Annotated in this window: 191 protein-coding genes, 2 pseudogenes and 1 riboswitch (1 of these 194 cut by a window edge); of the genes and pseudogenes, 109 read left to right on the top strand and 84 right to left on the bottom strand. The window is 44.4% G+C overall.

The window, feature by feature from the left end; all coding sequences use genetic code 11:
* Positions 1 to 130: 130 nt before the first annotated feature.
* A pseudogene (locus AACV12_RS12850) lies at positions 131 to 880 on the bottom strand (prolyl oligopeptidase family serine peptidase); the annotation flags it as partial.
* Positions 881 to 1,118: 238 nt separating this feature from the next.
* Positions 1,119 to 2,465 (bottom strand): DEAD/DEAH box helicase, encoded by a 1,347-nt coding sequence (locus AACV12_RS12855; protein WP_026027154.1) that lies wholly within the window; start codon positions 2,463 to 2,465, stop codon positions 1,119 to 1,121.
* Positions 2,466 to 2,860: 395 nt separating this feature from the next.
* Between AACV12_RS12855 and AACV12_RS12860 the strand changes: the two genes are divergently transcribed.
* Complete coding sequence (locus AACV12_RS12860; RefSeq protein WP_026027153.1) at positions 2,861 to 3,130, top strand: Lpp/OprI family alanine-zipper lipoprotein; 270 nt, start codon at positions 2,861 to 2,863, stop codon at positions 3,128 to 3,130.
* A 107-nt stretch (positions 3,131 to 3,237) separates the two neighbouring features.
* Here AACV12_RS12860 and AACV12_RS12865 read toward each other — a convergent pair whose 3' ends face one another.
* From AACV12_RS12865 to AACV12_RS12880, 4 genes are read right to left on the bottom strand one after another with little or no spacing between them, the layout of a single operon-like run.
* Positions 3,238 to 4,161 carry a L,D-transpeptidase family protein gene (locus AACV12_RS12865; protein WP_013868372.1) on the bottom strand — a complete coding sequence of 308 codons (924 nt, stop codon included), beginning with the start codon at positions 4,159 to 4,161 and terminating at the stop codon, positions 3,238 to 3,240.
* A 5-nt stretch (positions 4,162 to 4,166) separates the two neighbouring features.
* A complete protein-coding gene (gene phrB / locus AACV12_RS12870; RefSeq protein WP_170900442.1) occupies positions 4,167 to 5,579 on the bottom strand; it encodes a deoxyribodipyrimidine photo-lyase in 1,413 nt (470 codons plus the stop codon).
* Positions 5,580 to 5,595: 16 nt separating this feature from the next.
* Positions 5,596 to 6,429, bottom strand: coding sequence for a MerR family transcriptional regulator (locus AACV12_RS12875; protein ID WP_170900444.1), 834 nt, complete (start codon positions 6,427 to 6,429; stop codon positions 5,596 to 5,598).
* A complete protein-coding gene (locus tag AACV12_RS12880) occupies positions 6,419 to 7,372 on the bottom strand; it encodes a YbgA family protein (protein ID WP_026027151.1) in 954 nt (317 codons plus the stop codon). Before AACV12_RS12880 ends, AACV12_RS12875 begins: the two co-directional genes overlap by 11 nt.
* Positions 7,373 to 7,683: 311 nt before the next feature.
* Here AACV12_RS12880 and deoD point away from each other — a divergent pair, with 311 nt between their 5' ends.
* The 4 genes from deoD to AACV12_RS12900 all read left to right on the top strand — a co-directional run bounded on the left by deoD (position 7,684) and on the right by AACV12_RS12900 (position 13,136).
* Positions 7,684 to 8,394: a purine-nucleoside phosphorylase gene (gene deoD, locus AACV12_RS12885; RefSeq protein WP_013868368.1), complete on the top strand. Its 711-nt coding sequence runs from the start codon at positions 7,684 to 7,686 to the stop codon at positions 8,392 to 8,394.
* Between the two features lie 60 nt (positions 8,395 to 8,454).
* A complete protein-coding gene (locus AACV12_RS12890; protein ID WP_170900447.1) occupies positions 8,455 to 9,924 on the top strand; it encodes an IS1 family transposase in 1,470 nt (489 codons plus the stop codon).
* Between the two features lie 163 nt (positions 9,925 to 10,087).
* Positions 10,088 to 11,575 (top strand): hypothetical protein, encoded by a 1,488-nt coding sequence (locus AACV12_RS12895; protein WP_013868366.1) that lies wholly within the window; start codon positions 10,088 to 10,090, stop codon positions 11,573 to 11,575.
* Entirely contained in the window at positions 11,556 to 13,136 is a 1,581-nt protein-coding gene (locus tag AACV12_RS12900) for a diguanylate cyclase domain-containing protein (protein WP_013868365.1), read from the top strand. The genes AACV12_RS12895 and AACV12_RS12900 overlap by 20 nt, the downstream gene beginning before the upstream one ends.
* 30 nt (positions 13,137 to 13,166) lie before the next feature.
* Here AACV12_RS12900 and AACV12_RS12905 read toward each other — a convergent pair whose 3' ends face one another.
* The gene (locus AACV12_RS12905) at positions 13,167 to 14,357 is read right to left on the bottom strand and encodes an MFS transporter (RefSeq protein WP_017049257.1); all 1,191 of its coding nucleotides are present in this window, start codon (positions 14,355 to 14,357) and stop codon (positions 13,167 to 13,169) included.
* Between AACV12_RS12905 and AACV12_RS12910 the strand changes: the two genes are divergently transcribed.
* Positions 14,356 to 15,483, top strand: a complete 1,128-nt coding sequence (locus tag AACV12_RS12910; protein WP_170900449.1) for an endonuclease/exonuclease/phosphatase family protein — start codon at positions 14,356 to 14,358, stop codon at positions 15,481 to 15,483. The genes AACV12_RS12905 and AACV12_RS12910 overlap by 2 nt on opposite strands.
* 12 nt (positions 15,484 to 15,495) lie before the next feature.
* Here the strand turns inward: AACV12_RS12910 and AACV12_RS12915 are convergent, their stop codons facing one another.
* The gene (locus AACV12_RS12915; protein WP_013868360.1) at positions 15,496 to 15,783 is read right to left on the bottom strand and encodes a GNAT family N-acetyltransferase; all 288 of its coding nucleotides are present in this window, start codon (positions 15,781 to 15,783) and stop codon (positions 15,496 to 15,498) included.
* 136 nt (positions 15,784 to 15,919) lie between these two features.
* Between AACV12_RS12915 and AACV12_RS12920 the strand changes: the two genes are divergently transcribed.
* Complete coding sequence (locus AACV12_RS12920) at positions 15,920 to 16,663, top strand: flagellar brake protein (protein ID WP_013868359.1); 744 nt, start codon at positions 15,920 to 15,922, stop codon at positions 16,661 to 16,663.
* An 86-nt stretch (positions 16,664 to 16,749) separates the two neighbouring features.
* Here AACV12_RS12920 and AACV12_RS12925 read toward each other — a convergent pair whose 3' ends face one another.
* Both AACV12_RS12925 and gltS read right to left on the bottom strand, forming a co-directional pair.
* The gene (locus AACV12_RS12925) at positions 16,750 to 17,778 is read right to left on the bottom strand and encodes an IS630 family transposase (protein ID WP_170900451.1); all 1,029 of its coding nucleotides are present in this window, start codon (positions 17,776 to 17,778) and stop codon (positions 16,750 to 16,752) included.
* A 49-nt stretch (positions 17,779 to 17,827) separates the two neighbouring features.
* Positions 17,828 to 19,057 (bottom strand): sodium/glutamate symporter, encoded by a 1,230-nt coding sequence (gltS, locus tag AACV12_RS12930; RefSeq protein WP_170900452.1) that lies wholly within the window; start codon positions 19,055 to 19,057, stop codon positions 17,828 to 17,830.
* Between the two features lie 652 nt (positions 19,058 to 19,709).
* Between gltS and AACV12_RS12935 the strand changes: the two genes are divergently transcribed.
* From AACV12_RS12935 to sstT, 5 genes are all read left to right on the top strand, one after another.
* Positions 19,710 to 20,630, top strand: coding sequence for a DUF368 domain-containing protein (locus AACV12_RS12935; protein WP_047688758.1), 921 nt, complete (start codon positions 19,710 to 19,712; stop codon positions 20,628 to 20,630).
* A 143-nt stretch (positions 20,631 to 20,773) separates the two neighbouring features.
* Positions 20,774 to 21,202, top strand: a complete 429-nt coding sequence (locus AACV12_RS12940) for a hypothetical protein (RefSeq protein ID WP_017048144.1) — start codon at positions 20,774 to 20,776, stop codon at positions 21,200 to 21,202.
* A complete protein-coding gene (locus AACV12_RS12945) occupies positions 21,199 to 21,807 on the top strand; it encodes an SCO family protein (protein ID WP_013868355.1) in 609 nt (202 codons plus the stop codon). The genes AACV12_RS12940 and AACV12_RS12945 overlap by 4 nt, the downstream gene beginning before the upstream one ends.
* A 1-nt stretch (position 21,808) precedes the next feature.
* The gene (locus AACV12_RS12950; protein WP_013868354.1) at positions 21,809 to 22,252 is read left to right on the top strand and encodes a copper chaperone PCu(A)C; all 444 of its coding nucleotides are present in this window, start codon (positions 21,809 to 21,811) and stop codon (positions 22,250 to 22,252) included.
* A 354-nt stretch (positions 22,253 to 22,606) separates the two neighbouring features.
* The gene (sstT, locus tag AACV12_RS12955; protein WP_026028166.1) at positions 22,607 to 23,824 is read left to right on the top strand and encodes a serine/threonine transporter SstT; all 1,218 of its coding nucleotides are present in this window, start codon (positions 22,607 to 22,609) and stop codon (positions 23,822 to 23,824) included.
* 111 nt (positions 23,825 to 23,935) lie between these two features.
* Here sstT and AACV12_RS12960 read toward each other — a convergent pair whose 3' ends face one another.
* Together AACV12_RS12960 and AACV12_RS12965 are read right to left on the bottom strand one after the other, a co-directional pair.
* On the bottom strand, positions 23,936 to 25,081 hold the full coding sequence (locus tag AACV12_RS12960; RefSeq protein ID WP_170900454.1) for a tetratricopeptide repeat protein: 1,146 nt from the start codon (positions 25,079 to 25,081) through the stop codon (positions 23,936 to 23,938).
* A 329-nt stretch (positions 25,082 to 25,410) separates the two neighbouring features.
* Entirely contained in the window at positions 25,411 to 27,048 is a 1,638-nt protein-coding gene (locus tag AACV12_RS12965; RefSeq protein ID WP_094126684.1) for a glycoside hydrolase family 13 protein, read from the bottom strand.
* 218 nt (positions 27,049 to 27,266) lie between these two features.
* Here AACV12_RS12965 and AACV12_RS12970 point away from each other — a divergent pair, with 218 nt between their 5' ends.
* The 3 genes from AACV12_RS12970 (at position 27,267) to AACV12_RS12980 (ending at position 32,228) form a co-directional block, all read left to right on the top strand.
* Positions 27,267 to 28,184, top strand: coding sequence for a LysR family transcriptional regulator (locus AACV12_RS12970; protein WP_094126682.1), 918 nt, complete (start codon positions 27,267 to 27,269; stop codon positions 28,182 to 28,184).
* A 323-nt stretch (positions 28,185 to 28,507) separates the two neighbouring features.
* Positions 28,508 to 29,686 (top strand): maltose/maltodextrin ABC transporter substrate-binding protein MalE, encoded by a 1,179-nt coding sequence (gene malE, locus AACV12_RS12975; protein WP_026028892.1) that lies wholly within the window; start codon positions 28,508 to 28,510, stop codon positions 29,684 to 29,686.
* Between the two features lie 76 nt (positions 29,687 to 29,762).
* Complete coding sequence (locus AACV12_RS12980) at positions 29,763 to 32,228, top strand: amylo-alpha-1,6-glucosidase (RefSeq protein WP_170900456.1); 2,466 nt, start codon at positions 29,763 to 29,765, stop codon at positions 32,226 to 32,228.
* A gap of 148 nt (positions 32,229 to 32,376) precedes the next feature.
* On the opposite strand, the gene AACV12_RS12985 is transcribed toward AACV12_RS12980, so the two are convergent.
* Both AACV12_RS12985 and AACV12_RS12990 read right to left on the bottom strand, forming a co-directional pair.
* The gene (locus AACV12_RS12985) at positions 32,377 to 33,222 is read right to left on the bottom strand and encodes a MalM family protein (protein ID WP_013868347.1); all 846 of its coding nucleotides are present in this window, start codon (positions 33,220 to 33,222) and stop codon (positions 32,377 to 32,379) included.
* Between the two features lie 65 nt (positions 33,223 to 33,287).
* Complete coding sequence (locus tag AACV12_RS12990) at positions 33,288 to 34,562, bottom strand: carbohydrate porin (RefSeq protein WP_026028891.1); 1,275 nt, start codon at positions 34,560 to 34,562, stop codon at positions 33,288 to 33,290.
* A gap of 438 nt (positions 34,563 to 35,000) precedes the next feature.
* Here AACV12_RS12990 and glgX point away from each other — a divergent pair, with 438 nt between their 5' ends.
* The gene (glgX, locus tag AACV12_RS12995; RefSeq protein ID WP_017048138.1) at positions 35,001 to 36,998 is read left to right on the top strand and encodes a glycogen debranching protein GlgX; all 1,998 of its coding nucleotides are present in this window, start codon (positions 35,001 to 35,003) and stop codon (positions 36,996 to 36,998) included.
* A 99-nt stretch (positions 36,999 to 37,097) separates the two neighbouring features.
* Here glgX and ulaG read toward each other — a convergent pair whose 3' ends face one another.
* Complete coding sequence (gene ulaG, locus AACV12_RS13000) at positions 37,098 to 38,165, bottom strand: L-ascorbate 6-phosphate lactonase (protein WP_013868344.1); 1,068 nt, start codon at positions 38,163 to 38,165, stop codon at positions 37,098 to 37,100.
* 123 nt (positions 38,166 to 38,288) lie between these two features.
* On the bottom strand, positions 38,289 to 39,044 hold the full coding sequence (gene ulaR / locus AACV12_RS13005) for an HTH-type transcriptional regulator UlaR (protein WP_026027147.1): 756 nt from the start codon (positions 39,042 to 39,044) through the stop codon (positions 38,289 to 38,291).
* 390 nt (positions 39,045 to 39,434) lie between these two features.
* On the opposite strand from ulaR, the gene AACV12_RS13010 reads away from it, so the two are divergent.
* From AACV12_RS13010 to AACV12_RS13045, 8 genes are all read left to right on the top strand, one after another.
* Positions 39,435 to 41,195: a PTS ascorbate-specific subunit IIBC gene (locus tag AACV12_RS13010; protein ID WP_026028425.1), complete on the top strand. Its 1,761-nt coding sequence runs from the start codon at positions 39,435 to 39,437 to the stop codon at positions 41,193 to 41,195.
* Positions 41,196 to 41,272: 77 nt separating this feature from the next.
* The gene (locus tag AACV12_RS13015) at positions 41,273 to 41,755 is read left to right on the top strand and encodes a PTS sugar transporter subunit IIA (RefSeq protein WP_013868340.1); all 483 of its coding nucleotides are present in this window, start codon (positions 41,273 to 41,275) and stop codon (positions 41,753 to 41,755) included.
* A 7-nt stretch (positions 41,756 to 41,762) separates the two neighbouring features.
* Positions 41,763 to 42,455, top strand: a complete 693-nt coding sequence (locus tag AACV12_RS13020) for an L-ribulose-5-phosphate 4-epimerase (protein WP_013868339.1) — start codon at positions 41,763 to 41,765, stop codon at positions 42,453 to 42,455.
* Between the two features lie 5 nt (positions 42,456 to 42,460).
* Complete coding sequence (locus AACV12_RS13025) at positions 42,461 to 43,282, top strand: Cof-type HAD-IIB family hydrolase (protein ID WP_170900458.1); 822 nt, start codon at positions 42,461 to 42,463, stop codon at positions 43,280 to 43,282.
* Between the two features lie 5 nt (positions 43,283 to 43,287).
* Positions 43,288 to 43,935: a 3-keto-L-gulonate-6-phosphate decarboxylase UlaD gene (locus AACV12_RS13030; protein ID WP_017049270.1), complete on the top strand. Its 648-nt coding sequence runs from the start codon at positions 43,288 to 43,290 to the stop codon at positions 43,933 to 43,935.
* 8 nt (positions 43,936 to 43,943) lie between these two features.
* Entirely contained in the window at positions 43,944 to 44,825 is an 882-nt protein-coding gene (locus tag AACV12_RS13035) for an L-ribulose-5-phosphate 3-epimerase (protein ID WP_029189691.1), read from the top strand.
* 188 nt (positions 44,826 to 45,013) lie between these two features.
* Positions 45,014 to 45,436 (top strand): hypothetical protein, encoded by a 423-nt coding sequence (locus AACV12_RS13040; protein WP_017042894.1) that lies wholly within the window; start codon positions 45,014 to 45,016, stop codon positions 45,434 to 45,436.
* Positions 45,437 to 45,555: 119 nt separating this feature from the next.
* A complete protein-coding gene (locus tag AACV12_RS13045) occupies positions 45,556 to 46,512 on the top strand; it encodes a diguanylate cyclase domain-containing protein (protein WP_026028163.1) in 957 nt (318 codons plus the stop codon).
* Here AACV12_RS13045 and AACV12_RS13050 read toward each other — a convergent pair.
* On the bottom strand, positions 46,502 to 47,473 hold the full coding sequence (locus tag AACV12_RS13050; RefSeq protein WP_170900460.1) for an arginine deiminase-related protein: 972 nt from the start codon (positions 47,471 to 47,473) through the stop codon (positions 46,502 to 46,504). The genes AACV12_RS13045 and AACV12_RS13050 overlap by 11 nt on opposite strands.
* A 511-nt stretch (positions 47,474 to 47,984) precedes the next feature.
* On the opposite strand from AACV12_RS13050, the gene AACV12_RS13055 reads away from it, so the two are divergent.
* The gene (locus AACV12_RS13055) at positions 47,985 to 49,829 is read left to right on the top strand and encodes an ABC transporter ATP-binding protein (RefSeq protein WP_013868330.1); all 1,845 of its coding nucleotides are present in this window, start codon (positions 47,985 to 47,987) and stop codon (positions 49,827 to 49,829) included.
* A gap of 97 nt (positions 49,830 to 49,926) precedes the next feature.
* Positions 49,927 to 50,631, top strand: coding sequence for a DUF445 domain-containing protein (locus AACV12_RS13060; protein WP_013868329.1), 705 nt, complete (start codon positions 49,927 to 49,929; stop codon positions 50,629 to 50,631).
* An 86-nt stretch (positions 50,632 to 50,717) separates the two neighbouring features.
* Here AACV12_RS13060 and AACV12_RS13065 read toward each other — a convergent pair whose 3' ends face one another.
* On the bottom strand, positions 50,718 to 51,473 hold the full coding sequence (locus AACV12_RS13065; protein WP_094126670.1) for a phosphatase PAP2 family protein: 756 nt from the start codon (positions 51,471 to 51,473) through the stop codon (positions 50,718 to 50,720).
* Positions 51,474 to 51,786: 313 nt separating this feature from the next.
* Positions 51,787 to 53,664 carry a PhoX family protein gene (locus AACV12_RS13070; RefSeq protein WP_170900461.1) on the bottom strand — a complete coding sequence of 626 codons (1,878 nt, stop codon included), beginning with the start codon at positions 53,662 to 53,664 and terminating at the stop codon, positions 51,787 to 51,789.
* Between the two features lie 441 nt (positions 53,665 to 54,105).
* Between AACV12_RS13070 and AACV12_RS13075 the strand changes: the two genes are divergently transcribed.
* Positions 54,106 to 54,666: a hypothetical protein gene (locus tag AACV12_RS13075; RefSeq protein WP_047688797.1), complete on the top strand. Its 561-nt coding sequence runs from the start codon at positions 54,106 to 54,108 to the stop codon at positions 54,664 to 54,666.
* Between the two features lie 23 nt (positions 54,667 to 54,689).
* Complete coding sequence (locus AACV12_RS13080; RefSeq protein WP_013868325.1) at positions 54,690 to 56,258, top strand: methyl-accepting chemotaxis protein; 1,569 nt, start codon at positions 54,690 to 54,692, stop codon at positions 56,256 to 56,258.
* Between the two features lie 117 nt (positions 56,259 to 56,375).
* On the opposite strand, the gene AACV12_RS13085 is transcribed toward AACV12_RS13080, so the two are convergent.
* The 7 genes from AACV12_RS13085 to AACV12_RS13115 all read right to left on the bottom strand — a co-directional run bounded on the left by AACV12_RS13085 (position 56,376) and on the right by AACV12_RS13115 (position 65,157).
* Positions 56,376 to 57,212, bottom strand: a complete 837-nt coding sequence (locus AACV12_RS13085; RefSeq protein ID WP_013868324.1) for an arginase family protein — start codon at positions 57,210 to 57,212, stop codon at positions 56,376 to 56,378.
* A gap of 6 nt (positions 57,213 to 57,218) precedes the next feature.
* Positions 57,219 to 57,953: an IclR family transcriptional regulator gene (locus AACV12_RS13090; protein WP_010316838.1), complete on the bottom strand. Its 735-nt coding sequence runs from the start codon at positions 57,951 to 57,953 to the stop codon at positions 57,219 to 57,221.
* Positions 57,954 to 58,114: 161 nt separating this feature from the next.
* Positions 58,115 to 60,001, bottom strand: coding sequence for a methyl-accepting chemotaxis protein (locus AACV12_RS13095; RefSeq protein WP_094124805.1), 1,887 nt, complete (start codon positions 59,999 to 60,001; stop codon positions 58,115 to 58,117).
* A 326-nt stretch (positions 60,002 to 60,327) separates the two neighbouring features.
* Positions 60,328 to 61,185, bottom strand: coding sequence for a hypothetical protein (locus AACV12_RS13100; protein ID WP_017045015.1), 858 nt, complete (start codon positions 61,183 to 61,185; stop codon positions 60,328 to 60,330).
* Positions 61,185 to 62,048, bottom strand: coding sequence for an ABC transporter ATP-binding protein (locus AACV12_RS13105; protein WP_017049278.1), 864 nt, complete (start codon positions 62,046 to 62,048; stop codon positions 61,185 to 61,187). Before AACV12_RS13105 ends, AACV12_RS13100 begins: the two co-directional genes overlap by 1 nt.
* On the bottom strand, positions 62,045 to 62,416 hold the full coding sequence (locus AACV12_RS13110) for a GntR family transcriptional regulator (RefSeq protein ID WP_026028428.1): 372 nt from the start codon (positions 62,414 to 62,416) through the stop codon (positions 62,045 to 62,047). Before AACV12_RS13110 ends, AACV12_RS13105 begins: the two co-directional genes overlap by 4 nt.
* Before the next feature lie 194 nt (positions 62,417 to 62,610).
* Positions 62,611 to 65,157, bottom strand: a complete 2,547-nt coding sequence (locus AACV12_RS13115; protein WP_170900462.1) for a glycosyl hydrolase family 18 protein — start codon at positions 65,155 to 65,157, stop codon at positions 62,611 to 62,613.
* 474 nt (positions 65,158 to 65,631) lie between these two features.
* Here AACV12_RS13115 and AACV12_RS13120 point away from each other — a divergent pair, with 474 nt between their 5' ends.
* On the top strand, positions 65,632 to 66,255 hold the full coding sequence (locus tag AACV12_RS13120; protein WP_170900579.1) for a DUF2057 family protein: 624 nt from the start codon (positions 65,632 to 65,634) through the stop codon (positions 66,253 to 66,255).
* Between the two features lie 64 nt (positions 66,256 to 66,319).
* Here the strand turns inward: AACV12_RS13120 and AACV12_RS13125 are convergent, their stop codons facing one another.
* The 3 genes from AACV12_RS13125 to AACV12_RS13135 all read right to left on the bottom strand — a co-directional run bounded on the left by AACV12_RS13125 (position 66,320) and on the right by AACV12_RS13135 (position 69,513).
* Positions 66,320 to 67,705: an SLC13 family permease gene (locus tag AACV12_RS13125; protein ID WP_017043564.1), complete on the bottom strand. Its 1,386-nt coding sequence runs from the start codon at positions 67,703 to 67,705 to the stop codon at positions 66,320 to 66,322.
* A 194-nt stretch (positions 67,706 to 67,899) separates the two neighbouring features.
* On the bottom strand, positions 67,900 to 68,757 hold the full coding sequence (locus tag AACV12_RS13130; RefSeq protein ID WP_019283476.1) for an alpha/beta fold hydrolase: 858 nt from the start codon (positions 68,755 to 68,757) through the stop codon (positions 67,900 to 67,902).
* Positions 68,758 to 68,904: 147 nt separating this feature from the next.
* On the bottom strand, positions 68,905 to 69,513 hold the full coding sequence (locus AACV12_RS13135) for a TetR/AcrR family transcriptional regulator (protein WP_170900463.1): 609 nt from the start codon (positions 69,511 to 69,513) through the stop codon (positions 68,905 to 68,907).
* Positions 69,514 to 69,639: 126 nt separating this feature from the next.
* Between AACV12_RS13135 and AACV12_RS13140 the strand changes: the two genes are divergently transcribed.
* The gene (locus AACV12_RS13140; RefSeq protein WP_170900464.1) at positions 69,640 to 70,596 is read left to right on the top strand and encodes an AEC family transporter; all 957 of its coding nucleotides are present in this window, start codon (positions 69,640 to 69,642) and stop codon (positions 70,594 to 70,596) included.
* A gap of 59 nt (positions 70,597 to 70,655) precedes the next feature.
* Here the strand turns inward: AACV12_RS13140 and AACV12_RS13145 are convergent, their stop codons facing one another.
* Positions 70,656 to 71,405, bottom strand: a complete 750-nt coding sequence (locus AACV12_RS13145) for a substrate-binding periplasmic protein (RefSeq protein WP_170900465.1) — start codon at positions 71,403 to 71,405, stop codon at positions 70,656 to 70,658.
* A gap of 175 nt (positions 71,406 to 71,580) precedes the next feature.
* On the opposite strand from AACV12_RS13145, the gene AACV12_RS13150 reads away from it, so the two are divergent.
* A complete protein-coding gene (locus tag AACV12_RS13150; RefSeq protein ID WP_170900581.1) occupies positions 71,581 to 72,210 on the top strand; it encodes an START domain-containing protein in 630 nt (209 codons plus the stop codon).
* A gap of 5 nt (positions 72,211 to 72,215) precedes the next feature.
* Here AACV12_RS13150 and AACV12_RS13155 read toward each other — a convergent pair whose 3' ends face one another.
* The 21 genes from AACV12_RS13155 to AACV12_RS13255 all read right to left on the bottom strand — a co-directional run bounded on the left by AACV12_RS13155 (position 72,216) and on the right by AACV12_RS13255 (position 100,551).
* Entirely contained in the window at positions 72,216 to 72,611 is a 396-nt protein-coding gene (locus AACV12_RS13155; protein ID WP_017049285.1) for an MAPEG family protein, read from the bottom strand.
* A 76-nt stretch (positions 72,612 to 72,687) separates the two neighbouring features.
* Positions 72,688 to 73,431: a DUF2931 family protein gene (locus AACV12_RS13160; protein WP_170900466.1), complete on the bottom strand. Its 744-nt coding sequence runs from the start codon at positions 73,429 to 73,431 to the stop codon at positions 72,688 to 72,690.
* Between the two features lies 1 nt (position 73,432).
* Positions 73,433 to 75,568 (bottom strand): phospholipase effector Tle1 domain-containing protein, encoded by a 2,136-nt coding sequence (locus AACV12_RS13165; protein ID WP_170900467.1) that lies wholly within the window; start codon positions 75,566 to 75,568, stop codon positions 73,433 to 73,435.
* On the bottom strand, positions 75,565 to 76,386 hold the full coding sequence (locus AACV12_RS13170) for a DUF4123 domain-containing protein (RefSeq protein ID WP_374956458.1): 822 nt from the start codon (positions 76,384 to 76,386) through the stop codon (positions 75,565 to 75,567). The genes AACV12_RS13165 and AACV12_RS13170 overlap by 4 nt, the downstream gene beginning before the upstream one ends.
* On the bottom strand, positions 76,362 to 78,410 hold the full coding sequence (locus AACV12_RS13175; RefSeq protein WP_094167592.1) for a type VI secretion system Vgr family protein: 2,049 nt from the start codon (positions 78,408 to 78,410) through the stop codon (positions 76,362 to 76,364). The genes AACV12_RS13170 and AACV12_RS13175 overlap by 25 nt, the downstream gene beginning before the upstream one ends.
* A 167-nt stretch (positions 78,411 to 78,577) precedes the next feature.
* Positions 78,578 to 79,873 (bottom strand): type VI secretion system ImpA family N-terminal domain-containing protein, encoded by a 1,296-nt coding sequence (locus tag AACV12_RS13180; protein ID WP_094147755.1) that lies wholly within the window; start codon positions 79,871 to 79,873, stop codon positions 78,578 to 78,580.
* A gap of 57 nt (positions 79,874 to 79,930) precedes the next feature.
* Positions 79,931 to 83,476 (bottom strand): type VI secretion system membrane subunit TssM, encoded by a 3,546-nt coding sequence (gene tssM / locus AACV12_RS13185; RefSeq protein WP_013868305.1) that lies wholly within the window; start codon positions 83,474 to 83,476, stop codon positions 79,931 to 79,933.
* A 17-nt stretch (positions 83,477 to 83,493) separates the two neighbouring features.
* Positions 83,494 to 84,891, bottom strand: a complete 1,398-nt coding sequence (gene tssA, locus AACV12_RS13190) for a type VI secretion system protein TssA (RefSeq protein WP_017046812.1) — start codon at positions 84,889 to 84,891, stop codon at positions 83,494 to 83,496.
* A 9-nt stretch (positions 84,892 to 84,900) separates the two neighbouring features.
* Complete coding sequence (gene vasI / locus AACV12_RS13195; RefSeq protein WP_017043575.1) at positions 84,901 to 85,560, bottom strand: type VI secretion system-associated protein VasI; 660 nt, start codon at positions 85,558 to 85,560, stop codon at positions 84,901 to 84,903.
* Entirely contained in the window at positions 85,557 to 87,119 is a 1,563-nt protein-coding gene (locus AACV12_RS13200) for a sigma-54 interaction domain-containing protein (RefSeq protein ID WP_170900469.1), read from the bottom strand. The genes vasI and AACV12_RS13200 overlap by 4 nt, the downstream gene beginning before the upstream one ends.
* Positions 87,120 to 87,121: 2 nt before the next feature.
* A complete protein-coding gene (tssH, locus tag AACV12_RS13205; RefSeq protein WP_170900471.1) occupies positions 87,122 to 89,740 on the bottom strand; it encodes a type VI secretion system ATPase TssH in 2,619 nt (872 codons plus the stop codon).
* A gap of 23 nt (positions 89,741 to 89,763) precedes the next feature.
* Positions 89,764 to 90,537: a type IVB secretion system protein IcmH/DotU gene (gene icmH / locus AACV12_RS13210; protein ID WP_026027751.1), complete on the bottom strand. Its 774-nt coding sequence runs from the start codon at positions 90,535 to 90,537 to the stop codon at positions 89,764 to 89,766.
* A gap of 2 nt (positions 90,538 to 90,539) precedes the next feature.
* Positions 90,540 to 91,874: a type VI secretion system baseplate subunit TssK gene (gene tssK, locus AACV12_RS13215; protein WP_017044997.1), complete on the bottom strand. Its 1,335-nt coding sequence runs from the start codon at positions 91,872 to 91,874 to the stop codon at positions 90,540 to 90,542.
* A gap of 4 nt (positions 91,875 to 91,878) precedes the next feature.
* Entirely contained in the window at positions 91,879 to 92,358 is a 480-nt protein-coding gene (gene tssJ / locus AACV12_RS13220) for a type VI secretion system lipoprotein TssJ (RefSeq protein ID WP_013868298.1), read from the bottom strand.
* 2 nt (positions 92,359 to 92,360) lie between these two features.
* Positions 92,361 to 93,833 carry a type VI secretion system-associated FHA domain protein TagH gene (tagH, locus tag AACV12_RS13225; RefSeq protein WP_170900474.1) on the bottom strand — a complete coding sequence of 491 codons (1,473 nt, stop codon included), beginning with the start codon at positions 93,831 to 93,833 and terminating at the stop codon, positions 92,361 to 92,363.
* Positions 93,834 to 93,837: 4 nt separating this feature from the next.
* Positions 93,838 to 94,860 carry a type VI secretion system baseplate subunit TssG gene (gene tssG, locus AACV12_RS13230; protein WP_026028436.1) on the bottom strand — a complete coding sequence of 341 codons (1,023 nt, stop codon included), beginning with the start codon at positions 94,858 to 94,860 and terminating at the stop codon, positions 93,838 to 93,840.
* On the bottom strand, positions 94,824 to 96,593 hold the full coding sequence (tssF, locus tag AACV12_RS13235; protein ID WP_170900476.1) for a type VI secretion system baseplate subunit TssF: 1,770 nt from the start codon (positions 96,591 to 96,593) through the stop codon (positions 94,824 to 94,826). Before tssF ends, tssG begins: the two co-directional genes overlap by 37 nt.
* A gap of 6 nt (positions 96,594 to 96,599) precedes the next feature.
* Complete coding sequence (gene tssE, locus AACV12_RS13240; protein WP_013868295.1) at positions 96,600 to 97,037, bottom strand: type VI secretion system baseplate subunit TssE; 438 nt, start codon at positions 97,035 to 97,037, stop codon at positions 96,600 to 96,602.
* Between the two features lie 2 nt (positions 97,038 to 97,039).
* Positions 97,040 to 98,515, bottom strand: coding sequence for a type VI secretion system contractile sheath large subunit (tssC, locus tag AACV12_RS13245; RefSeq protein WP_026027753.1), 1,476 nt, complete (start codon positions 98,513 to 98,515; stop codon positions 97,040 to 97,042).
* Between the two features lie 49 nt (positions 98,516 to 98,564).
* On the bottom strand, positions 98,565 to 99,074 hold the full coding sequence (gene tssB, locus AACV12_RS13250; RefSeq protein WP_017043584.1) for a type VI secretion system contractile sheath small subunit: 510 nt from the start codon (positions 99,072 to 99,074) through the stop codon (positions 98,565 to 98,567).
* Positions 99,075 to 99,462: 388 nt separating this feature from the next.
* Positions 99,463 to 100,551: a sel1 repeat family protein gene (locus AACV12_RS13255; RefSeq protein WP_170900478.1), complete on the bottom strand. Its 1,089-nt coding sequence runs from the start codon at positions 100,549 to 100,551 to the stop codon at positions 99,463 to 99,465.
* A gap of 574 nt (positions 100,552 to 101,125) precedes the next feature.
* Here AACV12_RS13255 and AACV12_RS13260 point away from each other — a divergent pair.
* From AACV12_RS13260 to AACV12_RS13305, 10 genes are all read left to right on the top strand, one after another.
* Positions 101,126 to 102,823 (top strand): RluA family pseudouridine synthase, encoded by a 1,698-nt coding sequence (locus tag AACV12_RS13260; protein WP_170900480.1) that lies wholly within the window; start codon positions 101,126 to 101,128, stop codon positions 102,821 to 102,823.
* A gap of 93 nt (positions 102,824 to 102,916) precedes the next feature.
* Positions 102,917 to 104,362, top strand: a complete 1,446-nt coding sequence (locus tag AACV12_RS13265; protein WP_170900482.1) for an ATP-binding protein — start codon at positions 102,917 to 102,919, stop codon at positions 104,360 to 104,362.
* Positions 104,359 to 105,012: a response regulator transcription factor gene (locus AACV12_RS13270; RefSeq protein ID WP_013868288.1), complete on the top strand. Its 654-nt coding sequence runs from the start codon at positions 104,359 to 104,361 to the stop codon at positions 105,010 to 105,012. Before AACV12_RS13265 ends, AACV12_RS13270 begins: the two co-directional genes overlap by 4 nt.
* Complete coding sequence (locus tag AACV12_RS13275) at positions 105,005 to 105,832, top strand: DUF2861 family protein (RefSeq protein WP_170900484.1); 828 nt, start codon at positions 105,005 to 105,007, stop codon at positions 105,830 to 105,832. The genes AACV12_RS13270 and AACV12_RS13275 overlap by 8 nt, the downstream gene beginning before the upstream one ends.
* A 75-nt stretch (positions 105,833 to 105,907) precedes the next feature.
* On the top strand, positions 105,908 to 108,205 hold the full coding sequence (locus tag AACV12_RS13280; RefSeq protein WP_096036828.1) for a glycoside hydrolase: 2,298 nt from the start codon (positions 105,908 to 105,910) through the stop codon (positions 108,203 to 108,205).
* Positions 108,206 to 108,378: 173 nt separating this feature from the next.
* The gene (locus AACV12_RS13285) at positions 108,379 to 108,975 is read left to right on the top strand and encodes a TetR/AcrR family transcriptional regulator (RefSeq protein WP_170900486.1); all 597 of its coding nucleotides are present in this window, start codon (positions 108,379 to 108,381) and stop codon (positions 108,973 to 108,975) included.
* A gap of 84 nt (positions 108,976 to 109,059) precedes the next feature.
* Positions 109,060 to 110,091 carry an NADP-dependent oxidoreductase gene (locus AACV12_RS13290; protein WP_017046824.1) on the top strand — a complete coding sequence of 344 codons (1,032 nt, stop codon included), beginning with the start codon at positions 109,060 to 109,062 and terminating at the stop codon, positions 110,089 to 110,091.
* Positions 110,092 to 110,104: 13 nt separating this feature from the next.
* Positions 110,105 to 110,719 (top strand): glutathione S-transferase family protein, encoded by a 615-nt coding sequence (locus tag AACV12_RS13295; protein WP_094131755.1) that lies wholly within the window; start codon positions 110,105 to 110,107, stop codon positions 110,717 to 110,719.
* A gap of 145 nt (positions 110,720 to 110,864) precedes the next feature.
* Positions 110,865 to 112,418, top strand: coding sequence for a YjjI family glycine radical enzyme (locus AACV12_RS13300; RefSeq protein ID WP_170900488.1), 1,554 nt, complete (start codon positions 110,865 to 110,867; stop codon positions 112,416 to 112,418).
* Positions 112,418 to 113,299 carry a YjjW family glycine radical enzyme activase gene (locus tag AACV12_RS13305; RefSeq protein WP_170900491.1) on the top strand — a complete coding sequence of 294 codons (882 nt, stop codon included), beginning with the start codon at positions 112,418 to 112,420 and terminating at the stop codon, positions 113,297 to 113,299. The genes AACV12_RS13300 and AACV12_RS13305 overlap by 1 nt, the downstream gene beginning before the upstream one ends.
* 253 nt (positions 113,300 to 113,552) lie before the next feature.
* Here the strand turns inward: AACV12_RS13305 and AACV12_RS13310 are convergent, their stop codons facing one another.
* Positions 113,553 to 115,289 carry a SulP family inorganic anion transporter gene (locus AACV12_RS13310; protein WP_050934249.1) on the bottom strand — a complete coding sequence of 579 codons (1,737 nt, stop codon included), beginning with the start codon at positions 115,287 to 115,289 and terminating at the stop codon, positions 113,553 to 113,555.
* Positions 115,290 to 115,505: 216 nt separating this feature from the next.
* Between AACV12_RS13310 and AACV12_RS13315 the strand changes: the two genes are divergently transcribed.
* Positions 115,506 to 116,162: an HAD family hydrolase gene (locus AACV12_RS13315; RefSeq protein WP_017043597.1), complete on the top strand. Its 657-nt coding sequence runs from the start codon at positions 115,506 to 115,508 to the stop codon at positions 116,160 to 116,162.
* Between the two features lie 139 nt (positions 116,163 to 116,301).
* Here the strand turns inward: AACV12_RS13315 and AACV12_RS13320 are convergent, their stop codons facing one another.
* From AACV12_RS13320 to AACV12_RS13330, 3 genes are all read right to left on the bottom strand, one after another.
* On the bottom strand, positions 116,302 to 117,537 hold the full coding sequence (locus tag AACV12_RS13320; RefSeq protein WP_170900494.1) for a RidA family protein: 1,236 nt from the start codon (positions 117,535 to 117,537) through the stop codon (positions 116,302 to 116,304).
* Positions 117,538 to 117,983: 446 nt separating this feature from the next.
* Positions 117,984 to 119,210 (bottom strand): DEAD/DEAH box helicase, encoded by a 1,227-nt coding sequence (locus AACV12_RS13325; RefSeq protein WP_064626554.1) that lies wholly within the window; start codon positions 119,208 to 119,210, stop codon positions 117,984 to 117,986.
* Between the two features lie 45 nt (positions 119,211 to 119,255).
* Complete coding sequence (locus AACV12_RS13330; RefSeq protein ID WP_170900496.1) at positions 119,256 to 120,008, bottom strand: UTRA domain-containing protein; 753 nt, start codon at positions 120,006 to 120,008, stop codon at positions 119,256 to 119,258.
* Between the two features lie 212 nt (positions 120,009 to 120,220).
* Here AACV12_RS13330 and AACV12_RS13335 point away from each other — a divergent pair, with 212 nt between their 5' ends.
* The 12 genes from AACV12_RS13335 to AACV12_RS13390 all read left to right on the top strand — a co-directional run bounded on the left by AACV12_RS13335 (position 120,221) and on the right by AACV12_RS13390 (position 131,558).
* Positions 120,221 to 121,282 carry an ABC transporter substrate-binding protein gene (locus AACV12_RS13335; RefSeq protein ID WP_094128569.1) on the top strand — a complete coding sequence of 354 codons (1,062 nt, stop codon included), beginning with the start codon at positions 120,221 to 120,223 and terminating at the stop codon, positions 121,280 to 121,282.
* 9 nt (positions 121,283 to 121,291) lie between these two features.
* Positions 121,292 to 122,095, top strand: coding sequence for an alkaline phosphatase family protein (locus AACV12_RS13340; RefSeq protein ID WP_010318641.1), 804 nt, complete (start codon positions 121,292 to 121,294; stop codon positions 122,093 to 122,095).
* Positions 122,092 to 122,994, top strand: coding sequence for an ABC transporter permease (locus AACV12_RS13345; protein ID WP_170900498.1), 903 nt, complete (start codon positions 122,092 to 122,094; stop codon positions 122,992 to 122,994). The genes AACV12_RS13340 and AACV12_RS13345 overlap by 4 nt, the downstream gene beginning before the upstream one ends.
* On the top strand, positions 122,981 to 123,784 hold the full coding sequence (locus AACV12_RS13350) for an ABC transporter permease (protein WP_010318639.1): 804 nt from the start codon (positions 122,981 to 122,983) through the stop codon (positions 123,782 to 123,784). Before AACV12_RS13345 ends, AACV12_RS13350 begins: the two co-directional genes overlap by 14 nt.
* Positions 123,781 to 124,830: an ABC transporter ATP-binding protein gene (locus AACV12_RS13355; RefSeq protein ID WP_170900500.1), complete on the top strand. Its 1,050-nt coding sequence runs from the start codon at positions 123,781 to 123,783 to the stop codon at positions 124,828 to 124,830. The genes AACV12_RS13350 and AACV12_RS13355 overlap by 4 nt, the downstream gene beginning before the upstream one ends.
* Positions 124,831 to 124,834: 4 nt before the next feature.
* The gene (locus AACV12_RS13360) at positions 124,835 to 125,494 is read left to right on the top strand and encodes an HAD family hydrolase (protein ID WP_170900502.1); all 660 of its coding nucleotides are present in this window, start codon (positions 124,835 to 124,837) and stop codon (positions 125,492 to 125,494) included.
* Between the two features lie 91 nt (positions 125,495 to 125,585).
* Positions 125,586 to 126,548 carry an HlyD family secretion protein gene (locus AACV12_RS13365; RefSeq protein WP_445286169.1) on the top strand — a complete coding sequence of 321 codons (963 nt, stop codon included), beginning with the start codon at positions 125,586 to 125,588 and terminating at the stop codon, positions 126,546 to 126,548.
* A complete protein-coding gene (locus AACV12_RS13370; protein WP_017044975.1) occupies positions 126,548 to 127,474 on the top strand; it encodes an ABC transporter ATP-binding protein in 927 nt (308 codons plus the stop codon). The genes AACV12_RS13365 and AACV12_RS13370 overlap by 1 nt, the downstream gene beginning before the upstream one ends.
* Positions 127,471 to 128,568, top strand: coding sequence for an ABC transporter permease (locus tag AACV12_RS13375; protein ID WP_170900504.1), 1,098 nt, complete (start codon positions 127,471 to 127,473; stop codon positions 128,566 to 128,568). The genes AACV12_RS13370 and AACV12_RS13375 overlap by 4 nt, the downstream gene beginning before the upstream one ends.
* 50 nt (positions 128,569 to 128,618) lie before the next feature.
* Positions 128,619 to 128,993 carry a rhodanese-like domain-containing protein gene (locus AACV12_RS13380; RefSeq protein WP_017049317.1) on the top strand — a complete coding sequence of 125 codons (375 nt, stop codon included), beginning with the start codon at positions 128,619 to 128,621 and terminating at the stop codon, positions 128,991 to 128,993.
* A 154-nt stretch (positions 128,994 to 129,147) separates the two neighbouring features.
* Positions 129,148 to 130,701 (top strand): cryptochrome/photolyase family protein, encoded by a 1,554-nt coding sequence (locus AACV12_RS13385; RefSeq protein WP_170900506.1) that lies wholly within the window; start codon positions 129,148 to 129,150, stop codon positions 130,699 to 130,701.
* Positions 130,702 to 130,799: 98 nt separating this feature from the next.
* Complete coding sequence (locus AACV12_RS13390) at positions 130,800 to 131,558, top strand: EAL domain-containing protein (protein WP_026027758.1); 759 nt, start codon at positions 130,800 to 130,802, stop codon at positions 131,556 to 131,558.
* 33 nt (positions 131,559 to 131,591) lie between these two features.
* Here the strand turns inward: AACV12_RS13390 and AACV12_RS13395 are convergent, their stop codons facing one another.
* Entirely contained in the window at positions 131,592 to 132,620 is a 1,029-nt protein-coding gene (locus AACV12_RS13395) for a VirK/YbjX family protein (RefSeq protein ID WP_017046842.1), read from the bottom strand.
* Between the two features lie 113 nt (positions 132,621 to 132,733).
* On the opposite strand from AACV12_RS13395, the gene slyA reads away from it, so the two are divergent.
* Genes slyA through AACV12_RS13410 form a run of 3 tightly spaced genes read left to right on the top strand, consistent with a single transcriptional unit; the run spans position 132,734 to position 135,325 of the window.
* A complete protein-coding gene (gene slyA / locus AACV12_RS13400; protein ID WP_170900508.1) occupies positions 132,734 to 133,216 on the top strand; it encodes a transcriptional regulator SlyA in 483 nt (160 codons plus the stop codon).
* A gap of 6 nt (positions 133,217 to 133,222) precedes the next feature.
* The gene (locus AACV12_RS13405) at positions 133,223 to 134,278 is read left to right on the top strand and encodes an HlyD family secretion protein (protein ID WP_017049320.1); all 1,056 of its coding nucleotides are present in this window, start codon (positions 133,223 to 133,225) and stop codon (positions 134,276 to 134,278) included.
* Between the two features lie 12 nt (positions 134,279 to 134,290).
* On the top strand, positions 134,291 to 135,325 hold the full coding sequence (locus AACV12_RS13410; protein WP_017049321.1) for a DUF2955 domain-containing protein: 1,035 nt from the start codon (positions 134,291 to 134,293) through the stop codon (positions 135,323 to 135,325).
* 46 nt (positions 135,326 to 135,371) lie between these two features.
* Here the strand turns inward: AACV12_RS13410 and AACV12_RS13415 are convergent, their stop codons facing one another.
* Entirely contained in the window at positions 135,372 to 136,607 is a 1,236-nt protein-coding gene (locus AACV12_RS13415; RefSeq protein WP_013868260.1) for a zinc-dependent metalloprotease family protein, read from the bottom strand.
* A gap of 55 nt (positions 136,608 to 136,662) precedes the next feature.
* On the bottom strand, positions 136,663 to 137,319 hold the full coding sequence (locus AACV12_RS13420; RefSeq protein WP_019280795.1) for a hypothetical protein: 657 nt from the start codon (positions 137,317 to 137,319) through the stop codon (positions 136,663 to 136,665).
* 1,177 nt (positions 137,320 to 138,496) lie between these two features.
* On the opposite strand from AACV12_RS13420, the gene AACV12_RS13425 reads away from it, so the two are divergent.
* The 3 genes from AACV12_RS13425 (at position 138,497) to nhaD (ending at position 142,345) form a co-directional block, all read left to right on the top strand.
* Positions 138,497 to 138,940, top strand: coding sequence for a DoxX family protein (locus tag AACV12_RS13425; RefSeq protein ID WP_013868258.1), 444 nt, complete (start codon positions 138,497 to 138,499; stop codon positions 138,938 to 138,940).
* 482 nt (positions 138,941 to 139,422) lie between these two features.
* Complete coding sequence (locus AACV12_RS13430; RefSeq protein WP_029189696.1) at positions 139,423 to 140,727, top strand: dicarboxylate/amino acid:cation symporter; 1,305 nt, start codon at positions 139,423 to 139,425, stop codon at positions 140,725 to 140,727.
* A gap of 169 nt (positions 140,728 to 140,896) precedes the next feature.
* Positions 140,897 to 142,345 carry a sodium:proton antiporter NhaD gene (gene nhaD, locus AACV12_RS13435; RefSeq protein ID WP_017044964.1) on the top strand — a complete coding sequence of 483 codons (1,449 nt, stop codon included), beginning with the start codon at positions 140,897 to 140,899 and terminating at the stop codon, positions 142,343 to 142,345.
* Here the strand turns inward: nhaD and AACV12_RS13440 are convergent.
* From AACV12_RS13440 to AACV12_RS13455, 4 genes are all read right to left on the bottom strand, one after another.
* Positions 142,342 to 143,271 (bottom strand): Gfo/Idh/MocA family protein, encoded by a 930-nt coding sequence (locus tag AACV12_RS13440; protein ID WP_164996848.1) that lies wholly within the window; start codon positions 143,269 to 143,271, stop codon positions 142,342 to 142,344. The genes nhaD and AACV12_RS13440 overlap by 4 nt on opposite strands.
* A gap of 105 nt (positions 143,272 to 143,376) precedes the next feature.
* Complete coding sequence (locus tag AACV12_RS13445) at positions 143,377 to 143,907, bottom strand: MltR family transcriptional regulator (RefSeq protein WP_010319258.1); 531 nt, start codon at positions 143,905 to 143,907, stop codon at positions 143,377 to 143,379.
* A 61-nt stretch (positions 143,908 to 143,968) separates the two neighbouring features.
* The gene (locus tag AACV12_RS13450; protein ID WP_170889207.1) at positions 143,969 to 145,117 is read right to left on the bottom strand and encodes a mannitol-1-phosphate 5-dehydrogenase; all 1,149 of its coding nucleotides are present in this window, start codon (positions 145,115 to 145,117) and stop codon (positions 143,969 to 143,971) included.
* Between the two features lie 116 nt (positions 145,118 to 145,233).
* The gene (locus AACV12_RS13455; RefSeq protein WP_094133869.1) at positions 145,234 to 147,183 is read right to left on the bottom strand and encodes a PTS mannitol transporter subunit IICBA; all 1,950 of its coding nucleotides are present in this window, start codon (positions 147,181 to 147,183) and stop codon (positions 145,234 to 145,236) included.
* 640 nt (positions 147,184 to 147,823) lie between these two features.
* On the opposite strand from AACV12_RS13455, the gene AACV12_RS13460 reads away from it, so the two are divergent.
* Positions 147,824 to 148,771, top strand: coding sequence for a M23 family metallopeptidase (locus AACV12_RS13460; RefSeq protein WP_017044959.1), 948 nt, complete (start codon positions 147,824 to 147,826; stop codon positions 148,769 to 148,771).
* Between the two features lie 8 nt (positions 148,772 to 148,779).
* Positions 148,780 to 149,076: a bactofilin family protein gene (locus AACV12_RS13465; RefSeq protein ID WP_305951630.1), complete on the top strand. Its 297-nt coding sequence runs from the start codon at positions 148,780 to 148,782 to the stop codon at positions 149,074 to 149,076.
* A gap of 125 nt (positions 149,077 to 149,201) precedes the next feature.
* On the opposite strand, the gene nagB is transcribed toward AACV12_RS13465, so the two are convergent.
* Positions 149,202 to 150,002 carry a glucosamine-6-phosphate deaminase gene (gene nagB / locus AACV12_RS13470; RefSeq protein WP_170900510.1) on the bottom strand — a complete coding sequence of 267 codons (801 nt, stop codon included), beginning with the start codon at positions 150,000 to 150,002 and terminating at the stop codon, positions 149,202 to 149,204.
* Positions 150,003 to 150,313: 311 nt separating this feature from the next.
* On the opposite strand from nagB, the gene AACV12_RS13475 reads away from it, so the two are divergent.
* Positions 150,314 to 150,565 (top strand): DUF3081 domain-containing protein, encoded by a 252-nt coding sequence (locus tag AACV12_RS13475; RefSeq protein WP_017044957.1) that lies wholly within the window; start codon positions 150,314 to 150,316, stop codon positions 150,563 to 150,565.
* A gap of 266 nt (positions 150,566 to 150,831) precedes the next feature.
* Here AACV12_RS13475 and AACV12_RS13480 read toward each other — a convergent pair whose 3' ends face one another.
* Entirely contained in the window at positions 150,832 to 151,191 is a 360-nt protein-coding gene (locus tag AACV12_RS13480; protein WP_013868249.1) for a DUF413 domain-containing protein, read from the bottom strand.
* A 148-nt stretch (positions 151,192 to 151,339) separates the two neighbouring features.
* On the opposite strand from AACV12_RS13480, the gene AACV12_RS13485 reads away from it, so the two are divergent.
* The 5 genes from AACV12_RS13485 to AACV12_RS13505 all read left to right on the top strand — a co-directional run bounded on the left by AACV12_RS13485 (position 151,340) and on the right by AACV12_RS13505 (position 155,709).
* Positions 151,340 to 152,230 (top strand): LysR family transcriptional regulator, encoded by an 891-nt coding sequence (locus AACV12_RS13485; RefSeq protein WP_013868248.1) that lies wholly within the window; start codon positions 151,340 to 151,342, stop codon positions 152,228 to 152,230.
* A gap of 166 nt (positions 152,231 to 152,396) precedes the next feature.
* Positions 152,397 to 153,761, top strand: a complete 1,365-nt coding sequence (locus AACV12_RS13490) for an AlkA N-terminal domain-containing protein (protein ID WP_445286170.1) — start codon at positions 152,397 to 152,399, stop codon at positions 153,759 to 153,761.
* Between the two features lies 1 nt (position 153,762).
* Positions 153,763 to 154,254, top strand: coding sequence for a methylated-DNA--[protein]-cysteine S-methyltransferase (locus AACV12_RS13495; protein ID WP_017044955.1), 492 nt, complete (start codon positions 153,763 to 153,765; stop codon positions 154,252 to 154,254).
* Entirely contained in the window at positions 154,251 to 154,658 is a 408-nt protein-coding gene (locus tag AACV12_RS13500) for a hypothetical protein (protein ID WP_094128607.1), read from the top strand. The genes AACV12_RS13495 and AACV12_RS13500 overlap by 4 nt, the downstream gene beginning before the upstream one ends.
* 184 nt (positions 154,659 to 154,842) lie before the next feature.
* Positions 154,843 to 155,709: a glycerol kinase gene (locus AACV12_RS13505; protein WP_170900586.1), complete on the top strand. Its 867-nt coding sequence runs from the start codon at positions 154,843 to 154,845 to the stop codon at positions 155,707 to 155,709.
* A gap of 79 nt (positions 155,710 to 155,788) precedes the next feature.
* Here the strand turns inward: AACV12_RS13505 and AACV12_RS13510 are convergent, their stop codons facing one another.
* The 3 genes from AACV12_RS13510 to AACV12_RS13520 form a co-directional block, all read right to left on the bottom strand.
* Positions 155,789 to 156,220, bottom strand: coding sequence for a YccF domain-containing protein (locus AACV12_RS13510; protein ID WP_026027764.1), 432 nt, complete (start codon positions 156,218 to 156,220; stop codon positions 155,789 to 155,791).
* A gap of 73 nt (positions 156,221 to 156,293) precedes the next feature.
* On the bottom strand, positions 156,294 to 157,016 hold the full coding sequence (locus AACV12_RS13515; RefSeq protein WP_013868241.1) for a sulfite exporter TauE/SafE family protein: 723 nt from the start codon (positions 157,014 to 157,016) through the stop codon (positions 156,294 to 156,296).
* Positions 157,017 to 157,131: 115 nt separating this feature from the next.
* Positions 157,132 to 157,770, bottom strand: a complete 639-nt coding sequence (locus AACV12_RS13520; RefSeq protein WP_017043238.1) for an NAD(P)-dependent oxidoreductase — start codon at positions 157,768 to 157,770, stop codon at positions 157,132 to 157,134.
* Between the two features lie 125 nt (positions 157,771 to 157,895).
* On the opposite strand from AACV12_RS13520, the gene AACV12_RS13525 reads away from it, so the two are divergent.
* From AACV12_RS13525 to makE, 6 genes are all read left to right on the top strand, one after another.
* The gene (locus AACV12_RS13525) at positions 157,896 to 158,783 is read left to right on the top strand and encodes a LysR family transcriptional regulator (protein WP_170900512.1); all 888 of its coding nucleotides are present in this window, start codon (positions 157,896 to 157,898) and stop codon (positions 158,781 to 158,783) included.
* 625 nt (positions 158,784 to 159,408) lie between these two features.
* Entirely contained in the window at positions 159,409 to 159,789 is a 381-nt protein-coding gene (gene makD / locus AACV12_RS13530; protein ID WP_013868237.1) for an alpha-pore-forming tripartite toxin MakABE regulator MakD, read from the top strand.
* 24 nt (positions 159,790 to 159,813) lie between these two features.
* Positions 159,814 to 160,209, top strand: a complete 396-nt coding sequence (gene makC / locus AACV12_RS13535; RefSeq protein ID WP_013868236.1) for an alpha-pore-forming tripartite toxin MakABE regulator MakC — start codon at positions 159,814 to 159,816, stop codon at positions 160,207 to 160,209.
* A gap of 11 nt (positions 160,210 to 160,220) precedes the next feature.
* The gene (gene makB, locus AACV12_RS13540; protein WP_013868235.1) at positions 160,221 to 161,285 is read left to right on the top strand and encodes an alpha-pore-forming cytotoxin subunit MakB; all 1,065 of its coding nucleotides are present in this window, start codon (positions 160,221 to 160,223) and stop codon (positions 161,283 to 161,285) included.
* 12 nt (positions 161,286 to 161,297) lie between these two features.
* Complete coding sequence (gene makA, locus AACV12_RS13545; protein ID WP_017049338.1) at positions 161,298 to 162,407, top strand: cytotoxin MakA; 1,110 nt, start codon at positions 161,298 to 161,300, stop codon at positions 162,405 to 162,407.
* Positions 162,408 to 162,457: 50 nt separating this feature from the next.
* Positions 162,458 to 163,519 (top strand): alpha-pore-forming cytotoxin subunit MakE, encoded by a 1,062-nt coding sequence (gene makE, locus AACV12_RS13550; protein ID WP_019280791.1) that lies wholly within the window; start codon positions 162,458 to 162,460, stop codon positions 163,517 to 163,519.
* Between the two features lie 35 nt (positions 163,520 to 163,554).
* Here makE and AACV12_RS13555 read toward each other — a convergent pair whose 3' ends face one another.
* The 5 genes from AACV12_RS13555 to AACV12_RS13575 all read right to left on the bottom strand — a co-directional run bounded on the left by AACV12_RS13555 (position 163,555) and on the right by AACV12_RS13575 (position 167,656).
* The gene (locus tag AACV12_RS13555; protein WP_212754901.1) at positions 163,555 to 164,790 is read right to left on the bottom strand and encodes an aromatic amino acid transport family protein; all 1,236 of its coding nucleotides are present in this window, start codon (positions 164,788 to 164,790) and stop codon (positions 163,555 to 163,557) included.
* A gap of 462 nt (positions 164,791 to 165,252) precedes the next feature.
* Complete coding sequence (locus tag AACV12_RS13560) at positions 165,253 to 166,116, bottom strand: NAD(P)-dependent oxidoreductase (protein WP_088729337.1); 864 nt, start codon at positions 166,114 to 166,116, stop codon at positions 165,253 to 165,255.
* A gap of 167 nt (positions 166,117 to 166,283) precedes the next feature.
* Positions 166,284 to 167,000, bottom strand: a complete 717-nt coding sequence (locus AACV12_RS13565) for a YebC/PmpR family DNA-binding transcriptional regulator (RefSeq protein WP_017044945.1) — start codon at positions 166,998 to 167,000, stop codon at positions 166,284 to 166,286.
* Between the two features lie 89 nt (positions 167,001 to 167,089).
* Positions 167,090 to 167,299: a DUF3283 family protein gene (locus AACV12_RS13570; RefSeq protein WP_017046863.1), complete on the bottom strand. Its 210-nt coding sequence runs from the start codon at positions 167,297 to 167,299 to the stop codon at positions 167,090 to 167,092.
* A gap of 159 nt (positions 167,300 to 167,458) precedes the next feature.
* Entirely contained in the window at positions 167,459 to 167,656 is a 198-nt protein-coding gene (locus AACV12_RS13575; RefSeq protein ID WP_017043498.1) for a PA3496 family putative envelope integrity protein, read from the bottom strand.
* A gap of 353 nt (positions 167,657 to 168,009) precedes the next feature.
* Between AACV12_RS13575 and AACV12_RS13580 the strand changes: the two genes are divergently transcribed.
* Positions 168,010 to 168,465 (top strand): transcriptional regulator, encoded by a 456-nt coding sequence (locus AACV12_RS13580; RefSeq protein ID WP_170900514.1) that lies wholly within the window; start codon positions 168,010 to 168,012, stop codon positions 168,463 to 168,465.
* A 189-nt stretch (positions 168,466 to 168,654) separates the two neighbouring features.
* Here the strand turns inward: AACV12_RS13580 and AACV12_RS13585 are convergent, their stop codons facing one another.
* Positions 168,655 to 170,631, bottom strand: coding sequence for a replication initiator protein RctB domain-containing protein (locus AACV12_RS13585; protein WP_017043500.1), 1,977 nt, complete (start codon positions 170,629 to 170,631; stop codon positions 168,655 to 168,657).
* 1,229 nt (positions 170,632 to 171,860) lie between these two features.
* Here AACV12_RS13585 and AACV12_RS13590 point away from each other — a divergent pair.
* Together AACV12_RS13590 and AACV12_RS13595 are read left to right on the top strand one after the other, a co-directional pair.
* Positions 171,861 to 173,078 carry a ParA family protein gene (locus tag AACV12_RS13590; protein ID WP_026027506.1) on the top strand — a complete coding sequence of 406 codons (1,218 nt, stop codon included), beginning with the start codon at positions 171,861 to 171,863 and terminating at the stop codon, positions 173,076 to 173,078.
* Positions 173,079 to 173,085: 7 nt separating this feature from the next.
* A complete protein-coding gene (locus AACV12_RS13595) occupies positions 173,086 to 174,057 on the top strand; it encodes a ParB/RepB/Spo0J family partition protein (RefSeq protein WP_017049342.1) in 972 nt (323 codons plus the stop codon).
* Between the two features lie 72 nt (positions 174,058 to 174,129).
* On the opposite strand, the gene AACV12_RS13600 is transcribed toward AACV12_RS13595, so the two are convergent.
* Positions 174,130 to 175,164, bottom strand: coding sequence for an ABC transporter substrate-binding protein (locus tag AACV12_RS13600; protein ID WP_017044942.1), 1,035 nt, complete (start codon positions 175,162 to 175,164; stop codon positions 174,130 to 174,132).
* 173 nt (positions 175,165 to 175,337) lie between these two features.
* On the opposite strand from AACV12_RS13600, the gene AACV12_RS13605 reads away from it, so the two are divergent.
* The 14 genes from AACV12_RS13605 to AACV12_RS13670 all read left to right on the top strand — a co-directional run bounded on the left by AACV12_RS13605 (position 175,338) and on the right by AACV12_RS13670 (position 191,266).
* The gene (locus AACV12_RS13605) at positions 175,338 to 177,401 is read left to right on the top strand and encodes a tRNA(Met) cytidine acetyltransferase TmcA (RefSeq protein WP_170900516.1); all 2,064 of its coding nucleotides are present in this window, start codon (positions 175,338 to 175,340) and stop codon (positions 177,399 to 177,401) included.
* A 308-nt stretch (positions 177,402 to 177,709) separates the two neighbouring features.
* A complete protein-coding gene (locus AACV12_RS13610; protein WP_017044940.1) occupies positions 177,710 to 177,973 on the top strand; it encodes an STAS domain-containing protein in 264 nt (87 codons plus the stop codon).
* A gap of 23 nt (positions 177,974 to 177,996) precedes the next feature.
* Positions 177,997 to 178,356, top strand: coding sequence for a response regulator (locus AACV12_RS13615; protein WP_026027193.1), 360 nt, complete (start codon positions 177,997 to 177,999; stop codon positions 178,354 to 178,356).
* 59 nt (positions 178,357 to 178,415) lie between these two features.
* The gene (locus AACV12_RS13620; protein ID WP_170900518.1) at positions 178,416 to 180,572 is read left to right on the top strand and encodes a chemotaxis protein CheA; all 2,157 of its coding nucleotides are present in this window, start codon (positions 178,416 to 178,418) and stop codon (positions 180,570 to 180,572) included.
* A 21-nt stretch (positions 180,573 to 180,593) separates the two neighbouring features.
* Entirely contained in the window at positions 180,594 to 181,124 is a 531-nt protein-coding gene (locus tag AACV12_RS13625) for a chemotaxis protein CheW (RefSeq protein ID WP_017044938.1), read from the top strand.
* Positions 181,124 to 181,588 (top strand): chemotaxis protein CheW, encoded by a 465-nt coding sequence (locus AACV12_RS13630; protein ID WP_013868216.1) that lies wholly within the window; start codon positions 181,124 to 181,126, stop codon positions 181,586 to 181,588. The genes AACV12_RS13625 and AACV12_RS13630 overlap by 1 nt, the downstream gene beginning before the upstream one ends.
* Before the next feature lie 10 nt (positions 181,589 to 181,598).
* Positions 181,599 to 183,617, top strand: coding sequence for a methyl-accepting chemotaxis protein (locus AACV12_RS13635; RefSeq protein WP_019280784.1), 2,019 nt, complete (start codon positions 181,599 to 181,601; stop codon positions 183,615 to 183,617).
* A complete protein-coding gene (locus tag AACV12_RS13640; RefSeq protein WP_017044936.1) occupies positions 183,602 to 184,462 on the top strand; it encodes a CheR family methyltransferase in 861 nt (286 codons plus the stop codon). Before AACV12_RS13635 ends, AACV12_RS13640 begins: the two co-directional genes overlap by 16 nt.
* Before the next feature lie 10 nt (positions 184,463 to 184,472).
* A complete protein-coding gene (locus AACV12_RS13645; RefSeq protein ID WP_013868213.1) occupies positions 184,473 to 185,114 on the top strand; it encodes a chemotaxis protein CheD in 642 nt (213 codons plus the stop codon).
* Positions 185,111 to 186,154 (top strand): protein-glutamate methylesterase/protein-glutamine glutaminase, encoded by a 1,044-nt coding sequence (locus tag AACV12_RS13650; RefSeq protein ID WP_017042334.1) that lies wholly within the window; start codon positions 185,111 to 185,113, stop codon positions 186,152 to 186,154. The genes AACV12_RS13645 and AACV12_RS13650 overlap by 4 nt, the downstream gene beginning before the upstream one ends.
* Positions 186,155 to 186,198: 44 nt before the next feature.
* Positions 186,199 to 187,377 carry a methyl-accepting chemotaxis protein gene (locus tag AACV12_RS13655; RefSeq protein WP_017046870.1) on the top strand — a complete coding sequence of 393 codons (1,179 nt, stop codon included), beginning with the start codon at positions 186,199 to 186,201 and terminating at the stop codon, positions 187,375 to 187,377.
* An 11-nt stretch (positions 187,378 to 187,388) separates the two neighbouring features.
* Entirely contained in the window at positions 187,389 to 187,688 is a 300-nt protein-coding gene (locus AACV12_RS13660; protein ID WP_013868210.1) for an STAS domain-containing protein, read from the top strand.
* 18 nt (positions 187,689 to 187,706) lie between these two features.
* Positions 187,707 to 189,401, top strand: a complete 1,695-nt coding sequence (locus tag AACV12_RS13665) for an ATP-binding SpoIIE family protein phosphatase (protein WP_017044934.1) — start codon at positions 187,707 to 187,709, stop codon at positions 189,399 to 189,401.
* A gap of 188 nt (positions 189,402 to 189,589) precedes the next feature.
* Positions 189,590 to 191,266 (top strand): DUF342 domain-containing protein, encoded by a 1,677-nt coding sequence (locus tag AACV12_RS13670; RefSeq protein WP_013868208.1) that lies wholly within the window; start codon positions 189,590 to 189,592, stop codon positions 191,264 to 191,266.
* Between the two features lie 81 nt (positions 191,267 to 191,347).
* On the opposite strand, the gene AACV12_RS13675 is transcribed toward AACV12_RS13670, so the two are convergent.
* The 4 genes from AACV12_RS13675 to AACV12_RS13690 are packed head-to-tail and all read right to left on the bottom strand — an operon-like array spanning position 191,348 to position 197,492.
* Entirely contained in the window at positions 191,348 to 193,462 is a 2,115-nt protein-coding gene (locus AACV12_RS13675; RefSeq protein ID WP_013868207.1) for a type I secretion system permease/ATPase, read from the bottom strand.
* Positions 193,463 to 193,477: 15 nt separating this feature from the next.
* Positions 193,478 to 195,388, bottom strand: a complete 1,911-nt coding sequence (locus AACV12_RS13680) for a bifunctional diguanylate cyclase/phosphodiesterase (protein ID WP_105977647.1) — start codon at positions 195,386 to 195,388, stop codon at positions 193,478 to 193,480.
* 5 nt (positions 195,389 to 195,393) lie between these two features.
* Positions 195,394 to 196,056 (bottom strand): transglutaminase-like cysteine peptidase, encoded by a 663-nt coding sequence (locus AACV12_RS13685; protein WP_026027195.1) that lies wholly within the window; start codon positions 196,054 to 196,056, stop codon positions 195,394 to 195,396.
* Between the two features lie 44 nt (positions 196,057 to 196,100).
* Positions 196,101 to 197,492: an HlyD family type I secretion periplasmic adaptor subunit gene (locus AACV12_RS13690; protein WP_064626518.1), complete on the bottom strand. Its 1,392-nt coding sequence runs from the start codon at positions 197,490 to 197,492 to the stop codon at positions 196,101 to 196,103.
* A 297-nt stretch (positions 197,493 to 197,789) separates the two neighbouring features.
* Between AACV12_RS13690 and pdxH the strand changes: the two genes are divergently transcribed.
* On the top strand, positions 197,790 to 198,425 hold the full coding sequence (pdxH, locus tag AACV12_RS13695) for a pyridoxamine 5'-phosphate oxidase (protein WP_017042341.1): 636 nt from the start codon (positions 197,790 to 197,792) through the stop codon (positions 198,423 to 198,425).
* 39 nt (positions 198,426 to 198,464) lie between these two features.
* Here pdxH and AACV12_RS13700 read toward each other — a convergent pair whose 3' ends face one another.
* From AACV12_RS13700 to AACV12_RS13710, 3 genes are all read right to left on the bottom strand, one after another.
* Positions 198,465 to 199,181 (bottom strand): helix-turn-helix transcriptional regulator, encoded by a 717-nt coding sequence (locus AACV12_RS13700; RefSeq protein ID WP_017042342.1) that lies wholly within the window; start codon positions 199,179 to 199,181, stop codon positions 198,465 to 198,467.
* A 309-nt stretch (positions 199,182 to 199,490) separates the two neighbouring features.
* Positions 199,491 to 201,311: an SUMF1/EgtB/PvdO family nonheme iron enzyme gene (locus AACV12_RS13705; protein ID WP_170900529.1), complete on the bottom strand. Its 1,821-nt coding sequence runs from the start codon at positions 201,309 to 201,311 to the stop codon at positions 199,491 to 199,493.
* Between the two features lie 156 nt (positions 201,312 to 201,467).
* Positions 201,468 to 202,571, bottom strand: coding sequence for a PEGA domain-containing protein (locus AACV12_RS13710; RefSeq protein ID WP_026028446.1), 1,104 nt, complete (start codon positions 202,569 to 202,571; stop codon positions 201,468 to 201,470).
* A gap of 426 nt (positions 202,572 to 202,997) precedes the next feature.
* On the opposite strand from AACV12_RS13710, the gene AACV12_RS13715 reads away from it, so the two are divergent.
* The 8 genes from AACV12_RS13715 to AACV12_RS13750 all read left to right on the top strand — a co-directional run bounded on the left by AACV12_RS13715 (position 202,998) and on the right by AACV12_RS13750 (position 214,207).
* Positions 202,998 to 203,822, top strand: a complete 825-nt coding sequence (locus AACV12_RS13715) for an AraC family transcriptional regulator (protein WP_017042345.1) — start codon at positions 202,998 to 203,000, stop codon at positions 203,820 to 203,822.
* A gap of 291 nt (positions 203,823 to 204,113) precedes the next feature.
* A complete protein-coding gene (gene putA, locus AACV12_RS13720; RefSeq protein WP_170900531.1) occupies positions 204,114 to 207,236 on the top strand; it encodes a bifunctional proline dehydrogenase/L-glutamate gamma-semialdehyde dehydrogenase PutA in 3,123 nt (1,040 codons plus the stop codon).
* A gap of 21 nt (positions 207,237 to 207,257) precedes the next feature.
* Entirely contained in the window at positions 207,258 to 207,956 is a 699-nt protein-coding gene (locus AACV12_RS13725; protein WP_017042347.1) for a 1-pyrroline-5-carboxylate dehydrogenase, read from the top strand.
* 68 nt (positions 207,957 to 208,024) lie between these two features.
* Positions 208,025 to 209,515 carry a sodium/proline symporter PutP gene (putP, locus tag AACV12_RS13730; protein ID WP_017044927.1) on the top strand — a complete coding sequence of 497 codons (1,491 nt, stop codon included), beginning with the start codon at positions 208,025 to 208,027 and terminating at the stop codon, positions 209,513 to 209,515.
* Positions 209,516 to 209,730: 215 nt separating this feature from the next.
* A complete protein-coding gene (locus AACV12_RS13735) occupies positions 209,731 to 209,958 on the top strand; it encodes a hypothetical protein (protein ID WP_013868195.1) in 228 nt (75 codons plus the stop codon).
* A gap of 218 nt (positions 209,959 to 210,176) precedes the next feature.
* Positions 210,177 to 212,066, top strand: coding sequence for a methyl-accepting chemotaxis protein (locus tag AACV12_RS13740; protein ID WP_013868194.1), 1,890 nt, complete (start codon positions 210,177 to 210,179; stop codon positions 212,064 to 212,066).
* A 221-nt stretch (positions 212,067 to 212,287) separates the two neighbouring features.
* Positions 212,288 to 212,770, top strand: a complete 483-nt coding sequence (locus tag AACV12_RS13745; protein WP_010317305.1) for an Lrp/AsnC family transcriptional regulator — start codon at positions 212,288 to 212,290, stop codon at positions 212,768 to 212,770.
* A 21-nt stretch (positions 212,771 to 212,791) separates the two neighbouring features.
* Positions 212,792 to 214,207, top strand: coding sequence for an aldehyde dehydrogenase family protein (locus tag AACV12_RS13750; protein ID WP_170900534.1), 1,416 nt, complete (start codon positions 212,792 to 212,794; stop codon positions 214,205 to 214,207).
* On the opposite strand, the gene AACV12_RS13755 is transcribed toward AACV12_RS13750, so the two are convergent.
* Positions 214,204 to 216,102, bottom strand: a complete 1,899-nt coding sequence (locus AACV12_RS13755; protein WP_170900536.1) for an SgrR family transcriptional regulator — start codon at positions 216,100 to 216,102, stop codon at positions 214,204 to 214,206. The genes AACV12_RS13750 and AACV12_RS13755 overlap by 4 nt on opposite strands.
* Positions 216,103 to 216,248: 146 nt before the next feature.
* On the opposite strand from AACV12_RS13755, the gene AACV12_RS13760 reads away from it, so the two are divergent.
* The 5 genes and pseudogenes from AACV12_RS13760 (at position 216,249) to AACV12_RS13775 (ending at position 219,308) form a co-directional block, all read left to right on the top strand.
* Positions 216,249 to 216,386 (top strand): hypothetical protein, encoded by a 138-nt coding sequence (locus AACV12_RS13760; RefSeq protein ID WP_013868191.1) that lies wholly within the window; start codon positions 216,249 to 216,251, stop codon positions 216,384 to 216,386.
* A gap of 181 nt (positions 216,387 to 216,567) precedes the next feature.
* A riboswitch (FMN riboswitch) is annotated at positions 216,568 to 216,724 on the top strand.
* Between the two features lie 92 nt (positions 216,725 to 216,816).
* On the top strand, positions 216,817 to 217,473 hold the full coding sequence (gene ribB, locus AACV12_RS13765; protein ID WP_013868190.1) for a 3,4-dihydroxy-2-butanone-4-phosphate synthase: 657 nt from the start codon (positions 216,817 to 216,819) through the stop codon (positions 217,471 to 217,473).
* A 336-nt stretch (positions 217,474 to 217,809) separates the two neighbouring features.
* A pseudogene (locus tag AACV12_RS18100) lies at positions 217,810 to 218,283 on the top strand (methyl-accepting chemotaxis protein); the annotation flags it as partial.
* A 42-nt stretch (positions 218,284 to 218,325) separates the two neighbouring features.
* Positions 218,326 to 218,706 (top strand): CZB domain-containing protein, encoded by a 381-nt coding sequence (locus AACV12_RS18105; RefSeq protein WP_405054803.1) that lies wholly within the window; start codon positions 218,326 to 218,328, stop codon positions 218,704 to 218,706.
* A gap of 119 nt (positions 218,707 to 218,825) precedes the next feature.
* A complete protein-coding gene (locus AACV12_RS13775; RefSeq protein WP_038148283.1) occupies positions 218,826 to 219,308 on the top strand; it encodes a YehS family protein in 483 nt (160 codons plus the stop codon).
* A gap of 130 nt (positions 219,309 to 219,438) precedes the next feature.
* Here the strand turns inward: AACV12_RS13775 and AACV12_RS13780 are convergent, their stop codons facing one another.
* On the bottom strand, positions 219,439 to 221,100 hold the full coding sequence (locus AACV12_RS13780; RefSeq protein ID WP_019281765.1) for a methyl-accepting chemotaxis protein: 1,662 nt from the start codon (positions 221,098 to 221,100) through the stop codon (positions 219,439 to 219,441).
* Between the two features lie 291 nt (positions 221,101 to 221,391).
* Here AACV12_RS13780 and AACV12_RS13785 point away from each other — a divergent pair, with 291 nt between their 5' ends.
* Positions 221,392 to 221,748, top strand: a complete 357-nt coding sequence (locus AACV12_RS13785) for a YibL family ribosome-associated protein (RefSeq protein WP_026027197.1) — start codon at positions 221,392 to 221,394, stop codon at positions 221,746 to 221,748.
* 62 nt (positions 221,749 to 221,810) lie between these two features.
* Here the strand turns inward: AACV12_RS13785 and malT are convergent, their stop codons facing one another.
* Positions 221,811 to 224,519 carry an HTH-type transcriptional regulator MalT gene (malT, locus tag AACV12_RS13790; RefSeq protein ID WP_170900537.1) on the bottom strand — a complete coding sequence of 903 codons (2,709 nt, stop codon included), beginning with the start codon at positions 224,517 to 224,519 and terminating at the stop codon, positions 221,811 to 221,813.
* 586 nt (positions 224,520 to 225,105) lie between these two features.
* Between malT and AACV12_RS13795 the strand changes: the two genes are divergently transcribed.
* From AACV12_RS13795 to glgB, 3 genes are all read left to right on the top strand, one after another.
* Complete coding sequence (locus tag AACV12_RS13795; protein WP_013868184.1) at positions 225,106 to 227,559, top strand: glycogen/starch/alpha-glucan phosphorylase; 2,454 nt, start codon at positions 225,106 to 225,108, stop codon at positions 227,557 to 227,559.
* Positions 227,560 to 227,660: 101 nt separating this feature from the next.
* The gene (gene malQ / locus AACV12_RS13800) at positions 227,661 to 229,838 is read left to right on the top strand and encodes a 4-alpha-glucanotransferase (protein WP_026027198.1); all 2,178 of its coding nucleotides are present in this window, start codon (positions 227,661 to 227,663) and stop codon (positions 229,836 to 229,838) included.
* 181 nt (positions 229,839 to 230,019) lie between these two features.
* Positions 230,020 to 230,686 carry the beginning of a 1,4-alpha-glucan branching protein GlgB gene (gene glgB / locus AACV12_RS13805; protein WP_170900540.1) on the top strand. 1,523 nt of this gene lie beyond the right edge of the window, so 667 of the gene's 2,190 nt are visible here — the first part of the coding sequence; the start codon lies at positions 230,020 to 230,022; its stop codon lies beyond the right edge, outside the window.

A 230,686-nucleotide genomic window follows, 5' to 3' on the forward strand; every position in this document is an offset into this window, starting at 1 on the left:
GAAGCTCTGCAATGAAATTGCACACAAATTAAATATGCGCCCACGCAAAAGACTTGGGTATAGAACACCACTGGAGTATATTCATGCGCATCTTTAAAAAGTGTCGCACTTCAAACTTGATACTAAGCTCTAAAATACGTTGTTCACTGCTGTTTTCGTTGTTGACTTGCACGAGGGCAAAATGCGGATCCGCCGCCAAATAGAGAGACACGATCCACTGCGGATCAGCCCATTCCCATAGGGTTTTTGTCTGCTTGCTCAGCACATCATAGCGCTGTAATAAGCGAGAAGAACGGCTTTCTTCTGCCGCCAAAAAATAGAGGTATTGGCCATTTTCAGACCAAATAGCTTGAGTCGTTGCAGATTGGCTAAGCACGATTTCCTGCTTCGATACACGATCCACCAGCGTCAGCGTGTAGTGCTCTTCCCCAGTCAAATCTTCGCTTAATGCAATAAAGCGGTCCCCTTTTGCCACCGCCCAATTGGCTAACTGGTAATAATCTGATTGCTGCTGTCTTACACTGATATTGACCAAGCGCTCAATTGGGCTGCCTTCTGCGGTCTTTTTAACAACAAAACGTTCACCTTTAATTACTTGATCATGATAGTAATTTTGGTACTGGATGAGCCAAGGTGTCGGTGCTTTTACGCTCTGATTCTCTGACCATGTTTTGACTAGTGCATTAGAAAGTGGTGTGGCTTGATTGAGCCACTGTTGTGTTTTTTTATTGTGATCTTCAAGGTGTGCTCGAACCTTAGGCTGGCTACGCGAGCCATCTTCCAGCCACTGCAGTGACTCACCATAAGATGAATGAAAACAAGACAAACCAACAACAAAAGCAATGATATTGAGTAATTTCATTATGATCAGTGAAAACATAGCCAATTATTATAATGAGGCGCAGCTTGCCACTAAACGATAATGAGATCAATTATCATTTTTATATAAAATAGAGAAATTATGAAATTTATAAGGGTGAACGTTTGCGTGTATATAAAAACACCGCCAATTTGGCGGTGTTTTTATAATTAGTGTGAGGTTGTCTCAGCAAATACTGGCATTGAGTCCGTCAGCAGATTCGATTGACCGAAAGGTCACGCTGACAAGACGCTCGCGGTTACTCATCGTCAACTTTAGGTGCAACTCTCTTTTTCGGCACAAATACCGCATCACCCACTGCCACATTCTGATAAAAGGTTTTATCGCGTTTAACGGGCTTCTTATTGGCGGTGTGCGCCTTGGGCTTAGTACTTTTAGTCTTAGCGGCTGCGTTTTTCTTAAAGGCCGGAACGCGTGGTTTTAGTCCGGTAAATTTACCTTTCAGATCATCAAATTGAGAGAACTCGATATCTTGCTGCAAAAAGGCTTCCACGCGCTTAAAGCTGTCCCAATCTTTTGGGCCAACCAGCGAGATTGCATCACCTTTATTACCCGCACGGCCTGTACGACCAACACGGTGCACATACTCTTCCGTATGTTTGGGCATATCAAAGTTAATCACGTGCGTCACGTTTGCAATATCAAGGCCGCGTGAAGCCACATCCGTCGTGACCAAAATTTTAAATACAGCGCGCTCAAACTGGCTCATGATGGTGTTGCGCTGGTTTTGATTTAAGTTACCACTCAACGCAACAGCTTTCAGTTTCTGCTCGTTGAGTTTAAGCGTTAAACGCTCAGTATCAGAACGGGTTGCGGTAAAAATGATCACTTGTCGATATTCGGCTTCTTGCAGCACGCGTTCGAGTAAGGCTTCTTTGTGATCGAGATGATCACAGAGGTAGAATTTTTGGGTGATGTCTTTATGCTCTTCGTTGACAACACCAATCGAAATGCGTTTTGGATCTTTAAGCAACTCGGTACCAAAGTCATTCACTTGGCCGTGATCAAGCGTTGCGGAAAACATCAGTGTTTGGCGACGACGGTGGTTCGCTGCATGATGAATACGGCGTAGTTCCGGAGCAAAACCTAGGTCCAGCATGCGGTCAGCTTCATCAAGGATCAGCGTATCTAAACCATCAAGACGCAACGAGCGGTGCTCTAAGTGATCCGCTAAACGACCGGGAGTCGCTACAATAAAACGGGGGAAACGGCGCAGTGCTTTTACTTGGTCGTTAAAGTTTTCACCGCCCACAATCAGCGTTGCTTCGTAGCTCAACCCACTGAGCATAGTACGCAGCTCACCGTACACTTGTTTGGCCAACTCACGTGTCGGAGCGAGAATCAGAGCTCTAGGGTCTTTTGCTGATAACGCTTTAGTTTTGAGAGACTTATGCAGCATTGGCAAAACAAACGCTAATGTTTTACCCGAACCAGTCTTAGAGGATGCCAACAAATCTTTACCTGCAATCGCCACGGGAACCGCTTGTTGTTGGATCTCTGTCGCTTGTTTGAAGTCATAGTGTTTGAGGGTCTTCAATAAGCGATTGTCTAAGCCTAAATCTTTAAACTGCAAAGGATTCTCCAAAAATTTGTAAAGTTGCCACAATAAATAGGGCAAGAGGTCAAAATGAAAACGCAATATGATAGCCCGAAAGGCGCTTAGATAGATAGAGATCACATAAAAATAATCAGCACGCACACTTTTTCAAGGCATAAGAAGATAGAAAATACGTCTCTTAACGATGAGACATAGCGGAGTAAATGAGCATAAATTGAAATTCTTGGATTATTTTGACGTTCGGCTACTGGGTGAACGCTAGAATAGTGTCTACAATTGAGTTCGTCACTATATGATGATTTCCAAACAAGTGTATACCCAAACAACTTGACGTTGCAGGTAAACAGCACCGCTGTAGCTTCAAGTAGGAAAAGTATAATAGGGCGTCATTGATAATAATCTTACAAACAAGGAGTTCAATAATGAATAAGATGTTAATTGCAGCTGCAGCCTCTTCTGTACTTCTACTTGCTGGTTGCGCATCAGGCCCTGATGACGCAGCAATGACGAAAATGGATCAGCTAAGCAACCAAGTTAGCCAACTCAGTGATCAAATTTCTGCACTTAAGAGCGAGCAATCGACACTTTCGTCTAAAGTAAGCCAAGCGGCTGATGCCGCTGCCGCTGCGCAAGAAGAAGCGGCTCGTGCAAACGAGCGTATCGATAATATTGCTCAGTCATACACGAAATAATTTCGTTATATTCCATAGCTGAAATTTCTTAAAGGCTTGTTAATTCAAGCCTTTTTTATTGCTGCTATTACATTGTTCACCATTAATGAACTCATCAACTTCTTTAATTACTCCAATGAGGTTGAAAAATCTGCAGCCACAACTTCGACAGGCACACCATTTTGCGCCAAGATCACCGCTCTCGCTTTCGCATCTGATTTGTTAAATTCATCCAACCACCAGCGAAGTTCTTGCGGTACCTGTAACTCTTTTTTACTGCCGTTACTGCGCGTCAAAGGTTCATGAGCTTCAAGAAATACGCTTCGATCTGGCTCTAAGGCTAGCTTTATCGGCTCATCAATCACTTTCACTTTCTCGCCACGCTGGACCTGCTTAAACAGCCATTCAATATCCTTGGGATCCATACGAATACAACCTGAGCTGACTCTCATACCAATACCAAAATCTTTGTTGGTACCGTGGATCAAATAATCACCCGCACCATAAGCGAGACGAAGCGCGTATTCACCAAGCGGGTTATCTGGCCCAGCGGGCACCACCGCAGGCAGTTCAATACCTTTCGCTTTATATTCAGTGCGGATCGATTGAGGAGGTGTCCAAGTTGGGTTCGGCCGTTTTTGGCTGATAGTGGTTTCCATTTCGGGCGTATCACGACCAATACGGCCAATACCGACGGGGAAAATATGCACTTTGCGTTTTTCAGGCTCAAAGTAATAGAGCCGCAGTTCCGCTAAGTTGATGACGATGCCTTCGTAAGCCACGCGCGGTAAAATAATTTGTGACGGAATGGTTAGCACAAACTCTTGCTGCGGCAAAAATGGGTCAATTCCTTTGTTAGCCGCCATCAAAGATAAAAACCCAACATCGTACTGTTTTGCAATTTGCGCTAAGGTTTCGCCCTGCTCAATCACGTGATATTGAGTTCGGCCAACCATGCTACTGCCTTCGGCAGGAAAATCATAAGTCGCGGCAAACGCGTTCACACTGAGCGCACCCCAGCAACAACACAAAGAGAGTAGCTTGCGTAGCATGGTGATCAGGTATCCTTGGCGTCTTTATAGAGCTGTAAGGTTATCTCTCTTTCTACTTTATGATCAACCATTGGCGCGGGATATGACAAGGAATTGACGGCAGGGAATTTCCAAGGCGTGTGGATGCACTTATCTGGCAACGAAGCCAATTCAGGTACCCACTGACGAATAAAATCCCCTTTCGGATCAAAACGTTCTCCTTGGCTGGTAGGATTAAAAATTCGAAAATAAGGTTGCCCATCACACCCTGTTGAGGCGCACCACTGCCAACCGCCATTGTTCGATGCATAATCGCCATCCACTAATGTTTGCATAAAATATTGTTCACCAAGTCGCCAATCGATATGCAGATCTTTGGTTAGAAAACTGGCCACAACCATCCTTAATCGGTTATGCATCCACCCAGTTTTATTGAGTTGGCGCATCGCCGCATCGACAATAGGGAACCCAGTTTGCCCCTGCTGCCAACGTTCAAAGGCCGCTGAGTTCTCCCACCAAGATACATGTTTCCCCCAAGGTGCAAAATCTTTTCCTTTACAGAGATCAGGACGGAACCCGATCAGATGCTGATAGAATTCACGCCAAATGATTTCGCTCAGCCAAGTTTGCGCCCCTTCAGACAACCCAATATGTTGCGATTCAGCGTATAGACGCGCCATACATTGACGCGCAGAAAGCGCCCCTATTGCGAGATAAGGTGACAGTGCGCTGGTCGAATCCAACGCGGGAAAATCACGCTGCTGGTGGTAATTCTGTACCTTATCACGGCAAAACTGGCGTAATTTAGCGCGAATTGCATCGAACTCGACCACCCAATGATCACTGCTGATGCGTGGATAGCTGAACGAGCGGTGTTCGCTCCACAGCAACGGCTCAAGATCCTTTATGGGTTTATAATGTGCAGAAATAGGCGTTGGTAAAATTTGAGGTAGAGCCGCTTGTGATAACCACGCTCGTTTAAAAGGCGTAAAGACTTTGAAATAATCACCTTGCTTGTTTTTGACCAAACCGGGGGCAATAATGCACTTATCGTCGTATGCTCGCCACTCGATCTGGCGCTCTAGGCAAAACTGACTCGCCATCTCATCACGCTGCAACTCATTGATTTCATACTCGCGATTAACCAACACTGCGCTGGCATTAAGCTGCTTAGCCATGGTGGCGATCTGCTGCGCAGCATCAGCGTAATCATCGACTTCCTCATACAATAGAGCAATATTGAGTGCTTGCAGTTCACGTTGCAGCTCAAATAAACGCCGATAGATAAGATCCGCCTGCATCGGAGCAAGATGGTGTTTTTGCCACTGTGCTGGCGTTGCAATGAATACGGCAACAACAGGTTCTTCACCATCAATGGCGGCATGCAATGCCGTATTATCAACGGATCGTAAATCTCGGCGCAGCCAGAGTAATTTCACTGTACATCCTTACTGATTAATCTAACGAATGGTGCAGACGAGCAACCACATCTGACAACGAAAGCGTATCTCCCAGTGAGATACGCAATTTCCGTAACGCTTGAACTTGCTGCTCGGTTAACGCTCGATTGGCAAACAGCGCAACCTGTTGGTAGTTTGCTAAAGCATCATGATCAACAAGAGCGGTAAGATCTTCGACACCATCTAAGATAGTGAGGTTATACCCAGCTTCCACCTTTCCCACGAACCATAGCCAAGCCAGTATGCTCGATGTTGGATCAAGATTAACGCAAAGACATTTCCCCTTGGTCGCCGCTTTGTTTTCCGCTTCAATGATCGAGCTCAACTTGCTTATCATCAGTGCCTGAAAAAGCCCTTTTTGCAAACTGCGCAACGGTCCTTTAACCCGCTCTAACGTGTCGATGACAGGAAAGACAAACTGCTGCTCAACAATCTCTAACGGATACTCTTTCAATACTGTAGCAATGGTTGATTCCGCTTTGCCTTTATTGAGATCCACTAAAGCTTGCAGCAATTGTTCTTGCTCTAAAAGCTCTGAGCCATGATTTGCCAAAGTATCAATGATACTTTCACTGCCACTGAGCAATGCACTCACTTTGCCAATCGAAACCCCTTTCGCCAGCCAGCCTTGAATAGTGCGAATCGTCGCAATATCCTCTTGTGAATAAAGGCGATGCCCTTTTTCCGTGCGCTGTGGCTGAACGAGGTGATAGCGGCGCTGCCATGCACGCAAGGTAACGGGCTTTACTCCAGTCATCTCGGCAACGTCTCGAATAGCATATAATTTTTCAGTCATCATGTTTTCAGTCAGTGGGTTCTCATAGTCCATAACGTAACCTTAGCGTTTGTGGATAAGGCGATAAATAGTGCTGTTGCTGCAGATAAGCATCGGGATACATTTTTATGTAATGTTTGAGCAACGTAATAGGCGCAAGTAAAGGAAGCTCGCCAGTTCGATAGTCATCAATCAATTGCGCTAACTCTACTTTCTGCTCTTTGTTTAAGGCTCGTTTGAAATAACCCTGAATGTGCATTAGAACATTGGTGTTATTTTTACGGCTCGCTCTGTGTTTGAGTGCATCCATTAGCCCTTGGCGATAGTGCTCAATAAAATACTGTGGCGGATGCTGCTTGACTTCAGCCACTAAACGGCCGAGTTCTCGATACGCTTGCGGGTGATGCGCCATTAACGTCAATTTGTAACGTGAATGAAAGGCCACCACTTTGCCCGGTGTCGGGTTGTCACCTATCGATTGATAAAAGTCATGTAAACAGTAGACACGCGTAATGAAGTTTTCGCGAAGCACAGGATCATGCAAACGGCCATCTTCCTCTACAGGCAACCACGGCATTTTACGCATCAAAGTGGCGGTATAAAGACCAACGCCCTCTTTATCCGCTCGCTGATGCTTATAGACTTTGACTCTTTCCATGCCACATGTCGGGGATTTCGCACAAACGATATAACCACACAATTTCATCAATTCGAGCTCATCAACTTTTCGTTCTGAGAAATCGAACATGGCTTGCGTGTAATCTTTGGTTTCATCTTTAGTTTCAACCAGTGCTAAACGCTCTTCGTGAGAGATCAGGCGAATGGTAGGCCTTGGCACGGTTAAGCCAATCGCAACCTCTGGGCAAACGGGTATGAAAGAGAAATAATTCGTTAACTCTTTGGTCACAAAGTCACTCGCTTTGTGGCCAGAATCAAAACGGACTTGCTCTCCCAGCACACATGCACTGATCCCGATACGAATTTCTGGATTACTCATCGCCGCCTCATATACAAAAATATTTGTTGTATAATGTATAGCACACTCCAACCACCTTATACAAAATATATTTATGTACACATAAAAGGTAAACGTTTACCCAAATCGATTGCCTTACCACTTTCAACACTTTTAGTTATCAATGAGCCACAAAAAGGGTATTAACCTCCATTCTGTGACAAATCTCTCAAGGAACAGTGTCAGGTCTAGCTAGTATTGCCTCAACAAAACACATCAGATTCAACAGAATTAGTAATTTAATCCACTTATTGCGGATAAATCGCTGACTCGAAAACTTTGGAGTAACAACGATGGCAACCCCACACATTAATGCGCAAGTTGGTGATTTCGCAGAAACCGTTCTAATGCCAGGCGATCCATTACGTGCAAAATACATTGCTGAAACTTTTTTAGATGATGCTAAACAGGTTTGTGATGTTCGCAGTATGTTCGGTTATACCGGTACTTATAAAGGTAAAAAAGTATCCGTTATGGGCCACGGTATGGGCATTCCATCATGCTCGATTTATGTTCACGAGTTGATTTCAGAATACGGTGTAAAAAATATCATCCGTATTGGTAGCTGTGGCGCAGTTCGTGACGATGTCAATCTAATGGATATCGTTATTGGTATGGGTGCTTCAACCGATTCCAAAGTTAACCGCATCCGTTTTAACAACCACGATTTTGCCGCGATTGCGGATTACGGATTGCTTGAAACGGCCGTCAATCAAGCACGCGCACAAAACGTGCCCGTGAAAGTAGGCAACGTGTTTTCCGCTGATCTGTTCTACACACCTGAAGGTGATTTATTCGAAAAAATGAATAAGCTTGGCATCTTAGGTGTGGATATGGAAGCGGCCGGTATTTATGGTGTTGCAGCGGATCTAGGCGCAAAAGCATTGACGATTCTTACGGTGTCAGACCACATCATTCGCGGTGAGAAATTAAGCTCTGAAGATCGCCAAACCTCTTTTAACGACATGATGAAAGTCGCGCTTGAAACAGCGATTAGTATCTAATTTTTAAACCTCAGCTGTTCACCCAAATTGGCAGCCTTAAATTACCCCGAGGGGGCGATTGTGTCCAACGACCAACTACCCAAGGACGCAGATGGTTTACAACTCAACTTTTGTAAAACATTGGCGTGTGACAACTTTGGACTGAGTGAAGCCGAACGGTACGTTCTGCAGCGCGTAAACCCGAAGCGTCCAACGATGGTTTGTCGTGAATGTGGAGCTTTCCCCCCCTTACTTAACAACCGAGAAGTGTTAAACGAATTACACCGTTTAAGGCAGCTTCACAGCGACGGGTTGCCCGCTTGTCGCAGTGATGATTGCCAAAATTTCGGTTTATCTGTTCATACGCACAAACACCTCTATCACGCTTTTGGCTACAGCGGCGATCGCCAGCGATACCGTTGCAAAGCTTGTCAGAGTACCTTTGTTGATAAGTGGTCAGGAGCCAACAAAAAACTCGTTTTTCAAGAAACCCTACTCGGCCTGCTCTTCATGAGTTATTCGGTGCGAGAGATTTGCCGTAAATTATCCATCAACCCAAAAACGTTTTATGATCATGTCGAGCACATTGCCAGTCGCTGTCGGCGAAAACTGGCCATGATTGATGCGCGTTGGGTGAATCATGCAAACCAATATGAACTGGCTTGCAATTACATCCCGCTCCAGCCCCATAGCGACAACGGCGTATTGTGGTTTGCAACAGGTGAAGCCAAAACAGGTTATATACTCTGTCAGCACGTAAACTATTCCGCCAATGAAGAGCCTGCAGGCGAGCTTGATCACAACCCCTATCACTCGCCCGCGCGTTTTGTTTCTCGTGAACATTCATCCGAAGCGAATCTACCTACTCCTGACGCATCTCCGCTGTTACGTGAGCGTATTGATCAGAAATACCAAACAATTTTAGCCCGCGGTAATGTTGAAGACCCCATGGGTAACCTCACCACTTTTCATTACCCTTCTAAAGGTGCCTTGATTCGCCCTCCTTACACCTCTTATGCTCACTTCCTCCACGTGCTGGATTTGTGCCTTGAAGATAAGCGAGTTTCTATCTATCTGCCTCAAGATCCGGTTTTACGTTCTGCCGCATTGAGCGTCTGTTTGCCGCGAATCAAGCGTAAGAATGTTGACTTGATGTACGTTGAGGAAGATCCGCAATGGCAAAATGGACATTCCGTGAATAAAACGGACATTGTTCACATGGGATGGTGGCGAGATCGCTGGGCTATTGCCAATCAGGCACAGGCTGCCAAAGGTGTTTGCTATTTGGCAGGAGACAATCCAACACCCGAAGCTTGGCTCGATAAAGCATCGATTAAGCAAACAGAGTTCTATCAAAAACGCTTCCAACTGTTGTTCGAAAGCTTTATCAACGAACCGAGGCGCAAACTTCGCCCTGGCGGCCTACAACCAATGCTGGATATTTTTCGTGCTTGGCACAATCTGTGCTACCAAGATAAACATGGATTCACCGCCGCCCAAAATTTGGACTTAACCAAACATCCACTGACATTGAAAGAACTACTCTCTTAGATTTTTAGGTTATATTTAGACTGTGGATTGTGAAGTAGCGCAGATTATTGTGGTAATGAATAACCAATGCACCCACTTTTGGGAAAGTAAATAGTGCGCTTTAACGTTGGCTTCATATAATGAATCGGTGACTTAGGCTTCTTACTTTTGAGGAACAGCCCGTTTGGATAAAAGCCAATACCTTCTTGAAATTGAAATAGAACAGCTTAGAGCCCGTATTGAAACTGAGCCGGAGAAGGTGTCGATCGTCGCGGAGCAGTGTTTATTGAGAGCACAGCAGATCTTTTTCCCAGAAGGGGCGATTCAATGTTTGATCATTTTATCTCGCTGCGCTTGGTGTCTAATGGACTACCGCGTGGGTTTAAAATACATTAAAGAAGCCTTATCCACTCAAAATACCCTCGATACTGATGACTGCCTTCCCGAAATTCTGCATATTCACGCGCTGCAACTTTGGGGTCAGGCAAAATATTATACCGCCCAACAATATTGGATAAATGCCTTAGAACAATCAGCTCTGGTTGATGAAGTTGATATCCAGATAGAGTGCCTCATTGGTCTGGGTAATGTTTGGCGTATTACTAACGAATATCAACTTTCATGTTCAACACACGAGCTAGCCGTTAAAGTCGCTAATAATGCCCGTATCCATTGGTTAGAAGGCAAAGCCCGTATTCTGTGGGCATGGGATCTCTATCTACTTAACCAATACATCGATATGCTCACGGTGCTCGATGGTGCAGAAGAAGCGCTACAGGATCATCCCGATAAAACTTGGCAAGCCGAGGTTTGGGATTTTCGCGGCTTGGCACTGCTCGGGCTTGAACGAATCGAAGATGCGGAAGCGGCAACCACCAAAGCACTCGAACTTGCCGTGGAGCATAACCTTGTGTGGATGAAGGCTCACTCATTCATTAGTCGAGCTCGTTTGGAACTGCTGAGAAAAGACTCCAAGAAAGCAACTGAGCTGTTGCTTCTTGCTGAAGCCTCTGCTGCTTCATTTGATAAAGGTGAGCTACTTTCACAAATTTGCTACCAACAATCCCTAGTCGCAGAGCAGCGTGGTGATTTTAAAGCTTCTTTAGCCTCATTTAAGAAATATCGCCAATTTACGGTTGAGATGCTTCGAGAACAAACGGCGCGCATTGGCCTTGATAAAGCAAGAGCCTCTAAGCGACAACTTGAGCAACGAGCACGTAAACTCATTAACCGTATTCGTGGTCAACACGAATACGACCCAGAGAAACATCTCTCCAATGTAGTTTCAGAGACTTATTGGTGGGAACAACTCATGCTATTCAAGACCGAGTTGAAGCATTCTAATCACGCCGTCATTGTCATCCAACATAACGACTCAAAGTACCTCGATGTATGTACCGAGATTGCCCACTCGCTCTGTAACCAAAAAGATCTCGTTTCTCGTTTAAGTAGCGAACGCTTAGCGCTGCTTCTTGCCGATAAAGGCGATGCAGCGCTGCACGTCTTCCATGTATTGGCTAAGATGATTGAAATATACCCTTGGGAAAGAAAAGGATTAACGGGGTCGCTACCTCAAGTGATGTTCCAAGACATTTTGAGTTTCCCATTCACATTAGAACAACTGGAAGACAGTCAACCTCAGGAATGGTCGCATGGAAGTACTGCTCAGTAAGATTAAAGATACGGGTTTGGATGCCACCTCCGTTTCCGGAGAAGAGGCCATCATTTTCTGGAATCACGTCCGACAACATATAGCCTCAACATCAAAAGAAAAAGCACTTAGCTACATCATCAGTGCAGAGTATCGTTCAGAACTGCATCAGTCGTCCGCCAGTATAGAGGAGCTTCGTCACGCCTTAGCATTACTTGAATTGCCTAAGGACGCCGAAATTATTTTGTCTGTGAAAAACAGTTTAAGCGATCGCCTAATGGAAAGCGGTGAATTTGCCGCGGCGCTCAACGAATATGTGTCCGCTTCTAATATTGCCGTCGACACAGGTTACATTGACGAATATGTACTAGCCGTCATTGGCATGGGTAACCTGTGTGATGCTTATGGCGAGCACAGCCGAGCCCTTCGTTACTATCAAAAAATTGATAGTATTGATCACGCAATCACCAGCCGCTCATTACGCCTGCGTTATAAACTTTACATGCTATCGTGTTACATTCAACTGCACCGAATCTCCGCCGCCACCGACCTAATTAAAGAGTGTGAAGAGCTGAGTATTTTGGTCAGCGATAAAATTCTTACCGGGCAAATTTCACTCTATCAAGCTCAACTTTATCTTCATCAGGATCAAGTCGATAAAGCGCTCATTACGCTCTCTAGTGTTCAGTACAGTGCTGGGAATATGAATTCCACCTGGCTATCGAATATGATTCGAATTGAAACGGCCAACTGCCTGGCTAAAATAGGCAAAAGTCATATTGCCAATATGATGCTGGCCAGTACAGACAAACGTCTGCAACGATACACGTCACCTACGATGGCCAAGCAGCTGTATCGAGCATTCAGTGCCGTGTGCGAGCGCCAAGGCCTTTATCAAGCCGCCCTGATTTATGAAAAAAAAGGCTTTCGAATTGAAACTGATCTGATGAAAAACATCCCGATTAGTGAGCTGGGGGCCAATCAACTGCGTCGCTTATCGCGCTTTGAATTGCAATTGAAATTGATCTTATCTGAGATTGAAAATCGCGAGCTCAAAGAAACCACCGAACATCAAAAGAATGCTGTAGCCCAACTTCAACAGGATGTCTTCACTGACCCACTCACCACCTTACACAACCGCCGCTGGTTAGATGTAAAGCTGAAAGACCTACTGCTTCATGAGAAGCTATTTGCATTTCTAGTCATTGATATTGACCATTTTAAATCGATTAATGATGAACTTAGTCACTTGGTTGGTGACAAAGCGATAGTCAATGTTTCACGTGAGTTGAAAAACTACTTTAAATTCCGAGGCTCCTCCTGTGTCCGTTTTGGTGGAGAAGAGTTTCTGGTGATTTTAGAAGATTGCTCGCTCGACCAAGCTGAAATGCATGCCGAAAACTATCGAGAACGCATATTCCAATTTGGTTGGCACGATATTCTAGGTGAGCGCGGCTTAACCGTCAGTATCGGTATAACCTTGCATCGAGATGGTGAAAATACACAACGCACATTCTACCGCGCCGACAAAGCCTTATATCGCGCGAAAGCGAATGGCCGCAACCAAGTGTGCACTGAGTAACTTTCCGAAGGGTCGTAAACGACCCTTTTGCTACCTGTCGCTCCAACGCAGAATTCTAACTTCATTACCCGCTTCGGGTTTAATTGGAATATTGAGTGATAAAAGCAGCGAAACAAGTGCCATTACCGCTCCAATATAAAAAACGCTCGCCGGAGAGATAAGCCAAATTAAACCAAACGTGGCGGGGATGAACACGGCCGCAATATGGTTAATGGTAAAAGAAACTCCCGCTGTAGACGCCATGTCCGCAGGATCTGCAATTTTCTGAAAATAAGTTTTAATCGCCAAGGCCAAGGCAAAAAAGAGGTGGTCAACCACATAAAGTGCCGCCGCCCAATGTGCGTTTTGTACAAGACCGTACCCAACAAAAACAACAATTAACCCCGTGTATTCAAACAGTAACGCTTTACGCTCGCCGACTACACCAATGAACTTACCAATACGTTTAGCAAACAAAAAGTTGAACAAATAGTTGATCAAAAACAGTAAGGTAATATCGGCCGCTGAATAACCAAATTTCTCCACCATAAGGAAACCAGCGAAAACAGTGAAAATTTGCCTACGCGCACCACTCATGAAGGTCAAGGCGTAATACAGCCAATAACGTTTGCGTAGCACGAGCTTTTTATTTTGTGGCACTTCCGCTTTAAATTCAGGAAAGGCAAAGGCAATGAGCAACACCAGCACAAAACCAGCACCGCCAGAAATGGCATAGACCCATTTAAAATCGAGCTGAAACACTTCTAACATTACCCACAAAGCACCGTAGGTGATCAGTGATGCAAGTGCTCCAACCGAAATGAGTTTGCCAAGCATTTCTGGCGCTTCATCTTTATTTAACCACTGCAAAGACAAGGATTGTTTAAGCGTTTCAAAGTAGTGGAACCCAGTCGACATCAATAATGTCGTGAGCAGTAACCCGGTTAAAGAAGGGAAAAAACCCGTCATCGCGGTTCCTAACGTCAACATACCCAATGAGATCAGGATAAATCGCTGCTCTCGAATGAACAGTAAAACGAATACGGCGGTGAAGGCTAAAAATCCGGGGATTTCTCGTACACTTTGTAATAAGCCAATGTCTGAACCATCGAAATTCGCTTTTTCAATCACGAAATTATTCAACAGTGCCATCCAACTAGAAAATGCAATCGGCACAATAATGGAGATAATCAATAGGAAATTTTGTGGCGTGCGCCAACCTTGAGAAGCTTTAGGGTACATGAAAGATCCTTATCTATGTTTCAGCGCATCATATACTCAAGTCGCCTTAAAAGGCGAGAGCTCATCACAACAGAAAACAAGGTTAGGGATTAGCACTGCTAAATTACACCGTTCGGGTATAAGATCGACCGAGACACAAATATTGGGATTTAACATGACGATTACGTTCGCAACGATTAATTTATTCAATTATTTAGCTCCGCCGAACGCATATTATCAGTTCGACAATATTTACACGCAAGCAGAGTGGCAGCAAAAAAAGCAATGGTTTAGCCAGAAGATCAAACAGCTGGATGCCGATATCATTGGCTTTCAAGAAGTTTTCAGTTTTGATGAACTGCGCAACCAGATGATGGATTTAGGCTACCCGTATGTGGCCTGTGTAGATGAACCTATCGTCAAAGATGGATACATCTACAGCCATCCGGTTGTGGTGATTGCCTCTCGCTATCCTCTGCGCCAAGTGAGCGCCGTACATGGCACGCTACCAAACCAAGCTGCCCCTTTTTGCTTTAATCGTACACCGTTACACGCTACGGTTTGCCTGCCAATGCTCGGGGATATCGATGTCTATATTGTGCATTTTAAATCTCAACGTCCGGCAGAATCGCCTGCGGCACCTCATCATCTGATCGATGAATGGCAACAAGAAACGCTAGGACGCTGGCTCTCTACTGTTCAGCGAGGCTTTGAAGCAAACCTGACTCACCAATATATCGTCAATACTCAAAAACAAACTGGGCGGCCTTGTGTGCTAATGGGCGATTTTAATAAACCGTTACATCACGAGGAGTTTCAAGGACTACTATCACAGGCCTTATACCGCAGACCAGAAACACAACAACCGCTGGCTGGCTATGCGCTTTACGATGCTTGGGATCTGCATACCGAGAGTGTTGAGCAGCCTCGCAAAGCCACTCATTACGCCGGAGCCACGGGATCTGTACTCGACTATATTCTCCTTTCCGCAGACTTCGCGCCTTTTACCCAGCCAATGAAAAGCTATATCAGCCACTATACTGTGCTTGATCAACATCTGGTCAACCCGAGCTATGAGCTCGATAACTTTAGTACTGACCATGCACTGGTCGCGGTCACATTAAAAGTAAACACAACACCGAGCTAATGGGTTTGTATGCTACGACTCTCGATGCAATAAATGCTGCCATTCACTGTGTCGATTTAAATAATGCACAACATAACTACAGACAGGTTTAATGGTGTAACCTTGCGCTTCAATTTGCGGTAATACACTCTCCATCATTATTTTTCCGTATCCTTTACCCTGAAGTTCATCCGGTACGCGAGTCGAAGTAATAAACAACACTTCATCCTGCTGTTGGTATGTCACAGTTGCGAATAGATTTCCCTCAAGATGTACTTTATATTGACAATTTTGTATATCATGTTGCACTTCATGAATCATAGTAACGTCCTAATTGATATATAAATCAAATAAATTGATATTCTCAGAATTGAATCTTCCAACATCTACCCCTAGAATTTAAACTATTACAAAAATTAGAATAAAATGCAGCTACTGCATCACGGAGAAAATTAAGATGGAATCGCAGTCGGCAGTGCTGAAAGATGAACAGAACCCAAACCGTTCAACCGAACGTAATAAAACCCTATCGACACTTAATAGTACTGATGCGTTATCTATGGTTGAACACAGTAGCGAACTAACCTTAAGTATAACCACTCCCGTTGGTACGAAATTCCAGTGTAAAACGTCATTTATCGGTACCTACTCTCATTCCCATCTCCTTGTAGAAATTCCTAAAATTTCCGCAGATGATCTCTCTTTTTTCTTCCAAGAAGGTTTTTGGATGAATATCAGAGCTATTTCACCACGTGGCGAAGGAGCTTTAATCCATTTTCGTAGCCAGTTGTTACATGTATTGCAAGAGCCTATACCGCTCGCCATGTTATCTATTCCCAACAGCATGCAAGTGACCCAACTGCGCAAAGAAGCTCGTTACGATGTGAATCTAGCAGGAAAAGCAACGGTAGGAACGCATAAGTCGGATTGTGAGGTAAGAGATCTCTCCAAAAGTGGCTGTCGTTTTGTCACACCTCCTCTTGGGCGTACTTTCCAAGTGGGTGATAAGATTAGTCTCGAATTATTTACTGATCCTCGCAGCAGCCAATTCTTTGCGCCTTTGATGGGTAAAGTTTGTAACTTGCAACGCTCACTGCACTATGCTCGTTACGGAGTGCAGTTTGATGAAGAAGGTGTCAAAAATGCGAAAAGTTTATTAGGTCAACTGAAGTTTGATGGCACCAAATTGACGTTGAAGTAATAAAAACGCCCTGTTAAACAAGTTAAGTCAGGGCGTTTTTACTTTTTACATTGCTTTTAACTGCATTGTTTTTAACCTATACCCGCTCAACTCGAAGATGCAGGTTTCAAAATCTGAAAATTATCCGTAATTCTGGATACCAGTGAGCCTGCAACTTTTGGCAGCGTTACATTGAAAAATTCATTAATAGCCGTTGTAAATTCTACCTTCGAGGAGAAGTAAATATTGTTCCTCACATACTCATTCATCACTTTCCATAACCGCTCTATTGGATTTAAGTTTGGACTGTATGGGGGTAAGTAATGAAGCTCGATATTGAGCACTTTTGCCGCATTTCTTACCATTTCTGACTGATGATAAGCGGCACCATCAAGTACTAGGTGTACTTTTTGCTCCAACGGGTAATGCTCCTTTTTGAGCTTCCAGAAGAAACGCACAATGCTCTCGCTGTTTATCGTGTCATACGTGTCTGTCACGGTTGCGCCAATATTTTGGAGCGGTAAAGCACCGATGATATTGAGACGAGTTCGACTGCCTGTTGCCTCAATCACTTTGTCTTGGCCTTTTCGTATCCAGCCATAACTTAGTTTTGTTGACTGCGTAGGATGAACGGCATCCATGAATAACACAGGGTTTTCGCTGTTTCTTAGCGTCTCGTTGTAATGCTCGATGAAGGCTTGCTGCATCTCTGGGTCAAACTTGTGCGGTACACCTTTCGGCTTTTTATATGAGAAACCGTGATGATGTAGCCACTTGTTCATTCCAGCAACGGTATAACGGACACCAAACTCAGCTTGTACATAAGCGACAATTTGGTGAGTATGAAAGTACGTTTTCTCAGCCAGATGTTCGATAAGTTGCATGGTTTGCCCAGCAGAAAGTCGGCTTTGGCTACCACCATTTTCAGGCTTAAGTTTTTCAGAGAGCACATAATCACTGAGATGACGAGCAACGGTCGATTCGTGAATACGAAGAGCTTGAGAAATCATCGCCTGACTCCAACCTTCAGACGCGAGTAAAACCGCTTTGATGCGGTCACGCACTCGACCATCACGAGTTGAATCGTGCATCTCTTCGAGTTGTTGTTTATGTTGAGGAGTCAGTATTATTTTCATGGTGCGTAGCATGATCCTGATTTTATGAGAAATCAAGCATCTTCAATGATCACGGGTATAGAAAAGAAATATATCCCTGCAAGATAACCAAATTCACAATATCCACAAAGAATGCACCTACGATAGGCACTACCATAAACGCTTGTGGTGATGGCCCATATCGTGTCACCAATGAGCCCATATTCATCACAGCGGTTGGGGTTGCTCCAAGACCAAAACCGCAGTGCCCACCAGCGATCACAGCAGCGTCATAATTTGATCCCATGACTTTAAATGTCACAAAATAAGCAAAAATACCCAACACGACCGATTGCACCGCTAAAATCACCAGAAATGGGACAGCCAAGTCAAAAATATTCCATAACTTTAAACTCATGAGTGCCATTGCAAGAAATAGCGATAGAGAAACGGTGCCTAAGATGTCAACGGTTTCAGCATCAATTTTATGAACTTTCGTCAATTCCAGTATATTGGTAATGAACACACCGATGAAAAGCGCATAGACAAAATCGGGGATCATCAACCATTTGATTTCAAATGCACTTACCCACTGTTCTAAATATTTAGCACCAGTGACACAAATAAGAAGGATGAACAAACCCTCGATCACTTTCTTAGCGGTGACTTTATCTTCTTCATATTCATTGTACGTAACCAGCTCTGGGAACTTATCGTGCGTTTTGGTTCCTCGTCCATACTCAGATTCAAACCCGTTTTTATTAATGAGTTTTTGGGCAACTGGGCTACCGATAATCCCACCAATGATCAAACCAAAGGTCGCTGAGGCCATGGCAATTTCTAGCGTATTGCTAAGCCCATAATTGTCGTTGAATGTTTGAGCCCACGCCGCTCCCGTACCGTGTCCACCCGAGAGGGTAATAGAACCGGCGATCAACCCCATCAGTGGGTCAAGACCAAGAGCCGTCGCTAACGATACACCGACGCCATTTTGGATGATGATATAAAACGAGGCAACAGCGAGGAAAAGAAAGACTTTTGCGCCACCCTTAACCAGTTGAGTGTAATTAGCCGCAAGGCCTACGGTGCTGAAAAACATCAGCATAAAAATATTCTGCAACGGCAATGAGAACTCTAAATCTAAGCCGTAAAAATGTAGAAGAGTGATCGCGAAAGCGACAATTAAGCCACCGACGATGGGCTCAGGAATGTTGAATTTTTCCAAGATAGGCAGTTTTGCGTTAATAAAGTGACCTAAAAAAAGCACGCTAATAGCGATTAAGAAAGACTCAAGGGGCCCAATTGAAATTAAATGGTGCATATAACCTCTTATTACTGCTTCACTCATCTTCCTTAATGAGTTTGGAGATCATCAAAGAAAAGCTTGATAAACTCGAAAAAAATACGATTGATCGATACGGATCATCCTTATGGATATTGTTTATTTTCAATGATATACGATGTTTATTTGATGGGTTTTACGAACGTATGGCCTAACTGGTTTTGCTCGAAAAACATCTTCGCTCACGGCTTTTGATTGTCATTTGCAAACTCTCATTAGACGAGCGAGGAGGCGTATCATACCTAACAGACAAAAAAAGAGCCAACCGCAATGATGCGATTGGCTTATATATAGTGTGAACAAATTCATTCACTAACAACGTCAGTTGGCTAGGTGACCCTCGGCTTTAAGAAGGGTCGAATAGTATTATGCATGAAGTATGCCAACTAAAAAAGGTCTGCTTTTTAGCTATGCATCGCATTAATTCATCAAAATGTAGTACTTTTTCGCATTACGCAAATTGCATTATGCGAAACGAATGCAAAACAATACTCACCCAGTTGCTATAAAACAAACTAACTTTCTGCGCTTTTTCACCTTAAGCCAGCACCACTCACTCATCTTTTGTACAAGCATTTCTTAGTTATTTCATTATATACTTCCGGCACATACACTTAATCATGCAGATTCAATGAACTATTTCAGTACGTTTTTAAAAGGGATGGCCATGGGCGCCGCCGATGTTGTGCCGGGTGTTTCGGGTGGAACCATTGCATTCATCACTGGTATCTATGACACTTTGCTTGAAAGCATTCGTAGGATTAACCCGAGTTTATTGCGCATAGTCAAACGAGATGGGTTAGCCGCCGCATTTCAACATATTAATGGCTTCTTCTTGCTCGCACTGTTTGGGGGAATATTCACCAGTATCCTCTCTTTGGCTAAACTCATTTCTTGGCTGTTAGCCACGCATCCTATTCCCATTTGGTCATTCTTCTTCGGTTTAATTCTAGTTTCGGTATTCCATATTGTGAAACAAATTGAGCAATTCAAACTTTCTCGGTTGCTCTTCGCTTTGCTGGGAGTTGCGTTTGCTTACAGTATTACGGTGCTTAACCCAATGCAGATGGAACCAACAGCGCTGAACACAGTTCTAGCCGGTGCTATTGCCATCTGCGCCATGATTCTACCGGGAATTTCTGGCAGTTTTATCCTGTTGCTGATTGGTATGTACGCACCGGTACTGGGCGCGGTGAAAGAGATGCAAGCCGATATTTTGGCACTCTTTTTACTCGGATGTATTGGTGGTTTACTGAGTTTTTCTCACGTATTGTCTTGGTTACTCAAACAATTTAGAGATTTGACCTTAATTTTTCTTACGGGATTAATGATCGGCACCTTACCCAAAATCTGGCCTTGGAAAGAAACGCTCACTTGGCGAACCAATTCTCACGGCGAGCTCGTTCCTTTACTACAGCGAAACCTTTCTCCATTGGAATTTGAGTCCATCACTTCACAGCCTTCGCAACTGCTGGTAGCCATTTTATTGATGCTTTGCGCTGTTGCCCTCGTGCTTGGCTTGGAGCAATATGCAAAACATCACGATGTGTAAATCACACCGCATAGCATGAATGAGAAAAGGTGGGGAAACTCACCTTTACTATATTGATTTGTTGCACATTTTATCCATTCGTCACCACTGAAAAAAGATAGCTGTGATAACATTCGCGTTTTATAACCGCTTGGATTGTCCCCATGCACAACGCAATCAAAATCGGCGTCTTTGTTCTAGCCCTGCTAGCGGGTTACTTTAGCAGCGATATTTTCAATTGGCTCTCTTCAGCACACTCTTCTCCAGATATTAATCGATATTGCCAGTTGTCGAGTGCCCCTTGTCGACAAGGAGATGTTGTCATGACATTGGCACACGATAAATCTCAACCTTTGGTGGCTAACACTCTGACCGTTGAATGGCCACAAGCCAATGCAAGTAAACTCACACTCACACTCAATGGGCTAGAGATGGAGATGGGCACCGCTAAATATGTACTGACGCCGCAGGAAGACGGGCTCTACACAGCACAGATTGTACTCCCAGTTTGCACGACTGAAAAAATGACATGGATTGGCGAACTCTCTGACGGTCGTACCCAAGTATTTCCGGCAATAAGGATGGAAAGATGAGTAAAAATTGGTCTCTGGCATTGGTGGTTGCGTTTGTATTAGGCTTTGGTATAAAAACCTATTTTGATACGCAGCAAAGTATGGATTTAGAGAGCGGTAATAGCTCATCTTCTGAAGTAATTTTATTTGGCAAAGCAAATCAACCCATCTCTATTTTCGATACTAAAGATGAACGCATACGTGTTGTTTACTTCGGCTTTACACGCTGCCCAGATGTCTGCCCAACATCTCTGGCTATGTTAGCAGGTGCACTCAATCAACTGGATGATGTAACCAAAGCAAAGCTGCGCCCTTTATTTATCTCTCTCGATCCAGAGCGTGACGCTGCTGATGCTTCTCATCAATACGCCCAATATTTCCACCCTATGATCGAGGGACTTTCTGCTCCTTTAGACATTACAACACCACTAGCGCATCAGTATGGCGTCATTTTCCGCAAAACCGAATTAAAGGGATCTGAACTGAAATACACATTAGATCACAGCTCCTACTTCTACTTTTTACAACCAGATGGAACATTAATCACTAAAGTCCCACACACGCTTTCACCGGCTCCCATTGTTGAAGCCATCAAAACAATAATGACGTCATCACAAGGAAAATAACATGAAGCTCAATGCTCTTTTTTTAGCAAGCCTTGCCCTTAGCCCACTAGCTTTTGCGAACACAGATATAATGGTACATCACCCTTACGCACGTGCTACCGCACCAACCGCCACCACCAGCGCAGTATTTTCTCAAATCATGAATAAAGGTGAAACGGACCGTTTCATTGTATCGGCCAACACCGATGTGGCAGGGAAAGTTGAATTGCATGATGTAATCACCGAAGGAGATGTGATGAAAATGCGTCAAGTCACTGAATTTAAAATTCCGGCCAAAGGGCACGTCGAACTCAAACCGGGCGGCTTGCACATCATGCTTTTTGATTTGAAGAAACCATTGGTTGAAGGTGAAAAGATTGACGTACAACTGACCTTTGCCAATGGTGAGCAGCAAACCATTACTGCACCAGTAAAAAAAGTGATGAGTGGTATGGCACACCATTAAAAAGAAGAGGGTGAGCGATGTTGGCTTACCCTCTTTTATCATCGCACTAAACGCTCATTGACCAGTCTAATGGCGAGAGCGAGACATCCCGACGAGAGGCTTATCATTCCACCACCACAAATGCTACATTTTATTTACATTTCACTCAAAATCGATTGCATTTCCACACATTGATTAATTATTTGTGCTGATTATCAATTAATTCTAGACACAATATCCCGCGTAGATATCATTACCCCCTTCAGTGGATCTCACTGATGTCACTATAACTCTATTTGTCTACCATAACCGATGCTATGGCTTCGTAGTATTTAGGTCATGCAGGATGTAATTCGATTTATTGCAGGGATAACTATGCAAAGCAACAATATTTTCGCCCGTTTTGCGCGTGGCAATTTGGTTCTGCAAATACTCGCCGGTATCGTTCTCGGTGGGATATTAGCAACCCTTTCACCCGATGATGCGAAAAGCGTCGGCCTACTTGGCGACCTTTTCGTTGGCGCACTTAAAGCCGTAGCGCCGATCCTCGTGTTTATTTTGGTCGCCGCGTCCATCGCAAACCAAAAGAAAAACCAACACACTTATATGCGCCCAATCGTGGTGCTTTACCTTTTTGGGACCTTCACCGCCGCTCTTACTGCCGTTGTATTGAGCTTTATCTTCCCTACAACCTTAACATTGGTTGCGGGGGCAGAAGGTGCAACGCCTCCTCAAGGCATCGCTGAAGTGCTTAATACCCTGCTGTTTAAGCTGGTTGATAACCCAGTCAATGCTCTAATGAGTGCAAACTATATTGGCATTCTGGCATGGGCTGTTGGGTTGGGCTTAGCTTTACACCATGCCTCAGCAACAACTAAAGCCGTATTTGAAGATTTAAGCCACGGCGTTTCACAAATTGTGCGTTTTATTATTCGCCTAGCACCGTTTGGTATTTTCGGCTTGGTTGCATCCACGTTTGCCACGACTGGCTTTGAATCTTTGGCTGGTTATGCCAACCTTTTATTCGTATTGCTCAGTGCTATGTTGATCATCGCATTAGTTGTCAACCCAATCATTGTGTACGCGAAAACTCGCCAAAACCCGTATCCATTGGTGTTCCAGTGCTTGCGTGAAAGTGGTGTCACCGCATTTTTTACACGTTCAAGCGCCGCCAACATCCCAGTAAACATGGCATTGTGTGAGAAACTAAAACTGGATGAAGATACTTATTCAGTCTCGATCCCACTCGGTGCGACCATTAATATGGCTGGTGCCGCCATTACTATCACGGTTCTCACCCTAGCGGCAGTAAACACAGTAGGTATTGAAATTGACCTGATGACAGCCTTGCTACTGAGCATCGTTGCTGCTGTTTCTGCATGTGGCGCATCCGGTGTGGCAGGTGGTTCACTGCTGCTGATCCCGCTCGCATGTGGGCTATTTGGCATTTCAAATGACGTAGCAATGCAGGTTGTTGCCGTTGGCTTTATCATAGGCGTGATTCAAGATTCAGCCGAAACCGCGCTCAACAGCTCCACAGATGTTGTCTTCACCGCTGCGGTTTGCCAAGCTGAGCACAATAAATCAGCATAATCATTCGATACACTAAAACCGATACCAACAAAAATCCCCAGCCGATTCGCTGGGGATTTTCATTTCAGAGATTTTTTATTTACAGTGCTTAGCCACTTTATCGATCCAGCATTACCTGTCCATTGAAGTATTGGAGAAATCTAATCGCGTTAGAACCTCATGATCATCAGATGGACTGGATGACAAACGCTCTTCGGAGGCATCCGCCACTACGCTCAATGAGAGATCGTCTTCATCAGGTAACTCCCCTTTCTCTGGGATAGGGATCCCACGTTTGTAGAGCTTGTTCAGCGCCTTAATAATTGAGTGTTTACTTACAGTACCCGCGCCGATTTTCTTCATGAGTGGTTTGGCCAACGATTGCAACCCCACAACAGAATCGACACCGATACGTGAGCCCACTTGATCTCTTAGCACCTTTGCCGATTCAAAACCAAAATGAGCCGATAAAAATAACCAAATATAAGCAATAGCATTGCCATTTGAACCTTTATCTATCCAAGCTTCTCCTGCGTGATACATCGCCTCTACATGACCTTTTTCAGAAGCTCGCTCTAACCAATAACAAGCTTTACTGTGGTCCATTGCGACACCAACACCCTTAAGGTAATTCAAGCCTAGTTTCATCTGTCCTATCGGGCTATTTAGCTTCGCGGCTTTGGAATACCAAAATGTTGAATCCGCTGGTGATGGCGCAATATTGTCATGTGAAACACACCAATCCCCCATAAAAATCACAGCGTCGAGCAAATTCGCTTCCGCAGCCTCTTGTACTAACGAGACTCCTTTCGCAGTATTCGCTTCCACGCCACGGCCATGAATATAGGCCATGCCAGTTTCATACTTTGCGGTTAAGTTACCTTCAATGCCTGCAATACAAGTCTGCCAAAACTTCTCTTTTTCCCGCAAAATCAGATCATCTCGAAACTTTTGGCAAATCCGAACAACACCATACATTCCCGTAACATTGTCATAATTTGCCGCTTTGTCATACCAGTACATCGCCTCTTTGAGGTTGGTTCGTTCGGCTTCTTTCGCTAAATACAAAATCGTCGGCACATGGCCTGTTTCGGCCTTAAACAAGCGATCTTGTCTTTCTTGTTCACGTGATTTTTCTATCGCTTTGCGATAAGCGATTTCTCTCTCTTTTCTCTCTTCCTCTAAGCGTTTTTTGCGCAAAGAGAGCGAAAACATCCACACGAAGATGAGGATAAGTGATAACCCGGTTGCGCCTATGGCAATCCCAATAGTACTCATTGATTCAAATCTTATTTAGCTGATTAACTTCATTATCGACCATTTTTCTCAATCTTTGAAAAAGTCTGACCACATTCATTCTGTCTCGAACCATTTAAAGCATACGAAACAGTCAAATCCGTTCATCCAAAACAGAGAGGCCACTCTATATCTAATGCTCGTGGATTAATTAAGCCACGTAGCCTTAGCACTAAGATAGTACCGTACTCTTTTCAAGAGTGTTACGCACAATCACACTAATTGAGGAATAGATTCCGATTTGGGTCAATGAATGAAAAAACGCAGCCAAATCGCTGCGTTCATTCCAGATCAAAAATGAGCCACTCACTTTACTCTCTCATCAAAACCGCGATGGATTGATAAGGCTCGAGTACTAGGTTTTCTTCTAATTTTTCAATCTCTTGATAATTAGAGCTCAAACACTCCACCGCTCTCAATTGAAACTTTTCGGGTATTGTTAAACAAACCGTGGCCGATGAAAAATTACTGACCACGACAATTTGCTCACCTTGGTACTCACGCACATAGCCAAACACTTGGTCATGTTCTTCAAATAAAGGCGTGAACGATCCATAGACGATGGACAGGTGTTTTTTACGCAGTGCAATTAACTTTTTATAGTGATGGTAAATCGATTGTTTATCAGCGAGCGCTTGTTCAACATTGACTTTTAGGTAGTTAGGATTCGCCTCTATCCACGGAGAACCTTGGGTAAATCCGCCGTGTTTATCCGCTGACCATTGCATTGGCGTTCGAGCGTTATCGCGGCTGTTTTGATGAATAGCATCCAGCATATGCTGATGAGAAACGCCCGATTCTGTCTTCACACGATAAAAATTTAACGTCTCGATGTCTCGGTATTGATCGAGCGAATCGAAGGCCACATTCGTCATACCAATCTCTTCGCCTTGATAAATATAAGGCGTACCTTTCAGAAAGTGTAAGCTCGTTGCCAACATTTTCGCAGATTCAACTCGGTAGCGTTTGTCATCACCATACTTAGATACAGCGCGTGGTAGGTCATGATTATTCCAAAATAATGAATTCCAACCCTGATCGGCAAGCTCAATCTGCCACTTGGTTAATACCTGTTTAAACTGCTTAAGATCTAACGGAATAGGGTTCCATTTGTCACCATGCTCCCACGTCAAAGTGATGTGTTCAAATTGGAAAACCATCGATAACTCACGACGACTCGGCGCACTGTACAGTTTTGCAATGTCTGGTGTGGCTCCCCAAGTTTCTCCCACGGTCAGCAGATCTTGATTACCAAAGGTGGCGGCATTCATTTGCTGTAATAACGGATGCAAGCGCGGGCCATTACCAGTAATGCCCTTATCAATTTCTTTGCCAATTAAATCAATAACATCTAATCGAAAACCACCAATACCCTGTTCAATCCACCAGTTCATCATGCTGTGCACTTCTTGCTGCACTTTAGGGTTTTCCCAATTCAGATCTGGCTGACGTTTAGAAAAAAGGTGGAAGTAATATTGCTGCGTTTGCTCATCCCAGTGCCAAGCACTGCCACCAAAAATTGACCCTGTATCATCCGGTACACTGCCATCCGGTTTTGCATCCCGCCAAATGTAGTAATCTCGATACGGATTGTCTCGCGATTGCTTCGCTTGTAAAAACCATTGGTGTTCATCCGATGTGTGATTAACGACAAGATCCATCACTATCTTAATATTGCGTTTTTGTGCTTCGCTCAGTAAACGCTGCATATCTTCCATGGAACCAAACTCTTGAGCTATTGCTTGGTAGTCAGAAATATCATAACCGTTATCATCCATTGGAGATTGATAAACAGGAGATAGCCAAATAACGTTAATGCCTAACTCTGCAAGGTAATCAAGCTTACTAATAATGCCATTTAAATCGCCGATACCATCGTGATTAGAATCGTAAAAACTGCGCGGGTATATTTGGTATACCACAGCGCTATGCCACCATTTGGGTTCCATGATATTGCCTTTTTGTAAATTAATTTATTGCTCATCATAATGAGAGCTGACGCAAAGTAACAATAGAACATTCCCCATATGATATAGCCAATACCTATATCATAAGAAAAATCACTATAGTTAGGCCTCTCTGCATGCAAAGAGATTAAAAAAACATCACCTAAAATGTGATTTATGCCAAACATGATAGCAATAAGCAGAAGACAAGATAAAACAGCATGGATAAATCCCTTCGATATTTTTTGATGGTTGCGATTGAAAATAATATTAAGCAAGCCGCAGAGAAACTGCATATCAGTCAACCATCTCTCACCACAGCAATTAAAAAGCTTGAACATGAACTTGGAGTTGAGCTATTTATTCGCCGCTCAAAAGGTGTAGAGCTCAGCGCTTATGGCAAACTATTTAGGGAGTATGTGCAGGAGCAACAAGAAAAGCAGCAACAACTGTTACATCAGTTCACCGATATGCAACAGAGACATCAAGGAAAATTAAAGCTTGGCACTGGGGAAGCGTGGTGGGAATTATTTGTTCGCGATACGGTATGCCTATATCAAAAAAACACCCCTAATTGTTCAATACATTTGGAATTTGGCAATAACCTTTCTTTAATCCATCATTTGGTGCAGGGAGATATTGACCTCTTTATTGGCCATGAAATTCAAGATCTACACGAAAGGTGTAAAGTCCATTTCCAACCTTTGTTCCGAGACCAAGAAGCATTTTTTGTATGTTCAAGCCATCCGATATTGAATACAAAAAAAAGTGATGATGAACTTCTGATTGAACAAGCCCAATACCCTCTCATCCGCGTCACGCCGGATCATTCTCGACATCGTACAATGTTGGCTGAACATGCATCACTGGCTAAACAATATACGGAACAAAGAGAGAGTAAAAGAGCCATCTATGATGTCGATTCTTTATTTGCTAGCATAGATATATTAGAGATGGCTAACGCTGTAATGCCATATAGCGATAAAATGTGCCATTGGATGGCCAGAAGAAATATTGCAACATTAACCATCAACAAAAAGAAAAAAGGTAATGTAGGAATTTATATTAAACAAGGCATAGCTGACCCAAAAATTACCAGTTTTATTGAAATACTAACGAAGTATACCTCTTCCTTATGAAGGCTAACACCCTACTAAACAAATTATTGAAGATCAGTGTGGACTAAAGCCTTGATAACATAGGCTTCCGACACACAAAGCGGGCATTACAACAATAGTTTTTGTTTTGGTTCACACTTTTGAAAGCAGAAAAACTCACCGTGTTATCTACCGTAGTTACATTCTATCAATATTAGAGCAATGATATTGATAGAATCTATATCAAACTCACTTTCATCTATTTCTTATTGCAAGCAAAAGCCGTTATATTTTCAACAGAACTTACACTCAAGGACTCATGCGTACCATATTCGCTTCGGGCCTAGGTAAAACAGGAAATAGTGATGAAAAATTCAATTAAGAATCTGTCTATCTGTACACTGGCCACTTTAATGGCGGCACCACTGATGGCGATGCAAGAAGGTGAAATCACCATTTGGATTAACGGTGATAAAAGTTATGATGGCTTAGCGCAAATAGGCCAACAATTTGAACAAGATACTGGAATTAAAATCATTGTTCAGCATCCAGAATCGCTTGAAGCGAAATTCCAACAGCACGCTGCAACTGGCAGTGGTCCTGATATTATTTTTTGGGCACACGATAGATTCGGTGGCTATGCAGAAGCAGGCTTGCTTCACGAAATCAAACCAAGTAAGCAATTTAAAGAAAAGTTGGTCGATTTCAGTTGGGATGCCGTTACCGTTAATGGAAAATTGGTTGGCTATCCTCTTGCTATTGAGGCCCCTTCTCTTATTTACAATAAAGATCTGTTACCAACACCGCCTAAAACTTGGGAAGAACTAGTCAGTATTCATAATACAATGGAGAAACAGGGTAAAAAAGCCATCATGTGGGATATTAAAAATGCTTACTTTACTTGGCCTGTTATTTCCTCTGGCGGTGCCTATGCTTTTGAAAAAATTGTAGGGGGTTACAATGCCAAAAGTACCGGAGTTAATAATGAAGCAGGAATCAACGGTCTGCAGTTTTTAGTTAATATGGTTAATCAAGGTGTATTGAACCCAAACATGGATTATGCCGTCTCTGATGCTGCATTCAGCAAAGGAGAGGTGGCCATGACGATAAACGGCCCATGGTCTTGGGGTAATTTAGATAAATTAGGCATAAATTATGGCGTTGCAGAGCTGCCAACGCTAAACGGTGGCAAAGGTAATCCTTTTGTTGGCATTCTAAGTGCTGGGATTAATTCGGCCAGCCCGAATACTGATCTTGCCGTTGAGTTTTTAGAAAATTATGTCTTTCAAGATGATGCACTAAAAATCATGAATGACGATAAGCCACTTGGCGCAGTAACGTTAAAATCGTTTCAAAAAATCTTAGAACAAGATCAGCGAATCAAAGCCACTATGATTAACGCCGAAAATGGTGAAATTATGCCTAATATCCCACAGATGACAGCATACTGGTTTGCCGAAGGGGCAGCGATTGATAATGCGATGCAAGGAAAACAAGGTGTCAAAGAAGCATTAGATATGGCAGCGAAACAAATCACGAAATAATTCATCCCCAACAAGCACAATTTTCATGTTCACCTTTGGGTACAGTCTACTGTACCCCTTTTTATAGGTATCGGTCATGACTTCAAAATATAGACATTCTCAAATTACCTCAATAAACCAAACACAAACACGCCTTCTCATTTGTAAGGAGTTCACGCCGATATGTGGTGTAGAACCGAGTACACCAAGAATTGATGGCACTTTAGAGCTAGAAAATTTATTTTCAAATCTAGCAATAGAAAGTACCTCAAAATTTTCTTATGTATTCAGTGATGGCGTGGATGGATATTATCAAGGACATACCTATGGCTTCAGCTCAAGCGGTAATTACCGTCATTCTCAAGGTTGGTATTTAGGTCAATTTGCGTCATTTGTAAACGGTAACATCAATGATAAAACACAAGCCAGTAAAGCCCGCTTGATGCCTTTTGGCATTGAACATCACTATGTTGGTACATCTTCTGTAGAATGTTTGAGCTTATTACAAGGTCAACGACTTGCTTGTCTCACCATCACCTCTGAGTCCAAACAATCTCTTGCCATACTCCCTGAGCTTAATATATTAGTAAATGCAAGCAAACCTGAATGCATCGATGACGTCCTTATCTATGAAGTAAATGACGCAAATTCTGTTAGCGAAGAACCACGTTTTATTGCGATTAGCGCAAATCAATCCGTTATTGCCAAAGAAATGGCAACCGATGAATGTGCAACCACCTCTAAATTAATGGGTTTAAGTGATTCTAATGTAAAGCTGATGATTAGTTCCACTGAATCAACCCAAAAACTAGTCATTTACCTCTACTTTGAAAGCACCAAAACAGAGGCAATAAAAGGAGCTCAACTCGCAGCGCAAAACCATGCAAATATTATTTTTCAAAACAATCTGTATCACTTTCTGACACGTAATTATCTATGGACCAACGATCTGGAGTATAACCGAGCCGTGATGTGGTCTAGATTGGCAAGTCGTACATTTGTGAACCAAGAGTTTGGTTCTGGTATATGGGCTGGTTTACCTTGGTTCAAAGACTGTTGGGGAAGGGATACGTTCATAGCCTTATCTGGGACAAGTCTCATTAATGGTCAATTTCCAGAGTCCAGAGCAATCATTGAAAATTTTGCTTCCATGCAAATGCAAGATCATACTTCAGTCAATTACGGTCGTATTCCCAATCGAGTAACGAGCAAAACGGACATAATATATAACACGACCGATGGTACGCCTTGGATGATTAGGGAGGTGATGGAATATATTAATTACAGTGGCGATATCGCTTTTGCAAAGGATATTTATCCGATTGTAAAACGATTTATTGATGGGATAGAAAGTAATTATCTTAGTGAAGATGGGTTACTAAAACATCGTCATCCCGATACCTGGATGGATGCAAAAATCAAAGGTCAAATTCCATGGTCTCCTCGCGGACCGAAAGCTAATGATATTCAAGCATTGCTATTTGAAAGCTTTCATGTTGCGGCACGTCTGGCAGAAATGAATAAAAATGATCTAGATCATCGATATTATTTAAAATTAGCTGAAAAATTAAAGATGAGTTTTATCAGAAAATTTTGGGATGAGGATAAAAAACAACTAGCTGATCATCTAAAAGAGTTCGATATACCAGATAATAGCGTACGTCCAAATCAATTAATGGTACTATCTATCCCACAGACAGAAGCCTTTCTCCCACTAGAAATTGGGCAATTTATTATTCGAAATAGCATTGATCATCTTTTATTTTCATGGGGTATTTGTTCCTTAGAGCAATATCACGAAGATTTTCACCCCTACCATGATAATCGCTCTGAGTACCATAAAGATGCGGCATACCATAACGGTACGATTTGGGGTTGGAACGCTGGTTTTACCGTCAGTGCATTAACAAGTTTTAGCAAGCAAGATTTGGCTTTTCAATTATCCAAAAACTTAGCCAAACAAATTTTGCAGCAAGGACATCGTGGCACAATGAGTGAAAACCTCGATGCTTATCAACATGATGAAGACAACTTGATAGAAACAGGTACCTATGCTCAAGCCTGGTCTGTTTCAGAATATGCACGAAATGCTCAACAAGATTACCTAGGCTTTAAACCAGAATTGTCGAAAAATAAGATTAATCTTTCACCGAAACTACCGTCATGCTGGACAAGCTTTAGTGCGACCCTCCCATATGGTCAAGATGAGAATTTATACTTCAACTGGCAATGCCGCGATGGTAAGGCTAGTTATATGATCAATCCACGATACCTGAGGGCTGATCTCATATTGAATCTCATATTGGAGTTGGGGAATTATCAAATAAATATTGAGTGCGACTTAACAAAAAACGTGGAAATAATACTAGATGTAAACACTGATGATATTAAATTCAACAGAAATGATATTATTGTAAAAAAAGTAGTGGCTCCATCTTATCCTGAACTCTCTAAATTAAAGTTCACTTATCCCAATTGGCATTTAACGCATAATTCTTTAAAGCAGAACGACTACCTTCAAACCAAGCGTCATAGTCAAAACTTACAAAAGGCAGTTGATTAGTATAACCACAGCTCCTTCATCATCAATGAAGGAGCTTATATATCAGAAACCACACCATTCAGTGCCCATCAGGGATATAGAAATCTAGGATAAGAATCATCCATAAAAACGATGACATACCAATATAACGCTTACCTTAAGTTTTTAATTATTTGGCATTAACGGCTTTAATAAATGCTTGCTGAGCACCATCAACATTCAACATTTTCGCTTCATCTAATAAGCTTAGAGCTTTTGCTACATCACCAGTATTGACGGCATTTTCAATAGCTGATATGTAATATTTTTTCGTTTCTATCTGCACAACTACTGCTACTGCAGTTTGTTCTGATGCTGGCTTTTCAATTTTCCTCTTTGTTTGATGAGACTGTAAAGATAATGTCTTGATTTCTAGTTTAAATTGACCAAAGTGGGATGATATATATGTAGGGTCCGTGACCATTGGCATCGCTTCACCAAGATCTTTAGCTCTAACCTTCGCTGGATGATCGACCTTGATTGTTTTCCCAAAATATTGCTCTGGAGAGTAAATAATAAAATAAGGTGTCTGCTTAGAGTCTACCTGAACGTTTACATAATATTGTGTTCTTGTAAAAGCATCCGAGGTTTTAATTTTAAATTGTGGTAAATCAATTTCAGAAACAATATTGAACGTCTGATCTAACATAATTAATTTTGGCAAAAATACCGCTTTATCAAACATGTAGCTACTAAGCTGTATTTGCACTTTTGCTGAACGTTGAGGGAGCTGAAAAGCATTAAAATAGCTATTGCCATCTGTAAAGTGGCCAATAGGGGCACTTTCATCAATATCAAACTCGATACTTTCATTGCTTTGTAGCTCAATCCAAGGAAAGTCAGCATAATTATTACAGCATACTTTTGCGTATGAGATAGCCTCAGTAGACGAAAGGTTTGAGGTAGATGGAACTGAACTACAGGCAGTCAAAGCTGCTCCGAGGATAAGGGTCATTAATGATTTTTTATTATTCATCGTTATTCTCTATCATTTACAAAGCAAAAAAGGCAGCCAATAGGCTGCCTTAAATCTTAGTTGAGTTAGAACCAGATTTCAGTGTGGACACCGATAACTGTTTCATTTTTGCCATCTTTGATGCCAATTTGTGATGCGCTTGCTTCATCATCAGCAGAAATATAGCTAATGTATGGTTTGATTTGTGGACGACCGAAGTAATCAGCATTGACTGTAAATGCAGCAGCTAATTCCACATTGAAAATATCGCTTTCTAGTGCCTCACCAGTACGACCCCAGTAACCTTCAGCTCCCTCTTCATGAGCATAAGAACCTGTCATTTCAAGACGTAGGTTATCATTCACTTTATACGATGGACGAACAGCAGCAATATAACGTTTCAAATCTTTAGCACCAAATAACTCATCCAGCGCACCAAAATAGGTAATTTCAGAGCCCATTTGCCAGTTTTCGGAAATATTCAGTACACCGTAAGAAGTCAAGAAAATAGACTCTTGCTTATCATCACCGCCTGACCAGCCACCAAAGTTAACACCACGGTTTTGCGCAACACCTTTACCATATGCAATAGCAGATTGAGCCCAACCATCCAAGCCGTAATAGCTAGAATTTAACGTGATTGATGCGCCAAAACCATCATCTGATTTACTGTCTTTGTTCGCTTGTTCCATGTATTTAAAATCAAAGTCTAAGCTACCAAAACCAACATCGACACCGTAGTAGTACAGATCGTAAGATGAAAGCGTTGTGCGTTCAGGGTTTGTCGTTGCTGCACCTGCATCAGGATCGGCAACCACCACCGCAAATCCTGCAGTATTGCCAGCAAGCTTAGTTTGAACACCAGCACCTACGCCAGAAGATTGTTTCCAAAATTCACCAGAAAGAATACCAGCAGCACGGTTTAGGAAACGTTGACCAGCCCATATAGATGTGTCTTCTCCTAAGTAGGATAAACCACCGATTTCAACAAAAGTTTCTTTCACTTCAAATTGTGCAGTGTCATTGGCTTTTTGACTACCAGATGAAGAATAAGCGTACGAGTTACCATTACCGTATTCAGAACGAACAGTGAAATTTGACCAAACACCATTTTCATGTTCTGTGTGTTTCTTAATTACAAACTCAACCTGATTGGTGCTTTTTCCATGAGTACCCGCTGTTTTGTAATCTGGTTTACCAAACTCTGTATCAACAGTTTCACCATCAACCATGCGGAAATTCATTGAAGCATACCCATGAACTTCCCATCCGTCTTTTAGTACATCTGTTTCTGCAGCAAAAGCAGAACCTGCTGCTAGAGTAGCAGCCACTGCGGCAGCAATTACACTTACTTTTTTCATTCTTAACTCCATTAAGGACGATTTATATTTATGGAAAATTTTAACTACGGACAGCATTTAAAACTTTCACTCTTCTCCTATTGGAACCTGCAAGGCAGTTGACAGATAGACGCTAAAAGAAGAGGTAAGACGGGACTAAGTCCCCAGTTGTTTCAACGGTGATAAGATTACTAAAGGCGTAATAGGCTTGCTTCCTCCACCTCAAAGTAATTTGGGGGGGAGGAGAAAGGATGAGTAATTTTATAGTATGGCGTTTTTAAAGCACGGATCACGGATTTCAGGGGGAGGAGATCAGTTAATGGTTATAAAATAGAATACAAAATGCCTTATTGATCACTATTTAGGGCCAATAACATCATTAAAATGAAATAAAATTACATTCAAATTTTATTCATTGGGCGCTTGACCTAATATCAACAAAGCTTTTTACTTAAAGCGATGACGTGCAGCAAAATAACAATTAAAGATGCCCATATGAAATGTACTATTTCTAGCCCTTACCCACTCGGTGCAACCCTTGATAACACAGGTTGCAATTTTGCTATTCATGCTCCAGCAAATAAACAGCTTCTACTCGCTCTGTTTGATCAACAGGGAAGTTTCACCACCCACGAGTTAGAGAATGAATATGCGGGCGTGAAGTACACTCATGTGCCAAACATTAAAGCAGGGCAAAAATACGGTTACCTCATTTTAAATGGTGACGAGCCGCACTATATTTCCGACCCCTACGCGAAGGCGATAGATAAAAACTTAGGCTATAAAACACCATTTAGTTCAAAAAAGAGTTTCGAGCTGCCTAAGTGTGTCGTGGTCGACGATCAATTCGATTGGCAATCAACTAAAAAGCCACACATACCTCGCGATAAGACTATTTTATTTGAGACCCATGTCAAAGGGGTGACCAAACTCAATCCACGTGTGCCTAAAGCAGAACAAGGTACTTATTTAGGCTTAATCAGTGAGGAGATGCTGGAGTTTTATCGCAAGCAAAACATCAACACACTACAGCTACTGCCCATCGCGGCTTGTATGCATGAGCCACATCTATTGGATATGGGCAAAGTCAACTATTGGGGATATAACCCCTATCTGTTTATGGTGCCAGATCCACGTTATGCGCAAAAAGATGCGGTAACGGAACTGAAAACGGCTATCAGAGAACTGCATCGTCACGGAATTGAAGTGATACTGGATGTGGTTTATAACCACTCAGCAGAGGGGGGCGAAGATGGGCCTATTTTCAATTTAAAAGCACTCGACCCTAAATATTATCTAAAACACGGCCAACATTACGCGAATTTTACCGGTTGTGGTAACACCATTGATCTCTCTTATCAACCCGCCCTTAACCTAGTCATGGACACGCTGCGCTACTGGGTTAGCGAATACCAAATCGATGGTTTTCGTTTTGATTTGGCCGCAACGCTTGGAAGAAATGGCGATAATTTCAGCCCCGATGCTGCGTTCTTTAAAGCGGTGGCGCAAGATCCAACATTAAAACGAGTCAAATTGATTGCAGAGCCTTGGGATATTGGTCCAAACGGTTACCAAGTAGGCAATTTTCCTTTCGGTTGGAATGAATGTAACGACAAATTACGTGATATCACACGCAGCTTCTGGCGCGGCGATCAAGGCTATTTAAAAGAGTTCGCCACACGCTTAATGGGCTCTCGCGACTTGTACAGTGCCGCAAACTGGCCCTACAAACTGACCGTCAATTACATCACTTATCATGATGGTTTCACCATGCAAGATTTGGTGTCATACAAGCATAAGCACAATGAAGCGAATGGTGAACAAAACCGAGATGGTCACGGTGACAATCGCTCCGACAACTATGGCGTCGAAGGCGAAACCGAGAACATGGTGATAAAAGCAACCCGCGAAAAGCAAAAACGCAATATGATGGCGAGCTTACTTTTTGCTTTTGGCATTCCTCATATTCTCACCGCGGATGTGCTTTCTCATACTCAGCAAGGTAATAACAACGCTTATTGCCAAGACAATGAGATCAGTTGGCTTGACTGGAACATGACCGAACGCAAAAGCTACTTCAAGCATTGGTTGAGTCAAATGGTGGCGGCAAGACACCTTTATATGGTGCCCTTTATTCGTGCTTTTAGTGGTGAGGAACGTAATGCCAACCGCGTATTCTGGCGACGCGTGGATGGCACACTGATGGAACATGATGATTGGAACCGCTTAAGTTCTGTGGCATTGCAGATGGGCATTGGATCGGATGGGGCTGAAATGCTCTACTTGATCAACCAAACCAACGCACCTGCTCGTTTTACTCTACCCAAAGATCGTAACCAAAACTGGGAAGTGATATGCGATACCAATTTACGTAACGTACAACCCGGCCATGCAGAAGGGGAGTTGTTGCAATCGCCCATATCAATGACAATTTTGCACTACCAACCTGAAGTATAAAATCAAGCGATGCACATCGCTTGATAAGCAAAGAGATTACCAATAAACAAAGAGGCCCAATTGGCCTCTTTCTCTTCTCTAATTTTTGCTTTCAGAATATTACAAGAATGCTTTGAAAGGCAGCTCTGGTTCATCGACAAAAATGTCTTTAAAGCCTCTGAAATGCTGGTAATGCATACGTCCTTTGTCGGTTGGGTAAGTGTATTTACCACCCACTTGCCAAAAGAATGGCGCAAAGCCGTATTGCAGACGATCTTTTTTCATTTGCCACAATACTTCAATTTCACGCGGGTCATTTTGGAAGTTAGCCCAAATATCGTGATGGAATGGGATCACCACTTCACAATCTAACGCCTCGCCTGCGCGCAAAATATCAGATGCAGTCAGCTTATCTGTGATGCCTCGTGGGTTTTCACCGTATGAGAGCAGCGCCACATCAATCTTGTAGTCATTACCATGCTTGGCATAGTAGTTCGAATAATGCGAATCACCTGAATGGTAGATTGAGCCACCGGAGGTTTCCAATAAGTAGTTGACCGCGCGATCATCCATACCATCAAGAATCCCCTTATCATAAGATGAAACACCTTTAGGCAGCGTAATCAACGCAGTGCGATCAAAAGAGTCCAGCACTCGGATACTGATATCGCCGACTTCAATGCAATCACCCACTTTCGCCACAATGCAGCGCTCACTCGGTACTCCCCAGCCTTGCCACAGGTCAACGCAAGCTTGTGGCCCAATAAATTTCACATGCTCACCACAGTTTTGCAGCACAGCTGCTGCGACATTAATATCGATATGATCAGCGTGATCATGCGTCGCCAGTACCGCATCAATCTCTTTGATGCCAAATGGGTCCAACACAAAAGGAGACGTTCTTAAGTTGGGTTGCAGTTCACGCACGCCCCCCATACGCATCATCTGATGCTGTTGATTCATCAAGGCATTCTTTTGCGTTTTCTTACCCGTCCCACACCAAAAATCGATCGAAAGATTGGTATTACCGGCACTTTTTAGCCAAATGCCTGTACAACCAAGCCACCACATAGCAAAGGTGTTGGCTTCCACTTCGGTCTTTTCTATCTCTTCATTCAGCCAAGTTCCCCACTCAGGAAACGTACTGAGAACCCATGAATCGCGTGTGATTTCATCAATTTTACTCATAGCAACACCTTTTATTTCACGATCAGTTAGACAAATTTTGGATGTAGGGAGCCAAGCGTCTTAACCAAAGGTGAAGACACTGAGCCTGTGTTTATTATTAGAATGTGTAGAGCGAAGTGCTTTCTATACCAGAATCACTTCTGTCCCCTGCTGTTGTAGCGCTTGGATAACTTGCGGATCGGCGGCTTTGCCAGTGATAACAATATCAACCTTGCTGGCGGGGCAAAATAGCATGCCCGTACGCTGCCCAACTTTAGAACTATCCACTACCACCACTAACTTACCGATTTGCTCTAGCATTTGTTGCTCGGCAACGGCGGTGAGCATATCGGTTTTGTATAGGCCATTTTCCGTCAGCCCTTTGCCACTGGTGAACATCCAATGTCCGGCATAACCACCTAACGAATCAGGGGCGGGGTTGAGGAAAATGTTTTGTGCTTTGTTGTACTGCCCACCAATGATGATTACATCGTCGTGATCTTCATTGATAAGGTAACTGGCCAGTGGAAAATAGTTAGTCACGATTTGAACATCTTGGCCACACAACTCTTTACCGAGCAAGAAGGCGGTAGAACCACAGTTAATTACCACACTGTCACCTGGGTTGCAGAGCTTAGCCGCAGCCATGGCAATCTGTGATTTTTCATGGAAATGATCCGTACTGTCGATATTTAACGGCGTCCACGCTCGCTTTCTAATCTCTAAACGTTCAGCACCATTGCGAACTTTCTTCAGCTTACCTAGCTCATCTAACTTAGAAATATCGCGGCGGGCCGTTGCTGGTGACACGTTAAATTTCTCAATAATATGCGTGACGTTGATGGTGCGCATATTGTCTAGCAAAGACAGTATCTCGTTATGTCTTTGTACTTCGTTCATGGTTATCACCTTATCTTTTCATCAAGTGATTACTTGGTGATTATTTATGATTTGTTTTGATTCTATTTCTCATCCATCACAATGTCAAACACTGGACGAACAAAACTTCCCTCTCGCTCACAATAAAACATAACCAATTGATTTTATTTGAAATAAAATTTTAACTGTGACTTGAGTATCAAATAATGTCTCCATTTGGCGAAGAAATTGATAAAAATCAAAATAATCACAAATGAGCATTGAATGATTACTTTTGATTGGTAAAGTCTATTTCGTGAGCAAAACAGGATTGAAATCGGCATCACCTTGCTGATTCACTCTGACCTACACCCAGCTTCGAGTAAGACGGGAATACACATAACGATAAATAGAGAATCAAGGGGTAAAGATATGCAGTTCATCTACGATATCTTCTACATTTTTTATAGCCAAGTAATGACTAAAGCACCTTTGCTGCTGGGCTTAGTCACCCTTATCGGTTACTGGTTATTAAGAAGAGATACCACCACCATCATTAAAGGGTCGATCAAAACCATCGTCGGCTTTATGTTGGTACAGGTGGGTGCAGGGACCTTAGTGGCAGGCTTTAAGCCTGTGATTGAGAAATTATCGGAATATCATGGTTTAACTGGCTCGGTTATCGACCCGTACACCTCAATGATGGCCACCATGGAAATCATGGGGGATGATTATTCTTGGGTTGGTTATACCGTACTACTGGCACTGGCGATCAACATCTTGCTCGTTTTGCTGCGCCGCTACACAGGCATTCGCACCATCATGCTAACGGGGCATATTATGTTCCAACAGGCAGGATTAATTGCGGTGTTCTACCTTGTGCTGGGCGCAAGCATGTGGGAAACCATCCTTTATTCGGCTGTTTTGATGGCGCTCTACTGGTCTATCTCCTCCAACATTATGTTCAAACCCACCGAAGCCGTCACGGGTGGAGCCGGTTTCTCCATCGGCCACCAGCAACAAGTCGCGTCTTGGATTGCAGTTAAGATTGCCCCCAAATTGGGCGACAAAAACGAGAGTGTCGACCACCTTGAGCTGCCTAAATGGTTGCACATTTTCCACGACAGTATTGCCGCAACCGCGATTGTGATGACGCTATTTTTCGGCATTATTTTGCTCTCATTTGGTTTAGACAACCTGCAAGCAATGGCGGGAAAAACCCATTGGTCTATCTACATTCTAGAAACTGGCCTTAAATTTGCGGTAGCGATTCAAGTTATCGTAGCGGGTGTACGTATGTTCGTTGCCGAACTGTCTGAAGCCTTTAAAGGTATCTCAGAGCGCGTCATTCCTAACGCCGTTTTAGCCATTGACTGCGCCGCTATCTACGCGTTCTCACCTAATGCCATGGTGTTTGGTTTTATGTGGGGCGCGATTGGTCAATTTACGGCGGTGCTGGCCATGCTCGCTTTTGATGCACCGATCATGATCATTCCCGGCTTTATCCCGATGTTCTTCTCCAACGCAACCATTGGTGTTTTTGCCAACCACTTTGGCGGCTGGCGCGCGGTCATGAAGATCTGTTTTGTGATGGGTATCATCGAAGTCGTTGGCTCAGCATGGGCCATTCACATCTTCAACCAATACGGCACCGAATTCAGTGGCTGGATGGGCATGGCCGACTGGGCGCTAGTCTTCCCACCGATCATGCAAGGCTTATCCGTCTCAAAACTGTTCTTCTTTGTACTGATTGCATTGGCTGGTGTGTACATGTTCTTTGCCTCTAAAAAACTGCGTGAAGAGGAAGATGCACAAGGTTTGGTGAACATCAGTGACGATCCAGAAGTCATCGCCGCCGTCGAACAAGCACTGAAAGTCAGTGATGGCGTGCGCCCGGTCAGCATTTTAGCCGTGTGTGGCAATGGACAAGGCTCCTCAATGATGATGAAGATGAAAATCGGTAAGTATCTGGAGAAAAAAGGCATTCCACACGTGATGGATTCCTGCGCAGTGTCTGATTATAAATCTAAGCTCGCCACCACCGACATCATCGTCTCATCAAAACATCTCTCTGGTGAGATGGAGCCCGGAGAAGGCAAATTTGTGCTCGGCGTACAAAACATGCTGAATCCGAACTCTTTTGGTGATGAGCTGCTCGATATCATCGATAAAAACTTTGTCACTTTGAAATAGCTATTTACTACAAAACGATAAGTACAAAAACAACAATAGGTGCCAGACGCACTGGCACCCACTCTGGAGATAGAACCATGGGACTGAAACAATCACTGATCGACAATGATTCCATCCAATTAAATGCACAGGCGAGCACTTGGCAAGAGGCGATCAAAATCGGTACGGATAGGCTGATCAAATCAGGAGCCATCCACCCCTGCTATCACGATGCCATCATCAGCAGCGTTGAACAATTAGGCCCGTATATCGTCATCGCGCCTAATCTTGCCCTGCCTCATGCTCGTCCTGAAAATGGCGTGATCAGAACCGCCTTTGCTTTAGTGACGCTGCAAACGCCTGTCTATTTTGACGGCGAAGATGAACCGGTCGATGTGCTGATCACCTTAGCGGGCAGCTCGTCTGATCAGCATATGGAAGGATTAATGGAAGTAACCCAAGTGCTGGATGATGAAGAGAGCGAGACTGGCGTTGATCTCGATAAACTGCGCCGTTGTCGTACCGCGCAGGATGTTTACCAAGTGATTGATGAAGCGTTAGCGGCGCAATTGGTCGAGTGAGGATGTCATGTATAGCGAACTAAAACAGCGAGTATTTGCGGCAAATCTTAAGCTTCCCCAATACGGTTTAGTCACTTTCACTTGGGGCAATGTATCAGAAATAGACCGCGAGAAGGGCGTCATCGCCATCAAACCTTCAGGCGTAGAATACGATGTGATGAAAGTCGATGACATGGTGATCGTTGATCTTAACGGCGCGATTGTGGAAGGCACACTTAATCCATCCAGTGATACCGCCACTCACCTCGAACTCTATAAAGCTTATCCAGAGATTGGCGGCGTGGTACACACCCATTCGCGTAGTGCCACTATTTGGGCGCAAGCGGGCATTGACATACCCGCTTTAGGGACCACTCATGCCGATTATTTTTACGGTGACATCCCCTGCACACGCAAACTTTCTTGCGATGAAATCGCTGGCCAATATGAGAAAAATACCGGCCTTGTGATCATCGAAGAGTTCAAACATCGTCGCATTGATCCGATGGCAGTGCCAAGCGTGATTGTCGCCGGGCATGCTCCTTTCTCTTGGGGCAAAGATGCTAACGATGCGGTTCATAACGCCGTCGTCTTGGAGGAGATTTCTGCCATGGCGCTGGCGACTCGTTCACTCAACAGTGGCATCAAAATTCAACCGGAATTATCCGATAAACACTATCAACGTAAGCATGGTGATAACGCTTACTACGGTCAAAGGTAGCGGCTATGTATAAAGTTCTCGCGCTCGACCTTGATGGCACGGTGTTGACTGATGAACACACCATTCATCCTCAGCTAAAGCAGGCGATTCAACAAGCGCAGCAACACTGCCACGTGGTGATCGTGACTGGCCGTCACCACACGGCGGCTAAACCCTATTATCAAGAATTGGGGCTCACAACCCCCATCATCTGCTGCAACGGCACTTATGTGTATGACTACCAAAATGAAAAAGTGCTCAAGCACAATGCCATCACCAAGCACGATGCATTGACCTTTCTCGCTTTGGCTAAAGAGTTTCAAATGAAACTGGTGATGTATGTGACCGACGCGATGACCTATTCCAAGCGTAGCCCAATCGCCTACATGCAAGCGTTAGAAAAATGGGCCAACCAGTATCCACCGACGGCACAGCCCAAAATCGAGCAAATTGACTCGTTTCGTCACCGCGTCGAGCAAGAAACGTTTATTTGGAAATTTGTGGTTGAAGGGCTACCGAGTTCCGTTGAACGCCTTGCCCAACAAGCTTGGGTACAAGAGACATTCAATGGCGAGCGTTCATGGTCGAATCGCATCGACTTTGCTGCCAAAGGCAATATTAAAGGTCAGCGCTTGGCTGAATATGTGCAATCGCTTGGCTACCACGCCAATCACGTGCTGGCCGTCGGTGATAACCATAATGATATTTCAATGCTCGACTACGCTGGGCTCGGTGTGGCGATGCTCAATGCCGACGATACGGTGAAATCCCACGCCAAACTGATTTGTACAACCGATAACAATCACGACGGGCTCGCCCGTTTGATCCGTGACAAAATTCAAGGATAACTCTCATGACTAAACCAATGATCCAAATCGCTCTCGACCAAACTGACCTTATTTCTGCCATCGAAGTGGCAAAAAACGTAGCAAGCTTTGTTGATGTCATCGAAGTGGGCACCATCCTCGCCTTTGCTGAAGGCATGAAGGCCGTCAAAACGTTACGCCATAATCACCCTGACCATATTCTAGTGTGCGATATGAAAACCACCGATGGCGGCGCTATTTTAGCGCGGATGGCATTTGAAGCTGGCGCGGATTGGATCACCGTTTCTGCCGCAGCGCATATCGCCACCATCAGCGCTTGTAAGAAAGTCGCCGATGAACTGGATGGCGAAATCCAAATCGAAATTTACGGCAACTGGACCTTTGCTGATGCACAAGCGTGGATTGACCTTGGTATCACTCAAGCCATTTATCACCGTTCAAGAGATGCCGAACTGGCCGGTATTGGTTGGACAAGCGAAGATGTTGAGAAGATGCGAACTCTATCCGATATGGGGCTTGAGCTTTCCATCACAGGTGGCATCGTGCCAGATGATCTCTATTTATTTGAAGGCATTAAGGCCAAAACGTTCATTGCGGGGCGTGCATTGGTCGGTGAAAAAGGTCGCGTCACTGCCGAAGCACTGCGCAGTCAAATCGATCGTTTTTGGTGCTAGGAGGCCGTATGTATCAACATTTGCCACGCCAACGTATCGGGTTGTATGAAAAAGCGCTCCCCAATCATTTCAGTTGGGAAGAAAAGCTCGCCACAACGAAAGAGCTGGGGTTTGATTTTTTAGAGATATCCGTCGATGAGTCGGATGAACGTCGTCAACGCTTAGACTGGGATGATGCAACCATCTATCAGCTACGAAGATGGTGTGAGCAATACCAAATCCCGCTGCAATCGATGTGCCTAAGTGCACACCGCAAGTTTCCTTTTGGCTCGTCAGACCCCGCCATTAGAGAGCAAGCCATTCTGCACATGGAGAAAGCGATTACCTTAGCTTACAAACTGGGCATTCGCACCATCCAACTCGCAGGCTATGATGTCTATTACGAACCCGCTAATAAAGAAACTCATCAACGTTTCATTGAAGGCATGCAGCTTGCCGCCAAACTGGCCGAGCGTGCTGGCGTGATGCTGGCAGTGGAGATCATGGATACCAGCTATCTTAATTCACTGAGCAAGTTCGAAATACTAAAGCGGGAAGTACCCTCCCCCTATTTTATGGCGTATCCAGATGTAGGCAACATTTCAGGTTGGAACTACGATGTGTGTACTGAATTGGCACTTGGTATGCCACACATTACTCAGATCCACCTTAAAGATACCCATTGCGTCACCTCTAGTTCCACGGGCCAATTTCGAGACTTGGTAATTGGTGAAGGAGAAGTCAATTTCGATGCTATTTCCCAAACGCTGAAAGAGGCAAACTGTGTTGTGCCGATGGTGATCGAAATGTGGGCGCAAGATGAACATTGGAAACACAATATTCGTGTTGCGCAGCATCGGCTAAATCAAGCCTGCGATGCCGCTGATTCGCCTCGTTTATTCAACCTATAGCTCATTTATTCAACCTATAAATTGTGCTCGGGTGCATCTTTTATGCATCCTTCATCCTCATATTGGATAATGCCGCGCCCTCTCCCCCGTGAGCGCGGTAGCTTTTCTTGGCAAATATTGACATCACCAACACAATCGCGCAGAGTTGCTTTTTGATAACGCCCCGATGCATAACACTCTGAGAACCAATGAAATTACTTCACTTACAACTCTTCTGGTATGAAAAGCATCACACCCTTTTAGAAATGGAAGCGCTCCCTACGCTCACCCCAACCCAAGAGCAAGCGCTGGCAGAATGGGTTAAGTGTCGACGCAAAATATTAAGCTTTGAGGCTCACCAGCATACTTGGGTAAAAGTCAATGTAGACGGTTTTTCTTCCGCTTTGCATTTAAAGCCTAATGGCACGTTGGTCGAGCGAGATCTGTTTGGTGAAAAAACGCTACAAGGATTATGGAAAGTCATCGACGGTTTCTTATTTATAAAAGTGATCAGCGGTGAATTTATTGTCGAATATCAGATTGTTGGCAATAACGAACAGAGCATTCACTGCGGTATTGAGTACATCAACGGCCGAGTCAGTACCTACAGCAAATTTATTCAAACCAAATAAGCTTTGTGATCCACGGGAAAAAATGAGATGTATATTGAACAAGATATCAACAACCTTGTGAATCCATCGGCAAACTGTGGCACACTCGACATAAATGCAGACTCGGTTCATCACGGTTTATGGAAGAGTACTTAAAACGAATCAAGCAGCTTGAAGAGCAAGTTGAGCATCTCAAAAAAGAAAACAGCTCTCTTGAAGAAAAACTGAATGCAACGCTAGAAGGCACTGGACTTTGTCTTTGGGAACAACACATTCCTAGCGGAACCCTTAAAATATTCAATAGAGAATGGGGTGATATGCTTGGCTATCAATCACACGAGCTCGACGCCACCGTCGACATTTGGAAAAGCAAACTCCACCCCGATGATTATGACTTAGCCGTGGGCGCTTTTGAGGACCATTTGAATGGCAAGGCTGACACCTATCAGGTCATACACCGGATGATCCGCAAAGATGGAGGTCAAAGCTGGGTGTCGGATCGCGGCCGAATCGTTGAATATGATGAGAATGGAAAGCCGCTGCGCATGATGGGCACCCACACGGATATTACCAATGAAAAACATTATGAATTAGAACTCTCCAAACTCGCCGCGCAAGATCCATTAACCAACCTATTAAATCGAAAGGCGTTAGAAACTAAGTTTGACGAGATGAATGATCTTGTCGAACACCCTGCGGCACTGATTTTTATCGATTTGGATGACTTTAAAACCGTCAATGATCATCTTGGGCACCAAGCTGGGGATTTCGTGCTGCTCCAAGTTTCTCAATGGCTTCAAGAAAATGCGCCTCAACCATCATCGATTGCTCGTTTGGGCGGCGATGAGTTTGTCCTCTTGTGCATCAATCAAAGCACAGAAACGTTAAAGCAGTTTATCGATAGTTTGCTCACCAAAGCCTATTCACCACTAAAATTAAGCCATGGAGAAGTGCAAATTGGCTTTAGTATTGGTGTTTGCCAATTCACAACCTCAACGCATACTTTTGAAACCTTATATGAATTGGCCGACCAAGCAATGTATCAGGTGAAGAAAAATGGCAAAAATGGCGTTGAGTACATCAATCTTAGCCAATAGCAGGCAAAAATACTTCCCCTAACATACATCTCACCGAACCACCGCCAATATCCTCAATGGTCTTCACATTACACGGCAGCAACTTACCGTGACTGGCCAGTTGCGCACGCTGCGCCGGCGAAAAGGCATCAAACGCCGATTGTGACATAGCGATCACTTTATCTCCTGCCGCCGTTTCTAATTGTAAAATGTTGCCGCAGAAACAGTTCATCTGCTCAAGTGAAATTGAGATGATCTGTTTATCTTTGGCCAGTGATTTAACCACAAAACGACGTTCAAACTCCGGGATCACTTCATCGCAAATCACGCAGAATGCTTCACCAACCGCCATCATCACATTGGTGTGATAAACCGGTTGGCCTGAAGGCAACGCCGTTTGGAAAGAGACCACGCGATCATAACCGATACGTTTGGCGTACTCCTCTAGCACTTCACGGTCGCAGCGCTGTGACAACGCCGAATAGATGGTTCGATTAAGGTGATCCATCACCATCACACCGGTGCTTTCAAGATAAGCCTGCTGGTCTTGATACGCGAGCAACGAATCTTGCGCCAATACCTTACGGCCTGACAAAGTAAGAGCTTCAACCAACGCTTGTGGGCGCACTTCTTGCTGTCGATTTTTACAAGCCATCGGAAAGGTAAACAAAGTTCCCTCTGGCGTAGTGCTAAACCAGTTATTGGGAAAGACGGCATCTGGCGTTTCCACTTCAGATAATGGGTAATCAAACTCCACTACTTGTACGCCTTCGAGACGCAGTGTCTCAACCATGCTTTGATATTCGGCCATGGCTTGGATACGAACTTGTGCGGTACTCAATGCAACTTGGTGTTGAAATTCATTATCTTGTGCCGTTTGAGCGTTAAATTTGAACTCTTTTGGCGGCACCATTACGACACAATTGGCATTTTGCACCGTATTCACGGCTAGCTGTGTGATCACTTGTTCCTGCAACATCATAGAAACTTTCCCTTCTACTCACTTTAGGCCAATTGTAAGCATAATGTTAAAATAACATTGACTGAATTTTGGGTTATTTCATCGAATAACTCCTATTAATTACTGAGAAAACTACTTTTCACATTAAAAATTACGGCAAAATCCTCATCACACCTACAAATATTCACCATTATTCAAAAAATATTCACAGTAAAAACTCACTTAAAAGTAACGCAACTCGTTTATGGTTCTCTTATCGTCGATAACGATATTTTACTCGCTTCATTTTTTCATCCGATGGACGTTACTGACCATTCGAGCCGATGCTTGCGGCATTAACCACCGTATTAATCAGGCGCCGTTTTCTAGAGCCAAACGCGAAAAGTAATCCGCCACTTATGTTGTGATTTCGTTATACTTCTGTTCGGCTTACTCCATCATTTGCTCCCCTTATAGGAGTTCAACGTTAGATTCTCGCGTTCTAGGCTTTTGGTCTCTCATACTTTAGCGAGAATTGGCATAAGGATTTTCGATGTATAAAAAATTTGAAAGCTTTACCCAAGCCTTTCCCAAAGAGGAACCCAAACAGCCTCCTGCGACCTTATGGGCCTTTTGTCGTTACTACACGCGCGGCTTTGAAAAACCACTCATTTTAATGGCGTTAATCAGCACGTTAATTGCCGTTGTTGAAGTATCACTGTTCGGTTTTATGGGCCAACTGGTGGATTGGCTCTCATCCAGTAACCCAGAGACTTTCCTAACTGAGAACCGAGACACCTTGATCGGTTTATCTATTTTGGTACTCGTGATCATGCCACTTTTGATTGGCATCTATTCACTGTTGATCCACCAAACTATGCTCGGCAATTATCCCATGTCGATCCGTTGGTTAGCGCACCGTTATCTGCTCAAGCAAAGCCTCTCTTTTTACCAAGATGACTTTGCGGGAAGAATTGCCACTAAAGTGATGCAAACGGCGTTATCCATCCGCGAAACAGTGATGAAGACCTTGGATGTGTTTGTCTATGTGTCAGTCTATTTCACTGCGATTGTGGTGATGTTGGCGCAAGCAGACTGGCGTTTAATGGTGCCGATGCTCGTCTGGCTCGCGGCCTACATTTGCATTCAACTTCACTTTGTACCACAGCTTAAAAAAGTGGCATCAGAACAAGCCGATGCTCGCTCAACCATGACAGGGCGCATTGTCGATAGCTACACCAATATTGCCACGGTCAAATTGTTCTCACACACCCGCCGAGAAACCGACTATGCCGAACAAGGCATGGAGAGCTTTTTAGACACAGTTCACCGCCAAATGCGTTTAGTGACTGGCTTTAACCTGTGCGTTGAACTCGCTAACTATATTTTGGTGTTCGTGATTGCGGCGACTTCGATTTATCTATGGATGCAGAGTGCCATCAGTATTGGTGCAATCGCGATTGCGATCAGCCTTTCATTGCGCATTAATGGCATGTCGAAATGGATCATGTGGGAAGTCGGTGCACTCTTTGAAAACATGGGCACAGTCGTGGATGGCATGAAAACCCTCTCGAAACCGATCACCATTGAAGATAAACCCAACGCAAAACCGTTGCAGGTTGCACAAGGTGGCATCGAATTTGATGACGTGAGTTTCCACTATGGCGAGAATAAAGGCGTTATTAACCATTTAAACCTGACCATTAAACCGGGTGAAAAAGTGGGTTTAGTAGGGCGTTCTGGCGCTGGAAAATCGACTTTAGTCAATTTACTGCTTCGTTTTCATGATGTTGAAGGTGGGCAAATTCGTATCGATGGACAAGCGATCAATGAGGTCACCCAAGATTCGTTGCGCAGCAAAATTGGTATGGTGACGCAAGATACTTCACTGCTGCATCGCTCGATCCGCGATAACATTTTGTATGGCAACCCTGATGCAAGTGAAGAACAACTGCTGCAAGCCACCCGACAGGCACACGCACATGAGTTTATCGAAACACTCACCGACCCATTTGGTAACCTAGGCTATGATGCGCAAGTGGGCGAGCGCGGCGTAAAACTGTCTGGTGGCCAGCGCCAGCGAATTGCTATTTCCCGCGTGCTGTTAAAGGATGCGCCACTGTTGGTACTCGACGAAGCCACATCCGCACTCGACTCCGAAGTGGAAGCGGCAATTCAAGAGAGCTTAAATGAGCTGATGCAAGGCAAAACCGTGATTGCCATTGCTCACCGTTTATCAACCATTGCCGCAATGGACAGGTTGATTGTACTCGATAAAGGTAACGTCGTTGAGCAAGGCACACACCAAGAGTTGATCGCTCAAAACGGCATTTATGCACACCTATGGGCGCACCAAACGGGTGGCTTTATCGGTTGCGACGACGTTGAGATTGCTTAATGGTTTATCAACGGAGTTTGCGCTCCGTTGATGCTTCCACAATTCACTCTTTTTCCTTAGAATTCGCCCATTCCCTTTATTTAACTAGATTTGGATTATGAACAAGAGCTTACTCACTAATATCATTGCGCTAGCGCTCCTTGCTGCGGGCTATCAACTGGATAACACTATTGCGCTGTATGCGGGCTTATTTGCCTTCTCTGGCGCAATCACCAACTGGCTTGCGATTCACATGCTGTTTGAAAAAGTGCCAGGACTATATGGCTCGGGTGTGATACCTGCTCGCTTTGAAGAGTTCAAAACCGCAATCAAGAGCCTGATGATGGAGCAATTTTTCACCCAGTCCAATATTGACCGCTTCCTCAGTAAAGAGATGACGGGCAGTAAAACGTTGGATCTTGAGCCTGTGATTGCCAAAGTTGACTTCAACCCAACCTTTGATTCTTTGGTCGAAGTGATTGCAAACTCTCCATTTGGCGGCATGCTGGCGATGTTTGGTGGAACCGACGCGCTACAACCACTCAAGCAACCGTTTGTCGAAAAAATGCAGCAATCTATGATTGATATCAGCCAAAGCGATAGCGTTAAACAAGCGCTCAAAGAGCAGTTAGAAGCTCCTGAGATGATTGAAGAGATCACCGCTAACATCGAAAACATCATCGATCAACGTCTCAATGAACTCACGCCTAAATTGGTGAAAGAGATGGTACAGAAAATGATTAAACAGCACCTTGGCTGGTTGGTTGTTTGGGGTGGAGTATTCGGTGGTTTGATTGGTGTGGCTTCCTCCTTCTTTGCCTGATTGCCGTTACTTATGTGATTGAATGTGATCACAAAAAAGCCAGCACGTTTAAATGTGCTGGCTTTTTTATGATGACTTGTGACCCGTTAACAGAGATGAAGACGCGTTAATAGTGGTTTTAATTTAGGGTGATCTAAGGGGTACACTTTGGGTATCACAAGGTAAATCATGCTGACAAACAGCAAGGAACCGTATAAATCAACCGGACGATGCATCCCTAACCATAAGCGGCTAAAGGCGACCCCACAGGCCCAAAGCAGTAGACCCGCCGCAAAAATATAGCGCTTTTGTTCAATAAACAGGCCACCAAAGAAAGCCAGACAGATAGCAGCGAAGATCGTATGGCCAGAAGGAAATGAATAGTCCTTTTCACCCTGCCAATGACGTAAACGCCAGTCACTGACTTGGGTTGCGATGTCGGTCATCACACTTTCTTTTTGTAATTCACTCAATTTATAAAAATGCGCAGGGTTTGGGATAAGTAACTCATACGTCATTAATTCGGTGTATGGACGAGGGCTCTCTGTCAGATGTTTTAAACCCGTTTTGGCAGCCATACCAATCACCAATAACAAGCCAATTTGAATAATGCGGTTAAGCAGTTCAATGCGGGAAGTCGCTGTCCGTGTTGCCAAAAAAGCCAACAAAGCAAAGGTAAAGCCAAAACCTTGCCAACCAGCCGAATCGGTTAAATAGGTAAAAAATGCACCGACGCCCTCGCTCACTGGCGTGGTCAAATCAATCGAAGACCCAACCAATGAGATGGGAACTAACAGCAACGAGAACAAGGCTAAGAGTACTAAGCCCGATTTTTTCATTTGGATTTGCTTTTTCACGCTCAATAGACACCGCTGGATTATTGAAGATCAGCATAATAACGGACGGCACGCAAAGAACGTATCAAGCAATTGTCAATTTGAGGGAAAATAATCGCCCCGATCTCACCCTTTTTACTTATTTCCCTGACACAAAGAATTCATACATAACGTGTAGGAAAAGCAAACCAGACCATGTCCTGCCTAACCGAAACAACGTCCTCTTTCGTGCAAGATAGGAGGCGCCAAGACCGTGAATGGATGATGGCAACAGCGTTGACCGACAGCAGGAATGTTAAAAAGGGAGCCGCAGCTCCCTTCAGAGGAAAATGATCAGGGCTTATGCGCCAATCACCCCGCCGTCTTCACGAGTGATCATCATAATTGTCGAACGCGGCTTGGTGGTTCCGCCGTATGGGAAATGCGATGGCGCTTCATCTTCCCCAGGGTGTTGAACGCCAACAAACATGGTTTTTTGATCCGGTGAAAAAGTTAACCCTGTTATTTCACAAGCAATCGGCCCAGTTAGGAAACGTCTCACTTCACCAGTAATTGGATCCCCGCACAACATTTGGTTGTTGCCTTGCCCGGCAAAATCCCCTTTGTTGGAATAGTTGCCATCGGTTTGAATCCACAAGCGACCCGCTTTGTCAAAGCCGATACCATCTGGGCTGTTGAACATGTTGTCTGCTGAGATATTGTCGCTGCCCGCATAGAGATCGCCTTTATGTACCGTTGGGTTGCCCGCAATCAAGTACAGATCCCATGCAAACACAGTGCTAGTGTGATCCTCATTGGCTGGCATCCAGCGCAGAATCTGGCCATAGTTATTCTTAGCGCGAGGGTTAGGACCACCAACAGGTTGCCCCTCTTTACCTCGGTTTTTATTGTTGGTCAGTGTACAGAACACGTGCTTATTATCAGGGTGAATCGCAACCCATTCAGGACGATCCATTGTCGTAGCACCCACTTGAGTCGCTGCGCGGCGAGCAAAAATCATCACTTCGGCTTGGTCCTTAAAGCCATTTTCTGGCGTTAAACCATTTTTACCAAAGGTCAGTTCAAGCCATTTTCCCGAGCCTTTCAGTTCTTCCTCATTCATATCAAACTTAGCGACAAAGAGGGTTCCTTCTTCTAATAAATTGCGATTCGCCGCATCGTTACCAGCTTGGTAGCGATTTTTTGAAACGAATTTGTATAGATGTTCACCGCGTTCATCATCCCCCAGATAGACCACAGCATGGCCATCTTTGTTGAGAGTAAGCGCCGCATTTTCATGTTTGAAACGGCCTAACGCCGTGCGTTTAAGTGGCGTCGATGTTGGATCGTTCGGATCAATTTCCACCACCCAACCAAAGCGGTTTGGCTCATTGGGGTTTTTCGCAACGTCAAAACGCTCATCATGTTGGTGCCATTGATAATCACTGGGTTTGGCTTCAATACCATAACGCTTATGATCAGCCGTTAACTTCACGCCATCTTGGTTACTACCAAAGAAATCATCAAAGTTCTCCTCACACGTTAAGTATGTCCCCCACGGCGTTTGACCATTCGCACAATTGTTAAAAGTTCCCAGTGGATTTAAGCCCTTAGGATCAGTGGCGGTTTTCATTAGCGTATGGCCTGCAGCTGGCCCTGTGAGCAACATTGGTGTGTTTGCCGTGATACGACGGTTACGCTTCCCTGCGCGGTCAACCGTCCACTGGCCATTTTTGTTCATCACTTCAACGACAGTAACGCCGACCGCAGCTTGCGCTTTACGCACATCATCTGCTGTCATCGATTTACCTTTGTGATCAAACAAGTATTCGTAGTTGGTGTATTCATTATTAATCGCAAGTACACCGCGATCATCCGAAATTGGGAAGAAGCTCATGCCATCAGTGTTATCACCAAATTGAAGCTCTTGTGCTCGTGAATCTTGTTTACCACTTTGGTCAAACTCAGGAGCATCAACAGAAATGGGGTCACCCCATGAAATCAACGGGGTCGCTTTATACCCTTTAGGAACAACGATGGCATCTGCCGTTGAGACAGGAATGGCTTCAAAATTGAGCAGTGAAGAGCTCGACTTTGCCGCCACAGCCTTAGCAACTGGATTTAAAGATAAAAACGCGCCTGCACTGACTGCCGCACTACCCGCCATAAAACGGCGGCGAGAGAGTCTCGCTTCGATCATTTCACTAAATTGAGACTCTTGCTCTTCACGCTTCCACATGTTTGCTCCTTGACTTTACTTGTCTTGTTATTGGATTTTGCAAGCAGCTTAGCGGTCTATCGTGACAAATAAGTTAAATTTACATTGCTTAACGGTGACAGTGAGTTAAAAAATAAAATCTATGCGTTAGCTAAATAAGCCATTCAGCACAGCTGGGTCACCACAAGTATCACTCCAAATCGATATTTTCTAACCGACCTCGTCGAGAAAACAATACAACCGGAACCGCCATCAAGCTTGTCAATTGTCAAAACGGATAGTTTTTTGTTTTGTTTGGCAAGAGATGAATATTCATTTGATCATGCGCTCAAATCACACCTATTTTTTTACAGTTTTCTATTCTTAAACTAGGCTCAAAGTGCATATGGATGAATATGAACATCTAAGATCACTACATACCTTATACACAACGCAAAATACCTAACTCGACTGGAGTCTGTTATGAAATATTTTATTTGCCTGATCGCTTGTTTCTCCTTTTCCTCCTTTGCTAATGAGTTTGAAGGGGCGCTAAAAAACTTCATTGATACCAAGGTGGCTGAAATCATTGCTAATCCCGTTTTAATCCAAGCCATTAATGCTCAAAACGCTCAACACGCTAACCTAACTCAAATGCAAATTGATCAACTCGACAAGGATTGGCGTAGCCAAGTGGGCCAAACCGATGCTCCACTGATCAACAAACTGCTCTCTTCCCCCGCATCTTCTGAACTTAAATCGATTCAACAAGCTAGCAACGGGCTAATTACGGAGATCTTTGCTATGGATAACAAAGGGCTGAATGTCGCCCAAAGCGAGATTACTTCTGACTACTGGCAAGGAGATGAGGAAAAGTGGCAAGACACCTACCTTAAAGGTCCAAGCGCATATCTAATTGGTGAGATAGAAGAAGATGAGTCGACCCAAATGTTTCAGTCACAGATAAGCCACAGCGTGGTTGACCCTAGCTCAGGGAAAGTGATTGGTGCCATCACCATCGGCGTTAACGTAGAAGCTCTTTAACTCATTGATCAGGATTACTCTATATGAGACTTAGTATTAGTCGGTTGGTAGTGGCAAGTGCGTCGCTACTTAGCGTTGTATCGCTGATTGCTATTTCCTATGCTCTATGGTCGAAAAGTGCCACAGTGATGTACTCGCTGAGCGCTCAAACTTATCAACAAATGGCGGCTTCTCTAGCTGAAAACGTCGCCACTTCGGTGCGCTTTAACAAAGTAGAGAGCTTGGAAGAGCGGGTTAAAGTCGCTGTCGATAGCAGCAATAAAGAACTCAAACATATAGCGGTTTTCCTTGCAGATGGATCTTTATTCTATCAATTAAATGAGAAGTCCGTATCTCCTAGCGGAGTCAATATAAAAAATGCACTGACCCAAGCATCAACCAACGCCATCATTATTGAACAAAGCACACAACACGTGATCATCATCAACCCATTAACGTCGGGCAAGGAAGCAAAATTGGTGGGTTACTTAGTCACTCAGTGGCAATTTGACAAGGTCAATGCCATTTCCAAGGAACTGGGGCTATGGGCCATTTCAATTGGCATAACCTTCGTGTTGATTACTTTTATTGGCTTGTTTTTTATTTTGAGGAGCGCTCTACTGCATCCTTTAAATCAGCTGAAAAACTTATGTGAATCATTGGCTTCTGGTCGGTGTGACCTCAAGCAACGAATTCCATTTAACAAAGATAACGAGTTAGGTGACCTTGCCACAGCAATCAATATGTTCATTGAAAAAGTGGAACACACCTTCCACCCTATTGAACAAAACATCTGCAATGTCACTGATGTTACGAAAGCTGTTGAACGACAAGTGAAGCAGCTAGAACACAATATTAATGGTCAGCAGCGGGAAATTGCGCAATCAGTACAAATTGGTGAAGGTGCTCGGCAAAGCATTGCGTCAGTCACTGAGAATATCAATACTGCGTCGCTGTCTTTACAACAAGCCGTTATTTCTGGGCAAGAAAGTCAACAACAACTTAAACATGCATTAAGTGAAAATAAAAACCTAGCAGAAAAGTCACAAGTAACAGCAAAAACCGCTGAGAGCCTAAATGCCCAGGTTGAAAAAGTCACCGATATCTTACAGATCATCCGTACGATCGCTGATCAAACAAACCTGCTTGCGCTCAATGCGGCCATTGAAGCGGCTCGCGCGGGTGAGAATGGTCGCGGGTTCGCCGTCGTGGCAGACGAAGTGCGTAACCTAGCGGAAAAAACATCCTCTTCAACCAACCAAGTGGAAGAGATCCTTACCGTGCTTAGTAACTTTTCGAAAGACTTGATCGGCTACATGGGGGAAAGTGTCAATGCATCAATGAGTTGCGTTGAAGCTATTGAAAGTAGTAACGAGTTAGTCAGCCAAGCGATCAAGGATGTTAATCAAGCGAATAACGCCAACCACTTAGCGGTCAATTCATCTGATGAGCAACTGTCACATGTTGAAGATTTGCTAACGCAACTGAGCAATCTTAATCAACATTCACTCGAACTACTTAATGACAGCAAAGTGATGAGCGATTGTAGTAAAGAGCTCTTCCAGAAAGCACAAGCCACTTCATTATCACTCAGCAAGTTTAGTGCTCATTAACCTAATACTAAAAACCGAACAACACACTTAGCATACTTCAAATAGTTGAGTTCCATAAAACAAAAACCCCAGACAGCTGGGGGTTTTTGTTTGGTATGTATGAGAATCAATATGTCACTACGCAGCGTGGATCACATCTGGCGATAAAGCACATAGCTCATCTAAAATTTCTTTGGTCTGCTTAGAATAAATCAATTTATCCTTCGCCCCCACCAGTTGGATAAGCTTTACCTTGCCCGAAAGCGCACATTGCCTTAACGTTCTTAGTACCATTTGGTTATCTAACGCGTTGTTCTCATCAACCCCCACTCCCGGAACTAAAGAGGCTAAATCAATCGTCACGATCAGTTGATCACAATGCTCTATGTAGTGACCTAATTGGCTTTTTAGTTGATTACGATGACGAAAACCACACTCATTCAGCGTTAACCAATCACAGCCTAAATCTTCTGCATACTCCCACACTTGGTTGGATTGATGCATTTCATCAATTCCAATACAAAATAGGCGCGTATTGTTATAGCGAGAGAGTGCAAAATGAAATGCAGAGCCAACTTGTAGGTCCAGCGTTTGTTTCAGCTCAAAATGATGTCCGATACTCACAATACCAACTTCGTCATTCTCAAAAGCCATCACTGGTAATGCATTGAGCAGCATTTCGTGACAATTCGCTAGTACGACGGGCACTGAGCTCAGTGCTAATTGATGGCTCAAGGTGTCTTGAAAACGGGTGGCATTTTTATCTTTGACGACTATATGTCCCGCATCAGAGTAACAAGGCGTGGATTGACGCTGATAGAGCCAATCTGATGCAAATTCAAGGCTCTGCTGAGCAAATTCAAACTCTACTTGAGACATTGGCTTTATCTGTTCACAGAGTGTCATGAACGTGAATGGATAAGCGGGTTGGCTCTGTGTACGACTCATACGGTAGCGTTTGAATAAACTTAGCATTATGAATTACCTTTCTGGTGGCAACGCTCTTGCTGCCTGTAATACATGTAAAATGATCCGCTGCTTGTTGGTTTCAACACGATGGGCTGGAGCCATCACTGAAATTGCGCCGATCAACTTACTCCCTTTCATTACGGGGGCACTAATTCCGGAAACGCCAGGATCAATTTCTGACGTGCTCACGGCGTACCCATTACGACGTATTTTTTCCAACTCTGTCTGCCATTTTTCCATTTGGTGGTCTTCACCAAAATAACGAAGAATTTTTTCACAGCGCGGAGCGGGTAAATACGCCAACATCACTTTAGATGAGGCACCTCGAAGCAGGGGTTGACTTTGACCCTGGACGAAGCTGCATCGAAGTGCCTGCATACTTTCTTTTTGGCTAACGCACAAGGCTCGGTATCCCACCGGAACCATGTATGCCGCCATTTCGCCTGTCTGTTTCTGTAATCGACTTAACACCGCATCGACTGCATCTAAATTGTGTTGACTCGTTTCATAACTGCGCATTAAAAGTAGAGCCGCCGAACCGATGATCAACGTTTTGTCGTGTGGGCTCTCTTCAATCAAGTTCCACTCTTTCAAAATCTTCAGATGTCGGTACAAACTACTCAGCGGAACTTGCAATTGTTCGCTCAAGGTTTTCGCTGATACTGGCTCTTCATTTACCGCCACTTGCATCAATAATTGCAGTGACTTTTCATTAACTTGGCTGGCCGATAATTTCGTTTCGTTCATGTTTTCTTTTTAGCCTCATTTATTCCACGCCTCAACTATGATTCTTATATATCGAGAATTTAAGATTAATAACAGACTTGCTTTCTCACCAAGTGAGAAAACATAACAATCTGATCAAAAAAAGGCTCCGCAGAGCCTTTTGAACAAAAAAGAAACAACCGTTACGCTAATTTAAATGTCGCTACTTTTGCACTCAGCTCTTCCGCTTGCTGCTTGAGTTCATTGGATTGGCTCAAGCTATCTTCTGCACCAATGACCAGTTGCTCCGTCACATCCTTGATAGAAGTAACATTTTGTGTAATTTCACTAGTCACATGCGTTTGCTCTTCGGCTGCCGTCGCAATTTGCGTCGCCATATCACTGATCAAGGCAACCGCTGCTTTAATTTCTTCAAGCGCACCGGATGCTTTATCGGCATCTTCCACTGAGTTCTCAGCGAGCGTTGAGCTGCTTTGCATCAACGATACCGCACGTTTAGTGGTTTCTTGCAGGGTATCAATGGTTGATTTTATCTCTTCGGTAGAAGTATGGGTGCGCTGAGAAAGCACACGGACTTCGTCTGCTACCACTGCGAAACCTCGGCCTTGCTCACCGGCTCGCGCAGCTTCAATAGCCGCATTCAGCGCAAGTAAGTTGGTTTGTTCTGCAATGCCTTGAATGGTTGCCAGTACGGTCGAAATCTCTTGCGCGTGTTGGTTTAGTGCGGCAATCACGCCACTGGCCTCACTCACTGATTTTGCCAAGTTATTGATCGAGCCTTTGGTATGAATCACCAAGGCATGTCCATTGTTGGTGCTGGTTGCCGAGTCTTGCGCCGCTTTTGCCGTTTGCTCTGCGTGAGAGGCTATCTCTTGCGTTGCCGACGCCATTTCAGTGACCGCAGTAGCGACCATCACAATTTCTTGCTGCTGGTGACTAAGCTCTGATGCCGATTGATTAGCGCGATGCGCGCCATGTTCTGATTGCGCTTCCAATTGATGAGACTGGTGACGAATATGGCCAATAAGTTGTTGTAAGCTTTCCACAAAGGTATTGAAGTTTCTGGCCAATTCACCTACTTCATCGCTGTTCTCTACTTCAATACGTTGGGTTAAGTCACCACTACCGTTTGCAATTTGTGCCAACGCTTGAGAAACATTATTCAAAGGACGGAACAAAATATTACACAATAAGTTGAACAGCAGAGTACAGAGTATGACGACAACGGCAGTAACAATGAGCTGGCTGAAGGTAGCTTCAGATAAAGGTGCGATGAGCGAATCGTGATTGATGACCACAACAGTACTGAGATTCGTTCCGTTGATGCTTCGGGCGTAGAGAACATACTCCTCACCTCGAATATCCACCAATAAATCGCTGCTTTTCGCAATCGCTTGGCGGATATCAGCGAAATTTAAACCCAGATCAGAAACACTTTTATTGAGCAGCTTAGTATCACTATGGGTAAAAATATTGCCTTTATCGTTAGCAATAAACATATATCCCTCACCCGGCAAAATAACTTGCTTCATGCTGTTGAGGATGTCAGTAATTTCTACGTCGGCGCCTAAAACGACTTGTTGGCCATTTAAATTCAGTGCCTTACCTAATGAAACCACATTAGCGCCCGTTGCCGCAGCAACGGTTGGGTTATCCATAAACACTTTTGATGGGTTTGCTTTAGCGTTTGTATACCAGCCCCATTTGCGCGGATCATCGTTCCCCGGCGGCAAGATGACACCATTAGCGTTGTTTTGCGAACCGTCGGGGTAAGCAAGAAATACGTTGTCAAACGCTGCAGAATCTCGAACTTGTTTTAAATGTGTCACGATGGCTTGTTTCTCGGCATCTTGCGACAGCGAGGTTAAAGCACGCTCTTTCGACAGTAACCAGTCCGTCACATACTGATTATAAGAAGCGGTGGTACTTTGTAATCGTTGTTCAACATCAATATCTAATCGCTCCAGTGCAGCTCGATACGACAATGCTTCAACGAGTAATCCCCCAAGAATAATGGCAGCGCTGGCTGAAATCGCCAGTTTGTTTTTTAACGACATTTTTTTAAACATAGGTAGACCTATTTGTAATAGTAATTTAACTCAAACCGATAGAATTCTCGATCAATTGGACATTATAATTTCAAGCCTCAAAATAAAACTTGAAGCGGTCCACGTCTTTGTCATTGCTCACAAAGGACTACAAAATAGCATAGTGCATTTAACACATTTATATCATGTTAGTCAGAGAGTTGATTACTCATCACTTTGGAACTAACTTCTAATTTTGAGTGAATTTTTCTGGTCTAACCTTTTCTAGCCTCACCATAGTAACCGCAGGAAATAGGCGAAAAAAAAGAGAACAAACGCTCTCTTTTTGACCACAATTAACCAGAAACTTATCGGGTCAACAGTGACTTCAATGAAAGTTCATCAGTACTATAGAGCTTGTGGCTAATCCAGTAACTGGCGATACCAATCATGATATACACAAATAAATTACCCCAACCAGCACCTTCAAAAGCCGTGAACATGTTTGAAGAAGTCATTAACTGCAACGGCAAGTTAAAAATCGCGTGGTAAAACTCCCCTACAATGTCAGAATTCAGCATAACAATCGAGATCCATTTAAGCGCGAAACCGCCCACGAACATCACAAGGATCGGCGAATTAAATATCTGTGAAATAACTAAAGTAAAGCAGGCTAATGGCAGCATCGTCACAGCAATCACCCACATGATACTGAGGTAATTCAACCAGTGTTGAACGGCATATCCTAGAGAACGTTGTTCAAATAGTAGGGCTAAACGGTTTTCTGTCGCTAAGTTAAGCCCCCACAGCAGAACGTCCGCACAAATGACTAACACGGAACAGACCACAGGGATTACAAATAAGCCAAACCCCAGTTTCACTATGTGGGTCATATTGTTCGTCACTGGCATGCTGCGCCAGAACATAGAGCTTCCCTCTTTACGCTCCTTGCGGAATGTTCTGGGGAAATAGAGTGAACTGAGCATTAGCGAAATAAAACCAACAAGCATGATGATAAAGGTGTTGAAATCATCCACAAATTCGATATGGACATCACTGATGTCGCCACCAAATTCCATCTCAAAAAACAGGTTGTGTTGCAGTGTATTGTTCATTAACAAACTGATGAACAATAGGGTTCCGCATACCAATAGAAACAAAGGAATACGCGTAACATTTTTGTTTTCAATCAGCTCTTTTTCAAGCATATAAATACTGGGGTGCATTATGCGTTCTCCTTCTGCAAGGCAAGAAATAGTTCAGCAAGTTTTACACTGTAAATAGAACCAAGCCCTTCAACGGCTTGACGGTGTTCTGAAGTCAACAACCACTTTGTTGTTCCCAAGCTTGGCTGAGATGCCAAAGGACGATAGGTTTGGATAACGTCTTGATGTGCGTTACTGGCCTCTAGAACAAAATACCCTTGTGTAATCGCCTCCATTGAGTCTTGCAGCACGACCTTACCTTGCTTCAAGATCAGCACATCCGTTAGCAAATGTTCAATTTCCGATACTTCATGACTAGCAATAATCAAGGCACGCTCACCATCATGAAACCATTCGAGTAAGTGACGATAGAAGGTATCACGGTAGATTAGGTCCAAACCAAGAGTTGGCTCATCCAAAATCAGCACTTTGGTATCGGTGGCAATCACAATGGCTAAATGCAGCTGTACTTTCATCCCTTTTGATAAGGTACGAATTTTACTTGATAAACGAATGTTGGTTTGTGTAAGGACTTGCGTGGCCTTGTCTAACGAGAAGCTGGGATGCACGCCTGACGTATAACGCAAAATTTGTTTAACCGTCATCCAATCTGGCAACACATTGACGTCTGAAATGTAGGAAAGATGCGCCATCACTTGCGCATGTTCCGTAATCGGATTTAAGCCCTGGATCAAAATGTCACCTTGATAATGGTGAGCACCGAGCAACGACTTAATTAAGGTCGACTTGCCCGCACCATTATGTCCGAGCAAACCGAGCACCTGTCCTGCGTAGAGCTTAAAGCTCACATTCTGCAGAGCTTCCGACTCGGCATGCTTTGCGTACTGTTTAGATACACCGTTGACTTCGACTAATGGATTCATTGGTCACCTTCAATATGCTGTTGTAGTTGGTTGATAAAATCCTCAAGCGGCATCGCCAATAGCTTGAGTGTTTGTGCAATTTCTGGGATCTGTTGCTCTAAAAAGTGCTGCTTTTGTTTCGCCTGTAATTGCGCTAGCGCTCCTTTCGCGACATACATACCTTGACCTCGTCTTTTTTCAACAATGCCTTCGTCAACAAGCAGTTGATAGCCTTTCATGACAGTTAAGTGATTGATTTTCATATCTGCCGAAACGGTTCTTACCGAAGGTAACGCACTATCTTCTAGCCAAATACCTTGTAGGATCTGCTCGGTAATTTTGTCGGCTAGCTGACGGAATATGGGTTGGTTATCTTGCCAATCTGTCACAATTTCATACCGATATAGTGTTATACACATATATAACACTAAAGCAAAAATATTGAATTGCAAGTGATGAATGAAAAAACATAGAAAAACGCACAAAAAAGCCTCGTGTTAGAACGAGGCTTGAAGTCATTGTTTGCGATAAAAAGTTTATTAAAACCCGTTAGCTTATTGAGGTAACTGGTTTATTAAAGCAATCAGCTTGTTGGGCAACTCGCAGGGCCAATCTCTTTCCATACTCCCCACACACCAGTAGTCGATGGGTTTTCGCCAGTTGTCCACCACTTGGCTTCCCATACTTTACCAGCCCAAGAAACTTGTTGACCGCCAGTATAAACCGCTGATTTATCCCACAAGTTACTGCAAGTGTCACCACCAGAATCTTTCTTCGCCACGATAACCGATGCACTTGCAGAGGCCGCCGCTTTACCATCACTGACAGTTACAGTGAAGCTTAGCGTGGTGTCTTGTGTATACTCAGGAGCAACAAACGAAACACTCGCACCTTGAATGGTTGCATTTAGGCCTGTAGGTACATCCCATACGAAAGTTAAGGTGTCTTGATCGACGTCACTTGAAGCGGAAGCGTCCACCACCACAACCTCACCAGCACTGGCATTGCTTGGCGCAGTAATCACCGCCACTGGTGGCGTGTTCACAGGCTCAGTTGCTTTAGGTTTGACCGTTACAGTCACAACATCAGAAGCCGTTGCGCCTTTGTTATCTGTGACCGTCAACTTGAACGTCAGCGTTTGTACTTGTGCCACTTCGGCCGCGTCAAAACTGGCTCGTGCAGAATTAGCGTTTACTAAGCTCACTGCTGTGCCCGCCGTTTGCTGCCACACGTAACTGACAATAGTGCCATCACTGTCTTTTGATGCACCGCCATCAAGAACAACACTCACCGGACCAACCACCGATTGATCAACACCTGCATTTGCAGTGGGCACGCGGTTCGCGGGGGGTGTAGTACCTCCTCCTGCTAAGCTTTCATGCATCGCATTTAGGATGTCACCATTATCAGCGTCAATCTCCCAAGAGAACAACCCGGCTAAACCAAGGTTTCGAGCATAGGCGCCTTTGGCTTTGATTGAACGGTTATCGTCAAAAGTAACCAGTTGGCCCGTTGTACGATTCCAAACCCAAGGTGCTTCAGCTTGTGCATCGTATCCATATTCAAAGCCATTAATACCGGTATTATTAGCCCCTAACATGAATGATTTGATGCCTTTATAGTCAATCACACCCGCTTCCCACACACCTTGCGCGGAAGTGCCTTTCAATTTTCCGTTACCTACCCCTGTCATCGGGTCGGTTGGATCACTTAATGAAGCCGGCATCACCCCTTCCCAGCCACGGCCATACATAGCCGCACCTAAGACTAACTTATTAGCAGGGACACCCTGTGCTAGCAGTAACTGGATACCGTTATCCGCCGTATAAGCTGGGCCTTTATAAGGTTCGCCATTTTCATCCACTCCTTTCCCATCACACTGACCTGGACGCATGAATGATCCGCAGTAAAGCGCGGTTTGGTGGCCTAATACGTTATTCCAACCGCCATAAAAGTCATAAGTCATGGCAAAGATGTAATCCATATATTGAATGGCTTCGCCATAATTAACATCTTCAATCTTGTCATGACCAACACCAATTGCTGACGTGAGCTCATAAGTACGACCAGTTTCCGATTGCAATTCATCAAGCATGGCACGCAGTTCACGCATTAACGCAATGTACGCAGGGCCATCATTGACTGGGTCACCGCGATCCGCTGCTTGACCACCTCCTCCAGGATATTCCCAGTCGATATCAACACCGTCGTAGAATTTCCAAGTGGTTAGGAATTTCTTCACTGAAGCAACAAAAGTATCGCGATTGGCCTTGTTGGTAAAATCAAAAAATGGGTCAGAGAGTGTCCAACCACCAATAGAAGGAAGGATCTTGAGGTCTGGATTACGCTGTTTGAGCGCCATCAACATGGCATAGTTGCCCTTGATCGGAGAGCTGTATTGGTGACCCGCTTGCGGGAAACTCTTTTGATAGGCCGCCCAAGGGTCATGGATCACCACTTCGTAATCATTCACCCCATTACATGCGGTCATCAACGCGTTGTAGCTGTTTCCACCAACGGATTTCAATGATTCGTTAGGGCCACAAATTGGAATGAAGCCGTATAGAATATGCGTCAGATTATCAGCCGGGATGTTATCTACCGTATATTTCCGGTCATAGATGCCCCACTCAACAAAGTAGGTTCCAACCACCGTATCTTTATCGGTCGTGTAAGTCTTGTTATTGGGATCAATATTCATCACCAAAGGTTTGAGATGTGAGCCATCGGTATCGGCAATTGTTATCTCAACGGGTGCACTTTTGCTGCAACCTGTCGCGTCGCAAGCTTCGATTGTCATTTGGTAAACACCACCTTGTGCATAACTGAAGTTTGCGGTGGTTTGGCTGCCAGTGATTGGGCCTGTCGCGACCTGTGCGCCATCAAAATAGATTTTATACGTGTTGCCCGTTGTACCACTCCATTGGTTAAACTTAACGGCAATCGGCGCTTGGTCATAATATTTGACCATTTGGTTATAACCAGCCGTGCTTTCCATGGCTAATTCAACTTTAGAAAACTGTAGATTATTCGACCCATAGACATCGACGCTAGGGGTTGCTGGTGCTGCCATTGCCGTGCCCGAAAGAGCCATTGCAACACTTGCGGCGCACAAAGTAATACGATTCATACCTATATCTCTCATTTCTGAATGTTTCACTTACATTTAAGCAAGCTGCTCTTCTGATAAGGCATTGAAGAACATCCATTTCAGTATTTACAAGACTTATTTTTTTTAGCAAAAAAATAAAAACGCTTTTCGAGTCATCGTTAAAATTTTGTTATGGGGATTCACCGTGTTACATCTTAAAAGCAATTCTGAGTCAGGAATTCAGAATTTTGACAAAGCAAAGCAGGTAAGTTTAATTTTTTACGCTAATTAAGGCCTTTGAAGAAGACTAAATGGCATAATTTAAAATTAAGAGAATGACATTATCACGTGACTAACGATCTGATAATATTGACGAATGCATGACGCATGCCTCGCACTAAAGATGTTACATTTCAATGAAAATTAGTCACTTATGCCGTTGAGAACTTGCTTTTACAACCAACTATCGGCAACCTCTACTCTATTGCTTGCAAGGATAAAATAATGAACCTAATTAAACCGGCTTTATGTACATTAACCATGATCTTTAGTGCCTCTGTATTGGCTAATATCACTCTTGAAATTCCAGACACCATTAACTTATTAGCGGTGAATGGTCAGAAGCCTGAAACTTCTGGCAGCCTATTTTCCTCAGCGAAAAGCCTTGAGCTGGCCGATGGTGAACAACAAATCGTCTTCAAATACGCGCCTTATTTTACGCAAGGGAATGACCGCGTGATTATCGAAAGCGATGCAGTCATTGCCACATTCACCGCAAAGGATGCAAAACTGAATTTTGCCATGCCTGAATACCGTGATGCACATCGAGCAGAGAAAGAGATTAAAACAATGCAATGGTCACTGATTGACCAAGCAGGCCAAACACTAGAGATAAAGCAAGATCGCCTTCTTAAAGAAGGGTATCAAGTAGGCCGTGACTATATCCGTGAAGCAAATGACTATAATCGCGCAGGGGGTGTTGCAGCTATTGGAATGACGGATGTTGCTATGCTGCAAAATGAACTAGCTCAGTCAGGAAATGTACAAAACGCCGCCGAAGAAATGCTGCATTTTTGGTACAACAAGGCTGATGAGAAAACGAAAGCACGCTTTAAAGAATTCGTTAACCAACAGTAATAACATCTCAATATGAGCTCTCTGAATTGAGAGCTCATTAGTATTGAAGTAGTTTGAGCTTAGCTTACCAGAACAGCATCGCAATCATGGTCAGCAAGCCAATACAAGCAATATTTAACATCATACCCACTCGCATCATCTCACTTTGCTTAATGTGTCCAGAGGCAAACACTATCGCATTGGGTGGCGTCGCAACGGGCAACATAAATGCACAAGAAGCCGCAATAGCAATCAATACAGATAGAATCACGGGTGAGATACCAAAGGCTTCAGCAACACTGGCAAACACCGGAATAAGCAGCGCTGCACTGGCTGTATTACTCGCGAATTCCGTTAGGAACACCACGAAAACAGCAATCACGAATACAATAAAGAACAGACCTAAATGAGAGATCAGGGCACTTAGTTCATTGGCTAGGAAAACGCTGGTTCCCGTTTGCTTAAGTACGTTGCTCAAGCAAATACCGCCACCAAACAGCAGTAATACGCCCCAATCTGCCGTTTTTTCTACATCTTTCCAGTGCACCACTCGGGCAAAATTGACCAAAACAATCGCACCCAGCGCAACCAGAGTATCAAAGCTCGCAAAACCACCCAGCATGGCATTGACTGGTTTGCTAAATATCCAACAAAAAACCGTTAATGCGAAAATACCAAGCGTGACGACTTTACCTTTATCCCAAGTAACAGGTTCATAATTGAGCTCGAACTCTCCATTAAGATCCGGTTTTAATGCGAAATATAAAATAGTAATCGCAATGGGCAGCATAATCGCCGCCGTTGGAGCACCAAATTTCATCCAATCTGTAAATGAAAGACCAACCTCAGCCGCGGCAATCGCGTTAGGAGGGCTTCCTACGATGGTTGCGATACCACCAATGCTGGCGCTGTAAGCAATACCTAACAGCACAAAAACATAGGTCGAATGACCACGGTCTTTATCCACTTTGCTGAGCACTCCAAGCACAAGCGGTAGCATCATCGCAGCGGTGGCGGTGTTACTGATCCACATTGAAAGCGCGGCAGTCACACCAAACAACATGAATACCGCAACGCTCATTTTCCCGCGCGCCATGATAAGAACTTTATCGGCAATAACTTTGTCCAGACCCTGCCGATGCATAGCAGCAGCCAATGCGAATCCACCTAAAAATAGGAAGATAATCGAGTTAGCAAAGTTATTGAGCGCCGTTTGGGTGTTAAAAACACCAAAAACGATGGCCATGATAGGCACAAGAATGGCCGTGACTGTGACGTGTAAAGCTTCCGTTAACCACAGCACAGCAATAAATGCCAGCATACTAATGCCCAAAGCGACATTAGAATCAACAGGTAAGGCATTGTACAGGACAAAAAACAGGACAATATCGGCTAGGATGATAAGGCTGTTACGGTTAAAAAACCATTCTCGGGTGTTGGAGGGTAAAGGGACACTATCATTTCTATTCATTATTATTTTCCTTATGAGGGCCTACTGGCAACAATATGATCACACATATTCAAACAAGGAGATAATAATTATTGCGAAATTGTTAACCTTATCAAGACTATGGTTAACAATTTAACACTTTGAAATAAATGGAAAACTATTGGTTAAATTACACCCATCCAATTACGGCTTCAAATTAACTTAAAACGAACACCTTAGCATGGTATTCCTGCCAACAAATCAAATCCGGACTTAACTTGTTCACCTTTCATCACACGTCCATGTCCTTGGTTTTGGGTGGTAATAAGTGACACTTTCTCGATTTCTTCTGCCGCTCGCTTTGAAACAGAATATTTGGTGAACTTGTCATTCTCATCGTGAACAATGACGCTGCGAGATTGACGCTGAGCAAGCTTATGGTAAGGATCGATAGATTGAATGGGATAACGATATTGATCGGCAACTTCCGCAACAACGGCCTCAAATAAGCGCATCGAATAGCCAGACCTTGCCACACTGCTGAATAAGTTATCCAAATAATCCAGCACGGGCGCAACCAATAGCATGGGACAATGCTCAATTTTATGATGTCGGCACTCTAATGCGGCGGCCGTCCCCATACTGTGTCCAACGATACCAGCAACATTGTCAATACTATCGAGTATCGCTTCCAACCCTCCAACAAACGCAGGAATGTGCCCATACACGCCCTCGCTTTGGCCATGTGCTGGGTGATCATAAGCTAATGCCGTATAACCACGTGCCGCAATATGCTCCATCAGTGGATAAAACTGACTTGCCGTGCCAGACCAACCATGAGTCAATAACCAAATGGGACCACTTCCGAGTTGATAAGTCGTCAGAGCCCCTTCAACGCACATTACACGGCCAGTTTTCAGGCCAATTGGCGGCTGGTTTTGAGGCTTACTTCTTGCCGGAGTCAACAATACATTTCGTGCAACTTTTTTGGCATGTGACGGTGCGAGCGTGTGATGAAGACGAGTGCTCATATTAACCAATGTACGTTTCACACTGAATGTGTTTGAGGTGCTGAAATAGATTTTTTCACTCACTGAGTTGCCCTTCCTCTCGATAAAATAGAACGTTCGTACTATTTCTAATTAAAAATTTTTATTTTGTTAAGCAATTGATTTTGTTAAATAAAAGTGCATCTGCGCTGTTGCAGGCTCGTTCTTCTCGCTGTGAAAAGCGAGAATTAGCTAACATTGCTGCTTCACTATATTTCGCCATCGAGACATTAAATCGCCCACGCCTTTCCAAAAATGTTGATAACTTTCCATTTGGCCGTAGATCGAGTAGAACAAATGAGCACTTAAATAGAGTCCATACAACTCATAAGCAGCCTGCTTTACATCCAATTTCGGATGAAACTGTGCGCTATCAACCCCTTTTTGAATTTGAATTTGCAAGTAATGAATCCAAGTCGCGATGGTTTTTTTAAGTAATTTTTGAATTGCACAATCACAAGTTGCGGCATCTTTCCACGCATCTAAAAACATACAACTGCCTTGGAATGAATGATTCCAACCTAACCAGTGCTCTAACAGCACTCGCAATTTAGCTTCGATATTCTCGTCGCCAATCAGGCGAGCCGGTGTAATAACACGCTCAGTAAACACAGAATGGGCATGCTCTAATACTGCAATTTGCAAATTTTCTTTAGCATTAAAATGCGCAAACAAACCACTTTTTGATAAACCGCACTGTTTTGCCAACTCACCGATAGTGAGACTTTCCAAACCGTTTTCACTGGCTAATTCGAACGCTTTGTTCAGTACATTTTCTCTTGTAATTCTACCTTTGCTCATATTATGCCGACTCTCACTTCATACCATGCTATTTTTAGCACGTTCGTTCTTTTTTGCAAATTTGATTTTGCAAAATGAGGAACTGTGGAAGAATAGCAACGCTATGAGCAACTTCAATGGATTGATATGACAACGATTATCGAACAACTTTTGTTTTCGGCCTCAATTACAGGGCCTATCTGTTTGATGTTAGTACTGGGCGTTGTACTAAAGCGAACGGGGGTTATCAACGATAATTTCATCGATGTCGCGTCACGAATCGTATTCCAAGTCACCTTACCAGCCATGCTATTTCTTAGCATAGTCAAATCACAGCACGATTTTTCTTCCAGTGCAGCACTGATTGGCTATGGACTACTCGCTAATTTCCTATTTTTTCTTTTCACGACTTTTTTCACCAAAAAAGCGTTCCCACAACATCTGGATCACGGCGTGATCATCCAAGGCGGGTTTCGTGCGAATACCGCTATTATCGCTTTGGCTTATGTCGCAAATACTTATGGCGAACCTGGGCTAGCATTAGCGGCGATGTACGTTGCCGCAACCACTATCCTTTATAATATTCAAGCGGTGATAACACTCACGCCAAAAGGGGAAAGTTCAGGGCTCAAAGCCGCAGGAGTAATTGCCAAAACACTCACCAAAAACCCACTGATTATTGGTATTCTGCTCGGTGTTTTATGCTATTCCTTATCCCTTCCAATCCCGAAAATGGTTACTGATGCTGGCCAATATTTTGCCAATATGACACTACCATTAGCACTACTGTGTACTGGCGGCTCACTCAATATAGGTTCACTCAGAGGCGACAAAGCACCGGCTTGGTTTGCCACTGCCCATAAGCTGATTCTCGCCCCGATATTGATCACATCGGGTGCGTTACTTTTTGGCTTTCGCGGGTTAGATCTCGGGCTAGTCTTTTTGATGAGTGCATCCCCTACCGCTGCGGCCAGTTATGTTATGGCTAGAGCTATGGGAGGAAATGCAACCTTAGCGGCCAACATCATTGCATTGACGACCGTATTTTCACTGTTTACTTGTACACTAGGCATCTTCCTGCTCGCGTCTCTGAACTTAATTTAACCGCCTTTTAATTCACTGCGGAAAAGTAAGTAAGGAAGGGCCATTCAAAAAAGAGCGAATCATTCCATCATGGAGACATCACTTTCTTTCAGTCCATGATTAAATAGCGTCAACAGTTGCTCACTTCGTTCACCCATTTTAGGGAACAATAGATAGTTATTATTGATGAGAAAAGGTTTGGGATGGTGCGTGATCATTTCTCGCCATTGCGGTAAGTATTTATCCAGAGTGTAATAACCGATATGAATTTCTTCTGGCATGAGATCAATCCTCTTTTTCACCAGCCGTTCGAAGTTCTGTTTTGGATCATTGACTCGAGACATTTTTATTTGCTGCGTCTCTAACAATCTGTCTAACTCGGCACCATAGCTGTAAGCAATGCCACCTCCTAAATGTAACCCCTTAAGATCATAGAGGCTTTCCCAGTGAAAGTCGGTTTCTTTATGGTGAAAAAACACGAAGCGTTCATCGCTCACCGCTTCGCTATAATAAAAATCTACCGTCCGCTCTTGGTTAAACATCCAAATAGCAGTTGCATCATAACGTCCAGCTTTGGCTTCGGCGTATGCTCTCGCCCATGGGAAAAAATGAAACTCAACTTCGTAGCCAGCATCCTTAAATACTTTACGGATAATCTCAGCAACAAAACCATTATTTTCAAGGTGTTGACCAATAAACGGCGGCCATTCACCCGCACTAATACGAATGATATGACTATTGTGTATTGAGGATGGCGCTGCCCATGCGGGGATAAAAATCCATGATAGGATGAGACAGAACCAAACCTCATACCATCTTAAAGATTTCATTGCCGTACCTGAACATTGAGCAAACTTTTAAGAAACATAACAAAAACTAATAAAACAAAACGTATACATAATATATTTATGTTTTTATGCTAGTGCAGTTCTTAAACCCACTTTTTGTAACCAACACGACAAAAATAAGGCCACGTGCTACAACATCAATGAGGAAAGAACCATGATGAAATGGATAGTCGGTTTAAGCCTACTATTTAGCAATGTTGCTAGTTTGGCAGCGACTTCGGTCGATTGGTTACAGGTAAAATCAGAAGACGGCATTACGATCTACTCGCGCCACCATAGCGATGGCTTAGTCCAAATACGGGCGCAAATGTTCTTACCCACCAGCTATTTAGCTTTTATGCGGCTATTAGATGACAGTGAACATGTACCAAACTGGATAGATAACGTGAGTAACAGCCGTGTGCTGCAAAAAATTTCAGATACCGAGAATATTGTTTACACCCAATTCTCAGCGCCATGGCCAGCTAAAAACAGAGATATGGTGACTTATTCAAAATTTGAGATGCTACCTAATGGCTTAAGTCTAGACATAGTGGATGCCCTAAATTACTTGCCTGAACAACCGGGATACATCCGTATCACTCAAGTCAACGCACATTGGACGCTGCAAAAACTGACTAATGGTATGACTCACATCGATTATATTGCCTTCGCTAATCCAGGAGGTGCACTACCTAACTGGTTAGTGAACAAACTGTCCACTGACAGTGCCTTTACCACATTTAAAGGCTTGCGCCGAGAATTGGCCACCTATCAAGATAAACTTCACCCTGCCGTGAATGAATAGCATTCTTAACCCAATACTTGGCCAAAAGGCAGGTAAACAATATTCAGCACGATCAAGATAACCAGCGCACTGAACGTTAGCTTCATACCACGAATCCGCCCTTTCAGTTGGTCACTTAAAATCGCTCTGGCATGTAAAATTCGGCCAACGATAAACGTAATGCCTACCCCGTGGATCCACCATACGCTAGCACCATTAAACTCCAATAACCCCATTAGGATTAAAGTAATAGGAATGTATTCTGCGGCATTTCCTTGCGCGCTGCGAGCTAATTGCAGTGCTGGTACTCCACCATCGGCATATCTCACTTGGTTAGCCCGACGCTGTTTAATAACGTTAATCGCTAGCCACAAAAATAATGCTGAAAGTATCGATGCATATAGAGCAGTAACCATGGTCATTCCTTTTCAAGTCAGCAGTGTCTCTATAGTAGTGCATCAAACACGTTCAGGTCACCACTCTGATTCAAAGCAATCTCTAGTGCTGGAGTGGCTTAATCTCCTGCGCCGAGTACACCTTATTTACTTTATCCCAAGGAATCGGGTCAATTAATACACCTGCATCTTTTGCGCGTTGGTGAATACGCTCTAATGAAGAACCAGGCTGCTTATACTTCTCTGCCCCAAAACCATGGCTATCACGATCCATGACCTTATCTGGTGCTAATTCAGTTAAATAGATAATTTCACCACAACCTCTTAACCAAACTTTGGCTTGCCCATTGGGCAGTAAACCAAACACGAATTCGGTTCGATAACAAACATTACCCAACGAACCATCTCGATTTTGGTAAAGACTTTTTTGCGCCATCAAACTTTTCACGTCTTCAGATACAGTATATTTGGTGACATAAAACTGGGTGTTAATAAGTGAAACCCAATACAAATAAAGAGTATCGGGTGGCAGCTTAATTCGCATGACCTGATCACCTCGTCGATTCATCGCAAAGGGATGTATTGGTAATCCAAAACCATCATAGCTAGGAAGCTCTTTTTTGATATTCTCAAATGCACTGATCCTCATAAACTGAGAAAAAGTATGTAAAGGGGATGTCCAATCTTGCGTATCGTTCACCCCATAGGCTTGAGTCACTCTGACAGGGTAAAAAGAGGGCATTGAAATGCTAACGCTCCATGCCGTTTCCGGTATCGACCCAGCATACGATGAGCAAGCATTCAACAATGCCGTGATTAGCAAAACAGATATACTTTTCAAATACATTCTACTTTCCTTTTTCGCATGGGTAGCTGGCGCGCTTATAGCAACCTTTGCTTTCATCCCAAAGCGGTTTAAGTGCAAAACTATCATCTGACGAGTGGTGAAATACGTTTAACTCCATCAACTCTTGTTTACGTTTTTCATCAAACTCACTCTCTAGCTTGGCATATTGCCCTTGCTTTGCCATATCAAGAATCTGTCGACTGAATTGTTCTAGGCTAAATGAGAAACGTTCAGCAGGCTGGAATGGAAAATCTTTAACTATATATAAATCTTCTTCAGTATCTTCCCATAACCATCCATCCGCATCAGTTACTGGCACTCCATGAAACTCGGCTAGACCATACATCAATCTGAGGTATAAACGGGAGAGTTCACCTTCCACTTTGCGCTGTATATAAAGGCGACCGACCACTCTTCCGCCCTCTTTTTTACCATGATTAATACACTCAATTTCTGGCTCTACATAGTCACTCTCCTGCCAACCAGTGGCTAAATCACGCTGTTTATACTCAGCCAGCTTTCTTCTCACGTATTGCTCGGCGCGATCCTTATCCCAGCGGTCAGAGAAAGAGCGGCTCGCACGCTTCACCAATTTTTTTTCTAAGATCGGCAAGAGATAATCACTCTTGTTGTAGCTCAGGCGTGAATGGTAACCACCACCAATATCGGAATGGGCTCCAGGAAGGACAAATTCATGAAAATGCGCCACCGAATCAACAGAGTTAAGATGGTTGAGGCTAAAGTTATAGCGGCACTCAATGGTAGGATCGGCGGTTAAGTGAACAGCACGCCGAACGCGCTGAGGATCAATCCATAACCTCACATCACCATTGTCATGATGAGTTGAAAAATCAAAAGAGAGTAGGTCAACCACAGAAGCGACGGTATCAAACAGGCCTGCAAAAGTAATCTCACAGCTGGCTTTAGCCTCATCTGCTTCATCCCAATCAAACCCGTAAGCTAAGGGAATGCCGCTCTTTTGGCACGCCTTGCTAAACGTTTGAGCAAACTCGCTCTGCTCGCCATCCAACACCACATTAATAAAATGTCTTGCAGCAGCAGCTCCACGGCTAAAGCCGAACACATCAAACTGCAACTTATTAAAACCGTCAACGATATTCGACTGTGCGTTAGCAAAGGTAGACTTCAGTTCCATAATTGACGTTGAAAGCTGATCTACAGAAGTACTAACTTTAGCTGTCACACCATATTTACCTATCCCTGCCCCCTGCCCAAAAATTTCCGATTCATCAGCCGGAGTAATATTTGTACTATTCCCCGTACCAATTCCGGTCATATATTCAGAAAGAAAATAGGTTTCTTTATCGTTCGAGAATTCTTTATTTATATAGCGTTCAAACAACTTCTGTACATTGGTTAACTCATTAGTGGCGCTGCCTGCCACTGTCTCTACTTCGCCTTCATCATTTTTAAATAAAGAGATAAAAAAATTGTCTTTTTTAGGATAATCAAAACACTCGCTCGATAAGTGAGTGGCTGGAATATCGTTTTTAAGCCGCCCTGTTTTTCTGGAAATAATGTCGCAATCAACGTTGTATTTCATTTTCCATGTTTGATAGTAATTCTCTAACTGAGTTTTACCCCATTGTGCACTGTAAGTATTATTGGCCGTACCATCAAAAAACATACCTACACGTAAGGTAATAAAGTTAAATCCTCTCACTTTAAGAACATAACTTTTATCTGTCAGTAAGTTGCAAGCATCCGCTTGACCTTTTTGGTGCCTCGCTGGTAGAGCTTGTTCTGGCGTCAATTCGGTTAGATCGCCAGTGGTTACGTTTAGAAAAACGGCACTATTTCCTAAATGGTCTTGGTATTGCTTGGCAAAATCTAAAGTGGGGTCGGCTTCATTATTGGGTGTTCTCAGCTTACCCTGAGACTCTCTTAACCATTGTTCAGCATCGAGAGTGAGCGTCACCGGGCCGGGGGCAAGCGTTTTAAGCAAGATAGGCGCTTCACCTAATACGACGGGAAATTCATGCTTTGCTGAGTCAGTGATAGTACCAGTGATGCCTTCAAATGGCTTATTGAACTCATCACGGATGATAATTTCAATCCAATGCGTTCGATTTTCACACGGCGCACAAAAAGGGCTAACTCCTGTTGTACTTCTCATTGCCAGCTCTCCTTAATGGCTTTTAACTCTTTCAGTTCATCCGATGTTAAATGTAAAGGATGGGATAAATCATCAAGCGCGGTATCGGTTGCAGTGACGAGCGCAACTAACGCATGCTGCTCTGCGACCTCGTAGCTATTTTGCTTTTCTAATGCTGATTGCAAGGCTGATAGTATCGTCTGCTGCGGTGATTCTAGGCGTTGTAAAAGATGCGGCAATAGCTCCCACCAACGTCTTTCTAAGGAATTGGCATGAACATTTATGTTGTACAAAGGCGCTAAGTGGTGAGGTAACATCTTCCACCAAGTCCCGTGGCGAAGCACAAACTCACTGCATGAGGTATTACTGAAGGTAATGAGAGCGTCTTCTTCATGGTGATCAATCGCCACCAATTGGTTGATGTTGCCTAAAAAGTGATTCACCTCATTTTCATCCATCGCTCGTAGTATGGGAATAATCACATCACGATCATAAAAGCGAAACATCACTTCTTCGCCATCTAATGCGGCAATTAATAAGCTCCGCAGATGACCCAAAACTTCTTGTGTGCTTACCTGGCTTGACAACACTAGTCCCTGAGCAAGGAGCGATTCTGGCAACTCCAAGACAATATCAGTGACAGGAATTAGCCACGGTGATAGCGGCATAACTGAGTCAAACATGGAGCCATAAAATAAAGGCACGGCTTCCTCAAATCCAAAACCACCATTTTGCGCTAAAGCAAGCTTGTGAAGTTTATGATCAACCAACCAATATTGATGCTCTGACTGTGCTTCAAACCACGATTTCAACATTAGGCATCCCCGGCTAATGGGCATACTTTTACGGCTGGCACTCGTGCTTCTTCAGCTTGCAATAGCGCTTGGTAAAGAATGGTTTGAGGTGGCGCGGGGGATTTTTGCAGTTCAAGCTCACCAGGTAATAACGGTAAATCACCACTAAAACCACTGCCACTGCCCGCACTTCCGCCTGAGTTTAAATTAACGCCCGCCCCAGAAAGATGGACACCAGCAGGATCGACTTTGACAAAACTGCCGCCGGCTGTCACGGTAATTTCTGACCCTGCTTCGATCACCACTTTTTGTCCAGCTTTGATGTGGATTTCATCTCCACTTTCATTAGTCCAAACTTGCCCTGATTTTACGTGCAAGGAACCATCGACCATTAATATACAGCTACCCTTAACCGATTCGCGGCTTTCGCCCTCCACTGTGAGGTGGTGGTTATGTTTAACGTGCGTAAATTGGTCGTTATCCACCGTGAGGTGCTGGTCGTGCTTGATGTGCGCCGTGGCATCATTGAGCACCAAGGCGTCTAAGTCTTTTTGCGCGTGTAGGTAGATTTTCTCTTGCGCCGCTTGGTCTTCAAAGCTCAGCTCGTTAAACCCTTCTCCTTGGTGCGTTTCACTGCGCAGCACGGTTTTAGTTTTGTTATCCGGCAGTGTGTACGGCGCTTTGTTGGTGGCATGGTAGGTACGGCCTGTCACTATCGGTTGGTCTGGGTCGCCGTTGAGAAACGAGACGATGACTTCATGGCCAATGCGCGGAATGGCTATCATGCCATATTGGCTGCCAGCCCAACCTTGTGAGACGCGCACCCAGCATGAGCTGTGTTCATCGCCGTTGGAATATCTGTCCCACGGGAAATGCAGTTTGACGCGGCCATGTTCGTCGCAGAAGATTTCTTCGCCATCAGGCCCCACCACCAATGCCATGCAAGGGCCATCCACTTGAGGTTTGGCTTGCGGTGTCGCACGCCACGTGACATCAGCAGGAATGAGCGTGAATTGGTTGCTGTACGTGGTCGCGCCACTGCCGCCCTCTTCTTCCAATGCTTGTGGCTGACGCCCTTGGTGGTGCACTTGCACTACAACCCAGTCGCGGTTCGCGCTGTCGTCAAGGTGCTCTTGTAAGTCAAACTTTGTGCCCGCTTGCAGGCCCGGATGGTTACTTTTTCCGGTCGCGGTACGCGCTTCTCGTCGTAAGTACTCTAAGCGAATTTGATTAAAGGCTTTGCCGCTGACGTCGTCTTTAAAGCGACCCGGTGCATCAAAGTGTTCGTAGGTCGCTTGCTGGTAATCCATCTCGCGCCCTTGCGCTTGCTGAGCAAACGAGTAGCTCGGCTTTTTAAAGCTGTAATCTTGCAGCGCGCTGTGGCTCACTTCGGTTTGGCTGTGTTGCGTTAATTGCGACACATAGGGGCTTTCCATCACGCCACCTGCGAGGGCGTTGTAAGGGATAGGCGTTTCTCGCTTCGTCAGGCTTTGGCTGTCGTCACTGAAAAAGAGGGTGTGCTTCCCCTCTTCATGGATGAAGTGATACACCAAGCCTTCTTCGGCGGCTAAGCGGTGCAAGAAGTCGATATCCGTCTCACGGTACTGCACGCAGAATTCACGCTGAGCACACTCACGTTTCAGCGAGAAGGCGTAGTCGTTAATGCCCATTTCTTGCAGTACGATGGAGAGGATTTCAGGAACGGTTTTGAGCTGGAAGATGCGGCTGTTTTGGCGCAGTGATAGCCGCTCTAATGCTGGGACTAAGGTCAGTGAGTAAAAGGTGTGATGATGGCCAATATCGCCTTTACTGAACTGACGCACAATGCCGTGCACACGCTGCACGACAAGGCCATCACGCAGCATCTCAAGCTGAGCGGTTTTGTCCACCAGCTCCAGCGCCGTTAAGCCAGATTGGCGACTGGCCAGTTTTATCTCATAGCGAAAACCGTAGCAATGCAGGCCCGCTTGCGCGCTATCAGACAGCGATTCCACGCCTTGGTATTCACGCACCACCAACGTGTCGTCTGCCAAACCCTCCACGGTGAGCCTAAAACTTAACCTTGCCATCTTTTTCCCTTCCACTCTTTTATCGCAAAATGACACTAGTACAGCAAGTGCAGTGCCAGATATTTTTCTTTGATATTCATGAGCTTATAAACAGCTCGATTGACAAAGGCAACAAACTGCCTGATATGAGCAAAAAGTTGCCCTTCAATAACCAATTGTTGCTCAGCTTATTGAGTCTGAGCTTCCTGATTATGTGTCACAGTCAAATGCTCAAACTGCTTGTCGAGCTCGGCCATTTTCCAGCTCAAATTATTAAGCCGCTGCTTCAGAATCATAAACTCCTGTTCAGCCTGTACAACATCACCTTTTTTGAGCAACTCTTCGACATATGCAGCTCTCCCATAAATAGGTGACAGACTAATAGCGAACTCCTCCAGCGATTTGGTTTGTCTTTGCAGTTCGGTTAATTTTCCTTTTTGCGCGAGCAGCGCGATGTTGGCCATCTTGGTTCGCGTTTCACTAAAACGCTCCATAAAGCGCTCAGTTTGTTGCAGAGCTTCACGCTTAGCATCGGCAAACGCTTGATCAACCTCCAGCACCGATTCGGTTTGGGGATAAAGTTGCAATAACGCATCCAACACTTGCTGGGCTTCAACACGAGCCGATTCAAAAGAGCGCGCCATTTTTTGCTCAATCGCCTCTCGGTACAATGGCACAATCTCATTTGACAACTGTTCAAGCTTGGCTGGCGAGTTGGCCTGTTGAAACGCATTGACCTGCTCTGGCGTATGTAAAGCAGGTAACCTTAGGTTGGTTGCATAAGATATTGAGTTGAAAAACGGCAAATAAGTGACGGCCCCATACACCATCACAACACCAAGAACACCGGATATAAAAGCGGCCACATGCGTAACACGTGAGCGCTTTTGACTACGCACCAGCTCAACCTGTTCCGTTTGGGTATGGCGCTTTAGCAGCGAATGATATTGCGTTTCTAAACGATCAATATGTTCAAAAATAGCAAAACCTACTCCTTCGAAATCAACCAAATAGTCCGGCTGTTGCAGCTCTAAAATGGCATGCATACGCTCACAAAAGCGCTCACAACGGTATAAATCACGCAGTGCTTCATGATTCGGACGCAGATCTTTTAACTCTCGCACTACACGAGCATTAACCCAATCGAGCACTTCCTTGCGCATTTTCGCCGATTTTACGTCCGGTTTTGGCAAATTACTTAAGCAGCAGCACAACAGTTCAACACCATTGGCGTATCCCGCTAAGCCCTGCATTTTTAAACAGGCTACGGTGTAATAACCGCACAGCAAAAGGTCAATCCCCGGGCCTTTTGCTAATGTTTCACAAGCAACTTTCACCACAGCCCAGTCTGGACCACCTGATAATGGGTTGTTACGACGATTGATCTCATCTCTCACCTTTTGGTAGGCATCAATGTGACGAACAGCGGCAGCATCATCTATCAAATGAAAACGAGCGTGGTCGATAAATACAATATTGGACATGACTACAGCGTCCTAAGTGAGTTGAGGAACGATGACCAATCGCTCCTCACTATTATTTTAGTAAAGGGTTTTCGAGAGTTTGAATGACTTAAATAACCGCTCGGTGAATGGGTTAATATCTGCCTCTGAATTGAGTCGATAAATCATCTCACCACCGTCAACTGCAAACTTAAAGTCAACCGACGTGGAACTAGCACCCACCACATCACCTTGTTCAAGCAAGCGGAAAAATGCCCACGGACCTTGGATATTAATACTTCGTGGCGACATATTATTTTTAGTCGGCACTAACGTTACTTTAGAGATCGCAGAATCACGCAGCGTATTTGGCCAAATCAACTCGACACTGTCTCTTGGGCCGTGACTATAAGCGAGATATTGACCATCAACATTCAGCACACTGCGGCGTTTGTTGTTGCTCAAGCGTAACGGTTCAACCGAGAAACTAACGTCTAAGACCCCTTTGCGGTTAAAGAAAGCTTGCTGAATTTTCTTCGCCTGCTTGAGCTGTTCTAGAACGTCTTTGCGAATAATCGACTGCGCGTTATCGTCATCATTGACCGCAATATTTTCTTCCACAAACATTCTTAGCTGGTTGTTGTAGAAGTTGTCTAATGTGCCATTGGGCGCAAAAAACGCTTCAAAGTCAGAAAGAGAACTGTCTTTGTTGGATGACTCATTAAATGGATAGCGACCAGCTAATTTCTCTTCAAAGGTTTTGTAAACATCATCATGCCAACGAACTTCAAGGTGCTTAATCGCTTCTTGTTTGACAACATACCAACTCTCATCCGCCAGTTTAGACACCATAGTATCGAGCGGTTTAGGCAAACCTGATGCAATACGTTTCACCGTGTAAATTGGATCAGCGTTCACTAATTTTACGCGTGCTTTAGTGGCATCAAGCGCAGCCATACCAACATCTGGCGCTTCTTGAATAGATTTGAGGTAATTTTGTAACTCTTCCACCGCCACTAACACTTCATTGATGTACGCTGGCTTATCACCAACCGGCTTGAGCATAGCGTTTAGTTCAGCAAAGGGCGCATCAATCTGCGAAGCAACTTTGTATTTTGGATTTTTTAACAGCTCTTTTTGCGCGGCTTCATCTTTAGGCACACTGGCATACATTTGAGTATTGCTTTCTAAAGTGCGAAGCAAACGCTGCATCGGTTCAATGTTGCCGGTAAAGTTTTCTAATACTGACACCGCGTCATTGATGTCGCTAAAATACTTAACGCTGATTTCATTAAGAGCCGCACGCCAGGTATTGGTGTAGTCCGCCACATACAAGCTGCGGATTTTGTTACGAAGGTCATGCTTATCCGCTTCGCTAAATTGAGCCGATTTGGATTGCCCTAGTACCCAACTGTCGATCAAGGCCAGCTCAGAAACGGATTCTGATTGCGGCATGAAGTAATCTTCAAACCCTTTTTTGGTAAGCATTTGCGGAATATACAGCGAGCTGCTGTTGACCACTCGCTCTTCAAAAACCACATCAAAGACGGGGCCAATCAAGTTGCGTAAATTGATCGAGGGGCCAAGAACCGTTTGTGCATTCAACTTCAAATTACGGTAAACACGTTGATCGTTAGGCATAGAACCAAGATCAGACTGCACTTTCGCCACCACCTGATCATAAGGCTTCATCACCGACTCTGCATTGCGATCACCGCGCGCGCGATCACCCGCTAAATCCGTGTGTAACATGGCGTAGTCTAAATGCCCCAGTAGTTCTTCTTGGATCACGCGTTGCCCAGCGAACTCTTGCTGCCAGTATTTGGAGAAATAATCGAGTACATAATCCTTATAGCGGCCACTTTTATCTACCATCATGCGATAAACACGCAGCACGGCCAGTTTCTCTTCATCTGTTTTGGCTTGGTTAAGCTGCACAACGACATCAGCCATTAGCAGAGGTAAAAATCGGTTTTCCAATAAATTCAAATAAGTAGCTTCAACCATTGGACCAATCGTGTGGCCTTGGTACAAACCAAAATCGGAAATGTACTGTGGTTTATCACGGAAGAAGCCAAACTCTAACGTCGCTTCACGAATTTTATTGAGCGGCACGAGAACATCTTGCTGAGAGGCTAAATAAAGATTAGAGGGGAACTCGTTTTTGTACTCGTTTACTTTCGCTAACACCGCATCAGAGTGCTTCACGTTACTAAGGTAATAACGATGCCAAGTGCCGACTAATAACACAGTTGCAATAGAGCCGGCCACTACTGACAAACCAATCAAGCGCCGTTTTTGCTTCGCAACACGAAAATTATCCGAGGCAAGCCCAGCTTCAGGATAGATGATGTTATTAAACAGTTTTTGTGTGAAATAAACCGTTGAGTTTTTGGCTTGCTGCGCTTTGTTGATCGCATGATCTAGCCCGTAACGACGTGAAGCGGCATCATCAAATGCGTTTGTGGGTACGCCTTGTTGATACACAGAAGTGAAATACGCACCACGCACCAAAGCCGACGTAGAGAACTGATCACTGGCCAATGCATCGTTGAAAAATTGTAATAAGATCTCTTTTAAACCAGAAATTTGACGCGTGAAGCTATAAATAGCATTGCGCTCTTCGAGATCCATAGGTACAGAAACCGCATGCGGCAGTACATCATTAATGCGCTCAACAAACTGACTGTAGTCTTTTGAAAACTCGTTGAGCCAGTTATCCAAGTCATCAATAGAGTCGAGCGAAAAGGTAAAGCCCAGCACATCTTCACGCTGACTGCGCGAGTAATGTTTAAAGAAAGGTTCAAAACCGTGTAATAAATCCAATTTCGTCAATGCAATATAGACAGGTAAACGCGTGGATAACGTCTCCATCAGTTCACGTAAGCGAGCACGTAATAAATTGGCGTAAGCTTTACGCTCGGTTGCAGTTGCGGTTGCTAAGTGAGAAACGTCTAACGCTAAAACGATACCGTTGAGTGGACGACGGCTACGCGTTCTCTCCAACCAATTAACAAAATGAAGCCACAAACGGCGTTCCATCGCACCATCGTTATCATTACTATGGTTACCTTGTGTCAGTAGCTCTCCATCTGGATCGATCAATACCGATTCATCGCCAATCCACCAATCAAACGAATACGGGTTTTCACTTTTTTGACCCGAGGCTCGCATTACCGAAGAAAAAACAAAGTTTTGCCCAGAGCGGTTGATGAGGCTGGTTTTACCGGCATTTTCCAAACCGAGCACTAAATACCATGGCAACGCATAAAGATAATTACGTTTATTGAGGTTCTCTTTCATGCTGACCATCACTTGGTTCAGCTCAACCTCTTGGCGCTCTTCATAGGCTTTAATTGGATCTTGGCGAAGCTGATCTTCACGCTTTTGCTCGGCTTTAAAACCTTGCAATTTTCGCCACTGCCAAACACCCCAAACGGCCAATGCACCTAAAGTGAACAAGCTACTTGCCACTGCGCGAGCGGTTATCGATTCAAGTGGCTTATTACCCGCGATCTCTAGCCAAGGGCCTGCCCACCAAATCGCAACATTCAATAGAATGAATGTGCTAAATAGCAAAATAGGCATCGCCGCGGCAATGCCCGGTGTTAACTTTCTTGCGATCCCAACAATAAATTTCCACATGGGTTTGTGTCCTTCGTTTACTCTGACGTTGTGTATTGTTCTAATTGCTCAACTAATGAGGGTTCCCAATCGGTAACGCTCATGGTGCTAACCTGAGCATGTAACGTTTGGTACTGTTCTTTCGCCATCGCATCTAAATTATTGCTATTTAACAAATCAGCCGATAATAACCGCCAATAGAATTTATCCCTTGGCTCACTGGCGCTGACCAGACCATCGTTGAGCATAGAGAGCGCCACCGCAATGCCTCCCTCTTTCGCTAAGCTAAACGCCTCTTTGCGTTTGTCTTGCCAATCACCTGCTACTTGGCCTTGGGCGCTACTTTGCTGCTGGCTGAGTAGCCACTCTTTTACGCTCGCATTGACAAAAGGCTCGCCTCCTTTGAATTTCAACTCGAGCAGCGCAGGTAGACGTGCCACAAACTGCTGGCTTTCACTCAAAATGGCTTCACTCCACGCCTTTTGGCCTAAGCTTTGCGCGATTTGATAGCTCATCATCTGCCCTTCAAACCAGTAAGGTGCCATGGTCAAACTCTGCTCTACCTTGCGCCATAAGGCTAAATCTGGGCTACGCATTTGGTCGTGATACTCTTTGATTCGTTCTTGCGCCATCGCCCGTAACAGTGTTTCACCGCTGACGTCGTGCTCAGGTAATGAGGTAATACTTGACCACACGGCAAAACGCCTGACTCGTATTGCCAAGGCAATGCCGAACTCTTGTTCAGACAAAAACTCAGCTACCTTTAGTAAGGTCTGCTTAGTGGCTTTGTCACTTGAACTGTCGACGGAGATGGCGCTCTGGGTGGTGGTTTTACGTTCAACCGCCGGAGTCTCTTGCACATGTTGAGTGGCTTGCTCACGTTCTGTTGCACGGCGCAGCTGGGCTTGAACTTTAGCCACTAGACTTTCAACGCTTTCAGACATCAGTCCGGCTTGAGTAGTCGCTTGCTGTAGCGCGTCGATCGCGGTGTTTAACTCATCACGATCTGGTCCATCAAATTGTGCGAAATCTAACTTGTCGATGACTAAGGCTAACCGCTGCACAATCTGGCTGAAGAATTTGCGACGTGGCAAACTGCCTCTTTTGCCTGGCGCAGGGAAGCAATCTTCCCAGTAAAGGGACATGAAATCGCTCAGCAGCTGCAGCGACGTGGTGAAACGTAGCGGTGTGACTTGGTTATGCAAACACTGCAACAAGTAGATCAATAATTTGAGATCTTTACTTTTTTCGCTGAGCAGTTTGAGCGTACTGTGTTCGACTTCATCCCATTGCACACTAGCGTGGGAGAGTGACCCCACTTTCATCATTTGATCTTCAACAAAATCAAACAGTGGATCATCAATCAGGCGCTCACCCACAGGGTTATCGGCTTGAATAGGCTGAGTAATACAGCGGCGATAATCGGTTAACTCCATTGGAACTCCTTACCAACCACAGCGTGTTTTTAGTGCCGTTAATGATTGCGAAAGCTCGCTCGCATCAAACTGCAATCCATCAACAAAAGGAGAGTTTGAACGCAGCACAAGGCGATTTTCTCGCGCCATCGCTTTCATCATCTCAATCGCTGGCATGCCTCTGCCTGAGGAAAAGAGCAAACCTAAATCGTCACTACGCCAAGATTGTGCCTGCATATTAGCAATCGACACTTGGATGCGAGGGTCATCAATCGCGCTAGGAAACGCCAATTCCACTCGACTCAAATTGTCGATACAGCTCATCAGCAGCACAGGTTTAGCGTTATCGTCAAACTTTGTATTTTGATTTAACGCAACCAAAGTAATCCACGCATTCCCTTTATCATCGTCGCCCTCAACGGTTAAGTGACTTGCTTCCCCGTCTTGATACTGGCTGATGCTATCAAAGGCTCGTTGCCAAGATAGCGGTGCATTGGGCGTTACCGCTTGGGGCATCACCACGTCAGAAGGCGTTTTAAACAGGTGGTCAAAACAGCTCAATCGCTCTAACCGAGATGTGATCGTAGTGCATTGCTCTGCTTGTGCTACAGCGTCATTTTCCGCATTTGCCATGGGAAAATACAGCGTCATAGAGAGGCAAACTGTGAGCCTAAACAACCGTTTATTCATGGTGTTTTAATCTCCAATTTTTGGCATTTATAGGCCAAGGTCCGCTTGGGAATACCGAGGCTTTGGGCCGCTTTGGCCCTGTCACCAGCAAAATATTGGAGGCGCTCACGGATAATACGAGACTCAAATTCATTCACCGCTTGTTTTAAATCATCCACCACTCGGCTGACACTTGACTCAGCTTTAGCGACCTTATGCCCATGTCGTTCAGTCTCTGGCTGCTGATCGGCTTTAGTGTATGCTAAACGTTGTGTAAAGCAGGACTCCTCCACCTGTGTGCCATCCAGTGTTTGCGCACAACCAAATTCAATAAGGTGCTTGAGTTCACGCACGTTACCGGGAAAGTCATAACGTTTTAGGCAATCGATCGCTTTATAGTGCACACCCCGAATGTTGGTTGCATGCTGCTGATTAAAGCTGCGCACAAAATGTTGGCTAAGCCGTTCAATGTCATCCATCCTTGCCGCAAGACGTGGCAAAGTGATCGGGTACTGAAATAAGCGGTAATAAAGATCCTGACGAAACGATTTATTACGCACTTGTTCGAGGAGATTGACATGCGTTGCTGAAACCAAACGAAAATCAGAAGATTGTTCGTTTTTACCGCCAATCGGCCGAAAAGATCGAGATTCCAACACCCGCAGTAATTTGGCTTGCAGGCTCAAGGGCATATCACCGATTTCATCCAAAAACAGGGTTCCGCCATCGGCTTGCGCAATCAACCCTTGTTTATCGCTATCCGCGCCGGAAAACGCCCCTTTGCAGTAGCCGAACAGTTCACTTTCCAATAAGTTTTCAGGGATAGCCGCGCAGTTAATAGCAACAAATGGCGCTTGTTTACGGGGCGAGAGTTGGTGCACCGCTTGCGCGACCAACTCTTTACCTGTCCCTGTTTCACCTTGCACCATCACTGAAAGCTGTGATGGCGCGGCGTTGATGATCTGCTCTCTTAATTTTTTCATCGCCAAACTGTTACCGATTAAGGTTTCAGAGAGGCTCGCAATTAATGAGCGACGAGCGTTGTCTCGCTGGACGTCAGACAAGGATTCCGATAAGTTTTGTCGATTTTGTTCTTCCCGTTGCATCTCATTAAGCAACGACCACTGATGGCAAAAAACATCCACATACTTGATAAAATCTGGCTGCTCAAATAGGCCTTCCAAGGTATGGGTTTCACCAATCAACAGCAAAATAGACTGAACTTGTGTATCCCCATTCGGTAACGGGTGTACAACCACGCTATCTAACATGCCGACCCGGCTAGTGAGTTGACTAAACAGGCGATTAGATTGCCAAAAAACCAATTCATCAGCGGTTAAGTGCATCGATTTGGCTGATTGCAATACATGGGCAAACGGACAATCAAAATCGGTGACCGACCAGCTTAAATTCAGCGGGTTATCCTGTGGCACTAAGGTACGGCCGTCTGAACTGGGAACCAGTAACAAGCAAGTATCGAGCCTTAGCTCTCGGCGCAGCGTTTCTACAAACAATGCGGCCAATTGGCTAGGCTTTCTCGCGACAACAAGCTCGGTTGCGTAAGCTAACCAGTGACTCATGATCACTCAACCTCTCCAATAAACTCACCCTCTTCCGCCGCTAAATAGATGCGTTGCACTGGTTGTTTATCAGCCAGTTTATTTAACAAAGCTAATGAAATCGGTGGTAGTAATTGACCTTCGATGATCGCTTCCAGCATACGAGCCCCATTTTCAGAGCGCGTTGCACGGCTTAAGATCTCTTCGATCAAGCTATCTTCAATCACCACGTCAGCGGCATAACGCTGTTTAAAGAGCTGCTCAAGGCGGGTTAACTTGCCACGCACAATCTGCTCTAGCACTTCTTTGCTGAGCGGTAGATACGGAATGATCTCCATACGAGCCAGTAAGGCGGGTTTGAAAAAAGCCGCAAGTTCTGGGTAAAGCTGCTCATCAAGCAACTGAGGCTGCTGCGCGTAATCGACTATGGTTTGGTAACCTAAATTCGAGGTGAGGAAGAAGACGATGTTTTGGCAGTCGATCACTCGACCTTCACCATCGGCCAGCTCACCTTTATCAAAGGCTTGGTAGAAAATATTGAGTACTTCTGGGTGCGCTTTTTCAACTTCGTCTAATAGCACCACAGAGTACGGCATTTTACGAATCGCTTCGGTAAGAATGCCACCCTCACCATAACCAACATAACCCGGAGGCGAACCAATCAGGCGTGAAACGGTATGCTTTTCTTGATATTCCGACATGTTGATAGTGGTTAAAAATTGTTTACCACCATAAAGTTGTTGCGCCAGTTGGACTACCGTTTCGGTTTTACCAACGCCACTTGGACCCACGAGTAGGAAGGAACCTTTTGGACGCCCCGGACGGCGCAAATCCGCGCGCGCCGTTAATAAGTTACGGTGAACACGCTCAATCGCAGTATCTTGCCCTTTGATTGCCTCACCTAAAATAGCCGTTAGGTGGGTGATTTTATGTAGCTCATCGCTGTTCATTTGGTCAACGGGCACGCCCGTCCAGTCCGCAATCACTTCCGCTATTTGCTGAGCATCGACTTGTGGATGCATGAGGCGATCATTATGAGGGATCTCTTCTAAAGCTCGATATTGCTCCTGCAATTGAACAAGTAAATCATCGCGCTCAACTTGGGTCTGCTCACCATGATCCTCAGCGCCATCTAAGAGCTGATCGCGTAGGGTAATAATGCGCTCAATGATCGCTTTTTGCTCTTGCCAGCTTTGAGTCAAGGTCGCTTTTTCAGCTTCATCGGCCACTTCTTGGCTACATAGCTCATCCAAGCGATGCGAATCAACCACTTGACCTAAATATTGAGCACGCTCAAGCATATCAATTTCAAGTTGACGTTGATGGCAAGCGGTCTCTAGTTGCGCTAAGCGCTTCGGCGGTGTGGTGATATTAATTGCAATACGCGCGCAAGCAGTATCCAACACATCAATCGCTTTATCCGGCAGTTGTCTACCTGAAATGTAACGCGCTGAAAGCTCGGCGGCTGCTTTCAATGCATCATCAGTAATCAATACGTTATGGGCTTTTTCGTAAACACGATTCAAGCCACGCAGAATATCTACTGCTTGGCTGATGCTCGGCTCTTCTAATTTCACCAATTGGAAACGACGAGTCAGCGCAGGATCTTTTTCAAAATACTTTTTGTACTCTTTCCATGTGGTGGCTGCGACAGTACTGAGCTCGCCTCGCGCAAGAGCTGGCTTGAGCAAGTTGGCCGCATCACTACCACCCTCTTGGTTGCCAGAACCAATTAAAGTGTGCGCTTCATCGATAAACAAAATGATCGGTTTAGGCGAGGTTTTGATCGCGTCAATCACGCCTTTAAGACGTTTTTCAAATTCACCTTTGACTGAAGCACCCGCTTGCAACAAGCCTAGATCGAGTGAGCACAACTCTACATTTTGCAGCTGTGTCGGCACATTGCCCGCAACGACACGCAATGCAAGTCCTTCAATCATGGCGCTTTTACCGACACCAGCGTCTCCCACAACGATGGGGTTGTTTTTACGACGACGACACAAGATGTCGATCATCAAATTGAGTTCGTTTTCACGACACAATACTGGGTCCAGTTCGCCGTTACGCGCTTGCGCCGTGACATTGGTGCAGTATTTATGCAGTGGCGAAGATGACGCTGCATCCAGCGCGGCAGGAGCTTGAGAACCCGCTTTGCTTTTTTCAACCGCCGACTCGGAAGAGTCTTGCAACAGCGTATCAAACCCTTTGTTTAGGCTCTCTTTGTTGATGTGTTCAAAAAGACGGATTAGTTTAAGTGGTAGGTAACGATCAGCGCGCATCAACGCGGCTAAAAACACCACACCTGAACGAAGCTGATTCTGATTCAGCTCAGTGGTAGAAAGCAACCAAGCTTCCTGCAATAGCTCAACCAACAGTGGCGAGAATGCTGGATAGGTATCTAACACTTGTTCACGAGCGTAACTTGCACTGATGGCTTGTTTTACGGTTTCCACATCTAAGTTAGCGTGCTTAGCTATCACACGCACATCCGAAAGTGGGTTCTCTAGCAACACATGTAAGAAGTGCTCATAGGTCACTTCTGGGTGCTGACGTTCAATACATAATGAAGCGGCTTGCTCTAGGGCTAGCTTACTCTGTTCATTGAGTTTTGAAATTAATGTGGGTAATTCAATACGGATCACTACAATCACCTAGCCTTTTATAATTAGAGTATTTGGTTCAATTGGTTTAATACGTCTGCCGATTGGCTGTGCAGTAAATAGGAATAGCCTAAAAACACACCGACCCAAATAATGACAAAACCAAGCAGTACTGACCAAACCGGTAACTGCCTGCTTAACTTATATTTTGATTTCACCACATGGTCGGTGGCGGAGGTCAGTTCCTTCGGCTCGTTTTCATCCAACGAACTGACGGTGTCATGTAAACGACTGATCACCTTTTCACGCTCGTTGTGGCCGCTTTCCATCACACGGTATTTACCTTCAAAACCTAACACTAGGCATTGATAGATAAACTCTAGCAACGCGCGATAACGTTTAGGTTCACCTTCCAAGCGACTTAAGATGGTAAACACTTTTTCGCCGCCCCAAGTCTCACTGTGGAAACGAGACAGCATAGAATGTTCAGCCCACACACTAGATGCACCCCACTCGGTTCCCATGACGGCTTCATCCAAAAACGCGCACAGAATGTAGCGATAAGCCATCAAAATCGCATGCTCAAACCCTTGCTCGGCAAGCTCGATTTCAATCGCTTTAATCTCTTCCACCGTCTGTTTGTAGATCTGCTCAATGTTGTCGCACTCTGACAAGCTGCGTACCCGCAGCGACAAACCAAACAGAGGGGTAGCAGCATCAATCAAAACATTAGGGTTATCACCACGCAGTTGAAACCAGTAATCTTGGTCGTGGTTGATCTGCTCGACGCTGTCAAAAAGCAGACCGCTGTATTGGGTGTTTTTTTTATCAATGGCCATCATCAGCTCCTAATCGCCCAGAATTGCAGGTCAAGATCTTCAAACGCACCCGCGACATGGAAAGCAAAACCACTTGAGCGACCTAACATCGACCATGCTGAGCTGGTTTTATCCAATTGGTAATAGGTATAACCGGCGTGGTAAGGCAACTGCCTTGGTGCCACTGGTAACGGTGTAATTGGAATGCCCGGTAATTGCAGTGAAATGAGCTCGCGGATTTTCTCCACTGACGATACTTTGGTCTGCTGAGTAAAGAGACGACGCAGTTCATCTAATGGCATGCGTGCTTTCACCGCGATGATGAATTCTGCGCTTTCAACCAGTTGAGGGTCGTGGATTGGGGCAACCATCAGACCGTACTTACGTTTATCCAACTGAATCGAGACCGCTCTAGGCTCAAGCACGATACTTAGGCTCTGTCTTAAGTTGCGGATCAGCGGCCCAAAAGAGTGGGTCGGCATTTCATGGTTGTAGCTCGGGATGCTCGGTGGTAAACGACTTTCATCGGTAAATGTAGCCAATTCTCCACATACGCATGACAGGCACTCAAATAAACGTTCCGGGTGCAAACTGCGTAGCTCTGCCAAGTGTTGCATCTGGGGTTGTAAGCGATTCAGGGCTTGCAACAGCATAAAATCAGACACATCCGCGACCCCGCCTTGAGAGGGAGAACTGATACGTTGAGCAATGTTTTTGGCACGTTCGCGCATTAACCCAGAGATTTCGTTAATAAAACGGTGCAAAGCCGCATTGCTCGCAACATTAAGATGGCACGGAATAAAATCCGGATCGAGTACGACACTGCCATCAGGACGTTTTTCTAAAATACGAGCGATCGCAATTGAGGCGTAAGAGCTTCTGTCTTCTTTTTCAAGCATCAACTGCACACGAACAGGTGAGACATCTAGCGTCGTGGTGTCACCGCGCACGGTATGCACATCACGCACTTCTAAACGATTGCTTAAGTAACGCCCGGTTCCACGCTCTTCAGGCCAGTTAATCTCCATTAACGATTCACTGCGAAGTGGCACCGCTAAATAGACCAACTGGTTTGCAAGCGAAGCATCGGCAATCTCGAGCGCATCTGGCAACACATCTTCCTGAGGAATACGGAAAACGGTTCCATCAGGCATAATGCCGACCGCACGTTCGATCGCGATACGACCAAAAGAGAGATATTCAGGGTTAAGTGATAACTCTGATACTCCGTAAAGATAGCCACTGACTGATGAGATGCGTTCATCAATATGATATTCAAAATAGCGTTGCTGCTGCTGGAAATGCTGCGGTTTAATGAATAGACCTTCATTCCAAATGACACGATTACGCGCAAACATCTTGTTATTCCACCCTTTCCAGTTTTACATCGTAGTCTTTGAAATACATCAAAAGATGGTATTCCCTACCTTTGTTAAGCACTTTGACGGCCTTTTTCCATTCACTCAGCTCAGGTTCAGCAAAATGCGCCATGACCCCAATGTAGTTCGTGCCTTCATCAATCTCGAACGCGTTCACAAACTTAAACTGGCCTGGTGTCATTACATAATCGTAATTGGCGATAAAATTGCTGCGTAACGCTTTTTTGTAGTCTGCTTTTACTTGGTCATAATCGGCAGACATAAACATCGAATCATCTTTGAGCTCAAACACTTGAACCTCTATCGGCGACGCTTCACCCCAAATATTAGGGTTAGTACCTTCATCACTAACGAGACTGAACGTTACCTTGGTCGGCTGTGTGGCTGGCTCATACTTTTCTGATGAGCTACAGGCGGTTAATACCGTCAGTAGCATCAGCAGGACAAAAGACCGCTTGTTCACCGTTATAGCTCCAGCTGTTTTTCACGAATTTTCTTGTCGTAAGACTGCTCGAAAATTTCCCAAAACAGTTTCTCAAATCCTTTTTGGCGATTAGAAGTGAGCTCTTGGTAGTAGTGGCAATACATCTCCCACGCCCAAGCATCTGAAGAGTTACTCTGTGCATCACTATTGCGCTTGTAGTGTTGGAAACGGCGCAGTAGCACTTGAGGAGAAAAGGCATTAAGAATCTGATTTAGGGCTTCGCTAGTGGCGTGCTGCATTGCTTCGTTATGGTCGCGCACATTTTTTAGGCTTTCGGCAATCGCCGCTGGGGCAGACAAGTGCACCACACTTTTATCAGCATCATACAGAGTACGAATGGTTTCTTCGTATGATAGCCCCAAGCGAAGTGGGTTATCTTCAATCGGTTGTAAGTTACGATTCATCATACCAAAACGCCCTTCACTCACTTGCTGGTGAAGCTCAAGCAAACCTTGCACACACGCTTGCAACGATTGCCCAAGCTCTTCTGAAAGCATGTGCATTTTCGCCATATCGTGGCTATTGCCAACGTCAACACCTAGCCCGGTGAGCATGGGGCCGGTCAATAAGTGTGATGCATTGTTTGACGAGCTGTTGTGTTGCTCGGAGTGAGGGTGGTAGCTTCTCGCCACTTCTTCCTCAAGTAGATCTAATACTTTATCGTCCATCGCTAAGCCCTCAGGTACGTTGTAAATGCTGTTATTAATGTTCAAATGAGTCGGTGGTTGCGCAGTCTCATGGTGCTCAACAGCCGGAATAGGTGGTAAATCGGTGGAGGTTTTGCCAAAACCGAGAATTTTCTTTAATCGAATCGATGACGTCATCTCATACTCGCTGTCAGCTTGAGGCGTAAACTGCAGTTGCGACTGCTGGCTATCGTATTCTGGCACTAATGAATGTTGTGCTTGTGCGAGTGGTTTTTCCGTCTCTTCAAGCAACGACTCTTCTTGTTTAATGCCTTGCAATAAATCATCTAAAGCGGCGATAGGGTCCATTGAGCTCGACTCTGGTTCATCCTCGTCGCGGCTGATATCATCCAATGGACCATCTTTGAGTAGATCGAGCCCCTCTTTAGCAAACAGCTGATCCAAAGAGCCATTAATCAGAGAATCGTCTTCACCCACTTGACCAAAAATGACACGAATTTGGTAAGGTCCAATGGCCACTTCATCTTTATGCTCCAACTTAGCCGAGGCACCTTGCCCTAACGGCTTATGGGAACCATTAACATAGGTATTACCAACCAGATCTTGAATGCAAAACGCACCATCAATCACACGGATGGCACAGTGATGATTTTGAATTTTCCCTTTACCGTCACGAAGCTGCCAATGCGCATCACTTGCAGAGCCAATCACACCGCCTTGCACATTAAACATCGCTTGTGCGGATAATCCTGATTCCAGTAGTTGCACATTCGTCACTACCATTGAAAGCGTTTGCTTCTTCTGCATATCGCTATTGCCTTACTTGTATAAGCACGCTTTTGTCCGCCAAATCGCGCCCTAAAAATGATGACCAACCCAAAGCCACACCACTGTCATGACATAAACTCATCACCGGAGCCTCGCTCTCGTGCATGGTCAGCTCAAGGTCGTAAGCCATCTGCTCTCGTAAAATAAACTCCACCAACTTACACAGCGGTTGATGTTCTTTGCCTGATGGCAAAAAATCGGCAAATCGTTCTCGAGTTAAGTTTTTGATACAGATAACAAACTTACCGTTACAGTCCATCACTGATTCACCCAACATGCTGTTGATCCCAAGCTCACCATTCTGCTTACCTAAGCAAAACTGCTGATAAGGCTCTATCCGGACTTTGCGTCGAACCCACTGGCGAATACTGACTTCTTGCAGATCAAAACAGTGCGCGATGATGCCAGACACCACTTGCGGTGAACGACTTCGGCCAGCCAAAGTGCCCGCATAAGCCAGCATCTTGCACCAATTTATCGGTGTTTCGCCGCGCAAGTCCGCATCACCCAAACCGACTAAAGCAAACAGCTGTGATGAAAATTGATCCTGCGCACCCGCTTGAAAACGGACGTAATAGCGATACTTTCGCCATACGCGATACACAAGGTTAATCAACCGGTTATTGAAAAAATCTAAAAAGGGCCGCTTGAAACCACCGGGATCTTCTTCGACCAATTGCTGCAAAATAAAACCAGGCAACGGTGACTGTGCCCCAGTTAATCCAAAAAAATTGGTTTGTAAGATCAGGCGCTCATCCGCGAACTCACGTAAATCCGTTACGTCTGCTGGTGCAAAGCCTAAACTTGGGTTGGCACTGAATACCAACTGGCATGTCCGCTCCCAATCTTCTGATTCAGGATTAAACGCATTAAGTTTTTGCAGCAGTTCCACCAACTGGTAGAAGTTGTACGTTCGTACATCGCTTGGTAAACCCAGTAGAGGCTCCGGCACAGCCGCCGCAGCCATCTCTAGATCAATGGCTGCATTCCTGTCTGTGTTCCCCATGTGTACTTCTCTTGATTGGACGAGTTAATAACGATCAGCTCATGAAACGAATTGATGCTGGCATATAGGGCAAAAAAGTGGCTAAGCACTGTGCCAAAGAGGTAAAGCTCCCCTTCTGAACCAAAACAGTTTTGATCAATATGAATCGTCGATTGCAGCCCTCGCACTGGCAAACCGCGCAATATTTTATCCACGGGTTGCGACTCAATTTTTTGGATCCCTTCAAGACGCAAACGCGCAACACGCTCCGCTTGGCGATCCACCAAGGCTCTGAAATCGTAAGCTCGCAACACACTGCTTAAGGCATCTTTGGACAGCAGCGATAAATAATTCAGCGATAAGTTAGAAATCAATACCCACAATAGACTGCCATCCAGTACTGGGCGCAGAGATTGTGAAGGCACGGTAATATTGCTGAAAGTGGCAAAGGGGGGCGAGCTGTCTGTCGGCTCACAAATGTCACCGACACCGAGTTCGAGCGGTAATAAGCGATTGGTGCAGGTGAGCTTGAGCGAGATGGCTTCATCGACATGCATGGATTGCGTTTCATCTCCGCGAATGAAAGAGATGAAATTATCAAATCCATCGCCACGGATACTGTCTCTCACTCGTGTACGGTAGTAGAGCGCTTCACGATTTCGAACCCGCTCCACTTCATGCTGAAAACTTTCAAATGCTGAATAGACACGTTTTTCACCCCGAATTCGTTGACTGGCTTGAGTTTTGTCTTGCCAACCGAACACGCCGTCAACGCTGAACACTTCATAGTGAGAAGGGTAACGACTAGAGGGAATAATGCGATACTCTGAACGCTTGCCCGTTAAATCGATCGGATCGGCATCATGTTCAAACAAATTAATGACAGGGGTGCAGTACAACTGGAAATTATCCTGACGCACTCGAACGTCTGCTGGCAGGGTTTTCGAAAAACTGATTTTCAGTTTGAACGCACCATGCACTGATTTCGGCACTACGCTAGCCAGACGGGTAATGTCAACAAAATGAAATGCTTCAGGAAACGACAAGTATTCCTGCAAAACGCGATAACCTTCATACACATTGGAAGGATAGGGCAAAAGCGACTGCTCGCTATCAAACCCGACCGTTTGGAAGCTATTGCGCGGCAGCGTAAATTCTACCCCCGCGACTTCAACAGAAATCTTATCGAGGTAGTGGTTGAGCCATAAATAGAGCATTTGTGAGCTGTATTTATCACCACCTAAGTAAAAGCGCAGATCATCAAGATGCGCATCACCGACGCTTATCTCACCCAACATATTAAGCGACACTTCGATGATGGTCGCTTCTCTAGTATGTTGCGCAGTGACGTCAGTACATTTCAGTGGGTAAATCTGCACGTCACGACAGGTTCTAAAGTGACATTTGGTGCCGAAAACAGGCTTGCTATCGAGCTGAGTGCCACGAGCGATTTGCTGCTTATCACTGACACTTTTATCCGGCTTGAACGAGACAATACTCATGCTCGGCACAGGACGTAAGTAATTTGGCCACAGCATATTGATGATGGAGTGCGTTAGCTCAGGAAATTCATCTTCAACTTTTTCGCGCAAGCGAGCGGTGAGAAAGGCGAAGCCTTCCAATAAACGTTCGACATCAGGATCCGTCGTTTTACCGTGTAAAAAGCGAGAGAGTTGAGGATGAATTTCAGTGAAATGCTTTCCTTGTTCTTTAAGGAAAGCAAGCTCTTCTCTGAAGTACTTATCTTGAGCCATAATTTTCTAATACACTCGGTACTTTCGGTTTTGATCCAGTAGCAGGTTGAACTGCACTTTCTCATGTAACGCATCACTGTTTATTTCGGCCACAATATGGAAGCGCAGCATCAAAGGGCTAAACACGTCCGACTCGGATCGAATCACAATATTTCGTAAACGGGGCTCATACACATCTAAGCAGCTTTGTATCGCAAGCTTAATCCGTAGCGATAAGTCTAAGGTTTCTAACGTTGCATCGTTAAAATCCACTAAACCTAACGTTGGAGCACTTTGTGCCTCACCCATGCGAGTATTCAAAATATTGGAAACATTGCGTTTGATTGATTGGAGCACATCCCATGCATTTGGCCCTTGGGTCAAAGACATAGGCTTGGTGCCAGCTTCTAAACGTTCAAAGAAGCCGACACCAAATGCACTCTCTTCAGGTGCAATATAAGTCATGGTTATGCTTGATCTAATCGACCAACCAATGACAATTCAAAGTTCGCGCCCATGTACTTAAAGTGAGGACGAACAGAGAGAGAGACCTGATACCAACCTGGTTCACCTTCAACATCCATGACTTCGATTTTTGCAGCACGAAGAGGACGACGGCTACGTACATCTGCTGGTGGATTTTCTTGGTCAGCCACGTACTGTTTGATCCAACCATTAAGCTCGCGTTCAAGATCTTGACGCTCTTTCCAAGCACCTATTTGCTCACGCTGTAGCACTTTGACGTAGTGTGCAAGGCGATTGATGATCATCATATATGGCAGTTGCGTACCCAACTTGTAGTTGGTTTCTGCTTCTTTGCCTTCTTTGGTATTCGGGAATATTTTTGGCTTTTGGATCGAGTTTGCAGAGAAGAATGCGGCGTTATCACTGCCTTTACGCATGGTTAAAGCAATGAAACCTTCTTCTGCTAATTCAAACTCTTTACGGTCAGTCACCAACACTTCAGTTGGGATCTTACTTTGCAGTGCACCCATCGATTCAAACACGTGTACCGGCAGATCTTCAACCGCACCGCCACTTTGTGGGCCAATGATGTTTGGACACCAACGGTACTTGGCAAAGCTATCGGTTAAACGAGTAGCGAAAGCAAACGCGGTGTTACCCCATAGATAGTGTTCGTGTGAAGCGCTGACACTTTCCACATAATTAAATGATTTAATTGGGTTTTCTGTTGGATCATAAGGTACGCGCAATAAGAAACGAGGCGCAGTCAAGCCAAGGTAACGCGCATCTTCTGATTCACGTAGAGAACGCCATTTAGTGTATTTAGGGCTTTCAAATGTTGACTTAAGATCCTTGATATTTGGTAGCTCTTCAAAAGAATCGATACCAAAAAACTCAGGGCCTACACTAGAAATGAATGGAGCATGAGCCATCGCACCAAGTGCACCCATGTATTGCAGTAGCTTCATATCAGGGGTTGATGGCGTGAAAGCAAAGTTACCGATGATAGCGCCAGTCGGCTCACCACCAAATTGGCCATAACCAGAAGAATAAACGTGCTTATAAAGACCGGATTGCGTCGTTTCTGGTGCAAATTCAAAGTCTTCAAGCAACTCGCCTTTCGTTACATGCAACAAATCGACTTTGTTGTTTTCACGAAAATCGGTACGGTCAATAAACAGTTTCAAACCACGCCATGACGATTCCATCTGCTGGAAACGCTCTTCGTGCAAAATCTCATCCATTTGAGCACTGATTTTCTTATCAAGCTCAACCAGCATTTGATCAACGAGTGATTTGTTAACCGGCTCTTCCGTTTGATTCGAACCGATGAGATTCTCAATAAACGCAGCAACCCCTTTCTTCGCAACATCATACCCTTCTTCAGTCGGTGCAATGCGCGTTTGTGCCATGATTTCATCAAGTAAACTGCCTTGGGTGGCACTTTGTCTCTCTAAGACGGCTTCAGTAGTAGACATCAATTTCGTTCCTAAATTTGATTAAATAAAAAGTTGGGTTGATCAAGCCTTATGCTTGGGGCTCTTCTTCTTTGCCGCTCACTAGGCTTAGCTCAGATAGAAGTTTTTCACGCGATTCTTCCGAATTTAGTAGCTCTTGTAGACGCTCTCTAAACGCGGGAATATTGCCCAAAGGACCTTTTAAGGCCACAAGAGCTTGGCGTAGCTCAACCAATTTATTTAATTCTGGAACTTGTGCTGCCACTGAATCCGGTTCGAAGTCAGCAAGAGATTTGAAACTAAGCTCAACAGGAAGCTCAGCATTTTCATCGCCACTCAGTTTATTGCGCACTGTAGTGGTCAGTTTCAAATCGCTTTCACGCATAACCGCTTCAAAGTTGTTCTTGTCCACTGAAACGGTTTGTCTCTCTTCAAGTGGGGTCTCTTCGGTATGGCCTTTAAAATCACCCACCACCAGAGTTTTTAGCGGTAACTCAACTTCAGCCTGTGCATCTCCCGTTGCTGGAATATACTTAATATTAATCCGCTCTTTAGGAGCTACACTTCCTTCTTTAGACATATTACGTCTCCAATACCTATGCCAATCATTGTCAAAATTACGGACAAGAGCGTAGCTAAACTTAGTTACCACTTACTCAGGCCGAGGGTTACATAACGTTGTAAAAATTAAAGTTAAATCTATTGGACTTAAGTTCTAATAGAACTCAAGTCTCTTAATATTTATTATCTGGTAGATTTTAATGAGCATTTAAACAATAAATCCCATTAATTAGCATTAGCTATTAAATTCTTCCCTAAATTACCCCATAAAATTTATCGATATTTTTCGTGGGGATTTAAAATTCTCGGCACATTCTATTCATATAGGAGCATTTTAAATATAAAAAATCACAAAAACATGATCTTCACCCAAAAAAATATGCCGTTTCTAATACTGTATAATTTAACTAATTAATATCCCAAAAGACATCATGATAATAAAAATTCAGACTATTCTTATAGTTAACAAATATGCCATTAGCTTGTGCTTTTTCTTCCTCACTCATCTTACCAGCAAGGCTTTCTTCCTCTAATTCCAATATTGAGTAGAGCGACTGCATACGTTCAGTACCAGCAGCAGAGAGATATAAATCTAAATAGGCTTGCGCTTTGATCCGATCGGGAGTCACAAAATGATAGGATGCGCTATCGCCGAGCAGAATCTTAACTACCGTTGCCAAAGAGGTAATATCACCTTGATCTAACGCCATCAGTCGCCATTGATAGGCATCTTCAAAACGGCCTTTGCTCTCTAAAATACCGATGTAGCGCCTCATCGCAGGGATATAGTTTGTCTTCGCAGCCGCGAGATAGAGCTCTCTCACCTTGGTCTCCCTTTCCCCAGGCATTAAAAACAGGCCTCCACCCGCTTGAACTTGCTTCGCTTTATCCATCAATGCTCGTGGATGATTAAAACTGACCGCTTTATCGAGATAGTAGCTATACATCTCGTTATCCATACCTTTGTAAAACTGGGCAAGCTCGTAAGTGGCTTGTGCAGGATCATCTCGTCCTAGACGAATCAAACTATCGTAATACTGGCTTTTCCAATACTGCACATCGCGATCTCTTAACCACTTAGCATCAGTATAAAGATGTTTCATGGCGCGACGATTGCCTAATTTTGCGGCTTTAAGCAGATATTCACGCGCTTCAGGAGGCGTTCTAATGGTCGTTTTGTAGTTCGAAAGCTCCATCGCGTAGAGAAAGGCGGCATCCGAATTGTCGTTGTCTGCCGCGTACTGGAGGTATGGTCGCGATTCCATATTTTTGTATTGCGCTCGAAGCAGTCGTCCGGTAGCAAACGCTTTTTCTGGAGACATATTTCCTACTTCATACACTTCTGCTGCAGACGTTTCTTGCTCAGCATGTAACACCATCGAAGGAAATAAGGAGAGCGCTAAAATGGCATATGTTTTATTAATCCACATTGACGCAACTTCCAAACTTGACGCTTGCGGAACACACAATGATAGACGTTGGCAGAAATCCATCATGAACCGTTTCCATATTACCCACTACAATACTCTGACTCATTATATTTCCTTAACTGACTAACCATTTATCCATAAACACGTAAGCAAAAATCATTCCCTTCAATTACGCTTACTTAAGAATAAAGCCCCACAGCCCGAGCGGGCAAAAAATTGCCCAACCGAGCAACAAATTGCCCAAGCGGGCATAATATTGCCTATATGATAATCAATACTCAGCCTTTACCCATCAAAATTAAAAACAATACACTCATTAAATTAAATAGAATCAGGAACCAATCACTACAAATAGAATTAATGACAAAAAATTAACATAAAGCTGACATTGTTTTGCATAGAAATAAAATGAATTAATCCTCCAATCATTCTATATGTTTTAAATAAACGCATAGCATCAGGTTAAATCGACACTGTTAACTTATTTCTTTGGGATTCACTAAGCTATATTAATGATATTAATAAGCTAGTTACATTAATTAATCGTATCATCATCGCCGTTCAACCAGAAACTGGCATTTCTAGGTCAAATCAGTACAATTCTGCGTTCTCCACCACCATCCACTGCGAGCCAGAGAAAATGCCAACACCAGCGCCCTGTTTTACTGCCTTTAAAAAACCTATTGAAGGCTACTCTCTGCCTGAGCGCTTTACTTTCCCATTTTGTTACGAGCCGCATCCGCTAAGCGAATTAGCGGCAAGCCAGCTGCAACAACACCTGCTGAACCAGCAGAATTGGCAACATAATTTTGGGCTCGATAATCACGGCGTGCTAAACCAGCATCCGGAAGCTATCGGGAAAATGTTTGGCGTTTTAGTGGTGCGTAAACAAAGTGGAGAGCTAGGGTACCTGTCTGCATTCTCGGGGAAGTTAGCTGAGCAAAACCTGCTGCCGCATTTTGTGCCGCCTATATTTGACATGCTCACTAACGATGGTTTTTTCTTGGAAGGCAGCGTGCCGATCAATCAAATTAATCAGCAAGTTGAACAATTGGAGTGCGATCCACAGCGTGCGCTACTTCAGCAGCAATGGACCACCGCCCATCAGCAGGCGCAAGATGAATTAGAAGCGCATCGCCAGCTGATGATTCAAGGTCGTGAACAGCGTAAACAGCAACGCATCCTTGCCGAGCAATCAAATGATGCCCAACAATTGCGTGAAACCTTAGATTGTCTCGCCAAACAAAGTGTGGCTGAAAAAGCGTCCCTCAAACAATTAAAGCGCAAGTGGGACGTCAACCTCAACGAACTACAAGCGCAAATAGACGCATTTCAAGAACAGATTGATGCATTAAAAGAGCAGCGTAAAAATCTCTCTAATGCGTTGCAGCAACGACTTTTTTCTCACTATCGATTTCTCAATCAATACGGCACTGAAAAATCTCTGGAGGAGATTTTCCGTCTTACGGCTAACCCTGTTCCACCAGCAGGATCTGGAGAATGCGCCGCACCAAAATTGCTGCACTACGCGTTTCAACATCAGATGACACCGATTTCACTCGCCGAATTCTGGTGGGGAGCGTCACCAAAATCTGAAATTCGTCAACACAAGAAATTCTATCCTGCTTGTCAAAACAAGTGCCAACCGATTTTGGCTCACATGCTTGATGGGCTGAAGCTCGATGATAACCCGCTATTGCATAACCCAGCGCAAGGCAAAGAGATCGACATCATCTATCAGGATGAAGCCATTATTGTCGTCAACAAACCTGCCGAGTTTCTATCCGTTCCCGGAGTCAACATTCAGGACTCGGTTTATACTCGTCTGCAACAAATGTTTAGCTCAGATGAAGGGCTTTTTGTGATCCACCGCCTCGATATGTCTACTTCAGGTTTATTGGTGTTTGCTCTCACCCGCCGAGCCAATAAAAGCCTGCAGAAGCAGTTTATTACTCGCGGCGTTGAAAAACGCTATCTTGCCTTACTCGCTGGTGAATTACAGCAATCGCATGGTGACATTCGCTTACCGCTGCGGGGCGATTTAGATGACAGGCCGCGTCAATTGGTCTGTTTTGAACATGGCAAACCCGCTGACACTCACTGGCAATTAATTGAATGCCGAGATGGATTCAGTAAAGTCTACCTCTACCCCAAAACAGGACGAACCCACCAATTGCGCGTGCATTGCGCTCATGTGGAAGGACTCAACCTGCCCATCGTTGGCGACGATCTTTATGGCACGAAAGGAGCGCGTTTACATCTACATGCTGAGTCACTGAGCTTTGATCATCCTTATACCAAGCAAAGGATGACATTCACGGTGGATGCCGAGTTTTGATCGACATTCCGCTTTAGTGACATTGAGGTGACAAATCCTGACTTAGCACAGCTATAATTTCGCGAATGCGAACCTTTTTCTAAGTGCTTAACGTTGAGAACACGGCTGCTGTACCTTTTGATCACACTCACCGCAGTGCTAGGGCAATCAAACCTAGCACACGGGCAAGAGCAAACGCTGCAAGATCGTTGGCAGCATTTTCTACGCCAAGCCGAATCGCTATCGGCTGCGCGAGCCTTGCCATTGCAAAGCATTAACTCATACCCTGTCGATCTTCTGCTCAGCGCCAGCGCCTATCCTGATTTTTCCCGTTATTCATGGCAAACCATAACTGAGCTCAAAGCGATAGCCTCACAGTGCGCACTGTCGCCCGGTTTATCAAAAACCTTGGTATCACGCCCTGAATTGCAAAAAGCAGCGTCGTTTGAACTCGCTTTATGCCAAGGCGATGAATTGCCCATCCGTTGGTTTAAGACTGCTCCGTTTCTGCATCCTGCAGGCGGGAGCTACGCAGAGCGATACTTAGCTTTTTCTACTCATAACATAACGGCCGAGCAAAACGCCGAGCTACAGCCCTACACGACTCTCTCTAACCCTCAGCACCCGCTGTACACCTTTTTTACCGATTTAGAAACAGCAGGGCGAGATGCCTTGGTCAGCGGTTATCGCGCTTATATTGACCATCAACAACGGCTATGGATCAGTGGCGATTTCGGTATTCGCGTACTGAGCGCATTGCAATGGAAAAAAGTCGCGCTCGATCAGCAATTGGTATTGTCGGCCATCACAGCGGCTACTCAAAGTTGCCAATTACGCTACAGTAATCTGTGTGTCTCTAGCCAAGAAAAACCCAATATCTCTCTGTGGTTATCGGTCATATTACTGCTGTTGCTCGCAGCAACGCTGAGTAGGACGCTCTGGTTACGCCGCCAACAAGCCAAAGAAAAACGCTTTATTTTACAGTTGCTGACGCATGAACTACGCACCCCTATCACCAGTCTTGGCTTGACCGTTGAGCAGTTTCGCCAGCAATTTGATACTCTGCCAGAACTGGCCCAAGATACATTCGGCCGCTTACTGGCCGATCACCAACGTTTAGCTCAGCTTGCTCAGACCAGTAAAGGATTTTTGAGTAGCGACCCAAATGAGCCGTTTCAATGTCAAACCGCTTATCTCTCAGATTGGTTAGATCACTGCGTAGCGAAACACGAACTTAGCTATGAACTGACACAAGATATCGAGCTCACACTGCCGTATTACTGGCTTGGGATCTGTTTGGATAACTTGATCCGTAATGCCAAGCAGCATGGTCAAGGAACAATCTCAATAACGGCCAGCGTGACTGACACTCAACTGCAGCTTTGCGTTAGCGATGAAGGCGAGTTTCCCTCTCGTCTAAAACGGCTATTTTCCCGTTCTCGCACGGCTTCCAATATGGGGATTGGGCTCCGTCTTGTGAACCATTTGATGCTTAAAATGGGCGGCAAACTGACGTGTAAAGCCCACCCCACTCGCTGCCAATTGGAATTACCATTATGAACACACTGTTATTGGTCGAAGATGATCCTCTACTCGGGCAAGGTTTGCATGATTACTTGCTACAGCAAGGTTTTGATTGTTTGTGGGTACAGCAGCTCTCACAAGTCAAAAAAGCATGGTTTCGCGCCGATTTGGTGATTTTAGATAGGCAACTGGCTCAAGGAGACAGCTTGGATCATCTGCCTCAATGGCTAATGGCCAAAGCCGTGCCAGTGATCATCCTGACGGCCAAAATCGAGGTTGAGCAAAAAATAGCAGGTCTAATGGCGGGGGCGAAAGACTACGTCACCAAGCCATTTTCGCAACAAGAATTACTGGCGCGAATTCAAGCGCAACTGCGACCATTAGGAGAAAGCTTGCTTTCCTACGCTGACATTGCCATTGATCTCTCAAAGCGCAGCGTTACCTTAGGTGAGCAGTTGATGACGCTAAAACCGAAACAGTTTCAGCTATTACTGCTGCTGGTTCAAAACCAAGGACGTGTTTTTCACCGTGATGAACTACTCAATAAAGTGTGGGGCTACCAAGCCTTTCCCTCAACTCGAACCGTCGATAACCATGTTTTACAGCTAAGGCAGCAGTTACCCTCACTCAATATCGAAACCGTTCGTGGCGTTGGGTATCGTTTAGTCGAGGTGTCCAATGCGTAACCTTTGGCTGTTTGTACTGTTCGTCGTTAGTCCAAGCCACGCCGTGAGTGATGATTGGTTTATGGCAACACCACTGCAATCAACCTATCGCGCTTTAGTGAACTATCAGCCACAGCTTGCCTGGCAAGAGTTGATCCTCGCACTCAATAACCAAACCATTGCCACGCAACACTGGGCAAGTGTCAAGAATGCCATTATTGAACAAACCCAATGTGGCCAACAGCTCTTAAGCGATGTGGTACCAAATGCGGCGCTGATCAAAGTCTCGATACAAAAAAAAACCAACGTGATGCAGCAAGGTTACCAGTTCAAATTATCAATGGAAGGAGCAGAACTGCCTAGCCAGGTTGAACTTCTTGGCCCTGACAATGGCTTGCTCATCTCACAGAGCCAAGTAACGTCATCCGCCCCTTATATAGAATTAGAAAGCCCAGAACTGCTCTTTGCTCCGCAAGATGGCGTTTATCGACTGACACTCGACAAACAGCACTATTGGTTAGTTCTTACCATACCTTTTGGCTCCACATGGTTGCAATCCGCCTCTCCCAACGGTGGCTACCCACTAGCACTTGAGTCCCCCACAGTATTGACAAACTGCCCCCCAACAAGCCTTGCTTGGCAATGGTTTGACGACCAATTTCAGTTAATCAAGCAGCAAGATATGGTAGCAATAAGTAATACTCAGCAATTATTGGACAAACCAAGCTCATCCCCCAGCTCGGCTAAATGGCTCAGTACTCTGATCAAAACTGTCGAATATCAAGGAGCAATCAAAGTGGAATATGTACAACGTTTGACTCTGCCAAATCAGGCTCAATGAAGACATCAGGGTGACAATTGAATTGTCGATTTCTTATGTAATCAACACACCGAGACACACTGGAAATGACAAACCATGTATAAACCACTTTGTTCTTTATTGATCACTTGTACGCCACTTTTGGCGTTGGCTAGCCAATCACAACCGGCGTCAATTACACTGCATAATCAAAACCAAACCGTGCAAATAGAGCCACAAAATTTTGCTATTGATTGGCAGAAAAATGCCCAGCTAACCATTAACCAAGGCCAGCTAACCGTTAACGGCCAGCCACAGCAAGTCAGCCAACTGCAACAAGATAATCAACATCACGCCTCTTGGCTGCTTGTTCCTAGCCAGTTAAAGGTCGAGGCCAATTTACAACAAACATTGAAGCTGTCGATTACCGCGAGCGCTGAGAGTAAGATCTCTCGTGCTAAACCGTTAACCGTACAGTGGTTTGAACTGCCGGAGCAGCAAAGCAAAACGCTCATTCTTCCTTTTAGTGAAGGGATGCGCATTCCAACCGACAACCCACAGTGGGTTAACTATCTGACAAGCGAGCATTCTGCCAGCAATACCACCCAAGATCTCAAAATGCCATTTTGGAGTGTGGAAGCAAGCGATGAGCAGTACGTGAGCTACCAACTCAATACCGCCACCAACAACAAACTCAATTTTAATGCCAAGCAAAACAAGTTAGACATGCAAGCCACGCACGCTTTTACTGTACTCAACAAAGATGAGCCTTTTGAGGTGGAAATCTCTATTGGCAACTCGCCGTTAGATGGCGCAAAACGTTATCGTCAGTGGCGAAAAGAGAATGGACTATCGCAAACGCTCGAACAGAAAGCGCAGCAAAATCCGGCCATAAAAGAGCTTATCGGCGCAAGCCATGTCTATCTGTTTGGTAGAGACTTACTCTCTGAGCAAGATGTTAGCGACTTCTGGGCATTGAAAACTTGGTATTTTGAGCAGCCCCAGTGGGTAGCATCAAACGAAGCGCTCAAAGAGCTCAAACCGCTCATCAAGGGCAAAGATTTCTTAAGCCGCTATCATAAACGTTTGCTGATTGAAGAGGTGAATAATGGGCTGAACTCTTGGATCAAAGAGTCGCCCTCAAATAACGAGGCTGGGATCGCCAGCCAGTATCAAGCCGCTCAGGCACGAAAAGCATGGCTCGCAGAGCAGAAACTACCGTTTCTACGTGATGCCAGCACTTGGGGACAGGGGCTATCGACTTCCATGATCGACGCACTCAGCTCAGCTGGTTTGCAACACTTATGGTTAGGTTTGGATAATTGGATGCCCGCCTTTTACCAGCCACAAGTGGTTGACCAAGCAAAACAAGCTGGCTACTTAGTTGGGGTGTACGACTCCTACAATACCGCCATTGCAAAAGGCATCAACGATGGTTGGCTTACCGCGCAGCTACCGGATTCGATGCGTGAGCAATGTGCGATAGAAAACGCCGACGGTAAGCAACAGAAAGGATTTCGTGGCAACGGCTTTTACCTTAACCCTGCATGCCAATTAGGATTTGCGCAGCAACGCATTGAGGCGATTTTAAAATATGGCCGCTTTAACAGCCTGTTTCTTGATGTGGATGGGACCGGAATGGCACGTGAAGATTACTCGTACCAAGAGGGCCAAGGAATGAAAGAAAGCGCGATGCTGGAGGCATTTAATCAACGCATGCGCTGGATAGCCAATGAACAGAATGTGGTTCTCGGCTCTGAAGATGGTAACAGCCTGACGACACAAGGGCTCGCCTTTGCTCATGGTTTAGAAACGGTAGGATTTGGCTGGACAGATCCGGATATGAAAACTAACCGTCAATCGCCTTATTTTCTTGGGGCATGGTTTCCAGACAATAAGCCCGATTTTTTCTTCAAACCCGCGCAAGTCAAAGAGCCGTACAAAACACTGTTATTTGCACCGCAATACCGTATTCCTCTCTATCAAACCGTGTTCCATGATGAGGTGATCAACAGTCACCACTGGCACAGCGATAGTTTGAAGTTTTCCAACGTGCAAGCGGAGCGAGATTTAATCGCCATGCTGTATAACACCCCAGCGATGATTCACCTTAGCCGTGATGAAGCGACGCCTAACAGCGCTCGAGTCAACGAATTACGCCGCTATCAACAAGGGTTTACACCAATCCATGAAGTAGTGTGGAACCAACCTTTAGTCGATTTTAAATGGCTTGATGAACAAGGGATGGTACAACAAACAACCTTTGGTGATGGCAGTAAAATTACCGCCAATTTCTCTACGCAGCCATATAAAAAAGAGGATAAGGAAATAGTTCCAGCCTTGAGTATTCAAGCTGAACTCAGCAATGGGCAAAACCTCATTTGGCCATCGGATACGCTAAAGACAGAAAAATAGTCTCATCTCTCACTCATTAAAAGATAAGTAACTCATTAAAAGATAAATAATAGTGCGACACTTCAAGGAGGAAGTGTCCATTTCTGTTATTCAACAACCATAGCCAGTAGCACAAATACAATATGGGCAAACAAAACTAGACGACTGGTCTAATTTAAATTATAGTGCCGTCCATGAATACAAAAACCCATGATACTCGCCAACACATCCTTGAGGTCGGTTACCAACTGGTCGTAACCAAAGGCTTCACCAGTGTAGGCTTGTCTGAATTATTAAAAACCGCTGATGTGCCCAAAGGCTCTTTCTATCACTACTTTAAGTCAAAAGAGCAATTTGGCGAGGCACTGATTACGGACTATTTTCAGCACTATTTAGTACGGATTAATGCCCTTTTTAACCAAGAAGAAGGCAACGCCTATCAACACTTGATGCATTATTGGCAATGTTGGTATGAGCAGAGCAATGGCTTATGTAACGCACAGCGCTGCTTGGTGGTGAAATTAAGCGCTGAAGTTTCAGACTTGTCTGATGCGATGCGTATTGCTTTACTTAAAGGTGCAGATAGCATTATTGATGCGGTCGGAAAATGTATCCAACAAGGGATCGACGACGGCTCCATTCACGTACAACACAGCCAGCAAACCGCAGAATTGCTTTATAACCTTTGGCTTGGCGCAAGTTTGCTCAGTAAACTGCGTCAAGATAACCAAGGGCTTGCACAAGCGCTTACGAGCACCGAACACATTTTGCAAGGCCAGTGCCCTAGTTAAGATTTACCCCGCTATTTCGATAGCGGTTTTTTTGAAATCCAGACTAGACGACTGGTCTAATTTAAAATAATAAAGGACTCTCCAATGACTGAACAAACTAACCGCCGCATTGTACTCGCTTCACGCCCTGTCGGTGCACCAACGCCTGCTAACTTTCGCTTAGAACATGCGCCTAAACCAACACCTGCCGCTGGTGAAGTGCTGCTGCGTAGTGTTTATCTTTCACTTGACCCCTACATGCGCGGCCGCATGAGTGACGCTAAATCGTACGCCGATCCTGTCGCAATTGATGATGTCATGGTAGGCGGGAGCGTGTGTCAAGTGGAAGTATCAAACCACCCAAAATTTGAGCAAGGTGAGTGGGTACTCGCTTATACCGGATGGCAGGATTACGCTATTTCTAATGGCGAAGGTTTACTTAAACTCGGTAAAAATCCAACCTCACCCTCATACGCACTAGGCATCATGGGAATGCCCGGTTTTACCGCTTATATGGGTTTGCTAGACATCGGCCAACCGAAGCAAGGTGAAACTGTGGTAGTCGCCGCCGCCACTGGCCCAGTAGGGGCAACGGTTGGTCAAATTGCTAAAATCAAAGGCTGCCGCGTGGTGGGCATTGCTGGCGGTGAGGAAAAATGTCGTTACGCTAAAGAAGTATTAGGTTTTGATGAATGTATTGATCACAAAGCTGACGATTTTGCAGAGCAATTGGCTAAAACATGTGCTCAAGGGATTGACGTTTACTACGAAAATGTCGGTGGCAAAGTATTTGATGCGGTTTTACCTCTGCTTAACACAGCAGCGCGAGTTCCGCTGTGTGGTTTGATTTCTCAATACAATGCAACGTCGCTGCCTGAAGGACCTGATCGTCTCTCTATGCTGATGGGCACCTTGCTTACCAAACGAATTCGCATGCAAGGTTTCATTATTTTTGATGACTACGGCCATCGCTATAACGAATTTGCTACTGACATGACTCAATGGCTAAGCGAAGGGAAAGTGAAATACCGCGAGCAACTGATTGACGGTTTAGAAAACGCACCACAAGCCTTTATTGGTCTATTGGAAGGCAAAAACTTTGGCAAACTGGTTATCCAAATCAACCAACCACTTTAATAAGGACCGCATAATGATCAAACTTCACCATCTAAATAAATCACGCTCTAAGCGCATTATCTGGTTACTTGAAGAGCTCGGGGTTGAGTATCAAGTGGTTCCATATCAACGTGATAGCGTGACCTTTCTAGCACCGCCCGAGCTAAAAAGCGTGCATCCGTTAGGTAAGTCACCTGTGATTGAAGACAATGGCTTGGTGATTGCTGAATCTGGCGCCATTACCGATTACTTGATAGAAAAATACGGCCAACACTTTGCGCCTCAGCGTGGCAGCGTGGAATATGTGCAATACCAGCAATGGCTCCACTTTGCGGAAAGCTCTGCCATATTGCCGCTGCTATTAAAGATGTTTGTTGCCAAAGATGGCTGCCAAACCAATTTCCTTGGTGGCTATGCAGAAAGCGAAACGACCAAAGTGATGAGTTATTTTGACCAGTGTTTAGCGGATAAACGCTACTTAGTGGCCGACCAACTCACTGGCGCTGATTTCATGATGTCATTCATTGCTGAAATATTACTGACCAACGGAGCGATTACTCACTTCCCGAATATTGAACGTTACTTAAAGCAGCTCGCCACTCACCCTGCTTATCTAAAATCGAACCAAATCGAAGCGCAATACGCCTAACCTTAGGTTCCTGATGACGCCACTTCGTTATCGTCGAAGTGGCGTTTTTATTTCCATTATGGAAATGACTACTTGATGTATTATCAATAGTGAAAAGTAACCAAGCACATTAGGATTAAACCACAACAATATAAGGGTTTAATTTATGGGCCATTCACTCGATACACAGCAACGCTTCCAAGCCATCGTCACTGACGCACACCTCTCGCCTAAACAAAAGTCACACTTCCTTGCGCTAGAGGCCGAAGCAAGCTTGCCCTATCTGAAACTCTCTCCTGAGTTGGCTCGAGCAATGGAACAAGGCATTATCTGCGATATGTTTGAAGGCCATGCCCCTTTTAAACCACGTTACGTGTTGCCTGACTACGCAAAATTTTTAGCACAAGGCAGTGAACATTTAGAGCTTTCGCCTGCCAGTAATTTTGATGAAGCACTCAATATGCTGACCATTTTGTACCATCACGTGCCTTCAGTGACCTCTATTCCTGTCTATTTGGGGCAATTAGATAGCGTGTTGTTGCCCTATGTGGGCGAACTGAGCGAAGCGTCGATTTATCAAAAATTGAAGCTGTTTTGGATCATGCTTGATCGTACTCTGCCCGATGCTTTCATGCACGCCAACATCGGCCCGAGCGACAATATTATTTGTCGTACTATTTTACGTGTCGATGCTGAACTGAAACAGATCGCTCCCAACCTTACCTTCATGTATGACTCTTCTATCACTCCTGACGATTTACTGCGACAAGCGACCGATAATATCTGTCAATGCAGTAAACCGCACATCGCCAACTATCCGATTCATGCCACCGCCTATGGCGAGCAAGGTTTTGGTATCGTCAGTTGCTACAACTCGCTTCCTTTAGCGGGTGGCTGCAATACTTTGGTCAGAATGAATTTAAAAGAGGCCGCGAAAAAAGCCAGTGACCGCCAAACATTTTTAGATCAGATTCTACCCACTTACAGCCAATATATGATTGAGCTGATGGATGTTCGAGCTGCTCATCTGCACCAACAATCTCATTTTTTTGAAGGTTTTCTGACTCAAGAAGGGTTGATTGAAGAATCTCGTTTCGCACCGATGTTTGGCATTTATGGCATGGCTGAAGCCGTTAATCTATTACTGGAAAAGGAGCAGAGTAACGCTCGTTATGGCCATGATGATATCGCCAACCAATTAGGCATCGCCATTTCCGCCAAGCTGGCCAACATTGTACAAAACTCACCAGTCAAATATGGCTTCAACGGCTGTGCTTTGCTGCACGCGCAAGGTGGTATTAGCCTTGATCTTGATGTTACTCCGGGCGTGCGCATCCCTTATGGCACCGAACCCAACCCGATTGAATATGTACAAGCAACGGCTGGACATCATCAATATTACACCTCTGGTATCAGCGATATTTTAACTCTGGATGAAACCATAAAGGCCAACCCAGAGGCGATGTTCAACCTATGTAAAGGAGCCCTCCACTCTGGCTATCGCGAATTTACGGCCAACGTGGCTTCGAACGATTTAGTTCGCATTACGGGTTACATGGTGAAATTGTCTGAAATAGCGCAATTTGAGCAGCGCGGATCACGCACCAACACCACATTTCTTGGGGCAGAAGCGGCCAAAAACACGGCCGTGCTCAAGCGAAAAGCACGCGTGGTTAGCCATGAAATGCAATCGGCTTATCAACCAAACTCTGTCAACTAATGGTGAGTGGAAAACAGCCGCTCCGAGCAAAAGTCAGCCGAGTGCTGACTTTCTCCTGCGTTGATGGCCCGGGCAACCGACTGGTCATTTTTATGCAAGGTTGCAACTTCAATTGCTTGTCTTGCCATAACCCACATACGATTCGTCACTGTCACCATTGCGGTGATTGTGTAACAACCTGCCCATCGCAAGCACTGCGCCTCAATGCTGACCAGCAAGTCGAATGGCTAGCGAATAAATGCACTCACTGCGATCGCTGTATTGAGCACTGCATGCACCAATCAAACCCCAAAATTCATCACTACAGTGTTGAACAACTCGTGGAACTTATTCGCCGAAATCATTATTTCTTAGCCGGTATTACCATTTCAGGAGGGGAAGCAACCCTACAACTTCCGTTTATCATCGCTCTTTTCAAAGCCATCAAACGTGATGAAGAATTGAAACATCTCAGCTGTTTTATTGATAGTAATGGCTCACTATCAGAATCGGGATGGGACAAAATATCGCCCTATGTGGATGGCGCAATGATCGATTTAAAAGCTTGGCAAGAGGAAACGCATCGGTGGCTAACCGGACGCAGTAACCATAGAGTGATACGCACTATTTTCCACCTCGCTACACTGAATAAACTGCACGAAGTGCGACTGCTACATATACCGGACAAAAGTGATTTAGAGACTGAAATTACCGAAGTGGCGCATCTGATTAACCAGTTGCCTGCGAACGTCAACATTCGGCTCAACGCCTTCCAACATCACGGTGTGGTCGGCAAGGCCTTAACTTGGCAGCCATGCAGTGAAGGTGCAATGCTGCAGTTTCATCGAAAACTGGCCGCTCAAGTACAGCGAATTGTTTACCTGCCGACACTCTACGCCTAGCGTCGAAAACCACCATATCCATAGGCTACCTATATTAGATTAATAACCCGTACCATTTTGCCTAATGCATAACGCTCACCTATGCTTATCCAAACAGGCACTAACCGTTTAGCAAAAGGCCGAGCACTCGCTCTCATCACATAAAAAGGAAAGCATCATGATTGAATGGGATTTCTTACATCTTTTCGATACTCAAGAGCTCTTTATATTTTATTAACGAGAACCAATATTATTAACGAGAACCAACCTCATTTTAAATAGCAGCCGCAATTTCACCTTCAATATCCTTTTGCGGCTCTTTTTGTACTGGCGGAACTTGCCCTTCTTCTACAGCGTGTTGGTAACATCCACTTAGCTTAATGGCTAAATACATGTCCGCACGAATCACCACGCCGCCGTCACCCGTTGAAATTCCAGCGATCTCACACCATTTTCTCAAACTGCGTTTACGCCCCGCTAGCACTAAACGAATACCTCGTTTTTTCAAAATGCTTTGCACGTCCGATAACATCGCCATGACGCTTAAATCTAAATGGGTAAAACTCGACACCGCATCAATAATCACGCACCCCACACTCATGCCCGCCGATTCAGTGTGAAATAAAATACGACGTTTAAAGTAAGGCGCATTGAAATAAGTCAGCGGAGAGTTGAAACGATAAATCACCAAACCCGGTATTGGTTTCGCCTTCGCTGACGTATCAATCGTGCGAATCGTGCCTTTATCATCCAAACCCAATGTTTGATCACTTGGCCGCATCACGGTGCGTAAGAACTGAAACAGACCCAGTAATACCGCAAGAGTGATGCCGGGGATAACGCCAATGACCAATACAGCGATGAAGGTTAAGCTTGCCAAATAGAAGGCGTCTTTATCACGCTTGTGTAAACTCCAAATCCCTTTCAGATCCAGCAACGAGATAGACGCGATAATCAACACAACTCCCAATGCAGCAATCGGAATGTATTGTAGTGGCTGATACGCCACAATCGCGACAAATCCAATCACAATCGCTGCAATAATCGAAACTAATTGCGATTTTCCACCATTAGCGTCATTCACCGCCGTACGTGAATCCGCCCCACTGATGGCAAAACCTTGTGAAAATGCAGAAGCAATATTAGCTAAACCAAGCGCGCGAAACTCTTTGTCGGCGTCAATATCGTAACCATTTTTTGCCGCAAAACTGCGTGCAGTGAGCATCATACTGACAAAGCTCACCATCGCTAAGTTCAAAGCGGGCATGACTAATTCACGGCTCACCCCTAGATCAAATAGAGGGGTTTGGAATATCGGTAACCCACCTTGGATTAAACCAACAACTTTAACGCCAAGATGTTCAGCGCCAAAAAACCACACCCAAAATGCAGCAGCGATGATAGCCAACATCGCTGCTGGCCAATTGGGCCTGACACGCTTACACAGAAAATAAACCACCACTGTCAGCGCACTTATCAATAAGGTTTGCCAATGCAAATCAATCAGTAAGGATGGCGCTTCCACGATACGCTCTAGTAGATATTGCTGCTCATATTTCAGCCCAAACACTTTAGCAAATTGACCCACGATAATGGTCAGAGCAACACCGTTTAACAACCCAAGTAGAATAGGGCGAGAGAGAAAATCGGCTAAAATACCGAGTTTGAAACGACTGGCCAGCAAACACCATACACCAGTCATTGCCGTCATTGTCATGACCAACTGCCAGTGTTTGAGAGGATCGCCCATCGCCAGCGGTGTCACTACCGCCGCAATCACTGCGCAAGTTGCCGCGTCTGGGCCTAAGATCAACTGCCTAGACGTGCCAAAAATCGCGTAAACCAACATCGGCAATACGCAGGAATATAAGCCGACAATCGCGCTTACTCCAGTGAGCTGCGCGTACGCTATCGCGACAGGCAGTGCAACCGCAACCACAGAAAGCGCCGCACGTACGTCATCCATCAACCAGCGAGTTTCATAGTCTTTCAGTTGGTGTAAACCCGGCATCCACTGTTGTACAAATGCACTATTCAAATTGCCTCCCCCTCTTCTCGCAACAAGGTTTTCACATTAAGCATAACTCATTGCTAACAAACTAGCGCTTATAATTGGCTGATTTTATTGAAGTATGAGAAAAAGAAAAAGTGCAGGAAAAAGATCGCCTCCATAGGTCGACTTATGTGAAAATAGCCCACTCCATTTCACTCGCCTAAAGTTGTACTTATGAAATTTCAAGCTGCCATTTTTGATATGGATGGACTGTTACTCGACACGGAACGTGTCTGCCTTACAATATTCGAACAAGCTTGCCACGCAGTTGGCGTCCCATTTTTAAAAGAGGTTTATCTCTCGGCTATTGGTCGCAATGCGGCAGGCATTGAACAAGCACTGCGCGCAGGCTACGGGCCAGAATTAGACTATCCGGTATTACATACGGAGTGGCGTAAACGTTACGATGCCGTGGTGAAACACCAGGCGATCCCAGTGAAAGAAGGGGTTATCGAGTTATTACAATGGTTAAAAGCCAATCGTGTTCCTACTGCCGTCGCAACATCAACCCAAAAAGACGTGGCACAAATTAAGCTGCGCCTTTCAGGCCTTGAGCAATACTTTGACTCGTTCACAACCGGTTGTGAAGTGACACATGGCAAACCCGATCCTGAGATTTATCTACTCGCTGCGCAACGTCTTGGCGCTGAACCGACCCAATGCTTAGCCTTTGAAGATTCTAATAACGGCGTGCGATCCGCCGTGAGTGCGAATATGATCACCTACCAAATTCCTGATCTCGTCGAACCCAGTGAAGAGGTTTTGGCCCTTGGACACCATGTGGTCCCCTCACTACATCACGTTTTAACGGCCCTGAAAAACAGTAATTGATCGGTTTTTCATACGCCGCCTGTTTGATTTCGATTGCCATAACTAAACAGCGTGATATTGGTATTGTAATTACAGATAGCTAACAAGTAACAAGGGGGTATCATTGATACCCCCTTCTTTAGTCAATAAGAAATATTCGTTAATATTTAGGTGGTGTACCTTCACAATTAGAAACTACAGCGTCAATTTGTATTAACGCATCCATAGGCAGTTCTGAAACACCAATCACGGTTCTCGCAGGTAGCTCATGGTTAAAGAAGGTTGTGTAAACTTCATTGACAATATTAATGTCATCCATATTTTTTATTTGAATATTGACTTTAACAATATCATCCATAACATGCTCAACACTCTCTACAATATTCTTTATATTTTCTAAACACTGCTTAACTTGTTCTTTTATTCCACCAGCAACAACTTCATTATTTTTTGGAGATAAAGGTAACTGACCTGAAATATGATTATAATGAGAAAAAGCAACAGAGTGGGAATAGTCGACTTCAGGTGCATTCACGGTATTATTTTCTTCAATCACAAGTAAGCGAGTATCTTCAGGAAGCTGTGGCGGTGTACCATCACCATGTGACACAACAACATCAATTTGCACCAATGCATTCATAGGCAAGTCAGCAACACTAACTAGGCTTCGCGCAGGCACATAACTTGGGAAAAATTGTCCACAGACTTCATTGATGGCTTCTGCATCAGATATATTTTTAAGAAATATCGTTGTTTTAACGATATCAGCCATCGTATGACCAATACTTTCTAAGATAGCATTAATATTATTCAAACACTGTTGACTCTGTTCTTTAATACCACCTTGTACTATTTCTCCCGTTTTAGGTTCAATCGGCAATTGAGCCGAGAGGTTATTATAATGAGAGAAGGCCGCGGTTTGAGAGTATAGACCTTGAGGTGCATGCTCAGTATTCCTTGAGACTTTGATGAGCTCACAAGGCGCTTGTGGAGCAGTGCCTTCACCGTTTGAAATAAGAGCATCAATTTGCACTAAAGCATCACTGGCAGGTAAAGCCGTAACCGCCGCTATGGTCACTGTAGGAAGCGGCCCCTGAAAAAAAGTGGGGTATACTTTTTTGATGGCATCAATATCTGAAATATTCTTTACAAAAATATTCATTTTGACCACATCATCCATAACGTGACCAATACTTTCTACGATAGACTGTATATTATTCAGACATTGCTTCGTTTGGTCATTTATACAACCAATAACAATTTCACCTGTTTTAGGATCTATCGGTAGTTGTGCTGAAATATTATTATAATGAGAAAAAGCGACAGTTTGTGTAGAGACGGCACATATAGGTGCATTTTCTGTGTTTCTTGAAACCTTTACAATATCGGCAGCCATATCGAAATTTATCCTATTATTAGTAGAAATACGTATTTATATTTAATAAGTGTTTTTTGATAAAACAATCAAAGTGGCGAAATGGTAAGTTAAAAAATTTTCAGTGAATGTGACATACATTAAAATATTATTTGACTAGAAAGTCATCGCTTATATTGATAATGATTGATTAACGACTAATTATCCACAATCGTGTTAATAACGTGGATTAAAGAATATTTATCCTAGAAATGATTCTAAAATTGTGAATATAATCTCATGAAACTGAATACTGTATTTTCTTGATTTAGTCCAATAATGATAGGTTGTTCACAATAAGCTGCTGAAAATTTACACATAAACTTGATTAATGTGCCATTTCAATCGTGATAAATGCATAAATTTCCTGAGTCACTTAGTTTCCTTACTCCATCAAAGCGCACAATAGCATGCGTATATTGAGCTACTTAATGGCTTGTTTTCTGTTGAAACTGCTTCACGCTGCGCTTTTGAGCACTGCGGCGGTTGGCTTGCTTATCACGCGGTTTGCGCTTCGGTTCACCGCTGGTCGGTTGGTCTGTCACTGGAAAATCGGTCAACGCCTGCAGAGGTAAAGCGCGCTGCGTTAAGCTGCGGATTGCCTCCAGCGCTTGGCTTTCACCATGGCAGACCAGCGAAATCGCCACACCACCTTGACCAGCACGCGCTGTGCGGCCAACGCGGTGAATATAAACTGGCGCACTAGGCGGTAAATCAAAATTGATCACCACTGGCAGCGCGTCAATGTGAATACCACGCGCCAGTAAATCGGTGGCCACCAGTACATCCACTTGATTCGCTTTGAAATCGGCTAACGTTTGCTCGCGAATAACTTGATCTTTTTCACCATGCAAAGCTGCCGCACGAATACCCGCTTTGAGTAATTTTTTCGCGACCGCGTCAGCACTATCACGAGCGCTAATGAACACTAATACTTGCTGCCCAGCTCGCTGCTTAATCAGAGCAATTAATGCTTGTGCTTTACTGCCCTTATTCACAAGGTAGAGCTGCTCTTCAATTTCTTCCACCACTTGATTGGCTTGATTCGCCTCTATCTTTACCGGGTTATTTAACACAGCCAATGCCACCTGTTCGAGATCGGCGGCGAGTGTGGCGGAAAACAACAACGTTTGTTTGGTTTGGGGCATAAAACTGAGCAGGCGTTGTACATCCGGCCAAAACCCCATCTCTAACAGTCTGTCAGCTTCATCTAACACCACACAGTGCATCGACTCCAATGAGATCAGTTGCTGTGTGAGTAAATCAAGCAAGCGGCCCGGTGTCGCGACGATTAAATGCGGTAATTTGGCCAACTGCGCAAGCTGCTCTTCTTGGGCCACTCCCCCGCATAAAGTGCATAAGCTAATGCCCATTTTGCTTGCCACGGTACTCAGCTCTTGGCTGACTTGTTGTGCTAATTCACGGGTAGGAACAATGACAACCGATTGAATTTCAAGAGTATTAACTTCAATCCGTTGCAGTAAAGGCAAACCATAAGCTAACGTTTTACCACTGCCCGTCTGCGCGAAGGCAAGCACATCTTGCCCAGAAAGTACGGCTGGAATAGCCAATTGTTGGATTTTGGTCGCCGTGTGTCGCGACGCAGGCAGCGCAGCCATCAAAGGGGCGCTTAAGTTAAGCTTAGAAAAATTCATAAACGACTAGCAGGGTGAAAAAGGTTGCGCCGAGTCTAAAGCTATTCATTCTCCATCACAACTGTCGATACGGATCAGGACTGAATCTGGCCGCCAGTACTCAAATTCACAGTCCATGATCTCGCCATCTTGTTTGTAATTAACTCGACAAATTTTCATTACAGATTGGCCAGCAGCCAAGTTAAGGGCTTTTGCCACATGAAGAGGTGCAGCCGTAGGGATTACTTCAAAACGAGAACGCGTGGTGATGTAACCGTATTTTTGCTGATAGAGATGCGTTAACGAAGCGGTTAAATTTTCCTCTAATATCTTTGGAAACCACTGCGCAATCAGGCAGTTTTCGACAAACAGTACCGCTCGCCCGTCAATCGAGCGCAACCGTTCAATAATATGAATGGGCGTAATTCGGTCAATATCCATCGCTCTTGCATACTCACGAGAAGCCATCACGCTGCGTACCGCAACTAGCTTAGTTTCTGCGATTCGGTGCTGCTCGCGGATCATCTGGTGGAAGTGGCAACGCGATAGCGGGTTATAATGAATTCGCGCCGGAGAGACAAACCAGCCACGCCGCTCTTCTCGGTAAATCAACCCTTCGGTTTCCAGTGAAACCAAAGCGTCTTTAATTGTAATGCGCGTTGTATTAAACAATTCACTCAATTCACGTTCAGATGGCAGTTTTTGTCTGTCGCTCAGCATCCCACTGCAAATTTGATCACGAAGGGTGCCTTTAATGTTACCAAGTTGGGTCTTTTCTAAAGGAGCATTTGCCACTGGCAAAGGGCTGCGAAATCTCATGCGTGACCTAGTCCAATATTATACAGAGTGAATAAACGTCTTTTAGACTACTTAAGGCAGATAACAGATTTATGACAGGCTAATTGATTGAATTTGAAATAAAAGTGCAATAGAAAATCATCAAAAATGTCAAATAACTACACCGAAAACGTCACAGTTCTTCCCTAGGATAAAAATCGAACTTACTGACCTAGTCCAGAAGGATAGCGACAATGAAAACCTTATTTACCCGCGCAACGACTGCCACAGCACTTGCGCTGACTCTTTCGACTTCGGCTTTTGCTAAAGAGGCTGATTTACAATCTTTGATCAACGCAGCGAAACAAGAAGGCCAAGTGTACAGCATTGGTATGCCCGGCAGTTGGGCCAACTGGCAAGACACGTGGAGCGATTTAGGTAAGATTTATGGCCTAAAACACCAAGATACGGATATGAGCTCAGCGCAAGAAATTGCCAAGTTTGAAGCCGAAAAGAAAAATGCAACCGCCGATATCGGTGATGTTGGCTTTGCATTTGCTCGCGTGGCGGTGAAAAAAGGCGTAACTCAAGCGTACAAACCGAGCACTTGGAATGACATCCCTGACTGGGCCAAAGATAAAGATGGCCACTGGGCTCTGGCTTATACGGGCACCATTTCATTTATCTCGAACAATAATCTAGTCAAGAATGCGCCAAAAACGTGGAACGATTTGCTCAAAGGCGATTACAAAATCAGTATTGGTAATGTAGGCGTTGCCGCGCAAGCAAATAATGCCGTACTAGCCGCTGCTTTTGCTCATGGTGGCAGTGAAAATAACCTCGATCCGGCAATCGAATTTTTTGCCAAACTCGCCAAGCAAGGGCGCTTATCATTTACAGACCCAAGTATCGCTAACCTCGAAAAAGGTGAAGTTGAAGTGGCCGTATTGTGGGATTTCAACGCCCTAAGTTACCGTGACCAAATTGACCGTAACCGCTTTACCGTTAACATTCCGCAAGATGGTTCTGTGATTTCCGGCTACACCACCATCATCAATAAATACGCCAAAAACCCAAACGCGGCCAAGCTAGCACGTGAATACATCTTTAGCGATCAAGGCCAAATCAACCTTGCACAAGGCTATGCTCGCCCGATCCGCAGCAACGTTGCACTGCCTGCTGCGGTACAAAGCAAATTGATTGCTAACGATCAATACCAGAACGTGAGCCCAATTAGCGACTTTAATGCTTGGGAAAAATCAGCTCGTCAATTGCCACGTCAATGGCAAGAAAATGTCATTATCCACCAGCAGTAAGAGGCAACCATGAACAATAAGGTGATCCTTGTTGTTCTTGATGGACTCAATTATTCCGTAGCCCGTGATTGCATGGGCTACTTAAACGGCTTAATTGAGCAGCAAAGAGCAACCTTATACTCCCTACAATGTGAATTACCTTCGTTATCGCGTCCTTTGTATGAATGTCTACTCACTGGCGTAAAGCCTGTCGAAAGCGGCATTGTTCATAACCACATTGTGCGCCTTTCACATCATCAATCCATCTTCAGTTTGGCAAAAGAGCAAGGGCTGACAACAGCCGCAGCGGCGTATCATTGGGTCAGCGAGCTCTATAACCGCGCGCCTTTTGATGCAACGCGCGATCGTTTTACCTGTGATAAAACACTCAATATTCAGCATGGCTGTTTTTATCACTGGGATCACTATCCCGATGAAGCACTGTTTTTAGACGCCGAACACTTACGTCGTACTCATCAGCCTGATTTTTTACTGATCCATCCAATGAATATCGATGATGCTGGGCATAAGTTTGGCCTTGATTCAGGACAGTATCGTAATAGTGCACGCATGGCCGATGCGCTGTTATCTCACTTTTTAGAAAGTTGGCTAAACGATGGCTACCAAGTGATGGTGACCAGCGATCACGGCATGAACAATGACAAGTCACACGGCGGAATATTAACCGAAGAGCGCAACGTCCCGCTGTTTGTATTGGGCGATCAATTTTCGCACCAAGCTTGTGAGATCAAACAAACTGAGCTCTGCGGCCTGTGCTGCCAACTGCTTAATCTTGATCACAATAAGCCCTTTTCTGCGGAGTGCTTAGCATGAGCAGTAGCCAAGTTATTAGCAAGCCTAGCGCCGTGCTGAGCCAATCAACGCACTGGGCACGCAAACTCAAACCTGCGTTATGGCTTACTCCTTTTGCGCTGTTTTTCTACTTATTTCAGCTCGCCCCCATGCTGTGGGTTTTGTTCAACAGCTTTATCTCTGACGATCAATGGTCACTAGACCATTATCGCGAAATTTTCAGCTCATCCTTTATTTTACAAGGGCTGGGCAACAGTTTGTGGCTCGCCATATGGTCCAGCGTCGCGGGCCTTGCGATTGCGGCAATGTTGGTCGCCTCCTTACGCCGAGTCGATGGCAAGCTGCGCGATGGTGTGATCGCCTTTACCAATATGAGCAGTAATTTTGCTGGCGTCCCTTTGGCATTCGCTTTCATTATTATTCTTGGGGTCAACGGCGCACTGACTTTGCTGCTAAAGCAATACGGTTTGATTGAAGAGTTCAACCTATATGGCAAATGGGGGCTGCTGGCGATGTATATCTACTTTCAGATCCCTCTTGGCGTGCTGCTGCTCTATCCTGCATTTGATGCGCTCAGTGATGACTGGCAAGCGGCGGCATCTACTCTGGGCGCCAATGGATGGCAATATTGGCAGAAAATCGCCTTGCCTGTGCTTTCACCAGCCCTACTCGGCACCTTGATTATCCTAATCGCCAATGCGATGGGCGCGTATGCCAGCGTCTACGCACTCACATCCGGCAACTACAACGTCATTACGGTACGCATTGCCAGTTTAGTGGCGGGAGATCTGTTCTTAGAGCCCAATTTGGCCGCCGCCATTTCCGTAGTATTGATGCTAATTTTAGCCTTCATTACTGTGATCAATCAGTGGCTAATTGCGAAAAGCTATAGCGCAAGGAACACCCATGCAAAACGCTAATCCTACCCTTGATAAAATCACCTTTCATAAAAGTGTGGTCTATTCCATCGTGGGAGTGATGTTGCTGCCCATTTTAGCCACCTTGGTTTATTCCTTTTCTTCACGCTGGGGCGCAACGATTTTACCCGATGGCTTCACCTTTGACTGGTATCTCAAACTGCTGACCGACCCTCGCTTTCTCGATGCATTTGGCCGCTCATTGCTGATTGGCATCGCTTCTCTGACACTCAGCGCGGTTTTGATTATTCCGGCGATCTTCGTGGTGTTTTACTATTTCCCTCGTCTCGATAAAGTAATGAACCTGCTGATTTTAATTCCTTTTGCGGTACCGCCTGTGGTCTCTTCAGTTGGATTACTGCAACTGTACGCCGATAGCCAATTTCCAATTGTGGGTACACCTTGGATTTTGATCGGCACTTATTTCACCATTGCGCTGCCGTTTATGTACCGTGCAATTGCCAACAGTTTTGAGGCGATCCATCTACACGATCTCATGGACGCCGCGCACCTGCTCGGCGCAAGCACCAGCCGTGCTTTTTTACTGATCGTACTGCCAAACATTAGAAAAGGGTTGATGGCTTCGCTGTTTCTATCCTTTTCTTTTCTACTTGGCGAGTTTGTATTTGCGAACATTCTGGTCGGCACGCGCTATGAAACCTTGCAGATTTATCTCTACAACATGCGTCAGACTAGTGGTCACTTCACCTCCGCGTTAGTGATGACTTACTTCCTATTTATCTTTTTACTGACTTGGCTCGCCAGTCGTTTTAGCCGAGGATCCACTCAATGAATTCCACGACCCACACAACCTCTCGTTCTGATTACGTCCACGTCGACAACCTCACCAAACGTTTTGGCAACAATACCGTTTTTGAAGGGATTGAATTTTCCATTGAGCAAGGGGAATTTGTCACGCTACTTGGCCCGAGCGGCTGCGGGAAATCGACCTTATTACGCAGTTTGGCTGGCTTAAATCCCGTCGATGACGGCGAAATTTGGGTCAACGGTGAAAACATCACTAACCAAACACCACAGCAACGCGGCATTGGCATGGTGTTTCAATCCTACGCTCTGTTTCCAAATATGACGGTGGCTGAAAACATCGCTTTTGGCCTCAAAATGCAAGGGCAAGACAGAGCTTACATCGCGCGCGAAGTACAAAAAGTGGTCGAACTGGTTTCGCTGATAGGGAAAGAAAAACACTATCCCAACCAGCTCTCGGGTGGGCAGCGCCAACGCGTCGCTTTAGCTCGCGCCTTAGTGGTCAAGCCGCGTATTTTGCTACTTGATGAACCCCTTTCAGCACTGGATGCCAAAATTCGCAAACATTTACGCCAGCAGATCCGTGATATTCAAAAAGAGCTCAATCTCACCACCGTATTTGTAACCCATGATCAAGAAGAGGCGATGATTCTCTCTGATCGTATTTTTTTAATGCACCAAGGTGAAATCGTTCAGCAAGGCTCCCCAGAAAGCATTTATACTCAGCCAGCCAATGAGTTTGTGGCCGGTTTTATGGGCCATTACAATTTAGTAGAGGCGGCCACCGCCAAGCAGTTGTTTAACATAGACACGGCTTGGAAAGTGGCTATTCGCCCCGAATCCATCTACGTCAAGGAAGCTGGGCGGAGCTATGGTGCCCATGTTTCTGCGCCGCAACATGGCACCATCAAGCATCACCAATTACTGGGTAATGTCATTCGCTACCATGTGGATGTGCGAGGCTGCGAGCTCACGGTCGATTTACTCAATCGTTCATCAGAGCGATTATTTTCCACTGGCAGTCAGCTAGAATTACTGTTTAACCTTAACGAAATACAACCTGTGAGAGCCTAAATAGATGCCGACACCTCTATACGTTTTTGATATGGACGACACATTGATTGACGGCGACTGCGCAATGATTTGGAGCGAATATTTGGCCGATAAGGGCATAGCGAGCGACCCTGATTTTGTCGCGCAGGATAGGCTGATCATGTCACGCTATGCCAGCGGTGAAATGGACATGGAAAATTACCTCGATTTTGCGATGCAACCTTTGCTCACCCTGCCCACAGAGCAAGTCCAGCGCTTGGCGGACGATTGTGTCGCTACACGCATCGTACCTAGGCTATTTCCTCAAGCCAAAGCACTCATTAAACAGTTAACGGACGAGCGTATTCAAATGCTAATTATTTCGGCGTCGGTCAGTTTTTTGGTTAAAGCTGTCGCCCGTAAAATAGGCGTTGCAGAGGCGATGGGTATCGATATGGTCATAGAGAACAACCATTACACCACGCATATTTTGGGGACACCCACCTACCGAGACGGTAAAGTCACTCGCTTAAATGAATGGCTAGCTAAGCGCCCACAATACGTGGGTCAAGTGCATTTTTTCACTGACTCGATCAATGATTTACCTTTGTGTCTACACGCCGATTTCACCTATTTGGTTAACCCATGCACGCGTCTCATCCAATACGCTCAGCCCCAACAATGGCCGATATTAAAGTGGGGCTAATCACATCCTCTACTTTTGATGAATCATGTAACTTGAGGCGCTGGCGGTAAACTTCTAGTATGAAGACAATAAGTTAACCGAGCCTCTCGCCATGAGCATGAAACACCGCATTGCCTTTATCTCTCTTTTACTATCAACTCTCAATGCTTGCTCGCCGGAAAATAGCGCGCAAGCATTGGGCGCTTTAGAACGAGACCGCATCACTTTTTCCGCCACCGCCAATGAGATCATTCGCGCGCTTCCTGTCGCGGAAGGCAGCGCAGTGCATGCTGGCGAAGTATTGGTTCGACTGGATACCAGAAATCAGCAGGCGGTGCTGGCCCATGCACTCGCAGAGGCGGCCAAAGCGCAAGCGTATTTGCTCAAACTGAGTAATGGTGAACGCCAAGAAGACACGGCGGCCGCACAAGCCAAAGTCAATCGCGCGCAAGCCAAACTGACAGAGGCGTTGCAAAACTTCAAACGTGTGGAAGAACTGGTTGGTAAAAAGCTCCTCAGCCAATCAGAAAAAGACAGCGCCACCGCCACGCGTGATGCCGCTCGCGCCGAACTCGATTCTGCAAAAGAAGAGTTTGCTAAGCTCACCGCTGGCACTCGCCCTGAAGATATTGAACAAGCGCAAGCGGCGCTGACCGCCGCCAAAGCCGACGTCTCACTGCAACAGCAAAAGCTCGACGAGTTAACCATTGTCGCCACCCGCGATGGAATTTTGGATAACCTCCCATACAACTTGGGTGAGCGCGTCCCAAACAACGGCATTGTCGCTATCATCCAAGCCAGCCGCATCCCTTATGCTCGCGTCTACGTTCCCGCACCACATCGTTTAGCGGTCGTGCCGGGCGCACAGTTTCCAGTGCATATTGACGGTATAAAAGAGCCGCTGCAAGGCACTGTGCGTTGGGTGGCAACGGAACCCTCTTTCACGCCTTACTACGCACTGACCGAAAATGAACGCGCCCGCTTAATGTATCTAGCCGAAGTGGATCTGCCCGAATCCGCGCAATCGCTCCCTTCTGGCATTCCGGCGCAAGTCGATTTAGCGAGGCAAAAATAGTGACTGAACTCGCCATTCACGCCCGTAATGTGGTCAAAAAATTTGGGGATTTCACTGCGATTGAAGGCATCAATCTGAGTGTCCCCAAAGGAACCATTTACGGTTTTCTCGGCCCAAATGGTTGTGGCAAATCGACCACAATTCGCGTACTCACGGGTTTATTAAGCCCTACCTCCGGCAGTGTTGATGTGCTGGGGTTAGCGATCCCAAAACAATCCGAGCAATTGCGCCTAAAAATTGGTTATATGACGCAAAAATTTTCGTTATACGATGATTTGACCGTAGAGGAAAACCTACAATTTATTGGACAAATTTTTGGTATGCCGCGCAAAGCATTGGCACAACGGCTCAATGAACAGTTGTGCACTTATGGGCTTGATCAGCGCCGAAAACAACGCGTAAGTGGGATGAGTGGCGGCCAAAAGCAGCGCTTGTCACTAGCAGCAGCCACGATGCATAAACCTGAACTGCTGTTTTTGGATGAACCAACGTCGGCGGTCGATCCTGAAAATAGACGGGAATTTTGGGAACAATTGTTCGATCTTTCAGACCAAGGCACCACCATTTTGATCACCACTCACTACATGGATGAAGCGGAACGCTGCCACCGTTTAGCCATCATGGAATCGGGTTTAATTCGTGCAGATGGTGAGCCAGAAACCTTAATGAATACGATGGGCGTCAACATTGTCGAAGTCCGAGCCCATAATTTGCGCCAATTAAAAGAAAAAGTCATGGCTCGGGCGGAGGTTCGCTCTGCTGCGCAACTTGGCATCCGCTTGCGGATCCTTATTCATCAACAAGTCACACAACCTATCGCGTGGCTAAAAACAACCTTCCCTGAACTGGCTGAAGCTGAGATGAATCTAGCTCGCCCAAGTTTGGAAGATGTCTTTGTCACTGTGACTGGCAAGGGGCGTCAATGAAAGCACTGTTTCGAATGAAAGCGGTGATGGTGAAAGAGATACGCCAACTCTCGCGAGACAGAATTACGTTCGGCATGGTAGTGATGATCCCACTGATCCAGCTGTTGCTATTTGGCTTTGCCATCAATACTGACGTACGCAATATTCCGATCGCCATCGTTGATCAAAGTGAAAGTACCCTCGGACGGTTAATTGTAGAGTCAGTCAAAGCCACACAGGTTGTGAGCGTCAAACACACTTTTGCCACAGCAGATCAAGCTGAACATGCAATTGAACAAGGTAACGTGAGAGCAGCGCTGATCCTGCCAAAAGATCTCACCCAGCGCGCGGTGCAAAACCGCGTGTTAGGCCAGTGGATTGTTGATGGCTCCGATACGATGATCAGTGCCTCCATTTTAGGTCTGCAATCCATGCCGCTGACCGATTTTGATTTTGACATTCGTCCAGCTACCGTCAAAACCTTTGAAGTCACGCTGTTTTATAACCCCACTCGCCGCTCTGCGGTCAATATCGTACCCGGTTTACTGGGGGTTATTTTAACCATGACGATGATCCTCTTCACCAGTGCCGCGATTGTGCGAGAAAAAGAGCGCGGCAATTTAGAACTGCTGATCACCACGCCAATTCACTCTATTGAGCTTATGGTTGCCAAAATTGTGCCCTATATCTTTGTCGGATTAATTCAGGTCTTCATCATCTTGGGCTTAGGGCATTTTATTTTTGACGTGCCCATTAATGGTGCGATCAGCCAAATTCTCTTCGGTACTTTGCTGTTTATCGCCGCCAGTTTGACCTTAGGTTTGGTGATTTCAACCATTGCTTCCACTCAACTGCAAGCCATGCAGATGACTGTTTTTATCTTACTGCCTTCGATTTTACTTTCTGGATTTATGTTTCCCTACGAAGGCATGCCAGTAGCAGCACAGTGGATTTCTGAAGCGTTGCCCGCGACCCACTTTATGCGCATGATCCGCGGGATTGTGTTGCGCGGTGCTAACCTCATGGATCTATGGCGAGATGCGTTATGGATGTTAAGCTTTACCGTCGGTGGGATTATCGTCGCATCTTTGAGATTTAAGAAATCCCTTGATTAACGCCATTCACATTTGAAGGCTAATTTTTAAGCCAAAAGAAGGAAACTAACATGTTAAAGTCACTGATGACCAAAGCGTTATTGTGTGTAGGTCTGATCTCCAATACCTCAGATGCATTGGCATCAGAGCGCTCAACGATAGCATGGCAATGGATTGAAAATGGCGCGCTTTTAGTCGATGTTCGAACCGCAGCAGAATTTGCAGCTGGCCATATTGAAGGTGCGCTAAACTACCCACTTGATACTGTTAGCAGTGCTTTTTCTCACATCGATAAACAACAACCGATTGTGGTTTACTGCCGCAGCGGCAATCGATCGGGCCAAGCCATGGCCTATTTACTCGAGCAAGGATTCACTCAAGTACATAACGGCGGCGGTTTAGAGGAAATGATCATTCATCCTTCGGCAATAAAGCCGCTCAATTGATGTTAACCTACTCACATTCACGTTATCGCTCTGTTTGTTCTTAATTGGCTCTCAAAGCGCAACAGGAAGACAGCGCTTGTTATTCGGCAACAATGATCGATTTTTTGATTGGAACGTAGAAGATGTTCGATAACCAATCTCAACGGTATACAGCATGCAAACGTACAAAACCTTACGCTTGATCCTAGGCGATCAGCTCAATATCAAGCACTCTTGGTTTAACAAAACGGATGATTCCGTGCTATACGTGGTAGCTGAACTTAAACAAGAAACAGGCTATGTAAAACATCACATTCAAAAAATCTGCGCCTTTTTTGCCGCGATGGAAGCTTTTGCCGAATTATTGCAAAGTGAGGGACACCAGGTTCTCTACTTGACCCTTGATGAAACTGCCGATTATTTGCAGCTACCACCATTGATTAGTGATCTGTGTCATCAGATCAACGCAGAATACTTTCACTATCAGCGACCTGACGAATACCGAGTTTGGCAACAGTTGCAGGAGTTAAACCTCTCTCATGCACAAGTGACTTGTTTTGATACTGAACACTTTTTATTGCCTTTTGACGAGATCACTCAGCATTTTAACACCGACAAAACCACTATTATGGAGCCGTTTTATCGCAAAATGCGTAAGCGATTCGGTATTCTTCTGCAAGATGATCATCAAACGCCTTTGGGTGGGCGTTGGAATTTTGATCACCAAAATCGCAATAAGCTCAGCGTGCAAGACATAGAAAACCTACCCAAACCACTTAGCTTTCAAAACGATGTCAGTGCAATTTATAACCGTTTACAGCACCATAATATTCACGTTTTCGGCCTGTATACTCCTTCATTGTTATGGCCGATTAACCGCTCACAAGCGCTGTCATTATTGGCCCACTTTTGTCAGTACGGCTTGCCGCTGTTTGGTCGCTTTCAAGATGCAATGACGGCAAAGAGCCCACATCGTTGGAGCCTCTACCATAGCCGGCTCTCTTTTGCACTCAACTGCAAACTACTATCGCCTGCAGAAGTCATTCAAAGTGCACTCATGCGATTTGAGAATGACAATACGATGGATTTAGCACAAATCGAAGGATTCATTAGGCAAATTTTGGGCTGGCGTGAGTACATTCGAGGCATTTATTGGGCGAACATGCCCCAATACGCCAAGCACAACGCCCTTGATGCTCAACGACCTCTTCCTCACTACTATTGGACAGGGGATACTCGTATGCATTGTGTTAAACAAGCCGTAACTCAATCACTGGAATTTTCCTACGCACACCATATCCAACGTTTGATGATCACGGGTAATTTTGCACTCCTATCAGGTTGCGAGCCGGATGAGGTGGATGACTGGTACTTAGGTATTTATATTGATGCATTGCAATGGGTAGAAATGCCCAATACCCGAGGTATGGCTCTGTTTGCTGATGGGGGAATTGTTGCCACCAAGCCTTATGCCGCAAGCGGCTCTTACATCAATAAAATGAGTGATTACTGCAAAGATTGTCACTACCAAGTAAAGAGCCGTAGTGGTCTAAATTCATGTCCATTCAATAGTTTATATTGGCAGTTCATGCTCACTCATCGTGAACGGTTAGCCAAAAATCCAAGGATAGGCATGATTTATAAAAATTGGGATAACACTGAAAACGCCACTCAACAAGCAATCTTAGATCAAGCTCAATACTATCTACACCATATTGAAGAGCTGTAGCTCGTCGGCTTACTGGTCACGTTTTGATTTATGCAATTTGGTGAGCACGCTGCAAGTAACTATAATCATGCTATTCGATTAAATATCAGTGAGTGATTATGCAACAACAGCAAGTCCATATGGACCAACGTATTTGCCAGCAATGCTCAGAAAAACAAAGCTTGCCTTTTGACTTCACCATGGCTTTCCAACCCATAGTTAACGTTGCAGATAACACCATCTTTGGCTACGAAGCACTCGTACGAGGTCTGAATAATGAATCGGCTTACTCCATCATTGAACAAGTCAGTGATGACAACCGATACCGCTTTGACCAACTTTGTCGAATCAAAGCGATTAAACTCGCGGCTAAACTAAAACTGTCAGGTATTTTGAGCATTAATTTTTTACCTAATGCCGTTTACCAACCAGAGCGTTGTATCCGCACCACATTAGAGGCAGCAAAGCAGTTCGGTTTCCCGACAGAACGGATCATGTTTGAATTTACTGAGGTGGAAAAAATCGTAGACACAGCGCACATAAAACGGATCGTCGCTTATTACTCCAACCTAGGATTTACTACCGCGATTGATGATTTCGGTGCAGGCTACGCCGGGCTTGGGCTATTGGTTAACTTCCAAACTAAAATAGTAAAATTAGATATGTCACTGCTGCGTAATATCGATCAAGACATCACGAAGCAAGCAATCGTCCGTCATACTGTTGCAATGCTCATTGAACTAGGGATTTGTCCACTCGCTGAAGGTATTGAAACTCAACAAGAAATGTTATGGCTAAAACGACTCGGCATTGAACTCATGCAAGGCTACTATTTTGCGAAACCTGAGTTTGAAGCGTTGCCTACAGTGACGTTTTGAACCATAACATCAGCCTCTAATTTTGTGGATCCATCAAACCACGAAATGCTTGGGCATAAGTTTCAACTGTTCAATACGGCCCGACATGGCTGTTTCCACCTCGGCTAACCACTCATAACGTTTAGTATATAGACGGCGTTTATTGCGATTTAGCGTCTCAACACCTTTACGGTTTGGCGTGGTTGGCAAACGGTACAAATATTTGCTCATTTTCTCTGCTTCGTACTCTGTCCACAGTTCATCGTAATCAAAGCTTACTGATTTGCGCTTTGATCCAATATAACGCAACGCTTGATACATATGGCCGCGGTTAGAAATCGCATACAGGTTTTCAACCCCTAAAATACGCGCTAGCGTCATGATCATTTCAACCATCAGTGCTTTAGTTCTTAAGCCGTGAGTCGTGCGCGTCAAATCTTTAATGATTTGATTACGATCGGTCACACCACTGCTTGGACCTTGTAGTGAACCAATGTAAATACTGCGCCCTTGATCAGAAACATTGAAACTGATCGAGTAAATTTTCTGCCCTTTTTCATCCGTCAGTTGCAGCCCCAACGAACCTTCTCTTATCTCTCCACTGCACAGGCTTAATGAATAACTCGCCCCATTTTTGTCGTAAAAATCAAAAATAGAGAAGCCTGATTCTGAGAAAAACTTCGCAGCATTAAAGCCAAACTGTTCAACTAAGTAGATAAAATGTTGATTAATGTGCCATGTACGCTCTTTGGCAGACCAATTGACGCAGAGATAAGGTTTTAATGGCTTTTCCAAAAACTGTGGGCATTGCTTCAATACCTCCGCTAACTCGGAGCACGAAAACAGCCTCAGCATACTTTTTAGAGCATAGGCATTGGTCACGCCCCATAAACAAAAACGGATATTCTTCCTGATTTTAGACCAGCCTTTGGTATTGGGGTAAATCGTTTCGGAGAGTTCAGACAGGCTAAACAGGTAGTCGAGTTTATTTTCAATTATCATAGTATGGACCAGAATTTCAGCAGCTAGGACAGCCTCAAACATTGGGGAGTCGCTCATTGAAAATAATGTACAGTGTTTCATTGAGAGGTGCTGTCCTGAGTTTGTATGAAAATGTCAGCCTTCGTCATTAGCTATTTACTTAGCGCGCTAACTAAATTATATTACTTAGCACGCTAAGTAATATGTGACTCGTTATGATTGAAAACACGCACACCCTGAAAGAATTATCACTCGCTGAGCAGTTTGCTCGTCTCTCACGCTTATGGAAAATGGTGGCGGACCGAGAACTCTCACCCTTGGGCCTTACCCATCCTCGTTGGACCGCATTGTGGAAATTACAGCGTCTCGGTGACAACGTCAGTCAAAAAACCTTAGCCGAAGCGTTAGAAATAGAACTGGCTTCTTTAATGCGAACTTTAAAGCAGCTCGAAGAACAATCGCTGATCGAACGTCACTGCTGTCACAACGATAAGCGCGCTCGAATCGTCAGTTTGACGAGTAACGGGCGTGCTCTTATCAAGCAGATGGAAACCCGTATTTTGCAAGTTCGCCAAAACTTACTGGGTAATATTGACGATCAACAATTGCACCAACTGACTCTTACGCTCGAACAAATCTCACACAACGCTCTAGATACGCTCAACAAACCGATAGCAACACCTTCAAAGGAACAATAATTACTTATGACACCTGATCAAAAATTTGCACTTTGGATCAAATATTCCATCGTTGCTTTTGTGGCGCTCTTTGCCTATTTTTTGGTGGCCGATTTGGCTATGCCTTTAACACCGCAAGCCATGGCAACGCGGACTGTGACCAAAATATCTCCCCGAGTTAATGGTCAAATCAGTGATGTTTTTGTCACTAATAATCAAACCGTACACAAGGGTGAAGTACTTTTCACCATCGACCCACAACCCTATCAACTGGCGGTAGAGCAGGCCCAACTCAATTATGAACGTGCGGTACAAGGTAATGCTCAATTGGATGCATCGATTGCAGCCGCAGAAGCTAATGTCACGGCAAGCCGTATCGTTGCCGATCAAAAGTTGCGCGAAGCTAACCGATTAAACACTCTGTTTGCACGCAATGGGACTTCTCAGCAACTTAAAGACGATGCACAAAGTGGCGCTACCGCCGCGAAAGCCAATTTGGTTGCAGCGCAAGCTCACCTGCAAGAATTGCACGTCAGTCGAGGTAATAGTGACGAGAGTAACGTCAGCATTCGCGCCGCTTTGAACCAATTGGCGCAGGCCAAGCTAAACCTTGCCTACACACAAACGCTAGCAGAGCAAGATGGTGTCATTACCAACTTACAGCTTGAAACGGGCACCTACGCCGCAGCAGGTATGCCGTTAGTTGCGTTGGTAGCGACGGATGTAGACGTGATTGCTGATTTTAGAGAAAAAAGCTTACGCCATTTCCCAGACAATAGCCGCGCCCTAGTTGCTTTTGATAGCAAACCCGGCGAAGTCTTTACCGCGCGTATTCGTAGCCTGGATGCTGGGGTAAGCACTGGTCAGTTTGATGCGAATGGGCGTTTAGCCACTCCAACAGAATCTAATCGCTGGGTGCGTGATGCACAACGCATGCGTGTGCACCTTTCGCTCGATGAAACGATGTCAACATTGCCTTCCGGTGCTCGTGCGACGGTACAGTTGCTACCAGAAAGTGGCCCGTTTGCTTGGCTGGCAAAAATGCAAATTCAGTTTCTGAGCACTCTGCACTACGTCTATTAAGCGGAGTAAAAAATGCGACTTTGGGATCATCCATTATCTGAAAATGACTTTCGCCAATGCGTCAGAATAGCAACAGGTGCGACGCTTGGTTTTACCTTTTGTAAACTACTGGGTTGGAACTACGGGGTATTTTTTACCGTAACACCGATGCTGTTACTGGGCATGGTGCCCGTCATGAATGCGCACGCCGCAAAGCAACTGCTCGCTTCCGCCGTCGTTTGTGGCTTAGAAGTAGCCATTCTCGGGGGGCTGTTTGGCGCTCATCCGGCACTGATGACGATGATGGCTTTTGTACTGTTTCTCTGCAAATTTGCTTGTATGTCGAAAGGCAGCTTATTCTTATTTGGAGCGAACAGCGTATTGAGCTTGAGCATCATGCTGCACTTTGCAAGCTACCCCACAACTGATCTTAACGATCTGATTACTAGCAACTTTATCGCGAATTTGCTTTCGGTAATGGTCGCTTATCTGGTGACATTCTGTATTCCCGACGCACAGAAAAGGCAACCTCCCGCTCATGCAAGCGTGGCCAAAGAGTCACATCGTATGCGCCATGAAGCGCTCATGGGCGCAACCATTGCCACACTCTCTTTCGTTGTGTTTCAAATATTCGATCTGCAAGATTCAATGTCCGCGCAAGCCACAACCTTGTTGCTACTTTTCCCGATGCATTGGAACGGAGCGCTAGGCTACGCACGCAAACGCGCGATGGGTACTCTGCTTGGTGTCACTTTCGGTATTGCGGTCCAACTGCTGCTCTACGATTGGTCAGGTCAGCTTTTATTTGTTACTCCGCTGCTGTGGATAGGTGCGATGCTCTTTAGCTACTGGCATGTAAAAGAATCCAGCGGTTCAGGGGTCGGCTTTGGCTCATTGACTACCTTGGGGATATTGTTTGGTCAATATTTGACGCCGGGAAATGATTTAATTTTCAGTGCCCTGTACCGAGTCGGCAGTATTTTGTTTGCTATTGTCGCCACATTACTTACAACCTATGTGATCCATCGATTGCTGAATCAATTCAAAGCCACCCAATTTGGCCAGTAATTAAAAACCCTGCACATAGGTGCAGGGTCAACATCACAGCAAACCTTTATTCAAAGGATAAACGTGCCGAATTTAATACACCCGTTAAACCTTGATAGTGATCCGCCACGACTAAACGCCACTGGCCTTGCACGTTCATTTGTTGCATTCCGCTGAGTGTAAAGCGAACACGATAAGCCGTGTTGCGATCATACTGGTTATACGATTTTAAGTTCCAATAGCCACCATCAGGTGCATACAACTTGACTGAAACATCACCCACAAATGGGTGTTCAATATCAAGTTGAATAGTGGCCGTTTCCGCATTTCCTTGATAAGTCACATTAATCGGAAGTGCTAACTCTCCTTGTGCATGATCGGGAATGGCAAAAGGCCCTTGTAAATCATAGATGGCTTGTTGGGGCGAAGTCGGTTCAGTGGGTGACGTTCCTCCGTCATTACTCCCATCTGGACGTGCATAAATCGCCGCAATGTGTGGCGCGCTCAGGCCAATCGCTCGCACCGAGTTCGCGTAGTCAGTGACACCACATGCTTGACCTTTACACACTTTGCTTGGGTTAGAGAATGTGTAAGAACGGCTATGAATACCAAATAAGAAACCATAGGCCATGGTCGTCGCAAATTGGCCTTGAACCCCATAACCATACGCATCTTGCTCTGTACCATTTGAAAGATGGGGTTCGCCATTGTACTGTTCATGAGCATGGTTCAAGCCCAAATTGTGGCCTAATTCGTGAATAAACGTATCATCGCCACACTCATTCAAATAGCTATGACTGTACATTCTAGATTGCGCATAACGCGCACTATTGTTCCAATACGCGGCAGGGATTATCCATGCTAGACCACAGCTCAGCATGTAAGTACCATTGCCTTTATCTTCATAATCAGGAGAATTTTTAATATCTAGATTACGAAACAGCGCCACCATATCCGCGCCAACCTGCTTACGATATTGCTCAATATCGGCAAACGCCGGATCTTGTTTATTGCCGGGAGTAATCGCATCAAGCGCCTGCTCTTGCGATTTTTTCAGCCCTCTTTGCGTATCGTATTTTACTTCTTTCGTGCCAATTAAGTTGACTTTGATGTCCAGACCACTTTGACGCAGAATTTCATTTCCCACGTTAAATCGGTGCTGGATTTGAGCCACGTGATCTTGCTGAAACCACTCAGCCGTGCCGGGTGTATAAACACCTAGAATATCAATTTCAGTGGTTGCACTACTCGGTAACGCATGTGTTGCTAACACCACGGCTAATGCCAATGACGCTATTTTCATAGAAAACTCCTACATTATTTATTTTATTAACACACAAAGCCGTGCGTTTTAGGTATCAATGGCTGGTCGAGGTTTCGTCATAGCCATGATTCGGTGGTACTCGGTAAACCCATGCTTCACTGCCGTTGCCTTCAAGCTTAACTTGACCACTGGGATGACCAATAAAACCAAGTATTGCCGTTTTGCCGAAAGTGAATGTGGCCGGGTAAACTTCCCCGTCGAGTTCAAACTGCCCAGACCAAGTCCGGACGCCTTCATTCTGAATTTCTGATGAAGTGACTTGGATATTGACTGGCTGGTTATCAGGCATAGTGACCGTGACAGCATCGCCCGTTGCCAGAACTCGGAATTGTTCAATATTTTCGATTTCGATCGCTTTGATTTCCGTCACTGCATCACTTTTTGGCCTAATGGCTTGCAACGCTGGGCTTGGGTTGATGTCGTGCCATACTTCATCAACGGTTTGTGCCGCAAGCATGCGCTCTTCAGTGATAGGCTCTGAATTCAGAGCAGAACGAGCATCTCCAGCGCTCGATGCATCTTCTCGTGGTGGCTTCATCAGCTGACGCTCATCAGCAACTGTTGCGGCTTTAAAATCAGTATCCTCGTTATTATTCGGTGCTTTTGGGGCAGGCACTAATGTTAATGAACTATGGCTAATGTAATATTTACCAACAATGAGACCGAATATTACTAATAACAAAATGGTCATTATCTTAACTTTCAAATTTTATATCTCCCATAATTAGACGTGGCATATATATAGATATATAAGATGTATGAATACAATTAAATAACGTGATCTTAAGTCAATAAAGTTAAGGTTAAATATAATCAAACTTTATAGATTTGAATGATGATCTAATTTTCAAAAAAATGAATGCAATGCGCTAAATAAAATATCAAGCCAAAAGAAAAACAATAACCCGTAATTAATAAATTAGTTATTATCGTTTGATGGCAATAAGCAGAGAAAATTAAAAAAGATGGTACTCTTGACAACGACGAGTCTTATGAAAAAGGCACTTAAAAGCGCAAAAATACAGTTTAGGCTGTCTATGACTAAACAACTTGAAGTTGCAGGTCGATATGGTAAGTGAGCACCCCGTAGCAATAGCTAAAAACGTAGCCAACATCGCTACAGCTATAAGTGGGAAGGAAAAACCTTCATTCTCAACGCTCTTTAATCTATGGCTGAGCACTTTTCTGGAACTGTAAACCAACTAATTTGGTATTTTATCAAAACGTAATTCACTATTTACCCTAATGACCAAACAATAAGATATTTATCTACTCGGACATAAATCTGATTATTTCTTGACACTTATTCCATTATTTTAATATTTGCACTTTTTATAAACCATGGGAAAGAGAAAACAGATGATGGATGACATTGTAAAGAAAGATATAGCTAACGACCCAAAGGTAGCCCGTTTATTTTAGTAACCTTCTTCGTTTTTTAATTCATTATCTGCTCCTTTGAAAAGACACTACTATGAAATACAGGTCAATCCGAATGCTATTAGTGTCCGTATAAATGATAATATTGTGTATAACTACACAACTTGAAGTTGCAGGTAGGTTGGAAAGTAAGTTTCCCCCATGAGCATAGATAAACGATTTGATGAAGTGAGCGAACGTAACCAACACCGCTGCAGCTTCAAGTAGGAAGGGGATATCAGACGATCAATCGGCATGATTCATCATAGATAGAAGGTCACAACATTCCCCGCGCTAAGAAAAGTACTAGATAAATCTTGTTCAATTTTTTCGAACTTAATCATCAAATGGAGTGAGTTATCTCAGGTTACGAATCACTCTACACTGGCTCCAACAGCTAGGAAGCCGCTGAGCACCTACTACCTTTTAATGAATCTGAGGACACTTTAATGAAAGCACTATTGAAACAACTAACCACATCAACTTCTGGATTTTCTGCGCTTGCGCTTCGTTTCCCAATTGGCATCATTTTTATGGCGCACGGTGCGCAGAAACTCTTTGGCTGGTTTGGAGGATATGGATTAGAAGGCACAGGTCAATGGATGGCTTCAATTGGCTTAAACCCAGGTGTGCTGATGGCATTTTTAGCGGGTAGTGGTGAATTCTTTGGGGGCCTATTCATTTTGCTTGGCTTACTAACTCGCCCTGCCGCCTTGCTTCTTTCTATTACGATGATCGTCGCAATCGCTTCTGTACACTTAGGTAACGGCTTATTCATGGCTAATAACGGTTATGAGTTTGGCCTTGCGCTGCTTGCAGCCAGTGTATCGTTGGTTTTCTCTGGTGCTGGCAAATTGGCACTTGATAACTGGTTAAATAAAAAGCTCGCATAATCTATGCCTAAGGCCAGCATACCGTTTCATTGAAGGAGGCCAAGCCTCCTTCAAACGTTAAGATTTTCAGTCGATAACATTCAACTTAGTATCACTTTCCTTCCTTTCTCTACTTGTGTTGCATGCCCTTCTTTTTATGCTACATAAAAGTGCCGTTGAGACCCTATTCATATAAAGCAACCTTAATGGGTAAATATGCAACCAAACGAGCTTAAAATTGAATGAAAACTAGCGAATTACCATTAGATGAGAATAGTGATATTTGTTAACACAAAAGACTCATGTGTTGCCAAATGATAAAAAATAAAAATTTAAAACCAAAAATAGGTTATTAAAACGTAAAGGATGGGCGATTTTAAGTGATAAAGATCACAGCAATTAACCGTTAACATTATTTTACTTTTTGATTTGCACTCAGCCCTGCTAACCTGCGGCACGCTTTGAAATGATGTCGAAGTGCATAAAATAAAGGAGTGTTCACAATGAATACCAAAAAACCGATGTCGCTTACCGGCCGTGTTATTTTAGGTATGGTAGCGGGTATTTTGACTGGCTTTGCCATTCGAGCCCTATTTGCTGAAAACGGATTTGTTGACGCGTATATCGTTAACGGCTTATTCGATGTTGGCGGAAAAATCTTTATCGCCAGCTTAAAAATGTTAGTTGTACCCCTCGTGTTTGTTTCTCTCGTTTGTGGTACGAGCTCACTGAAAGATCTCACCACACTTGGCCGCATGGGCGGTAAAACCCTAGCCTTTTACATCGCAACCACTGCGATTGCCATCACACTGGCACTAACAATGGGCACTGTGTTTCAACCGGGGTCCGGAGCCGATTTAACCGCAGCAAGCTCATTCCAATCTGCGCAAGCCCCTTCTTTGGGCCAAGTGTTTATTGATATGTTCCCGACCAACCCAATCAGCGCGATGGCAGAAGGTAAAACACTGCAGGTCATCGTCTTTGCAGTACTATTTGGCATAGCCATCAGTGCCGCGGGTAAACCGGGCGAGCGTATTGCGGGCGTTTTTAATGACTTGAACGAAGTTATTATGAAACTAGTCGCCTTGTTGATGAACCTTGCTCCATACGGCGTATTTTTCCTGATGGCGAAATTGTTCACCAGCCTTGGTTTAAGTGCCATTTTGAACCTCGCAGAATACTTCGTAGTACTAACGGTTACCTTGCTGCTACACGGTTTTGTCACCTATAGTTTGATGTTGAAAGGCTTTACTGGTTTAAGTCCAATCACCTTCTTCCGTAAAATGGAAGATGCCATTATGTTCGCTTTCTCTACAGCCTCTTCCAATGCGACTATACCCGTCACCATGGAAACGGCTAAAAACCGCTTAGGGGTTGATAACAAGATAGCTTCTTTCACCATTCCGCTAGGTGCGACCGTTAACATGGATGGCACAGCGATCATGCAAGGCGTTGCGACAGCATTTATTGCCCAAGCGTTCAATATCGACCTAACCATGGGTGACTACGTGATGGTCATCCTCACGGCAACACTAGCCTCTGTTGGTACAGCAGGCGTTCCGGGTGTTGGTCTTGTCATGCTAGCGATGGTGCTAAACCAAGTCGGCTTGCCACTAGAAGGTATTGCTTTGATTATGGGTGTTGACCGCTTATTAGATATGATCCGCACCGCAGTCAATATTACTGGTGATAGCTGTGTGACTCTTATTGTGGCGAAAACAGAAGGCGCGTTAGATGAAGCTCGCTTTAATGATCCACAAGCTGGCGTGAAAGAAGAAGAAGTCCATTTAGCAAAAGCTCAAGCCTAACTTTCTTCACTTCCACTCATCAAAATCAAACCCTGTCGCTATTGCTACAGGGTTTTTCTTTATTCGCTTTACAGGTCAAGAATAAGATTAAAAATCAAGTAGATCAGAGCTATCTCACACCGAACTATCTTCAATAGATCTAGAATTTTATCAGCCTAACTTTCTAGGAGTGAACACAATGATACCTCGACGCACATGGCTTCTTTTGTTCTGCACTTTACTCTTTCCTTCAGTCGCTCTCGCTTCCTCTAACGATATCGATTCGTTAGATCTAACACACTCAACGATTGGTTATGCCTCTTTAGTCATTTTTACTCTGGCATACACTTTGGTCATGATGGAGGAGTACCTTAAGCTACGAAAGTCTAAACCTGTGTTACTTGCAGCTGGTTTAATTTGGGCCATGATTGGTTATGTTTATCAGCAGTATGAATTAACCGAGATTGCCAAAAACGCGCTAGAGCATAATTTGCTGGAATACGCCGAATTATTGTTGTTTCTGTTAGTCGCGATGACCTACATCAGTGCAATGGAAGAGCGGCGATTATTTGATGCATTACAAGCGTGGATGGTGGGAAAAGGTTTTGATTTTCGTGCTCTTTTTTGGATCACGGGGCTGCTTGCATTTTTCATCTCGCCAATTGCCGATAACCTAACCACCGCACTGTTGATGTGCGCTGTCGTACTAAAAGTGGCAGGAAACAACCCACGTTTTATCAACATTGCTTGTATTAATATCGTCGTAGCGGCTAACGCCGGAGGCGCTTTTAGCCCTTTTGGAGACATCACCACCTTAATGGTTTGGCAAGCGGGCCATGTGCCATTTTCACAGTTCCTTTCTCTGTTTCTCCCTTCTGTGATCAACTACCTTGTTCCTGCATTGCTGATGTCATTTTTTCTGCCCAAGGAAAAGCCAACCACCCTGCATGAACATGTCGAGCTTAAACGCGGAGCCCGCCGTATTGTCGTACTTTTCATGTTAACCATTGCTACCGCCGTAGCATTCCATGCTGTGGTGCGCTTTCCACCCGTGATAGGCATGATGATGGGGCTCGCTTACTTACAATTTTTTGGCTATTTCCTCAGGAAAACCTTACCTACTTCGCTGGCCAAAAAAACCGTAATTGCGATTGCAAATAATGACGAGGCCGCCCTAAAACGTATTGGCTCTGTGGTGCCATTCGATGTCTTTAAGCGAGTTTCACACGCCGAATGGGATACGCTACTGTTTTTCTACGGGGTGGTCATGTGCGTAGGAGGGCTAAGCTTACTGGGTTATTTAGGCATGATCTCTGAAGTGATGTATAGCCAATGGAACCCCATATGGGCAAACGTGATGATTGGTTTTCTTTCGGCAATTGTCGATAACATTCCCGTCATGTTTGCAGTACTGACGATGGAACCCGATATGTCCACAGGAAACTGGCTGCTCGTCACATTAACAGCGGGCGTCGGCGGCAGTTTACTCTCGATTGGCTCAGCCGCTGGAGTGGCTCTGATGGGCGCTGCACACGGCAAATACACCTTTGTAGGCCATCTAAAATGGACACCGATTATTGCAACAGGCTACGCCGCAAGTATTGGTGTCCACTTACTACTCAATCACGCTTTGTTTTAACGAATTTGCTTCGCAATATAATGACACAACGCCTCTGCCAGCTGGTGCGAGGCCAAGTTACGTGCCACCACTTCTGAAGCCAGCTTTCCGCTGTTTATCACGCCAATCCAATCGTCAATCATGGCGCTAAAGCCTTTACTGGTCAGCATTGGCGTCCAATCTTTTAAACTAAGGGCTTGCTCTTGCCCTTGATGCCAACGTTTTCCTTGTGTAAACGAATCAAACTCAAAACCTTCATTCACAAAGCTCGCGCTGACTCGCTCAGCGGTTATGCCGAACTGGCGATTCATTGAGGCATGCAGCAAACTTTCGCCGTGTTGCCATTGAACATCCAAGCGGGATAACTGACCTTGATGCTGCTGGTAGGTAATATAAGCATCATCCAATGTGGCTTTAACATTCACGTTTACGCTGTCTAGCGGATGGATAAAATCATCAAAGATAAAGGTGCGCACATCACCGGGCAGATCATAGCGGTGCTTTTCCCAACGAAGCGAACGTAAGTCGTTTCTATTACCAGTTTGCACTGCATTTAGGTGTTGGTTATAGAGCGGAATATGACGGCGATTAAACCCCACATACAAGGGTTGACGATGCTTTTCTGCAAGCTCATACAACATTTCACAGGCGCTTGCGCTGTCGGCTAGCGGCTTATCAACAAAGGTTGGAATTCCGTGTTCAAGGAAAAATTGGGCGATTTGAGGGTGAGCCGAGGTCGCCGCATGGATCATAACCGCATCAACGTTATAGCCAAGTAGCTCTCGATAATCCGTGCAATTCTCTGAAATGCGGTAACGCTGCGCTAGTTGCGTAACAAGAGCTGGATTACGAGTACAAAATACCAATTCTAAATCTGGGCGCTGTGTGATGACCGGAAGATACGCCTTTTGCGCGATATCACCTAGACCAATAATGCCAATTTTCATCATCAAATCTCTTTTCGTTAGATGAAGGTTAGGCTAACACAAGAAGATTAAAAAGGGAGGTGTAGAACTCAGTGAAAAGGCAATCCTTGCCTGTCTGGGATGAGGTTAAAATGGGCTCTCTTTGTTCAGCTCATTGCAAATTTCGACAATCGCCAATGAGAGCCCGGATTTGATGATTTGTTGCTGACGCTGAAGTTGAAGCTGGTAAAAATCCAGTTCAATGTCGCCATCCGGCTCCAATACTTCCAACTGCACCATGCCCATTTTGGCCACCAAATGGAGCTTTTTTATCGGCACCAAAATTTTCGGGTCGGTGAACTCGTATTCAGCACCATCACTGTTGAGTTGATTACGCAGTTTGATGATATCTTCAATATCGTGGTAAACATCATCAGGTAATACCCCAAGACCAAACAGCAGTTTTAGCCTGACAGACAAGTTGCCGAGTGGTCCAGAATCTTGCAATAGAGGGCCAACTACTGATTGGACAGCGAAGTTATCTTTGCGAAAAATGCGTTGCATTAATGCATCAATCGCCTCATTGAACACTTCAACCGTCGTAATAAAGAATCCGCGCACCGAATGGGCACTATTCAGTCGTTCAATTATATCGCTTTCGTTAATTCTATCTGCCATACGCTGTACTAATTGTTGTTATAAAGGGAGGGCATTAACGCCCTCCAAAGTATTTATGTGATTAAAGCTGTTTGTAGATCGCTTCAATTTGCTTAACCTGCTCGCTCTGCTCATCTAACCCTGTGTAATGGGCCAGTGTTTTACATACGCCATATTGGTTCAATGATGTTTGAAGCTCGACCGCTTGAGGATCGCTGTCGTTGGTATATTTAAGGGCCGCCGCAATCCCTTTCAATAGCATTTTGTTTTCAACACCGTACTCGATTGTACCGAGTAATGGCTTGATTAATCTATCATTGGGGCCTAATTTTCGTATTGGCTGACGACCAACGCGATCCACTTCATCCACCAAATATGGGTTGGCAAAGCGGCTCAATATTTTTTCGATATAAGCGGCGTGCAATTCACGGTCAAAACCGTAACGACGAATGAGTACTTCACCGCTTTCATGCATGGCTTGCTTCACTTGCTGACGAATTGCAGGATCTTCAATTGCTTCACGAATCGTCTTATGACCACTCAAACAACCCAAATAGGCGGTAATGCAGTGCCCAGTATTTAGAGTGAAAAGTTTACGCTCAACAAAAGCCATCAGATTATTGGTTTTTTCCATCCCTTCAATGTTGGGGATCTCACCTTTAAATTGCTGTTCATCAACAATCCATTCGCTGAAACTTTCAACCGTCACGGCCAACGGGTCATCGTTCGCGGCTTCGACAGGTGGCACAATGCGATCCACCGCGGAATCGACAAAACCAATTAACTCATCGGTTTTAGCATGCAGCGATGGGTCTAGATATTTATACACTTCGCCTTTCAGGTGTGTTGTACCACGCACCATGTTTTCACAAGCGATCACATTGAGTGGCTGTTCATTGCCCGCTTCAAATCTTTTGGTGATGCCTTTGGCGATCGTTTTCGCAATGATATCAAGCACTGCAGGGCCGACAGCTGTAGTAACTAAATCCGTTTTTACAATGCGATCAATCACATCATCACTGGCTGAATTCACCGCAGTGACATGAGTGACAGTATCAATTTTGCACTCAGAACCCACTACCTTTACTTTGTATTCTTGACGATGACTCAATTGATCGACCAAAGGTTCATTTACATCGGCAAAAGTCACTTCAATGTCTGCATCGGCCAATAATTTACCAATAAAACCACGACCAATGTTACCCGCGCCAAAATGTACTGCATTTTTCATAATCTTACCTACCAAAAACTTATCTAAAAGAGAAAAGAGCGCTTAATACTTCAATTGAGGTGAGGTCAGCAGTATAGGGGAACAGCCGACCTCGTTTTGCCTCAGGAGCAAAAGCGTTACGCTGCTTGGTTACCCGATAGGATGGCCAAGATATCGCTCACGTCTCTGGTTGAGGTGAGCTTCTCGATAGCATCAGGCTCATCGAGTGCGTTGGTAATGGTGGTAATAACTTGAATATGTTCATCATTTTTGGCGGCAATACCGATAACCAGTTTCGCTACGCCATCTTGGTCGTCCGTAAACTGCACACCAGCAGGATATTGGCAAATCACAATACCCGTTTTAATCACACGGTCTTTGGCGGCGACGGTGCCATGAGGAACGGCAATCGATTCTCCAAGATAAGTGGATACCATTTTCTCACGTTCAAACATGGCATCAACATACTCAGGCTCCGCATAGCCAAGCTCAACTAACTTATTGCCAGCGAAACGAATGGCTTCTTCTTTATTAGCGGCATTCAAACCTAAGTGAATGTTTTCTTTTTGGATTTGAAAAACGGACGGTTTTTGAATTTCAAAGCTGTCGTCATTCGCAGCGAGGATGGATACTTTAACCACATCGCTATCATTCGCCGCCTTAGGGCGTTGAGCTGCCAAAAGCTTAGTCACAAGCTGGTTGTACATTTCACTGTCTAAAAAGTTGCTCAGTGAAATATGCTGTGCACTGGGTGCATGTGTGCGTGCGCGGCCAGTCAGGTCTTTATGAGTAATCACGATTTCTGCGTTCTCCGGCAAACTATTGATGGCAAGGTTAGTGACGTGAATCGCTAAGCCCGCATCTTTAATTTTTTTACGCAGCATGCTTGCGCCCATTGCGCTTGAACCCATACCCGCATCGCAAGCAACAATAATGCTTTTCACGTTGGCTAAATCAATATTGCTTTTTTGAGAAGCCGCCGTCACATTGCCCTTTGCGCTCGATTTCATCTCTTTCATTTGTGATGTGGCTTTTTCTAACGCCGCTTCATCACCTTCTTCCTCGGTGCTGCTCTGTGCTTTCATCAATAATGACGCAACGGTAAAGGACACACCTGCCGCACCAAATATTGAGCATAATACGCCAACAATCGAACCTTTCTGTGTCATCAGTAGCACTGCAAAGATAGAGCCAGGAGACGCTGGAGAAACAATACCTGCATTGAAGAGAGTCAAAATGAATACCCCTGTCATACCACCAGCAATCGCTGCAAGAATCAGACGTGGATTCATCAGTATGTATGGAAAATAAATCTCATGAATGCCGCCGAAGAAGTGAATGATGGAAGCGCCACCAGCTGTTTGACGTGCTGTACCTTTACCAAACACCATGTAAGCCAACAAAATACCGAGACCAGGGCCAGGGTTTGCTTCAATTAAGAAGAAGATTGACTGCCCCATTTCACTGGCTTGTTGAATACCTAACGGTGAGAAAATACCGTGGTTAATCGCGTTGTTAAGGAACAAGATCTTCGCGGGTTCAACAAAAATAGAGGTGAGTGGTAAAAGGTGTGCTGAAACTAGGAAGTTTACGCCTGCCGCTAAACCACCAGAGAGCACTTTGACAAATGGCCCAATAAGGTAAAACGCCAAGATTGCGCCAAGCATACCAATAATGCCTGCCGAGAAGTTGTTTACCAACATCTCAAAACCGCTTTTTACTTTACCTTCAACACGTTGGTCAAAGGTTTTGATCGCCCAACCACCCATAGGGCCAACCATCATGGCTCCCATGAACATGGGGATATCTGTTCCGACAATCACACCCATTGTGGTGATGGCACCGACAACAGCGCCACGTTCTCCACCAACCAATTTACCACCAGTGTAACCAATCAGCAGTGGTAATAAGTAAGTAATCATCGGCCCAACCATAGATGCTAACGTTTCATTCGGTAGCCAACCTGTTGGGATAAATAGTGCGGTTATAAAGCCCCACGCGATAAACGCGCCAATGTTTGGCATAACCATGTTAGATAAGAAGCGACCAAAATTTTGTATCTTGATCTTTGCATCTGGTGATATCATGTGGATTCCCCGTTCGATGTTCTGATGAATATTGTTGTTGTAACGGTTCTGCGAAAAACCGTTGATTGCTTAGTACACAATCAATTTACCACACAATTTCATTCTGGAACTGACGACGGGTTTTTCGTGATCAGCCCCTCATAAATCCTAGCTTACAAATCATTTCTTCGTGATCATGGTCATTAAATTGACATGTAAATTTACAACAAAAAAACAAAAATACAACTTGTCAACAAGATTTAAGCGATCAACATCATACTTTTTGAATTTTAACTTTTAATAAAAAAGAGAGTAAAATCACACTTTCACTTTAATTATTAAAAATTAAAGAACCAAAAGTGATTAACATCACAATTACATCTTTATTTCACTAATCAAAATAAAGCCACCACTTCCATATTGTCTATTTTGTAACTTATATACACAAAACCATATTAATATTAGCTCATACATTAATATGGCTTTTTTTACTAACAACATCGGATCTTCTTCTAAAAGCAGGCCAAGGATACGCTCCAATTCACAAACCGAACAATAAGAGGTGGGACGAGTATAGCCTTACAACGCAAAATGTTTTGACCCTGAGCATTCCCTGTTAGAATCGGCTGTACTGTTAACCATAGACGCTGTGAACGAATTCATGAAAGAAAGAGTGGTTGTTTCCGTTTCATCCATCCATGGGACGAAGCACTTTCATCTCGGTAAATGGTTCCGACATTTTTTAAAAGGTTTTGGCTATGTGCTGGTTGCCAGCATTCTCGCCACTGGCGGCGTTATCTATTACCTTCTTGATGAAGTTGATTTTGCTAAACTCAAGCAACAAGAGTTAGAGAGCCAGTCGATGTCACTGACTGAAGAAGTCACCTCTTTAAAGGAGCTAAAAAACAGCTTAGAGAATGACCTGCTCGAACGAGAAGAAAAGATGCAGGTTGTTTCAGACAGGCTCGGCGATCTTGAAAAAGTATTGGGGATGGATGAAAGCGGAGCGGAATTAGAATCACGTTTAGACACCGCCGCTATCACTTCTTCAGTTAGAATGGTGATGCTGACCCAAATACCCAGCGGTGCACCTGTGCATAATGCGAGAATTTCGTCAGGATACGGTGAGCGTATTCATCCTGTCACCGGCAACGTCAAAATTCACCGCGGGCAAGATTTTGCGGTTAACATAGGCACGCCAATTTATGCACCAGCCGATGGCGTTGCCGAAGTCACTCGCGCCAGTGATAAAGGGTCAGGCAATTTTTTACGCTTACAGCACTCTTATGGATTTACCAGCTCCTATTCTCATTTGCAAAAATTTGCCGTGAAAGGGGGCGATTTTGTACAGAAGGGCGACTTAATTGCTTATTCTGGAAACAGTGGGTTATCTTCTGGCCCACATTTGCACTATGAAATTCGATTTGTCGGCCGTTCATTAGATCCAAGACCTTTTGTTGATTGGGGCGTGAATGATTTTGAAACGATATTTAGTAAGGTAAGAGGTATCCGATGGGAATCTTTAGTAAACAAAGTCGAGCTAAGAGTCAGCACTCAGCTACAACTCTCATCGCAAAAGGCTGTTCCATTAGTGGGGAACTCAGGTTAGAAAGCGACATTCAAATTGACGGGTCGGTAGAAGGTCAATTGCACGTTGATAAAACCATCGTCATTAGTGAAACAGGCACGGTTAATGGTGAACTGTACGCAGGCCACATCATCATTAATGGCGAGTTCCAAGGCACATGTCACGCGACTAAAATTGAAATTTTAAGCAAAGGGAGCGTCACAGGGTCTATTTATAGCGACGACTTGAGCATTGAACAAGGTGGGCGCTTTAATGGAGTAACCTACCCTGCCCCGGAGAAACAAGTAGTTGAATTAAAAGAAGCGAAAATCGCTGCTGAAGGTTAATTCAACTACCGATTTCGTTCGCACTTCCCCATTTGATAGAAAGTCCCATTTGCTACAAAGTGTAAAAAGGCCTGCTGATGTTAGCAGGCCTTTTGTTTATGAATGTCCTTTCCCAACGGGGAGACTTAGAAACCTTCGATATTTTTTGCTTCTAATTCCGCAAAGTATTTTACGGTTTTCACTTTTAGTTCTTGAGTCGATGGTTCATCACATACAATCACTGATTTCGCGTGAAGTTGTAGTGCGGAGACTGTCCACAAATGGTTGACGCTTCCTTCCACGGCCGCTTGCAAAGCCAGCGCCTTATTGTGGCCTGTCACCAAAATCATGATCTCTTCTGAATCTAGCAGTGTGCCTACACCAATCGTTAGCGCGTATTTAGGAACTTGGTTGATATCACCATCAAAGAATCGAGAGTTTGCAATGCGCGTATCTTCTGTCAGTGTCTTAATGCGAGTGCGCGACGAAAGTGAAGAAGCAGGCTCGTTAAACGCGATGTGCCCATCATTACCCACACCGCCCATAAATAGATTAATGCGGCCGTATGATTTAATTTTGTCTTCATAGCGCTTACATTCTGCATCAACATCTGGTGCGTTGCCATTCAGTAAGTTGATATTTTCTTCTTGAATATCAATATGATTGAAGAAATTGTTATACATAAATGAGCGGTATGACTCCGGATGATTTTCAGGAATACCAATGTATTCATCCATATTAAATGTCACGACATGCTTAAAGCTCACCTCGCCTGCTTTATGCATTTCAATCAGTGCATTATAAGTCGTCAATGGTGTACCACCAGTAGGTAAACCCAATACAAAAGGACGGTCTGTCGTTGGGTTGAATGCGTTGATACGTTTTACGATGTGTGCTGCTGCCCACTTGCCGACTTGTGCAGCCTGTTTTAACGGGATAAGTCTCATGATTGGCCCCTAGTTATTGGAATATAATGGTGTAATAGAACATTAATTCGCATTATAAAATAAGTATTGGGTAACTGCCATTGTTTTAGGTCAAATTTTCGCTCTTTCTTCAAATCTCAACCAGAAATGCGCTTAAATTTGTAGCAATTTCTACAGGTAAGCTTAACTAATACGGCACATGCTATAACCAAATGAGATAAAAATTCATCTATAAAATTAAGTAAAGTTTGAGTCGCTATCACTCCACTATCTGGCGAAGCGTGCATTCATTACCCATACTTGGAGTAACAAGCAAGAAAGGAGCAAATGCCATGAAAAACGAACTTGAACCCGCGAAAATTCTCCATGCTTATGAAACAGTAATGGCGCATGGTACACCGACTGAGTTCGGGAAAATCTATGAAGGTATCGAAGCTTTTTCAGACTATGACGGCTATAACATTTACATGCGAGGAAATGGTGTGGAGCTAAAAGTTGGCTTCCACAATACCTACCATCTCGATTATGACCAAGAGCATCTACGCGACAGCTTTTTGAAAAAAGTAGCCATTTTGGCTAAGTAGCGGTGTTGACCCAGCTCATGGATTGGCTAAGCGCGACCAAATGAGCAGAGTGGCGATAATGCAAAGCCCGAGTGAGTCATCAATACTAGGGCTTTGAGCGAAAGCACTTTTCTCATCTTGATTGAGTCACACTCTTTTGCACAGAGATCTCTTATATGAAAGGCGATGCAAGCGAATTTGTCAGCCTTATTGAGACAATAAGGCTGAAGAGATAAATGAGAAAGCTGACCAAATTACGGCTTAAGATCCTGCATTAGAGATACAGATTAATCTTCTTCCGTTAAGCTAACTTCTTCATCATTATAGTCGTCACCACTTTCCGGTTTATTGCGACCGTTCAACGTATGGAAACGCTTACGACCGCGAGCAAGTTGAGTGTATTTTAACCAGACACGCTCTAACTTAGATTTCGCTTTACCTGGGTTTTCAATCGCCTTAACAAAATGAGCTTCTTCGGCATTCTCTGGCGTGAGTTCACCAGATTCAAGACCAAGCATGGTACCACCATAAATGGCGAGAAGTTCTTCTTCTGCAAGAGTAAAATCACCAGACTTAGCAAAGCCTCGTGGAAACTTTGTATTGTCGTAAAAACGTTTTTTTCCGTGACGGAATTCAGTCTCAGACATATCAACCTCATGTGAATGGCGCTACTACCATGTAGCGATAGATCACGCGAAAATTAGGCGTAAATCTCCGAAAAGAAAAACAAAAATTTTTTATCGTCATAATTGCACTTCCTTGTTAATCTGACGGGGTAATTTCAGAGGATTTAATATGGATGTAAAAGTTTTTCGCACTTTTCTCGAACTCGCCAAAGTACGTCATTTTGGGCGAGCAGCTGAAAACCTTTATTTGACCCAAGCCGCCGTCAGCGCACGTATCAAGCAATTAGAAAATTATTTTGATGCTCAACTATTTACGCGTGATCGCAACAACATAAAGCTCACATCGGCAGGAGAACGACTCGTTGGCTATGCCGAAGTGATGGTGGCTACTTTGCAACAAGCCAAGTTTGAGCTCTCTTTGGAAAATGGCCGAGCTTTGCAGCTGACATTAGGGGGAACGCCCAACGTTTGGGATGCTCATCTACAAAACTGTTTAAGCGTTGTGACTGATGCTTTTAGCGGTTATGGCTTTATGGCGGAAGTTATGGGGCGCGAGCAGCTCAACCGCAGCCTACTGGAGCGTACCTTAGATATGGCGTTTGCCTTTGACCCAATTAAAGCCGAAGAGCTAAACTGCAAAAAAGTCGCAGATTTAGTACTTGTGTTGGTTTCGACGCGTCCTGACACATTGGAAACCGCCTTTGATAATAAATACGTGTACGTCGATTGGGGAAGCCGTTTCGCTTCCGAGCATGCTGAGCGACATCCGAAGACGCCAACCCCCTATTTACGCACCTCGACCGCTCGTATCGCACTTGATTTCATTTTAGAAAAAGGGGGAAGCGCTTACCTTCCTACTTCACTTGTTGAACCTTTTATCCACTCTGGCCAATTGTATCGAATTGACAATGTGGAAGATTGGCAGCGTCCCATCTTCCTCAGCTACCGAAAAAACAGCTCATCGATAGAAGCCATTATGCAAGTGGAAAAGTTAGTCAAAAACATCAACCCTAGTAGTGCTTACTCATTACAACAAGCGGGCGAGGTCATTCTCGACTGACCCAACAAATTCATAACGCTGTAGCGGGTATTGAATACAGCGTTATGAATATCCTTTTTCAAGAGAAGCCGCAGAAAAAGCCATCCAGTTCCGAAAATGGCTAGTATCGACAGAATTCATGCATACACTTAGCTTAATAAAAACTGCATAAGGCTCGTTATACCAAATGGCACTATGGATGGAACTCGATAAAGAACAATGCCAACAAGCTCGCACTAGCCGTGATCCGCGATTTGATGGACGATTTTTCGTTGCCGTCAAAACAACCAACATCTTTTGTCGCCCAATATGTCCGGCAACCCTGCCAAAAGAAAAGAATGTTGAATACTTCGCCAACTCCGCACTGGCTCTACGAGCGGGTTATCGGCCATGCCTGCGTTGCCGCCCAGACAGTGCACCTCATTCTTGGGCATGGAAAGGGATTGAAACCACCTTTTTGCGTGCAATCAAGCTTATTGAGCAAGGTGAATTACAATCGAGCAATCTGGCTCAATTTGCCGAACGTTTGGGGATCAGTGACCGCTACCTACGACAACTGTTTCAAACCCATTTAGGAGTGTCACCGAAACAATATGCTCAGTACCATCAGTTGATGTTTGCTAAGCAGTTGTTGCATTCCAGTGCTCTGTCCATTACCGATATAGGATTCGCTTGTGGGTTCAACAGTACCCGCCGCTTTAACGATGCGTTTATCAAAACGTTACAACTGACCCCCAGCCAAGTGCGGCAATCTAAAACTGCATTGATGACAAAAAACCTATTAACACTCTCTTTTCGCGGCCCTTTCGATTGGCAACATATGCTAGATTTCTATCGATTACGTGCAGTAAACGCCATTGAACAGGTCGGTAACAATCATTATCAACGCACCTTCAACATACACAATACGACCGGCTGGTTTCGTGCCAGCTTAACCTCTGAGGCCCATTTAGAGGTTGAATTCGAGTTGCAAGACATCACCAAACTGCGTTACTTGGTGGCAAAACTACGCCGCCTATTTGACCTCGAAGCCGACATCAGCCACATCGAGGCCTATTTGGAAGGCTGCGCTCCGGGTTTAGTCACTCGTTCAGGAATCCGCATTCCCGGCGTTTGGAATTGTTGGGAGGCGGAAGTCAGAGCTATTTTAGGTCAACAAGTTTCGATAAAAGCAGCCATTGGCCAGCTCAACCGATTAGTCGATGTGGTGAACCCAGCTCAAAACACGAGCAGTTACTTTCCAAGCCCGGAACAAATCGCACAGCTTGACTTGCACTTTTTAAAGATGCCACACAGCCGAAAAGAGACCTTAACACGCTTTGCTCAATTCATGTGCCAACACCCTGAAGCCGATGTGGATGCTTGGCTTTCACTAAAAGGTATTGGGCCGTGGACCGTAAACTACGCTAAGTTAAGAGGTCAGTCCGATTCAGATTGCTTTCTAGACACTGATTTGGTGGTTAAGAAGGCCTTAAGCCATTTTCCTGAGCTGAACGCAGACAAGGTTTCACCTTGGGGAAGTTACGCCACCTTTCACTGTTGGAATTACTAATATGAATCGCTTCACCCACTATCACAGCCCCTTAGGAATCATGACATTGCAAGCCTGCGAGCAGGGTTTATTGGGGGCTTGGTTTGAAACCGAAACCACCATGCCAACAGAGTTAGGGGTAAAATCCGAACACTGCGCTATACTCATCAATACTATCAAACAGTTAGATGAGTACTTTTCCGGGAAACGGACTATATTTACTTTACCTTTAGCGGCAAAAGGCACCGAGTTCCAACAATCTGTGTGGCAAGCATTATGCAAGATACCTTATGGCGAAACTTGGAACTACCAACAGATTGCAGAGGCGATCGGTAACCCCAAAGCCGTAAGGGCTGTCGGCTTGGCCAATGGTAGAAATCCAATTTCGATCATCGTTCCTTGCCATAGAGTGATCGGAAAAAGTGGTAAACTCACTGGCTATGCGGGGGGCTTAAACCGTAAAGCGAGCTTATTAGAACTTGAGCGAACAACAACAGAGGTTGCAGCAACATGATAAGATCTACGGCAAAATCAATCAGTATTCTCGTCCTTACAGCCACTTTGCAAGGCTGTTTTCAAGATGACCTTGAACGTTGGTTAAACCGTGAAACTTATGAGTTCAAAGGGACTTATGACAACCAGTTCAATGATGACTTATTAATTTTCGAAGAGGGTATTGTACGTGCTGAATCTGAAACTCAGCACTGGTCTCGCGCTTACAGCGTGGATGGTAATCAACTGACGATCCAGCTACGCAATAACTCGAAAGAAAAACGCGAAGATATCGTGCTTGTGATCCATGGCAAAGGAGAAGTGCTCACATGCAGTGTCTGCGCCATGTATAAATTGAGTAACGTATGGGTAAAAACAGGCAATGTTGAAGCCAAACCGTCTGGAGTAGAAAACGCGAGCCAATAACTCGCGTTAACGCAATGACCAGTTCTACTCAATCATGTTTACCCGCGCCTAAGCTCAAAAATTAAGCTTTTATCTATTTTAAAAACCATCGCACACACTCGCTCTGTCATTTACCCAAAATTCAAGTAAGGTAGAGATATCAGACTGTTGAATTGAATGGATCTCGTGAAATAAGGAGATAATGATGGCAGAAAAACTGTCAACCTCGGCACTGGCTAAATTGCGTAATACAGACGCTAAACAACTATTCAGTAACCTCCAAAAAGCAGGGTACATTAACCGCTTCGACAACAAGTGGGTATTAACAGAACTGGGAGCAAAATTTGGCGGCGAATACGCCCAGCACACGCAATATGGCCAATTTATTGTCTGGCCGGAAAACTTGCTCGTCGACACACAAGCCACCAGCGGAAAGACGTTAAGTGCCACTCAGCTTGGCGATCATTTCAGGCTCAACCCCAAAAAAATAAATCAACTATTGAGTGAGTTAGGCTGGATATCTAAAACAGAAAAAGGCTGGCAAGTAACGGAGGCTGGGCTCAGAGCAGGCGCCCAGCAACGTGAAGATAAATCTTCTGAGCAATTTTTTGTTGTTTGGCATGATACGGTGACTCGCCATAAACGTCTGAAACAATCCATCGTCGAATTTTTAGGGCAAGAGGCTCACAGCCAATCGACCGATAAATCATTGTCCCACTTTCGCCAAAAATTTGAGGCAAAACATCGCACCTTAGACGGCCACTATGTTCGCTCGACCGGCGAATTATTGATCGATAATTGGCTCTATTTGGCGGGCGTCGTCCACGCTTATGAGCGTCAGTTGCCGATAGAAGCTGATGTGATGTGCGATTTTTATCTGCCAACAGGGAAAGTCTATTTACAATATTGGGGCTCAGATAGTGGCGCAACCGACGAAAAAACGCGCTTACAAACTCAAGCGATTTACCACGATCACGGCTTTGCTCTGATTAATATTCATCCGCAAGACATTGCGCATTTAGATGACATTCTGCCTAGAAAACTGCGAGAGTTTGGGATTAAAGCGTATTAATCGCGTTGGCAAGATGCCCCCTTCCCCTCGTCACTGAGAGAGCAACACGAGAGAAAAGGAGCAAAAAACAAAACCTATATTAACGATAAGAAGAATAGCGAGCTCTCGCCGCCTCTTCTTTCGGGACGATGGTTTTACCAATCGGAGCCAAAGAAATAACCGCGAGTTTCAAATGCTGTAGTGCGAAAGGGATGCCAATGATGGTAATAAAACACGCCACCGCCGATAAAATATGACCAACGGCTAACCAAAAACCAGCGAAAACAAACCAAATCACATTGCCGATTAAGCCAAATGGGCTGGTACCAATATCTTGCTGATTGGTCAATTCATCACGGGAAATCGCCTCTTGCCCAAAAGGAAAAAACGAAAAGTTACCGATAACAAAGCAAGCACGCCCCCATGGAATGCCAATAATGCTGATAAAGGCAAGGAGACCAAAAAACCACCAAGCGAGCCCCATAAACACTCCGCCCAGTAAAAACCAAATAATATTGCCGATTGTTCTCATAACTGCTACTCCGTATAAAATAGACCCATAAACCCTTTCAGTATCATTGCATGACCTGAACGGAAGATTAACGCTAGGCTAAACCATGCCATACCGCCGTAACGCCGCTTATCGTACAAAGCAGCAACGCAGCGAAACGGATGTTATCTTTGGGCAGTGATTGCGTGGTCATCATCGCCAACTTATAACCCAACCAAGCTGAGGGGATAAGTGGAATCGTTATCCATAAATGATGTAACGTCAGAAAACCTGCCGGTATTTGAATAATCAAAGAGATGATCGAGCTAAACACAAAAAATGCCGAAAGATTGCCACGCAACTGATTCGCTTCTTGATGCTGTAGGATCAACGCCATCGGCGGTCCACCAATCGCGGAACTAGTTCCAAAGAAGCCGGAGAAAAAACCCGCAATACCCATTTTTATCGGGGTCGGTTCGATGCGATACGGCAATAAACTAACAGCCACGGCAAATAACACCAATAAACCAAGCCATAACGCCAGTACATCCGTCGAGACTAAAACCAGAAGGATACCACCCGCAATTGAACCGGGAACGCGACCAATCAGCGCCATTTTTAAACCGCCGAGCTCAATGTTCGAGCGATGCTTTAAGGCGTTCAAGATAGAAATAAACAGCGCCACGATACAAATGGGGGCAGGAACGTAATCGGCGGAGATCAAGAACAGCAAGGGCGCTGCGACGATCGCTAAACCAAAACCAATCGCCGTTTGCACAAATGAACCCAAGAAAATAAGAAACATGGCGATAAGCGCCGTACTACTGAACATTTCCATTAAAATGCCTATAAGCGAAACAAAGAAAAGTAATGCCCATAGAGAGCATTACTTCGTTCACGTTATCAGCAATTTTCGATCATGAGAATAGCCAAATTGATCTATCGGTCTGGTATCAGTAAGCAACACCAATACGTTGACGAGGGTGAGCGGCACTTTCTAACTCATCGATCATCGCGAGGGCATAGTCACTGACTGAGATTTTGCTGTTACCTTCAGCATCAGACAATAGAGCGTCACCGCCCACACGGTAAGCACCTTGTTTCTCACCCGGAAAAATCTCAGCGGCCGGGCTAACAAATGTCCAATTAACCTTGCTTGTACTCGCACGGAAGAGATCCAACGCTTCGCCTTGCGCTAATGCTTCCCCTTTGTACTCTTCAGGGAAACCTTCTACGGTCACCAATTTGATACCGGGAGCGACTTCCAATGAACCCGCACCACCAACCCACAGTAGGCGATCCACACCCACTTGCGGTAGATCTGACAGCAGTTTTTGCGCTGTAGCTGCAACAATATCGTGGTTGCCAGCTGCACGTCCGCCGATAGAAGCGATCACGACATCAACACCAGCTAACGCAGCGCTAATTTTTGACAAAGGCTGTTGTAAGTCAAATAGTTGAACGCTAACACCTTCAGCATCGACTTTACTTGAATCACGCACTAACGCGATCACCTCGTGGCCCCGTGCTTTTGCTTCATTGACAATGTGACTACCAATCCAACCTGATGCGCCTAATACTGCAATTTTCATAATTTATTTCCTCATTCGGTTTCTGTTTCTCGACAACAATTGTAGTCTAGTAGTTAAACGAAGGAGGAAAAACACTCAAAAATGATGTAGATTGTATCAATATTCGTATCTAATAAAGGCCTACCATGGACAGACTAACCGCCATGCGCAGTTTTATCGAAGTGGCAAATACTGCCAGTTTTACCAAAGCCGCAGACAACTTGAGCTTAAGTCGATTACAAGTGTCACGTCATGTCCAAGAAGTTGAGGATTGGTTAAAGCAGAGGTTACTGCACCGCACGACACGCAAAGTCAGCCTAACCACCGCCGGTGAAGAGGCTTTAATCCGTTGCGAACAAATTTTGCACCAAACTGCCGAACTTGAAACACGGGCGTTGGAACAGTCACAACTCTTAAACGGTACCATTCGCATTGCCGCGCCGATAGGCCTTGCTCAAAACATGTTATTGGCCGTTGTTGAAGACTTCACGCAACGACACCCCAATGTGTTAATTGACATTGTCGCTTCAGATCGCCTTTCACAACTGGTCGATGAACGCGTGGATATTGCCCTGCGTTTTACCCAACAGCCGGATGATACGCTCATCGCTCGCCGTTTAATGAGCGTCGGCACCGTCATATGCGCTTCCCCTAGCTATCTCAACCAACACCCTCCTATCAATACACCCAATGACTTAACCCAGCACAACTGCTTTGTGCACATGAGTAATAACAAGTGGGATGTGGTTAAAGACAATGAACAGCTCTCTGTCACCGTGAATGGCAACATCCGCGCTAATGATATGGAAATTTTATGCCGTGCTGCCCTAAATCACAAAGGCATCGTACGGCTACCATGCGATCTTGCAAATGTCTTTATCGCCTCAGGAACACTAGTACGCGTTTTGCCAGAGTTTCACAGCCCAAGCAGCGCACTATGGGCTGTGTATCTTTCTCGTAGCTATCAAACCCCATTGGTTCGCCAATTCATTGATTTCATCGCTCAAAGCTGGAAAAACGATCTCATCGCTTAGCGTTAAGTCATTCTAGCTAATAATTTAATCAATATTATTAGCTAGATTAAACATAGTGTTAATACCAAAAATGAAATTATCTATAATTAATATTGTAGATGACCTCATTTATCTCACAGACATACTATCTACCTATTAAAAAGTTAAGTAAAAATAAAAATATATTTTTACTTACACTAAAACAATCAACAATAAATGTTGATAAGTTACTTAATACTATTAGTAAAAATAACCAGCATTGCTGAAATCATCATTTAACCCTGAAATAAAAATTTCATCAAGTAAATGAGCATTTATTATCCCTTTCAATATCTCACGAAAAAACATGATTAAGCTAGCAAATTAAGCGCTTAATAAATAACAAAAATGAAATTAAACTTAAGATCTATCCATGAATATCATTATAAAATTATTTTATGTACATACTGATATGTACATATTAGTTATGCAACCTTGATTAACTGAAATCACTAACTATATTTATCCACATAAAGATTATAAACATGCAAATATCAACACTAATATCAATAAGATTTAATAGATATAACCAAAAAAACCATTCGAAATGGTTAAATCAGTACAGTGATATTCTGTGGATCCATAAATAAACGTCAGTAGGTATTGAATGAAAAAAATAGAAATACTTATCGTGGTTGATTGTGCCGGAGCATTAGCAACCACGAGCTTAATGGATAACGTTTACTTAATTGATAGTAACCAATGGCTTGGTTCTTGGGATGAAGGAACGTGCCAACTCCACACGGTATCTCAAGATGGTCAGTTTATTTGCTGGCGTAGCTGCGCCATTTCGCCAGATGACGAAGTCAATATAACGGGATTCTCTGGTGACATGATTGATCAAAAAGCTTGCTTACCAAGCCCTGTTAATGACGCGTGGGAAGGCAGAGTTCAGACTCGCGGGGATACTGGGCGTTATCTATATACCATTTCTCTTTCAATAAACGGAATAACAATGAATTTTTCACCTTATCTCGAAGTTCAATAACTCCATCTAAATAAGGAACATTGTATGAAAAAAGTAGAAATACTCATGGTCGTAGATGCAGCAGCAGCGCTGGCAAGTCGAGATCTGCAAAGTAACATTTATCTCATTGATACAAATAAATATATGGGCTCGGGTAATGAAGGCCAAGCTGAGTTAAAAACAGCCTGTAAAGACGGTCAATTATTATGCTGGCGAGTTGTCGCTATTTCACCAGACAATGAAGTTGATATTGTCGAGTTTAATGGGCAAATGATAAATGACAGAGTTTGTATACCCACTAAGCAAGGACTAAGCGGTGATGAATTCTGGGAAGGCCGAGTTGAAGCGCAAGGACAAGCCAGCACACAACAATACAATGCGACCTTGTCTATTGATGGTGCAAGATTAACGTTTGATCCTTTCCTCGTTATTTCACTGTAGAGGGCGAACTCATGTTAAGCCCAAATGTTGATACCGCATTAAATATGCTGACCGACGTATATACTGATTTTTTAGGTATTAGTAACTACGATGCAACGTGCAACTCTCTCTTTATTGGCCATGTAGCAAAAGATCCAAACTGGCTCGTAGAAGTTCGAAGCAGGACTGAGATCTTAAGAGCGGTAATGAATGAGTTTATGCAGCAAAAGCCTAAAATTTTTGCGCAAATTATTACATCGTTTATTAATTATCAGACCACGTTCGATGCCTGCGCACAAAACAGTAAGGCGATAACAAGTACGAAGCAATGGATTGAATGCTTACAATTATTGCAAAAAACGTTAAAGCAAAATATCACGTTAACAAATGAAGCTCAGCAAGTTTTCACGAAATCTTACAGCCAAGCGAAAAATGCAGAGGAGCTGCTCGCATCCAGCATTCAAGATGGCTGGAATGAACTTGCGAGCGAAGAACAAGCAATGGTACGCATTGCAACAGAGATAGGCTCTCTATCGCAATCCATTGCCAGTTTAGGAGCCAATGTCACGGCGGCCCAATTAAGAGCAGGAAAAGCTTACATACAAAGTATGGTCACTATTTCCTACGGTGTCGTAATGGGAGCAACGACGTCTGTGCCATTCCTTTCCTTTGCTGGTGCGCTATTCACGGTTGGTTACAGTGCATACAGCACAATATCGAGCGCGAAAGAGGTACAACAAGATTTAGACAAACTCACTCAATTACAAACACTAGCCAGTGAAGAAGCACAAGCGGCTGCCATTACTAAAGCCATTATTCAAACCCTCAGCAACATGAGCGAAGAATTCCTAAAGATTGATGATAGCTTGCCAGCACTTTCATTGTTATGGCAAGACGAATTAGACAAGGTAAACGAACTGATCAACGCCTTACAAAGCGGTTCAGACCCAGCCCTATTGACTGATTTGCAAACTATCAAGATTGCTTCAGCCTCATGGAAAACCATTTCAGAATTTGTGCAACTCATTAGTTTACCGCCAAACGTTGGAAAACCCGTTTTAGTCAACACACTAAATAACACCATTCAAGAACAGTAAAGGAGATACACAATGTCACAACAAGTTACTCAGTTGAACCCAACACAGCAAACCACTCAATCTGCATTTTTGGCAACCACAGTCATCACAGCGCAGTGCCATGCCATTTTAAACACACAATTTACGCCACCTACGGTAAAACCAGATTGGTTTGATGACCTGAGTAAAAAATTAGACTCAGCCAAATTGGTTGCTAAGCAATGGATTGACGATTTGGGACCACAAGTATCAGCATCGATTCCCTCCAGCGTAATTAATTTTGACGCCACTTTCCAAGCATCAATCGATGCCATTCATGAGTTATATAAAGCGGATCCAACAGCAAGTGGCAAAGACAATACGACGGTTCAGCAAGCTTCACAGATTATGACCGCCCTATCTTCTCAAGTCAGCGGTATCGAAGCCACAGTCAAAGGGATGAATAAGGAACTCTCTGATTGGGGGGTGAAAATGCAAGCAGCACATGATGACTTAGTCAATGGTGCGACCAATATTCAAAAAACAATTATCGATTTACAAACAGATATTGAAAGTATGAATAACGCAATAGACAACAATCGTGCAGCCATTGAGAAACTGAATAAAGATCTAGTCTATGCACAAGTTGCGGTTGGTGTTGGCATCTTTATGCTCGTCGCAGGCGTTGCGCTTACCATCGCAACCGCTGGTACCGCAGCTGTAGTCTCCGGCGGTATCGCAGCCGTTGGCGCGGCATCGATTATTGCTGGTGGTGTTACGTGGGGCGTATTACAAAATCAAATTGATGATGACTACGACAGCATCGCGCAAGAACAAAAGCAAAAAGCTGAAGATCAACAACAGATTATCGCTTTACAGGGGCTTTCCAATGCCAGTAGCGCCGTCGTTTCAGCGATTGAAACATCGACATCAGTATTATCTGATTTTGAAACGACGTGGACTGTCTTTGGTAACGAGTTAGATGATGTAGTAACCAAGCTTAATAATGGTGCATCCATGCAGAGCATTATTATGGAAAAAGTGATGTCTGACGCAGCGAAAAACGAATGGGATGATGCGGTTGAACTTGCTAAACAGCTAGCTAGCGCAAAAATAGCTATCGAAACGAAAGAGTTAGCACCTGCAGTAAAACAAGCAGCTTAAACATTACTAAGGGGGGTTACGCCCCCTTTTATTCTTTTTCGAGGACCATCATGAATCAATCAGCCAGCGAGCAACTTCAAACCGACATTCCTGCATCTATTAGCGCTATGGTGTTACTAAATTCTGCATGCCAAGGCGTTGTTGAAACTTATATTGATCAAGGCAATGCAGAACATTGGTATGCTCAGGTAGAACAAAATTTAAATGCGGTGCAAAAACTGGTACGGCAATGGCGTTTGAGTGGTAATTTATATTTTTCAAATGACATTATGGACAGTGTTCTTTCCATTGCGAATACATTCAAAGATTCTAATGTTCAAATTTTAACGTTATTCAAAGCACTAGAAACCCGTTTTGACACCGCTCAACTAAAGCAGCTAACTTCATTAATCTTAACATTACAAAATCCGATTCAAAGTCTTACATCAAATATAAAACGTTATGATGAGGGATTGAATTCTTGGGCTCGCCAAGTGGAAGATGCTCATAACACATTGCAACAAACTATTGCACAGATCCAGCAAGAAGAAGTTTCCATCCAAGCAGAAATTATCGCCACTAACGCCCAAATTGATCTAATGAAACAGCAGATAGCAGCATTTAAAACCGCCATTGCGAATGCTCAATCGCAGCGTAAGAAAGGGATATTTGAAACGATTTTTGGCGTGGTGCTTGCTCCGTTTACACTGGGAGGTTCTTTGATATTGGCAGGGTTTGGTGTTAGCTCTATTGTAGAAGCACAAAGTGAAATATCTAGCCTGCAAAGCGATATCCAATCATCTTTAAATACCATCAACCACGATCAACAAACGCTCTCTCAAGATCAACAACAAATCGCGTCTCTCAATGCCCTATTGCTAAGTGTCGATCAAGTTAACAACGATTGTGCGGCGATCAGCCGATCCTTAGATACACTACAAACCACAGTGCTCAGTTTATACAATGAAACCAACAACGTCGTTTCTAACCTTACCAAAGCACAAGATTCACAAGCGGTCATTCTGGAGCAAGTTTGGTACCAATCAGCTTACAATGAGTGGCAAGATATTCTGGAGGTAGCATCAACGCTCAATAATGCACAACCTCAAATAACAAAAGCTCAAATCAAGTAATTGATTTGGCTCCAGTGACGGAGCCAATGGCTGATTTAATTGAGCAAGTTATAAAGCAATGCCGATACCGCCAATAACCCTATCGCCATGACAAAGGGTGTACTCATCTGCTGTTGATACTTCGCCAGCGATGGCACTTTGAATACAGCAATCATCGGCATAATAAACAGAATCATAGCGATCACGGGGCCTGAAAACGCTTCCATCATTCCCAGAATGCTGGGGTTGAGTATCGCGACAATCCAAATCGTGACAAACAAAATCGCAATGGTGAGTCGCCCAGCAAGACGCAATGACAGGCCAAAGTTTTTACACAACAGCCCAGTCAGGCTTTCTCGCGCACCAAGGAAATGCCCTAAAAAGGAAGAGGTAATGGCAATAAACGCCACTAAAGGGCCTAGAGTGGCGATGAAGGGATTATCTGTGACATTGGCAAGGTAAGTCAGCACTGAAATATTTTGCACTTTTGCTTCTTGCAATGCTTCTGGTGATAAAGCCAATACGCAAGAAAACACGAACAGCAAGACAAACAGAATTAATACAAGGCTGGTGTAACGCAGAATCTGCTCTGATTTTTTATCCGCTAGCGCGCCATAATGACGACGTTGAACATTGGCAAAACTTGAGATCGCCGCTGCATGGCTAAAAGAAAACACCACGACAGGAATGGCTAGCCACACTGTGTGTAAGAAATCACTCGTTTGCGGCAATGCTAATGACGGCACTGACCAATACGGGATCAAATAGAGCGAGAGAAATAATAAAATAGCCGCCAATGGATAAACCATAACAGCAAAAGCGCGCAACATGATCTTCTCGCCACCCAGCATAATGGCAATTAACGCAAAGACTAAGCCACCAGAAAGCAGCACCCGAGGGGGAGCGACCATCTGCGCTTGATTAACCAAAAAGCTATCAACCGTGTTAGTTAGACCTACACCGTAAATCAGTAAGATTGGGAAAATAGAGAGGAAATACAGCAAAGAGATCAAGCGACCAGCCCTTTGGCCAAAGTGTTCTTCAACAACGTCGGTAAAATCAGCATTAGGACGGCGCGATGAGAGAACAAAACGAGCAAGACCACGATGAGAGAGATAAGTCATCGGAAAAGCGAGTAAGACCATTAACACTAATGGCCAGAAACCACCTAACCCAATGTTGATTGGCAAAAATAGAATGCCAGCCCCAACGGCCGTACCAAATAAACTGAGTAGCCAATAGGTGTCGTGTTTAGTCCAATTGGAAATCTGAACATGACTAAAATGAGCCATTTCCTTAGTGTCTTTCACTGCTTTTTCACTTATATAAAAATAATAATGTCGCGAATCCTACTCCTATTAATCATTATGATCATTTTGAGACCTTGGTCATAATCACTATAATCAAGGGGCTTGGCTTGGATTGAAAACCATGAAAACACCGAATTAACAGCATATTAAACTGGATTCGTGTGACTTTATTGAAACTAAAAACCAAATTTTAAGATTTTTCAGTAAATGTAATTAGTTGACGATTCATCCAGCACAGTCACGCACAGCAAACAAAAATGAAGGACATTTGTCCTCCCTAATCGGTAGGCGATCATGGTTTTATACAATTGTTTTTCGAAAAGAGGCACACAGATAGACACTGTAGGTATGCGGGGCCAGAAGATAAATAGGAATCGATTTATAGGTTTACAGTGTAAATGGCCCTAAATAGGGCCAATTGAGTCTATCTCTGAGCTGTGATATTTATGAATTAACGGCTTTGATAAGGATAGAAGTATCCATTCTTCCCTCACCTTGCTCAGACAAGGCTTGGTAAGCATGATAAGTTTTTTCTGTCATCGGCAATTTTAGATCGTTTCGTTGCGCTTCATCCAAACAAAAGCCCAAGTCTTTGATCATCCAATCAATGGCAAAGCCGTAATCAAACTTACCTATTGACATATTCACAGCGCGGTTTTCCATCTGCCATGAACCTGCGGCTCCATTTTTCAAACAATCAACCAAAACGCCAATATCTAGCCCTGACTTTTCCGCTAAGATCAATCCTTCCGACAGACCATTTAATACGCCAGCAATGCAAATTTGATTGACCATTTTTGCGCGTTGTCCTTGCCCTGCTTTCCCCATCAGCACCGATGACTTGCCATAAGCATGAAATACGGGTTGCAGCTGCTCAAACAGTTCGGCATCTCCACCACACATAATGGTTAGCACACCATTTTCAGCCCCTGCTTGGCCACCAGAAACAGGAGCATCCATAAAGCGAATGCCCGCTTTATGAGCCGCAGACGCCAGCTCTTCGGCTAACAGTGCCGATGTGGTGGTGTGATCAACCAAAATTGCGCCGCGTTTCATCGCCCTTATCGCGCCGCCGTCACTAGTCGTCATGCTACGGACATCATCATCATTGCCAACGCAGGTTAAAACCACATCGGCATCTTGCACGCACTCTGCGACTGTTTGCGCTGCATGCCCATGATGCTGCTGTGCCCACTGCTGCGCTTTAGCTTGAGTGCGGTTGTAGACGCTAACATCAAATCCTGCGTTTTTTAGATGCCCAGCCATAGGGTATCCCATAACCCCTAATCCAATAAAACTGACTTTCATTAACTTCTCCTTTTATTATTACCCAGCAGCCCAAACGGACGAACACACGTAACTGAGTGTGGGCTGTATGTATCCTTGCGTCATTCTCTATGAATAAGACCACGGTTAGCAATGCACAGATAAAAAAAAGCCGAGTCAATCACTCGGCTTCTCATTAATTCGCTCTATTACAGCTCAGCGTTATGGTAAACCTGCTGAACATCATCACAGTCATCTAGCATGTCGAGGAATTTCTGGAATTTCTCCGCCTCTTCGCCCGTGACCGGTGTGTGTGTTTGTGGAACGAACGTGATTTCTTCCACATCGATAGTCAAATCAGGGAACTGATTATTTAGCGATGTTTTCACTTTGAAGAATTCAGTGTTAGGTGCAAATACAGTGATCACACCATCTTCCAGTTCAACATCCGTCACATCGACATCATCCATCATCAGTGCTTCAAGGATAGAATCTTCATCATCCCCTTTGAACTGAAATACCGCTTGGTGATCAAACATGTGTGATACGGTACCTGGAGTACCAATTTTCGCACCCGTTTTAACAAAGCATTGACGCACATCTTGGAACGTACGGTTGCCGTTATCTGTTAAGCAGTCAACGATAACACTTGCGCCGCCAGGGCCAAAACCTTCGTAACGAGCAGGTTGGTAGTCTTCACCACCACCACCACTGGCTTTATCTAGCGCTTTATCAATAACGTGGCCTGGAACTTGGTCTTTCTTCGCTTTTGTGATCAGGTGGCGCAAAGACAAGTTCATGTCTGGGTCCGAACCACCATTTTTCGCACACATGTAAATTTCTTTACCGTATTTGGAATAAACTTTAATTTTTGCGCCTTGAGTTTTCGCCATTGAGGCTTTGCGCACTTCAAAACTTCTTCCCATAGGGATGATCTCTCTAATTCAATTTAACGCGAGGGATTTTAGCAAAAAGTGGGATCATTTCAATTTTCCACTTAGCAAAGACATGAATGCTACGCAACACCCATCACTCTTTTGTATTTGTTCACCGATTGTAAAAACCACTCTTTTTCGGCCTCACTGGCAATTTTAGACTGCTGCTGAGTGATCGCTTCAGGCCCTGCTTTTCCTTGCTTGAGTTTCCAAACAAGAAAGGAAGCTTGTTTATCGAGCTCTACTTTGTTTTTCTCTTCAGCGGCAAGTAAAGATAGGTTGAAGGACATGAGTTAGCCTAGATCGGTAAATACGTGGCACGAAATATAGCATAGGACATAGGAAAATTAAGAGCATAAATGTGCAATTTATCGGTATGAAATCAAGAAAATTGGAAAATATAAAGGGTGGCTATGCGCCACCCTTAGGGGATTAATGGTGAGAACTCGTCAGTGAAGTATGCCTAGCTCCTTCGCTTCTTCAATGGTTAAACCACTTTCTCGAATCTCTCTTAATGCTTCAATACGACGGCGAGCTTCGGCTGATTTAAGGTTTTTAACTGGTTTTTGAGTTTCTACTTCTTCCGTGAAGTCCCACTTATTTGCAATATCAGTCATTTCGTCATGGTCAATAGAATTTATGGACATTGTTACCTCCGAACAAACCACGTAAGGGACATGTAATCTGTAGCAAACGACATTTGATTTGTTAAGCATATTTCGTCCATATTGTGATTTTGGCGATGGTTTAGAAACCTTATTTTTAAAACTATTAATATTACTTTGCCAACCTTGCTAGACGAGGCTAAATTTAAATATTGCATGCATGAATTCAAGCGTTTTAGCGCTCATTTTATTCTGTTGCATACTATCGAAATCCCCTATCCCACGCTCTTTCAATGTGCTGATTTTTAGCACATGGTTCCCCATTTCTGTTTGGCAAATAAGCTTGAAATGCACCAGACTGTAGTTAATGCATTTAAAGTTGTAGGTAAGACGGGATGTGTAAGCTTCACGACTGGTTAACCGAGATCCATCAATGGCATCTGAACAAGCGCTATGATCAGGTGGCTCAATTACAACCTCTGATCCTTAATGCTCCACAAGAGATCTGGGGGCCGGATCTGAGTGATGATCAAAGTAAAGCAATTGCTTGTTGGCTTGATGCTTGCCTGCGCCAATATGAGTACTACAAGCTCATTGACGGTGAGCTTGCCTTCCAATATCTGCAGCTTGCTTACGCTCGTTTTCAGCGTTGTGTCTCGGAGCCGAGTGGTGAACTTGAGTTAAAATCTTGGTGTATAAAACGGATGCAGCAGTTGATGGTACTGAGTTTGGAGCATCTCAACCAACAGCACGTTGATGAGGCCTTATCCCGAAGTTTAATTGATACTCATGTTCGATTTCTTGCATATTACGCGTGGAACGATGATCAAGGTATAAAGCGAGGGTATTAATTGATTGCAGGGATCAACAGATAAAAAAATAGCGAGTTATATAACTCGCTAAAAACATATATGAGCCAATCTATTAATTCATCAGATAGGACAAAAGGTTGTCTATTCGTTTCCTATACTAACGAACCTTCTAAAACAAAATGTCAGCTACATGTCAAGGTTGTGTTGTAAATTGGTTTTAAATACCTTTTAAATACCAATAGCGACTTCATCAAGTGCCCGGAATACGGATTCATCTAAATGCCCCTCGTACACTTGCTTGCACACTTTGCGGCGTACCGCGAGACCCGAGATCAAACGTTCGATCGATAAATGTTTATTCTCGTTTTTCGTGTTATAGAGCTCGATCAATTTACTTAACGTCTCATAAGAGATCGCCTCATTTCCAACCCTCAGCCAATCCAGCTTATCAATCAGCTCTGTACACTCTTCCTTGATGGAGGATGGTGGATGCCCAGTCATTGCTGATAACGCCGTTATACTGCGTTCTAGGGCCTCTGGAGAGGTATATTTAGATAAGGTAATCGTAATTTCATCGGCATTGATCTCTACTAGGTGTTTGCGCTGCTTGACTCTTCGTCCTAGCTTACCCTTTGGAGACGGTGCTTTACGTTGAATCGGTTCAAATTCACCATCAATGATCTCAGAGAGCTCTTCTAATTTTTGCTTAGAAACCATCTCATTGCGCAGTGGGTTAGGCAACGTTGGAGCCATGTTGCGTTTGCCTGCATTGGTGGTACGAGCGCGCGAGTAGCGCAGGACTTCTTCCACATCGCACTTAATGTCGACTTGGTAATCCATCACTTTTTCTTTATCCACCAGTGTGGTGACCGTCAAATGATAGCCCCAAAGATTCACGACAAATAACGAATCGCTGCCCTTTCCTTCCGATAATCGTTTTAGCTCACGGACAAGATCCATCGAAAAACGACGCCATTCGATATTACGGGCCAACTTTTGGTTCAATTCACTCAGTAGCATGCTGTCGGTATGGCGACGCGACATGCGACTGCGAAAATAGGAGTAGAGTTGGAAGACCAACGTATGTTGCTTTAGGATCTCTGGTGGAAACAAGAAAAAGTAATCGCGAGTGAGTAACTCTTCGTAGAATGAAGGCTCCCACACCAAAATGTACAAATTAGGTTTGATCCTAATTTCACCATCAGCCCCTTCCGTTGGCGCTTCTTCAGAAGCGGTGATCGTTCTTGCTAGGAACCGAAAACGATCACTCTTAAATCCTTCTGGCATGTTTTCACTCAGCCAACGGCCGGTTAACTCATGCAGTTGGAAGTCTGTAAATTCAATCCGATCAATACTATCGCGAATAGAATCTCTTGCTGGGCCACTATCTTTTTTACCGCGAAGCGACAAAATGTCAGTAATGTACAATGGGGTTTTATTCGGTGTGTGTTTGGTATTAAGTTGGTAATCTTCTTGGTGATGATCGTGGTATTGCACCGTTAAGGTGAACAGTGCAAACAGTGTCATTAGATCATCCACTGTCATGATATTTTTAGAAGAACGAGTTTCAATGATCGCACGGGTACCAGAAATCGACACCATTGATTTCTGGTAGCTTTTACGAGTTCTCGGTGGAGCTAATGCTTGATCAATGATCCCAGCCCAATTGGTGGGTGAAACCACAAACTGATCCGCTTCGTCTTTCATCGCTGGTGGAATATTTAGCCCATGTTCTGTCAACAAACGCTTATTGACCTGAGTTTGAGCCAGCGCTTTTGAACGCTTGCGTTTTTCTGTCTGTTTTACCGATTCGGTTACCAGACTGGTTGAACCAAGCACAGAGATGAGCTTATTTGGGTTAACAAATTTATGCAGCATTGTCTTGCCAGCTAAACCTTCTTCAAATCTCACCGGGATCTGTTTAAATAAACCAATACTTACTGCAGCACGCAGCCGTTGCTGAATAGCCGCTCTAGTCAATTGGCCATCGGTTGCTTCAATTAACTCTGTTGTTGAGACTAACCCATCTTGGCTGCGGAAACCTCTTAATGAGATCAGGTTAAGAAGTTCAACGATACTTTTGGTAACACCTTTAAAATGTTGGTATTGATCAACCCAATCAACAGCAGTTTCTGAAACTTCAAAAAGATGCCCATCTTTGTGGCTCCTTGGTGCTTTGATCAATATTTTTTCGTCTGCGTTCATTATTAGATCCGTATCACACTAGCCGTAATATCGCTATAGTTCCAATAGAATAAAGAAAAAGAGATCATAAATAAAGAAAAACTTATTGCTTTTAAATAACTGATCTTTTTGATTATTCTGATCTATATTGCTTATATGATCTAATGATCAGGCCTTAATGAGCAGCCTAATTGATTGTTTTATAGGGATAAAAAAAAATCCCCTTCAGAAGCATGATCATAGAAAACTGAAAACATGATCATTGTAGAGAAGAAAGCATGATCAATCACATTCCGAACGATGATCATCAGACGACTGAATCAATGATCAAACACTTTCTTAAAGCATGATCATGGCTCATGCACAACTTATCCACATGATGAGTTGAAGTGATTATTTTATTTGAGCTAGATGAAGAATATGGGCTTGGTTTTTCTTTGGAAAGATGATCAAGGAAGTGCATTAAATGTTCTTTCAAAGTCGATTTTGGCATAAACACGAATTGAAATGACAAATAACTCTTTTAACGGCTTCTATTATAAGGAGTGAGAGTGTGTCGAAAGCATGATCAAGAGCGTATTGAAGAAGGTTTTGTTATTTGGTGTGTTTTAAATTTTACTTGTTATGTACTAGGTATCTTGCTCAGCCCCTACTCCATCTGCAATCACCCGTAATTATGCGCTATTTTTACATGCTTCCGAGCTTAAATCACACTTGATCATTGATCCGATGAAGATCCATTTGTTTTCTGATTATTTGCTGATAAGGAAGGCGCTAATTCCTCTTGATCATTGTTCCTGTGGCGAGGGATCTCTTCGGACGCATGATCATCATGTTAGCCTTGATCATGCGTCCTGTTCCCCTGACTAAAAGGATAAGTTTCCCCTGCCCTGTAGCTCTAGTTATTATTATTCATGTTCTACGATTATTTAATTGATCTGCAGGGGGAACATCATTCCAAATGACACATACCGTAAATTATGCTGCTTCTCTAATCGTTCCGGGTATTTTAAGCTCATTTACAATGTAAATAAGTTACGTTGTAATATTTTTAATGTTCAAATAAATAATGGACTAAGTTGCCCATTATTTAAGGAAAAATGATGACCATAATGAGGTCAATTCATTAAATTCCGATATGTTTTTCTATTTATTGTGATATTAATCTAAAAGTGAATGTTCACCTTTTTGTTGAGTATTAAATTGTTTGCTGTACAATCTGCGTTAGGTACTTATTATGGAATTTGGCAATGAAAAGAGAACAAACCATAGCGAATCTCTACCAGCTCGCCGAGCAAACTCAACAGGTGCAAGCTGACCGAATTGAAATTGTTTTAGAAGAACGTAGTGATGACCATTTCCCAGCGATGTCAAAAGCGCTAATGGAAACTCGTTCAGGCTTAACACGCCGTAAGCTAGATGATGCCATTTCCAAAATGGAACAAGCTGGCCATCAATTTACTAAAAACAATGCAAATCACTATTCAATTTCTTTAGCGGAAGCCCACATGCTCATGGATGCCGCTGGTGTGCCTAAGTTCCACCAAAGGAAAAAGCATGGTGATCATAAGCCTTGGGTCATCAATGTTCAGAACCAAAAGGGGGGGACAGGTAAATCAATGACGGCTGTCCATCTAGCCGCGTGCCTCGCCCTGAATTTGGATCAGCGTTACCGTATCTGCTTGATTGACTTAGATCCACAAGGTTCATTACGGTTATTTCTCAACCCGCAAATAAGTTTATCAGAGCACAGTAATATCTATTCTGCCGTTGATATTATGTTAGACAACGTGCCTGAAGACACTGAAGTGGACAAGGCGTTCTTACATAAGAACGTGATGTTGCCAACCCAATATCCCAATTTAAAAACCATCTCTGCATTTCCTGAAGATGCAATGTTTAACGCAGAAGCGTGGCAGTATCTTTCGCAAAACCAATCGCTTGATATTGTTCGACTGCTGAAAGAGAAACTTATCGATAAGATTGGCGATGATTTTGACATCATTATGATTGATACTGGCCCACACGTTGATCCATTGGTATGGAATGCAATGTATGCTTCCAATGCATTACTGATCCCGTGCGCGGCTAAGCGATTAGATTGGGCGTCAACCGTCAATTTCTTTCAACACCTTCCTACGGTTTATGAAATGTTTCCAGAAGATTGGAAAGGGTTAGAATTTGTACGTTTGATGCCGACGATGTTTGAAGATGATAATAAAAAGCAAGTCTCGGTATTAACGGAAATGAATTACCTGTTGGGTGATCAAGTCATGATGGCGACGATTCCGCGTAGCCGAGCATTTGAAACTTGTGCTGACACCTACAGCACCGTTTTTGATCTCACCACCAGCGATTTTGAAGGTGGTAAAAAGACGCTAGCGACTGCGCAAGACGCTGTGCAAAAAAGTGCACTGGAGCTTGAGCGAGTGCTTCACAGTCATTGGTCATCACTAAATCAGGGGTAAGTAAAACATGGCAATTAAAACGTCTGAACTAAATGCGAAACTGTTTGGTAAAGCGAATAAGCGACGTGCAACCACCCCGCAAGAAGCCCAAACGGCAGCGAAAGAACAAGCGCAAATCATCGAATTGGCGGTTGCGGGAGAAGAGTTAGTCACTTTCGAACTGGTCAGGATTCCCGCTGATCAAGTAGCGGAAAAGACGATTGTTTTTACGCAGAATGCGCGTGAACAAGCTTTTCTGAATGAGCATGCTCTATCTGATGTATTGAGTACATTACGCGAGCGTGGTCAGCAATATCCTGCGGTTGGTCGTAAAACCGCTGGGGGCAAAATTGAAGTCCTTGATGGCAGCCGTCGTCGAATGTCTTGTATCTTGGCGGGTAAAGAATTTTTGGTTTATGTTGCTGAAGACATAAACTCGGAACATGCGAAGTTTCTTTCGGATGTGGCAAACGCGCACAAGCCGCTTTCTCTTTATGAGAAGGGTAAAGAGATGCAAGCGAAGCTGGATAACGGTGAAGCGGAAGACCAAAAAGCTTTAGCCAAGATATTTCAGTGCAGTGAGGCCCTAGTAAGTGGTGCTCTAAAAGCAGCGGCTTTGCCACTTGAGCTATTGCAAGCTTATCCAAATGTGGTTGAATTAGGTCGTCCAACCATAGTTAAATTGCATAAACAATTTAATGAACTCGATGCAAAGCAACAAGCAAATTTGTTGGAAAAGTGTCAATCTGAAGATGGATTTGTTTGGCAGCGTAGTAGCGTACAAGGTGTTGCCCGATTGACGAAAGAAGTCACAGAGACAATTGAGTCTTGGATACAAGAGTTGTTGCCACCTAAGCGCACTGAGCATGTAAAAATTGATCTGATCAAAGGCCGCGTAAGTTACAGTCGTAAAGGCAGTAATTTAGCGCTTAATTTGAAAAAGGTGGATGATGCTACGGTGCAAGAAATATTAGATTTTATTCAATCTAAGCTTGATTAAGCATCCATCATGTAAAGAATAAAAAACCCGCCACGGCGGGTTTTTTAGTAACTAAGTCTACTCAGTTCGAATCTATTGATTTCTTAAACGCTGCCAGTATTTTTCGTAGATAGCGAGCGCTTCAGGCCCAACATCATTAATGAATTCCCCTTTAGCCATATCTTCATCGGCTGGAAAAATCGTTGGATTGTCGCGAAGTTCTGCTGGAAGCAACGCTCGGCCGCTTTTTGTTGCCGATGCATAACCTAAGCTATTCACAATCTCAGCTTGGTTCTCTGCTTGATACATGAAGTTGATGAATTTATGCGCCAACGCTTTGTTGTTGCTGCCTGATGGAATAGTAAAGTTATCCATCCACAAGACTGCGCCTTCTTCCGGCATTACAAATTTTAGCTCTGGCATCTCAACTTGGCCTTGGTAGGCATTCCCGTTCCATTGCATCCCTAACGCTGCTTCACCTGAGACATAAGGCACATGTGGCGCATCAGAGTTATACAACAGTACATTATCTTTTAACGCGACCAATGATTGGTAGGCTTTTTCAATCTCTTTTTCATTTTTTGTATTAATACTGAAGCCATTTAAGATCAGCGCCATACCAAAGACATCGCGAATATCGTCAATCAACATCACTTGTTGGCTATATTTCTTATCCCACAAATCAGCCCAGCGAGAGACACCTTCTGGTACTAATGCTTCGTTATAGCTGAGGCCAGTGATCCCCCAAATATAGGGCAGGGAATAACTATTTTTGGGATCGTGTGCTTGGCCGAGTAGTGAAGGCATGGCATCTTTCATGTTCGGGATTTGTGCATGATCCAGCTCGGTTAATAACCCTTCACGTCCCATTTTTTCAATGAAATACGCTGAGGCAAAAACCACATCATAACCGCCACCTTTGAGCAACTTGAGCTTGGTATACATTGACTCGTTATTTTCAAAGGTCGAATAGTTAATCGTTACCCCTTCCTGCTGCTCAAACTGCTTGAGGGATTTTTCTGGAAGATATCCTCCCCATGCATAAACGTTGAGTGTTTTGTTGTCTGCGCTTACGTGTGAAGAAGTTAGAGCTGCTGCCAAAACCAATCCTTTGATGAAAGTTTTCATTGCATTTGAATTCCTTAAATAGCCCAGAAGTGTACTGGGGTGTAGGTGAATAATTAGTTAAAAATGGTCACGATTAAAGCAAATATAATTTGTCGTAAAGAAAAATATTTTTAACGACGCACAGTGATTATAGTGGCTGTGCTACCATTGCGTTTCAGTGAGGTGGCGTAAATATGAACATGATAGCGGCTTATTTAGATGATTTGATGGTGCAGGTTGAGAATAGCCTATGGCGTATGGGGCTCTTAATCCGTGGTGAGCCTCAATGGCAACAACACGTGCTTATGCATTTTCTCGCAAAAAATGAGGGGCAAGCCATATTTCAGTTAGGTGGAGAACCGTTACCATGCGTTCGTTATGCCCCCTTCAACAAAGGGCAGCAGTTTCTTGGTCAAGAATGCCATTTACTTATTTGTGACAATCACCATGGTTTTGATGCGAACAGTTTCAGTGCTGCGCTGGGTTCACTGGTCGGTGGTGGGTTACTGTTGATCATTGAAGCCCCTCAGCGTAACGACTCTTTTGCTGAGCGCTGGTTAACGCGAGCGTTCGAACAGCTTGTTGTTATAGAACAGAATCAACCTTGCCCTCCTTTACCCGTTTATCCACGAGTCAGTTCTCAATCACCGATTTATGAACAGCAAGCTGATGCGGTTTCAGCAATTCTTCGTGTGATGGATGGGCATCGCAAGCGACCATTGGTTCTCACTGCCGATCGGGGACGAGGGAAAAGCAGTGCGCTTGGTATTGCTGCGGCTAAATTGATGGCGTTTCGTTCATTAGATATTGTGGTCACGGCACCCTCAATCCATGCCGTAGCGCCGATATTTGAACATGCGGCTAAAGGTTTAGCAGGCGCTCACGTCACCAGACAATCCCTTACTTGGCAAAACTCGTCATTGACGTTTGTGGCACCGGATGAGCTGATTTTGCATCGGCCACAGTGTGATCTCCTATTGGTAGATGAAGCGGCCGCGCTGCCTTTATCAATGTTAAAAAACTGGGTTGAACACTATCATCGTGCGGTCTTCTCTACCACCATTCATGGCTACGAAGGGTGTGGGAGAGGGTTCACGCTTAAGTTTCAAACTTGGTTAGCACACCATCGAGCTGGGACTCGAACTCTCCATTTAGATCAACCGATCCGTTGGCGTCAGGGTGATCCGTTAGAAGCGTGGCATTACGATACTTTCCTCCTTCGCTATGATTTAGCTACATTGCCGACGATGACATCAGGACAGTTAGCGACACTTAACATTGAGCATCTGGATAAGGCTCAACTCATTGCCAACCCGACACGCTTAGCCGCTATTTTTTCGTTATTAGTGAATGCTCATTACCAGACATCACCGAACGATCTATTTCATTTTTTAGCGGACGATAAAGTTCAGCTAGTTGCTGTAATGGTAGACGAGGTTTGTGTCGGTTGTTTGCTGACAGTTCGTGAAGGTGGGCTTTGTAGCGCTTTAGTGGAAGAGATCCAACGAGGAAAGCGGCGTCCTAAAGGTCATCTAGTTCCGGTTTGCTTAGCTAATCAAGTCGGTATTACGCAGGCAGCGCAGAGTGTTTGTCAGCGCATCATGCGTATTGCAGTTCATCCCGAATTACAAAATCAAGGGTTGGGTAGCCGCTTGATTGAAGCGTGCATGCTGGAAAATGATGCCGACTATTTAGCGACGAGTTTTGGCGTAACGAGCGATTTAATGGCTTTTTGGGCTAAGAACCAATTTGTTCCGATAAAACTAGGGAGCCACAGAGACAGCGCGAGTGGCTGTTTTTCCTTAATCATGGTCCAAGCGAAAAAATTGGATTGGTTAACTCGGGCTGAACAAATTTTCGAGCAGCATTTCATTTTCTCGCTATCTGATTCTTTGCAAAATTTAGAGCCGGCTTTGGTTCGGACCATCTTGTCATTAGTCCGAGATCGTGTCGCATGCGCGGATTCAAATGAAGTTAATTTCCTACCTTATTCATTGCTACGTTGTTACGCACAAGGCGGTGCGGATTATGAGAGTGTGAGTGTATGGATTCATCGGCTAATTACTTCATTGGATAAAGCTGCTCTATCACTGTTATCTGATGTACTTATTGTCAAAGTATTGCAAAGGAAAAGCTGGCAAGAGTGTGCCAGTCAATTAAACTTCACTGGACGGAAAATGATTGAGGCTACCCTCCGTCATGACCTTAATCGACTATTAGATGATTTACACTGTAAAGTTGATCATTCAACGCAATGAACTGCAGCCAATTTACACTGTAAAGCGTGAATAATGTAAGAGCAGACACTTTCTCCAGGTGTACTGTGCTTGTCATATGACAAAAAAGTCCTACTACTTACGTCTTAAGAGTAGGATTTTTTTGTTCTAGTCACAGAATAAAAAATCCAAATTATATTAATGAGTTAACCATACGGTCCCCCTTATTGTGAGGTTTTTATTTTTGTTCCTAACGTGTTCAATCATTTGCTTAATGAGTATTCCCTCCTACACTCAAAGTCAGGTGTTCTCCTAAAAAATAGAATATAAATAGTACGTAAGGATGAGATATGGATTTTTTGTTGGCGGAGTCTTTGGAAATTTCAACGGTACTAGATTCCAAAGCAAATTATCTTCAATGGCTAAGCCTAACTCCTCCTTTAACGATAGATGCATCACGAGTTAATAGCGTGGATGCTGCCGGTCTGCAACTGCTTGCTTCTTTGTTTATGACAGCAGAGCGAGCTGGAATTGAGATCACTTTAGTTAACGCAACAAACACGCTCAATGAAGGTATTGCGCTACTGGCTTTAGAAAGCTTGTTCGCAGAGTAATGAGATTTTGCAAGGAAGAGGCTATGACAAAGATCCTCGCGGTTGATGATTCGGTTTCAATTCGTCAAATGCTAAGCCATACATTGAAAGATGCAGGCTATGACGTTGAAACCGCTACTGATGGAAGTGATGCATTACGTAAGGCACAACAAACCAAATTTGATGTTGTTATTTCGGACGTCAACATGCCAGTGATGGGTGGTTTTGAGTTAGTTAAAGCAATACGTGGTAATGCTCAATATAAGTTTATACCTATTTTGATGTTAACCACTGAAACGAGTATGGAAAAGAAACAAGAAGGAAAACTCGCGGGAGCTACAGGATGGTTGGTCAAACCGTTCAACCCTGAGACGCTATTGAAAACACTAAAACGGGTCATATAGAACACCGTATTTTATTAAAAGCTTCATTCGTTAAACGACGTTAACTGGCAGGAAGAGCTATGGCTTTAGACATGGAACTGTTGCGCAAGATGTTTTACGAAGAGTGTCGTGAAAATCTTGAAGTGCTTGAAAATGTACTGCTTAATCTTGACCCTAATCAGGTTGAGAAAGAGACTATTAATACCATTTTTCGGGCTGCCCATTCGATTAAAGGTGGCGCTGCGACCTTTAGTTTACTGGATATCAGTGAATTTACCCACTCTGTCGAAGCGTATCTTGACCTCGTCCGTAACGAAAAATCAACTCTCACCGCTCAAAGTGTGGACATTTTACTGAAAAGCGGTGATTGCATTCGCAATATGCTCGCGGGGCATGAGAGCCACGGTGAGGTTGATAGTGAGCTTCAGCAGAGAGTCAGCCAGTCACTGCATGCTTTACTTGCTGACAATTCAACGGTTGATCATGAGCTAGCAGACCATCACCCGCTTGACGCCGAAGATGAACAGACGTCATCGCTCTTAAAGGCTTCTGACAACGAGAACAACTTAGGTTGGAAAGTCGTTTTTACTCCGCATAGAGAACTTTATTTCAGTGGTAATGATCCACTTCGGTTGCTGCGAGAGCTTTATGAACTGGATGATCAGTGCAGGGCGGAAGCTCAGCTTGAGCACCTTCCCGAATTGGTGGAAATAGAGGCTGAGCTTTGTTATTTAAGCTGGACTATTTTTCTCAGTAGCCAAGTGCAAGAGAGTGATATTCGCGAAATCTTTGAATGGGTTGAAGATGAATGTGACTTAATTGTTGAACCTTTAGTACAAGAATCGACGACCCAAGATATGGTCAGCGAGAGCAAGGAATCTCCGGCCGAGGTGCTACCTACGTTTCATGCGAACGTTGTCCCCCCTACCGAATCGGCAGAGCAAGTTGATCTCATAAAACCCATCGATCTCATAAAATCAATAGAGTCTACGCCCGCTGCTGCGCCCAAAGTGGCGAAAGCAGAATCCAGCGTAAGCTCTATTCGCGTCGATATTGAGAAAGTCGACAGCCTGATTAATTTGGTTGGGGAACTTGTTATCACCCAATCAATGCTGACCGAAATCGGCAACGATTTCACCATGGATAAATTAGAAAAGTTGCAAGCAGGCCTAGTTCAGCTTTTACAAAACAGTAAAGATTTACAAGAAAATGTGCTCAATATTCGCATGCTGCCGATGAGCTTTGCTTTTAGCCGCTTTCCTCGCCTTGTGCGAGACTTGTGCGGCCGACTTGAAAAAAAAGTAGAACTGAACATCATTGGCGAGCACACCGAGCTCGATAAAACCGTCCTTGAACGTATTGTTGATCCATTGGTTCATTTAGTCAGAAATGGTATTGACCACGGAATTGAGCAGCCACACATTCGCCTTGAACAAGGCAAACCAGAAATCGGCACCATTGAACTACATGCTTATCATCAAGGTGGCTCGATAGTGATCGAAGTGAAAGATGATGGCGCGGGGATAAACTGTGAAAGAATATTTCAAAAGGCGCTAGAAAAAGGTGTATTACCTAAAGATACACGGCGTGAAGATATCACCGACAAACAGATCCTTAACCTTATTTTTGCCGCAGGGTTTTCAACAGCAGAACAAGTGTCTGATATTTCAGGTCGTGGCGTCGGTATGGATGTTGTAAAACGTAATATCGAAGAGTTGGGTGGGCATATTGATGTCGAATCCACGTTAGGTAAAGGCAGCCATTTCACTATCTGTTTACCACTCACTTTAGCCATCCTCGATGGGCAATTGATCAAAGTAGGCGGGGAAGTTTACATCATCCCACTGCTCACCATTATCGAATCTATCCAAATCAACCTAGCTAATGTGAAGTATGCCGCCGGTGGGGTTGAGCTGTACCGGCTTCGTGACGAAAACATTCCTATCTTACGTCTGCAAGATGAACTGGAAATGGGATCAAGTGGTGCTTTGCCCGATAGAATACTCTGCTTTGTTGAAGCCGCTGGGTGTCGCGTTGGCTTATTGATTGACGAGCTGCTAGACCAGCAGCAAGTGGTTATAAAGAGCTTAGAGTCAAATTACTGCAAAGTGGCAGGCATATCAGGAGCTACGATTTTGGGAGATGGTTCCGTTTCGCTCATTTTAGATATTCAAGGGTTAATCTCCACGTACTCGAATCGACGTTCAAGTTTATCTCCCAAGATTATTGCCGCTTAGTGAAGGTGACAGGGAAGAGCCATGGAATATGATTATTCACCAAATCATCAACAAGAGAATCAAACACAGAGTGTTTTGAATGCTGTTTATGAAGAAAGAAGCTGTGAGGCCGATTTTCTGAGTTTCCGGTTAGCGAATGAGTTGTACGGGGTAGCAATTCAAGATGTTGAAGAGATTCGAGTGTGGGAGCCACCTACGCCTATTCCTCGCGCGCCTAGCTTTGTGAAAGGTGTGATTAATTTACGCGGCATGATTGTGCCTATTATCGATCTGCGCCTTCGATTTGGTATGGAGGCCTGTGGCTACTTTCCCACGACTGTGGTGTTGGTACTTCGTAGCCTGCAACAAGAGCGGCCTCGTATTATGGGCTTAGTCGTTGATGCAGTGAGTGATGTGATTGGCCAGGGAGATAATGTGCTGTTTCCTGCCGTGGGGGAAACACCTGCCGCTGCGTATTCGCTCGGTTTGCTCAATGTTGGCGAAGAGGTCATGTCACTGCTCGATACCCAAGGGCTCCTTGATATGCACCGAATACTGAGTGAGGAACCCTGATGTCTAAACAAGAGTTTCTTAGTTTCGTGCTGGATAACGATGAGTACGCTGTGCCAATCCTTGAGGTCCGAGAAGTTCGCGGCTGGAGTGATGTGCGCTCTGTACCCAATGCACCGGATTACTTAGTTGGCTTACTCAATATTCGTGGTGAGTACGTACCGATTGTTGATCTTCGAATTCGTTTTCGTCTGCCACCTGCACAGATTGGGGCCACGACAGTTGTTATCGTTTTGAATGACGCGCAACGCAATCCGCTCGGCATTATTGTCGATGGTGTTTCAGAAGTGTATGACTTAGCCGCTGAAGAGATAAAACCTGTACCAGCCTTATCCACCACGGTTGAACCACAATTTATGAAGGGAATTGCTAGTGTGGCTAACGGTCATTTGATCCTAATTAATATCGAGACCCTTTTTGATGTACCTGGGTTAAATCAGACATTCGTAGAAGACGCTATTTTGTGAGGGAATACTCATGGCATTTTGGAACCGCAAACCAGAACCAAAAAAATTTGTTGAGCAGATAGAAGATCCATTGGTCGATGAGAATGAAGGGCTCTCCAATCAGCAGCTTCTTTCTGCTCTTAATGCAGCAAAAACCGCATTGATGATGATTAACCGAGATTTTCAAATCACCTATCTCAATAAGCAGTCATTGATTCTACTCAAGCAGCATGAAGTGCTTTTTCAAAGTGTCTGGCCTGATTTTAAAGCTGAAGAGTCGTCATTGATTGGCTACTGCATCGATGGTTTTCACGTCAATCCACAGCATCAACGCCAAATGTTGTCGAATCCAGCCAACTTGCCTTTCACTACCATGATTACTATTAAAGGAGTGAAGATCGAGCTTAATGTTGGCGCCATTATTGATGAAGACGGTATTTATATCGGGAACACATTAGAGTGGCGTGATGTCACTCAAGAGATTGCAAAAGAGCAAGAAATAGGCCGCTTAGCTTCGGCAGTCGAGGGGATGACAACCAACCTAATGATGGCCGATAAAGAGGGTATTATTCAATACTTAAACCCTTCATTGACCAAGTTGATGCGTACAAGAGAAAGTGAGTTGAGGACAGTATTAACAAGCTTTGACGTCAATAATCTGGTCGGACAAAATATCGATATCTTTCATAAAAACCCGGGCCATCAACGTAGCATTATTGCCAACCCTGATCGTTTGCCATTTTCATCCAACATCAAAGTGGGGGCGCTGCAATTTAATTTAACTTGTATTGCGATGCACAATCACAAAGGGGAATACATTGGCCCCGCATTGCAATGGATCGATATTACCGAACAACAAGATGGTCAATACCAAGTAGAGAGCCTCATTCAAAAAGCTATCGCAGGGCAGTTGAATGAACGAATTGATACCACCGTGTACAGCGGATTTATGCGGGAGTTGGGCGAGGGGATTAATAACTTGCTTGATACCTTAGTTTCACCGCTGGCTCAGTGTATTGACGTCATGAGTAAAGTGGCGGATGGCGATTTGAATACCAAGATGGAAGAGGGCAGCCAAGGTGAGTTTGGTCAACTGCAAAATGCGGTCAATACCTCGATTGCTAACCTGCGCGATATGGTTGAAAAAATCACCATTTCTTCTGCCAGAGTGGCTACGGCGTCAACAGAAATCGCGCAAGGCAATAATGATTTGAGCCAACGGGTGGAAGCTCAAGCATCCAATTTAGAAGAAACGGCCGCCAGTATGGAAGAGATGACAGCGACCGTGCGCCAAAATGCAGATAACGCCAAAGGTGCGAACGATCTAGCGAGTGATGCTGCCAAAAAAGCCAGTAAAGGTGGTGAAGTGGTGGGGCAAGCGATCTCGGCCATGTCGGAAATTAATCGTTCGAGTAAGAAGATTGCCGATATTATTGGAGTGATAGACGAGATAGCCTTTCAAACCAATTTATTGGCTTTGAACGCAGCGGTAGAAGCGGCAAGAGCCGGAGAACAAGGGCGTGGATTTGCTGTTGTTGCTGGAGAGGTTCGAAACCTTGCGCAGCGTAGCGCAGCAGCGGCGAAAGAGATTAAAGGGCTGATTAAAGATAGTGTTGAGAAAGTCGAAGAGGGATCGCGTTTAGTTGATGAGTCAGGAGCAACGTTGAATGAGATTGTGGACGCTGTAGCAAAAGTATCTGATCTCATCGCCCAAATTGCATCATCCAGTATTGAACAATCGACGGGCATTGACGAAATCAATCGTGCAATTACAGCCATGGATGAGATGACGCAGCAAAATGCCTCTCTTGTTGAACAAACCTCTGCGGCCAGCCAATCGTTAAAAGATGAAGGGAAAGAGCTGATTAGCTTGATGAGCTATTTCACCACCGATGACAACATCAAAACGTTCGAGCCCAAAAGAACACCCATCTCCGCCCATCAACCCAAACCCAAGGTGAAGAAAGTGGCAGGCATTAAAGCCACCATTAACGTTGCCAATTCTGGGCTCAACCTCAATGAGGATGGAGATGAATGGGAAGAGTTCTAACAGATAGCCATCCAATCATGATGAACAATGACCAAGAATTTGAACTCACCGCAAAGGATTTCAAATTCATCCAGTGGTTTATGCACAAAACGGCCGGCATTTACTTGTCGGATGCCAAGCGAGCGATGGTTTACGGCCGTTTGAGCCGTCAGATGCGTCGACGGGGGATTCAGCGTTTCTGTGATTACAAGGAGCTTATTGAGCATAATGAGCAAGAGCGGATCCACTTCATCAATGCGTTAACGACTAACAAAACCCAGTTTTTTCGCGAGTATCACCACTTTGAGTTTTTAGAAAAAGTACTGCTCGATGAGTGGCGATCACAGGGCGTGCGTCATCCTAAAATTTGGTCTGCTGGCTGCTCTAGTGGTGAAGAGCCATACAGCTTTATTGCGTCGTTATACAGCAGCGGTTTATTTGATTTCGCAGACAATGTTGATATCTACGCAACAGATTTAGACACACAGGTTTTGGCACATGCGCAAGCGGGCATTTATACCGATGAGGCTGTGGTTACTATTCCACAGCACTATCTTAAAAAGTGCTTTGTAAAAGGGCGCGGTATCAAACAGGGAAAAATAAAAATCGCCAGTCAATTGCAACGTTTTGTCCATTTTCAGCAACTGAATTTATTATCTCCTTGGACGCTACCTAAGAATTTAGACCTCATTTCGTGCCGAAACGTGATGATCTACTTTGATAAACCCACGCAGGAGGCTTTGATCGAAAGGTTCTATGAATGGTTGAAACCGAATGGGATTTTATTTTTGGGTCATTCAGAAAGTGTGGGGCGCTGTGCTGATGTTTTTCATCATCTCGGCCACACCATTTACGTGAAAAAATGAGGAACAATTAATGACCTCGTTGGCGATGCATTTGGCAACCGACAATCGGAATTTCAGCCGATTTTATCATCCCCAACAAAAAGTGGATTGGGTAAAGGTTTTGCCCGGTGGGTTGTACTGTACGATGCGACAAGAGGTCATTTGTACCGGTTTAGGTTCTTGCGTTACCGCCTGTATGTGGGACCAAGCGGCCAAAGTTGGAGGGATGAACCATTTTTTATTGCCTTTTGATCAGCATTCACAAATTGATCACTGGCATCCTGATGATATTGCTTCAACCGCCTCTCGTTATGGTTGCTATGCGATGGAGCTACTGATTAATCAGTTGATCAAAATGGGGGCTGAGCGTCAGCGCTTACGAGTAAAACTCTTTGGTGGAGCACAAATGCTGGGTTTTAAAGCCATGATTGGCCAGAAAAACATAGATTTCATCAAAAACTATGTTGAGCAAGAAAGGCTTATTGTCGAAGCCAGTGACTTGGGGGGGGACGAACCGAGAAAAGTCATTTTCGAACCCATGACAGGTAAAGTGTGGCTAAAAAGAATTCCATTGACCGAAGTGAGCCGGTTAAGTTTTCAAGAAAAGGTTTATGCCACACAGTTGGATCGTAAAGCGCATAAAGAGAGTGATGATGTGGAGCTATTTAAATGAAAAAAATCAAAGTGCTGATTGTCGATGATTCTCCCGTTTTTAGAGCACTGCTCTGCGAGCTGATTAATGCTGACCCTATGTTAGACGTCGTCGCAATGGCACAAGATCCTTACCAAGCCCGAGAGCTTATCAAGCAGCACAACCCTGATGTGCTAACGCTAGATATTGAAATGCCAAAAATGAATGGCGTGCAATTTTTAAAAAATATTATGCGGTTACGCCCTATGCCGGTAGTGATGATTTCAACCTTGACCCAGCATGGCGCTCAAGCCACGTTAGAAGCATTAGAGCTTGGTGCAGTGGATTACTTCCCTAAACCGTCGGTCGAAAACACGGCTGAAATGGCAAGTTATAGGGAGCTGGTGAACGACAAAATAAAAATGGCGGCAGGGGCCAATGTCGTTCAATCGCATCATTCTGCGGCGGTTAATCAGGTCGAACTGATAGCGGCTAGCCACCAAGAGGCGCGTTATCAGTTGATCGCGATTGGAGCCTCAACGGGCGGAACAGAAGCATTAAAAAGCATATTCTCTGTTTTACCAGCAGGGTTGCCACCGATCGTGATCACTCAACATATCAGTGCGATGTTTACTCGCCCCTTTGCAGAGCGTTTGAATCTTTGTAGCGCCGTAGAGGTGAGAGAGTTGTCCGCTAATCAAGCACCTTTAGTGAATGGATGCGCTTATGTTGCTCCCGGAGATAAGCATCTGATGGTGATAAAAAAAGGCACTCACCTTTACTGTCAAGTTGACGATAGACCTGCGGTCAATCGTCATAAACCCTCAGTAGATGTGATGTTTGATACGGTTGCTGAAAATGTGGGAGACAAAGCCATCGGTATCCTCTTAACCGGGATGGGTAAAGATGGAGCGCAAGGCATGCTCAAAATGAAGTTGTGTGGCGCATTGACTTTAGCTCAAGACGAAAAAACATCAGTGGTGTGGGGAATGCCCAAAGCGGCAGTAGAGATTGGCGCAACGCAGAATATCAAAGCGTTAAATGCCATACCACAATGGATTTGTGATGAACTCTATCGCTAGTGTTGTCTCATTAAATAAGCTCAACATAGAGAAGCAAGGAATGGGTGATGATAAATAAAACAGTGACACCAAAAGCAAAATATATTTTAGCTTTAGTTTTGCAGCTAATGGCCCTTTTTGCCGTCATGCTTCACTCCCCTAATTTATGGAGCATGGGGCTAATGATTTTTGCGGCAGCAATACCTTGGCTAGTATTGTCTATGAATTTTAGTGAACAAAACAAAGCTAAAGCCAACCAAAATAAGGTTGAAGAAGAGTCCACTCTTGAAACGCAGCAACATCTACAGAGTATTGAAAAACTGTTCAAAGAGACGCTACCTAAAGTGAGTAGCCCTTTAACCATGCAGCACACCGTGATTGAAGGTTCAGTAGAGACATTAAATAACGCATTTTTTGGCTTGCAAGATATCAGCCAAAAACAGAGTCACGTCTCAAGTACCTTGGTCAATAATTTATTGGCAAACCAAGGCAGCGAATATGATCTCACCACCGTACTACCAAAGACTGAGGCGATTATTGATGGCTTTGTACAAATTCTGATTGATATTTCGGAGAAAAGTATTTCAGCGGTACACAGCATTCACGACATGTCAGAAAAATTGGATATGGTATTTAAACTGTTAAATCAAGTGAGAAGCCTATCGGAACAGACCAACTTATTGGCGCTGAATGCGGCGATTGAAGCGGCGCGAGCGGGCGAGGCAGGGCGAGGCTTCGCGGTCGTGGCTCAAGAGGTGCGCGACTTGTCGGTTAAAGCAAGAGCACTGAATACTCAAATTGAATCAGAAATTAATGTTGCTCAACAAACAGTACAAAGAGCAAACAAAACCGTTGGCGAAATGGCATCGATAGATATGACTCACGTGATTGAGTCGAAAGAGAAAGTGGACCACATGCTGCGTGGTGTCCAACAAGTGAATATAGAAATAGAGCAAGAAGTGCAAAAAATTCAAGAATTAGGACAAGAATTAACCCAGCAAGTGAGTAATGGCGTCCGTGCCCTTCAATTTGCTGACATTGTGGTTCAACAAAGTGATTATGCGCATGCGTCTATTGATTATTTGCAAGAAGCAAATGAGCTATTGAACGCTTTACTAACACAAAGCATGACTAAAGCAGCATGGGCAGAACAACTTCACCAATTGACAGAGCGCCTGCACAATCGAAGTGGTCCCGCCGCAATCCAAACTAATATGGACGAAGGCGAAGTCGAGCTTTTCTAGGAGGGAGTACGATGAGTATAGAAACTGAAATAGATAGCAATGCGAAACACATTACTATCGCGATTGATGGTGCTTTTGGCTTTAACCTAGTTAAAGAATTTCGTAATAGTTATTCACCCTATCGAGGTTTTAGATTCACCATTGATTTACGCAAGGTGGACTATATTGACAGTGCTGGTCTTGGCATGCTGCTCAATATGCAGAAATATCTTGAGCAAAGTGATGGCATGATCCGAATTACCAATACTTTACCCCAAATAAGGAAAATCTTACTGATTTCTCGATTTGATAAAAAATTTAGTATCGAATAATGCTTAAGGAGTGAGCCGATGCGCGTAACGATTGTTGATGACCATAAATCAAATAGAGAGCTCTGTCGGTTTATTTTATCGCCTATTGTTGAGCACATAGATACCTTCGAAAATGGTGCTGATGCTGTTGAGGCGATGCTCGTCATGGACGTCTTACCCGACGTTATTTTGTTGGATGTGATGATGCCAGTTAAAGATGGTTTCACCACCGCAAAAGAGATCCGCGACTCTTTTCCAAATCACCATATCCCAATTATATTTTTGACCGTGCTTGATGATCATGATTCGTTTGAACGTTGCTTATCGCTGGGCGATGATTTTATTCTTAAACCAGTAGAGCGAAGCGTGCTGCTCGCTAAAGTGCAGGCTCATTACCGTATTGTGAAAATGCATAATGAAGTTACTCAACAGCGAGATAAACTCAATTATTTCAACGAACAAGTACAATATGACTATGCCATCGCCGAATCCATTTTCACCAACTTAATGGAGGAGATGAGTGCAAAAGTCAGCAATATCTATGGCATCAGTTATATCTCCACACCTTCGACCATTTTTAATGGTGATCTCATCATTGTGGCGAACCGGCCCTATGGTGGCGTCTACATCATGATCGCTGATGCCACTGGGCATGGATTACCTGCCGCGATTTCAACGATCCCTGCTACGCGTACTTTTTTTTCAATGGCTGAAAAGGGGATGTCGCTTGGCGAAATGGTCGCTGAACTTAATAGTGCGCTAGTAAAGTTTTTGCCTGTTGGCATGATGCTTGCGGCCAGTGTATTTGAGATACGAGCCAACGGCTTCGAGGTTTCGTGGTGGGGAGGTGGTTTGCCGGATGGTTATTTACTGGATGAAGAGAGCAACATCGTTCGTCGTCTCGTTTCCACACATATGCCACTGGGAGTTCTGGATGCTGATGAATTTGAAGTAAATTTAGTTCATCTCAAATTAAAACCTAACCAAACTATCCTCTGTTATACCGATGGTATTACCGAAGCGATGAATGAAAACGGGGAACAATTTGGCCAGTTGCGACTCGAACAAGTTTTGCAACGGAACGGTAAGACTCAGATTTCAGATTTGTACGATGAAGTATGCCAGTTTTCCAATCGTGGCCATGGTGATGATCTCTCAATTCTTTCAATGACATTTCCAATTACCAATAATAATGAAATATTAGCGTCGCAAAAAAAACAGTTTCTTAGCCATATACCAATGCAAAGCCATCTCTTTTTTCCTGCTTCAATTCTTAAAAAGATTTCAATTATGGTCGAGATGCGTAACATTGTTCGCGGTTTTATCAGTGGTGGCGAGCATCTTGACCTCGTTTGCTCTGTATTGTCAGAACTGTTTGCTAATGCCATTGAGCATGGGTTATTAAAACTTAATTCTTCACTAAAAGATGACCCAGATGGATTTCTCACTTTTTACCAACGACGTGAAGAGTGTATGGATGAGTTAGATGAATCGTTATGGATTAAACTAGACATTGATTATGACCCAACGGTGGGACAATTGAGCTTTTCACTTGAGCATAATGGCGAAGGCTTTGACTACCAACATACGGTTGCAGACGGCAACTGTACACACGGTCGAGGGATTATTTTGGTCTCTAAATTGTGTGAGTCATTGGAATATTCAAAAGATGGTTGCACTGTTAAGGTGACTTACGCCTTTAACAGTAAACATGATTTTCCGATATTGTCTTAATACTGAACAGATTATTTACACTGTAAAATTCTGCGTAACTCATTCTTTCGTTTATTTTTAGGTTATATGGTTCGTTTCGTCGTGACTAAGTGATGTAGCCCTTAATTTGGTTGCCTAAAGATTTAGTCCATACTGTAAATTGTATACACTGCCATACGAACGGAATCTAACCATATGGGTTAAGTAGTATGTGGAAACGCTTAATTTCGCTTTCAGAGGACAAAAAACAAGTCATTGCCCAGTTGCCTGGGACGGAGTCCATCGACAAAAATTTTGACCAAGCAGGCTTGAAAGAAGCATTGTTTGAGTTATCTGCATCGACATTTTTCTTAAATGAAACTGAAGTTACCCGCTTTATCAACTGTGCAAAAGAGGGTAAGGGTGAAGCATTCTCTGGAATAACCATTGCAGAGAAAAAGAACGCTTCGGTTGAGATTGAATTTAGTGATCGAGATATGTTAGCCAGCATGGTCGTGACGGGTGCATATGGTGGCAGAGCATTGCGCGGTAGTGAGTTGGTGTATGCATTGGCTCATTCCCACGTGACAAAAGGCATCAACAAACTGGCTTTAAAGAAAGTGTTAATGGTAAGTAATACCTTGAAGCCAGGGGAAGTATACACTCAGCCTGTTGCGCAGGGGCGCGAACCCATTCAAGGTAAAGACGCACAATTTGTTCCTTTGGTTGAGGATGTCAGTAAGCGCGTGTTAGCACCGACCAAAAAGCAAGGACAGAACAAAATTGATATGCGCAACTTAGGTGAAACCATCACTGTTGGTCAAGATGATGAAGTGATGCGTCGAATTCCTGCAACCAAAGGAACGCCAGGCTATACCGTGCAGGGAAAAGTGCTGGATCCTAAACCAGGTAAAGACTCGGCCTTAGTTGCAGGAAAGGGGTCTTACATCTCACCCAATGACCCGAATGTGCTACTGGCCAGTCAAGCAGGCATGCCTATCCTGAAAAGTAAAACGGTTGATGTCGATAACGCTTTATGTTTAAACAACGTCAGTGTAGCGACTGGCCACGTGAAATTTAAAGGATGTGTTGTCATCACGGGCGATGTCGAGCCTGGGATGATCGTGAGAGCGACGGGCTCAATCACCATCGGTGGGTTTGTTGAGTCTGCTGATGTTCAAGCCCAAGGTAATATTGATGTTGGTAAAGGCATTATTGGCCATACGGTGTTTGATGATGAAGCAAGAACGTGCATTATCAAATCAGGAGGCTCTATCACGGCTAACTATGCTCAATTTAGCGAACTGCAAGCGGCAGATGATATTAATTTAGCGGTTCACAGCATGAGTAATGAATTGCGCTGTGGCAATGATCTAAAAGTATTAGATAGTAAAGAGAAGCAAGGCACACTCAGCGGTGGCCACGCGAAAGTTGGTGGTAAGATCGTTTGCTTCAATCTAGGCGTTGAAGGCGATACCGCCACGGCTGTGCAGGCTTTTGCTCGTTATGCTGTGTATAAAGAACGGGTCGCGAAACACAAAGAGCATTATAAACAAGCGCAAGAAGCGACGATGGAAGTGATCCGCCGTGAGATTGAATTTAAGAAAAAGCCTAAAGCGGAACGCTTGGAAGAGGAACTGCTAAAAATTGATGAATTTAAGAAACAGACTAATGATCGTTTAGAAAAAGCAAAATTGGCGTTGGATATGCTGGGAGAGGAGTTTGAGCAATTGCTCGAAATGAATACGATCGAAGTCAAAAATAAAGTTTATACCCATGTTTCGGTGCAATTTGATGATGAGCGGATCATCACCAAGCGGGCTCATGGCGCTAGTATCTTCTCATTTAACCAGTATGAGATTAAATGTGCTTCGATGCTTGAAGATGAAGATGTCGGAGGGATCTAACATTCTTATCTCAGAGTGCTAAGCAAAAAACGAGGCATTTTGCCTCGTTTTTTGCTGATTATGCTATTTCTAGTAAGGTGGCTATTGCACTGATCTCACTTTGCCCTGTTTGAGATCGTTTAACACCATCGATTTAGGACCATCGGCAATGACACAGCCTTTCTCCATCACAATGACGCGATCAACCACATCGAGCATTGACGTTTTATGAGTAATTAATATTAACGTCTCACTTGGTGTCAATTGAGACAGTTGATGTTTGATGTGCATTTCAGAGCGATTGTCCATGGCGCTGGTGGGCTCATCAAGTAGCAAAACGGGTGGGCGTCCGAGCAATGCACGAGCAATGGCTACCGCTTGCCTCTGACCACCAGACAACAACAAGCCGCCTTCACCCACTTGTCGTTCTAACCCCGCGGGGTCTTGCTGTGTGAACGCGGTAACTCCCGCTCGGTTGGCGGCATCCATCACATCTCTATCATCAACTAAGGGACGCCCGAGCGTAATGTTATCGCGAATTGAACCGTAAAATAGGTTGCTGTCTTGAGGTACACAACCAATATTACGTCTCACATCAATGTGATGCAGTTGCGCGATATCGGTGTCATCAATACGAACATTCCCCTCGGTCGGTTGATATAACCCCATAATAAGGCGCTCTAAGGTGGTCTTCCCTGAGCCGATGCGGCCTATGATCGCTACTTTTTCACCCGGATGAATCGTTATACTTAAGTCACGTATTGATGCAACAGGCGCATTAGGGTAGTGAAAAGTGATTTTGTCTAGCTCAATTTTACCTTGCACAATCGGACGATGAATATAGCGTTTACCTTCTTCTTGCTCATCGGGCATTTGCATCACTTGCTCAATGATTTTTAAGGACGATTTGGCTTGGTTGTAGCGTGTTGAAAGTAATGATAGTTGCACCATTGGGCCAATCGCACGGCCGCTGAGCATGGTTGCCGCGATGAGCCCACCCATGGTTAAATCGCCGTTGGATATCAGATAGACGCCTAAGATGATCATGCCAACGTTCGCGGCTTGCTGAACAAAACCGGCAGTATTTTGAATACCATCAGTAATTCGACGGCTTTTAATGTTCCAGTTCGCCATGTGCGCGACCGCTTCTTCCCAGCGATACTGAAACTGACTTTGAGCGCCAAAGAGTTTCACTGTTTCAAGTCCAGCTAAACTTTCAATCAGGTTGGCGTATTTTTGTGATGCCAGTCGAGAGCCCTCTTCAATCGCCCGTCGTAGAGGTGCTTGGATGAGCAGAGAATAGATAGCAATGATCAGTACACCGGCGATAGGTACCAGCACTAAGCTGCCCGCCATTAGCCAGATCAGCACTAAAAAGAGCAGTGCAAATGGCAGGTCAATCAATGATGAGATGGTTGCTGAGGTAAAGAATTCGCGTATGGATTCGAACTCTTGTAAATGTCGTGCAAACGCACCGACAGAGGGAGGACGAGACTCCATTCTGATCCCCATCACTTTACTAAAGAGCTTGGAAGAGATCAGAATGTCAGATTTTTTGCCCGCTACATCAATAAAATAACTGCGAAGTAGTTTGAGGAGCAGATCGAATAAGAAGATCACAAAAATCCCGCTCGCTAATACCCACAAGGTTTCAAACGCAAGGTTAGGCACGACTTTGTCATACACTAAACGGCTGAACATTGGTGCCGCAATGGCAAATAAATTGATTAAAATGGAAGCGATCAACACATCGCGATAAATGTGCTTTGACTGCCATAACGTACCCCAAAACCAGTGGCCATCACGGGTCTTTAATATTTCTGGTGATCGCTCGTCATAGCGAAACTGTTTTTTCACCATGAAGTAGCGGCCAATATAGCGTTCAGTCAGTTCCTCTAAGGGAATAGCTACGGGGATTAGACCAGACTCCGCAGTGACGACCTCAGCTTCTTGATTCGCTTCGTTGATGCTGCTGAGCACACAGGCTTCACCGCCTTTTAAAATTAAGATAACGGGGAAAACCAATTTTGGGATTTGATCCAATGCTGAGCGATTTTCCTTGGCGATTAACCCCGCTCTTTCGGCTGCTCGAGGAAAGAGAAAAGGCGTCAGTTTCCCATCTGATAAAGGTAGGCCGTTGATCAGTGCTTCTGGGGAATTCGCCAATCCATAATAACGACTCACATAGATAAGCGAATTGAGTAGCGTGTCTTGCATTACATCTGACCTTTTTTATTTATCCACAATAAAGCCTTGGAAGACTTCTATAAAATGCTCGGAAAGGAAATCAAGTTGAGTTTGCGTTTCTACCCTTGACGCAATTGTGGTGATTCCTAAATTGTGTGCTGTGCGAGAAATCGACGTTAAGGTGAACTTTTGCTTTTCATCGTCGAGATGGTGAGTAAATAGATAATCGAGTTTCACGTATTTTGGACGGTACTCGTTGATGTAGTCTAATGATTGGAAATTCCGGCCATAGTTATCGACACCAAAGTCTGCACCTGCGGCTCTTATGGCATTACAAAACAGCGCCGTATGGTGAGGGGAGTTGAGGAATGCGTTTTCCGGTATTTCAAAGTGTAGGTTCTCACAGATAGAGCGATGCTTCGCCAGAGTCTGAGTGACCCAACGAATAAAACTGGGTTGAGAAAGGCTGCTTTGAGCGATATTAATGGCTAATGGTTCGGCTATCTCTCCCGTTTCGAGCTTGCGAATCATCGTTTCAATAACATATTCATCAAAAATATGGCTGGCATTGAGTTGGTCGAGTGCAAATAAGTATTGGTTAGCGCTGTAGCGTTTGCCATCGTGCTCAATCGCTGAAAAAACTTCGCGGTGGAAAGTTTGTCCCCAGCTATTATTGGCTGACTGCAAACGGAAACTGAACCAATCGTTATGGATAGCTTCTTCAACCAATGCTTTCCATTGCTGTTTACCCATCACAGTTTGTTTGGTTTCACTGCTGACAAAGCCGTAAATCAGCTCTGGATTTGCAGTTGCAATGGCTAACGCGTTGTCGAGCAAGGAAAGTAACTGCGTTGAAGATTTTGGTTCTTTATTATGAACAACACCTAAAGAGACTTTGGCTGATGCCATGCCAGTCGGGTCGGCTAGAGTGTCTTGCACAAAATTCATGATACTATCGGCGATGATTTTGAGTTCACTCTCTTCCATGTTGGGCAAAATAAAGCCAAACTCTTCGGTAGAAATGCGTGCCAGAGTCACATCAGGTGAAGTAATCGACACTTTTAGATGCTCAGCCAAATGGCGCACCATACCATCGCCTGCTTCATAACCCTTTTCTTCGTAAAGCTCTTTGATAAACTCTGCTTGCAAAATAGCAGCGCCACCTATGGCACTTTCTGATAGCCAGCTACTGAGTTGACTCATGTAATAGGCGCGGTTGCCAAGTTGAGAAACTGGGTCAATATAAGCACGCTCACGCAGTTGCTGCGCTTCTTGCGCCTGAGCTTTGAACGCTTTTTCAACCTGCGCTGACATGCTATTTATACCATCAACTACATAAATCAGATCTTTGGTCGCTGGCCGCGGTAGCGGTTCACCAAAATGGTTGCGTGCGACTTGCTCCATTTTTTCGACAATCATCTGTAGCGGGCGTAAAGCGCGCTTCAGAATGAAAGCGATGGCGGCAAGGCCAATCACAAAAATAGCGCTAAACGCGATAAGTAGCCGAATCAGCGCCTTCCATAATTGCGCATAGGCCTCGCCAGGGTGGCTGACAATTTCGACTTCAGCAAGCTGCATCCAACCACTGGTTACAACGCGTTGATCATGGATCGGTGCAAACAGGTGTAAATTGGTAAACCATTGCGGAACGTTATTGGGTTTTACAGGGTAAGATCGCAGAATCTCTTCGTCATCGTCTAGAAAAATCAATCGTACGACTGAGTAAGAGCTGCCATCAAACAAGGCATTGATAACCGACTCAACCGCAATCTTATCTTTCTTCTCCAAATAAGGTGCCAGCGCCAAACCGACGGTGTTGATGGTGTTGTTGACTTCAGAGCGCTGCTGCTGCTCTAAGTTGTTGCGGGTCGTATTGAATTCAATAATAAAGACTGAAGTCATCAGCATAATGAAGACGGCAATCATTCCCGCGACAAGTTGTTTATATAGCGTCATATTACTTACTCATCGTAACTTACAATTGGTTTATTCAATTTTAGCGAGCGTTCCCGTTCACGTAAGTCATTCCAAAGACTTAATCGTGAAGAGTCTCCTGCAAGCTGGCCATTTTTGGATTTCATTAGCCATAAATTTTTACCGTTAAAGCTGTAGATCGGTAACAGATCACGGCGTGTTGATGCTGGCTTAATCTCAGGGTTTATATTGTCTAAAATTAAGGGCTCGGCATTGGGTGTTGAATAGTACGCAAGAACCATATGAAACTGATTTAATTCAATGGCTTTAACATACACGAGGCGCAACTTTTTATCATCGATACCCAGTTCAAGCAGGGAGAAGTACTTCGCAATTGTGAAATCTTCGCAATCCCCTGCGTTGCTTCCTAGAAACTCAAGTGGTGTCGCCCAGTAGTCATTTTTCCCCCATAAATCGATATCATTAACAAAGTACAGCTGATTGAAAAATCGATTTATTTCGGTCAATTTGTCACGTTCGGGAGCATTTTGGTGCTTGGCAATTTCTTTGCGCCATGTTTCGACGCGTTTTCCCGCTCTTGTGCCATAGGTAAGCGCGACCGCATCGACCCACTGCTGCTCTTTGGTGTTGAGCGCTTGGGGGGATGAGGGCATAAATAGCAATAAAACCAGTGGCAGCCAAAACTTCATCAAAAACCGTCAATCATGAATATATTAAAAAGCATAAGTGAACCTTATTCTCTTAGCGCATTTTTTTGTGCACTGAGTATAGGCTTTAGTAGATAATCCATCACGGTTCGTTTACCCGTAATAATATCAACAGAGGCCGTCATTCCTGAGATGATAGGCAGGTTAGCATCATGCCCTAAGCTGGTTTGATTGGTCCTTACTCGGACTAAATAATAGCTTTTGCCTTCTTCATCTTGAGTTGTGTCGGCACTGATATGCTCAAGTGTCCCTTCCAAGCCGCCATATTTGGTGAAATCATAGGCGCTGAATTTTACGATGGCGGGCAACTCTGGTCTTAAGAAGGCGATGTCTTGTGGGGCAATTTGCGCTTCAACAAGCAAGGTATCCTCAGTTGGGACTACTTCAACAATATCCATACCGGGCTGGATAACACCGCCAACGGTGTTGACGTAAAGCGTCTTAATCGTTCCTGTCACAGGCGATAGCACAACAGTGCGATTTACCTTATCTTCAAGCCCAACGGCTGATTCTGTGATTGCTGAAAGTCTATCTTGGGCTTCGTTCAGTTTGTCTTGCTGCTGTGAGCGAAACTTTTGAGCCGCATCAATACGGTTGAGCACCGCTTCGCGAATCGCTGATTTTAATACTGGGATGTTAAGCTCGCTGGTGGTCATTTCACGGCGAGTATCGTTTACTTGGCGCTGTAGTTTCAGCAGCTCAATTCGTGGCACGACACCTTCGTCTGCTAAAGGCTTGGTTATCTCAAGCTCTTTATTCGCAAAATCATAACTTTGGCGCAAATTTTTCACGCGTGCTTGTATTTCAACCAACTCTTGTAGTTTCTGTTTGACTTGTTGATCTAAAAGAGAAAGTTGGTTGCGTAAGTTATTAAGATCTTGTCGGTAGGCGGCCCTTTGTCTATTAACTAAATCGGGTTGGTTGTCTGTTAACAGCGGTGGAAAGGCGAGTTTGTTATAGTCAATTTTGACGCTATTTTGCCAGTTGTCATCATCAATTTCTTCGTTGATCATCACGCTAGTAATGGAAGCGGATAGCTGTAGAACACTGGCGGTAAGGTTAGCGACTTGTTGTTCACGTTCGCGGTAGTCTGAGCGGAAACGAGTGTCATCAATCAATAACAGTTGTTGGCCTTTTTGCACTCGTTCACCTTCGCGAACCAATATCTGTTTGACTAAGCCTCCTTCCAAGTTTTGAACCACTTGAACTTGCGATGACGGAACGACTTTGCCTTGTCCAACTGTCACTTTGTCGACCTGTGCCCATGAGGCCCAGACGATGGCTAAGAGAAAAAAACAGACCATAACCCAGAGCATCACACGTGCACTGTTGGGCGTGTTCAGTAGCAGAGCCGCCGTTTTGTCGTCTATGTACTCCAATTCTGTCGAAGAGAGCTTGTTATAACTCTTGTTGCTCATCGCTTATCCTTTGCGCCTAATCGTAGTGTATTTCCCTTTTCTACTTAAAGCTGTAGAGGGAGGCTACAACAGTAAGTTGTTTGGGTATAGTTGCTTGATTTTATTACTTGTCTAGCAAAATGTTAAGGATTTGCCACTCATCATGAGATTACTATTCACCATTTGAATTGATTGTACTTCCTATTGCGTACGTTCTACAGAGTTTAGCTGTGAATTACTGATTTTGTTGAACCTTAGCACTCTTGAGTTATGACGATGATAGGCGCACAATCGTCAAAAATTTCATAAGGAGCAGAGATGGAACTTTCAGACATCCGCCGCGAATACATAAAAGGCGGTTTAAGACGCAAAGATTTGCTTTCAAATCCCATTGAGCAGTTTAACCTTTGGCTGCAACAGGCCATTGATGCCGGTCTTACCGATCCCACGGCGATGACAGTGGCAACGGTTGATGAAAATGGACAACCTTTCCAACGTATAGTGCTATTAAAAAATGTCGAAAAAGACAGTTTTGTTTTCTACACCAATTTAGGCAGTCGCAAAGCGCAGCATATTGAACACAACAATAAAGTCAGCTTGCACTTTCCTTGGCACCCATTAGAGAGACAAGTGCACATCACAGGAACGGCTGAAAAATTGTCGGCTTTTGAAAACATGAAATATTTTACTTCTCGTCCTAAAGATAGCCAAATTGCCGCGATAGCGAGCCGCCAGAGCAGCCGTATCTCAGCACGTGGTATTTTGGAAGGTAAATACTTGGAGTTAAAAAAGAAATTTGAACAAGGTGAGATCCCAGTTCCGAGTTTTTGGGGAGGATATCGCGTTAGGGTTGAATCGATAGAATTTTGGCAAGGTGGTGAGCATCGTTTGCATGATCGCTTCTTGTTTACGCAACACGATCAACAGTGGGACGCTGAACGTTTAGCGCCCTAAAGCCTACTTGTTAAAAGTCAGTCGCAATGAATGCCTCATTTATATGGGGCATTCACTATTGAGTACCACGGATAATTGCGTTTTGAGCAAGGTCTTGGGGATGTTTGAGCCATAACCTTGGTCTAGAGCCATATCGATAAGTTGCTCTTTACTGTGGGCTGCAAATTTATGTCGCAATTTTGCTTCATAGCCTTCCACTGTTTTTATCGAAATCTTCATCACCCGAGCAATGTGTTTGGGCTTTTTTCCGTAAAGCAGAAGAAAAAGAACTTCAGATTCTCTTGTGGTTAGGGGCCCGGAAATGGGTTCTAGAACACCCGTGGAATACTGTGTGGTCGTTAAACCTGTTGCTCGGCATATCCAATGGCCTACTTCCAAAATAGCGGTATCAGTTAGCTCTTGCCCGAAAAAAATTGTACCTTGAACCTCACCTTGTGCGTTGAACCATGGGGTTTTGGTGAAAATATGAGCGCGCCAAGAACCGTCAGCATAGGGGTGGATATCCAGCACTTTTAACGGTTTTTTTGTGGAGATTACACATCGATCTTGTTGCTGGAATTCTGCGGCGCAAGCGGTTGTCGGGCTTGGCATTTCAAAGTCAGTTAATCCAATGCACTGTTTTGCATCACTAACACCAATTAATTTGCCATAAGCATTGTTTGCGTAAACAAAAACCGAATTAAGATCTTTGCAACCCCAATATCCCGGAAGCTGTTGAAACAATGAAATTTGTTCTGCGCTGAGGAAGTTGACCATAGCGGGTTCTCCTAACAATGATATTGATATAATACCAATGGCATGGCGGGTTGTAATCCATAGCGGCATTTGAACATAAAAAAGCCAGCCTGAAGAAGGGCTGGCATAAATACAAGAATTGCTTCTTGTCGACGTGCAGAAGAGGTTCTATGAATGCTGCGAGGGTGTTGCAAATTCATAGGGATACCACATGGATATCAAATATCAAACGTGTTTGATATTCAACACCACTTTAGACGACGAGAGTGCAATAACAAAGGGGGGAATTCCCCCCTTTGTTATATAAATGGCTGAGCTAGTTCAGCTTACCTAAAGTTCCCTAATGACCCTGAAGCCAACATAATTTGCCGAAGTAGCAGGAGCAATAAACAAATTACCATAAGCCGCCGCCGTTGCAGGGGAGAAGCTCCATGCTCCACCTTTTGCTTGACCTCTTGAGTCATTTGTCCATTCCCACACGTTACCGACAACATCATAAAGGCCTAGGCCATTGGGAGCGAAAGACTTCACAGGAGAGGTGCTTTTATTTGACCAAGGTGTACCACTCCAGCCAGTATTCGCTTTCCCAGTTCCGAAATCATCTCCCCACCAATAGTCTGTTTGTGTACCAGCGCGAGCGGCAATTTCCCACTCTTCTTCAGTCGGCAAACGGTATTTATAGCCAGTTTCCTTACTTAGCCAGCGAGTATAGGCCTTCGCATCATTTTGGCTAATACACACCACTGGCGAGTTGCTCAACTGCTTAAAACCAGGGTCGCGCCAATAGCTACCTGCAATCGGAGTAATTTCAGATTCGGCGACTGCTGTGCACAGTTTTTGTAGCTCAGCATCTGTTTGGTAGGTGGTTTGATTCACAAAGGTTTCAAATTGACCCACAGTTACGGGGGTTGAACCAATTGCGAAAGCATGATCAAGGAAAACTTGTTTCGATGCGTGCTCGCCAATCAAATATTCGCCTGAGATCAAAGTGACTAACTCAGGAGCTTTAATATCCCCTTTGAGGGAATCAGCAAATTTATGTCCAGGTTTAAGTAGGTTGTCTTTTTCTCGTAGGTTCGCTCTTAATGTATGATCTGAGGTGATTTTCAGCTCTTGATTAAATGAGTAATACCCTTCTTTCTCAATCGTAATCATGTGCGGTCCCACTGGAAGCATCACTTCGACGGGAGTACTACCATAGTTTACATTGTCGATAGAGACTTTATCACTGTATTGGTTCGAGCGAATCGATAGGGTAACCCAAGCAATTTCTTTCTGTTTTTCTGTATTGGCTGAGTATTCGCCTGGAGCGAAACAGTATTGTGATTCGACATTCAGCAACCGACATGGTGTGTTTTCATCGGGTCTTGCATCAAGCTGAACATCTAGTACGGCTTTGTACTTATTGCCATTGTAGAAACCTGAATCTACGGTTTTATGGCGCAGTACATGAATATTAAAAGAGACATTGGCCAGATGTTGTTGGACGAGCTTGGCCTCACTTGTGGCCTCTATTAACTTGGTTTGATACTGGTTTACCGCTTTCTGGAGCGCTAAGTCAGTGGTCTGTTTCGAGCATTGAGCCAATGTCATATCGGCACTACAAGCGTTAGTAAAGCTAACTTTCTCGGTGCTACTCTGTTTGAGTTCATCTCTTAAGCGCTCAACTCGCGCGCGTAATTTATGCTGTTCTAGCTCATTGATATTTTTGCTGACCGTGTTCTGCTCGGCCCTTTTTTGTGCCAGCAGTGCTTCTGACTCTTGGCGTTTTTGCTCAGCTTCTAAACGGTTTTTTTGATTCTGCTTTACATTAGCCCAAGCCGCTTGGTAGGCATTTTGTGAAGGCATGATGTCCAGTTCAGGATCATCAATCATTTTCATGTAATCGCGTTCTAAGTCAGTTTTTGCTTTTGCAAGTGCCTTATCAAGGAGTTGGGCTTGCTTTGTTAGCCTGTCTAACTCACTGTTGTGGTTGTTCACAACCACTTGTTGTTCATGGGTGGCCTTCTGGGCTGCCTGTAATTCGGACTGTTTAGTAAACAACGCATCATCAATGGCAATTACTGAGGAAGGCGTTCCTTCTGCCATCGTCGATGTTGCCACTAAGCAAGGCGAAAGTGCTAATAAGAGAGCGGGTAAACCTTGTCGCATTATTATCTACTTCAGTTAAGTTATTAGTTCATTGTGTCTATTCTAAACGAAAACACCATTTTGTCTGAAGTCATCTTTCAATAACTTAATGACAAAATGGCGTTTTAACCGCATCTTTGTGAATTACGACAGAAAAACAGAGTTTTTTTGAGGTAATTAACCCTCTTTATTCGGTCTTAGCTTTATCCAAACCGTATCATTGCCGTTAATTGTTAATACCCGGTTGTAGGTTTCGTAGCCATCTTTAGAGACGGTAACTTGGTGGCGGCCATTGGGCAAAACAATCTCAACAGGTGTACTGCCGTAGTTAATACCGTTGATGGTTACGGCATCGTTGTATTGATCCGACCTTACGGTCACATTTGCCCACTGTTTGTCATTTTTTTGCGTACCTTCAGACACGCCGCCTTTCAAACAGTATCGAGTTGACACGTTAAGCAGTTTACACGCAGCCACCGCTTCTGGTTTCGCTTGAAGCTGAGCTTGCATTTGGGTGAAGTATTCGTTGTTGCCTTCAAAACCACTGCGAATAATTTGGCTATCTTGTACATGGATGTTAAGTTCCACGCCTTTCAGGTTTTGCTTGGCAATGACCGATTCGGTTAGGTCATCAAGCAACTTGGCCCGAAACGTTTTTACCGCTTTTTGTTTGGTAAGGTGCTGTCCCTGATTTGAACACTCACCGAGTGTCATTGTCGTTGAACAGGTGGTTTTATAGCCAGTTTCAAGAACACTACTTTCACGCAGTTCGGCTTCGAGACGTTTGACCCTAGCTTCAATGCGCGACTCTTCGAGGTTCGCATACTCATTACTGAGACGAGCTTGCTTCTGTTTGATTTGAGACAAGCGCATTTCAACTTCGGTCATCGCTTGATTATTCTCAAGGCCTTCAGCTTGGTTCTGCTTCACTGATGCCCATGTTTCTTGGTACTTCTTTTGAAACGAGGCTAAATCTGTGTCTGGATCATCTAAAAGACGGCTATATTGTTTGTCCAAAGCAGACTTGGCTCGATTGCGTTTAGCATCAAGTTCTTCACTTTCTCGTTTAATACGAACATGTTCATTTTTAAGTTGTTGAAGCTTGGCTCCCTCTGCTTCGTATTCTGCAGAAATCGCGTCGATTTCCGTCTGTTTAGTAGTCATTTTTTCATCGATAGCGGTGACAGGATCTACCTGAATAACTTCTTCCGCGTACACCGATGCAGATACCCAAAAAGGGCTTAGCGCAAGCAATAGCGCTGGGATGCGACGTGTGATCATAGGTCCCTGCAACAAATTAACGTTTAACCACAAAAGTGGGAAAGACAAACTTTTGACAGCTTTAATGGATAAGCTGTATTCATAATGCAAAATTTATTCCGAACAATAGCAAAATTCACTTAAATCTATTACTAGGTGACTGATTTTGTAAATTTTATAATTGTGCATCTTCATTTTGAGCCTAATAGCGAAATATGCAAGTCTCTATTTTCGATCTATTTAGGGGTTTTGGGATTGAACACACATTGACCGTAATTTATGTGCACTTGATCATTGTTCCGTTTTGAAAAATCGATCTCATTTCACCCCTAAGCTTAAGCTTCATATGCACTTTGATGTTTAATTTTTAAAAAAATACAGCTTTGTTTTCGCTCCTGATAGTTTTGTTATAACATCAGCTTCTAACCTCAACCATGATGCAGCAATATGAGTGACTTTTCTTCGGCTAAGCTATCTAACTATCAACAAAATGACAAAGTTTTGTCGCCTAGGCCGGCAGAGTTAGTGACATTACCCTCGTACATGGAGTGTCATGATCATAGTTATACCCAAGTCGTTATCGGATTAAAAGGCCAAGCTGAGTTTGAAGTACAGGGTGTAGGCAATTTGGTGGGGCCGGGGCAAGGTTGTGTCGTTACCTCTGGAACTGGCCATGCGTTTGGTGGTGTCGTTGGGCAGTCGGATATCTTAGTGCTTAACCTTCCAATCTCCTGTGGAGATGACCCTTTGCTTCTACAAAAAATGAATGAGTTGTCGAATGCGGATATTTACTTTCAGCTGGATGGGCAAATCCAAAAGCTGATCCAATTGCTAGTTAAAGAGATGCAATCGAGTCCTGATGATTTACTGTTGAGCCGTGCCTGCAATGACACCGTTATGGCATTACTGCAACGCCATATTTCTGTATTTGAAACGCATCGCAAAGAGTCTCGTTTTGATCTTGAAGCGATTGATCGTTATATCGATCTGCACCTTGGTCGTAAAATTTCAGTCGCTCAATTAGCGGGCCGCGTTTATTTAGGTGAAAGCCAATTTCATATGTTGTTCAAAGAGCAAATGGGGATCACGCCTCATCAATATTTGTTAGGTAAACGAATTGATATGGCAAAAGATTTGATTGAGCAAGGTTGTTTGAGTTTTGGTCAAATTGCTGAATTAACAGGCTTTTCTGGACAAAGTACCTTCACTCATTCATTTACTCGCTTGCAAGGTATTTCTCCATCGCAATACCGAAAATTGTGTCGTCGCTAATTCTTTATATCCCTGCCTCTTTTTTGTTTGTAATTCCCACATCATTTTTATATTGCTTGCCTTGACCTATCGGCAACACGTGCATCTTTGGTTAAATTTTGGAAACAATGTTGCTATTTTCTGCTTTGTACATGATGTCAATTGATGTGATTGTGTTTTTATTTTGTTAATAGCCAGAGTTTTTAGCAAAAAACTCGGAGTTTTTGACAAGTATTCTTCTCGCGCTCAAAATACACTGCCAGCCATTGCAGGAAACCCGACCTTTTTCGGGAGTGAGATTGAGGAAAACGCATGTTTACAGCAACAGATGTGTTGAATGCAGAGTTTATCGAGCAACCGCTTGATAAGCTGTGGTCGCTGATCTCTCCACTTTATATGGTGGACGAATCTCAATGGCTGAAGCAGTTATTACCGCTGGCAACAGCTACAGAATCAGAAAAATCGGCGATATTAAATAAAACAACCCAGTTAATCGAAGCGATCCGAGCCGACAAAAAAGCGGTGCAAATGATCGATGCCTTATTACTTGAGTACAGTTTAGATACGCAAGAAGGTATTTTGTTGATGTGTTTGGCTGAAGCTCTGATGCGCATTCCCGATGCGGAAACCGCGGATGCTTTTATTAAAGATCGCCTCAGCGTTGCGGATTGGAAATCTCATCTGAAAAATTCTGACTCTGTCTTTGTCAATGCGTCCACGTGGGGGTTGATGCTGACTGGTAAAGTGATTGGCCTTGCTGATGTGGATACGACTAGTCCAACGCAGGCGGTTAATCGTCTAGTGAATAAGCTTTCTGAGCCAGTGATTCGTAAGGCGATGCACCAAGCGATGAAGGTGATGGGCCACCAATTTGTGCTAGGCCGAACCATTGAAGAAGCACAAAAAAATGGCCGTCCTATGCGTGATAAAGGGTATACCTATTCATTTGATATGCTCGGTGAAGCGGCGTTAACCACGGCCGATGCCAATAAATATTTCAAAGATTATTTGATGGCGATTGAGGCGGTTGGCCGCGAGAAATATGGCTTATCAACCAGCCCGGCACCGTCCGTATCAATCAAGCTTTCTGCATTGCATCCGCGTTATGAAGTGGCTAATCAAGAGCGCGTGCTGAGCGAGCTTTATAGCACACTGCTACAGCTTTTAGCCCGTGCTATCGAGCTGGATGTGGCGATCACTATCGATGCAGAAGAAGCAGACCGTTTAGAGCTGTCATTAAAGCTATTTGAAAAGATATATTGCAGTGAGCCCGTGAAAGGGTGGGGGAAATTTGGTTTAGTTGTACAAGCTTACTCTAAGCGCGCTTTACCCGTTTTAGTTTGGCTTAATGGGTTGGCGAAACAGCAAGGTGATGTGATCCCACTGCGTTTAGTCAAAGGGGCGTATTGGGATAGTGAAGTGAAGTGGTCTCAGCAAAGTGGCTACAGCAACTATCCGGTATACACACGTAAAGAAGCTACTGATGTAGCCTATTTGGCTTGCGCTCGTTTTCTTTTAAGTGAGGGCGTTCGTGGTCATATTTTCCCTCAATTTGCCAGTCATAATGCACAAACCGTGACCGCGATTGCGGTGATGTCACAACACAAAGATTTTGAGTTCCAGCGTCTGCATGGCATGGGTGATGCTCTTTATCATCATGCAATGAAAGCCTATCAACAATCGGTGCGAATTTATGCTCCAGTAGGTAGTCATAAAGACTTACTGCCTTATTTAGTTCGTAGATTGCTTGAAAATGGTGCGAACAGTTCGTTTGTGCATCGTTTAGTCGATGCCCGTTGTCCTATTGATACGTTAACGCAACATCCCGTCGATATGTTGCTCTCGTTTGATTCTTTACCAAATACCAAAATCCCTTTGCCACCGCATATCTTTGCCGAGCGCGTTAATTCCCATGGCGTCAATATTGATATTGAAAGTGAGGCAACGCCTTTTGAAGCGAAAGTAGAATGTTGGCTCAGTAAACAGTGGCATGCTTCTCCTATCATCAATGGTGTTGCTCTACTCGAAAGCATGATCAAGGCAGGGGCATCGCCGGAAGTTGTGACTGCGCCGTATGACCGTAGGAAGCATGTTGGACAAGTGGTATTTGCCAACCTTGATCATGTTTCCGAAGCTATCTCAATAGCGGAGCAATCCTTTGCTGCTTGGAAGCAAGAAGAGCACAGCGTTCGCGCGGGCAAACTTGATAAACTTGCTGATTTACTCGAAGAGAACTTGGCTGAACTGGTCGCCATTTGTCATCACGAAGCAGGGAAAACCATTCACGATAGCATTGATGAAGTCCGCGAAGCGGTAGATTTTTGTCGCTATTACGCCAAACAAGTTTCCGCGTTAACACCCTTTGAAGTGACGAGTTTTGATAATGAAAAGCGAAAAGTAAGCCGTGAAGGTCGCGGTGTTTTCGTGTGTATTAGCCCATGGAACTTCCCTCTTGCGATTTTTCTTGGGCAAATCACGGCAGCGTTAGTTGCGGGTAATACGGTCGTTGCCAAACCCGCAGAACAAACCAGTTTGATTGCTTCGCGTGCCGTGGAACTGATGCTGGAAGCTGGCTTTCCTGCTGGCGTTATCCAATTGTTACCTGGACGTGGTGCAGAAATTGGCAGTGCGCTGACTTCTCACCCTGCCATTGCAGGTGTCGCGTTCACTGGATCAACGGCGACCGCGCAACGCATCAATCAAGCTCTCGCTCAACGTGACGCCGCGCCAGTGCCGTTGATTGCAGAGACGGGTGGGCAAAATGCGATGATCGTTGATAGTACGGCTTTACCCGAGCAAGTGGTGAGAGATGTGATTCGTTCTGCCTTTGCTTCGGCCGGGCAGCGCTGCTCTGCATTACGAGTGCTATTTGTTCAACAGGATATTGCCGATCGCATCATCAGCTTGATTCATGGTGCGATGAATGAGCTCAAGATTGGTCTTCCTTACCTCCACAGTACAGATGTCGGCCCTGTTATTGATGAAAAAGCCAAACAAAAGTTGCTCTCTCACATTGAACAGATGACCAAGACACAGACCAAAGTTGCGCAATTAGAACTCAGTTCGGAGTGCCAACACGGCGATTTTGTACCGCCAGCGGCTTTTGAAATTTCAGATATTCACTGCTTAACCGAAGAGCAATTTGGGCCGATCTTGCATATCGTGCGCTTTAAAGCGCGTGAGCTGGCCGATGTAGTGCAGCAAATTAATCAAACTGGTTTTGGTTTAACCATGGGGATCCATAGCCGCAATGAAACGACATATCGTTGGATAGAAAAACACGCCCGAGTAGGTAACTGTTACATCAACCGTGATCAAGTGGGTGCGGTGGTAGGCGTGCAACCATTTGGTGGGCAGGGGCTTTCTGGTACCGGACCAAAGGCAGGTGGCCCACATTACTTATACCGTTTTACTCAAACTGAATTTTCTCAGTAATAAAGGCTCAGGAGAATTAGCATGGTTCATCAAGTAACACGTTTTTCTGACGCTTTTTCAGCATGGGAAAATTGGAATATCACCGATTTTGATTCTAAATGTGAGTGCTTACTTTCATTTAAAAATCTACTAGAAAGCGCTATGCCACAACTGGCAACAGTGATTTCTTACCATCTTCATCAGGCATCGGCGCTGTTGGCGCATTCGCATCAATTGATCGGTCCTACTGGAGAAACCAATGAGCTATACACCGCAGGTCGGGGCGTGGCTGTGATCATCCAAGGTGAACACAGTGATAAAGCGCAACAGGCGGTGGCAGCTCAGCTTTGTGCCGCTCTTGTGGCAGGCAATAGCGTCGTCTTATGTAGTGACGATGCGATGTTGATTCGAACACTGCAAGCGGCATTTGAGCAGTCAACACTCCCTACTAATCTCATTCAGTTTACGTCTTTTGATGCTTATCATCCGTTGATGGCGTCGGACGTTCGAAGTGTAGGTTACGTTGGGAACACTTCGGTTGAGCGTAGCCTCAACCGTCAGCTAGCTGATCGTAATGGTGCGATTGTCAGCCTAGTTTCTGAAACGGACTTGAGCGCGATCCCCGTGGCTCATGATCCTCACTTATCGTTGCGCTTTATTACCGAGCGTACTCGCACAATAAATATAACAGCAGTGGGTGGTAATGCGACCTTGCTTGAGCTTGGTAGCGAAACCCATTAATCCTTTCTGTTTTATCCTCTTCTTCGGAAGAGGACATGGAAGGCGATCTTTTAAAGAGGACAAACACAATGGAAAATAGCTTTGCTATTACAACCACCTTTATTCTGTATCTTATTTTGATGCTGGCTATTGGTGTGGTTGCATACCTTCGAACGAAGAACTCCGCAGATTATTTCTTAGGAGGGCGATCACTGGGCCCTTGGCCTGCGGCTTTATCGGCGGGTGCATCTGATATGAGCGGTTGGTTATTGCTCGGTTTACCTGGTTACGCGTACGCCGCTGGTATTGAGGCTTTCTGGCTAGCGGGTGGCTTATTATTGGGCACATGGGCGAACTGGTTAGTAAATGCTAAGCGCTTGCGCACTTATAGCATCACGACAGATTCATTAACATTACCTGAATTTTTATCACGCCGCTTTAATGATAAATCTAAACTGATTCAAACCATTTCAGCCTTCTTTATTTTGCTGTTCTTCCTCTTTTATACCAGTTCTGGCCTTGTGGCTGGCGGTAAACTATTTGAAACGGTATTTGGTTTAGATTATTCAACCGCAGTTATTATTGGCACCATTTGTGTGGTGTCTTATACACTGTTTGGTGGATTTTTAGCCGTTTCTTGGACTGACTTAGTGCAAGGCCTATTGATGGCAGCGGCATTAATGATTGTGCCCATCGCGGCAATCAACGGTGGTTTGGGTCAACTGAGTCAAGATCTATCCGCAATAAACCCAGAGCTACTAACGCTGTGGCATGATGTGAAAGGTGAGCCGTTAACGGGTGTTGCCATTATCTCATTAATGGCATGGGGGCTTGGTTATTTTGGTCAACCCCATATTTTGGCGCGCTTTAAAGCTTCCCGCTCAAATAAAGATCTCACCACTGCACGTCGTATTGCGGTCATTTGGACCGGTTTATCCATGGCGGGAGCCTTGTTGGTTGGCTTAGTTGGGCTTGTTTATGTGACGAACACAGGTTCGCTGGAGCTGGCAGATGGTGAAAAAATCTTCATGCTGCTAGTGAATGCGATTTTCCATCCAGTTATTGCAGGTATTTTGCTTGCGGCTATTCTTGCGGCAATTATGAGTACCGCTGACTCGCAATTATTAGTTTCTTCCTCTGCGTTAGCGGAAGATTTTTATAAGCAAGTCATCAAGCAAGATGCAACGTCGGAGGAGATAGTTCGTGTTGGCCGCTTTGCTGTGATTCTAATTTCTATCGTTGCGTTAGTGCTGGCCATGACACCAGATAGTTCCGTGCTCGGCTTAGTTTCGTATGCATGGGCGGGCTTTGGCGCCGCATTTGGCCCTGCAGTGGTATTGAGCCTTTATTGGTCTCGAATGAACCGCAATGGTGCACTAGCCGGCATTATTGTTGGTGGCGTGACCATTGTGGTTTGGAAACAACTGTCTGGCGGTTGGTTTGATGTGTATGAAATTGTTCCTGGGATCATTTTCTCTGTACTTGCGATCGTTGTGGTGAGCTTAGCGACAGCTGAACCCGAAGAGAGCGTGAGAGCACAGCACGTGACCTTTAAAAAGCAGCTGGTTGAACTAGATTGACATTCATACCGTTGTTCAATAACTAGCCCCTTTCTGAGGGGCTTTTTTGTACAGGTTAGATTGTGTAGTGTGCTTAGCAGAAAATAAGGAGATTGGGATGGACGTTTTTTGAAGATAGCTCACGAAACACACACTAAAGTTTGAGAAAAATGAACCTGTAGGCGCAAAATGTGTCAATTATCAATAATGATGCAAATTGTAGGGATTATTGGACCATGTCAAAAGCTTATTGCACCTGTTGTCGTAAAGAGACACCACATAAAGTCGTGATGAAGCGCTGTCAGTCAGAACCTTGTTCAACGTGGCAAGGTGTTCAAAAGTTTTTTGCGCTCATTATACAAGGTGAACCTCATTACAAAATGGAAAAGCAAGGTTTTTGCCGAGTATGTAATCACCCATCAACATTAAGCCACACCGACTTCTCACGCGTCCGCGTTCTCTAAATACTTCCAGCACTGCGCTAAGTTTTTTGGCGTAGTGCGCCTCTCGCTCAAAAGATAATTTTGCTTTTATTCGGCTGACTAAGTTTGATTTAGTGCACATTCACGTGCCGTTCTATTGCACGAGTGTCAAGTATTGGGAACTTAGGCAAAGTAATAATCCATAGTTGTAATACTCTCAAGCCCATTACTTTGGTGAACAAGCTTCAAGGAGCATTGCAATGCAATTGAGTTTAAAGAGAAAAATGGTGTTCTCTGTGGTTGCTGCTATTACATTGACAGCCGCTGCATTGGTTATGGTTGGCTATCAAACCTTTAAAACCGACAGCTGGAGAGCGATTGAGAGTGAAGCGCGTAATACATTACAGGCTCATGCAAAAGGGATTGGTGACTGGTTTAATGGCAAACAAAAAACGCTGCTAGGATTAAAAAACGAAATCGAGCGTAATCCACAATTAGACATTGTTCCTCACCTACGCCAAACCTTGGAGTCTGGTGAGTTTGGGCTGAGTTATTACGGTAATGAACAGGGCGATATGATCCGCAATGACGGATCGCGTAACCAAAATGGTTATGATCCTCGTGAGCGTGGTTGGTATAAAGAAGCCAAAGTCGCGGGTAAACCGATCACAACCGCCCCCTACGTCAGCGTTACCATGCAAACCTTAGTGGTGACATTGGCAGAACCTGTCCGTCAAAATGGCCAACTGATTGGCGTCGCCGCTTCCAATTTAGCTTTGGGTAAATTGATCAAGGACGTCTTAGCTATTGAGGTTCCCGGGAAGGGCAATGCTATTTTGGTGAATACCAAGGGGCTAATTGTTGCCCATCCCAATCAAGAGCTTATTTTAAAACCTACCCAAGAAATGGCCTCACAACTGACCATTCAAAGCATATCAGAGGCGGCAAATTCTCAATTACCACTCTTTGTTGATATTGATGGTCAGGCCAAAGTATTGATGGCGCAAAGTATTGAACATACTGACTGGCTGTTGGTTATGGTGATGGACAAAACGGTTCTTGAACAGCCACTCAATGACATGCTATTGAAACAGAGCTTGATTGGCTTGATGATTTTAGTGATCTTGGCATTAGCAACCTCATGGTTCGTCGCTCGTCAGTTGAATGAGTTGAGTAATATTGCTCAAGCTTTGTCAGATATCGCCGAAGGTGATGGCGATTTAACCCGTCGTTTAGCCGTTCGCAGTGATGATGAAGTCGGTATCTTAGCGGATAAGTTCAATAAATTTGTCGATCGCATCCATGTCATGGTGCAAAGCGTGCGTGATGTTTCCGTTTCTCTTAACCAAGGAGCGACACAGGCCGCAAGCTCAGCCAGTCAACGTAGTGAACGGATTCGCACTCAACAAGATGAAATTACTATGGTTGCAACTGCGGTAACTGAAATGGCATCTGCGACCGCTGAAATCGCGGGCAATGCCGATAATACCGCTAAAAATGCCAATGAATCGGTTGAGCTTGGCGCACAAGGCTATCGCCAGATGCAACAAAGTAAACAGTCAATCAATCAGTTAGCACAAGAGCTTAGCAGTGCTGTGGGCATCATTGGTGAATTAGAAGTGCACGCTAATGAGATTTCAACCATTCTGTCGACCATTCGCTCGATTGCAGAGCAGACAAATTTGTTGGCCTTGAATGCGGCGATTGAAGCGGCGCGCGCCGGAGAGCAAGGTCGTGGCTTTGCCGTTGTAGCTGATGAAGTCCGAGTGCTTTCTCAGCGTACTCATGCCTCTACCGAGGAGATCCAGTCTAAAATTTCCGGTTTGCAAAAGGTAACGACCAATGCTGTTTCTGTCATGACGGAAAGCCATAAACTGGTCGAAACAAGTGTGCAAGATGTGAACCATACAGGAGAAAGCTTACACGCAATCAGCGAAGCCATTCAGATGATCAGTGATATGGCGACACAAATTGCATCAGCAGCAGAAGAGCAATCTTTGGTGACAGCGGATATTAATGGCAACACCGAATCGGTACGTGAAGTCAGCGACCAACTCGCCAGTGATGCGCAAAATGCAGTGCAACAAGCTCATGAAATGCACCGTTTAGCGAATGAGTTAGATAAAGAAATTTCTCGTTTCAAACTGTAATCATCTCAACGTACTCAAAGTAAAGAGGCGATAAATAGATTACAACCAAGAAAGTGGGTGCTTGCTCACTTTCTTTTCCTTTTTTCTCCTCAGTCTTTTTATTATACGTTCCTCTATTCTATGTGATTTATATCACAATGCCTTGTGATGATAGGTTGGTTTAACGCTGTAAGCCACTATTGTATGCCATATCACTTCTTTTGAGAGCGCCGTGCAAAACCATGAGCCTAGACCGCATCGACCAACAGATCTTACGTATTTTGCACAGTAAAGGACGGCTTCCCGTTGTTGAGCTAGCAAAGTTGGTGAATTTAACCACATCTCCTTGTTCTGATCGTGTTAAACGCTTAGAAAAGGAAGGGTATATCAAAGGCTACCATGCAGAACTGTGCCCAGAAAAGTTAGGTCTGGATGTGCAAGTGTTCATTCATATTCGATTGGATCAAACCAGTTTCTCTATTTTTGAGCGTTTTTCACAAGCAGTGGCGGACATTCCAGAAATTGAAGCATGTTATTCATTGTCCGGTGATTTTGACACCATGATCAAAGTGAGGGTGAAAGATATGAAAGCCTACCAAAGTTTTATGTCTGGCAAGTTGGGGACATTGCCGGGAGTGATTCAAACGCGCAGTGAATTTGTGATTGAAGAACATAAAGCCAGCTTTGGCATTAATCCTGAGCTCATTTCCAAGACGCTGCCTTAGCTGCGAATGAGGTGAAATACGGTGCAAGAAACAGAACAGCAACAGCCCTTAACTAAAGACGTTACGACACTTTTTACTAGATTAAAACAGCAGGCAATAGCAGAGCCGTATCCTAGCCTTGAGCAAAGACGTATTTGGTTGCAGCGCTTAAAAACCGCGTTACTCAGTGAACAGGCCGCGCTCGTTGAGGCCTTAAATCAGGATTATGGTTATCGAAGTCGCTTTGATAGTACGGTTTGCGATCTGCTACCGGCCGTTTCACACATTAATTACACGCTAAAACACCTCAAATCGTGGACAAAATCGCAATCGCGTCATGCAGGTTGGCTATTATTGCCGTCGACAGTGAGCGTTCACTATCAACCCTTGGGCCTTGTGGGGGTGATTGTGCCTTGGAATTTTCCTATCGTGCTCAGTATGGCTCCATTAGTCACAGCATTGGCGGCAGGTAATCGCGCTATGGTCAAATTGAGCGAACATACGCCTTGCACCAACCAAGTGTTGATGCGTATTTTTGCGACGGTCGATGAAGCGGTTGATACTGTAGAAGGTGGGGCTGACGTTGCCGCACAGTTCAGTGCGTTACCCTTTGATCATCTGTTATTTACGGGGTCAACACCGGTAGGTAAATTGGTTGCCCAAGCGGCTGCGAAAAACCTAACACCAGTAACGTTAGAGCTTGGTGGAAAATCCCCCGTGATCATTGCACCTGATGCTGACCTTGCGCGCAGCGTTGATAACATCATGCTTGGCAAAGCCATCAATGCAGGGCAAATCTGTGTTGCTCCTGATTATGTTTTACTGCCGGAAGGAAAACAACAAGCCTTTGTGGAGCTCTATCTGCAACGCTTTAAGCGCTATTTTTCCACTAAAGATGGCTATGATACGTCACATATTATTAATCAAACCCAGTTTGATAGGCTGCAACAATACTTAGACGATGCTAAACAAAAAGGGGCCACATTGCATCCCGTAGAAGGCGATGCAAAAGCGGGAACGTATCAATTTTTGCCTTGCTTAGTGACGAATTTGAAGGTTGATATGTTGTTATCCCAACATGAGATATTTGGCCCCATATTGCCGATATTGAGTTATCACAGTTTGGATGAAGCGATAGCTTATATCAACGCTCGCCCACGTCCGTTAGCTTTATATTTAATGAGTGATGATCACGAGGTGATCAAACAGGTTAGTACACAAACGCATAGTGGTGGCCTAGCTGTGAACGATACTCTGTTACATGTGGCCGCCGATGATGCCCCCTTTGGCGGTATTGGCGATTCTGGGGTTGGGCACTATCACGGGATTGAAGGTTTTAAGACCTTTTCACACGCCAAAACCGTATTGTTTTCTAAGCGTTGGTTGCCACGTAGCCAGTGGATGCTGCGTTATCGTTTAGTGATGCTGGCAATATTACGCAGGCTATTTATTCGCTAATCAATGGACCACACATTTTTAATATCAGGCCATCCCCAGTTGGTCAGTGCAACGTCTTTGAGCACACCCTGAAAACGTAATGTTTGCTTATGGTGGAACAAAGGGACGAGGCAGTATTCGTTGATCAAACTCGATGCTAGCGGTTCCAACGCGATAAGGTAGTGTGTCAATGGTGTCGTTGATCGAATGTCGATTAACGCTTTGAGCAGCCATTGGCTTTCTGCGGGGCCAATGCAATGGTGTAACATTGGGTTGCCAAATAAGTGACTAAATGCACTGAAATGCCGGTTGTCATCTAAATTAATATTGGTGATAACTATGGTCTCGTACAATTTGCCTTGCTGGGCCAGAAAATTCAATTCTCGGTAGGAGTAAATGTTGACGGCAGCAGCCAGCCCCATCTCTTCTAAAATATGTTTCACACCGAAGGCGCAATGAATCAGTACCGTGTAGTCATAGACGGCAATCGAGATTTGATTTGGCAGGCTTGCTTTAGGCGCTGGTGGTCGCACCACAGGTTGCCATACTGGCAGTAGGTTACTGGCAACGACTGCGTCAAACTTAGTTGGTTGTTGTGCTAAATAGTGCTCTAGTTTTTCTCCAGATATCTCGGTAGCTAGGTAGCGTTTCTGATTTTCATTAAGAGGTGAATGAGCACCTTGATTGAACAAAATAAACATGCAGCCATCTTCCACTCTTGATGACTGATTAGAGGTGATGATCGCCAGTTCTTCAACGTTACTCAGCTCTACATCGTGGTGGCAAGAGATGTTTTGTTGCTGATTTTTTTGTTTGATATGCATGCCTTGAGGGTACAACTCGTCTTCATTTAAAATCCAAATTGTGACGTGATCCGTTAAAGCTCGGCAGCCATAGAATTGGTCAAATGCGCTTAAAATGAGTTTGTGAGGTGAGTGATCTTGAACTTGAAATGGGCCACAACCTGTCACCATTGGGGAGTATGCATTGTTCACTTGGCTGGCTGGTTGAATTGAATATTTGACGCCAGAGAGCAACCCTGCAAATCCTAAATCAGATTGATTAAGAGAAAATACTACTTTTTGTGGTTGTGGTGCGCTTACATCAACCAAATGCGCGAGCTCTTTTTTGTACTCTTCCAAACTAGAGAGTTTGGCAAATAAACTCACGATCGTATTAGCATCAATCGGTGAGCCATCGTGAAACGCTAATCCGGGGCGAAGATAAAATACCCACTGAAAATGTTGCGCATCATACTCCCAGTGATGGGCTAATTCTGGATGAAAGCGTCCTTGTTCATCACACTGGATGAGGCAGCAATAGATTTGCCTGAGCAGAAATCGCTCACTACTACGTTGTATTTGATGGGGCACTAGCCGTTCAAATGGTCGTTTATACGTCAGTTGAATGTGTAAGCGACCTTCGCGAATAGATGCGCCGGAAGTGCTTTGCAGCAAACGCCCAAACACTACCTCATCATTATCCAGTATGGTTAAGGCTTTTTCATATTTCCCAGCCAAAATTTGCTCTTTCGCGAGCATTTGTTTGATTGTGTCTAAATCGAGGTTCAGGCGCAGTATCGAGCGTTGGTTACGTCCGACTTTGGGTTGCCACTTGAGCCAACCTTGTTGCTGCATTTTAGCCACCAGATTTCGTGCATGACGCGGTGAGGTGAATAAACATTCTGCAACCTGTGTTAACGACACTTTAATCTCTTGACCCACACCAAGCACGGTCAGGCGTGTGTAATAACGTAATAAAGTAAGATCAGACACTCGCAAATCCTCTGGATGAAAGGGAAGAGATAGGCAGTTCAGTTCTTCGCACGGCCTTGCGCTTTGCCCTCCTTGATGGTCAAGTTGTTTGGGTATAGTAGCGAATTTATGAAGAACTAAATAAGAAATATTAATGATCATTTGTTCCTCATTTATTGATTTTTAGTTTTTAAATATCGTTTTAAGGTCAATTTCAATGATATGAGGAATTAAAAAAATAAAAAATTCTCAGTTTTTGTATTCCTTATTTTGATTCACAATCAACACATCGATAGCTGAGGAGGTGAATGATGAACGACCCCATAACGACTGACACCAAACAGCCAACACCGCTGGCGATCTATTACCGCCAGCGTTTAGAAAAATCACGTAACCCTATAGAGGTAATGGCGATTTTAGCTCTGATTCATTTATGTCACTGGTGACCATGAATAAAGGCATCTTGCATACCCTAAACTCTTGAGTTAGCTATGCTCCTGTTACCCCCAACTGCATAATTGCAGGATGCCTTTCCTTTTCGATGCACATCACTTTTTCTTCGTCCTACTTTTCATCTTTATCGTAAACGACTACCATGACATCGCTTTTTTAAAGCCAATTTATATTTTAAATTCTCAGGGCGGGGTGAAATTCCCCACCGGCGGTGTGTTTGTTTTTTCAGTTGAGAAGGCAGATGAGCCCGCGAGCGCTCGATGTATCGAGGTCAGCAGATCTGGTGAAAAACCAGAGCCGACGGTTATAGTCCGGATGAGAGAGAATGAAGAGACGCCAGTTAGTTCGTTAACTGGTGCAATTTGTTTTGGATTTGATCCCTCATAGCAGCCCTGATTCTGGTGATTTTTTAGGAGTACAACCATGAATCAGCTATCTCTACTTGCCAAATTTGGCGACCCTATTACTCGTGTTGAAAACGCACTGTCTGCGCTTAAAGAAGGGCGAGGCGTGTTGTTGCTTGATGATGAAGATCGTGAAAATGAAGGCGATATCATTTATGCGGTTGAGTCACTGACCACACAACAAATGGCACTGATGATCCGTGAATGCAGTGGTATCGTCTGCCTATGTTTGACCGATGAACAGGCTAATCAACTACAACTGCCCCCGATGGTAATGCATAACAATAGCGCAAACCAAACCGCTTTTACTGTCTCGATTGAAGCAAAAACAGGTGTAACCACGGGCGTTTCAGCGCAAGACCGAGTGACCACAATAAAAACCGCGGCCCGCTTTGATGCTAAAGCCGATGATCTTGCACGCCCCGGCCATGTCTTCCCACTTCGCGCTCGGGCGGGGGGCGTTTTGGCTCGTCGTGGGCATACAGAAGGGACGGTTGATCTTATGCAAATGGCAGGTTTAATGCCTGCGGGCGTATTGTGTGAACTCACCAATCCTGACGGTTCCATGGCCAAAACACCCGAGATCGTTGCGTTCGGGCAAAAGCACAATATGCCTGTATTGACGATTGAAGATATGGTGCTGTATCGAACAAGACTTGAACTCAAACAGGCTTAATGAATGTCGAAGGGAGGCTAGGTGCGTCCCTTCACATTACTCCGATTTAATCTGCTCATTTTGAAATGAGAAGTGCATAAAATTATTAACGTTCGATTAAACTTATGTAGATTGACGATGTTATTTTTGCCGAGGTTGAGCATGCTATTTAATAAGAAAATGCAAAAAGAAAATGATGATTTGAAGGCTCAGATAGCTGCATTACAAGCACAGCAAAGACTTGAGCAACAAAAGTGGCAATATGAAATTCAGCAGCTAAAAGAACAGCTGGCCTTATTGCGTACATCAACTCAATTAGAGTCTGATTTGATGGCCAGCCATTTGAGTGGTAGCCACATGCTAGAAGCCATCCGTTCTGGTCTGGCTCACAATGCTGAGAATTTATTGCGTGAGAACGAATCACTGAAGCAACTGAATAGTATTTTTGGTCAGACAAGCACAGCAATTAATCACTTATCTTCTCGAGCAGAAAAAATTGCAGAATACGCTCACGCTAGTATGGAGTCGGTGACTGTTCTAGATAAAACAACCATTTCGATTGGCCAGTTAGTCGGCACGATCCAAGAGATTTCGCAACAGACCAATTTATTGGCACTGAATGCAGCTATTGAAGCGGCACGCGCAGGTGAAGCGGGTCGAGGTTTCGCGGTCGTGGCCGATGAAGTACGGGCATTAGCTTCCAAAGCCAATGATGCCAGCACTAAGATTGAATCTTTAGTTGGGCAAGTTCAGAACCAAACGGAAAGTATTAAAGGTTCAGTGAATCAGAGTCAAGAATGTGCAATCGAAGTAGAAAATGCTTCAAATGAATTAAAACAGACGGTAACAATCGTTTTAGACAAATCAAAACAAATGCAAGAAGTTATTCGTATTGCGACGGCGTGTTCTTTCCTTGATACGGTGAAATTGGATCACGCAGTTTGGAAAAATGAAGTGTACGATCACATCCTCAATCGTCGGTTTGAACATGGGATGAATACTCATCAAGAGTGCCGTCTAGGTAAATGGTATTTTGAGGGTGATGGTGCGCGTGAATACAGCCAGCTTCCCAGCTTTGCTGGTTTGAATGCTCCTCATAAATTGGTGCATGATTCAGGAAAGAGTGCACTGAAGTCTGGTCAGAATGGTGATTGGACACAACTGATTAAGCAAGTTGATACTATGGAATTGGCCAGTAAATCGGTGGTTGATTCGATAGACCGATTACTAAAAGAGGTAGTAAACACACATTAAACTCAGACGGTATTACGTAAAATAGATAGGTGTCCGATCGCTCTTCTGCTACAGTGGCGCGCTATTTCTTCACAGTCTGTCATCTTGATGGCACTGGAAATCTAACCCTAGGATCTATTTTGACCAATAACGATATTTTACGCCGTATTCGCTACACTTTTGACTTTAAAGACTCAGCTATGGTTGAGATTTTTGCTGCGGCGGACGGCTGCGTTACTCAAGAGCAAGTGACTACTTGGCTAAACAAAGAGACGGAATCTGTGTTGAGTGATGTGGATCTAGCGATATTTCTCAATGGCTTAATCAATACAAAGCGTGGTAAACGCGATGGTGAACAACCTCAGCCTGAAACACGCTTAACCAATAATATGATTTTCATGAAATTGCGTATTGCGCTGGATATGAAAGCAGAAGATATTTTAGACACATTAGCTTTCATCGATTTTCGTTTAAGTAAGCACGAGCTCAATGCATTTTTCCGCAAGCCTGACAATAAACACTACCGTGAATGTAAAGATCAGATCCTGCGTAATTTTTTAATGGGTGTCCAGCGTCAACTGCGTCCAGAAGATAAACGCGAATATCAAGAAAAAATCGATTAAACCAAAGAAATCTCCTGTAAGTCATTAGGGATCTCTTCATTGAAAAAAGCCATGTCGACATGGCTTTTTTACTTTAATGATCAACGATCTTCATTCTGACGCTTACGAATATCAGTTTTACCTCTTCTTGCTAAACTTTAAAGCGGTCTACCAACTCATAGAGTTCGTTGGCTCGGCTATTCAGCTGTTGGCTACCCGCTTGGTTCTGATTAGCCAGTTCAGCCGATTGACTACTTTGATCAGATATCACCACAATACGCTCTGATATCTCTTGCCCAACAATGCTTTGCTCTTCTGTTGCAGTTGCGATCAGCGCGTTCATATCCATAATCGTGGCAATAGAGTCTTGAATTTTTTGTAATGCTGTCGATGCGGCATTGGCTTTTTCTACGGTGCTTAAGCTACGGCTTTGGCTTGAATCCATCGCTTTAACTGCGGCATCAGAGGCATTTTTCAGTTGCCCGATCATGGCATGAATTTGTCCTGTACTGTCTTGGGTACGGCTGGCTAATTTTCGGACTTCATCTGCTACTACGGCAAATCCTCGTCCTTGCTCGCCCGCGCGAGCCGCTTCAATCGCTGCGTTTAACGCCAGTAGATTGGTTTGTTCTGCAATATCTTGGATAACCGCAAGTAGAGACGAAATGTTTTTCACATCGCCTTCCAGTTTTGAAATCACAAGGCTCGCTTCAGCGACCTCTTTGGCGAGATCCTGTACCGATTGTGCGGCCGAATCAACAATCTCATGGGCATCTTTGGCGTTGTCGTCAGCATCTTTTGCTGATTGAGCGGCATGATGGGCGTTGTTCGAGATCTCTGTTGCAGTCGTGGTCATTTCTGTCATCGCTGTCGCTACTTGATCGGTCTCTTCACGTTGCCCTGATGCAATGGCGTCAACTTGTTGTGCTCGTTGTGTCATGTCATTGGTTTCATCCACAACCTGTTGCCCAACTTGGTGCACGCGCGCAATGATACTTTGCAAGCTGGAGACAAAGGCATTGAAGTTATCACTTAATCTTGCAAATTCAGGGGCGTTGAATTTTTCCATTCTTGCAGTTAAATCAGCGTCACCGCTTGCAAATGAACGAATCGATAAATCAAATAGCTCGAGAGGACGCATGATACTGCGATTTAAAATGATGGCGAAAAAACCGACGATGAGGATAATGATCAAGCTCATCAAACCGATATTGACTAAACTGCTTTGCATATTTTCCGCAGCGAGTGTTTCCATGTTGGCGATTACGGCATCAATATCATCGGTGTAAAAGCCAGTGCCTATCGTTAGATCCCATTGTGGTAAATAGGTAGAATAGGCCAATTTAGGTAGTGGTGTCGTCTCTCCCGGCTTGGGGAAATAGTAGGTAGTGAACTTATCTACTTTGGCATTTTTGATTAAATCTTGGATTAAATAGTTGCCATGCGTATCTTGCATGTTCCAAAAGTTATCGCCTAAACCAGCATTACTTTGGCCCAGTAGTAGTCGATCCCCTTTGCTATTGTAGCCAAAGATATAGCCACTATTTTCAAACGCGATGTCACGCAGTATGGTGATGGCTTCGCTGAGGGGAGCGTTCTTTTGTTTGAGTGATTTGAGCGCTGTATCGGCAATTTGCAGATATGAACGCAGCTCATTTTGTTTCATCTCCATCATGCTAGCGCGGGTAGCGGCCATTTGTTCGTGATTCAGTTTTTGTGTTTCTGAAAAACTGAGATACATCATACTTAACGAAATAATCAGTAGCGGAACAATGGATAGCACATAGAGTCTTTGGCGAATAGTCAGGCTCATGGTTATTTCCTGTTGTTATGTTATTGGCCTTGGTACTTTAACTGACGGTTGACATGCTCGTTGTTGTTATAAATATAGCTTAGCTAAGTTTGCGGCACCGCGTCTTACAAAGAGCATATTTTCATATGAAAAATGGGTGTTATGTCAAATTGGAATGCTAAGTAGAGTTGTTATGCCCTCTATGACTTGCCAGTGGCTTTCATTTCACCGGTTTAAGCTTAATTTCTATATAGAGTATAGATAGGCTGTGATATACTCCGCGCCCACTTTACTTTCGAAGAGCCAGTGACCATGAGCCTGAAAAATGAAATTCAACAACTCAATAACCGTTTAGATACGTGTCGCCATAAGCTCGATGCGGCTAAAGGTCGTGGCGATCAAGTAATGATCAGCAAATTTACCGATGAAGTAGAACAACTGACGAAAAAGCTCGCTCAAGCAAAACACAAGCAAAATTATACGGTGAGCAAAGAGCGTAAGAGTTTGCTTGATATGCCATTTTCTCGTGAGTTGACCAAAGCCGAACAGGCGGATTTAGGTCAATTGAAAAAGTCAGTTAAAGGTTTAATCGTGGTACACCCGATGACAACAATGGGCAAAGAACTGCGTTTAGAAGTGATGACTGGTTTCGCTCCAAAAACCTTCTAACCGTCATTTTTTACGACAGAAAAGAGCCAGATTATCTGGCTCTTTTTGATCGTACCTGCGACTCAATAGCCCATAAGTTGCAATAAATTCTCGGCGGTGTGGATTGCCTCTTTGCGGTTAGCAATATTCAGTTTTTGGTATAGGTTGCGGATGTGGGTTTTGATGGTGGTTCCTGCGACATCCAGCTCTTGTGCAATTTGCTCATTGCTAAACCCAGAGTAGATAAGCCCCAATACTTGCCATTCACGTTGAGTGAGTGGGCTGGTACGAACCAGCTCAGGAATATTTGGGTGATTAACCAGCTTCTCAACAAACTCTTCGTCGAAATGGACTGATCGGCTGCGCTGAGTGGTAGAGATCTCTTTCATTAACTGTTGTGCGCGGTGGCGTTCCAGATCTCCCAATTCGGATCGACTAGAGAGTTTTTCCAACAAGTGGCCGATCTGCGAACCATCGATTAAAAAATTACCCACCATACCCGTCTGATTGGTTAACTGTAGCGCCTCTTTGAGTTTCTCTTTCGCCACTTCTTCATTGTGCACTGTGGTGGCTAGAACGGCTTCGAGGATCAAATTACGGTTTAGGTCAGTAATCAACTGATAAGTTTGCGCTTCGTGCTGCATAAACGTTAAAGTTTCAGTCGCATCTTCCAAATGACCTAAGTGAATCTGAACTCGAGCAATATTACGCCATTGAAGCTGTGAAAAGTGATTGCATGCTTTTTCTGGTCGAATGGTGGTCTTGAGCCACTGCAACATTGCTTCATCATTGCCACGAGCTTGCCAAAATAGAATCAGTGAGAGCGAAGCATTCGCTGTCCAGTCTACGTGATAAGTCGATTGTTTCAGTAAGTGCTGTATTTGTTCGATGAACTTACCCGCTTTATCGAGTTCACCACGGCCAATAGCAATACGTGCCAGCATAGAATAACTGTGCAGATGTTTGCTGGGAGAGTGGTTGCCCAATACGCGTAGTCCTTTATAAGCGCACTCTTCCGCTTCATCCAAGCGGTTCCAGCACCACAGGATTTGGGCACGTATCCGTAGTAAGAATTCATGCAATGGCACTTGCTGTAATTGCTGCTCTTCAATTAATTTGAAGGCAATATCTTGTACTTCAAAAGCGGCTTGCACATAACCTTGAGCAATCAAGATCTCGCTTTGCTGTAGTAATGCCCATAGCGCTTGGTGGTAAACCTGATACTGGCGTGCCAGCTTTTCGGTTTGTTGCATCATCGAGAGTGCGCGGCTTAATTGACCGAGCACGTGGTTCACTTCGCCGACGACTGAAGTGGCGACAATACGACTGCGGTAAACGGTGTGATCCAGTTGGCTGAGTGCTAACTCCGCAAGTTCTAAGGCTTTTTCTGGCTCATTTTGGTTGATCGCGACTTGAGCACGCAGGGCATTGAATTCGCCTTGTTCTTTGGTGCTGAGCTGAACATTAAGCGCTTTCATCTCGTTGGTCGATTTGGTCAGCAGATCCCCAACGTCAAAGTAGCGGTGCTGACTTTGAGCCAGCCAAGCTTGTAGCATACACAGTTTAGGCTCGCGATAGAGCTGAGTGGGGGAGAGTTGGTTAATGGCCTCTTCGAGAGCCAAAAGCTCGCCTTGGTTGAACATCTTCCAGCCAAATTGCGTCAAGATAGTAGCGAGTAAGTCAGTATCGTTGGCGAGCGTGGCGTGACGCAACGCTTGATGAGGTGTAGCTTCTTGCAACCAAGCGTGCGCGGCGGCACGGTGCAGATCGTGCTCCTGCTGCGGGATGCGCGCCAAGCGTTCATGAGAGAGGAATTCCGCAAATAAGTTGTGGAACCGGTACCAGTTGTGCTCACCTTCCAGTGGATAAATGAATAAACCATAGCGGTTGAGCGACTCAATCATGCTCAGCGCATCGTCACGTTTGGTGAGTGCAGAGACTAACACGTCATTAAAGTGATCGAGCACCGAGCATTGCATCAAAAACTGGCGCGTTTCTTTATCGAGTAGATCAAACACTTCCTCAACTAAGTAATCCCATAAATGTGCATGATTAAACTGCGATACCGACTCCGCTGTCTGCGCCAACGTGCGCTTTTGGTGCTGTGCTTGTAAGGCAATCAATTGCAGTGCAGAGGGCCAGCCTTCGACATAGGTGCACAAGTTGTTGGCAGTATCATCATCCACGCCATCAGAGACCCGTTGATTAAAGAAGCGTGTTGTTTCTTCTGTATCAAAGGCGAGTAGCTCATTACCAATTTCTATCATCAAATCGCGTACGCGCAAGTTGGCCGTGCCTAATGGTGGTGTGGCACGGCTAGTGACGACCAGCGTTAGGTTGTCTGGCATGTGTTTGAGGAAAAAGCGCATCGCTTCGTGGATATCGTCATCGGCGATCAAATGGTAATCATCGAGAACCACATAGCACTCTTTGTTAAAGCCAGACATTTCCGAAAACACTTCACTAAATAGCGAGTGTAAAGAAGAGAACTGGCGTCGCTCGGCCAGTTTCTGGGCATTTGGACAACTTTGCTGAGTCGCTTTATTAATCGCTTGCAGTAAGTAGTTGATAAATCGGAACGCATCATTGTCGCTTTCATCAATGCTATACCAACCCACATTGGTCTTGTCTGATAACCATTGGGCCGCCATGGTGGTTTTTCCATAACCAGCAGGCGAGCGGAATAGCACGAGTTTGTAGCAAGGTGCTTGGGCAAGCAGCTCTAACACACGCGGGCGAACGATGGCGTTGTGTAGGCGGCCGGGACGAGTAAGCTTAGAAGGTATCCACATCTTCCAGATTCCATTTATTGTTCTTGTTACTGACTTAAAAGCTGATCCCAGCTTTGGAGGTGCTTAGTAAGAAGAGCATCATTATTTAGGAGTACACAAGTGAACTATCACTCATTTTGTGTGGATGTTACTTGATGTCGTGACGCACGTTTATTGATCCATCCCGAGATTCTTGCAGGATTCACATTTACTCATCATCTACGCCCTGTAATTGTGACTTTAATCACTAAAACTTCTTTGTTATGCGCTATATAAAAACTGAGCATGTACAAAATCTCATGTAATTTGTAAATGAAGCTCATTTTTTTGAGAGCCAATTCTCATATTGAGAGATTGATATTCCCGATCGAAACCTTAGCGTCATGAGCGGTATTTAGGCTAGTGAGCAAGGTGATGTGATCACAATCACTGCTTATGAACCGCTATGTGCAACGAATGAGAGATAGATCACTGCGACTCTGGTGCTCGCCCTCTACGCCCTGAGCTCTCCTCCTAAACGAGGTCATTTTTAGGAGGATGCCGACCTTGCGTAGCTGATGCACGATATGCCGAAGATGAATTAAAACGACTAAGTGAGATTTCGCTAATGAAACCTACGCAACAGAAGAAGTTTGATAAAGCTTCGTTCCAAGACAACGTAAAGAAACACCTGACTGCCACCTACGCTACCACCATTGAAAATGCAGATAGCCGTTCATGGTATCTCGCAATGGGGCGCGCACTGGCTGAATTAACGATGTTTGATCTACTCGAAACTGAGCAAGACGAGCGCATTGTTAACGCTAAGGGTCTGAACTACTTATCACTTGAGTTCTTGATTGGCCGTTTAACGGGCAACAACCTCATCAGCATGGGCCTGTATGAGCAAATCACGGAAGCGATGGCTGATTTAGGTCAGAACCTAACGGATTTATTAGAAGAAGAACGTGACCCATCCTTAGGTAATGGTGGTTTAGGGCGACTTGCGGCATGTTTCATGGATTCGTGCGCTGCGCAAGAGTACCCAACCGTAGGTTATGGTTTACATTATGAATATGGTTTGTTTAAGCAATCTTTTAGTGAGGGCCACCAACAAGAAGCTCCTGATGAGTGGCGTTGTGTTGAAGGCTACCCGTGGGAAGTGGCACGACCACACCTAGCACAAGAGATTGGTTTTTACGGCCATGTTGACGTTATCAATGACAATGGTGTGGAAAAACGCCGTTGGATTCCGAGTATGTTTGTCCAAGCAATGCCTTGGGATTTACCGATCGTCGGCTATGAAAGCGACACGGTTTACCCACTTCGTTTATGGGAATGTCGCGCAATTGCGCCTTTCTCACTGGCTGATTTCAACAACGGTAACTACTTTGAAGCACAGCATGCCTTGATTGATGCAGGCAACATTACCAAAGTACTTTATCCAAACGATAACCACGAAAAAGGCAAGACACTGCGTTTGATGCAGCAATATTTCCATAGCGCGGCGTCAATGCGTGACATTTTGCGTCGTCATGCGGCGGCGGGTCATGACATTGCTGATCTTCCTAAATATCAAACCGTTCAGCTAAACGATACTCACCCAACGATTTCCATTCCTGAATTGATGCGTATCTTGATTGATGAGAAAGGCATGGGTTGGGATGAAGCATGGGCGATCAGCTCAAAAACGTTCGCCTATACCAACCATACGCTACTGCCTGAAGCACTCGAAACCTGGAGCGAGTCGTTGATCCAGCGTTTGCTTCCTCGCCATATGGAAATCATTTACGAAATCAACCACCGCTTCCTGCAAGAAGTACGAGCCAAGTGGCCGGGTGATGTGTCGAAACAGCAAAAACTCTCCATCATTCAAGATGGTTTCCACCGTGTAGTGCGTATGGCAAACCTTTGTGTGGTTGGCTCTTACGCTGTGAACGGTGTGGCGGCGCTGCACTCGGAGTTGGTAAAACGCGATCTTTTCCCAGAATTCCACGAGCTTTACCCAACACGTTTGCATAACGTGACAAACGGCATTACGCCGCGTCGCTGGTTGAAATTTTGTAACCCAGGTTTGTCGGCGCTTATTTCGGAAAAAATTGGCACTGAGTGGCCAGCGCACCTTGACCAGCTAGAAGCGATTGCGCAATACGCTGACGATGCGAAATTCCAAAAAGAGTTTATGGCGGTTAAGAAACACAACAAGCAGCGTCTGGCTGATTGGGTATCAGAGAACATGGGTATTGAGCTTGATACCAATGCCATCTTTGATGTGCAGATCAAACGCTTGCATGAATACAAACGTCAGCATTTGAATATGTTACATATTCTCTCTTTGTATCATCGTTTAGTGAATGACCCAACGTTCGATATGACGCCGCGCGTGGTGTTCTTCGCGGCTAAAGCGGCACCGGGTTACCACCTAGCTAAAGAGATCATCTACGCCATCAATAAAATTGCGGAAAAAGTGAATAACGATCCGCGCATTGGTAACAAGCTAAAAGTAGTTTTCATTCCTGATTACCGCGTGAGCATAGCTGAAATCATCATTCCTGCTGCCGATGTATCCGAGCAAATTTCTACCGCAGGTAAAGAAGCATCCGGTACCGGTAACATGAAAATGGCGCTAAATGGTGCTTTAACCATAGGTACGATGGATGGTGCAAACGTGGAAATTCGTGAGGAAGTGGGTGATGACAACATCTACATCTTCGGTTTGGAAGTGGACGGAGTCGAAGCGTTAAAAGCCAGTGGTTATAACCCATATGATTACTACAATGCGGATCCGCTGCTTAAGGCTTCACTGGATTTGTTGGTGGGTGAAGAGTTTACCCCAGGCGCTCCGGGCAAATTGAAAGCCACGTTCGATAGCTTGCTTGATGGTGGTGATCCATACCTAGTGCTGGCTGACTTCGCTTCGTATGTACAAGCGCATCAGGCGATGGACAAACAGTACCGTGACCAGGCTGGCTGGGCGAAGAAAGCGATTCTTAACACCGCGTTGGTGGGTAAGTTCAGCTCTGACCGCAGTATCCGTGATTACGTTAACAACATCTGGAAATTAGAAACCGTTAAACGTTAATTTTCAAGTAAGCCAAGGCCTTAGAGCCTTGGCTCTATGATGACTCATTATAATAAAACCCTACCCATTTGAAGGGGAAAGAAGTCCCTTCGGAGAAAGCGATGAAACAACTAAACGCATTAAAACAAGTAGCGGCGATGGCGAACATTGCCGACAGCTACATAAGCGCGTGGGGCGACGAAGCGAAAGTGGAAGATGAAACCATTATCCGCTTATTGGCGTCTTTGGGCTATGACACAACCAATGATGAAACGCTGCTGAAATCAGCAGAAAAGAAACACAAGAAAGATGTATTAGATCCTGTTCTCGTTATTCGTGAAGGTGAAGCGGTGGAAGTGCCACTTTATCTAGGTGCCAGCGCACGTGAAAGCGAATTTAACTGGCGCTTAGAAACCGAGCAAGGAGAGGTACTTGAAGGCTATCTTCAATCGCAAGTCGTTCGTGATGAACGCGCTGAGGGTGGCCCTTTAGTGTTTGCATTGCCAAGCGATTTGGCATGGGGATATCACAAACTGTTGGTGACACGGAAACGCCGTAAAACACCGTATGAGCTCACGCTGATAGTGACGCCAAAAGCCTGTTACAAACAAGCGCCTATTACTGAAGGTAAAAAATTGTGGGGCCCGAGTGTGCAGCTTTACACGCTGCGTACTCAGCACAACTGGGGTATTGGTGATTTTGGCGACTTAAAACAGTTAGTGGCGGATATTGCCTCTCGTGGCGGCGATTTTGTCGGTCTTAACCCGATTCATTCTCTCTTTCCTGCAAACCCTGAAGGAGCGAGTCCTTACAGCCCATCGTCACGCCGTTGGCTCAATATTTTATACATTGACGTGAGTTCAGTGCCTGAATTTGCTTTGAGTGCGGATGCGCAGCAAAAAGTAGGCAGTGCGGAGTTTCAGCAACGTCTTCAGAAAGTACGTGAAGCGCATTGGGTAAACTATACAGAAGTTGCAACATTAAAAATGAGTGTCTTGCCACTCCTGTTCACCGAATTTAAAAAACGCCATTTAGATAAAAATAGCGATCGCGCACAAGCCTTTTTGAATTTCGTTGAAGAAGGTGGTGAGAGCTTAGTGCACCAAGCGGCATTCGATGCGCTGCATGTCGATTTACATGCCCAAGATCCGAATGTATGGGGTTGGCCGGTTTTCCCTGAAAAATATCGTCGGTTTGAAAACAGCGCAGTACAGAAATTTATCGAAGACAATCAAGATAAAGTTCACCTATACATGTACTTGCAGTGGATTGCTGATGGCCAAATTAATGAAGCCCAAGCACTCGCGGAAGAAAAAGGCATGGCGGTCGGCTTATACCGCGACCTTGCGGTGGGTGTGGCTGATTCAGGCTCTGAAACTTGGGCTGATGCCGGTAACTTGATTTTAGACGCCAGCATTGGCGCACCGCCCGATATTCTTGGACCACTGGGTCAAAATTGGGGCTTACCACCGCTTAATCCACAAGTATTACAAGCAACCGCTTACGATGCTTATATCAAGCTACTGCGCGCCAATATGAAACATTGTGGTGCGCTACGCATTGACCATGTACTTGGTTTACTGCGCTTGTGGTGGGTACCAAAAGGTGAAAATGCCACTAAGGGTGCTTATATCTACTACCCAGTACAAGATATGCTCGCGATTTTAGCGTTGGAATCTCACCGCCATCAATGTAGCGTGATTGGCGAAGATTTGGGTACAGTACCTGATGAAATCGTCGATATTTTAGCCGACGCGGGTGTTCACTCTTATAAAGTGTTCTTCTTTGAAACCGCAGAAGATGGCGGCTTTATCTCACCGAAACATTACGCCGCTCAATCGATGTCGGCACTGTGCACACATGATATGCCAACGTTGCGTGGTTTCTGGCATTGCGATGATCTCAAAATGGGGAGCGAAATTGGTTTGTACCCCGATCAAGCCCAGCTCGAAGCCTTGTTTGAGGACCGTTTGAAATGTAAACAAGGCATTTTGGATTCGGTGGCATGGCATGGTTATTTGCCTGAGGGTGTGGGGCGCGATGCAAGCCTTGTTCCAATGGATTCGTATTTAAGTGAGGCGCTGCAATTGCACGTTGCATCTGGCGCATCGACCTTGTTAAGTATTCAGTTAGAAGATTGGTTGGAAATGGATAAACCCGTTAATATTCCGGGCACCGTTAATGAGTACCCTAACTGGCGTCGTAAACTTTCAATGAATTTGGATGAAGTATTTGCGCGTGATAATGTCAATCGCATTGCTGCACGTTTAACGGAAGTGCGAGCGAGTGTAAGTAAATAATCACTTACTGAATAAACCTTGATGTGGCTTAGTGTTATCTTTCTTAATCATGGCATGAAGAATTTTAGTCTAGGTCACTCAATGTAACAGCAGAGTTCGGTACACTGAACCTCGCTAGTATGCCCGCCATTTTAGCGGGCATTTTTATACGTTTAAAGAAAGTTAGGTTAGGAGTAGGGATATGAAAACAAAAAAGCTTTCAAAGCTAAAGCAGGCATATAGCCAACTTTCCCATGCATCATTTACAGATCCATTCTCATTTTTAGGCCCTTACCTCGCACCCGATCAAGGTGCGCTACGTGTTTGGATACCGGGTGCCGAAAAAGTTGAGCTGGTGGTGGAAAATCAACCCCGCATTCTGCTTGGGCGTGAAGATGAGTCGGGTTTCATCCTAAAATCAGATATTGATTTACGTTTTACCCACTACCAATTGGCGGTCGATTGGGCAGGTGTCGAACAGCTCATCGATGACCCATATCAGTACCATGGTTTATACGCTGAATATGATGATTTACATACGCCGAAATCGATGTATCACCACATGGGTTCGCAGTTCGTGACCATGGAACGTGGTGGTAAACAAATCTCAGGTATCCGTTTTTTAGTCTACGCACCGCATGCCAAAGCGTGCAGTTTGATTGGCGCATTTAACCAATGGGATGGACGCCGTAACCCAATGCAGCGCCTTGATTACGGTATTTGGGGGATTTTCATGCCCAACTTACCCGAAGGTACGCAATACAAATTTGAATTGAAAGGGCCTCATGGTGAAGGGTTACCGCACAAAGCCGATCCTTGGGGTCACTATGCTGAGCAATACCCTTCGTTTGCTTCAGTGACGTATGATC

It is taken from the genome of Vibrio sp. 2-2(8) (genome assembly GCF_963888495.1).
Taxonomy (GTDB): domain Bacteria; phylum Pseudomonadota; class Gammaproteobacteria; order Enterobacterales; family Vibrionaceae; genus Vibrio; species Vibrio anguillarum.

Bases quoted from the DNA above. Each gene is read 5' to 3' on its own strand.
- AACV12_RS12860 (WP_026027153.1), top strand. From the start codon at position 2,861: ATGAATAAGATGTTAATTGCAGCTGCAGCCTCTTCTGTACTTCTACTT.
- AACV12_RS12865 (WP_013868372.1), bottom strand. From the start codon at position 4,161: ATGCTACGCAAGCTACTCTCTTTGTGTTGTTGCTGGGGTGCGCTCAGT.
- AACV12_RS12875 (WP_170900444.1), bottom strand. From the start codon at position 6,429: ATGGACTATGAGAACCCACTGACTGAAAACATGATGACTGAAAAATTA.
- AACV12_RS12880 (WP_026027151.1), bottom strand. From the start codon at position 7,372: ATGAGTAATCCAGAAATTCGTATCGGGATCAGTGCATGTGTGCTGGGA.
- deoD (WP_013868368.1), top strand. From the start codon at position 7,684: ATGGCAACCCCACACATTAATGCGCAAGTTGGTGATTTCGCAGAAACC.
- AACV12_RS12900 (WP_013868365.1), top strand. From the start codon at position 11,556: ATGGAAGTACTGCTCAGTAAGATTAAAGATACGGGTTTGGATGCCACC.
- AACV12_RS12910 (WP_170900449.1), top strand. From the start codon at position 14,356: ATGAAAGATCCTTATCTATGTTTCAGCGCATCATATACTCAAGTCGCC.
- AACV12_RS12905 (WP_017049257.1), bottom strand. From the start codon at position 14,357: ATGTACCCTAAAGCTTCTCAAGGTTGGCGCACGCCACAAAATTTCCTA.
- AACV12_RS12915 (WP_013868360.1), bottom strand. From the start codon at position 15,783: ATGATTCATGAAGTGCAACATGATATACAAAATTGTCAATATAAAGTA.
- AACV12_RS12920 (WP_013868359.1), top strand. From the start codon at position 15,920: ATGGAATCGCAGTCGGCAGTGCTGAAAGATGAACAGAACCCAAACCGT.
- AACV12_RS12925 (WP_170900451.1), bottom strand. From the start codon at position 17,778: ATGAAAATAATACTGACTCCTCAACATAAACAACAACTCGAAGAGATG.
- gltS (WP_170900452.1), bottom strand. From the start codon at position 19,057: ATGCACCATTTAATTTCAATTGGGCCCCTTGAGTCTTTCTTAATCGCT.
- AACV12_RS12935 (WP_047688758.1), top strand. From the start codon at position 19,710: ATGAACTATTTCAGTACGTTTTTAAAAGGGATGGCCATGGGCGCCGCC.
- AACV12_RS12940 (WP_017048144.1), top strand. From the start codon at position 20,774: ATGCACAACGCAATCAAAATCGGCGTCTTTGTTCTAGCCCTGCTAGCG.
- AACV12_RS12945 (WP_013868355.1), top strand. From the start codon at position 21,199: ATGAGTAAAAATTGGTCTCTGGCATTGGTGGTTGCGTTTGTATTAGGC.
- AACV12_RS12950 (WP_013868354.1), top strand. From the start codon at position 21,809: ATGAAGCTCAATGCTCTTTTTTTAGCAAGCCTTGCCCTTAGCCCACTA.
- sstT (WP_026028166.1), top strand. From the start codon at position 22,607: ATGCAAAGCAACAATATTTTCGCCCGTTTTGCGCGTGGCAATTTGGTT.
- AACV12_RS12960 (WP_170900454.1), bottom strand. From the start codon at position 25,081: ATGAGTACTATTGGGATTGCCATAGGCGCAACCGGGTTATCACTTATC.
- AACV12_RS12965 (WP_094126684.1), bottom strand. From the start codon at position 27,048: ATGGAACCCAAATGGTGGCATAGCGCTGTGGTATACCAAATATACCCG.
- AACV12_RS12970 (WP_094126682.1), top strand. From the start codon at position 27,267: ATGGATAAATCCCTTCGATATTTTTTGATGGTTGCGATTGAAAATAAT.
- malE (WP_026028892.1), top strand. From the start codon at position 28,508: ATGAAAAATTCAATTAAGAATCTGTCTATCTGTACACTGGCCACTTTA.
- AACV12_RS12980 (WP_170900456.1), top strand. From the start codon at position 29,763: ATGACTTCAAAATATAGACATTCTCAAATTACCTCAATAAACCAAACA.
- AACV12_RS12985 (WP_013868347.1), bottom strand. From the start codon at position 33,222: ATGAATAATAAAAAATCATTAATGACCCTTATCCTCGGAGCAGCTTTG.
- AACV12_RS12990 (WP_026028891.1), bottom strand. From the start codon at position 34,562: ATGAAAAAAGTAAGTGTAATTGCTGCCGCAGTGGCTGCTACTCTAGCA.
- glgX (WP_017048138.1), top strand. From the start codon at position 35,001: ATGACGTGCAGCAAAATAACAATTAAAGATGCCCATATGAAATGTACT.
- ulaG (WP_013868344.1), bottom strand. From the start codon at position 38,165: ATGAGTAAAATTGATGAAATCACACGCGATTCATGGGTTCTCAGTACG.
- ulaR (WP_026027147.1), bottom strand. From the start codon at position 39,044: ATGAACGAAGTACAAAGACATAACGAGATACTGTCTTTGCTAGACAAT.
- AACV12_RS13010 (WP_026028425.1), top strand. From the start codon at position 39,435: ATGCAGTTCATCTACGATATCTTCTACATTTTTTATAGCCAAGTAATG.
- AACV12_RS13015 (WP_013868340.1), top strand. From the start codon at position 41,273: ATGGGACTGAAACAATCACTGATCGACAATGATTCCATCCAATTAAAT.
- AACV12_RS13020 (WP_013868339.1), top strand. From the start codon at position 41,763: ATGTATAGCGAACTAAAACAGCGAGTATTTGCGGCAAATCTTAAGCTT.
- AACV12_RS13025 (WP_170900458.1), top strand. From the start codon at position 42,461: ATGTATAAAGTTCTCGCGCTCGACCTTGATGGCACGGTGTTGACTGAT.
- AACV12_RS13030 (WP_017049270.1), top strand. From the start codon at position 43,288: ATGACTAAACCAATGATCCAAATCGCTCTCGACCAAACTGACCTTATT.
- AACV12_RS13035 (WP_029189691.1), top strand. From the start codon at position 43,944: ATGTATCAACATTTGCCACGCCAACGTATCGGGTTGTATGAAAAAGCG.
- AACV12_RS13040 (WP_017042894.1), top strand. From the start codon at position 45,014: ATGAAATTACTTCACTTACAACTCTTCTGGTATGAAAAGCATCACACC.
- AACV12_RS13045 (WP_026028163.1), top strand. From the start codon at position 45,556: ATGGAAGAGTACTTAAAACGAATCAAGCAGCTTGAAGAGCAAGTTGAG.
- AACV12_RS13050 (WP_170900460.1), bottom strand. From the start codon at position 47,473: ATGATGTTGCAGGAACAAGTGATCACACAGCTAGCCGTGAATACGGTG.
- AACV12_RS13055 (WP_013868330.1), top strand. From the start codon at position 47,985: ATGTATAAAAAATTTGAAAGCTTTACCCAAGCCTTTCCCAAAGAGGAA.
- AACV12_RS13060 (WP_013868329.1), top strand. From the start codon at position 49,927: ATGAACAAGAGCTTACTCACTAATATCATTGCGCTAGCGCTCCTTGCT.
- AACV12_RS13070 (WP_170900461.1), bottom strand. From the start codon at position 53,664: ATGTGGAAGCGTGAAGAGCAAGAGTCTCAATTTAGTGAAATGATCGAA.
- AACV12_RS13075 (WP_047688797.1), top strand. From the start codon at position 54,106: ATGAAATATTTTATTTGCCTGATCGCTTGTTTCTCCTTTTCCTCCTTT.
- AACV12_RS13080 (WP_013868325.1), top strand. From the start codon at position 54,690: ATGAGACTTAGTATTAGTCGGTTGGTAGTGGCAAGTGCGTCGCTACTT.
- AACV12_RS13085 (WP_013868324.1), bottom strand. From the start codon at position 57,212: ATGCTAAGTTTATTCAAACGCTACCGTATGAGTCGTACACAGAGCCAA.
- AACV12_RS13090 (WP_010316838.1), bottom strand. From the start codon at position 57,953: ATGAACGAAACGAAATTATCGGCCAGCCAAGTTAATGAAAAGTCACTG.
- AACV12_RS13095 (WP_094124805.1), bottom strand. From the start codon at position 60,001: ATGTTTAAAAAAATGTCGTTAAAAAACAAACTGGCGATTTCAGCCAGC.
- AACV12_RS13100 (WP_017045015.1), bottom strand. From the start codon at position 61,185: ATGCACCCCAGTATTTATATGCTTGAAAAAGAGCTGATTGAAAACAAA.
- AACV12_RS13105 (WP_017049278.1), bottom strand. From the start codon at position 62,048: ATGAATCCATTAGTCGAAGTCAACGGTGTATCTAAACAGTACGCAAAG.
- AACV12_RS13115 (WP_170900462.1), bottom strand. From the start codon at position 65,157: ATGAATCGTATTACTTTGTGCGCCGCAAGTGTTGCAATGGCTCTTTCG.
- AACV12_RS13125 (WP_017043564.1), bottom strand. From the start codon at position 67,705: ATGAATAGAAATGATAGTGTCCCTTTACCCTCCAACACCCGAGAATGG.
- AACV12_RS13135 (WP_170900463.1), bottom strand. From the start codon at position 69,513: ATGAGCAAAGGTAGAATTACAAGAGAAAATGTACTGAACAAAGCGTTC.
- AACV12_RS13140 (WP_170900464.1), top strand. From the start codon at position 69,640: ATGACAACGATTATCGAACAACTTTTGTTTTCGGCCTCAATTACAGGG.
- AACV12_RS13145 (WP_170900465.1), bottom strand. From the start codon at position 71,405: ATGAAATCTTTAAGATGGTATGAGGTTTGGTTCTGTCTCATCCTATCA.
- AACV12_RS13150 (WP_170900581.1), top strand. From the start codon at position 71,581: ATGAAATGGATAGTCGGTTTAAGCCTACTATTTAGCAATGTTGCTAGT.
- AACV12_RS13155 (WP_017049285.1), bottom strand. From the start codon at position 72,611: ATGACCATGGTTACTGCTCTATATGCATCGATACTTTCAGCATTATTT.
- AACV12_RS13160 (WP_170900466.1), bottom strand. From the start codon at position 73,431: ATGTATTTGAAAAGTATATCTGTTTTGCTAATCACGGCATTGTTGAAT.
- AACV12_RS13165 (WP_170900467.1), bottom strand. From the start codon at position 75,568: ATGAGAAGTACAACAGGAGTTAGCCCTTTTTGTGCGCCGTGTGAAAAT.
- AACV12_RS13170 (WP_374956458.1), bottom strand. From the start codon at position 76,386: ATGCCCATTAGCCGGGGATGCCTAATGTTGAAATCGTGGTTTGAAGCA.
- AACV12_RS13175 (WP_094167592.1), bottom strand. From the start codon at position 78,410: ATGGCAAGGTTAAGTTTTAGGCTCACCGTGGAGGGTTTGGCAGACGAC.
- AACV12_RS13180 (WP_094147755.1), bottom strand. From the start codon at position 79,873: ATGTCCAATATTGTATTTATCGACCACGCTCGTTTTCATTTGATAGAT.
- tssM (WP_013868305.1), bottom strand. From the start codon at position 83,476: ATGTGGAAATTTATTGTTGGGATCGCAAGAAAGTTAACACCGGGCATT.
- tssA (WP_017046812.1), bottom strand. From the start codon at position 84,891: ATGGAGTTAACCGATTATCGCCGCTGTATTACTCAGCCTATTCAAGCC.
- vasI (WP_017043575.1), bottom strand. From the start codon at position 85,560: ATGAATAAACGGTTGTTTAGGCTCACAGTTTGCCTCTCTATGACGCTG.
- AACV12_RS13200 (WP_170900469.1), bottom strand. From the start codon at position 87,119: ATGAGTCACTGGTTAGCTTACGCAACCGAGCTTGTTGTCGCGAGAAAG.
- icmH (WP_026027751.1), bottom strand. From the start codon at position 90,537: ATGGCCATTGATAAAAAAAACACCCAATACAGCGGTCTGCTTTTTGAC.
- tssK (WP_017044997.1), bottom strand. From the start codon at position 91,874: ATGTTTGCGCGTAATCGTGTCATTTGGAATGAAGGTCTATTCATTAAA.
- tagH (WP_170900474.1), bottom strand. From the start codon at position 93,833: ATGCAGAAGAAGCAAACGCTTTCAATGGTAGTGACGAATGTGCAACTA.
- tssG (WP_026028436.1), bottom strand. From the start codon at position 94,860: ATGGGGAACACAGACAGGAATGCAGCCATTGATCTAGAGATGGCTGCG.
- tssF (WP_170900476.1), bottom strand. From the start codon at position 96,593: ATGGCTCAAGATAAGTACTTCAGAGAAGAGCTTGCTTTCCTTAAAGAA.
- tssE (WP_013868295.1), bottom strand. From the start codon at position 97,037: ATGACTTATATTGCACCTGAAGAGAGTGCATTTGGTGTCGGCTTCTTT.
- tssC (WP_026027753.1), bottom strand. From the start codon at position 98,515: ATGTCTACTACTGAAGCCGTCTTAGAGAGACAAAGTGCCACCCAAGGC.
- tssB (WP_017043584.1), bottom strand. From the start codon at position 99,074: ATGTCTAAAGAAGGAAGTGTAGCTCCTAAAGAGCGGATTAATATTAAG.
- AACV12_RS13255 (WP_170900478.1), bottom strand. From the start codon at position 100,551: ATGATGGATTTCTGCCAACGTCTATCATTGTGTGTTCCGCAAGCGTCA.
- AACV12_RS13260 (WP_170900480.1), top strand. From the start codon at position 101,126: ATGCCAACACCAGCGCCCTGTTTTACTGCCTTTAAAAAACCTATTGAA.
- AACV12_RS13270 (WP_013868288.1), top strand. From the start codon at position 104,359: ATGAACACACTGTTATTGGTCGAAGATGATCCTCTACTCGGGCAAGGT.
- AACV12_RS13275 (WP_170900484.1), top strand. From the start codon at position 105,005: ATGCGTAACCTTTGGCTGTTTGTACTGTTCGTCGTTAGTCCAAGCCAC.
- AACV12_RS13280 (WP_096036828.1), top strand. From the start codon at position 105,908: ATGTATAAACCACTTTGTTCTTTATTGATCACTTGTACGCCACTTTTG.
- AACV12_RS13285 (WP_170900486.1), top strand. From the start codon at position 108,379: ATGAATACAAAAACCCATGATACTCGCCAACACATCCTTGAGGTCGGT.
- AACV12_RS13290 (WP_017046824.1), top strand. From the start codon at position 109,060: ATGACTGAACAAACTAACCGCCGCATTGTACTCGCTTCACGCCCTGTC.
- AACV12_RS13295 (WP_094131755.1), top strand. From the start codon at position 110,105: ATGATCAAACTTCACCATCTAAATAAATCACGCTCTAAGCGCATTATC.
- AACV12_RS13300 (WP_170900488.1), top strand. From the start codon at position 110,865: ATGGGCCATTCACTCGATACACAGCAACGCTTCCAAGCCATCGTCACT.
- AACV12_RS13305 (WP_170900491.1), top strand. From the start codon at position 112,418: ATGGTGAGTGGAAAACAGCCGCTCCGAGCAAAAGTCAGCCGAGTGCTG.
- AACV12_RS13310 (WP_050934249.1), bottom strand. From the start codon at position 115,289: ATGCCGGGTTTACACCAACTGAAAGACTATGAAACTCGCTGGTTGATG.
- AACV12_RS13315 (WP_017043597.1), top strand. From the start codon at position 115,506: ATGAAATTTCAAGCTGCCATTTTTGATATGGATGGACTGTTACTCGAC.
- AACV12_RS13320 (WP_170900494.1), bottom strand. From the start codon at position 117,537: ATGGCTGCCGATATTGTAAAGGTTTCAAGAAACACAGAAAATGCACCT.
- AACV12_RS13325 (WP_064626554.1), bottom strand. From the start codon at position 119,210: ATGAATTTTTCTAAGCTTAACTTAAGCGCCCCTTTGATGGCTGCGCTG.
- AACV12_RS13330 (WP_170900496.1), bottom strand. From the start codon at position 120,008: ATGAGATTTCGCAGCCCTTTGCCAGTGGCAAATGCTCCTTTAGAAAAG.
- AACV12_RS13335 (WP_094128569.1), top strand. From the start codon at position 120,221: ATGAAAACCTTATTTACCCGCGCAACGACTGCCACAGCACTTGCGCTG.
- AACV12_RS13340 (WP_010318641.1), top strand. From the start codon at position 121,292: ATGAACAATAAGGTGATCCTTGTTGTTCTTGATGGACTCAATTATTCC.
- AACV12_RS13345 (WP_170900498.1), top strand. From the start codon at position 122,092: ATGAGCAGTAGCCAAGTTATTAGCAAGCCTAGCGCCGTGCTGAGCCAA.
- AACV12_RS13350 (WP_010318639.1), top strand. From the start codon at position 122,981: ATGCAAAACGCTAATCCTACCCTTGATAAAATCACCTTTCATAAAAGT.
- AACV12_RS13355 (WP_170900500.1), top strand. From the start codon at position 123,781: ATGAATTCCACGACCCACACAACCTCTCGTTCTGATTACGTCCACGTC.
- AACV12_RS13360 (WP_170900502.1), top strand. From the start codon at position 124,835: ATGCCGACACCTCTATACGTTTTTGATATGGACGACACATTGATTGAC.
- AACV12_RS13365 (WP_445286169.1), top strand. From the start codon at position 125,586: ATGAGCATGAAACACCGCATTGCCTTTATCTCTCTTTTACTATCAACT.
- AACV12_RS13375 (WP_170900504.1), top strand. From the start codon at position 127,471: ATGAAAGCACTGTTTCGAATGAAAGCGGTGATGGTGAAAGAGATACGC.
- AACV12_RS13380 (WP_017049317.1), top strand. From the start codon at position 128,619: ATGTTAAAGTCACTGATGACCAAAGCGTTATTGTGTGTAGGTCTGATC.
- AACV12_RS13385 (WP_170900506.1), top strand. From the start codon at position 129,148: ATGCAAACGTACAAAACCTTACGCTTGATCCTAGGCGATCAGCTCAAT.
- AACV12_RS13390 (WP_026027758.1), top strand. From the start codon at position 130,800: ATGCAACAACAGCAAGTCCATATGGACCAACGTATTTGCCAGCAATGC.
- AACV12_RS13395 (WP_017046842.1), bottom strand. From the start codon at position 132,620: ATGAAACACTGTACATTATTTTCAATGAGCGACTCCCCAATGTTTGAG.
- slyA (WP_170900508.1), top strand. From the start codon at position 132,734: ATGATTGAAAACACGCACACCCTGAAAGAATTATCACTCGCTGAGCAG.
- AACV12_RS13405 (WP_017049320.1), top strand. From the start codon at position 133,223: ATGACACCTGATCAAAAATTTGCACTTTGGATCAAATATTCCATCGTT.
- AACV12_RS13410 (WP_017049321.1), top strand. From the start codon at position 134,291: ATGCGACTTTGGGATCATCCATTATCTGAAAATGACTTTCGCCAATGC.
- AACV12_RS13415 (WP_013868260.1), bottom strand. From the start codon at position 136,607: ATGAAAATAGCGTCATTGGCATTAGCCGTGGTGTTAGCAACACATGCG.
- AACV12_RS13420 (WP_019280795.1), bottom strand. From the start codon at position 137,319: ATGACCATTTTGTTATTAGTAATATTCGGTCTCATTGTTGGTAAATAT.
- AACV12_RS13425 (WP_013868258.1), top strand. From the start codon at position 138,497: ATGAAAGCACTATTGAAACAACTAACCACATCAACTTCTGGATTTTCT.
- AACV12_RS13430 (WP_029189696.1), top strand. From the start codon at position 139,423: ATGAATACCAAAAAACCGATGTCGCTTACCGGCCGTGTTATTTTAGGT.
- AACV12_RS13440 (WP_164996848.1), bottom strand. From the start codon at position 143,271: ATGAAAATTGGCATTATTGGTCTAGGTGATATCGCGCAAAAGGCGTAT.
- AACV12_RS13445 (WP_010319258.1), bottom strand. From the start codon at position 143,907: ATGGCAGATAGAATTAACGAAAGCGATATAATTGAACGACTGAATAGT.
- AACV12_RS13450 (WP_170889207.1), bottom strand. From the start codon at position 145,117: ATGAAAAATGCAGTACATTTTGGCGCGGGTAACATTGGTCGTGGTTTT.
- AACV12_RS13455 (WP_094133869.1), bottom strand. From the start codon at position 147,183: ATGATATCACCAGATGCAAAGATCAAGATACAAAATTTTGGTCGCTTC.
- AACV12_RS13460 (WP_017044959.1), top strand. From the start codon at position 147,824: ATGAAAGAAAGAGTGGTTGTTTCCGTTTCATCCATCCATGGGACGAAG.
- nagB (WP_170900510.1), bottom strand. From the start codon at position 150,002: ATGAGACTTATCCCGTTAAAACAGGCTGCACAAGTCGGCAAGTGGGCA.
- AACV12_RS13475 (WP_017044957.1), top strand. From the start codon at position 150,314: ATGAAAAACGAACTTGAACCCGCGAAAATTCTCCATGCTTATGAAACA.
- AACV12_RS13480 (WP_013868249.1), bottom strand. From the start codon at position 151,191: ATGTCTGAGACTGAATTCCGTCACGGAAAAAAACGTTTTTACGACAAT.
- AACV12_RS13485 (WP_013868248.1), top strand. From the start codon at position 151,340: ATGGATGTAAAAGTTTTTCGCACTTTTCTCGAACTCGCCAAAGTACGT.
- AACV12_RS13490 (WP_445286170.1), top strand. From the start codon at position 152,397: ATGGCACTATGGATGGAACTCGATAAAGAACAATGCCAACAAGCTCGC.
- AACV12_RS13495 (WP_017044955.1), top strand. From the start codon at position 153,763: ATGAATCGCTTCACCCACTATCACAGCCCCTTAGGAATCATGACATTG.
- AACV12_RS13500 (WP_094128607.1), top strand. From the start codon at position 154,251: ATGATAAGATCTACGGCAAAATCAATCAGTATTCTCGTCCTTACAGCC.
- AACV12_RS13505 (WP_170900586.1), top strand. From the start codon at position 154,843: ATGGCAGAAAAACTGTCAACCTCGGCACTGGCTAAATTGCGTAATACA.
- AACV12_RS13510 (WP_026027764.1), bottom strand. From the start codon at position 156,220: ATGAGAACAATCGGCAATATTATTTGGTTTTTACTGGGCGGAGTGTTT.
- AACV12_RS13515 (WP_013868241.1), bottom strand. From the start codon at position 157,016: ATGGAAATGTTCAGTAGTACGGCGCTTATCGCCATGTTTCTTATTTTC.
- AACV12_RS13520 (WP_017043238.1), bottom strand. From the start codon at position 157,770: ATGAAAATTGCAGTATTAGGCGCATCAGGTTGGATTGGTAGTCACATT.
- AACV12_RS13525 (WP_170900512.1), top strand. From the start codon at position 157,896: ATGGACAGACTAACCGCCATGCGCAGTTTTATCGAAGTGGCAAATACT.
- makD (WP_013868237.1), top strand. From the start codon at position 159,409: ATGAAAAAAATAGAAATACTTATCGTGGTTGATTGTGCCGGAGCATTA.
- makC (WP_013868236.1), top strand. From the start codon at position 159,814: ATGAAAAAAGTAGAAATACTCATGGTCGTAGATGCAGCAGCAGCGCTG.
- makB (WP_013868235.1), top strand. From the start codon at position 160,221: ATGTTAAGCCCAAATGTTGATACCGCATTAAATATGCTGACCGACGTA.
- makA (WP_017049338.1), top strand. From the start codon at position 161,298: ATGTCACAACAAGTTACTCAGTTGAACCCAACACAGCAAACCACTCAA.
- makE (WP_019280791.1), top strand. From the start codon at position 162,458: ATGAATCAATCAGCCAGCGAGCAACTTCAAACCGACATTCCTGCATCT.
- AACV12_RS13555 (WP_212754901.1), bottom strand. From the start codon at position 164,790: ATGGCTCATTTTAGTCATGTTCAGATTTCCAATTGGACTAAACACGAC.
- AACV12_RS13560 (WP_088729337.1), bottom strand. From the start codon at position 166,116: ATGAAAGTCAGTTTTATTGGATTAGGGGTTATGGGATACCCTATGGCT.
- AACV12_RS13565 (WP_017044945.1), bottom strand. From the start codon at position 167,000: ATGGGAAGAAGTTTTGAAGTGCGCAAAGCCTCAATGGCGAAAACTCAA.
- AACV12_RS13570 (WP_017046863.1), bottom strand. From the start codon at position 167,299: ATGTCCTTCAACCTATCTTTACTTGCCGCTGAAGAGAAAAACAAAGTA.
- AACV12_RS13575 (WP_017043498.1), bottom strand. From the start codon at position 167,656: ATGTCCATAAATTCTATTGACCATGACGAAATGACTGATATTGCAAAT.
- AACV12_RS13580 (WP_170900514.1), top strand. From the start codon at position 168,010: ATGTGTAAGCTTCACGACTGGTTAACCGAGATCCATCAATGGCATCTG.
- AACV12_RS13585 (WP_017043500.1), bottom strand. From the start codon at position 170,631: ATGAACGCAGACGAAAAAATATTGATCAAAGCACCAAGGAGCCACAAA.
- AACV12_RS13590 (WP_026027506.1), top strand. From the start codon at position 171,861: ATGAAAAGAGAACAAACCATAGCGAATCTCTACCAGCTCGCCGAGCAA.
- AACV12_RS13595 (WP_017049342.1), top strand. From the start codon at position 173,086: ATGGCAATTAAAACGTCTGAACTAAATGCGAAACTGTTTGGTAAAGCG.
- AACV12_RS13600 (WP_017044942.1), bottom strand. From the start codon at position 175,164: ATGAAAACTTTCATCAAAGGATTGGTTTTGGCAGCAGCTCTAACTTCT.
- AACV12_RS13605 (WP_170900516.1), top strand. From the start codon at position 175,338: ATGAACATGATAGCGGCTTATTTAGATGATTTGATGGTGCAGGTTGAG.
- AACV12_RS13610 (WP_017044940.1), top strand. From the start codon at position 177,710: ATGGATTTTTTGTTGGCGGAGTCTTTGGAAATTTCAACGGTACTAGAT.
- AACV12_RS13615 (WP_026027193.1), top strand. From the start codon at position 177,997: ATGACAAAGATCCTCGCGGTTGATGATTCGGTTTCAATTCGTCAAATG.
- AACV12_RS13620 (WP_170900518.1), top strand. From the start codon at position 178,416: ATGGCTTTAGACATGGAACTGTTGCGCAAGATGTTTTACGAAGAGTGT.
- AACV12_RS13625 (WP_017044938.1), top strand. From the start codon at position 180,594: ATGGAATATGATTATTCACCAAATCATCAACAAGAGAATCAAACACAG.
- AACV12_RS13630 (WP_013868216.1), top strand. From the start codon at position 181,124: ATGTCTAAACAAGAGTTTCTTAGTTTCGTGCTGGATAACGATGAGTAC.
- AACV12_RS13635 (WP_019280784.1), top strand. From the start codon at position 181,599: ATGGCATTTTGGAACCGCAAACCAGAACCAAAAAAATTTGTTGAGCAG.
- AACV12_RS13640 (WP_017044936.1), top strand. From the start codon at position 183,602: ATGGGAAGAGTTCTAACAGATAGCCATCCAATCATGATGAACAATGAC.
- AACV12_RS13645 (WP_013868213.1), top strand. From the start codon at position 184,473: ATGACCTCGTTGGCGATGCATTTGGCAACCGACAATCGGAATTTCAGC.
- AACV12_RS13650 (WP_017042334.1), top strand. From the start codon at position 185,111: ATGAAAAAAATCAAAGTGCTGATTGTCGATGATTCTCCCGTTTTTAGA.
- AACV12_RS13660 (WP_013868210.1), top strand. From the start codon at position 187,389: ATGAGTATAGAAACTGAAATAGATAGCAATGCGAAACACATTACTATC.
- AACV12_RS13665 (WP_017044934.1), top strand. From the start codon at position 187,707: ATGCGCGTAACGATTGTTGATGACCATAAATCAAATAGAGAGCTCTGT.
- AACV12_RS13670 (WP_013868208.1), top strand. From the start codon at position 189,590: ATGTGGAAACGCTTAATTTCGCTTTCAGAGGACAAAAAACAAGTCATT.
- AACV12_RS13675 (WP_013868207.1), bottom strand. From the start codon at position 193,462: ATGCAAGACACGCTACTCAATTCGCTTATCTATGTGAGTCGTTATTAT.
- AACV12_RS13680 (WP_105977647.1), bottom strand. From the start codon at position 195,388: ATGACGCTATATAAACAACTTGTCGCGGGAATGATTGCCGTCTTCATT.
- AACV12_RS13685 (WP_026027195.1), bottom strand. From the start codon at position 196,056: ATGAAGTTTTGGCTGCCACTGGTTTTATTGCTATTTATGCCCTCATCC.
- AACV12_RS13690 (WP_064626518.1), bottom strand. From the start codon at position 197,492: ATGAGCAACAAGAGTTATAACAAGCTCTCTTCGACAGAATTGGAGTAC.
- pdxH (WP_017042341.1), top strand. From the start codon at position 197,790: ATGGAACTTTCAGACATCCGCCGCGAATACATAAAAGGCGGTTTAAGA.
- AACV12_RS13700 (WP_017042342.1), bottom strand. From the start codon at position 199,181: ATGGTCAACTTCCTCAGCGCAGAACAAATTTCATTGTTTCAACAGCTT.
- AACV12_RS13705 (WP_170900529.1), bottom strand. From the start codon at position 201,311: ATGCGACAAGGTTTACCCGCTCTCTTATTAGCACTTTCGCCTTGCTTA.
- AACV12_RS13710 (WP_026028446.1), bottom strand. From the start codon at position 202,571: ATGATCACACGTCGCATCCCAGCGCTATTGCTTGCGCTAAGCCCTTTT.
- AACV12_RS13715 (WP_017042345.1), top strand. From the start codon at position 202,998: ATGAGTGACTTTTCTTCGGCTAAGCTATCTAACTATCAACAAAATGAC.
- putA (WP_170900531.1), top strand. From the start codon at position 204,114: ATGTTTACAGCAACAGATGTGTTGAATGCAGAGTTTATCGAGCAACCG.
- AACV12_RS13725 (WP_017042347.1), top strand. From the start codon at position 207,258: ATGGTTCATCAAGTAACACGTTTTTCTGACGCTTTTTCAGCATGGGAA.
- putP (WP_017044927.1), top strand. From the start codon at position 208,025: ATGGAAAATAGCTTTGCTATTACAACCACCTTTATTCTGTATCTTATT.
- AACV12_RS13735 (WP_013868195.1), top strand. From the start codon at position 209,731: ATGTCAAAAGCTTATTGCACCTGTTGTCGTAAAGAGACACCACATAAA.
- AACV12_RS13740 (WP_013868194.1), top strand. From the start codon at position 210,177: ATGCAATTGAGTTTAAAGAGAAAAATGGTGTTCTCTGTGGTTGCTGCT.
- AACV12_RS13745 (WP_010317305.1), top strand. From the start codon at position 212,288: ATGAGCCTAGACCGCATCGACCAACAGATCTTACGTATTTTGCACAGT.
- AACV12_RS13755 (WP_170900536.1), bottom strand. From the start codon at position 216,102: ATGATCATTAATATTTCTTATTTAGTTCTTCATAAATTCGCTACTATA.
- AACV12_RS13760 (WP_013868191.1), top strand. From the start codon at position 216,249: ATGATGAACGACCCCATAACGACTGACACCAAACAGCCAACACCGCTG.
- ribB (WP_013868190.1), top strand. From the start codon at position 216,817: ATGAATCAGCTATCTCTACTTGCCAAATTTGGCGACCCTATTACTCGT.
- AACV12_RS18105 (WP_405054803.1), top strand. From the start codon at position 218,326: ATGCAAGAAGTTATTCGTATTGCGACGGCGTGTTCTTTCCTTGATACG.
- AACV12_RS13780 (WP_019281765.1), bottom strand. From the start codon at position 221,100: ATGAGCCTGACTATTCGCCAAAGACTCTATGTGCTATCCATTGTTCCG.
- AACV12_RS13785 (WP_026027197.1), top strand. From the start codon at position 221,392: ATGAGCCTGAAAAATGAAATTCAACAACTCAATAACCGTTTAGATACG.
- malT (WP_170900537.1), bottom strand. From the start codon at position 224,519: ATGTGGATACCTTCTAAGCTTACTCGTCCCGGCCGCCTACACAACGCC.
- AACV12_RS13795 (WP_013868184.1), top strand. From the start codon at position 225,106: ATGAAACCTACGCAACAGAAGAAGTTTGATAAAGCTTCGTTCCAAGAC.
- malQ (WP_026027198.1), top strand. From the start codon at position 227,661: ATGAAACAACTAAACGCATTAAAACAAGTAGCGGCGATGGCGAACATT.